This window comes from Corynebacterium sp. KPL1818, from assembly GCF_000478135.1.
Lineage (GTDB): Bacteria > Actinomycetota > Actinomycetes > Mycobacteriales > Mycobacteriaceae > Corynebacterium > Corynebacterium accolens.
Window position 1 is genome coordinate 1 of record NZ_KI515760.1, and the last position, 226449, is coordinate 226449.

Annotated in this window: 209 protein-coding genes, 3 tRNA genes, 3 rRNA genes and 1 pseudogene (1 of these 216 only partly in view); 111 read left to right on the forward strand and 105 right to left on the reverse strand. The window is 59.4% G+C overall.

The genetic code is table 11. The annotated features are described in order from the left end of the window. From HMPREF1261_RS09590 to HMPREF1261_RS09615, 6 genes are all read left to right on the forward strand, one after another. Nucleotides 1-1356: ribosomal RNA gene (locus HMPREF1261_RS09590) — 16S ribosomal RNA — on the forward strand; the annotation flags it as partial. Between the two features lie 510 nt (nucleotides 1357-1866). After that, nucleotides 1867-4942: ribosomal RNA gene (locus HMPREF1261_RS09595) — 23S ribosomal RNA — on the forward strand. A 157-nt stretch (nucleotides 4943-5099) separates the two neighbouring features. Further along, nucleotides 5100-5217, forward strand: a 5S ribosomal RNA gene (gene rrf, locus HMPREF1261_RS09600). Nucleotides 5218-5331: 114 nt separating this feature from the next. Continuing rightward, complete coding sequence (locus tag HMPREF1261_RS09605) at nucleotides 5332-6513, forward strand: hypothetical protein (RefSeq protein ID WP_023030803.1); 1182 nt, start codon at nucleotides 5332-5334, stop codon at nucleotides 6511-6513. Between the two features lie 136 nt (nucleotides 6514-6649). Further along, the gene (locus HMPREF1261_RS09610) at nucleotides 6650-6886 is read left to right on the forward strand and encodes a hypothetical protein (protein WP_005279821.1); all 237 of its coding nucleotides are present in this window, start codon (nucleotides 6650-6652) and stop codon (nucleotides 6884-6886) included. Beyond that, nucleotides 6870-7133, forward strand: coding sequence for a type II toxin-antitoxin system RelE/ParE family toxin (locus HMPREF1261_RS09615; RefSeq protein ID WP_023017564.1), 264 nt, complete (start codon nucleotides 6870-6872; stop codon nucleotides 7131-7133). Before HMPREF1261_RS09610 ends, HMPREF1261_RS09615 begins: the two co-directional genes overlap by 17 nt. Nucleotides 7134-7192: 59 nt before the next feature. Here HMPREF1261_RS09615 and HMPREF1261_RS09620 read toward each other — a convergent pair whose 3' ends face one another. The 3 genes from HMPREF1261_RS09620 to HMPREF1261_RS09630 are packed head-to-tail and all read right to left on the reverse strand — an operon-like array spanning nucleotide 7193 to nucleotide 11471. After that, complete coding sequence (locus HMPREF1261_RS09620) at nucleotides 7193-7825, reverse strand: DUF3239 domain-containing protein (protein WP_023030804.1); 633 nt, start codon at nucleotides 7823-7825, stop codon at nucleotides 7193-7195. After that, a complete protein-coding gene (locus HMPREF1261_RS09625; protein ID WP_023030805.1) occupies nucleotides 7825-9447 on the reverse strand; it encodes a DNA repair helicase XPB in 1623 nt (540 codons plus the stop codon). The genes HMPREF1261_RS09620 and HMPREF1261_RS09625 overlap by 1 nt, the downstream gene beginning before the upstream one ends. Beyond that, nucleotides 9444-11471, reverse strand: coding sequence for a helicase-associated domain-containing protein (locus HMPREF1261_RS09630; RefSeq protein ID WP_023030806.1), 2028 nt, complete (start codon nucleotides 11469-11471; stop codon nucleotides 9444-9446). Before HMPREF1261_RS09630 ends, HMPREF1261_RS09625 begins: the two co-directional genes overlap by 4 nt. Nucleotides 11472-11536: 65 nt before the next feature. On the opposite strand from HMPREF1261_RS09630, the gene HMPREF1261_RS09635 reads away from it, so the two are divergent. Further along, nucleotides 11537-11722: a hypothetical protein gene (locus tag HMPREF1261_RS09635; RefSeq protein ID WP_005279826.1), complete on the forward strand. Its 186-nt coding sequence runs from the start codon at nucleotides 11537-11539 to the stop codon at nucleotides 11720-11722. Nucleotides 11723-11768: 46 nt separating this feature from the next. Here the strand turns inward: HMPREF1261_RS09635 and HMPREF1261_RS09640 are convergent, their stop codons facing one another. Then, entirely contained in the window at nucleotides 11769-12389 is a 621-nt protein-coding gene (locus HMPREF1261_RS09640; protein ID WP_005281857.1) for a resuscitation-promoting factor Rpf1 domain-containing protein, read from the reverse strand. 295 nt (nucleotides 12390-12684) lie between these two features. On the opposite strand from HMPREF1261_RS09640, the gene HMPREF1261_RS09645 reads away from it, so the two are divergent. Beyond that, entirely contained in the window at nucleotides 12685-13065 is a 381-nt protein-coding gene (locus tag HMPREF1261_RS09645; protein ID WP_005279828.1) for a cold-shock protein, read from the forward strand. On the opposite strand, the gene HMPREF1261_RS09650 is transcribed toward HMPREF1261_RS09645, so the two are convergent. Next, nucleotides 13062-13595, reverse strand: coding sequence for a DUF2771 domain-containing protein (locus tag HMPREF1261_RS09650; RefSeq protein WP_023030807.1), 534 nt, complete (start codon nucleotides 13593-13595; stop codon nucleotides 13062-13064). The genes HMPREF1261_RS09645 and HMPREF1261_RS09650 overlap by 4 nt on opposite strands. Before the next feature lie 6 nt (nucleotides 13596-13601). Further along, nucleotides 13602-14408: a glutaminyl-peptide cyclotransferase gene (locus tag HMPREF1261_RS09655; RefSeq protein WP_023030808.1), complete on the reverse strand. Its 807-nt coding sequence runs from the start codon at nucleotides 14406-14408 to the stop codon at nucleotides 13602-13604. A gap of 5 nt (nucleotides 14409-14413) precedes the next feature. On the opposite strand from HMPREF1261_RS09655, the gene HMPREF1261_RS09660 reads away from it, so the two are divergent. Genes HMPREF1261_RS09660 through HMPREF1261_RS09670 form a run of 3 tightly spaced genes read left to right on the forward strand, consistent with a single transcriptional unit; the run spans nucleotide 14414 to nucleotide 17353 of the window. After that, nucleotides 14414-15082 carry a DUF3027 domain-containing protein gene (locus HMPREF1261_RS09660; protein WP_023030809.1) on the forward strand — a complete coding sequence of 223 codons (669 nt, stop codon included), beginning with the start codon at nucleotides 14414-14416 and terminating at the stop codon, nucleotides 15080-15082. Nucleotides 15083-15132: 50 nt separating this feature from the next. Further along, nucleotides 15133-16536 carry an NCS2 family permease gene (locus HMPREF1261_RS09665; protein WP_023030810.1) on the forward strand — a complete coding sequence of 468 codons (1404 nt, stop codon included), beginning with the start codon at nucleotides 15133-15135 and terminating at the stop codon, nucleotides 16534-16536. Nucleotides 16537-16546: 10 nt separating this feature from the next. Beyond that, on the forward strand, nucleotides 16547-17353 hold the full coding sequence (locus tag HMPREF1261_RS09670) for an RNA methyltransferase (RefSeq protein WP_005279837.1): 807 nt from the start codon (nucleotides 16547-16549) through the stop codon (nucleotides 17351-17353). Here HMPREF1261_RS09670 and HMPREF1261_RS09675 read toward each other — a convergent pair. The 3 genes from HMPREF1261_RS09675 to serC form a co-directional block, all read right to left on the reverse strand. After that, nucleotides 17314-18144, reverse strand: coding sequence for a hypothetical protein (locus HMPREF1261_RS09675; RefSeq protein WP_023030811.1), 831 nt, complete (start codon nucleotides 18142-18144; stop codon nucleotides 17314-17316). The two genes, HMPREF1261_RS09670 and HMPREF1261_RS09675, sit on opposite strands and share 40 nt — an antisense overlap. A gap of 3 nt (nucleotides 18145-18147) precedes the next feature. Next, nucleotides 18148-18996: a septation protein SepH gene (gene sepH / locus HMPREF1261_RS09680; protein ID WP_023030812.1), complete on the reverse strand. Its 849-nt coding sequence runs from the start codon at nucleotides 18994-18996 to the stop codon at nucleotides 18148-18150. A 106-nt stretch (nucleotides 18997-19102) separates the two neighbouring features. Next, the gene (gene serC, locus HMPREF1261_RS09685; protein ID WP_034658428.1) at nucleotides 19103-20221 is read right to left on the reverse strand and encodes a phosphoserine transaminase; all 1119 of its coding nucleotides are present in this window, start codon (nucleotides 20219-20221) and stop codon (nucleotides 19103-19105) included. Nucleotides 20222-20378: 157 nt separating this feature from the next. Here serC and HMPREF1261_RS09690 point away from each other — a divergent pair, with 157 nt between their 5' ends. The 6 genes from HMPREF1261_RS09690 (at nucleotide 20379) to HMPREF1261_RS09715 (ending at nucleotide 26480) form a co-directional block, all read left to right on the forward strand. Further along, a complete protein-coding gene (locus HMPREF1261_RS09690) occupies nucleotides 20379-21671 on the forward strand; it encodes a citrate synthase (protein ID WP_023030814.1) in 1293 nt (430 codons plus the stop codon). 121 nt (nucleotides 21672-21792) lie between these two features. Then, a complete protein-coding gene (locus HMPREF1261_RS09695; protein WP_005279843.1) occupies nucleotides 21793-22152 on the forward strand; it encodes an FKBP-type peptidyl-prolyl cis-trans isomerase in 360 nt (119 codons plus the stop codon). A 109-nt stretch (nucleotides 22153-22261) separates the two neighbouring features. Continuing rightward, nucleotides 22262-23125, forward strand: coding sequence for an aldo/keto reductase (locus HMPREF1261_RS09700; protein WP_023030815.1), 864 nt, complete (start codon nucleotides 22262-22264; stop codon nucleotides 23123-23125). A gap of 394 nt (nucleotides 23126-23519) precedes the next feature. Next, nucleotides 23520-23867, forward strand: a complete 348-nt coding sequence (locus tag HMPREF1261_RS09705) for a DUF485 domain-containing protein (RefSeq protein WP_005279845.1) — start codon at nucleotides 23520-23522, stop codon at nucleotides 23865-23867. Beyond that, complete coding sequence (locus HMPREF1261_RS09710; protein ID WP_023030816.1) at nucleotides 23868-25511, forward strand: cation acetate symporter; 1644 nt, start codon at nucleotides 23868-23870, stop codon at nucleotides 25509-25511. It begins immediately after the preceding gene. A 39-nt stretch (nucleotides 25512-25550) separates the two neighbouring features. After that, nucleotides 25551-26480: a hypothetical protein gene (locus tag HMPREF1261_RS09715; protein WP_023030817.1), complete on the forward strand. Its 930-nt coding sequence runs from the start codon at nucleotides 25551-25553 to the stop codon at nucleotides 26478-26480. 2 nt (nucleotides 26481-26482) lie between these two features. Here the strand turns inward: HMPREF1261_RS09715 and HMPREF1261_RS09720 are convergent, their stop codons facing one another. The 3 genes from HMPREF1261_RS09720 to HMPREF1261_RS09730 all read right to left on the reverse strand — a co-directional run bounded on the left by HMPREF1261_RS09720 (nucleotide 26483) and on the right by HMPREF1261_RS09730 (nucleotide 29906). Further along, the gene (locus HMPREF1261_RS09720; protein ID WP_023030818.1) at nucleotides 26483-27388 is read right to left on the reverse strand and encodes a DUF1906 domain-containing protein; all 906 of its coding nucleotides are present in this window, start codon (nucleotides 27386-27388) and stop codon (nucleotides 26483-26485) included. A gap of 78 nt (nucleotides 27389-27466) precedes the next feature. Continuing rightward, entirely contained in the window at nucleotides 27467-27895 is a 429-nt protein-coding gene (locus HMPREF1261_RS09725) for an OsmC family protein (protein ID WP_023030819.1), read from the reverse strand. Between the two features lie 10 nt (nucleotides 27896-27905). Next, nucleotides 27906-29906, reverse strand: a complete 2001-nt coding sequence (locus tag HMPREF1261_RS09730) for a prolyl oligopeptidase family serine peptidase (RefSeq protein ID WP_023030820.1) — start codon at nucleotides 29904-29906, stop codon at nucleotides 27906-27908. A gap of 310 nt (nucleotides 29907-30216) precedes the next feature. On the opposite strand from HMPREF1261_RS09730, the gene HMPREF1261_RS09735 reads away from it, so the two are divergent. Both HMPREF1261_RS09735 and HMPREF1261_RS09740 read left to right on the forward strand, forming a co-directional pair. After that, a complete protein-coding gene (locus HMPREF1261_RS09735; protein ID WP_023030821.1) occupies nucleotides 30217-31539 on the forward strand; it encodes an ammonium transporter in 1323 nt (440 codons plus the stop codon). Nucleotides 31540-31566: 27 nt separating this feature from the next. After that, a complete protein-coding gene (locus HMPREF1261_RS09740; RefSeq protein WP_023030822.1) occupies nucleotides 31567-31905 on the forward strand; it encodes a P-II family nitrogen regulator in 339 nt (112 codons plus the stop codon). An 82-nt stretch (nucleotides 31906-31987) separates the two neighbouring features. Here the strand turns inward: HMPREF1261_RS09740 and HMPREF1261_RS12775 are convergent, their stop codons facing one another. The 5 genes from HMPREF1261_RS12775 to HMPREF1261_RS09760 form a co-directional block, all read right to left on the reverse strand. Beyond that, on the reverse strand, nucleotides 31988-32131 hold the full coding sequence (locus HMPREF1261_RS12775; RefSeq protein WP_156907316.1) for a hypothetical protein: 144 nt from the start codon (nucleotides 32129-32131) through the stop codon (nucleotides 31988-31990). Between the two features lie 124 nt (nucleotides 32132-32255). Further along, complete coding sequence (locus HMPREF1261_RS09745; protein ID WP_005281895.1) at nucleotides 32256-33743, reverse strand: hypothetical protein; 1488 nt, start codon at nucleotides 33741-33743, stop codon at nucleotides 32256-32258. Nucleotides 33744-33849: 106 nt separating this feature from the next. Continuing rightward, nucleotides 33850-34968 (reverse strand): alcohol dehydrogenase catalytic domain-containing protein, encoded by a 1119-nt coding sequence (locus tag HMPREF1261_RS09750; protein WP_023030823.1) that lies wholly within the window; start codon nucleotides 34966-34968, stop codon nucleotides 33850-33852. A 395-nt stretch (nucleotides 34969-35363) separates the two neighbouring features. After that, nucleotides 35364-36191 carry a phosphoenolpyruvate hydrolase family protein gene (locus HMPREF1261_RS09755; RefSeq protein WP_023030824.1) on the reverse strand — a complete coding sequence of 276 codons (828 nt, stop codon included), beginning with the start codon at nucleotides 36189-36191 and terminating at the stop codon, nucleotides 35364-35366. Nucleotides 36192-36226: 35 nt separating this feature from the next. Beyond that, complete coding sequence (locus HMPREF1261_RS09760; RefSeq protein ID WP_023030825.1) at nucleotides 36227-37444, reverse strand: Tm-1-like ATP-binding domain-containing protein; 1218 nt, start codon at nucleotides 37442-37444, stop codon at nucleotides 36227-36229. Nucleotides 37445-37519: 75 nt separating this feature from the next. Here HMPREF1261_RS09760 and HMPREF1261_RS12560 point away from each other — a divergent pair, with 75 nt between their 5' ends. From HMPREF1261_RS12560 to HMPREF1261_RS09775, 4 genes are all read left to right on the forward strand, one after another. Continuing rightward, nucleotides 37520-38932 (forward strand): PLP-dependent aminotransferase family protein, encoded by a 1413-nt coding sequence (locus tag HMPREF1261_RS12560; RefSeq protein WP_084538548.1) that lies wholly within the window; start codon nucleotides 37520-37522, stop codon nucleotides 38930-38932. 321 nt (nucleotides 38933-39253) lie between these two features. Continuing rightward, nucleotides 39254-39469, forward strand: a complete 216-nt coding sequence (locus HMPREF1261_RS09765) for a hypothetical protein (protein ID WP_156907318.1) — start codon at nucleotides 39254-39256, stop codon at nucleotides 39467-39469. A gap of 214 nt (nucleotides 39470-39683) precedes the next feature. After that, complete coding sequence (locus tag HMPREF1261_RS09770) at nucleotides 39684-40130, forward strand: DUF2871 domain-containing protein (RefSeq protein ID WP_023030827.1); 447 nt, start codon at nucleotides 39684-39686, stop codon at nucleotides 40128-40130. Nucleotides 40131-40194: 64 nt separating this feature from the next. Next, a complete protein-coding gene (locus HMPREF1261_RS09775) occupies nucleotides 40195-40992 on the forward strand; it encodes an MFS transporter (protein ID WP_023030828.1) in 798 nt (265 codons plus the stop codon). Nucleotides 40993-41251: 259 nt separating this feature from the next. Here HMPREF1261_RS09775 and HMPREF1261_RS09780 read toward each other — a convergent pair whose 3' ends face one another. The 11 genes from HMPREF1261_RS09780 to HMPREF1261_RS09830 form a co-directional block, all read right to left on the reverse strand. After that, nucleotides 41252-43024: an ABC transporter ATP-binding protein gene (locus HMPREF1261_RS09780; protein WP_023030830.1), complete on the reverse strand. Its 1773-nt coding sequence runs from the start codon at nucleotides 43022-43024 to the stop codon at nucleotides 41252-41254. Next, complete coding sequence (locus tag HMPREF1261_RS09785; protein ID WP_023030831.1) at nucleotides 43017-44765, reverse strand: ABC transporter ATP-binding protein; 1749 nt, start codon at nucleotides 44763-44765, stop codon at nucleotides 43017-43019. Before HMPREF1261_RS09785 ends, HMPREF1261_RS09780 begins: the two co-directional genes overlap by 8 nt. Then, nucleotides 44758-46242 carry an ABC transporter ATP-binding protein gene (locus HMPREF1261_RS09790; protein WP_023030832.1) on the reverse strand — a complete coding sequence of 495 codons (1485 nt, stop codon included), beginning with the start codon at nucleotides 46240-46242 and terminating at the stop codon, nucleotides 44758-44760. Before HMPREF1261_RS09790 ends, HMPREF1261_RS09785 begins: the two co-directional genes overlap by 8 nt. Further along, entirely contained in the window at nucleotides 46239-46964 is a 726-nt protein-coding gene (locus HMPREF1261_RS13165) for an energy-coupling factor transporter transmembrane protein EcfT (RefSeq protein WP_023030833.1), read from the reverse strand. The genes HMPREF1261_RS09790 and HMPREF1261_RS13165 overlap by 4 nt, the downstream gene beginning before the upstream one ends. Continuing rightward, complete coding sequence (locus HMPREF1261_RS09800; protein WP_034658337.1) at nucleotides 46961-47596, reverse strand: MptD family putative ECF transporter S component; 636 nt, start codon at nucleotides 47594-47596, stop codon at nucleotides 46961-46963. Before HMPREF1261_RS09800 ends, HMPREF1261_RS13165 begins: the two co-directional genes overlap by 4 nt. A gap of 524 nt (nucleotides 47597-48120) precedes the next feature. Further along, nucleotides 48121-49224 carry a hypothetical protein gene (locus HMPREF1261_RS09805; protein ID WP_023030835.1) on the reverse strand — a complete coding sequence of 368 codons (1104 nt, stop codon included), beginning with the start codon at nucleotides 49222-49224 and terminating at the stop codon, nucleotides 48121-48123. Between the two features lie 310 nt (nucleotides 49225-49534). Continuing rightward, nucleotides 49535-49610: transfer RNA gene (locus HMPREF1261_RS09810), tRNA-Arg, on the reverse strand. Between the two features lie 114 nt (nucleotides 49611-49724). Beyond that, complete coding sequence (locus tag HMPREF1261_RS09815) at nucleotides 49725-50006, reverse strand: glutaredoxin domain-containing protein (protein WP_023030836.1); 282 nt, start codon at nucleotides 50004-50006, stop codon at nucleotides 49725-49727. Beyond that, a complete protein-coding gene (locus HMPREF1261_RS09820; protein WP_023030837.1) occupies nucleotides 50006-50536 on the reverse strand; it encodes a dihydrofolate reductase in 531 nt (176 codons plus the stop codon). The genes HMPREF1261_RS09815 and HMPREF1261_RS09820 overlap by 1 nt, the downstream gene beginning before the upstream one ends. After that, nucleotides 50536-51363 (reverse strand): thymidylate synthase, encoded by an 828-nt coding sequence (locus HMPREF1261_RS09825; protein ID WP_023030838.1) that lies wholly within the window; start codon nucleotides 51361-51363, stop codon nucleotides 50536-50538. Before HMPREF1261_RS09825 ends, HMPREF1261_RS09820 begins: the two co-directional genes overlap by 1 nt. A gap of 48 nt (nucleotides 51364-51411) precedes the next feature. Next, nucleotides 51412-52305 (reverse strand): hypothetical protein, encoded by an 894-nt coding sequence (locus HMPREF1261_RS09830; RefSeq protein WP_023030839.1) that lies wholly within the window; start codon nucleotides 52303-52305, stop codon nucleotides 51412-51414. Nucleotides 52306-52412: 107 nt separating this feature from the next. On the opposite strand from HMPREF1261_RS09830, the gene HMPREF1261_RS09835 reads away from it, so the two are divergent. Then, complete coding sequence (locus HMPREF1261_RS09835; protein WP_034658338.1) at nucleotides 52413-53081, forward strand: TetR/AcrR family transcriptional regulator; 669 nt, start codon at nucleotides 52413-52415, stop codon at nucleotides 53079-53081. Here HMPREF1261_RS09835 and HMPREF1261_RS09840 read toward each other — a convergent pair. Beyond that, nucleotides 53078-53836, reverse strand: a complete 759-nt coding sequence (locus HMPREF1261_RS09840) for a 3'(2'),5'-bisphosphate nucleotidase CysQ (protein WP_023030841.1) — start codon at nucleotides 53834-53836, stop codon at nucleotides 53078-53080. The genes HMPREF1261_RS09835 and HMPREF1261_RS09840 overlap by 4 nt on opposite strands. A gap of 35 nt (nucleotides 53837-53871) precedes the next feature. Between HMPREF1261_RS09840 and HMPREF1261_RS09845 the strand changes: the two genes are divergently transcribed. The 3 genes from HMPREF1261_RS09845 (at nucleotide 53872) to HMPREF1261_RS09855 (ending at nucleotide 60137) form a co-directional block, all read left to right on the forward strand. Then, nucleotides 53872-58800, forward strand: coding sequence for a DEAD/DEAH box helicase (locus tag HMPREF1261_RS09845; protein WP_023030842.1), 4929 nt, complete (start codon nucleotides 53872-53874; stop codon nucleotides 58798-58800). Nucleotides 58801-58869: 69 nt separating this feature from the next. After that, a complete protein-coding gene (locus tag HMPREF1261_RS09850) occupies nucleotides 58870-59676 on the forward strand; it encodes a DNA-formamidopyrimidine glycosylase family protein (RefSeq protein WP_023030843.1) in 807 nt (268 codons plus the stop codon). Nucleotides 59677-59711: 35 nt separating this feature from the next. Continuing rightward, nucleotides 59712-60137: a YccF domain-containing protein gene (locus tag HMPREF1261_RS09855; RefSeq protein WP_023017610.1), complete on the forward strand. Its 426-nt coding sequence runs from the start codon at nucleotides 59712-59714 to the stop codon at nucleotides 60135-60137. A gap of 202 nt (nucleotides 60138-60339) precedes the next feature. Here HMPREF1261_RS09855 and pgi read toward each other — a convergent pair whose 3' ends face one another. From pgi to HMPREF1261_RS09870, 3 genes are all read right to left on the reverse strand, one after another. After that, nucleotides 60340-61977: a glucose-6-phosphate isomerase gene (pgi, locus tag HMPREF1261_RS09860; RefSeq protein ID WP_034658342.1), complete on the reverse strand. Its 1638-nt coding sequence runs from the start codon at nucleotides 61975-61977 to the stop codon at nucleotides 60340-60342. 97 nt (nucleotides 61978-62074) lie between these two features. Beyond that, nucleotides 62075-63421: a Na+/H+ antiporter family protein gene (locus tag HMPREF1261_RS09865; RefSeq protein WP_005279889.1), complete on the reverse strand. Its 1347-nt coding sequence runs from the start codon at nucleotides 63419-63421 to the stop codon at nucleotides 62075-62077. A 65-nt stretch (nucleotides 63422-63486) separates the two neighbouring features. Continuing rightward, nucleotides 63487-63810, reverse strand: a complete 324-nt coding sequence (locus tag HMPREF1261_RS09870) for a chorismate mutase (protein WP_005279891.1) — start codon at nucleotides 63808-63810, stop codon at nucleotides 63487-63489. A gap of 97 nt (nucleotides 63811-63907) precedes the next feature. Between HMPREF1261_RS09870 and pcrA the strand changes: the two genes are divergently transcribed. Then, the gene (gene pcrA / locus HMPREF1261_RS09875; protein WP_023030845.1) at nucleotides 63908-66451 is read left to right on the forward strand and encodes a DNA helicase PcrA; all 2544 of its coding nucleotides are present in this window, start codon (nucleotides 63908-63910) and stop codon (nucleotides 66449-66451) included. On the opposite strand, the gene HMPREF1261_RS09880 is transcribed toward pcrA, so the two are convergent. Next, nucleotides 66448-67206 carry a M23 family metallopeptidase gene (locus tag HMPREF1261_RS09880; protein ID WP_005279895.1) on the reverse strand — a complete coding sequence of 253 codons (759 nt, stop codon included), beginning with the start codon at nucleotides 67204-67206 and terminating at the stop codon, nucleotides 66448-66450. The genes pcrA and HMPREF1261_RS09880 overlap by 4 nt on opposite strands. Before the next feature lie 794 nt (nucleotides 67207-68000). Continuing rightward, complete coding sequence (locus HMPREF1261_RS09885) at nucleotides 68001-68756, reverse strand: M23 family metallopeptidase (RefSeq protein ID WP_023030846.1); 756 nt, start codon at nucleotides 68754-68756, stop codon at nucleotides 68001-68003. A gap of 518 nt (nucleotides 68757-69274) precedes the next feature. On the opposite strand from HMPREF1261_RS09885, the gene HMPREF1261_RS09890 reads away from it, so the two are divergent. The 6 genes from HMPREF1261_RS09890 to HMPREF1261_RS09910 are packed head-to-tail and all read left to right on the forward strand — an operon-like array spanning nucleotide 69275 to nucleotide 74881. Continuing rightward, entirely contained in the window at nucleotides 69275-71023 is a 1749-nt protein-coding gene (locus tag HMPREF1261_RS09890) for a DUF6350 family protein (protein WP_084538550.1), read from the forward strand. A 22-nt stretch (nucleotides 71024-71045) separates the two neighbouring features. Further along, on the forward strand, nucleotides 71046-71654 hold the full coding sequence (gene purN / locus HMPREF1261_RS09895; RefSeq protein WP_198012733.1) for a phosphoribosylglycinamide formyltransferase: 609 nt from the start codon (nucleotides 71046-71048) through the stop codon (nucleotides 71652-71654). Nucleotides 71655-71681: 27 nt separating this feature from the next. Then, nucleotides 71682-73214, forward strand: coding sequence for a bifunctional phosphoribosylaminoimidazolecarboxamide formyltransferase/IMP cyclohydrolase (gene purH / locus HMPREF1261_RS09900; protein ID WP_023030848.1), 1533 nt, complete (start codon nucleotides 71682-71684; stop codon nucleotides 73212-73214). A 31-nt stretch (nucleotides 73215-73245) separates the two neighbouring features. Beyond that, nucleotides 73246-73722 carry a hypothetical protein gene (locus HMPREF1261_RS13075; RefSeq protein WP_023030849.1) on the forward strand — a complete coding sequence of 159 codons (477 nt, stop codon included), beginning with the start codon at nucleotides 73246-73248 and terminating at the stop codon, nucleotides 73720-73722. Further along, nucleotides 73674-74234, forward strand: coding sequence for a hypothetical protein (locus HMPREF1261_RS13080; RefSeq protein WP_023030850.1), 561 nt, complete (start codon nucleotides 73674-73676; stop codon nucleotides 74232-74234). Before HMPREF1261_RS13075 ends, HMPREF1261_RS13080 begins: the two co-directional genes overlap by 49 nt. A 32-nt stretch (nucleotides 74235-74266) precedes the next feature. Next, nucleotides 74267-74881 carry a hypothetical protein gene (locus HMPREF1261_RS09910; RefSeq protein WP_023030851.1) on the forward strand — a complete coding sequence of 205 codons (615 nt, stop codon included), beginning with the start codon at nucleotides 74267-74269 and terminating at the stop codon, nucleotides 74879-74881. Nucleotides 74882-74941: 60 nt separating this feature from the next. Here HMPREF1261_RS09910 and HMPREF1261_RS09915 read toward each other — a convergent pair whose 3' ends face one another. The 6 genes from HMPREF1261_RS09915 to rpmB all read right to left on the reverse strand — a co-directional run bounded on the left by HMPREF1261_RS09915 (nucleotide 74942) and on the right by rpmB (nucleotide 77886). Beyond that, entirely contained in the window at nucleotides 74942-75661 is a 720-nt protein-coding gene (locus tag HMPREF1261_RS09915; protein ID WP_023030852.1) for a TetR/AcrR family transcriptional regulator, read from the reverse strand. A 112-nt stretch (nucleotides 75662-75773) separates the two neighbouring features. Then, the gene (locus tag HMPREF1261_RS09920) at nucleotides 75774-76556 is read right to left on the reverse strand and encodes a putative nucleotidyltransferase substrate binding domain-containing protein (protein WP_023030853.1); all 783 of its coding nucleotides are present in this window, start codon (nucleotides 76554-76556) and stop codon (nucleotides 75774-75776) included. A 347-nt stretch (nucleotides 76557-76903) separates the two neighbouring features. Then, entirely contained in the window at nucleotides 76904-77158 is a 255-nt protein-coding gene (gene rpsR, locus HMPREF1261_RS09925; RefSeq protein ID WP_005279904.1) for a 30S ribosomal protein S18, read from the reverse strand. A 15-nt stretch (nucleotides 77159-77173) separates the two neighbouring features. Then, the gene (rpsN, locus tag HMPREF1261_RS09930; protein WP_005279906.1) at nucleotides 77174-77479 is read right to left on the reverse strand and encodes a 30S ribosomal protein S14; all 306 of its coding nucleotides are present in this window, start codon (nucleotides 77477-77479) and stop codon (nucleotides 77174-77176) included. Nucleotides 77480-77482: 3 nt separating this feature from the next. Further along, nucleotides 77483-77647: a 50S ribosomal protein L33 gene (rpmG, locus tag HMPREF1261_RS09935; RefSeq protein ID WP_005279910.1), complete on the reverse strand. Its 165-nt coding sequence runs from the start codon at nucleotides 77645-77647 to the stop codon at nucleotides 77483-77485. A gap of 2 nt (nucleotides 77648-77649) precedes the next feature. Beyond that, complete coding sequence (gene rpmB / locus HMPREF1261_RS09940) at nucleotides 77650-77886, reverse strand: 50S ribosomal protein L28 (RefSeq protein WP_005279911.1); 237 nt, start codon at nucleotides 77884-77886, stop codon at nucleotides 77650-77652. 513 nt (nucleotides 77887-78399) lie between these two features. On the opposite strand from rpmB, the gene HMPREF1261_RS09945 reads away from it, so the two are divergent. Together HMPREF1261_RS09945 and rpmF are read left to right on the forward strand one after the other, a co-directional pair. Then, complete coding sequence (locus HMPREF1261_RS09945; RefSeq protein ID WP_005279912.1) at nucleotides 78400-78669, forward strand: type B 50S ribosomal protein L31; 270 nt, start codon at nucleotides 78400-78402, stop codon at nucleotides 78667-78669. 15 nt (nucleotides 78670-78684) lie between these two features. Beyond that, entirely contained in the window at nucleotides 78685-78858 is a 174-nt protein-coding gene (gene rpmF, locus HMPREF1261_RS09950; protein ID WP_005279913.1) for a 50S ribosomal protein L32, read from the forward strand. A gap of 175 nt (nucleotides 78859-79033) precedes the next feature. Here the strand turns inward: rpmF and HMPREF1261_RS09955 are convergent, their stop codons facing one another. Further along, the gene (locus HMPREF1261_RS09955) at nucleotides 79034-80407 is read right to left on the reverse strand and encodes an MFS transporter (RefSeq protein ID WP_023030854.1); all 1374 of its coding nucleotides are present in this window, start codon (nucleotides 80405-80407) and stop codon (nucleotides 79034-79036) included. Nucleotides 80408-80726: 319 nt separating this feature from the next. Between HMPREF1261_RS09955 and HMPREF1261_RS09960 the strand changes: the two genes are divergently transcribed. The 3 genes from HMPREF1261_RS09960 to HMPREF1261_RS09970 all read left to right on the forward strand — a co-directional run bounded on the left by HMPREF1261_RS09960 (nucleotide 80727) and on the right by HMPREF1261_RS09970 (nucleotide 83158). Further along, nucleotides 80727-82229, forward strand: a complete 1503-nt coding sequence (locus HMPREF1261_RS09960; RefSeq protein WP_023030855.1) for a S1C family serine protease — start codon at nucleotides 80727-80729, stop codon at nucleotides 82227-82229. Between the two features lie 61 nt (nucleotides 82230-82290). Then, nucleotides 82291-82899, forward strand: coding sequence for a molybdenum cofactor biosynthesis protein B (locus tag HMPREF1261_RS09965; protein ID WP_023017624.1), 609 nt, complete (start codon nucleotides 82291-82293; stop codon nucleotides 82897-82899). Nucleotides 82900-82927: 28 nt separating this feature from the next. Further along, nucleotides 82928-83158 (forward strand): hypothetical protein, encoded by a 231-nt coding sequence (locus tag HMPREF1261_RS09970; RefSeq protein ID WP_023017625.1) that lies wholly within the window; start codon nucleotides 82928-82930, stop codon nucleotides 83156-83158. Between the two features lie 111 nt (nucleotides 83159-83269). Here HMPREF1261_RS09970 and mscL read toward each other — a convergent pair whose 3' ends face one another. The 3 genes from mscL to HMPREF1261_RS09985 form a co-directional block, all read right to left on the reverse strand. Further along, entirely contained in the window at nucleotides 83270-83767 is a 498-nt protein-coding gene (gene mscL, locus HMPREF1261_RS09975) for a large-conductance mechanosensitive channel protein MscL (RefSeq protein WP_023017626.1), read from the reverse strand. Between the two features lie 227 nt (nucleotides 83768-83994). Then, nucleotides 83995-84720 carry an SAF domain-containing protein gene (locus HMPREF1261_RS09980; RefSeq protein WP_023030856.1) on the reverse strand — a complete coding sequence of 242 codons (726 nt, stop codon included), beginning with the start codon at nucleotides 84718-84720 and terminating at the stop codon, nucleotides 83995-83997. A gap of 41 nt (nucleotides 84721-84761) precedes the next feature. Further along, nucleotides 84762-85343, reverse strand: a complete 582-nt coding sequence (locus tag HMPREF1261_RS09985; RefSeq protein ID WP_023030857.1) for a 5-formyltetrahydrofolate cyclo-ligase — start codon at nucleotides 85341-85343, stop codon at nucleotides 84762-84764. A gap of 68 nt (nucleotides 85344-85411) precedes the next feature. Here HMPREF1261_RS09985 and HMPREF1261_RS09990 point away from each other — a divergent pair, with 68 nt between their 5' ends. The 4 genes from HMPREF1261_RS09990 to glpR all read left to right on the forward strand — a co-directional run bounded on the left by HMPREF1261_RS09990 (nucleotide 85412) and on the right by glpR (nucleotide 90058). Beyond that, nucleotides 85412-86338, forward strand: a complete 927-nt coding sequence (locus tag HMPREF1261_RS09990; protein WP_034658348.1) for a UTP--glucose-1-phosphate uridylyltransferase — start codon at nucleotides 85412-85414, stop codon at nucleotides 86336-86338. 72 nt (nucleotides 86339-86410) lie between these two features. After that, nucleotides 86411-87745: a gephyrin-like molybdotransferase Glp gene (gene glp / locus HMPREF1261_RS09995; RefSeq protein WP_023030859.1), complete on the forward strand. Its 1335-nt coding sequence runs from the start codon at nucleotides 86411-86413 to the stop codon at nucleotides 87743-87745. Beyond that, nucleotides 87745-88455: a GNAT family N-acetyltransferase gene (locus HMPREF1261_RS10000; RefSeq protein ID WP_023030860.1), complete on the forward strand. Its 711-nt coding sequence runs from the start codon at nucleotides 87745-87747 to the stop codon at nucleotides 88453-88455. The genes glp and HMPREF1261_RS10000 overlap by 1 nt, the downstream gene beginning before the upstream one ends. A 145-nt stretch (nucleotides 88456-88600) precedes the next feature. Then, entirely contained in the window at nucleotides 88601-90058 is a 1458-nt protein-coding gene (gene glpR, locus HMPREF1261_RS10005; RefSeq protein WP_034658350.1) for a gephyrin-like molybdotransferase receptor GlpR, read from the forward strand. Here glpR and HMPREF1261_RS10010 read toward each other — a convergent pair. After that, nucleotides 90055-90717, reverse strand: coding sequence for a DNA-3-methyladenine glycosylase I (locus HMPREF1261_RS10010; RefSeq protein WP_023017633.1), 663 nt, complete (start codon nucleotides 90715-90717; stop codon nucleotides 90055-90057). The two genes, glpR and HMPREF1261_RS10010, sit on opposite strands and share 4 nt — an antisense overlap. Before the next feature lie 171 nt (nucleotides 90718-90888). Between HMPREF1261_RS10010 and HMPREF1261_RS10015 the strand changes: the two genes are divergently transcribed. Both HMPREF1261_RS10015 and HMPREF1261_RS10020 read left to right on the forward strand, forming a co-directional pair. After that, nucleotides 90889-91302, forward strand: a complete 414-nt coding sequence (locus HMPREF1261_RS10015) for a DoxX family protein (RefSeq protein WP_005279936.1) — start codon at nucleotides 90889-90891, stop codon at nucleotides 91300-91302. Next, nucleotides 91289-91990: a zf-HC2 domain-containing protein gene (locus HMPREF1261_RS10020; RefSeq protein WP_005279937.1), complete on the forward strand. Its 702-nt coding sequence runs from the start codon at nucleotides 91289-91291 to the stop codon at nucleotides 91988-91990. Before HMPREF1261_RS10015 ends, HMPREF1261_RS10020 begins: the two co-directional genes overlap by 14 nt. A gap of 20 nt (nucleotides 91991-92010) precedes the next feature. Here the strand turns inward: HMPREF1261_RS10020 and HMPREF1261_RS10025 are convergent, their stop codons facing one another. Beyond that, a complete protein-coding gene (locus HMPREF1261_RS10025; RefSeq protein WP_232208018.1) occupies nucleotides 92011-93540 on the reverse strand; it encodes a dolichyl-phosphate-mannose--protein mannosyltransferase in 1530 nt (509 codons plus the stop codon). Nucleotides 93541-93660: 120 nt separating this feature from the next. Between HMPREF1261_RS10025 and rsmI the strand changes: the two genes are divergently transcribed. From rsmI to metG, 3 genes are all read left to right on the forward strand, one after another. Continuing rightward, nucleotides 93661-94509, forward strand: a complete 849-nt coding sequence (rsmI, locus tag HMPREF1261_RS10030) for a 16S rRNA (cytidine(1402)-2'-O)-methyltransferase (protein WP_023030863.1) — start codon at nucleotides 93661-93663, stop codon at nucleotides 94507-94509. Nucleotides 94510-94791: 282 nt separating this feature from the next. Next, complete coding sequence (locus HMPREF1261_RS10035; protein WP_023030864.1) at nucleotides 94792-96648, forward strand: BCCT family transporter; 1857 nt, start codon at nucleotides 94792-94794, stop codon at nucleotides 96646-96648. 134 nt (nucleotides 96649-96782) lie between these two features. Then, complete coding sequence (gene metG / locus HMPREF1261_RS10040) at nucleotides 96783-98615, forward strand: methionine--tRNA ligase (RefSeq protein WP_023030865.1); 1833 nt, start codon at nucleotides 96783-96785, stop codon at nucleotides 98613-98615. A gap of 89 nt (nucleotides 98616-98704) precedes the next feature. Here the strand turns inward: metG and HMPREF1261_RS10045 are convergent, their stop codons facing one another. Both HMPREF1261_RS10045 and HMPREF1261_RS10050 read right to left on the reverse strand, forming a co-directional pair. Further along, on the reverse strand, nucleotides 98705-99205 hold the full coding sequence (locus HMPREF1261_RS10045; RefSeq protein ID WP_023030866.1) for a GNAT family N-acetyltransferase: 501 nt from the start codon (nucleotides 99203-99205) through the stop codon (nucleotides 98705-98707). 10 nt (nucleotides 99206-99215) lie between these two features. Then, the gene (locus HMPREF1261_RS10050) at nucleotides 99216-99710 is read right to left on the reverse strand and encodes a GNAT family N-acetyltransferase (protein ID WP_023030867.1); all 495 of its coding nucleotides are present in this window, start codon (nucleotides 99708-99710) and stop codon (nucleotides 99216-99218) included. Nucleotides 99711-99735: 25 nt separating this feature from the next. Here HMPREF1261_RS10050 and HMPREF1261_RS10055 point away from each other — a divergent pair, with 25 nt between their 5' ends. From HMPREF1261_RS10055 to HMPREF1261_RS10070, 4 genes are all read left to right on the forward strand, one after another. Continuing rightward, entirely contained in the window at nucleotides 99736-100572 is an 837-nt protein-coding gene (locus HMPREF1261_RS10055) for a TatD family hydrolase (RefSeq protein ID WP_023030868.1), read from the forward strand. Between the two features lie 274 nt (nucleotides 100573-100846). Next, the gene (locus HMPREF1261_RS10060) at nucleotides 100847-102022 is read left to right on the forward strand and encodes a resuscitation-promoting factor (protein ID WP_023030869.1); all 1176 of its coding nucleotides are present in this window, start codon (nucleotides 100847-100849) and stop codon (nucleotides 102020-102022) included. A gap of 108 nt (nucleotides 102023-102130) precedes the next feature. Further along, nucleotides 102131-102994, forward strand: coding sequence for a 16S rRNA (adenine(1518)-N(6)/adenine(1519)-N(6))-dimethyltransferase RsmA (gene rsmA / locus HMPREF1261_RS10065; protein WP_023030870.1), 864 nt, complete (start codon nucleotides 102131-102133; stop codon nucleotides 102992-102994). Next, complete coding sequence (locus HMPREF1261_RS10070; protein WP_023030871.1) at nucleotides 102991-103971, forward strand: 4-(cytidine 5'-diphospho)-2-C-methyl-D-erythritol kinase; 981 nt, start codon at nucleotides 102991-102993, stop codon at nucleotides 103969-103971. The genes rsmA and HMPREF1261_RS10070 overlap by 4 nt, the downstream gene beginning before the upstream one ends. 59 nt (nucleotides 103972-104030) lie before the next feature. Here HMPREF1261_RS10070 and HMPREF1261_RS10075 read toward each other — a convergent pair whose 3' ends face one another. After that, nucleotides 104031-105350 (reverse strand): hypothetical protein, encoded by a 1320-nt coding sequence (locus tag HMPREF1261_RS10075; protein ID WP_023030872.1) that lies wholly within the window; start codon nucleotides 105348-105350, stop codon nucleotides 104031-104033. Between the two features lie 91 nt (nucleotides 105351-105441). Here HMPREF1261_RS10075 and HMPREF1261_RS10080 point away from each other — a divergent pair, with 91 nt between their 5' ends. The 4 genes from HMPREF1261_RS10080 to HMPREF1261_RS10095 all read left to right on the forward strand — a co-directional run bounded on the left by HMPREF1261_RS10080 (nucleotide 105442) and on the right by HMPREF1261_RS10095 (nucleotide 110098). Then, nucleotides 105442-107250: an ABC-F family ATP-binding cassette domain-containing protein gene (locus HMPREF1261_RS10080; RefSeq protein WP_023030873.1), complete on the forward strand. Its 1809-nt coding sequence runs from the start codon at nucleotides 105442-105444 to the stop codon at nucleotides 107248-107250. Further along, on the forward strand, nucleotides 107217-108950 hold the full coding sequence (locus HMPREF1261_RS10085) for an alpha/beta-hydrolase family protein (protein ID WP_023030874.1): 1734 nt from the start codon (nucleotides 107217-107219) through the stop codon (nucleotides 108948-108950). The genes HMPREF1261_RS10080 and HMPREF1261_RS10085 overlap by 34 nt, the downstream gene beginning before the upstream one ends. Nucleotides 108951-109095: 145 nt before the next feature. Next, nucleotides 109096-109674 (forward strand): hypothetical protein, encoded by a 579-nt coding sequence (locus tag HMPREF1261_RS10090; RefSeq protein WP_023028557.1) that lies wholly within the window; start codon nucleotides 109096-109098, stop codon nucleotides 109672-109674. A 100-nt stretch (nucleotides 109675-109774) separates the two neighbouring features. After that, on the forward strand, nucleotides 109775-110098 hold the full coding sequence (locus HMPREF1261_RS10095; RefSeq protein WP_005279956.1) for a putative quinol monooxygenase: 324 nt from the start codon (nucleotides 109775-109777) through the stop codon (nucleotides 110096-110098). A 271-nt stretch (nucleotides 110099-110369) separates the two neighbouring features. Here the strand turns inward: HMPREF1261_RS10095 and HMPREF1261_RS10100 are convergent, their stop codons facing one another. Next, on the reverse strand, nucleotides 110370-113537 hold the full coding sequence (locus tag HMPREF1261_RS10100; RefSeq protein ID WP_023030875.1) for an acyltransferase family protein: 3168 nt from the start codon (nucleotides 113535-113537) through the stop codon (nucleotides 110370-110372). A 139-nt stretch (nucleotides 113538-113676) separates the two neighbouring features. Further along, nucleotides 113677-114474 carry a Cof-type HAD-IIB family hydrolase gene (locus tag HMPREF1261_RS10105; protein WP_023030876.1) on the reverse strand — a complete coding sequence of 266 codons (798 nt, stop codon included), beginning with the start codon at nucleotides 114472-114474 and terminating at the stop codon, nucleotides 113677-113679. A gap of 68 nt (nucleotides 114475-114542) precedes the next feature. Here HMPREF1261_RS10105 and HMPREF1261_RS10110 point away from each other — a divergent pair, with 68 nt between their 5' ends. Continuing rightward, entirely contained in the window at nucleotides 114543-115577 is a 1035-nt protein-coding gene (locus tag HMPREF1261_RS10110) for a 3-hydroxyisobutyryl-CoA hydrolase (RefSeq protein WP_023028560.1), read from the forward strand. Here HMPREF1261_RS10110 and HMPREF1261_RS10115 read toward each other — a convergent pair. Genes HMPREF1261_RS10115 through HMPREF1261_RS10125 form a run of 3 tightly spaced genes read right to left on the reverse strand, consistent with a single transcriptional unit; the run spans nucleotide 115567 to nucleotide 119744 of the window. Continuing rightward, on the reverse strand, nucleotides 115567-116748 hold the full coding sequence (locus tag HMPREF1261_RS10115; protein WP_023030877.1) for a DUF6882 domain-containing protein: 1182 nt from the start codon (nucleotides 116746-116748) through the stop codon (nucleotides 115567-115569). The genes HMPREF1261_RS10110 and HMPREF1261_RS10115 overlap by 11 nt on opposite strands. A gap of 25 nt (nucleotides 116749-116773) precedes the next feature. Then, complete coding sequence (locus HMPREF1261_RS10120; protein WP_023030878.1) at nucleotides 116774-117373, reverse strand: TetR/AcrR family transcriptional regulator; 600 nt, start codon at nucleotides 117371-117373, stop codon at nucleotides 116774-116776. Further along, nucleotides 117366-119744, reverse strand: coding sequence for an MMPL family transporter (locus HMPREF1261_RS10125; protein ID WP_023030879.1), 2379 nt, complete (start codon nucleotides 119742-119744; stop codon nucleotides 117366-117368). Before HMPREF1261_RS10125 ends, HMPREF1261_RS10120 begins: the two co-directional genes overlap by 8 nt. Before the next feature lie 183 nt (nucleotides 119745-119927). On the opposite strand from HMPREF1261_RS10125, the gene HMPREF1261_RS10130 reads away from it, so the two are divergent. Next, the gene (locus HMPREF1261_RS10130) at nucleotides 119928-120581 is read left to right on the forward strand and encodes a hypothetical protein (protein ID WP_023030880.1); all 654 of its coding nucleotides are present in this window, start codon (nucleotides 119928-119930) and stop codon (nucleotides 120579-120581) included. Between the two features lie 7 nt (nucleotides 120582-120588). Here HMPREF1261_RS10130 and HMPREF1261_RS10135 read toward each other — a convergent pair whose 3' ends face one another. Both HMPREF1261_RS10135 and HMPREF1261_RS10140 read right to left on the reverse strand, forming a co-directional pair. After that, nucleotides 120589-121128, reverse strand: coding sequence for a gamma carbonic anhydrase family protein (locus HMPREF1261_RS10135; RefSeq protein ID WP_023030881.1), 540 nt, complete (start codon nucleotides 121126-121128; stop codon nucleotides 120589-120591). After that, the gene (locus HMPREF1261_RS10140) at nucleotides 121128-121532 is read right to left on the reverse strand and encodes a hypothetical protein (RefSeq protein ID WP_023030882.1); all 405 of its coding nucleotides are present in this window, start codon (nucleotides 121530-121532) and stop codon (nucleotides 121128-121130) included. Before HMPREF1261_RS10140 ends, HMPREF1261_RS10135 begins: the two co-directional genes overlap by 1 nt. Nucleotides 121533-121606: 74 nt before the next feature. Here HMPREF1261_RS10140 and HMPREF1261_RS10145 point away from each other — a divergent pair, with 74 nt between their 5' ends. Further along, nucleotides 121607-122476 (forward strand): patatin family protein, encoded by an 870-nt coding sequence (locus HMPREF1261_RS10145; protein WP_023030883.1) that lies wholly within the window; start codon nucleotides 121607-121609, stop codon nucleotides 122474-122476. Between the two features lie 153 nt (nucleotides 122477-122629). After that, entirely contained in the window at nucleotides 122630-124192 is a 1563-nt protein-coding gene (locus tag HMPREF1261_RS10150) for a TrkA C-terminal domain-containing protein (protein WP_023030884.1), read from the forward strand. A 19-nt stretch (nucleotides 124193-124211) separates the two neighbouring features. Here HMPREF1261_RS10150 and HMPREF1261_RS10155 read toward each other — a convergent pair whose 3' ends face one another. Together HMPREF1261_RS10155 and HMPREF1261_RS10160 are read right to left on the reverse strand one after the other, a co-directional pair. Continuing rightward, complete coding sequence (locus HMPREF1261_RS10155) at nucleotides 124212-125846, reverse strand: peptide chain release factor 3 (RefSeq protein WP_005282034.1); 1635 nt, start codon at nucleotides 125844-125846, stop codon at nucleotides 124212-124214. Between the two features lie 24 nt (nucleotides 125847-125870). Further along, entirely contained in the window at nucleotides 125871-126707 is an 837-nt protein-coding gene (locus tag HMPREF1261_RS10160) for an SDR family NAD(P)-dependent oxidoreductase (RefSeq protein WP_034658354.1), read from the reverse strand. Nucleotides 126708-126824: 117 nt separating this feature from the next. Here HMPREF1261_RS10160 and HMPREF1261_RS10165 point away from each other — a divergent pair, with 117 nt between their 5' ends. Next, a complete protein-coding gene (locus HMPREF1261_RS10165) occupies nucleotides 126825-128177 on the forward strand; it encodes a TrkH family potassium uptake protein (RefSeq protein WP_034658357.1) in 1353 nt (450 codons plus the stop codon). Beyond that, on the forward strand, nucleotides 128170-128862 hold the full coding sequence (locus HMPREF1261_RS10170) for a TrkA family potassium uptake protein (protein WP_023030887.1): 693 nt from the start codon (nucleotides 128170-128172) through the stop codon (nucleotides 128860-128862). The genes HMPREF1261_RS10165 and HMPREF1261_RS10170 overlap by 8 nt, the downstream gene beginning before the upstream one ends. Here HMPREF1261_RS10170 and pth (HMPREF1261_RS10175) read toward each other — a convergent pair. Continuing rightward, a complete protein-coding gene (gene pth / locus HMPREF1261_RS10175; RefSeq protein ID WP_005282041.1) occupies nucleotides 128859-129506 on the reverse strand; it encodes an aminoacyl-tRNA hydrolase in 648 nt (215 codons plus the stop codon). The two genes, HMPREF1261_RS10170 and pth (HMPREF1261_RS10175), sit on opposite strands and share 4 nt — an antisense overlap. Nucleotides 129507-129589: 83 nt before the next feature. On the opposite strand from pth (HMPREF1261_RS10175), the pseudogene HMPREF1261_RS10180 reads away from it, so the two are divergent. Beyond that, nucleotides 129590-130539: pseudogene (locus tag HMPREF1261_RS10180) on the forward strand (nitronate monooxygenase). A 63-nt stretch (nucleotides 130540-130602) separates the two neighbouring features. Continuing rightward, on the forward strand, nucleotides 130603-132057 hold the full coding sequence (locus HMPREF1261_RS10185; RefSeq protein ID WP_023030890.1) for a glyceraldehyde-3-phosphate dehydrogenase: 1455 nt from the start codon (nucleotides 130603-130605) through the stop codon (nucleotides 132055-132057). Nucleotides 132058-132103: 46 nt separating this feature from the next. Here the strand turns inward: HMPREF1261_RS10185 and HMPREF1261_RS10190 are convergent, their stop codons facing one another. The 7 genes from HMPREF1261_RS10190 to pth (HMPREF1261_RS10220) all read right to left on the reverse strand — a co-directional run bounded on the left by HMPREF1261_RS10190 (nucleotide 132104) and on the right by pth (HMPREF1261_RS10220) (nucleotide 138607). Then, nucleotides 132104-133600 carry a hypothetical protein gene (locus HMPREF1261_RS10190; RefSeq protein WP_023030891.1) on the reverse strand — a complete coding sequence of 499 codons (1497 nt, stop codon included), beginning with the start codon at nucleotides 133598-133600 and terminating at the stop codon, nucleotides 132104-132106. Next, entirely contained in the window at nucleotides 133593-134306 is a 714-nt protein-coding gene (locus HMPREF1261_RS10195; RefSeq protein ID WP_023030892.1) for an ATP-binding cassette domain-containing protein, read from the reverse strand. The genes HMPREF1261_RS10190 and HMPREF1261_RS10195 overlap by 8 nt, the downstream gene beginning before the upstream one ends. An 85-nt stretch (nucleotides 134307-134391) precedes the next feature. Then, nucleotides 134392-135051, reverse strand: coding sequence for a response regulator transcription factor (locus HMPREF1261_RS10200; RefSeq protein WP_023030893.1), 660 nt, complete (start codon nucleotides 135049-135051; stop codon nucleotides 134392-134394). Continuing rightward, the gene (locus tag HMPREF1261_RS10205) at nucleotides 135044-136222 is read right to left on the reverse strand and encodes a sensor histidine kinase (RefSeq protein WP_023030894.1); all 1179 of its coding nucleotides are present in this window, start codon (nucleotides 136220-136222) and stop codon (nucleotides 135044-135046) included. Before HMPREF1261_RS10205 ends, HMPREF1261_RS10200 begins: the two co-directional genes overlap by 8 nt. A gap of 30 nt (nucleotides 136223-136252) precedes the next feature. Next, entirely contained in the window at nucleotides 136253-137128 is an 876-nt protein-coding gene (gene ppk2 / locus HMPREF1261_RS10210) for a polyphosphate kinase 2 (RefSeq protein ID WP_005279987.1), read from the reverse strand. Nucleotides 137129-137228: 100 nt separating this feature from the next. Continuing rightward, a complete protein-coding gene (locus HMPREF1261_RS10215; protein WP_023030895.1) occupies nucleotides 137229-138068 on the reverse strand; it encodes a fumarylacetoacetate hydrolase family protein in 840 nt (279 codons plus the stop codon). 5 nt (nucleotides 138069-138073) lie between these two features. Next, nucleotides 138074-138607, reverse strand: coding sequence for an aminoacyl-tRNA hydrolase (gene pth / locus HMPREF1261_RS10220; protein ID WP_023030896.1), 534 nt, complete (start codon nucleotides 138605-138607; stop codon nucleotides 138074-138076). A 154-nt stretch (nucleotides 138608-138761) separates the two neighbouring features. Here pth (HMPREF1261_RS10220) and HMPREF1261_RS10225 point away from each other — a divergent pair, with 154 nt between their 5' ends. Then, nucleotides 138762-138917 carry a hypothetical protein gene (locus HMPREF1261_RS10225; RefSeq protein WP_023030897.1) on the forward strand — a complete coding sequence of 52 codons (156 nt, stop codon included), beginning with the start codon at nucleotides 138762-138764 and terminating at the stop codon, nucleotides 138915-138917. Nucleotides 138918-138990: 73 nt separating this feature from the next. Here HMPREF1261_RS10225 and HMPREF1261_RS10230 read toward each other — a convergent pair whose 3' ends face one another. The 4 genes from HMPREF1261_RS10230 to HMPREF1261_RS10245 all read right to left on the reverse strand — a co-directional run bounded on the left by HMPREF1261_RS10230 (nucleotide 138991) and on the right by HMPREF1261_RS10245 (nucleotide 143829). Further along, nucleotides 138991-139656, reverse strand: a complete 666-nt coding sequence (locus tag HMPREF1261_RS10230) for a 50S ribosomal protein L25/general stress protein Ctc (RefSeq protein ID WP_023030898.1) — start codon at nucleotides 139654-139656, stop codon at nucleotides 138991-138993. A gap of 470 nt (nucleotides 139657-140126) precedes the next feature. Next, nucleotides 140127-141101, reverse strand: a complete 975-nt coding sequence (locus HMPREF1261_RS10235) for a ribose-phosphate diphosphokinase (RefSeq protein WP_005279993.1) — start codon at nucleotides 141099-141101, stop codon at nucleotides 140127-140129. Between the two features lie 16 nt (nucleotides 141102-141117). Then, nucleotides 141118-142563, reverse strand: coding sequence for a bifunctional UDP-N-acetylglucosamine diphosphorylase/glucosamine-1-phosphate N-acetyltransferase GlmU (glmU, locus tag HMPREF1261_RS10240; protein WP_023030899.1), 1446 nt, complete (start codon nucleotides 142561-142563; stop codon nucleotides 141118-141120). Between the two features lie 69 nt (nucleotides 142564-142632). After that, on the reverse strand, nucleotides 142633-143829 hold the full coding sequence (locus tag HMPREF1261_RS10245; protein ID WP_023017670.1) for a hypothetical protein: 1197 nt from the start codon (nucleotides 143827-143829) through the stop codon (nucleotides 142633-142635). A 137-nt stretch (nucleotides 143830-143966) separates the two neighbouring features. Between HMPREF1261_RS10245 and HMPREF1261_RS10250 the strand changes: the two genes are divergently transcribed. Next, complete coding sequence (locus tag HMPREF1261_RS10250) at nucleotides 143967-144683, forward strand: trimeric intracellular cation channel family protein (protein WP_023030900.1); 717 nt, start codon at nucleotides 143967-143969, stop codon at nucleotides 144681-144683. A gap of 38 nt (nucleotides 144684-144721) precedes the next feature. Here the strand turns inward: HMPREF1261_RS10250 and HMPREF1261_RS12905 are convergent, their stop codons facing one another. Together HMPREF1261_RS12905 and HMPREF1261_RS10255 are read right to left on the reverse strand one after the other, a co-directional pair. Next, on the reverse strand, nucleotides 144722-144868 hold the full coding sequence (locus HMPREF1261_RS12905; RefSeq protein WP_005280000.1) for a hypothetical protein: 147 nt from the start codon (nucleotides 144866-144868) through the stop codon (nucleotides 144722-144724). A gap of 49 nt (nucleotides 144869-144917) precedes the next feature. Next, complete coding sequence (locus HMPREF1261_RS10255; RefSeq protein ID WP_005280001.1) at nucleotides 144918-145538, reverse strand: Ltp family lipoprotein; 621 nt, start codon at nucleotides 145536-145538, stop codon at nucleotides 144918-144920. 441 nt (nucleotides 145539-145979) lie between these two features. Between HMPREF1261_RS10255 and HMPREF1261_RS10260 the strand changes: the two genes are divergently transcribed. The 4 genes from HMPREF1261_RS10260 to mfd all read left to right on the forward strand — a co-directional run bounded on the left by HMPREF1261_RS10260 (nucleotide 145980) and on the right by mfd (nucleotide 152576). Continuing rightward, complete coding sequence (locus tag HMPREF1261_RS10260) at nucleotides 145980-146759, forward strand: DUF4300 family protein (protein ID WP_023030901.1); 780 nt, start codon at nucleotides 145980-145982, stop codon at nucleotides 146757-146759. 354 nt (nucleotides 146760-147113) lie between these two features. Next, nucleotides 147114-147587, forward strand: coding sequence for a hypothetical protein (locus HMPREF1261_RS10265; protein WP_005280005.1), 474 nt, complete (start codon nucleotides 147114-147116; stop codon nucleotides 147585-147587). A 729-nt stretch (nucleotides 147588-148316) separates the two neighbouring features. Next, nucleotides 148317-148934 carry a TetR/AcrR family transcriptional regulator gene (locus tag HMPREF1261_RS10270; RefSeq protein ID WP_005280007.1) on the forward strand — a complete coding sequence of 206 codons (618 nt, stop codon included), beginning with the start codon at nucleotides 148317-148319 and terminating at the stop codon, nucleotides 148932-148934. Further along, complete coding sequence (gene mfd, locus HMPREF1261_RS10275) at nucleotides 148935-152576, forward strand: transcription-repair coupling factor (protein ID WP_023030902.1); 3642 nt, start codon at nucleotides 148935-148937, stop codon at nucleotides 152574-152576. An 11-nt stretch (nucleotides 152577-152587) separates the two neighbouring features. On the opposite strand, the gene nadC is transcribed toward mfd, so the two are convergent. The 3 genes from nadC to HMPREF1261_RS10290 form a co-directional block, all read right to left on the reverse strand. Continuing rightward, nucleotides 152588-153523: a carboxylating nicotinate-nucleotide diphosphorylase gene (gene nadC, locus HMPREF1261_RS10280; RefSeq protein ID WP_023030903.1), complete on the reverse strand. Its 936-nt coding sequence runs from the start codon at nucleotides 153521-153523 to the stop codon at nucleotides 152588-152590. Then, nucleotides 153524-154522, reverse strand: coding sequence for a quinolinate synthase NadA (gene nadA, locus HMPREF1261_RS10285; protein WP_232208020.1), 999 nt, complete (start codon nucleotides 154520-154522; stop codon nucleotides 153524-153526). Between the two features lie 133 nt (nucleotides 154523-154655). Continuing rightward, nucleotides 154656-156131, reverse strand: coding sequence for an amino acid permease (locus tag HMPREF1261_RS10290; RefSeq protein WP_023030905.1), 1476 nt, complete (start codon nucleotides 156129-156131; stop codon nucleotides 154656-154658). A gap of 69 nt (nucleotides 156132-156200) precedes the next feature. On the opposite strand from HMPREF1261_RS10290, the gene HMPREF1261_RS10295 reads away from it, so the two are divergent. From HMPREF1261_RS10295 to HMPREF1261_RS10325, 7 genes are all read left to right on the forward strand, one after another. Next, complete coding sequence (locus tag HMPREF1261_RS10295) at nucleotides 156201-156791, forward strand: MazG nucleotide pyrophosphohydrolase domain-containing protein (RefSeq protein ID WP_023030906.1); 591 nt, start codon at nucleotides 156201-156203, stop codon at nucleotides 156789-156791. 90 nt (nucleotides 156792-156881) lie between these two features. Further along, complete coding sequence (locus HMPREF1261_RS10300) at nucleotides 156882-157643, forward strand: lytic transglycosylase domain-containing protein (protein ID WP_005280013.1); 762 nt, start codon at nucleotides 156882-156884, stop codon at nucleotides 157641-157643. 92 nt (nucleotides 157644-157735) lie between these two features. Next, nucleotides 157736-159013: a phosphopyruvate hydratase gene (eno, locus tag HMPREF1261_RS10305; RefSeq protein WP_023030907.1), complete on the forward strand. Its 1278-nt coding sequence runs from the start codon at nucleotides 157736-157738 to the stop codon at nucleotides 159011-159013. Between the two features lie 178 nt (nucleotides 159014-159191). Next, the gene (locus HMPREF1261_RS10310) at nucleotides 159192-159752 is read left to right on the forward strand and encodes a septum formation initiator family protein (protein ID WP_005282089.1); all 561 of its coding nucleotides are present in this window, start codon (nucleotides 159192-159194) and stop codon (nucleotides 159750-159752) included. 8 nt (nucleotides 159753-159760) lie between these two features. Beyond that, a complete protein-coding gene (locus tag HMPREF1261_RS10315) occupies nucleotides 159761-160309 on the forward strand; it encodes a DUF501 domain-containing protein (RefSeq protein WP_005280017.1) in 549 nt (182 codons plus the stop codon). Between the two features lie 9 nt (nucleotides 160310-160318). Next, a complete protein-coding gene (locus HMPREF1261_RS10320) occupies nucleotides 160319-161284 on the forward strand; it encodes a Ppx/GppA phosphatase family protein (RefSeq protein WP_005280018.1) in 966 nt (321 codons plus the stop codon). A 41-nt stretch (nucleotides 161285-161325) separates the two neighbouring features. Beyond that, nucleotides 161326-161399: transfer RNA gene (locus HMPREF1261_RS10325), tRNA-Leu, on the forward strand. A gap of 193 nt (nucleotides 161400-161592) precedes the next feature. Here the strand turns inward: HMPREF1261_RS10325 and HMPREF1261_RS13175 are convergent. Next, nucleotides 161593-161727: a hypothetical protein gene (locus HMPREF1261_RS13175; protein ID WP_255342632.1), complete on the reverse strand. Its 135-nt coding sequence runs from the start codon at nucleotides 161725-161727 to the stop codon at nucleotides 161593-161595. 456 nt (nucleotides 161728-162183) lie between these two features. Here HMPREF1261_RS13175 and HMPREF1261_RS10330 point away from each other — a divergent pair, with 456 nt between their 5' ends. From HMPREF1261_RS10330 to HMPREF1261_RS10340, 3 genes are all read left to right on the forward strand, one after another. After that, entirely contained in the window at nucleotides 162184-162957 is a 774-nt protein-coding gene (locus tag HMPREF1261_RS10330; protein WP_023030908.1) for a Bax inhibitor-1/YccA family protein, read from the forward strand. Nucleotides 162958-163326: 369 nt separating this feature from the next. Beyond that, nucleotides 163327-164031, forward strand: a complete 705-nt coding sequence (locus HMPREF1261_RS10335) for a hypothetical protein (protein WP_023030909.1) — start codon at nucleotides 163327-163329, stop codon at nucleotides 164029-164031. A 307-nt stretch (nucleotides 164032-164338) separates the two neighbouring features. After that, on the forward strand, nucleotides 164339-166003 hold the full coding sequence (locus HMPREF1261_RS10340; RefSeq protein WP_034658450.1) for a hypothetical protein: 1665 nt from the start codon (nucleotides 164339-164341) through the stop codon (nucleotides 166001-166003). Nucleotides 166004-166066: 63 nt separating this feature from the next. Here the strand turns inward: HMPREF1261_RS10340 and HMPREF1261_RS10345 are convergent, their stop codons facing one another. The 3 genes from HMPREF1261_RS10345 to HMPREF1261_RS10355 all read right to left on the reverse strand — a co-directional run bounded on the left by HMPREF1261_RS10345 (nucleotide 166067) and on the right by HMPREF1261_RS10355 (nucleotide 167508). Beyond that, a complete protein-coding gene (locus HMPREF1261_RS10345; protein ID WP_005280024.1) occupies nucleotides 166067-166339 on the reverse strand; it encodes a hypothetical protein in 273 nt (90 codons plus the stop codon). Between the two features lie 56 nt (nucleotides 166340-166395). Continuing rightward, a complete protein-coding gene (gene greA / locus HMPREF1261_RS10350; protein WP_005280026.1) occupies nucleotides 166396-166917 on the reverse strand; it encodes a transcription elongation factor GreA in 522 nt (173 codons plus the stop codon). A 120-nt stretch (nucleotides 166918-167037) separates the two neighbouring features. Then, entirely contained in the window at nucleotides 167038-167508 is a 471-nt protein-coding gene (locus tag HMPREF1261_RS10355; protein ID WP_023030911.1) for a DUF4307 domain-containing protein, read from the reverse strand. Nucleotides 167509-167600: 92 nt separating this feature from the next. Between HMPREF1261_RS10355 and mca the strand changes: the two genes are divergently transcribed. From mca to HMPREF1261_RS10370, 3 genes are read left to right on the forward strand one after another with little or no spacing between them, the layout of a single operon-like run. Further along, nucleotides 167601-168491: a mycothiol conjugate amidase Mca gene (gene mca / locus HMPREF1261_RS10360; RefSeq protein ID WP_023028594.1), complete on the forward strand. Its 891-nt coding sequence runs from the start codon at nucleotides 167601-167603 to the stop codon at nucleotides 168489-168491. Nucleotides 168492-168494: 3 nt separating this feature from the next. Beyond that, nucleotides 168495-168806: a hypothetical protein gene (locus HMPREF1261_RS10365; RefSeq protein WP_005280029.1), complete on the forward strand. Its 312-nt coding sequence runs from the start codon at nucleotides 168495-168497 to the stop codon at nucleotides 168804-168806. 18 nt (nucleotides 168807-168824) lie between these two features. Then, nucleotides 168825-169595 (forward strand): isoprenyl transferase, encoded by a 771-nt coding sequence (locus tag HMPREF1261_RS10370; protein ID WP_005282106.1) that lies wholly within the window; start codon nucleotides 168825-168827, stop codon nucleotides 169593-169595. A gap of 3 nt (nucleotides 169596-169598) precedes the next feature. Here HMPREF1261_RS10370 and coaA read toward each other — a convergent pair whose 3' ends face one another. Then, on the reverse strand, nucleotides 169599-170525 hold the full coding sequence (gene coaA / locus HMPREF1261_RS10375) for a type I pantothenate kinase (protein ID WP_023017688.1): 927 nt from the start codon (nucleotides 170523-170525) through the stop codon (nucleotides 169599-169601). A 118-nt stretch (nucleotides 170526-170643) separates the two neighbouring features. On the opposite strand from coaA, the gene glyA reads away from it, so the two are divergent. Further along, nucleotides 170644-171927: a serine hydroxymethyltransferase gene (gene glyA, locus HMPREF1261_RS10380; protein WP_023030912.1), complete on the forward strand. Its 1284-nt coding sequence runs from the start codon at nucleotides 170644-170646 to the stop codon at nucleotides 171925-171927. On the opposite strand, the gene HMPREF1261_RS10385 is transcribed toward glyA, so the two are convergent. Next, a complete protein-coding gene (locus HMPREF1261_RS10385; RefSeq protein WP_023030913.1) occupies nucleotides 171924-172286 on the reverse strand; it encodes a DUF5997 family protein in 363 nt (120 codons plus the stop codon). The two genes, glyA and HMPREF1261_RS10385, sit on opposite strands and share 4 nt — an antisense overlap. 77 nt (nucleotides 172287-172363) lie before the next feature. Between HMPREF1261_RS10385 and HMPREF1261_RS10390 the strand changes: the two genes are divergently transcribed. From HMPREF1261_RS10390 to HMPREF1261_RS10405, 4 genes are all read left to right on the forward strand, one after another. Further along, nucleotides 172364-173038 (forward strand): LysR family transcriptional regulator substrate-binding protein, encoded by a 675-nt coding sequence (locus HMPREF1261_RS10390; protein ID WP_023030914.1) that lies wholly within the window; start codon nucleotides 172364-172366, stop codon nucleotides 173036-173038. A gap of 155 nt (nucleotides 173039-173193) precedes the next feature. Continuing rightward, nucleotides 173194-173793 carry a hypothetical protein gene (locus HMPREF1261_RS10395; RefSeq protein WP_337891205.1) on the forward strand — a complete coding sequence of 200 codons (600 nt, stop codon included), beginning with the start codon at nucleotides 173194-173196 and terminating at the stop codon, nucleotides 173791-173793. Nucleotides 173794-174031: 238 nt separating this feature from the next. Further along, nucleotides 174032-175396, forward strand: coding sequence for a PhoH family protein (locus HMPREF1261_RS10400; RefSeq protein ID WP_023030916.1), 1365 nt, complete (start codon nucleotides 174032-174034; stop codon nucleotides 175394-175396). A gap of 81 nt (nucleotides 175397-175477) precedes the next feature. Next, nucleotides 175478-176056, forward strand: coding sequence for a GNAT family N-acetyltransferase (locus tag HMPREF1261_RS10405; RefSeq protein ID WP_023030917.1), 579 nt, complete (start codon nucleotides 175478-175480; stop codon nucleotides 176054-176056). A 176-nt stretch (nucleotides 176057-176232) separates the two neighbouring features. On the opposite strand, the gene HMPREF1261_RS10410 is transcribed toward HMPREF1261_RS10405, so the two are convergent. From HMPREF1261_RS10410 to glpX, 4 genes are all read right to left on the reverse strand, one after another. Continuing rightward, the gene (locus HMPREF1261_RS10410; RefSeq protein ID WP_023030918.1) at nucleotides 176233-177801 is read right to left on the reverse strand and encodes an MDR family MFS transporter; all 1569 of its coding nucleotides are present in this window, start codon (nucleotides 177799-177801) and stop codon (nucleotides 176233-176235) included. Continuing rightward, on the reverse strand, nucleotides 177795-178418 hold the full coding sequence (locus tag HMPREF1261_RS10415; protein ID WP_023017696.1) for a TetR/AcrR family transcriptional regulator: 624 nt from the start codon (nucleotides 178416-178418) through the stop codon (nucleotides 177795-177797). The genes HMPREF1261_RS10410 and HMPREF1261_RS10415 overlap by 7 nt, the downstream gene beginning before the upstream one ends. 219 nt (nucleotides 178419-178637) lie before the next feature. Then, nucleotides 178638-180038: a class II fumarate hydratase gene (locus tag HMPREF1261_RS10420; RefSeq protein WP_023017697.1), complete on the reverse strand. Its 1401-nt coding sequence runs from the start codon at nucleotides 180036-180038 to the stop codon at nucleotides 178638-178640. A gap of 108 nt (nucleotides 180039-180146) precedes the next feature. Beyond that, nucleotides 180147-181160 (reverse strand): class II fructose-bisphosphatase, encoded by a 1014-nt coding sequence (glpX, locus tag HMPREF1261_RS10425; protein WP_023017698.1) that lies wholly within the window; start codon nucleotides 181158-181160, stop codon nucleotides 180147-180149. Nucleotides 181161-181377: 217 nt separating this feature from the next. Here glpX and HMPREF1261_RS10430 point away from each other — a divergent pair, with 217 nt between their 5' ends. Beyond that, on the forward strand, nucleotides 181378-181947 hold the full coding sequence (locus HMPREF1261_RS10430) for a DUF4245 domain-containing protein (RefSeq protein ID WP_034658361.1): 570 nt from the start codon (nucleotides 181378-181380) through the stop codon (nucleotides 181945-181947). On the opposite strand, the gene HMPREF1261_RS10435 is transcribed toward HMPREF1261_RS10430, so the two are convergent. The 3 genes from HMPREF1261_RS10435 to xseA are packed head-to-tail and all read right to left on the reverse strand — an operon-like array spanning nucleotide 181931 to nucleotide 183855. Beyond that, nucleotides 181931-182311 carry a hypothetical protein gene (locus tag HMPREF1261_RS10435; RefSeq protein ID WP_005280051.1) on the reverse strand — a complete coding sequence of 127 codons (381 nt, stop codon included), beginning with the start codon at nucleotides 182309-182311 and terminating at the stop codon, nucleotides 181931-181933. The two genes, HMPREF1261_RS10430 and HMPREF1261_RS10435, sit on opposite strands and share 17 nt — an antisense overlap. Next, nucleotides 182311-182589, reverse strand: coding sequence for an exodeoxyribonuclease VII small subunit (locus HMPREF1261_RS10440; protein WP_005280052.1), 279 nt, complete (start codon nucleotides 182587-182589; stop codon nucleotides 182311-182313). Before HMPREF1261_RS10440 ends, HMPREF1261_RS10435 begins: the two co-directional genes overlap by 1 nt. 24 nt (nucleotides 182590-182613) lie before the next feature. Beyond that, nucleotides 182614-183855: an exodeoxyribonuclease VII large subunit gene (xseA, locus tag HMPREF1261_RS10445; protein ID WP_023030920.1), complete on the reverse strand. Its 1242-nt coding sequence runs from the start codon at nucleotides 183853-183855 to the stop codon at nucleotides 182614-182616. 153 nt (nucleotides 183856-184008) lie between these two features. Between xseA and HMPREF1261_RS10450 the strand changes: the two genes are divergently transcribed. After that, nucleotides 184009-184959, forward strand: a complete 951-nt coding sequence (locus HMPREF1261_RS10450) for a 4-hydroxy-3-methylbut-2-enyl diphosphate reductase (protein ID WP_005280054.1) — start codon at nucleotides 184009-184011, stop codon at nucleotides 184957-184959. Nucleotides 184960-185036: 77 nt separating this feature from the next. Here the strand turns inward: HMPREF1261_RS10450 and HMPREF1261_RS10455 are convergent, their stop codons facing one another. The 3 genes from HMPREF1261_RS10455 to HMPREF1261_RS10465 form a co-directional block, all read right to left on the reverse strand. Then, a complete protein-coding gene (locus HMPREF1261_RS10455) occupies nucleotides 185037-185849 on the reverse strand; it encodes a DUF6542 domain-containing protein (RefSeq protein ID WP_232208009.1) in 813 nt (270 codons plus the stop codon). Between the two features lie 65 nt (nucleotides 185850-185914). Beyond that, nucleotides 185915-186985 carry a DNA recombination protein RmuC gene (locus HMPREF1261_RS10460; protein WP_023028598.1) on the reverse strand — a complete coding sequence of 357 codons (1071 nt, stop codon included), beginning with the start codon at nucleotides 186983-186985 and terminating at the stop codon, nucleotides 185915-185917. Between the two features lie 36 nt (nucleotides 186986-187021). Next, the gene (locus HMPREF1261_RS10465) at nucleotides 187022-188509 is read right to left on the reverse strand and encodes an AI-2E family transporter (protein WP_034653586.1); all 1488 of its coding nucleotides are present in this window, start codon (nucleotides 188507-188509) and stop codon (nucleotides 187022-187024) included. 29 nt (nucleotides 188510-188538) lie between these two features. Between HMPREF1261_RS10465 and ychF the strand changes: the two genes are divergently transcribed. The 3 genes from ychF (at nucleotide 188539) to HMPREF1261_RS10480 (ending at nucleotide 191475) form a co-directional block, all read left to right on the forward strand. Beyond that, nucleotides 188539-189624: a redox-regulated ATPase YchF gene (gene ychF, locus HMPREF1261_RS10470; RefSeq protein WP_023030922.1), complete on the forward strand. Its 1086-nt coding sequence runs from the start codon at nucleotides 188539-188541 to the stop codon at nucleotides 189622-189624. Between the two features lie 98 nt (nucleotides 189625-189722). After that, entirely contained in the window at nucleotides 189723-190256 is a 534-nt protein-coding gene (locus HMPREF1261_RS10475) for a type 1 glutamine amidotransferase domain-containing protein (RefSeq protein WP_005280063.1), read from the forward strand. A 346-nt stretch (nucleotides 190257-190602) separates the two neighbouring features. Beyond that, nucleotides 190603-191475 carry a cation diffusion facilitator family transporter gene (locus HMPREF1261_RS10480; RefSeq protein WP_005280064.1) on the forward strand — a complete coding sequence of 291 codons (873 nt, stop codon included), beginning with the start codon at nucleotides 190603-190605 and terminating at the stop codon, nucleotides 191473-191475. 45 nt (nucleotides 191476-191520) lie between these two features. On the opposite strand, the gene HMPREF1261_RS10485 is transcribed toward HMPREF1261_RS10480, so the two are convergent. Then, complete coding sequence (locus HMPREF1261_RS10485; protein ID WP_005280065.1) at nucleotides 191521-192882, reverse strand: dicarboxylate/amino acid:cation symporter; 1362 nt, start codon at nucleotides 192880-192882, stop codon at nucleotides 191521-191523. 456 nt (nucleotides 192883-193338) lie between these two features. On the opposite strand from HMPREF1261_RS10485, the gene HMPREF1261_RS10490 reads away from it, so the two are divergent. The 5 genes from HMPREF1261_RS10490 (at nucleotide 193339) to nrfD (ending at nucleotide 200852) form a co-directional block, all read left to right on the forward strand. Further along, nucleotides 193339-194454 carry a thermonuclease family protein gene (locus tag HMPREF1261_RS10490; RefSeq protein WP_023030923.1) on the forward strand — a complete coding sequence of 372 codons (1116 nt, stop codon included), beginning with the start codon at nucleotides 193339-193341 and terminating at the stop codon, nucleotides 194452-194454. 307 nt (nucleotides 194455-194761) lie between these two features. Further along, nucleotides 194762-195358, forward strand: a complete 597-nt coding sequence (gene pcp / locus HMPREF1261_RS10495; RefSeq protein WP_034658458.1) for a pyroglutamyl-peptidase I — start codon at nucleotides 194762-194764, stop codon at nucleotides 195356-195358. A 47-nt stretch (nucleotides 195359-195405) separates the two neighbouring features. Further along, nucleotides 195406-198681, forward strand: a complete 3276-nt coding sequence (gene fdnG, locus HMPREF1261_RS10505; protein WP_232208010.1) for a formate dehydrogenase-N subunit alpha — start codon at nucleotides 195406-195408, stop codon at nucleotides 198679-198681. Beyond that, entirely contained in the window at nucleotides 198682-199740 is a 1059-nt protein-coding gene (locus HMPREF1261_RS10510) for a 4Fe-4S dicluster domain-containing protein (RefSeq protein WP_023030927.1), read from the forward strand. Continuing rightward, nucleotides 199737-200852, forward strand: a complete 1116-nt coding sequence (gene nrfD / locus HMPREF1261_RS10515; RefSeq protein WP_023030928.1) for an NrfD/PsrC family molybdoenzyme membrane anchor subunit — start codon at nucleotides 199737-199739, stop codon at nucleotides 200850-200852. The genes HMPREF1261_RS10510 and nrfD overlap by 4 nt, the downstream gene beginning before the upstream one ends. A gap of 16 nt (nucleotides 200853-200868) precedes the next feature. Here the strand turns inward: nrfD and HMPREF1261_RS10520 are convergent, their stop codons facing one another. After that, nucleotides 200869-201450: a hypothetical protein gene (locus tag HMPREF1261_RS10520; RefSeq protein ID WP_023030929.1), complete on the reverse strand. Its 582-nt coding sequence runs from the start codon at nucleotides 201448-201450 to the stop codon at nucleotides 200869-200871. A 1-nt stretch (nucleotide 201451) separates the two neighbouring features. Further along, nucleotides 201452-202438, reverse strand: a complete 987-nt coding sequence (selD, locus tag HMPREF1261_RS10525) for a selenide, water dikinase SelD (protein ID WP_034658460.1) — start codon at nucleotides 202436-202438, stop codon at nucleotides 201452-201454. Between the two features lie 78 nt (nucleotides 202439-202516). Between selD and HMPREF1261_RS10530 the strand changes: the two genes are divergently transcribed. The 3 genes from HMPREF1261_RS10530 to selB all read left to right on the forward strand — a co-directional run bounded on the left by HMPREF1261_RS10530 (nucleotide 202517) and on the right by selB (nucleotide 205748). After that, a tRNA-Sec gene (locus HMPREF1261_RS10530) sits at nucleotides 202517-202611 on the forward strand. 23 nt (nucleotides 202612-202634) lie between these two features. After that, nucleotides 202635-203963, forward strand: coding sequence for an L-seryl-tRNA(Sec) selenium transferase (selA, locus tag HMPREF1261_RS10535; protein ID WP_023030931.1), 1329 nt, complete (start codon nucleotides 202635-202637; stop codon nucleotides 203961-203963). Further along, nucleotides 203964-205748, forward strand: coding sequence for a selenocysteine-specific translation elongation factor (gene selB, locus HMPREF1261_RS10540; protein WP_023030932.1), 1785 nt, complete (start codon nucleotides 203964-203966; stop codon nucleotides 205746-205748). Between the two features lie 15 nt (nucleotides 205749-205763). On the opposite strand, the gene HMPREF1261_RS10545 is transcribed toward selB, so the two are convergent. Continuing rightward, nucleotides 205764-206903, reverse strand: a complete 1140-nt coding sequence (locus HMPREF1261_RS10545; RefSeq protein WP_023017714.1) for a hypothetical protein — start codon at nucleotides 206901-206903, stop codon at nucleotides 205764-205766. A gap of 250 nt (nucleotides 206904-207153) precedes the next feature. Here HMPREF1261_RS10545 and HMPREF1261_RS10550 point away from each other — a divergent pair, with 250 nt between their 5' ends. Further along, nucleotides 207154-209070, forward strand: a complete 1917-nt coding sequence (locus tag HMPREF1261_RS10550; protein ID WP_369707788.1) for a BCCT family transporter — start codon at nucleotides 207154-207156, stop codon at nucleotides 209068-209070. A 35-nt stretch (nucleotides 209071-209105) separates the two neighbouring features. After that, on the forward strand, nucleotides 209106-209903 hold the full coding sequence (zupT, locus tag HMPREF1261_RS10555; protein WP_023028610.1) for a zinc transporter ZupT: 798 nt from the start codon (nucleotides 209106-209108) through the stop codon (nucleotides 209901-209903). A 1-nt stretch (nucleotide 209904) separates the two neighbouring features. Here zupT and HMPREF1261_RS10560 read toward each other — a convergent pair whose 3' ends face one another. Genes HMPREF1261_RS10560 through HMPREF1261_RS10570 form a run of 3 tightly spaced genes read right to left on the reverse strand, consistent with a single transcriptional unit; the run spans nucleotide 209905 to nucleotide 212162 of the window. Next, a complete protein-coding gene (locus tag HMPREF1261_RS10560) occupies nucleotides 209905-210846 on the reverse strand; it encodes a DUF808 domain-containing protein (RefSeq protein WP_023030934.1) in 942 nt (313 codons plus the stop codon). A 3-nt stretch (nucleotides 210847-210849) separates the two neighbouring features. Further along, nucleotides 210850-211386: a DUF402 domain-containing protein gene (locus tag HMPREF1261_RS10565; protein ID WP_005280082.1), complete on the reverse strand. Its 537-nt coding sequence runs from the start codon at nucleotides 211384-211386 to the stop codon at nucleotides 210850-210852. Then, entirely contained in the window at nucleotides 211386-212162 is a 777-nt protein-coding gene (locus HMPREF1261_RS10570; protein ID WP_034658365.1) for a hypothetical protein, read from the reverse strand. Before HMPREF1261_RS10570 ends, HMPREF1261_RS10565 begins: the two co-directional genes overlap by 1 nt. A gap of 223 nt (nucleotides 212163-212385) precedes the next feature. On the opposite strand from HMPREF1261_RS10570, the gene typA reads away from it, so the two are divergent. After that, nucleotides 212386-214296: a translational GTPase TypA gene (typA, locus tag HMPREF1261_RS10575; RefSeq protein WP_005282206.1), complete on the forward strand. Its 1911-nt coding sequence runs from the start codon at nucleotides 212386-212388 to the stop codon at nucleotides 214294-214296. Between the two features lie 9 nt (nucleotides 214297-214305). Here the strand turns inward: typA and HMPREF1261_RS10580 are convergent, their stop codons facing one another. Beyond that, nucleotides 214306-214962, reverse strand: a complete 657-nt coding sequence (locus HMPREF1261_RS10580) for a GPP34 family phosphoprotein (protein WP_023017721.1) — start codon at nucleotides 214960-214962, stop codon at nucleotides 214306-214308. Between the two features lie 88 nt (nucleotides 214963-215050). Here HMPREF1261_RS10580 and HMPREF1261_RS10585 point away from each other — a divergent pair, with 88 nt between their 5' ends. From HMPREF1261_RS10585 to HMPREF1261_RS10615, 7 genes are read left to right on the forward strand one after another with little or no spacing between them, the layout of a single operon-like run. Then, nucleotides 215051-216670 carry an ABC transporter family substrate-binding protein gene (locus HMPREF1261_RS10585; protein WP_023030936.1) on the forward strand — a complete coding sequence of 540 codons (1620 nt, stop codon included), beginning with the start codon at nucleotides 215051-215053 and terminating at the stop codon, nucleotides 216668-216670. Further along, nucleotides 216660-217529: a PIG-L family deacetylase gene (locus HMPREF1261_RS10590; protein WP_023030937.1), complete on the forward strand. Its 870-nt coding sequence runs from the start codon at nucleotides 216660-216662 to the stop codon at nucleotides 217527-217529. The genes HMPREF1261_RS10585 and HMPREF1261_RS10590 overlap by 11 nt, the downstream gene beginning before the upstream one ends. Beyond that, complete coding sequence (locus HMPREF1261_RS10595; protein ID WP_005280091.1) at nucleotides 217529-217906, forward strand: hypothetical protein; 378 nt, start codon at nucleotides 217529-217531, stop codon at nucleotides 217904-217906. Before HMPREF1261_RS10590 ends, HMPREF1261_RS10595 begins: the two co-directional genes overlap by 1 nt. Nucleotides 217907-217961: 55 nt before the next feature. Then, nucleotides 217962-218285 carry a ferredoxin gene (gene fdxA, locus HMPREF1261_RS10600; protein WP_023017724.1) on the forward strand — a complete coding sequence of 108 codons (324 nt, stop codon included), beginning with the start codon at nucleotides 217962-217964 and terminating at the stop codon, nucleotides 218283-218285. 3 nt (nucleotides 218286-218288) lie between these two features. Then, entirely contained in the window at nucleotides 218289-219377 is a 1089-nt protein-coding gene (dapC, locus tag HMPREF1261_RS10605; protein ID WP_005282219.1) for a succinyldiaminopimelate transaminase, read from the forward strand. Nucleotides 219378-219429: 52 nt separating this feature from the next. Then, nucleotides 219430-220218 (forward strand): pseudouridine synthase, encoded by a 789-nt coding sequence (locus tag HMPREF1261_RS10610; protein ID WP_023030938.1) that lies wholly within the window; start codon nucleotides 219430-219432, stop codon nucleotides 220216-220218. A 29-nt stretch (nucleotides 220219-220247) separates the two neighbouring features. Continuing rightward, nucleotides 220248-220808, forward strand: a complete 561-nt coding sequence (locus HMPREF1261_RS10615) for a GtrA family protein (protein ID WP_023030939.1) — start codon at nucleotides 220248-220250, stop codon at nucleotides 220806-220808. A gap of 428 nt (nucleotides 220809-221236) precedes the next feature. Here the strand turns inward: HMPREF1261_RS10615 and HMPREF1261_RS10620 are convergent, their stop codons facing one another. The 6 genes from HMPREF1261_RS10620 to HMPREF1261_RS10645 form a co-directional block, all read right to left on the reverse strand. After that, nucleotides 221237-221710 carry a hypothetical protein gene (locus HMPREF1261_RS10620; RefSeq protein WP_023030940.1) on the reverse strand — a complete coding sequence of 158 codons (474 nt, stop codon included), beginning with the start codon at nucleotides 221708-221710 and terminating at the stop codon, nucleotides 221237-221239. After that, nucleotides 221703-221912 (reverse strand): helix-turn-helix transcriptional regulator, encoded by a 210-nt coding sequence (locus HMPREF1261_RS10625; RefSeq protein ID WP_023017728.1) that lies wholly within the window; start codon nucleotides 221910-221912, stop codon nucleotides 221703-221705. The genes HMPREF1261_RS10620 and HMPREF1261_RS10625 overlap by 8 nt, the downstream gene beginning before the upstream one ends. 65 nt (nucleotides 221913-221977) lie before the next feature. Next, nucleotides 221978-222823 (reverse strand): type IV toxin-antitoxin system AbiEi family antitoxin domain-containing protein, encoded by an 846-nt coding sequence (locus tag HMPREF1261_RS10630; RefSeq protein WP_005282232.1) that lies wholly within the window; start codon nucleotides 222821-222823, stop codon nucleotides 221978-221980. A gap of 472 nt (nucleotides 222824-223295) precedes the next feature. Further along, nucleotides 223296-224627: an amino acid permease gene (locus HMPREF1261_RS10635; RefSeq protein WP_330931568.1), complete on the reverse strand. Its 1332-nt coding sequence runs from the start codon at nucleotides 224625-224627 to the stop codon at nucleotides 223296-223298. A gap of 101 nt (nucleotides 224628-224728) precedes the next feature. Beyond that, nucleotides 224729-225700 carry a 2,3,4,5-tetrahydropyridine-2,6-dicarboxylate N-succinyltransferase gene (dapD, locus tag HMPREF1261_RS10640; RefSeq protein WP_023030943.1) on the reverse strand — a complete coding sequence of 324 codons (972 nt, stop codon included), beginning with the start codon at nucleotides 225698-225700 and terminating at the stop codon, nucleotides 224729-224731. Nucleotides 225701-225717: 17 nt separating this feature from the next. Continuing rightward, on the reverse strand, nucleotides 225718-226449 hold the 3' portion of the coding sequence (locus tag HMPREF1261_RS10645) for an amino acid permease (RefSeq protein WP_005280106.1). 627 nt of this gene lie beyond the right edge of the window; the window shows 732 of its 1359 coding nt (coding positions 628-1359); the start codon falls outside the window, past its right edge; its stop codon occupies nucleotides 225718-225720.

Genomic DNA, 226449 nt, shown 5'->3' on the forward strand with positions numbered 1-226449 from the left:
TCTAATACCGGATAGGAGCCATCTTTAGTGTGGTGGTTGGAAAGTTTTTTCGGTGTAGGATGAGCTCGCGGCCTATCAGCTTGTTGGTGGGGTAATGGCCTACCAAGGCGGCGACGGGTAGCCGGCCTGAGAGGGTGTACGGCCACATTGGGACTGAGATACGGCCCAGACTCCTACGGGAGGCAGCAGTGGGGAATATTGCACAATGGGCGCAAGCCTGATGCAGCGACGCCGCGTGGGGGATGAAGGCCTTCGGGTTGTAAACTCCTTTCGCTAGGGACGAAGCTTTTTGTGACGGTACCTAGATAAGAAGCACCGGCTAACTACGTGCCAGCAGCCGCGGTAATACGTAGGGTGCGAGCGTTGTCCGGAATTACTGGGCGTAAAGGGCTCGTAGGTGGTTTGTCGCGTCGTCTGTGAAATTCTGGGGCTTAACTCCGGGCGTGCAGGCGATACGGGCATAACTTGAGTGCTGTAGGGGTAACTGGAATTCCTGGTGTAGCGGTGAAATGCGCAGATATCAGGAGGAACACCGATGGCGAAGGCAGGTTACTGGGCAGTTACTGACGCTGAGGAGCGAAAGCATGGGTAGCGAACAGGATTAGATACCCTGGTAGTCCATGCCGTAAACGGTGGGCGCTAGGTGTGAGGGTCTTTCTACGACTTTCGTGCCGTAGCTAACGCATTAAGCGCCCCGCCTGGGGAGTACGGCCGCAAGGCTAAAACTCAAAGGAATTGACGGGGGCCCGCACAAGCGGCGGAGCATGTGGATTAATTCGATGCAACGCGAAGAACCTTACCTGGGCTTGACATACATCAGATCGCTGCAGAGATGTAGTTTCCCTTTGTGGTTGGTGTACAGGTGGTGCATGGTTGTCGTCAGCTCGTGTCGTGAGATGTTGGGTTAAGTCCCGCAACGAGCGCAACCCTTGTCTTATGTTGCCAGCATTTGGTTGGGGACTCATGAGAGACTGCCGGGGTTAACTCGGAGGAAGGTGGGGATGACGTCAAATCATCATGCCCCTTATGTCCAGGGCTTCACACATGCTACAATGGTCGGTACAACGCGCTGCGACACTGTGAGGTGGAGCGAATCGCTGAAAGCCGGCCTTAGTTCGGATTGGGGTCTGCAACTCGACCCCATGAAGTCGGAGTCGCTAGTAATCGCAGATCAGCAATGCTGCGGTGAATACGTTCCCGGGCCTTGTACACACCGCCCGTCACGTCATGAAAGTTGGTAACACCCGAAGCCGGTGGCCTAAACGTGTTAGGGAGCCGTCGAAGGTGGGATCGGCGATTGGGACGAAGTCGTAACAAGGTACCCGTACCGGAAGGTGCGGGTGGATCACCTCCTTTCTAAGGAGCTTTTATTTTGGCTGCAGTTGCAGCCATGACCCACAGTTGTGGGTTGCCCACTGTTGTTTGATGGTGGGTTGGTGGTTGAGTAGGCGAGTGTTCTGCTGCCACCGATGTTTGGAAATTCCGGGTAGGACATACACCTTAATCAGCAGGTCTAAGTGTTGAGACAGTGCTTTGTGACATGCGTAAAAGTGTCCATGTATACGAAAATGAGTGTTGATTGTACGTTGGTGCATTGTTGGGTGTCTGGGGCATTATCCCCTTTTGTGTGTGCCTGACTGGTTGATGAGCGTCGTCTGTTGTGGTGGTGTTTGTTGCTGGTTGGGGTGTTGTGTGAGAACTGTATAGTGGACGCGAGCATCTCACATGATGCCACTTGTTTTTGTGCTTGTGGTGTCTTGTGTGTGATGTGATTTTTCTTTTTGTTTATTTTGTCAAGTTCACTTGTTGCCACTGCATACGGATTGTGTGACCTTTGTGTTGTGTGGTTTGTGTGTGGTGGTTGGTGTGTTCGTTATTTAGGGCACATGGTGGATGCCTTGGCATGCTGAGCCGATGAAGGACGTGTAAGGCTGCGTTAAGCCTCGGGGAGTTGTCAATAAAGCGTTGATCCGAGGATGTCCGAATGGGGAAACCTGGCCCTGGTTATGTGGGGTTACCCTTCAGTGAATTCATAGCTGTTGTGGGGGTTACGCGGGGAAGTGAAACATCTCAGTACCCGTAGGAGGAGAAAATAATAATGATTCTGCTAGTAGTGGCGAACGAACGTGGATGAGGCTAAACCGTGTGCATGTGATACCTGGTAGGGGTTGTGTGTGCGGTGTTGTGGGGCCTAGCTTTGTGTCATCTACCAGTGGCACGCCCTGTGCATTGTTGTTAGGTGAAGTGGTTTGGAATGATCTACCGGAGTAGGTGAGAGTCCTGTAGCTGAAGATGATGATGTGGGGGTTGTTGGGTTCCCGAGTAGCAACGGGCTCGTGGAATCTGTTGTGAATCTGCCGGGACCACCCGGTAAGCCTAAATACTCAGTGTGACCGATAGTGGATAGTACCGTGAGGGAATGGTGAAAAGTACCCCGGGAGGGGAGTGAAATAGTTCCTGAAACCATGTGCTTACAATCCGTCAGAGCACCTGTTTGTGTGTGATGGCGTGCCTTTTGAAGAATGAGCCTGCGAGTCAGCGGCATGTCGCGAGGTTAACCCGTGTGGGGTAGCCGTAGGGAAACCGAATCCTAATGGGGTGATAAGTGGCATGTCCTGGACCCGAAGCGGGGTGATCTACCCATGGCCAGTGTGAAGCAGCTGTAAGAGGTTGTGGAGGCGCGAACCCACGTAGGTTGAAAACTGCGGGGATGAGCTGTGGGTAGGGGTGAAAGGCCAATCAAACTCCGTGATAGCTGGTTCTCCCCGAAATGCATTTAGGTGCAGCGTCGCATTTAGCTTGGTGGAGGTAGAGCGACTGGTTGGTTGAGCGGGACTACAATCTTAGCAATGTCAGCCAAACTCCGAATGCCATCAATTGTGTTGTGCGGCAGTGAGACTGTGGGGGATAAGCTTCATAGTCGAGAGGGAAACAGCCCAGATCGCCGGTTAAGGCCCCTAAGGGTGTACTAAGTGGAAAAGGATGTGGGATCGCGAAGACAGCCAGGAGGTTGGCTTAGAAGCAGCCATCCTTGAAAGAGTGCGTAATAGCTCACTGGTCGAGTGGTTCTGCGCCGACAATGTAGTGGGGCTCAAGTACACCGCCGAAGCCGCGGCAAGCAACATACGTTGTTTGGGTAGGGGAGCGTCGTGCATGGGTGGAAGCGTTACCGTGAGGAGGCGTGGACTGTGTGCGAGTGAGAATGCAGGCATGAGTAACGAATTGTAAGGTGAGAATCCTTACCGCCGGATGACTAAGGGTTCCTGGGTCAAGTTCGTCTTCCCAGGGTGAGTCGGGACCTAAGGCGAGGCCGACAGGCGTAGTCGATGGATAACCAGTTGATATTCTGGTACCCGTACATGTGCGCCCATGATAAAGCACGGATACTAACCACTGCGGATACGCTACCTGTTCACTTTTTTGAGTGTTGGTGGTGTTGATGTCGTGGGGCCTGATGTGTGGTTCAAGTGATGGGGTGACGCAGTGAGGTAGCCGCGCCACTTATTGGATTGGTGGTGTAAGCGTGTAGGCCGTGTGGTAGGTAAATCCGCCGCACTTTGTGGTTGAGGCGTGATGCGTAGACCCTAAAAGGGTTGATGGTGGTGATCCTGTACTGTCGAGAAAAGCCTCTAGCGAGTGTGTGTATGGCCCGTACCCTAAACCGACACAGGTGGTCAGGTTGAAGATACTAAGGCGTTCGGGTGAACTGTGGTTAAGGAATTCGGCAAAATGCCCCCGTAACTTCGGGAGAAGGGGGGCCCTGTGACGTGAAGACCTGTGCGGTTGGAGTGTTGTGGGGTCGCAGAGAATAGAGGGAAGCGACTGTTTATCAAAAACACAGGTCCATGCGAAGACGTTAAGTTGATGTATATGGACTGACGCCTGCCCGGTGCTGGAAGGTTAAGAGGACCGGTTAGTAACCTTTGTGGTTGCGAAGCTGAGAATTTAAGCCCCAGTAAACGGCGGTGGTAACTATAACCATCCTAAGGTAGCGAAATTCCTTGTCGGGTAAGTTCCGACCTGCACGAATGGCGTAACGACTTCTCTGCTGTCTCGACCACAGGCCCGGTGAAATTGCATTACGAGTAAAGATGCTCGTTACGCGCGGCAGGACGAAAAGACCCCGGGACCTTCACTATAGCTTGGTATTGGTGTTTGGTTCGGTTTGTGTAGGATAGGTGGGAGACGTTGAGGCTATCACGCTAGTGGTGGTGGAGTCGTTGTTGAAATACCACTCTGATCGGATTGAGCATCTAACCTTGGCCCATGATCTGGGTTGGGGACAGTGCCTGGTGGGTAGTTTAACTGGGGCGGTTGCCTCCCAAAATGTAACGGAGGCGCCCAAAGGTTCCCTCAGCCTGGTTGGCAATCAGGTGGTGAGTGTAAGTGCACAAGGGAGCTTGACTGTGAGACAGACATGTCGAGCAGGGACGAAAGTCGGGACTAGTGATCCGGCACCTACTTGTGGATGTGGTGTCGCTCAACGGATAAAAGGTACCCCGGGGATAACAGGCTGATCTTCCCCAAGAGTCCATATCGACGGGATGGTTTGGCACCTCGATGTCGGCTCGTCGCATCCTGGGGCTGGAGTAGGTCCCAAGGGTTGGGCTGTTCGCCCATTAAAGCGGCACGCGAGCTGGGTTCAGAACGTCGTGAGACAGTTCGGTCTCTATCCGCCGCGCGCGTTGAAACTTGAAGAAGGCTGTCCCTAGTACGAGAGGACCGGGACGGACGTACCTCTAGTGTGCCAGTTATCCCGCCAGGGGTATCGCTGGTTGGCTACGTACGGAAGGGATAACCGCTGAAAGCATCTAAGCGGGAAGCCTGTTTTAAGATGAGGTTTCTTTTGAGGTCCCCTAAAGACTATGGGGTAGATAGGCCAGACTTGGAAGCACTGTAAGGTGTGAAGGCTACTGGTACTAATTGACCAAAACAAACACACCACAACAACCCCCGAACACCATGTGGTTTAAGGGAAGTTGAAGAGTGTTCTTGTTTAGCGAGTAAACAAAATGTACACATTCCGTGTGTCGCGTCCACTATGCAGTATCTGACACAACACCACACACACATGTGGTGGGTAGTGTTCTAATAGGTTTGTCGGTGGTTAATAGCTACAGGGAAACGCCCGGTCCCATTCCGAACCCGGAAGCTAAGCCTGTACGCGCTGATGGTACTGCAACCGGGAGGTTGTGGGAGAGTAAGTCACCGCCGACAACAAACAACAAAAACAACAAAATAAGGTTTGTGCCGAGAGGGGCAAGGACACCGATTTCAACGGTGACCTTGCCCCTCTTTTTCGTGGTCCCATAGTTTTCTATAATGTAGCCTATGAGGACTCTTGCACAGGCGGTAACCGATCTCGTTCGGACCAATGACCCTGATCTGTACAAGGGTGAACGCGGGGTGTATTACAGCGACCGCATATTTGAAGCTGCTGAACTATTAGAACAAGCAGTGGAGAATCCTGCACAACTTCTCGGGATTGTGCCGCCGAGTCCGTCCGATATTGTGCTTGTTTCTCTAGACGCTGTAGAAGAGATTCTCAAGACTATCCCTAGGGTGAATGATTATGCCCATGCCGTAAGGGATGCCGGCGAAGTCTTGGCGCGGGTAGTTCCTTTCGCGGCACAGCAAGCTAGTTATTCTGGTTGCGCTTTGGCTGGCTGGTTTATACGAATGAATGAGATTCTCCCAGCGGAAGAAATCGACCTCGACCCAGTCTATTTGGCACCTGCCTTTGGTGAAGAGGGGGTGGCTCGCATCCGTTCGTGGAATACGGCGGAGCAAGGTAGTGGATACGTGGGGCGTCGGCTAGCGGTGCTTGAAGGCAGTGCTGATGCCGTTCTTCGGACCCATGGTCTCAAGGGAAGTGCGGCGTTGCGATATGAGGAGATCATTGGCGGCCTTTGTGACATCGGCCGCTATGGTCTTGCCTTCGATTGGTCCGAGAAGGCGGTTAACGAGTGCGCCGTGGAGGAAACCCGAAATATAGCCTCGGGTTGGGCTGTTCTTGCCAGGGAGCATTTTCCCGAACATTCGGAACGCGTCGCCCGAAAAGTATTCGATACGTACCCGGAACTACCGTCCGCTCAGGAACTCTATGCAGTCGCCCCCGACAAGGCGGAATCGGCGGCGCATATACAACACACGTTGGAGGATAAGCCATGGGATTTGGTGATGTTTCAGCACTTGTGCCTTGAAGACCCTGGACTTGCCTGGAGCACCGTCGTTAAGGCGGGAATGGAACGGCCAATGGCGCAACGGTTCCTCGATGACCTCCCGGCGCAGGTCCTTCCTTTCGTTCGCGACAATGTCACAACTTACCTAGATTCGACGAAGGTCGGTCGTGACATGGGCATCGAGCTGCTGCAGACCATGAGAGAAAAGTCGTCGGAGCTGGGAGCGCCCTGGGATGCGGATTTCAACACGCTCTTGACAGATCTACGGTGCCGCTATGCAGAGCGGTATGTCGTCTTAAGGAGACTGGACGCGTTTTCCTTTATCACTTGATTCGGCTACCGAGAAAACGCTCAATTTGTGCCTATGGGTGAGAAGGGAGTCAGCAGTACGACGTGACCACAGCAAAGCGCCGGCAATGCTCACAGGGTGGTGTACAAATCGCTTTACTTGTTGTAAACATGTTTACATGAGCGAGTCAGTAATTAGTTTGCGCGTTAACGCGAAGCAGAAAGAGCGCCTAGATGCGCTTGCTTCGCGGACTGGGCGGACTGGGGCCTTCTATCTTCGCAAGGCCCTAGATTCCTACCTAGATGAACTTGAGTATGTGTATGCGCTTGAAGCCGAAGCCGAAGCAGCACGACGCGGAGAATTGGACACAATCTCCCTGCAGGACTTAGAGGACGAGTGTGGCTTGGTCGATTGAGTTCACCCCGCGTGCGGCAAAGTCGTTTCGGAAGCTTGACAAACCCGTGCAGAAACAAATCAGTAAGTTTCTTCGCGAGGTAGCAGAGTTAGACGATCCCCGTGTGCGCGGTAAAGGACTCGTTGCGGACAAGTCTGGATTGTGGCGATGGAGAGTAGGGGATTATCGGGTGATTGTTTCTATCCTCGATGAAGCTGTGGTCGTCAACGTCATCGATGTAGGACACCGACGCAATATTTACCTTTAGCCATTTGACATAGGTAAAAGAAAAAGCACCAGAAACAATCTGGTGCTTGAGAGTCCTAGCTAGAGGACGAGTAGGTCATAGCGGGTTGCTTTGACATCGGAAAGCCGCTTGCGGGCGCGCTCTAGGCGCTGCCATTGGTCCTGTGGGATGGACTTGCGGGCGATGGTGACGGTTTCAGCATCGGGGGTTCCCCATGCAATAGGCATGGGAGAGATCTGCTGCCAATGCTCCTTATCGGATGAAGAACGTTGGCCGGAAACGGCGGCGACGGGAACCTTGGTGCCCACGGTGCGCTGAACGCCGGGGATGGCAGATACCGTGCGCAGGCACGCGCCCCAACGCGGGGGCAGGGAAGGATCCACGTTGGTATTGACCAAAGCCATGAGGACCATGTCACGCTCGTTGACCTCCGCGATGACGGCGGGAGCCAGCGGATAGGAGTCATAGAGAGATTGCGCCGTTCCCACCTTGCTGGCGGCGGCAACGCCGACAATCGCCACGACAATGCCGAACAGGATAAGCCCTAATCCCAAGGTAATACCCCAAGAAAACCTCCACCACACGGCGGCACCGGCGATTACGAGAATCAGCCCGAAGATAAGCCCGGACACGCGCAGGCGGTTGGAATCACGAAGTAGCTCATTATTGGACTTAGCAAAGGACTCGTCAACGTCGAACTTAAAGATTTTCATTAACCCAAGTCTACTGCGTCCATCAGCCGGTAGGCATATCCTTGCTCGGCGAGGAAGCGTTGGCGGTGCATGGCATAGTCGGCATCGAGGCTATCGCGGGTTACGAGCGTATAAAACAGGGCCTCGGTTTCTTTCGGGCGAAGCAGGCGGCCTAAGCGTTGCGCTTCTTCTTGGCGGGACCCAAAGGTTCCAGATACTTGGATAGCCAATGCGGCCTCGGGAAGGTCGATGGAAAAGTTCGCGACTTTAGAGACGACGAGCGTGGGCAAGCTTCCCTCGCGGAACTGCTGGAAGAGTTTTTCGCGCTTGGAAGTGGACGTGGAGCCATCGATGACGGGGCAGTCGAGGTGCGTGCCGAGTTCTCGGAGCTGGTCCACGTAGCCACCGATGATTAGCGCCTGCTGATCGTGGGAGGCGAGGATCTTGTCCACGGCGCGGAGCTTCGCGGAGGCTTGGGCCGCGATGCGGTAGCGGTCGCGCGGCTGCGCGGTGGCATAGAGCATGCGTTCTTCTGGGTCCATATCTACACGGACCTCAATGCATTCCGCGGTGGCGATGTAGCCGGCCATTTCCAGCTCTTTCCACGGCGCATCGTAGCGCTTCGGGCCGATGAGGGAGAAGACATCGCCCTCCCTGCCATCCTCGCGCACGAGGGTGGCGGTAAGCCCTAGCCGGCGCCGCGATTGCAGGTCCGAGGTCATGCGGAATACGGGTGCGGGCAGCAGGTGTACTTCGTCGTAGATAATAAGGCCCCAGTCGCGGGAATCGAAGAGTTCAAGGGCGCGGTACTCACCCTTGGTTTTTCGGGTGACCACTTGATAGGTGGCGATGGTGATCGGCTTGATTTCTTTCTTTTCACCGGAGTACTCGCCGATGTCGTTGGCGGAAAGCGTCGTGCGGCGCAGGAGCTCGTCGCGCCACTGGCGGCCGGCGACGGTATTGGTAACCAAGATGAGGGTGGTGGATTGCGCCTTTGCCATGGCGGCGGCACCGACGATGGTTTTGCCGGCACCGCAGGGCAGCACGACGACGCCAGACCCGCCGGACCAGAAGGCATCGGTGGCGTATTCCTGGTAATCGCGCAGGTGCCAGCCGTCCTCGTTGAGCGCGATGGGGTGGGATTCGCCGTCGATATAGCCGGCGAGGTCTTCGGCGGGCCAGCCGGCCTTGAGGAGTTCCTGCTTGAGGCGGCCGCGCTCAGAGGGTGCGACGGCGATGGTGTTGTCATCAATGCGCGCACCAAGCAGTTTTCCTACCTTGCCGCGGGAGAGCTCGGTAAGGATGGCAGGCTCTTCTGATTCGAGGATGAGCCCGTGGGCGGGGTGGGCGTGGAGGCGGACTCGGCCGTAGCGTGACATGGTCTCGGCGACATCGACAAGCAGCGATTGCGGGACCGGGAACCGGGAGTAGGTTTCTAGGACATCGACGACCTGCTCGGCGTCGTGCCCGGCGGCGCGGGCATTCCAGAGTGCCAGGGAAGTAATGCGGTAGGTATGCACGTGCTCTGGGGCGCGCTCCAGCTCCGCGAACGGCGCGAGGGCGGTGCGCGCAGCTGCGGAATCTGGATGATCGACTTCCAGCAAGACGGTCTTGTCCGACTGCACAATCAGGGGTCCGTTCATGCGTCTAGGGTAACGGAGGTGATGCGGTGCAAGGGAAACCGGATGGTGGAGCCATCGGCGGCGCGGGCATCGATTTGGCCACCGGCGACGGTCAGTGGGGTGACGGTGCGGGTCTTGGTATTGCCATTTTTATCGGCGTAGCCAATGGTGATGGGGCGTGCGGTGCGCGCGGCGGCGTGGACCAGATCCAGGTTGGGCAGGCTCGGGGCCTCGCCGGTGGTGAGGTTGCGCAGTGCACGGGCGATATCCGGCGGAGCGGCTTGGGCGCGGGGGCTGGGTGTGGGAAGCGTCGCGGGCTCGGGCGCGATGGACAGGCTAGCGCCGTTTTCGTCCTCGGCAGCGGGGGAGAGGCCGTTTTCGCGCAGGCGCTCCAACAGCTCGCTGACGCGCAGCTGGGAAATCGCGACCGTGGGGGCCAGCAGGCGCAGCGGGGCGGCCTTCGCGGCGATCTGCAAGAGGGCTGGGTCCTCGCTGCGCAGGTAGGACAGGGCAGGCCCAGAGCGCAAGGTGCCGTGGCGCTTGGCGATGTCCTCGATGTGGAACTCCAATGTATGCGGGACATCGCCATGTGCGGCGAAGAAATCGTGGATTTCCGTGCCCGTCATCCCGCGGTCGAGGCCGCGGCGGAGCGAGGCATCGCTGATGCGGTAGACGCTGGCCAAGCCGGGCGATTCCAGATCCGCGAGGGACTCCAGGGTGTGGTGGGCCGCGGGTTCGAGGGGCCCTGGCACGAGCACGGTCATATCAGCTTGGACGAGGAAATAGTCGATGGTCTCTGGGGTCAGGGAATCGGCCGCGGCGAAGCCATCGATGAGCACGCTGGTGGCTCGCCCGAGCGCGATGGCACCGATCCATTCGGCCTCGCGGTGCAGCTCCTCGATGGTCTCCGGGGAGGTGTGCGTGGCAAAAAGCGGAAAGGAAAAGTGCAAATCCGCTTGAAATTCAGCTGCGGAAAGCGGCTCTGCGGAGTGGAGGTACACATCGAGGATGTGCCGGCGGAACTTGGGCAGGCGGTCGGTGCTGGTAGAAAGCACCCGGCCCGATTCCCATGGGGTCCACGGGGAATGTTCCCAGGCTGCGAGGAGCACGCGCCACTGCGCGGCTAGTCCTGCATCGAGCCACTCTTGGGCGGAGTCGGTGGGCGCGAGGAAGTTTCCCTCGTACCCGGACGGTTCGCCGCGGTTGATAAGCCGCGCAGATAGGCCAAGCGTTATCAGGCGGCGCAGTTCTGGTTCCGCGATGCCCAGCTGCTTGCTGAGCTGGGCAAGGGGGCGCACGCCGACGGTTTTATCCTTGAGAAGCTCGATCGGCCGGGCACCCAGGGCAGAAATGAGCTGTTGCATGGCTCGCACTACCGACAGGCCCGCGGCGGTACCGGCGTCATCGGCCTTGCGGTCAGCGGTGGGCTGGCCGCGGCGCGCGGAGGGCTCGGTGGGAATGTGCGGAACGGTGTGCCCCTTCATCGCGCGGTGCACCTCGCGCGGGAGGCGAACGGTCTGGGAGTCGACGCGCTGTAAGAGCTGCTTGGCAATCAAGCGCGGCACGGGGTGGGACGGATTGGTCTCGCGGGTGGTACCGATGCCATTGGAGCGCGCCAGGGTGGCAAGGACGTGGCGTTCGTCTTCAGCAAGGGCATCGATTGTTGTGGGCGATACCTCGAGCTGATTAAGCAGCGACCAGCCGGTGGGCAGCGCAGGCATGACCTCTGGCGGAATCTGCACCGCGCCGAAGGCGAGGCCGCGCTCCTTGAGCTCGCGGGTAATTTCGGGGTTGTGGTCTTCTACCTCTGCAAGCTCGCCGCCGCGCTTGGCGATGTCCTCCAGCACCGCCAACTGCTGTGCGTTACACTCTGCTAGCGCTCGGGCGATGGAGGTGCGCAAGAGGAGGCGCGTGGCTAGCGCCGCGATGGAGGGCGGCAGCGGGGTTAAAACATCGGGGCGGTGGCGAAGGATGGTGGCCAGTTCCTCTTCTGAAAGGGAATTAAGCCAGGTGCGAAAATGCGGGAGGTGGGAGGGCTGAGTCATGATAAATCACAATTTTAGCGCCGGATTGAGTTACGTTTTTGCCCGAGGTTTGAAATAATAAAGCTATGTCGAATGAAAAGAATGGCTTTGTTTCCCCGGCGTGGCCGGACAATGAACACCGCGAGCATGCAATTACGGAAATTTCTGCGCCTTTTGCTGGTGCTTCCAGCCCCTACGGCGATGACTTGGTGCTGCCGATGCCGGCAGAGAAGTTGAACTACGTTCATCCTTATACCCGCATCAACCGCTAAAAGATTCCCCTTGCTGTGAAAGGCAAGGGGAATTTTTATGCGCTTGTTAGCGGCTGAAGTTCTCAACCAGCTGTGCAACCGGGTCGATGACGTTGCGGTTTGCGGAGTAGAACGCGTTAAAGTCGTGGCGGTTGGCGTGGTAGAAGTCGGTGAACTGCGCCGGCAGCTGCAGGCCATAAGCGTTAGCGGTGTCCTTAACGAGGTTGTAGACGGCGTCTACGGCGAGCTCATCGGACTTGTTTTCTACTGCCTGCTGCACTGGCTGCGGTGCCTCAGCGGGTGCGGAAGGAGCGGTGCGCTCGGTCGGCGCGGAGTTCAGGCCGAGGGAGGCCGAGCATGCGGGCCATGCGCCCCAGCCCTGGTTAGCCAGGGTGCGCTCAGCGATGACAATCTGCTGCTCGCGGGTTGCCTGGTTAGCGGTAGGGGCGAATTCACCGCCGCCGTATGCCTGCCAGGTCTGCGCGTTGAACTGCAGGCCGCCGTGGTAGCCATTGCCGGTGTTGATGTGCCAGTCGCCGCCGGACTCGCACTGTGCGAGGCGGTCCCAGTCGGAGTCAGGGGCAGCGGCGGCGTTCGGTGCCATGATGGCGGCGGCTGCACCCAAGGCAACGGTGCCTGCGGTGAACTTAGCGGCAAAGTGGTTAGTCTTAGCGGAGTGGCGTCCCATAAAAGTAGTCCTTTCCGTGGTGCCCGTTTTCGTGGAAATGTTTTGCGCCTAGAAGAAAGGATGGGCGGGGAAACCTTCTTTGCGGCGACACTGAGGGCCAGCGTAGTGGTTTATAACGAAATAGTCACGTTCTGGGCACTAAATGGGAAAGAATTGAGACTATTGTGGTTCTGTCCGCAAAGTTTCCGCAGGTAGGCGCGGCGGTGTGAACTGTATCACATTACATGTGGAACTTCTGTTCTGTATAACTTCCAGCTAAACTTAAGAATTTACCCAAGAGAAGAGGTGGATACCTATGCCCATTGGCAAAGTGAAGTGGTATGACGCCGAGAAAGGTTTCGGTTTCGTTAGCAACCCGGGCGATGAAGACGTCTACGTTGGCCGGAATGTCCTGCCCAAGGGAGTAGAAGAAATCTTTCCGGGCCAGCGCATCGAATTCGATTTTGCGGCGGGGCGCCGCGGGCCGCAGGCGCTGCGGGTGCGCGTGCTGGATAAGCCGCGCCGCCGCACGCCGTCGCGCAAGCCGGAAGAGCTCGGCAGCATGGTCTCTGATGTCATGACCCTGCTGGAATCCCAGGTGCAGCCGGTGCTGAACTCGGGGCGCTACCCCGAGCGCAAGACCGGGCGCCAAGTAGCAGAAATCCTCCGCGCGATTGCGAAGGATTTAGATAGTTAATTATCCATGGTGGATAGGGACCACACGGTGGCGAGGGGGGTTTCTTCGCCATCGTCGTCGGTGCCAATCATGAGGGAGGAGACCTCCACCACCATGAGCCGGGGGCGCTCGCCAGTCGATGCCTCGATGGGATCTACCGAACCGGGGATATCTACCTCGGTCGTTTCATTCGCACCGTGAGAGGTCTCATCATTGGCGGCGGGGTCATCATAAATGGACAGCACCTTCCATTCGTGATTAGAAATCTCCTCGGGGATTTCCAGGTGCAAGGTGTCATCCTCGCCCACCGTTAGCTGGGGGACATCGCCTTCAGGGCAATCGGTTCCCGGCTCGCACACGAGGTAGGGCGTGACCTCCTTGGAGTTATCTCCCACGGAGGCGGTAATCGCGATTTCACTCGGCTCAGGGCCTGGCCGCGAATTGCGCCAGCTCTGGAAGATCACCGCGGAGGCGACGATGACCGCCACGACCACGATGAGCGCGAGGATTTGCAGCAGCGACTTTTTCCTTGCTTCCTTACGAGTTGCCATGGCCCATTACTTTACTCGAACGCGGTAGAGCTCATCCCACCGCTTGCCGGTAAGCCAGAATTCATCGGTGCCCTTGATATGGGCGATGCCATTTAAGACATCATCGGGATCGGTGTATTTCGATTTATCGATGGCATCGGTAGAAATCACCGCGGTGACCTCCCCAGAGGAGGGATCGATGCGGTAGATATCGTTGGTCTGCCACACGTTGGCATAGACATCACCGTCCACGCATTCCAGCTCGTTGAGATCTTCTACAGGCGAGCCCTTGAGGGTGACCTCGGTGGTGGAGCGCTCCGCAAAGGTTTCCGGATCCATGTGCCGCAGGGTAGAGGTGCCATCGGACATGATGAGCTCGTCCTGGTTGGCACAAAGTCCCCAGCCTTCGCCGGTATAGGTGGCGGTCCCAGTGCGCTGAAAGTCGCCGTCATAGCGCAGGGCCTGCCCGCGCTTCCAGGTCAACTGCCAGATGGAATCGCCATATTGGGTAATGCCTTCCCCAAAAAGCGAGTTATCGAGGGCGTGTTCCTGCAGGACCTCGTCGCTTTCAGGGGAGAAGCGGATGAGGCGGGACTCGCCCCATTGCCCGGTACCGAGCAGGAGGTTGCCCGCGTCGTCTTCTTCTAGGCCTTGCGTGAAGGAGTTCTCTGGCAGCGGCGCGGTATCGAGGACTTCCACTGATAGGTGCTCGGGGGAGGAAGATTCAGAAGCATCAGAAGAGCAGGCGGTTAAGGCGCAGCAGGGCACGGCAATGAGCGCGGCGCGGCGGAGAAACGACATGCACCATATGTACCACTGTTGGCGGGTCATCATGAATAATGAGGGGCGTGAGTAAGCGAAAAGCAAATCCGTTGATCGATTCCCGCGCCGTGCGCATTGCGCGTGAGGCATTGGAAGAGGTGGGGGAAGGGGGCATCGGCAAGCATAGGGGCGTCGCCGGAATGGGCCGCAACGTTGTCACCCATCGCTTTGCGGCGGATATGCCGGGCTACCCAGGCTGGGAATGGCAGGCCGTGCTCGCGTGCGCGGATGGCTCGCGCTACGTCACCGTCAACGAGGTGGCGCTGGTGCCGGGCGGGGAGGCGCTGCAGGCCCCGGAGTGGGTGCCGTATGAGGATCGCGTGCTGCCGGGGGATTTGGGCCCGGGAGACCTCATGCCGCCGGCCATCGATGATGAGCGCCTGAATGGAGATGAGCTTTCCGCCAAGGGGCTGGCGGATGCCAAGCATCGCTGGCAAGAAGAATATGGCCCAACCTCGGAGATGGCGGCCAAGGCGCACCTGCAGTGCCGCACGTGCGCTTTTTATATGCAATTCATGGATAACTTTGGGGTATGCGCCAACGAGTATTCCGCCGATGGTCGCGTTGTACATGCGCGCTACGGTTGCGGTGCGCATTCGCAGACGCGGGTGAGCGAGGAGAAGGCGCCGGCCGCGGCCTTCGATGATGAAAAGCCCATTTACCAAGATTTTGATTTTGAGGATTAAGGCAGCACACTTAGGGCGTAAAAATACCGCTCTACGTGAAAGGGCACGGCGTGAAAGCCACTCTCGATCGCTATTTCCACATTTCTGAACGCGGTTCCACCATCGGAACCGAGCTACGTGCGGGAACGGTCTCGTTCTTCGCCATGGCATATATTATTTTGCTCAACCCGCTGATCCTGGGCACGAGCCCGGACGCGGAGGGCTATACCTTAGGCGTGCCGCAGGTTGCGGCCGCCACGGCGCTGGTCGCCGGCGTGATGTCCATTGCCTTCGGCGCGATTGCGAAGTACCCCTTCGCCATGGCCGCGGGCCTGGGCATGAATACCTTCGTGGCCATCAGCATGGTCGCCACCAGTGGGCTGACCTGGCAAGAAGCCATGGGCCTGGTGGTAATCGAGGGCCTTATTATCGTCCTGCTCGCCGTGTCCGGATTCCGCACCGCGGTATTTGATGCCATCCCGCAGCCCATGAAGGCCGCGATGGGCGTGGGCATCGGCATGTTCATCGCCATGATCGGCTTCGTGGACGGCGGGTTTGTCACCCGCGTGCCCGATGCCGCACAGACCACCGTGCCGGTGGGCCTGGGAATCAATGGTTCGATTGCCACCTGGCCGGCGGTGGTCTTCGTCATCGGCCTTATTATTTGTGCCTTTATGGTCATCCGCAATGTGCCGGGCGGGCTATTTATTGCCATCATCCTCAATACCGTGATTGCCTTTATTGTTCAGGCGCTCACGGACTCCGAGGACTGGGGCATGGCCGCCCCGGAGAGCCCGGAGGCGCTGGGAGGCCTGCCGGATCTTTCCATCGTGGGCGATGTGAACCTGGTTGGCGCCTTTGCCAATATTGGCGTGATTTCCACGGTCCTGCTCATCTTCACCCTGCTGCTGACCAACTTCTTTGATGCCATGGGCACCATGACCGGGCTGGGCAAGCAGGCCAAGCTCGTGGATGACAACGGCAACCTGCCGGGTATGAAGAAGGCGCTGGTCGTGGAAGGCGCCGGCGCGGTGGCCGGTGGTCTGGGCTCGGCATCCTCGAATACCGTTTTTGCGGATTCCTCTGCCGGCATTGCCGATGGCGCGCGCACCGGCCTGGCCAATATCATGACCGGCCTGCTGTTTATCGCCGCCATGTTTTTCACCCCGCTCTATGAAATCGTGCCCATCGAGGCCGCCGCGCCGGTCCTAGTCATCGTCGGTGTGATGATGGCCGCGCAGCTCACGGATATTCCGTGGACGCGTATGGAAGTGGCCATCCCAGCCTTTCTTACCATCGTGGTCATGCCGTTTACCTATTCCATTGCCAACGGCATCGGCGTGGGCTTTATTACCTTCGCGCTCATGTCCACCTTCGCGGGCAAGGCTAAGCAGGTGCACTGGATCATGTGGCTGCTTGCTGGCTTGTTCGTCATTTACTTTGGCATCGATCCGATTTCGGAGGCCATCGGCTAGCCTGGAAGGCATGCATATTTCTGATCCCCGTGACCCTCGCCTGGACGATATTCGGAACCTCAACAAATCCGATAAATCCGGCGAGGGTTTGGTCATTGCAGAAGGCCCCTTGGTGGCAGCCCGCCTCATGGAATCGCGGTTTCCCATGCGTTGCCTGGTGGGTTTTCCCCAGAAGCTGGAGGCCTTCTTTGCCGAGTACGGCGAGCCCGAGTGCCCCGTTTACGAGGTCTCGCGCGAGACCCTTGCAGAGGTCGCGGGCTTCGATATGCACCGCGGGCTGGTTGCCGCTGCGGACCGCGCCCCAGAGCCGGAGGTGGGTGAGATCCTGGAGCAGGCCCGCACCATCGCCGTGCTGGAGGGCGTGGGGGATCATGAAAACATCGGCGCCATTTTCCGCCACGCGGCCGGCATGAATGTGGATGCGGTATTGCTCGGCTCGGGTGCGGCGGATCCGCTCTATCGCCGCTCGGTGCGCGTATCCATGGGCCACGTGCTGCGCGTGCCGTTTGCGCATTTAGAGGGCGGTTTCACTACGTGGCAGCGCTCCTTGCAGGCGCTTGCCGATGCCTCCTTTACCCTCATTTCCTTAACCCCCAACCCCCAAGCGGTGCACCTGGCAGAGGCCATGCACGGGCAGGACAAGGTGGCCATGCTGGTTGGCGCGGAGGGCCCCGGGCTTACCGAGCACGCAATGAAGGCCACCGATATCCGCGCGCGGATACCGATGGCCCCAGGTACCGATTCCCTAAATGTTGCGACCGCGGCCGCCATTTCCTTTTATGAGCGCCAGCGTTCCTTGAGCGACTTGAACGTCTGACGCAGCCAGTTGCCAATCAACGAGCCGAGGTGCTTGGCGGTAGAAAGGATCTCATCGCCAGTGGAATCCGGCTCGGCATCGTGATCCTCGTAGTCGTCATAATCGTTCAGGCCCAGCTTATTCGCTGATTGGGCGGCGAACTCGCTGACCGGCTGCTTTGGCTTGGGCGGATCGATCTTGGGTTCGGGGCGCCCGTCCACGGCATAGCCCACGACGTCCAGGTCTGGGCCTTCCCTCCCCACGGTGATGCCCAACCAGTGTTCCTGGGCGGCCTCCATGATGCTGTGGGGCCTAAACGGCAGCGAAATGCCGCCGAGGGATTCGTCCTTTTCACCGGCCCAGAACGGCGCCTCAAAGGGCTCGGGCAGGCCAGTGTCCTCGTAGAGGCGGTCGCGCGTGGCGCACAGGCAGCGCTTGAGCTCGCCGCCTTCCCACAGTGCGAAGCCCGCATAGTCCTCGTCCGCGTTGCTGACCAGCGCGATGACCCGCTGGGCGGGGACCGCGTTTAAGAGGTCTTGCGGCAGTTGGGAGAGCAGGACGGAATCGCCCTCGCAGACCGTTTGCACCACGGTAATGCCTGGATAGCCGCCGATGTAGTACTCATTCGGATCCGTCTGCGCGGAGCGGTTGAGGGGGAATTGCCCGATCGGGGTGACCGGGAATTTGGGATTGAGCTGGGCTAGGAACTTGCGGCCGAAACCGCGGTCCGCCTTGGGCTCGGTCTTGAGAACTTCTTCGGCGCCGGGCTTGGAGATGTACCACAGCGTGAGAACGGCATGAGAGATGTCCACTGTTTAGTCCCTCGGGCGCTTGGTATTGGAACGAACGCCCAAGAGCACGTCCTCCCAGTGTGGGGTGACGGCCTTGCGGCGGCGCTTCGAGGGCTTGGCTTCGGAGGAAGGATTCTGCAGGAATTCCTCTTCTTCCGTCCCTTCGCTGGAACCGGAAATATCGGTGACATTGGCGGGCTGATCGCCGTCAATGGCTTCGTCGTAGCGGCCGCTGCCCAGGGAGGTTAGCGAGCGCACCGGCTGCACGAAGTCCGGGTCCGTAAGATCTGCCGCGACCGAGTTGCGGGCCTCGACCGTAGCGGGGGAGGACATGGACTGCTTGAAGGTCCATTCCGCCTCGTTTTCAGAAAGGCCAGCCTTCCAGGTCACCCGCACAACCCACGGCTCGCCTTGGTGGCGGTAGGCATCCCACGTGGACTCCGAGAGGGAGTGACCGCGGGCGGCAAAGGAGCTTGCCAGTACTTCCCACAGGGTGAGCTTGGCCGGGCCGTCTTCGCGCACCGGGTGGGCCTGCTTGGCCACCTCAGAAATGCGGTTGCGCTCCAGCATGACCGGGTAGGCGAAGGGCTCGATGCGCGATTCATCCACGTGCATCTCTTCCGCGAGCTCCGCGGTGGACGCGCCGGCGCGGATGCGGTTTTGGATCTCTGCCGGCCGGATCTGCTTTTCTTCCTCTTCGTGGGAGGGCTTGGGCATCGGCGCTAGCTTCGGCGGCTCCGGCTTGCTAGCGGCGGGCGTGAGGGCGGAACGCAGCTCATCGGTGATGGGAAGGGAAAACTCTTCGCCTTCTTCGGTGCGTAGCACCAATGAGTCTTCGCTCGATTCGCTGTCAACGAGAAACAGCTCGCGCATAGTGTGGCGCTCCTTTGCCTATCGACGGAAGGACGGATCTGTGATGCAGTCAACTATAACGCGAAAAGGCCCCGCGCCATGCGAGGCGGCGGGGCATGTTGATGACTTAGTTGGCATCCAGCACGTAGTCGATGCACTGCGTGAGCTTGGCGATGTCCCCAGGCTCAATCGCCGGGAACATGCCCACGCGCAGCTGGTTGCGGCCCAGCTTGCGGTACGGCTCGACATCGAGGATGCCGTTGGCGCGCAGGGTGGCGGCAAGGTGGGCGGCATCCACGGAGTCATCGAAATCGATGGTGCCCACGACTAGGGAGCGCGCCGCCGGGTCGCTGACGAACGGGGTGGCCTCCGGCCGGGCTTCGGCCCAGTTGTACAGCGTGGAGGAGGACTCGGTGGTGCGCTTGACCATGCCGTCGAGCCCGCCGTTGTCATTCATCCACTTGATCTGGTTATCCAGCATGAGCAGGGTGGCGATCGCCGGGGTGTTATAGGTCTGGTTCTTGCGGGAGTTGTTTACCGCGGTCTGCAGGTTCAAAAACTCCGGAATGAAGCGGTCGGAGTTGTTGATCTTTTCGATGCGCTCTAAGGCCGCCGGGGACATCGCGGCGAGCCAGAGTCCGCCGTCGGAAGCAAAGCACTTCTGCGGCGAAAAGTAGTACACGTCGGTCTCTGCGATATTGACGGGAAGGCCGCCGGCGCCAGAGGTGGCATCGACAAGCACGAGCTGCTGGTCGTTGTGGGGGTGGGGGCGAACGACCTCCGTCATCGCACCGGTTGAGGTTTCATTGTGGGCCCAGGCGGCGACATCGGCATCGGCAGCAAGCTCGCGCGGATCCGGGGCGGTGCCGGCGGGGGATTCGGTAAGAGCCGGGGCATCGAGCCACGGGGCCTTGGAGGCTGCCTTGGCAAACTTGGTGGAGAACTCGCCAAAGGTCAGGTGGGCCGACCGGCGCTCGATGAGGCCAAAGGTGGCCGCGTCCCAAAAGGCGGTGGCGCCGCCCAAAGACAGGACGATCTCGTACCCTTCAGGAAGCGAGAAGAGATCGCTTAAGCCCTCGCGTACGGATCCCACGAGGTTTTTCACCGCCGGCTGGCGGTGCGAGGTGCCCACGATAGCGGGGTCTATGGCCTCGATTTGGGCGGGACGCACCTTGGAGGGGCCGCAGCCAAAGCGGCCATCGGAAGGCAAGAGATCTGCTGGCAGGGTGATTTCTGGAGTACTCATGCCGCCAGTGTAGAACAGTTCCGGTTGCATGGCAGGTATTTTGATGCCCGTAAACTTGTTGGCAGAATCACAAAGTTTGCTAGAGTGTGAATAGGTATAAGGCTGACTTGTCTAAGTTAGTGCCTTAAAGAACTCTTTAACAGGGAAAGGAAATTCCGTGTCTACTGAAGAAAACAAGGTAGTACTCAAGCACGCTGGCAACGAGTACGAGATGGATATCAAGCAGTCCACTGAGGGCGATTCCGGCTTCGATATCTCCAAGCTCCGCAAGAAAACCGGGCTTGTTACCTTCGACCCCGGCTACACCTCCACCGGCTCCACCGAGTCCAAGATTACCTTTATTAACGGTGAGGAGGGCATCCTTCGTTACCGTGGCTACGATATTGCTGAATTGGCAAATAACGCCACCTTCAATGAGGTTTCCTACCTGCTGATCAAGGGCCACCTGCCGGATGAGCAGGAACTCTCGCAGTTCAATAGCGCCATCCGCCACCACACCCTCTTGGATGAGGACTTTAAGGCGCAGTTCAACATCTTCCCGCGCGATGCCCACCCGATGGCCGTGCTTGCTTCCTCCGTGAACATTCTCTCCAGCTACTACCAAGACCAGCTGGACCCACTGGATGAGGAGCAGCTGGACAAGGCCACCGTTCGCCTGCTGGCTAAGGTGCCGATGCTGGCCGCTTACGCTTACCGCGCATCCCAGGGCAAGCCTTATATGTACCCGGATAACAACCTGAACGCGCGCGAGAACTTCCTGCGCATGATGTTCGGTTACCCCACCGAGGAGTACGAGGTTGACCCGGTCGTCTCCAAGGCACTGGACAAGCTGCTCATCCTGCACGCTGACCACGAGCAGAACTGCTCCACCTCCACCGTGCGCATGATTGGTTCTGCGCAGGCCAACATGTTCGTCTCCATCGCTGGCGGCATCAACGCCCTGTCCGGCCCGCTGCACGGCGGTGCTAACCAGGCCGTGCTGGAGATGCTCGAGGACATCGAGAAGAACAACGGCGGCGACGCTACCGACTTCATGAACCGCGTGAAGAACAAGGAAAAGGGCGTTCGCCTGATGGGCTTCGGCCACCGCGTGTACAAGAACTACGACCCACGCGCGGCCATCGTCAAGGAAACCGCACACGAGATCATCGATCACCTGGGCGGCGACCCAATGCTGGACCTGGCCATGAAGCTGGAAGAGATTGCGTTGAACGATGACTACTTCGTCTCCCGCAAGCTCTACCCGAACGTGGACTTCTACACCGGCCTCATCTACCGCGCCATGGGCTTCCCGACGGACTTCTTCACTGTCCTCTTCGCCATCGGCCGCCTGCCGGGCTGGATTGCCCAGTACCGCGAGCAGCTGGAGATGAACACCAAGATCAACCGTCCTCGCCAGATTTACACCGGTGAAACCCTGCGCAAGGTTACCCCTCGCAGCGAGCGCTAAATAGCGCTTTTGGTCGCCCCAATTCAGCCGAATCGGGCTTGAGCACTATAATTGGTGCAGCTCGGTTCGGTTTTATTGCGACCGCACGAACAAACTAGATTTCCCAAGGAGAATAATCCCCATGGATAAACCTGTTATTGAAGCCCAGTCTGGCCCGGCGCCGACCGACCTCGTCATCGAGGACATCGTCGTAGGCGATGGCGCTGAAGCCCAGCCTGGTGGCGTAGTGGAGGTCCACTACGTTGGTGCCGAATATGAGACCAACCAAGAATTCGATTCCTCGTGGGACCGTGGCCAGTCCATCGAGTTCCCACTGACCGGTCTCATTGCCGGCTGGCAAGAGGGCATCCCGGGAATGAAGGTGGGCGGTCGCCGTCAACTCATCATCCCGCCGGAAAAGGCCTACGGCCCCGCCGGCGGCGCGCACCCGCTGTCCGGCCGCACCCTGGTCTTTATCATTGACCTCATCCGCGCCGACTAAACTGCGCTACAAACGTTGAACCGGCTCCCGAAAAAGGGGAGCCGGTTTTTCGCTGTACTGGGGCCTTAGTTCTTTCAAGTGCCCGCATAAGACGGGAAACTGGGGCACAATGGGAACTATGACTGTGCCAACTATTTCTTTCAATGATGACCGCGAGATGCCCCAGCTCGGTCTGGGCACCTACAAGCTCAATGACGATGAATGCATTCGCGTAGTCCGCGAAGCCATTGACCTGGGCTACCGCCACTTTGATACGGCGACGCTGTATAAGAACGAAGAGGCATTGGGTACTGCGCTGAACCAAGCCATTGACGCGGGCGATGTCAGCCGCGAGGACCTGTTTATCACCTCCAAGGTCTGGCACTCCCACCACGGAGCGCAGAAGGCGGAACAAGCCTTCCAGGAATCCATGGAGAAGCTGAAGCTGGATTACTTGGACCTGTACCTCATCCACTGGCCGTGGCCACAGGGCGGGCTGTACGTGGAGACCTTTGAATCCATTGCCCGCCTGCAGGGCATGGGTCAGATCGCGTCCATTGGTGTCGCTAACTTCTACGAGGAGGTCCTTGAGGACCTCATTGATAAGACCGGCATTACCCCGGTGCTCAACCAAGTGGAGCTGCACCCTGGATTTACCCAGCCGGAGCTGCGCGAATTCCACCACAAACACGGCATCGTGACCGAGGCGTGGTCGCCGCTGGCGCGCGGTGTGGTGCTTAATAACCCGGAGATTGAAAAGATCGCCGCCGCGCATGAGGCTACCGAGGGCCAGGTGGTGCTGGCGTACCTGATGGCCAAGGGCATTTCCGTTATCCCGAAGTCTGCCCGCAGTCAGCGGCTCAAGGAGAACCTGGCCGCCGCGGAGCTGGAGCTGGGCAAGGATGAAATCGCTGCGATTGACGCCTTGGAAGGCCAAGAAGGCTTTGGCCGCATGTTTAACGATCCCCGCGAATTCCCGGGCGAAGAGGGTTAAGAAGGCACTCTCGGGCGAAGGAGCCACCGGCGACGGCGTCGTCGGTGGCTTTTGCTGTGCAGGATGGCTGAGTGGGAAGTACGTGCTGGTTAAGGCACTCACCTCGCTGATAGGCGGTTCCTTTCGCGCTTCCTTTACTCATTAGTTAATGTCTAGTTAACAAAATTTGCGAACGCGTTAAACCTGGGGTGGAGGGGGTGATTTGCAAAGAATATTAGCCCAGTTCACCGGAGCCTATCGGGCTAAAAGGGGGGAGTTTTTGTGGGGCGTATTGGCAATATTTACTGCTTTGCAAAGATTGTTCTGTATCTTACATAGCAACGCGGGTAGTGATGAACAACACATTGCGCCTCGTTTGTACAGAACCTCTCTCACCCAAGGAGACAACCCTTCTATGAGTGATACAACTGCTCCAGTCGAGCGCCGTGAGCTTACGGCAGCCGACTACATAGAAATGCGCGATAGCGAAGAGTTTGGCGAGCTGCGCAGCGCTTATCGTAGTTTCACCTTTCCCATGACCGTCGCGTTTTTCGTGTGGTACATCGTCTACGTGCTCACCGCCGTGTTTGCGCCTGATTTTATGGCCATTGAGCTCGGCGATGGCGGCTGGAACGTCGGCCTCGTCTTCGGTCTGGCCCAGTTCCTGACCACGTTCATTATTACCTGGATTTACGTGAAATACGCCAATAAGAATATTCAGCCTAAATCGGTTGCTATTCGCGAGAAGTTGGAGGCCAAGTAAATGACTACCACTTACCTTGCACAAGAAACTTCTGCCGGTAACCCGATTCTGAATATCTCCATTTTCGGCATCTTCCTCGTGGTTACCATGGCCGTCGTGTTGCACGCCGGCAAGTCCACGAAGAAGGCGTCTGACTTCTATACCGGTGGTGGCTCGTTCTCCGGCCGCCAGAATGGCTTGGCCATTTCCGGTGACTACCTTTCTGCTGCGTCCTTCCTCGGTATCGTCGGTGCGGTGGCGCTGAACGGCTACGACGGATTCTTGTACTCCGTCGGCTTCTTCGTCGCCTGGCTCGTAGCCCTGATGCTCGTGGCCGAGCCGATGCGTAACGTGGGCCGCTTTACTATGGCGGACGTATTGTCCTTCCGCCTGAAGCAAAAGCCGGTGCGCGTGGCCGCGTCCATCGCCACGCTCTTCGTGACGCTGTTCTACCTCATCGCCCAGATGGCCGGCGCCGGGTCCCTGGTGGCCGTGCTGCTGAACATCCATGACTTCAAGTGGCAGGCAGTTGTCGTCGGCATCGTTGGCGTGCTGATGATCCTCTATGTTTTGGTCGGCGGCATGAAGGGCACCACCTACGTGCAGATGATTAAGGCCGTCCTGTTGGTGACCGGTGTGGTCGTCATGTGCATCATGGTGTTTGTCTCCCTGCGCGGTGGCTTCAGCAACATGTTCAGCACAGCGATTGATATGCACGCATCGTCCGATTACCTCCATGAAAAGGGCTATGAGGCCAAGGAAATCATGGAGCCGGGCCTAAAGTACGGTGGCTCCACCGCCGCTAAGCTGGACTTCATCTCCTTGGGTATGTCCCTCGTGCTGGGTGTGGGTGGCTTGCCACACGTTCTGATGCGCTTCTACACCGTGCCGACCGCCGTTGAGGCGCGCCGCTCCGTGACGTGGGCCATCGTTATCATCGGTGCCTTCTACCTGATGACCCTGATTCTGGGCTACGGTGCAGCCGCACTGGTTGGCCCGGACCGCATCCTGAACGCACCGGGTGGCGCGAACGCCGCGGCACCGCTGCTGGCACTGGAAATCGGTGGCTCCATCTTCATGGCCATTATTTCCGCCGTGGCCTTTGCTACCGTGCTCGCCGTGGTGGCGGGCCTGGCGATTACCGCCTCCGCCTCCATTGCGCACGATATCTACCACGCAGTTATCCGCAACGGTGAGTCCACCGAGGCAGAGCAGGTGCGCGTCTCGCAGGCCACCGTGGTAATCCTGGGTATCGTCTCCATCATCTTGGGCATCTTGGCGATGACCCAGAACGTGGCCTTCCTGGTCTCCCTGGCCTTCGCAGTGGCGGCATCGGCTAACCTGCCGACCATCCTGTACTCACTGTACTGGCGCCGCTTCAACACCGCGGGTGCCGTGGCCTCCATGTACACCGGTGTTGTCTCCTGCTTGGTCCTCATCTTCTTCTCCCCAGCGGTATCCGGCACCGAAAGCGCCATGTTCCCGAACGCGGACTGGGCTATCTTCCCGCTGACCTCGCCGGGTCTGGTCAGCATCCCGCTGTCCTTCTTCGTCGGTTGGTTCGTCTCCATCGTGACCAAGCCAGACAACTTGGACGAGCTGGCAGCAGAGATGGAAGTTCGTTCCCTGACCGGTGTGGGCGTCGAGGCCCCAGTCCAGCACTAATTGCCCGAAAGGTAGCAATTACCGGTAATATGGTTCGACGTGTTTAATCCGTCCTCTCTCAACGCGGCGGCATCAGTAAAGGCTGGTGCCGCCCTTGCCGTGTGCATGCTTGCCTGCTCTACGGTTGCTGGGTGCAGCAATAGCGAGCGAGACAGCACCGCCAAAGCCGAAGACACCACGATTACCGCGCATAGGGCGACAACGGTGCCCCCGCGGATCAATGAGTTCCTCAAGGGGGATGAGGACCATTCCATTAGCTATATTCGCCTGCATGATGGCATGTATATGGGCTCTGCGGCAGAACACGATCCCCGCCCGGCGCTTAGCCTCATCAAGCTCTACATCGCTACCTACGTCATTGAGCAGGGCGAGTACGAGGATAAATTTGAGGCGCTCGGTATGATCGCCAGCTCTTCTGATAAGAGCGCCGAGGAGCTGTTTAAAAAGTATCCGGATTCCATCGATAAGATTGCCAAGGAATACGATCTGGAATCCACCAAGGCAGGCGAGACCTGGGGCTATTCGGAAACCTCCACCTATGACGTGGCCAGCTTCATCTCCCAGCTCATCAAGCGCGATGAGACCCATCCCGTGCTGGTGGCGATGTCGCACGCGGATCCCGTCTCAGAAGATGGCTATGACCAAGACTATGGCACCGCGAAGCTCTCAAATGTGGTAGGCAGCAAGTGGGGCTGGTCCAACGATAAGTCCATCAATTCCTCGGTCTCCTTTGGCAAGAATTTCGTCGCCGCAGCCTCCATTAATGGCTCTGCCGATGACCTCACGGACTACGTGAAGAGCGAAATCACCGGCGAGAACCTGGGCAAGGCCACCGAGCGGTTCCTGAAGTACAAGGACGGCGAGGACGTCCCGCCCATCGAGACGACCTCCGAAAAGCCGACCTCGAGCGAGAAGAAGGACGAGGACAAGAAGGACGAAAAGAAGTCCTCCGGGCCCAAGGGGAAATAGGCCTACTTAAAGGCCTTGGCGATGTCCTGGGCGGCATCGGCAAGCCCGCGAATTTGCTCGTTGCTTAGCGATGACCCCTTAAAACTCACCCCATCCGCGTTGAGCTGCGGCAAATCCGGCATATTGGGGATGGCCTTGTCCAGGGTGGAGCTGAGATCCTGGATGCCTGGCTGCTTGGAACCGGGCGTCCACTGGCCCCAGTCGCTGGCGTAGACCTCGTTGACATCGACAATGACGTTCTCGATGGTCTGCTGGCGCGACTGCGGCAGCTGGTGAATGGTGGTCTTGGGATGGATTTTCCCGTTGGAGCCCCAGTCGTGCATCCAGTAGAACGTGCCAATCCCATCCTGGCTGGCCCACTCGATGGTGTTGTAGTTGCCGTAGACACCGGTCTGGTAGCCGGCCACGGATAGGGCCTTGGAAAACGCTTGCAGGTACGGCCGGATGAACTGGGTGTAGTGCTCGCGGGTGGGGTTATCGTCGATGGCGATGTAGATGGGGCGGTGCGTAGGGCCACCGGCGGCCTTGTGCAGCGAAATGGCCTGCGGGGCGTGGATGGCGGCGCCGGCCGCGCCCTGCTTCCAATCGGCGGTTTCGGCGCGGCCGAATTGATAGACCGAGGCCGTGGGCAGGCCGGCGGCGGCATTGGCCGCAGCCTCTTGCAGCGTAACCGGCTTGCCGGTCATCCAAGCCGCGCCGGGGCGCTTATTGGAGACGTAGCGAATGGTACCGATGTGTCCCGCGCGCTTGATGGCGGCGGGGGAGGGGATACCGGAGGAAAAATCGATAATGGTGCCGCGCACCGGGCCGAGGGCGGCGGCAGAGGGTGCGGCCGTACCAATGGCCCCGGCGGTAAGGGCAAGGGCGCTTGCCTTCAAGAGGCCGCGACGAGACAGAGACGGTGACATGAAAAGCTCCTGCAGTGATCGCATTAGTCACAATAGTTAACAAATGCACCATAGCAGGAGATGGTGGGGGAATCGTGTTTATTTTGACACGTTGCTAAATTCCACGTTCGTGGCGTGTTCCACGGTGCGCGATACCGTGCAGTCCTTCTCGTGGGAGATCCGGATCAGGTTATCCACGAGCGCGCGGGCCTTATCGCCCTCCGGGGTGGAGGGGAAGGCGAGGTCGAAGGCGACGCGGACATCGGAAAGCCGCGAGGCGCCATCCTCATCCACGCGGTCGCCCTCCGCGCGCACCTGGAAAGACTCCGGCTCGGTGCGCCGGGAGGTTACGACATCCACATCCACCGCGGTGCACCCAGCGACGGCAGCCAGCAGGAGCTCTACCGGCGATAACAGGCCCTCCCCGCGGCCAAATTCGATGCTGGCGCCATCCGCATTGGTGGCGCGGTACACCGAATTTTCTACGCGGTTAAGGTCAACGGAATACTGCTTGGTGATTTCACTCATGGCTTAAAGCTTAAGCCAGGCTCGGGATATAGGCCACGCTGCCGCCCAGGGACATGGTGATAAAGATGGGCGCGATAACCAGGGGGCCAAGCCATACGCGGCCGGTATTGGCATAAAACATCTTGTTCAAGATGGGCAGCAGGATCATCATGGGCAAGATGGACTGCAGCATATTCACATAGAGCCAGTCATCGGTCCAGTGCACCGTGCCGGTGGCGGCGAAGACGGAGTACTGGATAACGAAGATCATCGCCAAGCCGACGGAGTTAGCCAGCGCCGCGATGAGGTAGGTCTGCCACTTGGGCGTATCGTTATAGCGCGTGCCCACACCGGCGCGGATGGAGTTGGCCAGGTAGAAGATGAACATCGCCGGTACGTACATCAGCGCTACTAGGAACCAGCGCAGCGTCAGCGGGCGGGAGGCTACGACCAAGAAGCGGTAATCGCTGTGGAAGGCGAGGTAGACGATGGATAGCACGGAGAAGTACACGAAGAGCAGGATGAAGGCCAGCAGTAGCGTGCGCCAGAAGGTGCGCCAGCTCATCGTGATGCCCCACGCGCGGGCGCGCTCGCCGCGGGCATAGGTGGACTTATCCCGGGTGATATAGAACAAGATAAGCCCCACGATGCCGTTGACGATGGCCCATAAGACCACCGAGTTGACCATGCGCGCCGGGAAGAACCAGGTGCTGACCTTATTCGCGGCATCGTAGAAGACGTCCTGCGAAAGGTTCGCCAGCGGCATGAACGTGAAGAACGCGATGGCCGCCGAAAGCACGAAGAATGCCCAGAACTTCGCGGCCTCTTTGCCCCGCGGACGCTTCGGCACCGTCGGCAGCGCCTGGGCTACTGGCGCAAAGTAGCGGGTGCGCAGGAGCATACGGGTCAGCGGGAAGAGCATGGCGATGCCGCCGATGAGGGAGATGAGGTTAAAGACCTCCTTGAGCCACCATGTCTGGTTGCCGGAATCCATCTTCACTGGCGCATCCAGGGTGTCATCGAAGAACTCGAGGATACTGCCGATGGCACTAGGCGTAAGCGGCTGCAGCGGGTGCAGCGTTTCATCGTTATAGGCAACGCGGTACGTGCCCTTGTCGATGTCCCCATAACCACGGCCGATCTCAATGTGGTCCACCTGGTCTTGTTTCTTGAGCCCAGAGTTGACCATGGACAGGGCCTCTGGGGCATCGCGCAGATCGCCATCGCCGTTGATATTGCGGTAGCCGCCTTCATCGTAGCGGGCATAGCCCAGCGCCATATTGGAGTGCACGTGCGCGAACTTCTTATCGTTTAAGTTCTTGAGCCAGCCAGAGATAAAGACCGCGGAGATCTTATCCAGGTCCTCGGCGCGCTTGCGCTCGCCATCCGTGATGGTGGTGCCGCCTTCGCTATCCGGATCCTTGGCGGCTTCGAGGGCATCATCGACCTTCTTGCCGTATTTATTGGCCGCGGTGCGCACTGCGGTACCACCAGCGGAGTGGCCGGTAATGCCGATGCGATCCTCGTCGACGTAATTAAACGTATCCAGGTGGTCAGTGACGTAATCAATGGCGGTTACGACGGCGGTATCGCCATCGTCCGGGTGCTGCGAACTCGATTCGCCCTGGTTGTATGGGTCAACTACGAGGGTGACAAAGCCGCGCCGGGCCAATTCCAGCGAGTTGGAGACTTGGGTTTCCTTGGTGCGCTGGAAGCCGGGCGAGACGATGACCATCGGCGCTTTATTCTCCGGCGTCGCGTCCTTCGGCCGGAAGAGATCGGCGGTGACGGTAGCGCCGTGCTTGCCGGCGATTTTGAGGTCAGTGACTTGAACATTGCCGCCATCGGTTTGCACTAGGGACGAGCCCAGGGCGCCGACGAGCACGATGACGATGCACACAAAGAGCTTCCAGCCATCGCTAAAGCGGCGCTTTTTGGATACTTCAGCGGGCAACTGCTGTGCCTGCTGCTCTAGAGAAAGGGATGACCGTTCTTCCATGGGAGTGGAAGAGGGGGATTGGGAGTCGGACATATACGCGTTCCTTGTGGGTGGTGCTTAATTGAAACGAGTGGGCTGAAAGTCCGATAGTGGAAAACTTAGAGTCCAGCGTGGAAGCACATTAGGCCCGCTCGAAAGCGGGTGCAAACGGTGCACTATTTGGGGGCGCTGTGCAGGCGCTGAGCTGCTCAAAGTCCGTCCGGTGCGGTGAATTAATTACGCGAGGAGGGTCAGGGGTACAGTAACCCCACATTGGGGGATTAACCTATAGTACGATAGATATTTAGATACCTGTAGTACTACCGTTATGAAAAGCAATGAAGGAACCCTACAAGGAGAAACAATGGATTCGGTGATCGCAGGCAATGCGAGCTGGATGCTCATGAGCGCGGCTCTCGTGCTGCTCATGACCCCAGCCCTGGCACTTTTTTACGGAGGCATGACAGAGCGCCGCGGTGTGCTCAACATGATGCTGATGTCCTTCGGCTCACTAGCGGTAGTCAGCATCATTTACATCCTCTGGGGCTGGTCAATGAGCTACGGCACGGAGTCTTGGGGCGGCATCGTTGCCAACCCCTTCGAGTTCTTCGGGCTGAAGGACTCCATCTTTGATGCCAACGGTGAATACCTCGAAGGTGCGGAAGGCTACGCCAATATCATCGATATCGGCTTCCAGCTCACCTTTGCCGTTATTTCCACCGCGATTATCTCCGGTGCACTCGCCGGCCGTGTGAAGTTCGGTACCTGGATGATTTTCAGTGGCCTGTGGGCAACCTTTGTCTACTTCCCGCTGGCCCACATGGTCTGGGGTGGCGGCATCCTAGGTGAGGGCGAAAGCAGCGTCACCAGCTGGATCTTTGGTAGCGAAGGTGGGGAAGCGCTTGTGGCCCCGATTGACTTTGCCGGTGGTACCGTCGTCCACATTTCCGCCGGTACGGCCGCACTGGTTCTGGCGATTGTCGTGGGCAAGCGCCAAGGCTTCCCGAAGAGCGTGCAGCGCCCCCACAACCTGCCCATGGTCATGCTCGGTGCCGGTCTGCTGTGGTTCGGTTGGTTCGGCTTCAACGGCGGTTCCGCCTTCGCTGCCGATGGCCTCGCCGGCCTGGCCTGGGTCAACACCACCGCCGCTACGGCTGCAGCAATCCTGGGCTGGTTGCTCGTGGAAAAGCTGCGCGATAACTACTGCACCTCCCTGGGTGCTGCCTCCGGTGTGGTCGCAGGACTTGTCACCATTACCCCGGCCGCAGGCGACCTGAACCCGGTGACCTCGCTCATCATGGGTGCCCTCGGCGGCATGCTGGGTTGTTTGGGCGTGGGCCTGAAGTTCCGCTTCGGCTTCGATGACTCCCTCGACGTCGTGGGCGTCCACTTGGTCGCCGGCCTGTGGGGCACTGTGGCAGTTGCCTTCTTTGCCAATGACCGCGGCATCTTAACCGGCGGCGGTGCCGAAGGCTGGAAGCTGCTCATCGTACAGATTCTCATCGCAGCGATCGCCGTAGTCTTCGCCGCAGTCATTACCGCCATCATCGCGGTGATTTTGAAGGCGACCATCGGCTGGCGCGTGACCGACCAGATTGAAACCGACGGCATTGACTTTGGTGGTCACCGTGAGACCGGCTACGACATTGGCGGCCGTGCCATGCGCGGTACCACCAGCCGCAACTAAAACGCCCAGCGATACCTAGGAGCAACAATGAAACTCGTAACAGCCGTGGTCAAGCCCTTTACGCTTGATGATATCCAGCAAGCCCTACAAAAGCTCGGCTCACCGGGCATGACGGTGTCTGAAATTGAAGGCTTTGGCCAGCAACGCGGTAACAAAGAAATCTACCGCGGCGCCCAATTCGCCACCTCCTTTGTCCCCAAGGCCAAGATCGAGCTCATCGTGGCAGACGATGACGCCGAAGCGATTGTCGATGCCATCGTCGACGCCGCCTGCACCGGCGAAATCGGCGACGGCAAGATTTGGATTGCCCCCGTCGAAGACGTGATCCGCGTCCGCACCGGCGAGCGTGGCGAGAAGGCTATTTAAGGCTCCAACGCACCAGCGCCCCAGGCCTTCACAGAAGACTGGAGGCCTAGGGCTTTTGCTGCGGTGCGTAGACTCTAGGATTTTAGCTTTCTAGCTGACCTGTTTTACCGAGTTTTATGGCCGCGGTCTGGCTAGAAAGCGTACCCCATGCAGCAACGATCATCTGAGCAGTATCACCGCTGTCAACGTCATCTCCCGCGAGCGGGACAAAGTCATCGATTTTCATATAGCTTCATTAAAGGCGCTACGCAGGGGTTTCTGCTGCTCACCTAGGTGGACCGTGGACTCCGAAGATCAGGGCAATAGATACTCCATTGGTTTCTACTACTGTTCGAAACGAAACAATCCGACTAGTTTGTTGATACTGGTTTGGCGTCAGCCGGTCCTTCTCCGCTGTCTTCTGTGGGGATTTCATCGAGGGAACGAATAGTGCCGTCCTGCTGGTCCTTGAACATATCTTTGCCTCGGACTACGAGCACCATTATGATTCCTGCTGCAAATCCCCAGGCAGCACCTTGAGTAGCTAAAACACCTGCCGTGATACCGGCAATACCGAGATCCTTTTGATTTTGTGACTCCATGATTCCAACTCGAACGGAAACGAATCCTTGGATAATAAGGGTGAGCGCCAATCCGACTGGAAGGATGGGTTCCACAAAGGAAGTGATTGGTAGCAACAATAGCCCAGTGATCGAGCCCCACCTGAAGGATCCTGCGCCACCGAAGATCGACTTCATAGCCTTCTTGCCCTGCTTGTAGCGCTCTACAATCACTACATGCATGGCAGCCCATAATGGCCCGCACATGGCAACATCGGGTCCAATTATCGACATAAGGGCATTACGCCCTCCGAAAAGCAGGTGTGCTCGGGAGGGGTTGTATACGACAGCTTCGTCGGTACGTACGTGGTCGGCCTCTTTGAGAACAGCGTTAGCTTGCAGCACATCGCCAAAGAGGACGATGTAAGCAGCAAGAACAGTAGGAATTGCCGTCAGAAACATTTCTGCTGGTGGAATTCCAACTCCGAAAACGGTGTACTCACTCCAAAGAGTCGCAAAATCTGGCTGCGAAAAACCCCACTCGATATCTGGCCAGGGGGCCTCGCCGGCTAAGGGCGCGACGAAAACCGCGACGAAAATGGCAGGTAGGATTCCTAGAGAAGCAAGGAAACGCCATCCAGCAGCTTTCTGACGTAACTCAGCGAAAGCACGTGAATACATCAAGAAAAATGCCACGGCGACTGCCACACTGATAGAAATGGGGAAGCTATGGAAGCGTCCGCCTTCCTCGAAGACAGAGATAATTGCTGCGATACCCGCTCCCAAAACGATGCCGGAACGAAGTCCTGAGGGGATTAGTCTTACGACTTTAGTTGCCCATCCTGTTATGCCCAGCGTTAGAGAAAATAATCCGAGCATGAGTTGGAAGCTGATAAGGGCCCATATTCGGTCAGTTCCTTCTGGGAAGGAGTGAACATAGAGAATCAGAAGAGGGATGGCTGGAGTGATCCAGCCAGGCACTACCGGATCGCCTAAGAGATGGTGGGTCAAATACAGCAACCCATTGAGTACAACAACGGCCAAGGCGACCTGATATGGCATCCCCAAAGCTTCAGTCATTAGGGGAATGGCCCCTAAATCAACGACGCACATGAACAGGCCCTGTGTAAAATCAGGCCATTCGAGGCGGTAATGAATAAATGGTAAGCGAATTTCAAACGGTCCGGCCTTCCAATGCGGAGATTCTGAACCGATTCCTTCTGCTTTAGAAGACACCATTTCTTGCTTCTCCGGAGAAGCTTGTCTCTTATTTTTGGGAGGTAGTTTATCTTGCGACATTGGTTTTCCTTTTACGCCGAATTGCGCTCTAAAGAGGCAGAGAAATTAGATCCAAGTGCCGTCTGCGAAAAACGGCACTTGGAAATGAGAATTTAAAAGCGAAATGCTATTCGAACTCGATTATCTGGCGCAGCGCCATGCCTTCACTGAGGTTGTCCATCGCCTCATTGATGTCCTCTAGCTTGATATGCGAAGAAATGAGCCCTTCAGCGTTCAACTTTCCTTCTCGCCAAAGTTCTTCGTACTTTGGAATATCCTTGTCGGGGATGGATGAACCGAGATAACTACCGTGAAGGCGGCGTGCCTCGCTTGTCATGACGAGTGGATCGATCTGGGCCGTTGAATCAGGAGCTGGGAGGCCTACAGTAACGGTAAGGCCGCCAGGGCCGGTCACCTTGTATGCGGTTTCGAGTGCCTTAGGATGACCGGCGGCTTCTACGACTGCAGAAAAGCGCTTACCGGATTCTTCTGCTTCTTGCGGAGACATTGCGGAGGTAGCGCCCAGCTCGAGGGCCTTCTCCAATTTGTCGGGTTGCATGTCAATACCAACGATCTCATTGACGCCTAAAGCAGCAGCGGTGATTATCGCTGACATCCCCACGCCTCCTAGGCCAACAACTGCAATAGAATCTTCAGGCTTCGGTTCAACTTCATTGAGGATGGCCCCGCCACCGGTCAAAATAGCACAGCCGAAGATAGCGGCGATATCAGAAGGTACATCGTCCCCGATAGGTACGACGGAAAGCTCTGAAACTACCGCGTGAGTGGCAAAACCCGAAACTCCGAGGTGATGTTGGATCGTCTCACCCTCACGGGTCAGGTGTCGAGTACCACGAATGAGAGTTCCTTTTGCATTAGAGGCGGACCCGACCTTGCAAGGTATTTTTCCGTTGGTTTTACAACCATCGCACTCTCCGCAACGAGGTAAAAAGGTCATGACCACGTGGTCTCCCTTTTTTACTTTGCTAACATTCGGGCCGACTTCTTCTACAATTCCGGCGGATTCATGGCCCAGAAGCATAGGAAGAGGTCGTGGACGGTTGTTATTGACGACGGACAAATCCGAATGGCAAAGTCCCGCAGCGGTAATTTTGACCAGAACCTCATTCTTGCCAGGCGCAGACAAATCTAGTTCGCTTATTGTCAATGGCTGCGATTTAGCATAGGGAAGAGATGCATTAGAAGTCTCTAAAACAGCACCTTTTATCTTAAGAGAATTCGACATGGTAGGAAAAATTACCTTTCTTATTTGCGGCGATACTTCTTTTCAAAGATTACTCTTTTTTATCGCCTTAAAGTAGAGAGTCCTTTGGGTGATTACTGTCGTAAAGTAATATAAGATTTGCGCAAAGGGCGACTTGTGTTAAGTGTTGGTTTTAGGGACGATCTGAATGTTGGGGTTAGAGTTGAATCAATTTGATACGGATAGCTAACGAATAGTTTTATCTAAAATCGATCTATTCTTACGGAAGTGCGTTAGTTTAGATGGCTGCGGTCTCTTTCTGTGAATTGAAAATGCGAGAGTTGTTGTGAAACCTAATCTTGATGACAGTCCAATTAGTGCAAATAAAATATACGCACTAATTGGAGTGGTTAAATCAACGGATTTAAAGCTAGTTCCTAGGGATGGAAGTGAATATTTTTAAACTTTTCTGTTTGCTCCTTAATCCCGATTTCGGTGGGGAAGCGCTCAACAGAAGAAGCTCCATAAAAGCCTCCAATTCCCTCGGTGTTGTCCAAGATGTATTGGGCATCTTCTGGATTCGCAATGGGCCCACCATGGCATAGGACTAGAATTTCGGGGTTCACAGAGCGGGCAGCATCGGCCAAACTTTGGACTTTCTTAGCAGCATCATCAAGGGTAAGAGCTGTTTTTGCGCCGATGGTGCCGGAGGTGGTGAGTCCCATGTGGGGGACCAAAACGTCTGCACCTGCTTTTGCGAGTTCCTTAGCCTGGTCTTCATCGAAAGCATATGGGGTAGTTAGAAGATCGAAGTCGCGGGCCATTCGAATCATGTCTATTTCTGAACCGAACCCCATGCCGGTCTCCTCGAGATTCTGGCGAAAAACCCCATCGATGAGTCCAACTGTAGGGAAGTTTTGTACACCTGCGAAACCTATCTCTTTGATTTGTTTTAAGAAGTGCTCCATAACAATGAATGGATCTGTGCCATTCACACCGGCGATAACGGGAGTGTCTTTTACCACTGGTAGGACTTCGTTAGCCATATCCATGACGATTTCATTGGCGTTGCCGTATGCAAGCAAACCGGAAAGTGAGCCACGGCCGGCCATGCGGAAACGACCAGAGTTGTAAATGATGATCAAGTCAATGCCACCAGCTTCTGCTGCTTTGGCAGATATGCCGGTACCTGCGCCGCCGCCTACGATGGGCTTGCCCGCATCTAATTGGTTGCGAAGTTTGGTGAGGATTTGTTGGCGTGTCATTGTAGTTCCTTTCAGAATATGAGTGGGGTGTGCCGTTATTTATTGCTGATTAAGGTATGTAGTTCCTCTGCTAACGCTAGGCCGAATCCTTCGTCATTGATATTGCAGTCTTTTTCAATGACGGGAACCGAGGAGTCACCGAGTGCCTCCTTGAGCTCAGAAATTGCTCGAGCGTCAGCCTCGGGATCCCAAAACTGCTTGCCCTTGGCGTCTATCCCAGAAAAGCCTCGGAGTGGAATGAATACTCGTGTCGGGCCGGTGGCGGCAGCCAGTTTAGAACCGATTCGCCGGCCCAGCTCAGCGTTTTCCTCCATATTGGTGCGCATTAGAGTTACTGAGGCGTTGTGAACCACAAAGTTTCGGCCTTCGAACTTGGGCGGGACAGTTTCTTCGGGGCCAAAACTGACCATATCTAGGGCTCCCATACTGACTACCTGAGGAATTCCCTTCTTACCTGCCATTTCTAGTCTCCGAGGGCCAGCAGTCAGTACACCTCCAACCAAGTCGTCGGCTAGCTCAGTTGTAGTGAGATCTAAAACCCCTGCTACCAAGTCTGACTCTATAAGCTTTTCCATGGACTTCCCACCAGCGCCTGTTGCGTGGAAAATCTGGACTTCGTATCCGAGTCCTGCTAGATGCTCTTTTGCCTCGCGAGCCGCTGGGGTTGTCAAACCGAACATGGAGATTGCCACAACCGGTTTGTTAGGCGTCTGATGGCGCGTTTCCTCAAAGTTCTTTGCCATTCCAGCGATCGCGGAAGCGGCATTCCCGAGAACTTTTTGGGAAATGGAATTAATTCCCGCAACGTCGACAACTGAGTACATCAACGTTGCATCGACACCGCCAACATATGGGGAAATGCCGCCAGAAGCCATCGTTGACACTAAAAGCTTTGGAAATCCTACAGGGAAAACCTGCATGACCGGTGCAGCCACAGAGGAACCACCCGATCCGCCAAAAGATAAGAATCCATGGACCTCCTCTTCTTGGATGAGCTGTTTTGTGATCTCGGCAGCGCCACGACCCAAAACTTCGAGCATTTCACCCCGGTCTTTACGGCTGCGCAATGCATCAGGGTCTTCGCCTGCGGCACGAATCACCTCGTCCGAAGTTATGTCGGCCAAAGAGCTTTGAGAAAAAGAACCGACATCGACAGTTACAGTCTCAATGTTGAGTTGGTTCAACCGCGAGATAAGCCACTCGCAGTCTTCCTCCTTTGTGTCAAGGGTCCCTTGAAGTAGAACTTTAGTCATATGTGCCTTCCTGTAGCTTGAACTCCTCTCAGGTTAATATGAGCTATATAACATTACCGATCCAATTGTGAAATATTGGTTCGTAAAATTTTTACTTGGAGGATTGACGTGTTTACGGTGGATATAGCTTCGTTCGTCAGAATCTTGACCGGTTGGCAAGACGCTGATGGACGTATTAGCTCTGCGTTGGAGATAAGTATCGCTAAGGCGATTGACTCAAACTTCCTTCCCACTGGAGCGCAGCTTCCTCCTCAACGTGAAATAGCAAAAGCTTTAGTCGTAGGACGTGGAACAGTTTCGATGGCCATGAAAAATCTTGAGGCTCGTGGCTATTTGCATCTTGTGCAAGGTGCTGGCGCTCGAGTCCGCTCTACACGTGCTCGAGGAAGCTACTCCGGTAGCGGTCGGCTCTTTTCTCTTACCAATGCACCGCGTGGCGTTATCGATTTCTCCACTGGGGCGTTGCCAGCCTCTGAAGTGACTACTGACGTACTAGCGAATACTCGGCCTAATTTGTCACCATATTTTGAAACGGACGGGTATTTTCCAGCTGGAATCCCGTTGTTGCGGCACCGTTTGGCTGCCTATCTATCTGATAATGGAATCCCGACTAAGCCCGAACAACTATTGATTACAAACGGCGCGCAGCATGCGACAAATATGGCAATCGAGATGTGGATGTCTCAAGGGGATACGATTTTTTGCGAGGATCCAACCTATCGCGGAACTGTGGAAGCGTTATCGCTCAAAGGTATTAGGACGCATGCGATTCCACGGGCCGCTCTCGGGACTTCAAGCCTAGAGAAATATTTAGGCGGGACGCATGACGAAGTTTTATATTGTCAGGCCAGTGTACATAACCCCACAGGAGCGATTTTATCTGAAGAGCGTGTAACAAAGCTCGCTGAGTATGCACTGCACTATAAAGTCAAAATTATTGAGGATTGCAGTAGTTTTGATCTCACATTAGGAATTTCGGTAGGTAGGACATTGGCCGGACGTATTCCGGATAACAATCACTTATTGATTGGAACCCTCTCGAAGCTTTTTTGGGGAGGTTTGCGTATTGGTTGGATTCGTAGCTCTGAAAACAATATTCACATGCTACGCGAGGTTAGAAAAGTGTCAGATTTGGCTCCACCAGTATTCGAGCAGCTAATCGCGGTTAAACTATTGGATAAAGCCAAGGAGGCTCGAAGCGAGCGTCGCAAAATGCTCACAAAAGGTTTCGAGCTTACAACACGATTTGTTTCTGAATTACTACCCGAGTGGGATATCTTGCCGGTCGATGGAGGCACTTCCATTTGGATAAATACTCACCGAGACGCTACAACGTTGGCATCCTTCGCTGCATCAGCTGGAGTGCTTTTAGCACCAGGGAGTATGTTTTCACCTTCGAACGGATTCGCAAGTTTCTTGAAATTTCCTATTTGGCGTAACGAGGAAATCCTTTCTAGAGGGCTTCACAAAATCGCGAATAGTGTGTGAAGGGGTCCAGACCTTATACGTTGGGGCACAAGGGGGCATAGACGCTGACTAAACGACGCATTCGCGAACAAGTCTGCTCATGTACCGGGGTTCACCCCGCGTGTCCATAATGAATCGCGGCAGAGGTAGCCTGAGAACCATGAGAAGCTTGTGGAATCATTTCCGGCCATTTTGCGTGTCAGCCTTGATAGTCATCGTGCTCGGGGTTCTGTTTAATGACTATCACTGGGCACTGACTTTAATGGTCACAATTTTGCTCATAGGCGTTGTTTTATCGCTGGCGGATTATGCTTCCGAACGGCGTCGAAAGAATAAGGATAAGTGATGAATCGGAAATTGCGGTTGTCGTTGGCTACCGGATTTCTCGGTGTGGTTTTGGTCATCGCGGCGCCTATTTTAATTAACATGGGAATTGATACTGCCGATGCTGGGCAGCAATCAGGCAATGCTGTGGTTCCATTGCTTTTAGCGGGCCTCGGGACCGTGCTGGTGATCCTCGCGCTGGCCCGTTCCGGTCCTGTATTTGAAAAAATATAAAAGCCGAGCGCTAGAAGCGCTAGTTTTGGGGCTGCACTCCTTGCGGGACCTGAAGTGGTCCCGAGGTCACTCTCTTTGAATCAACCTACTGGTTGATTCAAAGTTCAACCGCCTCTGCGATTCAAAGCCGGACAAGTCGGGGCAAGATATGTATTTAGAGAACTTGATCCCCTCGGCTATCCAGTCACAGCGATGACTGGGAAGGAGTAATGATATGAAGGCTTTGTACAGGGCAGCGATTTTCTACCTCGTCTTGGGCTTGGTCGCCGGCTTGTTTTATCGGGAGTTTACGAAGCTACAAGATTTCCCGGAAGGCGAATATACGCAGCTAAGCGTGGCTCACACCCACTTGCTGGCGCTAGGCTTCATGCTATTCCTTATCTTCTTGGCGTTGGAAAAGGTCTTTGCACTGTCGCGGCACCGCCAGCTATTCAACTCATTTTTCTGGCTCTACAACGTAGGCGTGGTGCTCACCGTCGGCATGCAAATTTCACACGGCATATTGACGGTGTTGGGCAAGGAATCCAATGAGATGATTTCGGGCATCGCCGGGCTGGGCCACATCTTTATCACGGTGGGGCTGACGGTCTTTCTCGTGAATTTGGGCCGGGCCATCAAGGAGCCAGATGCAGGCAGCGCCAATGCTTCGGTGAACGCCTAACTATGAGCGAGAGCACAGCGCACAAGAAATCGTTACGGCGCCTACTCGCCGCGATTGGATAAGCTTGGCGGTTCTTTCCGTCGGGTTGGGTGTCATTGTTCTAGATGGCACTATCGTCGGCGTGGCATTGCCCTCGATCATCACTGACCTGCAGCTTAACCTGACGCAGGCGCAGTGGGTCAATAGTCTCTATGCGGTGCTATTAGCTGCGCTGCTGCTGTCAACGGGCAAGATCGCTGATACCTGGGGACGCAAGCGCGCCTTCCTCATCGGCCTGACAATATTTGTGGCAGGCAGCGTATTGGCGGGATTTTCTACCTCCGCCGCCACGCTGATCTCCGCGTGCGCAGTACAGGAAATCGGTGCTGCGTTCATCATGTCGTCCGTGCTTTCGACCGTTAATGCCGTGTTTCGCGGCAAGTACCGCGCCGCAGCCTTTGGTGTGCGGAGCGCGGTGATTTCCGGCGAAGCAGCGGTCGGACCGCTTGCCGGTGGCGCTCGCGATTTCGGCTGTGGGGTTCGCGCTGTTTATCCGGCGGAAAAGCACCGTGATCGGGGTCACCTCTCGGCGCTGCTGGACCTAGGCTTGTTTTCTTATTCCACGTTTTCGTGGGGCAATATCACCGCTGGTGCGGTAGCAATCGGCGAGTTTGCCATCATCTTCGCGTTGCCGCTGTACCTGACTAATACGTTGGACCTTAGCACGATGTCGGCAGGTCTTGTGCTGGCGGCTATGGCAGTCGGTGCATTCTCTCCGGCGCGGCAGCCCGCCACGTCGCGGCCCGGTTCAGGGCGCCTGGCACCGTGCTCATCGGGCTCGGCTTGGAAGCCGTCGGAGTCCTTATCCTCGTCCTGCTTATAGGGCCGGATACGAATGCTTGGATCATCGCCGCACCGTTGACCCTGTACGGCTTGGGCCTGGGGTTCGCCTCCGCAACGTAGAGCACCGTGTGCTTGGGGCAGTTGTGCAGGCCTTAAGCGAGGGCATGGCCACCGCCGCGCGGTGGTCGCTCGTCGCCGCTACCGCATTCCTCGCGCTGGGCTTTGTTGGTGCACTTCGGGTGCGCCGTGCTGCGGGGGAGAAGGGTGCCCCGCAAACAACGTCGATCTCGGTGCCCGCGTTAATCGCGTCCCGAACTGATTTTCCACCCGCGTGCTGCTTTGCGTTGCTGCCAGAAGTGACGGTAGATACCGGGGACATCGGAAAGCTCAGAATGCGTGCCCAGCTGGCTGACGTGCCCGTGTTCATCCAAGACTACGATTTGATCAGCAGATTTGATTGTATCCAGCTTATGGGCGATCACGATAAAAGTAGACTTCTCCCGTAGCTCGTCCATTGCGGCAAGGATATTTGCCTCATTTTCTGCATCGAGTGCGGAAGTTGCTTCATCAAAGAGGACAATCGGCGCTTGTTTGAGCAGCGCGCGAGCAACAGATACGCGCTGGCGCTCGCCGCCGGACAGAAGCCGTCCTCCTTCACCAACCGGAGTGTGCCACCCTAGCCGGTTCGCAATAGACGTCACGCCTGAAAGATCAGCTGCGCGGAAGACTTCCTCATCGGAGGCATCGGGACGACCAACGCGGATATTAGCAATCAGCGAATCATCGAAGAGATAGACGTCCTGAAAGACCATGGATAATCTGGACATTAGCTGTTCGGTTCCAAGCTCGCGGATATCTACGCCGTCAACCATCACCGCCCCGGAATCTACATCCCAAAATCGCGAAATAAGGCGCGCAATTGTGGTCTTTCCGGAGCCAGAAGGACCGACAATGGCGGTAACGGTGCCCGGTTGGGCGTGGAAGGCGACATCGACCAATACCGGCTTATCTCCGTATCCAAACGTGACATTGCGCAGCTCAACACTGCCCGAACCGTCTCCTGTGCGCGGAGTAGTGGGTTCTGGCAGGGAAGGGGCATCGGTGATGAGCTCGGTTTCTGCAAGTGCGATACGGCCGACGTCTAAACCGACGAAAGAAGAGCCCAGCTGCTCAAGCGTGCGGGTAAACCTCAAGCTGATTCCGATGATCGCAATTGTTTCTAGTGGCGATAGGGCGCCTTCAACGGCAAGATCCGCGGAGACCATAATGAGAGCCACGATGAAGATCTGCACTACTATGCCGTTGAGTACCAAAGCTAATGTGGATACCCATAGCTCGCGTATCCGTGCTTTATGATCGATTTCTAGCGCTTGCTCAAGTGGCGCAAACCCTTGTGATTTTCCCGCCGCGCGCAAGGCCGGCTGGCGGTTAGCAAATTCTACGATGCGCTGGGAGAGCTCTTTACTCGGCCCGAGTGCGCGGTTCGATGCTTTCTCACGAATCCACGCAGCCAACTGCATCACCGCCAGCGCCACTGGTGCGATGATTACAAAGACCAATCCCAACCGCGGATTCCAGAAACACGCTCCTACTAACAAGGTGACAAGTGCCGCGCTATCGCGGTATATCGTGCCTTGAATATGCGCAATGGTCTCGGCCGCCGCCATAAAGCGATCTGAGACGAGGCGAGATAGGCTGCCGGTATTAGCCGGTACGAACCAGCCGAGCGGTAGCGTTGCTAATTTATCGCCCACAGTCGTGTGCGCGGTTCGGATGAAATCCAAGGCCGTGTGATAAGAGGCCATGGTTGCGAAAAATCGTAGCGCAAAAGCTACGAGCGCAATTGCCAAAAGCGTCCACATCCATGGTGCGATCGTCGTATCCCCATCGAGTGCCTTTGTAAGTGGCACGAGCGTGAGAACGGCGAGGCCGTCAAGCACGCCAACGATAAGCGATAGACAAGCATGCCTTTTATTGAGCTTATGGCCTACAGGACTTTGCAGCTTTGTGACACTGCGAGTGAGTAGCGGATCACGAAGACGCGAACTAGCAGGCGTAGTGGCATTAGACATGAGAATTATCCTTCATAGGCTCGAGGCGGATTATTTGGTCTGCGCCTTGGATTGACTCCGGCTTGTGGGCTATGACCAAGACGGTCTTGCCTCTAACGAGTGTGGCTAGAGCTGCTTGAATTTCTGCTTCGCAGTCAGGATCAGTTGCCGCAGTAGCTTCATCCAGGATCAAGATTGGGGCATTGGTAATAATTGCCCGGGCAATAGAAATGCGTTGCTGTTGTCCACCGGATAAAGAGGTGTCCTCACCAACAACGGTGTCGAGCCCAGCCGGTAAAGCGCGAATATCAGCAGCTATGTGCGCGGCCTCTGCTGCTTGCCAGATCTCTTCATCGCGAGCTTCTGGGCGTGCAAGGCGGATGTTTTCCCGAATACTCATGCGTAGTAAGTGAGGATCTTGTAAGACGAAAGCCACAGTGCGGTACAAACTGTCGAAAGTGAGATCACGGATATCCACGTTGTTAATTGTGATTGTGCCCGAATCTGGATCCTGGAAACGCGCCAGCATCGTTGCTGCTGTGGATTTGCCAGAACCAGAGGGACCAATCAATGCCGTGACAGTGCCTGCGTTTAGCTGGGCAGAGAAGTTTTGGAGGACCGGTGTATCTGTGTCGTAGCTAAAGCTGACCTTGTGGAATTCCACTTCCATGTCTTGACTACTGGCATCGAGGCTCTTTGAACCTTCTTCCACATGGGAAATTGTCATGACTTCATCAAGGCGCAACGCCGCATTGCCAGCGAGCTGGTAAGACCACATCATTCGGCCGACGGTTTGAATCGTGCCCGGGATCACCAGCGCAATTAACGTTGTTGCGATGACTTCAGCGACCGTGACATAGCCACCAGCTATCAGCAGGGAACCGACTCCTACATTGATAAGGATGAGGACAGGAACCGCCACCACGGATTCTGAAATTGCGCCTACGCGAAGAAGCGGACGTACCCACTCGTAATAGAAGTCAGCGAATTTTTGGGCAGCTTCGCGATATCGAGCGTGGGCTTTGCCAACGGTGCCAAAAGCCTTGACGACGGAAATACCTTCGGAGAACTCCACCGCAGTGGCAGAGACCTCACCCAGATAATTATCCATTTCCGCAGTTTTTGTGCCCATATCTTTCATTGAATACGCCTGGATTGCTAGGAAAATGGGCACAGTGGCAATAGAAAGTAGGCCAAGGCGCCAATCCAAAATAAAGGCATAAACCAGAAGCGCAAGAGGCGTGAAGATTGCGGCAACTTGATCTACAGGAGCATGGGCTGTCAGGGTGTGCAGAGTTAGCGTATCGTCCTCGACAGCTTTGCGGACTTTGCCGGAATTAGTCTGGCTAAACCACGAGAGTGGTGCTTTCGCAATAGCGGTAATAATTCGGCGCCGGTTAATCCCCACCAGCTTTGCATCAGCGAAGTGGGTGATCGTAAGGGCAAGGAAATAGAAGAATAGCTGGCCCAAAAATGCAGCAAGTAGCCATTTCACAATGGACGCGACGTCATCAGTATTGCCGTCGATTAGAGCATTTCCCAGTGCCACCAACGCGACGTAGGGTGCTACGGCGAGTACCGAGGATATAAGCGCGAGAAACTGTGCGAAGTGGATGGTTGTTTGCACTGGGGCCAGTAGCTTTTTTAGAGCGACCTGGCCGGCTTTTAGTTTTGCGCGAGCCTCTTGTTCCGGTGACGCACCATGTGATTCTGGTGCGTGGGTTTCGCTTGATTCTGTGGAACTTTGTTTTATCTCAGACATTTCTTTCTCGATTCTTATTGATTTCCGTCATATCGATGATTCTGGTGACTGATTCTTGGATGAATTCGTGGTCATGGGTGATGACGATGACCACTGCTCCGCTCGCTGCAAGAGAGCGAAGCAGCGCAGAGATGGATTGCAGTTGGCGCCAGCCCACCCCAGAGGTAGGTTCATCGAAGATGTAGACCTCTGCTTGCTCGGCTTGGGCTGAAGCTATGGCTAAGCGTTGCCGTTGCCCACCGGACAGAGACTGCGGATGCCGTTGGGCCATCGCTTCCAGATCGAGGCGATGGAGAATCTCGTTGACATCGATGTGGTCCCGCTTCTTCTTTGCTAGTCCGAGCGTGACCTCTTCTTCGGTGGTGGCAGCGAATAGCTGGCGGCCAACATCCTGCATCACCATGTACGCGCTGCGCCTCCGAGCTGCTGCTCCTACTCGTTTGCTGTTCAATTGGAGGCTACCGCCGCGTTTGGGAGAGGCAAGACCACAAATGATTCTGGCGAGGGTGGTTTTGCCAACCCCGTTGGGCCCGATTAAGGCGGTGACTTCGCCGCTGGGGAAAAATGCGTGGTCAATGTTTAGCACCTCATGCGTGCCGTAAGAAAAACGGATATTGCTTAACTCGAGTCCGCTCCGCTGGGGATCGGCGTTTTCGGGCGTGGGTGGTGCCGGCACGCTCGCGGGCAGGGGAACGTGGTGTAAGCTGCGTAGCCCCAATTGTTTGCGTTCGGGTTCGTCTAAGGAATAAAACTCCTGAGCGTGGAAACTGCGCGCTATTTTTCCCTGAGTCAAGTAAATAACTTGGTCAGCGATATCTTTTAAGAAAAAGAGGCGATGATCAGCGATAATGATCGTTGTGCCTAATTCCTTCAAGCGGTGTAGCACGCGTGCAAGAATATCGATGCTTTCCATGGAGAGGTTGGACGTGGGTTCATCGAGAAGCACGAGACTGCCCGGGGATACAAGCGCGCATGCGCATGCCACGGTTTGTAGCTGTCCACCGGATAATTCTTTGAATCGCCGGCCTCGAAGGTCCTTTATGCCTAGCAACTCGACGGCTGATTGAATCCTCGACTCAATTTCTTTGGGATCCACACCAAGGTTTTCTAGCCCGAAGGCTAATTCTGCATTGACGCTTTCAGTGAAAAACTGCGTCCGTGGATTCTGGAATACTGAGGCGCTGAACTCGATGGCTCGGGACAGCGGTTCTTCCGCAGGATTAAAATCCTGGCCATCCTTTGTAATAGTGATGGTGCCTAGTAGCTCTCCTGGATTGAAATGGGGGATGAGTCCGTTGATCAACTTGAGTACCGTGGACTTTCCCGATCCGGAATCACCGGTGATCAGTAGGCACTGTCCTGGAGAGACAGAAAAAGACACATCAGATACACCTTGAATGCCTGGCCGAGTGCCCAATGGATACGTAAAAGAAACTTCGTGGGCGTTTACACTGGTTGCGATACTGCGTTCGTTCATAAGCGGACCTCCGTGGGAAGCCAGACAGAGGCAACAACGAGGCCCAACCCAGCTATTGCAGTTGCATCGACAAGCTTGAAGGAAAGGTTGGCGGTGGTGGTTGGGCGTGTGGGTCCTCCCAATCCGCGGACAAGAGCAGAGGCAGCGAGCTCATCACCAGCGCGGACGACGGCGCCTAACAAGGGGATGATCAGCATCGCGGACGATTGTGTGGGCTGTGTGAACCAGCTTTTCGCTCCAGGCTGGAGACCCCGAAGGACCATGGCATCGCGGATGGCTTTGGCTTCTGCCACGATGATTGGCAAAACGCGCAGGAATACCGCCGGTGGAATGGTGGCCCAGCCTGGTAAACGCAGGTCCCGCAGTGCTGAGGTCAATGTGGATGGTGTGAGAGTGAGCAAGCCGAATGCGCCGATGGACATGCTGATGACAAAACGGCTTAGCCACGAAAAAATTGCCGCCGAAAAAGCGAAAAATGTGGAGCCAGGAAGCTGTAATAGGCCCCAATACCCTAGATAGGATAATGCAAAAGCGCACAGGCAAATAAGACCATAGTGTGGCTTTACTGTAGCTAGTGCGATGGAGCTGAAGGCGATAGAAATCAGCAGTGTCGGTAGGTGGCCGTGGCTGAGAGCTACCGCATTGATTACTAGAACAGAAAGCAGCACGGTCCGTGGATCGATCGAAGATCGACGAAGCACGCCCTGTTTGTGCAGGCTCACAGGAGACCAGCGCTTTCAAAGTGTTTGCGGCTGACGCGAACTCCGACCTTTCCTCCGATAAAGCCGACGATGAGCGCACAAATGGCCAGTACTCCAATGGTCCATGGCTGGAAGATATCCGACATAGCATCGGCGTATTCTTGGCCCATTTGGTCTGCGATATCGACGTAGTATGAGTCCGTATCCAGAATTAGCGGGATAAAAGGCAAAGAAACCCAGGCACAGAAGACGCCATAGGCAATAGGGAAGGACTTGGCAATCCCGAGGCGGCTTTTTGTGATAATCAAATCCGCGATAAACCCAAGAATTATGCTTCCCAGCAGGGTCCAGAAGTAGTGCCCGGTGAGCATGAATGCTAATCCGTTAATACCGCCGACAAGGGTGAAAGCGCCCATTTTGGGCGTGCGGGCGGCATAAAGCGCTAGCACGATTCCATTTGCGATTGCCGCGATGAACCAGCCAATGAACATGAATTGTGGTCCTGCGAATCCAACCATCCCGGTTACAAAAGTGATTACAAAGTAAAGTGCAGCAAAGATGCCAGCGTTGATGAGATCTCTGGTGTTTAAACGTGCCGTCGACCCACTGGATGAGCTTGTATTCCGTGCAGGCGTAGAGGACTGTTGGGTCATGGTAAACCTCGATTCATAAACAGTAGAGAAAGTAAGGCTTACCTAAAACGTATAATACTTTTTAAAAGGTATTTCTAGGTTGATCTCAAGATTCACCCTTAATGGGGGCGAATGCAGATAATCGGTTCTTTTATGGATCGTAAAATAACTACTTATCGATATGAGGAAACTAAGGTGTACCGCCTCTGCATGGGGTTGCCCGCAAATCGTGGACACGTAGTAGAGCTACCTAGTGGTTAGGCAGCGATTTTTCTTCGTTTCTGGTTTGGGTGATGTGGTTTTCGAAATCGACAGTGCTTACCATCCCGAGGGTGGAGTGCCGGCGCCGACGGTTGTAGACCACTTCAATCCAGTAAGCCACAGCCTGACGCGCAGTATCGCGGGTTGGCCAGCGCTTCCGAGAGTGTCAGGAAGTTTACCTGTGAAACTCCTTCTAGATCAGAGCCTCACGCACAAACTTCCTGACACTCTCGCCGCAGGTGTTCTCTAACTTTGGTGGGCGGGTACTCGGCTACTAATGGCAACTACGCAGCAGGCGAATCCTTGCCATTGCCTAACGCTCCATCTGCGAGCATCGCTGCACCATACACGGGGATGAAATAGATAATTGCAACCGTGAAGAAACGCGCGGCGGTGACATCTTCTTCAAGCAATGTCCCCAGAACTTGATACATATAAGCTATAACTGATCCGCCGAAAGTGACCAGACTGCCGGATTGAGTAAGGGTAAGTTCGTTGAGATTGAAACCGAACAGGACTTGTGAAATCGACGGCTTAAGAGTCCCGTTTTCAGTGATTTGATTCTCAACGAATTCAACGGCCTGTGCGTCCTCAACCAAGTCATCAATATCATCAGCGGTTTCCACTGGGATATCGAGGTTGAGTTCTTTTTCGAGCCGTTCAAAGCGGCGTAGAACGCTGTCAATGTTTGGCGGCCGGTAGTGTTCACCAACAATCGTTGATGCTGCGGAGTACTTCTCAAAATCAGGGAAAGCTGCCGGATAGCCTTTCAGAGCAACCTGCGCGCCTGGCGAGAATCCCAGTCCCTGCATCTGTTTCAACAACTGTTCGGGGGCAGTCAGGTTCTTGGTCGCTTGATTGATAGCCTCGGTGAGTCCTCCTGGAACGATTGCTTGTACATTTAATGCCTGTGCAGCGCTGACGGCTTGGGTCACGGCTGAGAAGTTAAGCCCTGCGGGCATGCTCTTTGGTGGGATGACTTGACCAATTCTACCGAGAGTAGAAATGTCTGGTAGTGGATTGCCGAGTTTCGCTAAGGCGGCCATTGATTTTTGCACCCCAGTCATCTGTTCCAATGCTGAAGAGCCGATTCCAATATCCATACCGCTTCGTATTGCTTCGGCAACTTTGAAAGTTTGGTCATCGTACATTTTCAGAAAAGCGGATGCAGCGTTTGTGGTTGTTTGCGCTTGGCTGAGGGCTTGCATTACTCCGCTGTTTTTGAAGTCAATGTAGGGGCTCGTCCCCAGTTTCATGGATGTGTTCAGGTTTGCTACTTGTTGCGCGAGGGCTTTGGGGCCTGCAGCGCTGTTTGCGATGTCACTTTGTATTTTCCCGAACCAATCCAGATTGCGATTCTGCTTCGGGCTGCTGCCATCGTGGGGCATCGTGTCACCTTTCTGAGGTGGAGTGGGCCGTATTGGGTTGATTGTCTCACATGGGTGTCATTTCCCAATTCGCATTGTCAAACACGTGCTCTATGACCGCTGGCTTGTGGGGGTCGGGTAGTCGTACTGGTCTGTGAAACGACCTAGCATTGACTGTGTCTTGTGTCGTGGGTTTGGGAGTGCGGGCCTGACCCCCGGAAACAGCTCCGGCACAACAAAAACGCCTCTCCTATTTGCACAGGTAGAGGCGTTTTGCCGTTTTGAGGGGATTGTTCGAACAATCAAATCTAATTGTTCGAACAATCTCCAATGGTGCCCCAGAGAAGATTCGAACTTCCGACACCGGCTTTAGGAGAGCCGTGCTCTATCCCCTGAGCTACTGGGGCGGGGATGTTGCTTATGCAACTCGGATCATCATAGCAGTGGGGCGCGAGTGCGCCCCAAAAGGCTGCGTGCGCGGCAAATTGTATAGGTTCGGCCAGCAGCCTTAGCTATGAGGTTTAGGCTTGTGCCAGTTCTTCCTGCTTATTGCGCACGGAGGATGCGGGCGGGTTGGTCTCGTGGGTGCCGTCGGAATACAAGACGGTGGGGATGATGCGGTTGCCGTCGTTGACGGACTTGATCCACTCGTTGATGTCATCGGTGTCAGCGCCTTCTACGTCCACGAGCTCGTACGGGGTTTCGGTGCGGTCCAAGTTCTTGATGAGCTTGGCGCAAAATGGGCACCAGTCGGCGTAGAAGATGGTGACATTGGCGTTGGTTTCGGGTGCTTGTACAGTCATTATGCTGCGTCCTTTCTATCGTAAGTTAAAAAGCGGTACTTCATGGGTAGCTCGCTGGCCGGTTGCTTGGGAAGCTCTAAATGCCCTTTGTCAGAGGTGAGCCAATCCGTGCTGTAGGCCAAGCCGAACGTATCGGGGATATCCGGGGCGAAGACAGCATCCTCGCCATAGATATCGCCGATGTTTACGCCCATGAGAGTGACCTCGATGCGGTCTACCTGGTCCAAGGCGGCGGTGTAGATTTGGCCGCCGCCGATGACCCAGGCATCGGCAAGCGCGGGCATCGTCCTGCCTACCGTAGCACCAGTTGACCACGTGCCGGGCGCGCGCGAGGAGAGCACGTAATTCTCCCGGCCGGGCAGGGGGCGGAACTTGGGGTTGAGGGACTCCCAGGTCTTGCGGCCCATGATGACCGGCGCGCCCATGGTGACGTCCTTGAAGTGCTTGAGATCCTCCGGCACGTGCCAGGGCATCTGCGCGCCATCGCCGATGATGCCGTCCAGGGACTGGGCCCAGATCGCGCCGAGCATTAGACCGACACCTGCGCCTTGATGGGAGGGTGCGGATCGTAGCCCTGGACCTCAAAGTCGGCGAAGTCATAGGAGAATAAATCCTTCGCCTTGGTGAGTTTGAGCTGCGGGTACTCGCGCGGCTCACGAGAAAGCTGCTCCTGGACCTGCTCGATGTGATTGTTGTAGATGTGGCAATCGCCGCCGGTCCAGATGAGGTCGCCTACCTCAAGGCAGGCCTGCTGGGCAAACATGTGGGTTAATGCCGCGTAGGAGGCGATATTGAAAGGCACGCCCAAAAACATATCCGCCGAGCGCTGGTAGACCTGCAGGGAGAGTCGGCCGTTAGCCACATAAAGCTGGAATAGCAGGTGGCAGGGCATAAGCGCCATCTGGTCGAGCTCCGCCACATTCCAGGCGGAGACCAAATTGCGGCGCGAGTTTGGGTTATTCTTTAAGGTATCGAGCGCCTGCTGGATTTGGTCGATGTGGCTGCCATCCGGGGTGGGCCAGGAGCGCCACTGCACGCCATAGACTGGGCCCAAATCGCCATTCTCATCGGCCCACTCGTTCCAAATGCGCACGTTATTATCCTGCAGGAATTTCACGTTGGAATCGCCTTTGAGGAACCACAATAGCTCGCCGATGACCCCGCGGAAGTAGACCTTCTTTGTTGTCAGCAGCGGGAAGGATTCTGCCAGGTTATAGCGCAGTTGCGCGCCGAAGATGGAGCGCGTGCCGGTGCCGGTGCGATCGCCTTTGGCCGTGCCTTCCTCGAGGACGCGGCGCAGGAGATCCTCATACGGGGTTTTGATAGTGGCACTAGAGGCGGTGGACGTATCACTCATGGTGCCCCAGTGTAGAACGTTAGAAAGCCATGGGGATAGTTGGAGTTTTTATTTCCTGTCGGCGCTGGTAGTGGGACTGCTTGCGCGAAGTGTTTCTCGCAGTGCCTGCTCGATCGGGGTGGCTTCCCACTGGGCGGTGGCACCGCTCAAAATGGAGGGGTGTTCCCACAGGTAGCTCATCTCCAACAGCCCATTAAGATCGGAGTTAAAGAGCCCGCCAAGCTTGAGCATCCACGGACGCAGCGTTATGGGTGAGTGCCGGCAGCCTGCGAGATGTGCGAACTCCGCCTGGGTAATTGCAGGGGCGCAGGGTACGGAAATGATAGGTGGGCTGGTGGGGTCAAGGAGGGCATCGGCAAGCGCGCGGCCGAAGTCCGGAAGGTAGGTAACCGAATGCGTGGTATGCGCATTGAAGAGCGCGAGGGGAATGCGCTTGCCGATGATCAGTTGGTGATACACGCACCCCGGGCCAGAATCCGGGCCAAATAGATCTGCGGCCACCACCGATACGGTGCGGGCAGGTGAAGCGAGGCGAGTATTGATGAGCGCAGCGCGCACACCGGGTTTTCCTTGTCTGGATGTGGTTAAAGGGGTACCGGGTGAAAACGATTTGTAGCTCGGATCGAATCCGTAGATGGATTCTGGAAAGACGATAGGGATGGCGCGTTCGGCGGCGATGTGGAGGGCTGTGTCCTCAGCGGGGATTAGGAGCGTGCGCCATGCCTCGGCGTTATAGGCGGCGTGAATGCAGTGCGCGATGCCGTCGATATTGGCAGGGTAGGACTCTTTTCTGGTGGCATCGCCGGTGATGTGCTTTACGTGTGGGCCGAGGTCGAGTGTGGAACCGTGGCGGCTCATGATGATGCATTCATGGCCTCGGGCGGTGAGTTCGCGGGCAACCGCACGGCCCACGGGTCCAGCGCCAGTGATGAGGTATTTCATTATCCGGAGTCCTATCCATATTAGTGACTGGTGCTCTCTAAAAATATAGGGCGGGGCCCTTGAAAGCAAGAGCAGTGCTCTCTTTTGTGAGTTGCTATAGTTTTCCCATGGCACAAACCCCACGAGAGCGCGCCCGAGAACAGACGATGACCCGCATCATCGAGCTGGGGCGGCAACAACTAGCTAGTGGTGGTGTAGAGGCGCTAAACCTACGGGCCATAGCCCGTGAGCTAGGAATCGTCCCTTCTGGTATTTACCGCTACGTACCGGATAGGGCAAGCCTCGTAACCCTCCTCATCGTTGATGCTTTTGACTCCCTAGATGGGGCTGTGGCGCGCCACGATGATCTGAGTGTGCAACCGCGTGAGCGATTCATTGGCCTCGTAGGTGCGATGAGGCAGTGGGCCCTTGAATTTCCGCAACGTTGGGGCCTGATTTATGGCACTCCGATTGTGGGCTATCAAGCGCCAACCACAGAGACGATAGCAGCGGGCACCAAAGTGAGCCGCCGCCTCGCCGCCTTGCTTGAGCAGTCCACGGTAGTGCCGCTGAGGCAGCGCTCGCCCCACCTGGATGCGGATATGGAGGCAGCCGCGAAAGATATGGGCTCCGAGCTCAGCGCGGACGCCATGGAAATGGCGCTGGAGGCCTGGGTGAGGATCATCGGGCTGATTAACGCCGAGGTTTTCGGCTACCTAGGGCGCGATACGCTGAGCGAGTTCGCCGAGTTCCATGCCCGGTCCGTATCGCGGCTCGCCGATGAGTTAGGGCTCTAAAAGCCGCCGTTCTCTTCGGCAAAGGCCGCTGCGTGCTCTAAAATCTCGTCCTTGAGCTCGGGGCGGCAGATGAGCAGGTCGGGGATGAAGGTGTCCTCGTTGTTGAATTTGATGGGGCTGCCATCGAGGCGGGAGCAGTGCAGGCCGGCCGCCTGGGCCACGCCCACTGGGGCGGCTTGGTCCCACTCGTATTGGCCGCCGGCGTGGATATAACCGTCATAATCGCCCAGCAGCACGCGCATGGCCTTGGTGCCGGCGGAACCGACGCCTTCGGTCTCATAGCCTATCTTCTCCGCGATGTAGCCTGCCACCTTGGGCGGGCGGTTGCGGGAGATGACGAATTTCTTGGACAGCGGGCCGGTTACCGCGCGCACATCGGAAGACTTGAAGGTCACGCCAAAATCGGGCAGGCCCACCGCGGCGTGGACTGGGGTGCCGTCCTCAACGAGGGCGATGTGGACCGCCCAGTCCTGGCGGCCGGTGGCAAATTCCTTGGTGCCGTCTAGCGGGTCCACGATCCAGACGCGCTTCTTTTTTAGCCGGGCAAGGTCATCGGAGGCTTCCTCAGAGAGCACGCCATCGCCGGGCCGGTGCTGTTCTAATACGCGGGCGATCCATTCTTGGGCGGCGTCATCGCCGGCATCGCCAAGCGAAAGGCCCCGCAGCAGGCCACCATTGCGCACACCCTTTAAAATCTCGCCGCAGCCTTGGGCGAGCGAATTGGTCAGGCGGGAATCAGAAATCTCGACGGTCATGGTGCCCACATTACAACGGGGACTAGAGTGTGGTCATGCCAGAAAACATCCTCGAGCGCTTTCGCCCCCAAGTGGCGCGGTGGTTCCAGGACGTTTTTGCCGCTCCCACCGCGGTACAAGCCCAGGCCTGGGACAAGATTTCCCGCGGGGATCACGCCCTGATGGTTGCCCCCACGGGTTCTGGTAAGACGCTCGCGGCGTTCTTATGGGCGCTGAATAACCTGGTGGAGCGCGAAGGACAACTGGCCCTGCCGGTAGGAAACGCCGCAGGCTCCGCCACCGGGGTGCGGGTGCTGTATATCTCGCCGCTAAAAGCGCTGGGCGTGGATGTGGAAAATAACCTGCGGGCGCCGCTAACCGGCATTGCGCGCACCGCGGAAAAGCTGGGCCTGGAGGCACCGAATATTTCCGTGGGCGTGCGCTCGGGCGATACACCCTCGGCAGAGCGCTCCCGGCAGGTGCGCAAGCCACCGGATATCCTCATTACCACCCCGGAATCGGCATATTTGATGCTGACCTCAAAGGCGGCGGGGATTTTGAAAACCGTCGATACCGTCATCATCGATGAAATCCACGCACTGGCCGGCACCAAGCGCGGCGCGCACCTCGCCCTGACGCTGGAGCGCCTGCAAGAAATTGCCGGTGACTTTCAGCGCATCGGGCTTTCTGCCACGGTGCGCCCGCTTTCGGCCGTCTCGGATTTCTTAGGCGGCAACCGCCCGGTGGAAATCGTGGCGCCGGAAGCGCACAAGAAGTGGGACTTGGATGTGCGCGTGACGGTAGAGGATATGTCGGATCTTCCTACGCCGGAGGCGGGCTCGACCATCGGGGAGCTCACCGTCGATGATGCCATCGGCATTACCGGCGGGCCGGAAGGCAGCGGCGACGGCGGGGAAGAATTCGGCGGGGAGGACTTCGGCGGGGAAGAAGACACCGCGCTGCCCACCGCGAACTCCATCTGGCCGTTTATTACCCAAGACCTCTACGCGGACATCATGGCGCATCGCTCCACGCTGGTCTTTGTAAATTCGCGACGCAGCGCCGAGCGCCTGACCAGCCGGCTTAACGAGCTATACGCGCAGGAATATGACCCGGATTCGCTCTCGCCGGAAACCCGGCGCGATCCCGCCCAGTTGATGGCGCACTCGCACGTTGCGGGCAAGGCGCCGGCGGTCATCGCACGGGCGCACCACGGTTCGGTGTCCAAGGACGAGCGCGCCATGACGGAAACAATGTTGAAGGAAGGCACGCTGAAGGCCGTGGTGGCCACGAGCTCTCTGGAGCTGGGCATCGACATGGGCGCGGTGGATTTGGTGGTGCAGGTGGAATCGCCGCCCTCGGTGGCCTCGGGCCTGCAGCGCGTGGGCCGCGCCGGGCACCATGTGGGCGCGGTCTCGCACGGCGCGTTTTATCCCAAGCACCGCGCGGACCTGGTGCAGTCCACGCTGACGGTTTCGCGCATGCGTGGCGGCATGATCGAGACGATGCATACCCCGCGCAATCCGCTGGACGTGCTCGCGCAGCAGACCGTGGCGGCGGTGGCCGCAGCGGGCGAGGAAGGCTTAAGCGCGGATGACTGGTATGACATCGTCAAGCGCAGCCATCCTTACCGCGAACTGGCCCGCGAGGTTTATGATTCCGTGATCGACCTGGTCAGCGGCGTGTACCCATCCACGGATTTTGCGGAGCTAAAACCCCGCGTGGTCTATGACCGCGTATCCGGCGTGATGACCCCGCGGCCGGGGGCGCAGCGCGTGGCCGTGACCAGTGGTGGCACCATCCCGGATAGGGGAATGTTTGGCGTCTTCCTCTATAGCGGTGGGGAATCCGGGAAGGCCCCGCGCCGGGTGGGCGAGCTCGATGAGGAGATGGTTTATGAATCCCGCGTGGGCGATGTCTTTACCCTGGGCGCGACCAGCTGGCGCATCGAGGAGATTACCCGCGACCAAGTCCTAGTCACGCCCGCGCCGGGGCATACGGGCCGGCTACCATTTTGGAATGGCGATGGCGCCGGGCGCCCCTATGAGCTGGGCCAGGCCTTGGGCGAGTACCGCCGCGAGGTAAATACGGACCCGAGCATTATCGCGGATGCTGATGAGAATGCCCGCAGCAATATCTTGTCCTACCTGCGCGAACAGCAGGAGGCCACCGGGGTTATTCCGGATGAAAAGACGCTCGTGCTCGAGCGCTTCAAGGATGAGCTGGGGGACTGGCGCGTGGTGCTGCACACGCCCTTTGGCCGGCCGGTCAACTCCGCCTGGGCCTTGGCGGTAGGCGCGCGGGTGGGCGAGCGCACCGGCATGGACCCGCAGGCGGTGGCCGGCGATGATGGCATCGTGCTGCGCCTGCCCGAGGGCGAGGCCGATCCCGATGGCACCATTTTTGCCTTCGACGCCGACGATATTGCCGATGTCGTAGCCGAGCAGGTGGGCAATTCCGCCCTTTTTGCCTCCCGCTTCCGCGAGTGCGCGGCCCGCGCGCTGCTTTTGCCCCGCCGCAATCCCGGCAAGCGCGCCCCGCTATGGCAGCAGCGCCAGCGCGCCGAACAGCTTTTGGATGTTGCCCGCAAGTACCCGTCCTTTCCCATTATTTTGGAAACGGTGCGCGAGTGCGTGCAGGACGTTTACGATGTCCCGGCGCTGCAGGAGGTCATGCGCGATCTGGGGCACCGCCGCGTGCGCATCGCGGAGGTCACCACGGATCAGCCTTCGCCCTTTGCCTCCTCGCTGCTTTTTAATTACACCGGCGCCTTCATGTACGAGGGCGATTCCCCGCTGGCGGAAAAGCGGGCGGCGGCCCTCGCCCTTGATCCGGCGCTTCTGGCCAAGCTGCTGGGCACGGTGGAGCTGCGCGAGCTCTTGGATCCCGCGATCATCGATGAGGTCCATGCCCAGCTGCAGCGCACCGCTCCCTCGCGCCGGGCGCGCACCACCGAGGAAGTCGCGGATCTCCTGCGCGTGCTGGGCCCCATCCCGGTCGAGGAGTTGGGCGAGCATACGGATGTTCCCCTGGCCGCCCTGGATAACCTGGGCTCGCGGATTATGCGGGTGCGCATCGGCGGGCGCGAGCACCTTGCCCAGTCCCAGGACGCGGCGCTGCTTCGCGATGCCCTCGGTGTCCCCATTCCTCCCGGCGTCCCCGCCCAGGTCGCCACGCTTGCCGATGCCCTCCCACAGCTCATCAGCCGCTGGGCGCGCACCCGCGGCCCGTTCGTGCTCGCGGATTTAACCGCCGCCTTCGGCATTTCCGTGTCCGCAGCACACACCACCCTGGCCGGCCTGAATTCGATTGTGGAGGGCCATTACCGGCAGGGAATAGAGGAGCAAGAGTACTGCGCCGCCGAGGTTCTAAAGACCATCCGCTCGCGCTCGCTTGCCGCTGCGCGCGCGGATACCGAGCCGGTCTCTGGTGCCGCCTTCGCCCGCTTCCTCCCGGAGTGGCATGGCATCGCGCCTACCGGGAAGCATCCCGCGCTGCGCGGTGCCGATGGCGTATTTTCCGCTATCGAACAGCTCGCCGGGGTGCGCCTGCCGGCCTCTGCCTGGGAATCCATCATTCTGCCCGCCCGCGTGGGGGATTATTCGCCCCGCATGCTGGATGAACTGACCGCCAATGGCGAGGTGATGATCCTCGGCGCCGGAAAGGCCGGGGCCGCCGATCCGTGGGTAATGCTGCTACCTGCCGAGTACGCCGCCCAGCTCGCCCCCGAAACCGATCCGGAGGGCGTAAGCATGCTGCAGCGCTCCATCATAAGCGTGCTGGAACGCGGCGGCGGCTTCCTCTTTTCCGATATCGCCGCCGAGGTCCCCGGTACCGCCGAGGAAACCCGCGAGGCCCTTTGGGGGCTGGTGGAAATGGGCCTGGCCAGCCCGGATTCCTTCGCTCCCATCCGCACGCGCTTATCGGCAGGCGGGCGCGGCGCCTCCCGCGCCAGTCGCGGTTCTACGGCCCACCGCTCCAAGCGGCGCCCCACGCGCTCGCGGCTGCGCATGGGCCGCACCTCGTTTGCCCAGACCCAGAACGCCAACGGAGGAGCCGGCCAGACCCCGCCCGATATGCTCGGCCGCTGGTCGCTGGCGGTGCCTGCCGCCCAGGACGCCACCTCGCGGTCCGTGGCGCACGGCGAGGCCTGGCTGGATCGCTACGGCGTGGTCACCCGCGGTTCCGTGGTGGCAGAAGACGTCCTTGGCGGCTTCGCGCTGGCCTATAAGGTGCTTTCCGGCTTTGAGGAATCCGGCAAGGCCATGCGTGGCTATGTCATCGAGGACCTCGGCGCGGCGCAGTTTTCCACCCCGGCCATTATCGATCGCCTCCGCGGCCTGGCGGATTCCCCCGATGTCACCGGCTGGCCGTCCGGCACCACCGATCCAGAGACTTTCGTGCTCGCCGCCGTGGACCCCGCCAACCCCTACGGCGCGGCGTTGCCTTGGCCGCAACGCGATGATGCCGACGGCAAGGCTACCGGCGGGCCGGCCCGCTCCGCCGGGGCACTGGTCGTGCTCTGCGATGGCCTCCCTATTGCCCACCTCACCCGCGGCGGAAAGACCTTGACCACGTTCATCGACGCCCTTCCCGACGGGATAGAGACCACCGACGTCTACGCCCGCCTCCTATCCGCGCTCACAGAACTCATCGCCGCCGGGCACATGTCGCCGCTGGTGATCGAGAAGTGCAATGGCAACCCCATCCATCACACCCCGGCGGCTAGCATCCTGCGCTCGCTGGGGGGCGGAATCACCCCGAAGGGCGTGCGCATTGCCGGGCAGGCTGCGCCGCCGCGCGTTCCGCGCCGCGGGGGGCGGGACGGCTCACCGGACAACTCAAGGGGTGGCTCGAGCGGTGGCCTGCGCGGCGGCAGGCGTGCCTCCGAAGCTATCGAGGAACTCAGCTTCGACGATCCGTCTCCGCCTCCGCCACCTCGCAATTCTGGTGGCTTCCGCCCGCGCGGCGGATACCGCCGCTAGCGCTACCCGCCCGCAGGTGTATTTTGGTGGGGCCACTGTGTCTGAGTCCGACGGAAGGAGGCCATTCCCATGCCCGAAGGCGATTCCGTCCTACAACTTTCGCGCCGCCTGCAGTTTATGACCGGGCGTGAGGTCACCGGCTGTTCCGTCCGCGTGCCGCAGCACGCCACCGTTAACCTCACCGGCACCATCTGCGAGCGCGTGTGGCCCTATGGCAAGCACCTCTTCATGCAATTCGACCAGACCATCGTGCATACCCACCTAAAAATGGAGGGCACCTGGGCCATCCACTACGCCGGTGACTGCTGGCGCAAGCCCGGCCATAGCGCGCGCATCGTGCTGCAACTGTCCCATTCACCGCGCGATATTGAGCTCGTAGGCCACTGGTTGGGCTTTGTCGATATCTTCGATGCGGATCAGTACTTTAGCCGCATCAACCACCTTGGCCCGGATATCTTGGACCCCGACTGGGATCGCGAAGAGGCGGTGCGCCGTTTGCGCGCGCGACCCGAGCGCAGCATCGGCACGGCGCTTTTGGACCAGAAGATCGTGGCAGGCATTGGCAATGAATACCGCGCCGAAATCTGCTTTCTCGCCGGCGTGCACCCGGCAACCCCGGTGGCAGAGGTGGATGTGGAACAGGTATTGGACATCGGCAAGCGCATCATGTGGACCAACCGGAACTCGCCCATCCGAGTGACCACCGGCGTGCGCCGCGCCGGGGAGACCACCTATGTCTTTGGGCGCAACCGCAAGCGCTGTCGGCGCTGCGGCACCATTATTCAGAAAGATTCCCTGGGCGGCGTTGACCGCGGCGGGGATGAGGGCGAATTAGAGCGCATCATCTGGTTCTGCCCGCACTGCCAGCCGCTCTAAGGTTCCTTTACGCTTTTCGCGCTAAGCTGGCGGGCATGCGATCACTACTAAATCTTGTATTTAATATCATCTGGTTACTCTCCGGCGGCATCGTTCTTGCGCTGGGCTACTTCCTCTTCGGCATCATCGCCTGCATCTTCATCGTGACGATTCCGGCGGGCGTGGCCTCGTTCCGCATGGGCCAGTTCGCGCTGTGGCCATTCGGCCGCTCCGTGGTGGAGCCCCGCAAGGGCACCGGCGGGATGTCTGGCATCTCCAATGTCATTTGGTTCGTCATCGCTGGTCTGTGGCTATCCATCGGCCACGTCGTTACCGCCGTCATCCAGGCGATTACCATCATCGGTATCCCCGTTGCCTGGGCCAACCTCAAGATGATTCCAGTGACCTGCTTCCCCTTCGGACGCAAGGTTGTTAGCTCGAAGAGCATCCCGGCCGGCTGGCAGCCCATGGTGAAGCTGTAAATTCACCTAGTTTGAAAGCGCCTGGCCCGAAGCGACATGTTGCTTCGCGGCTGGGCGCTTTAGTGATCTGTGGTGCTTAGGCACGAATATGTCCAAAACAACCGCGTTTGTCTGAATTTGAGGGCATTTTTTTTAAGAACGCGGTTGTTTTGGACACTTTTACGCTAGAGCCTGGGGCGCATGACCCGGGCACGGGCCGGAGCTAACGGTTGGCGCGGTACCAGCCGATGAGCTTATCGGTGGACTGGTCGCCGGAATCTACCTCTTGGCTGCCGGAGACGGCGGGGGCCAAGTCATTGGCCTGCTGCTTGCCCAGCTCCACGCCCCATTGGTCGAAGGAGTTGATATCCCAGATGATGCCTTGGGTAAAGACGATGTGCTCGTAGAGCGCGATGAGCGCGCCCAGGGTGGAGGGGGTAAGCTCCTCGGCCATAATCGTGGTGGTGGGGCGGTTGCCCGGCATGACCTTGTGCGGCACGAGGTCTTCCTCAACGCCTTCGGTAGCGATTTCTTCTGCCGTCTTGCCAAAGGCCAACACCTTGGTTTGGGCGAAGAAATTGCCCATGAGCAGGTCATGCATCGAGCCGGTGCCGTCCGCGGTGGGGAAGTCCTCCTTGGGGCGGGCAAAGCCGATGAAGTCCGCTGGGATGAGGCGGGTGCCCTGGTGCATGAGTTGGTAAAAGGCGTGCTGGCCGTTGGTGCCCGGCTCGCCCCAGTAGATTTCGCCGGTCTGCCCAGTGGTCACTGCGGTGCCATCGCGGCGCACGGACTTGCCGTTGGATTCCATGGTCAGCTGCTGCAGGTAGGCCGGGAAGCGGCCGAGGTCCTGCGAGTAGGGCAGCACGGCGTGGGTTTGGGCGCCGAAGAAATTGGTGTACCAGATGCCCAGCAAGCCCATGAGTACGGGCACATTGCGCTCTAGCGGGGTGGTGCGGAAGTGCTCATCCATGGCGTGGAAGCCTTCCAACAAGCGCATGAAGTCCATCGGGCCAATGGTGCACATCAAAGATAGGCCAATGGCGGAATCGAGGGAGTAGCGCCCGCCCACCCAATTCCAGAACGGGAACATATTATCCGTATCGATGCCGAATTTCTCCACCTGCTCCGCATTGGTAGATACGGCCACGAAGTGCTTGGCTACGGCGGATTCATCGCCATCGAATTGTTCGATGAGCCAACGGCGGGCCGCGTGGGAATTGGTCAGGGTTTCCTGGGTGGTAAAGGTCTTGGAGGAGACGATAAAGAGGGTGGAGCCGGCATCGAGCCCGTCCAAGGTGGCGGCCATATCGGCGGGATCCACGTTGGAGACGAACTCCGCGGAAATGCCGGCCACCTCATAAGAGCGCAGGGCTTGTGCGGCCATGGCGGGGCCGAGATCGGAACCGCCGATGCCGATATTGACCACCTTTTTGATGGTGTGGCCGGTGTGCCCCAACCAGGAACCGGAGCGCAGGGCGGTGGCGAAATCGCGCATGCGGCCCAAAACCTCGTGGACATCGGCGGCGACATCTTGGCCATCGACGTGCAGGTCATCTTCTACCGGCAGGCGCAGCGCGGTGTGCAGCACGGCGCGATCCTCGGTGTTGTTGAGGTGCTCGCCTGCAAACATGGCATCGCGCCGGCCTTCCACGTCGGCGGCGCGGGCTACCTCGACCAGGTGCTGGAGGACGTCTTCATCGATGAGGTTTTTGGATAAATCCACGTGCAGGCCCGCGGCGTCGAAGGTGTAGTTCTCGGCGCGGTTCGCGTCTGTGGCGAAGAGATCGCGCAGGAGCATGTCCTGCTTATCTTCAAATACCTTGACCAGGTCTTTCCACTGGGGCGATGCGGTGATATCCATGGCAATTGGCCTTTCTGGCGACGAGCGCATTGGCAATGTGTACCCCTCCCACCGTAGTCGAGAATGAGTGCCAACGGCACCGTGAGAAGTGTGGCATTTAGAGCATGAGCGCGCCCGCCCAGCCGGCGATTAGAAGTGGGATATTGAAGTGGATAAAGGTGGGGATGACGGAGTCACGGATGTGATCGTGTTGGCCATCGGCGCCGAGGCCGGCGGTGGGGCCGAGGGTGGAATCGGAGGCGGGGGAGCCGGCATCGCCAAGCGCGCCTGCCGTACCAATGAGCGCCACCGTGGCCGCGGGGCTAAAGCCGAGCGAGGCGCACAGGGGAACGTAGATAACGGAGATAATCGGCAGGGTGGAAAAGGACGAGCCGATGCCCATGGTGACCACTAGGCCGACCAAGAGCATGGCGCCTGCGGAGAGGAACTTATTGGTGCCAAAGAGGTTGGCGGTGGCATCGACAAGCGGGCCGACTTCCTCTGTCGCCGTCATGACTGAGGCAAAGCCCTGCGCGGTGATCATGATAAAGCCGATAAGGGCCATCATTTTCATGCCGTTGGTAAATACGTCATCGGCGTGCTTCCAATCCACCGCGCCGGAAATGAGCAAGATGCCCAGGCCGGTCAGGGCGCCGACGAGCAGGCCATCGGACTCGAAATCGAGCGCCTGCATGATGATTTGGACGGCGAAGGTGGCGATAATCGCCAGGATGGAAACCCAGATTTTATACCGCGAGGGCGTTTCCTGGTGCTCTTCGGCGGCAATGGGCCGGTCCTCGTACTCGCGTGGGGCGCGGTAGCTGAAAAAGATGGCGATGAGCAGGCCGGCGAGCATGCCCAGGGCCGGGATGGCCATGACCTGCATAATATTGATAGTGGAGGTATCCAGACCCGCCTCTTCAATATTGAAGAGCAAAATATCGTTCAAATAGATGGACCCGAAGCCCACCGGAATGAACATGTAGGTGGTGATAAGGCCGAAGGTCAGGCACGTGGTGATAAGGCGGCGATCCAGCTTGAGCTTATTCATCACCGCCAATAGCGGCGGGACAAGCAGCGGGATGAAGGCAATGTGGACGGGGATGAGGTTCTGGCTCATCACGGCCATGGCAATAAGGCCAAGAACGAGCATCCACTTGGTGGTGGCCGCGGCCTTGGGATCTAATTCGCCGGTGCCGCCGAGCTTGGCGATGAGAAAGTTGGCCGAGATCTGCGGCAGCCCGGCGGAGGCAACACCCATCGCGAAGGCGCCCAAGAGGGCATAACTTAAGGCAATCTTGGCGCCGCCGCCGAGCCCGTCCTGGAAGGCAACCATGGTGGCATCGAGGCCCATGCCGGATAGGAGGCCGCCGACGATTGCACCGATGAAAAGCGCCACCACCACGTGCACGCGCAGGAGGGCAAGCGCGAGCATGACGATGACGGCGATGAGTACTGCGTTCATGCCCCGAAAGCGTACTGCATAGTATGGGTGAGCTCGTAATTAATCCGAGGGGTTGAGTGGTGGCTTTAGCCCAGGCGGCCGCGCCCCATGCGCAGCAGGGCAGAGGCGATGGTGGGGCCTTCCTCACCAAGTTCCGCGCGGAACTCATTGAGGATGGCGATCTCGCGGGTGTGCACCAAGCGCGTGCCGCCGGAGCTCATGCGGGTGCGACCCACCGCGCGGGAGACCTCGGTGCGGCGCTTGACGGCATCCAAGATGATTTGGTCAAGGCGGTTGATTTCCTCGCGATACTGCTGGATTTCCGCATCAGATAGGGGATCATCCGTGCCAGTGGGCGTGCGGATATCCAAGCCATTGTCAACGATGGATTCATTATCTTCAGCGGTCATGGTCCCTTATTGTGCCACTTGGTCGGGTATTTAGAAAGCGCAGGGTATGCCGCAAATACGGGCCATGTCCGGTGGGGCTAGTAGGTTGGTAGGCATTATGACGAATAACTCTCCATTTAGCCCAACTTCTACCCCGCGCGAACCCGTATCCGGTGCTGCTTCCCGCGGCGGCTTCGCCCCTAGCCAGCCCGAGCAGCAGAACCCCTTTGGCAGCACGCCTAGGCCCGCGGAATCCGATCCTTTAACCCAAGGTTTGAATCCACAGCAATTAGAGGCGGTCACCCATACCGGCAGGCCCCTGCTGATTGTCGCCGGCGCGGGTTCTGGCAAGACCGCGGTGCTTACCCGCCGCATCGCGTACCTCATGCGCCACCGCGGGGTAAACCCGTGGGAAATCCTCGCCATTACCTTTACCAATAAGGCGGCCGCAGAGATGAAGGAGCGCGTGGGTTCCCTGGTCGGTCCGGTGGCCGAGCGCATGTGGGTATCCACCTTCCACTCCATCTGCGTGCGCATCCTGCGCCAGAACGCCCAGCTCGTGCCGGGGCTTAATACCAACTTCACCATTTATGATGGCGACGATGCCCGCAGGCTTCTATCCATGATTGCCAAGGACATGCAGTTGGATCTGAAGAAATACACCCCGCGCGTGCTGGCCAACCAGATCTCCAACCACAAAAACGAGCTCGTGGGCCCGGCCGAGGCAGCCGACAAGGCGCAGCAGACCAAGAACCCCTTTGAGACCACCGTGGCGGAAGTCTACGCCGAGTACCAGCGCCGCCTGCGCGCGGCCAATGCGGTGGACTTCGACGACCTCATCGGGGAAGTAGTGCGCATTTTCACCGAGCACCGCCAGGTGGTGGAGTTTTATCGTCGGCGGTTTAAGCACGTGCTCATTGATGAATACCAGGACACCAACCACGCCCAGTACGCGCTGGTTGCAGCGCTCGTGGGCAAGGGCGAGTTGGGTCCCGATGCCCCAGAGCTGTGCGTGGTGGGTGATTCCGATCAGTCCATTTATGCCTTCCGCGGCGCCACCATCCGCAATATCGAGGAATTCGAGCGCGACTACCCGCAGGCGCACACCATCTTATTGGAGCAAAACTACCGCTCCACGCAGACCATCTTGAACGCGGCCAATGCCGTGATTGCGAAAAACGAGAACCGCCGCGAGAAAAACCTGTGGACCGCGCACGGCGATGGCGAATCCATCGTGGGATATGTGGCGGATAACGAACACGATGAAGCCCGCTTTATCGCCGCGGAGATTGATGCGCTGGCGGATAAGGGCCACAGCTATTCCGATATCGCCGTGATGTACCGGACCAATAATGCCTCCCGCGCGCTGGAGGATATCTTCATTCGCTCCGGCATCCCCTATAAGGTCGTTGGCGGGACGCGCTTTTACGAGCGCCGCGAAATCCGCGATATGGTGGCCTACCTGCGCATTATGGATAACCCCGACGATACGGTGAGTCTGCGCCGCATCATCAACGTCCCCAAGCGCGCCATCGGCGATAAGGCCCAGGGCCAGATTGCCCTGCACGCGGAAAACCAGGGGATTAGCTTTGGCAAGGCGCTTGCCGATGTCCCCCGGGGCGACGTCCCCGGTCTTGGCACCCGCGCCGTTAATGCCGTTACCAAATTCAACGACATGATGGACGGCATCCGCGCACAAATCCCAGGTATGCGCGATGAGGTGACCGGCCAGCCCGATTTGGGCGAACTGCTCACCGCCATCCTGGATGCCACCGGTTATAAGGCGGAGCTGGAAAACTCCAATGATCCGCAGGATGGCGCGCGCCTCGATAACCTCAATGAGCTGGTATCCGTGGCCCGCGAATTTACCTCGGAGGCCGCCAACCAGCTGGCCGCTGCCGGGGCGGATGCGGTCGATCCCAATGAGCTATTAGAAGAAGGCGAAGCCGCGCCGGGCTCGTTGCAGGCCTTTTTGGAAAAGGTCTCCCTGGTCGCAGATGCGGATCAGATCCCGGATTCTGAGACTGGGGTAGTGACCATGATGACCCTGCATACGGCCAAGGGCTTGGAGTTTCCCGTCGTCTTTGTCGCTGGCTGGGAGGACGGCCAATTCCCGCACATGCGCTCACTGGGTAACCCGAAGGAATTAAGCGAAGAGCGTCGCCTGGCCTATGTGGGCATCACCCGCGCCCGCGAAAAGTTGTACCTCACCCGCGCCATCTTGCGCTCTGCGTGGGGCAATCCGGTAACCAATCCCGCCAGTCGCTTCCTCGCCGAGATCCCAGAGGATCTCATCGACTGGCGGCGAGAGGATTCCGATAGTGACCTCACCGGTTCCTGGGGAGCCGACGACTATCAGTATGGCCGGAGCTATCGCCGCGGTTCTAGTGGCGGCTATTCCGGTGGTGGGGGTGCTGGGTTTGGCCAGCGCGCTACGTCTTCCCCTTCGCAACGCACTCGCCAACCTGCAGCTAATTCCATGCCGAAGAATAAGAACCTCAACCTTGCTGTGGGAGACCGCGTCAACCACGCCAAGTACGGGCTCGGAACCGTAATTGAAACGGCCGGTTCCGGTGCCCGCGCCACGGTGACCGTGGACTTTGGTTCCTCCGGCAAGGTGCGGCTCATGCTCATCGGTGGTGTGCCGATGGAAAAGCTCTAGACCGAGATCCCGCGCTCGTTGAACCAGCCCACTGGGTCAACGGCCGCGCCGCCACCTGGGTGGATTTCGAAGTGCAGGTGTGGGCCGGTGGAGCGGCCCTCGTTGCCGATGTCCGCGATGTGGTCGCCCGCAGAAACGTGGTCGCCCACGTTCACGCGCAGCGAGCTGGCGGACATGTGGCCGTAGACGGAGATGCTGCCATCGACGTGCTGGATGCGAATCCAGTTGCCGAAGCCCTGTGCCGGACCGGAGTTAATGACCGTGCCGTCCATGACGGAGTAGATCGGGGTGCCGACTGGGTTAGCCACGTCGATGCCGTTGTGCATCGCGCCCCAGCGCATACCGAATCCGGAGGTCAACGTGCCGGAGGTGGGAAAGACCACCGTATTGCCGGCAGCATCGCGGCTGCGCTGCGGGGTCAGTCCAGAGCGGTCGCCCTCGGGAGCGAAGGCTTCCCGTAGGCCAGGAACGGAGGAGGGGTCCAAGATGATGTTGATCCCGCCGGATTCGTTCGGGCTAAATTCCGGGACGTCTTTGCCGGTGAGTACACCGGCGGCGGCGTTTGCGAAGCCGACGGCGGCGTCGATAACGCCCGCGTTATCAACGTTGGTTGCTTGCGGCTCAGAGGAGCCATTGGAAACGTCCACGCTGGCCACTGGATCAGCAGCAAAAGCGGAGGTGCCGGTAGCAAAAACGGTGCCAAGCGTAACGATGCTTAGCGCTACATTCCTGCGTGCGCGGTTCATGCGCTTCATAGTTTAAGTCCTTTTCATGGCTGTGCATGGTCTCGAGGCGCGCAAACCTTAAAGGTTTGGCGTCTTTCAACTGCCCTCTGCGACACGCCGAGGAATGGAAATACCCCATTTGGCGTTCGCTTGTGGCAACGAGTTAAAAGTTAGCCTGCCCATAGAGGCCGCGCAATCTGTAAAAATGCTGGTAGAAAAGGCGTTTATTCGAAAAGTTTCGAACATGCCAGCTTGTTGCGCGTGTTACGAAAGTGGCCAAAGTTGCGGGTTTGAAGTACTGGTTTAAGCTCTGGGGGTGACTGTCGGGGGTGAGGAGAGGGGGTTATTGGCACCAGGCTAGAAAACTGCCATCTACCTGCGACAAGGCTGGATGCTGGACTTCACTGGCAGCCGGTGGGGATATTTTGAGGCCTGCATTAGCGGCTCGTTTATGGCGGCGCGCACCCGGTGATAATTCCCGGTACCGCGTGTATGTGCTCTCGTGCGGTGTAACGGCGCTCAGGGCGAATGGAGGGCCCTAATCCCGCGATGTGGAGGCTTGGGCGACTATGTGGACCCTAGGGGCTCATATTGGCCCTGGAGGGCGGCTGTGCGGCTTTCTAACGCTCTTTGGACCGTCTTGGGGGTAGAATTATCTCAATCGCAGAGATCCGCCTCTGGCGGGACGAAGGTGGGGCTGTGGCTCCGCACGAGGGGTCTTGTTGCGGAGGCTGCGGGCGAGTGGGGCTTATATTGGGGGCTAGGCATAGCAAAAGCGCCGCAGATAGCTTCTGCGGCGCTTTAACAAGAAGGAAAGAAGGCTCTTAGAGCTGAATGCCTCGCTCGGCCAGCCATGCCTGTGGGTCAACGGCGTCACCGGAGTTCGGGTGAACCTCGAAGTGGAGGTGGGAACCGGTGGAGAAGCCCAGGGAGCCCATGCCGGCGATCTTCTGGCCGGCGTGCACGTGCTCGCCCACGGCAACGTCGAGGGTCTGCATGTGGCCATAGACGGTCATGGTGCCATCATCGTGGAGGATGCGAATCCACTGGCCGTAGCCGGAGGCTGGGCCGGAATCGATAACGGTGCCGTCCATGACGGAAAGGATAGGGGTGCCAACGGCGTTAGCGATGTCCACACCGGAGTGGAAAGAACCCCAGCGCGGGCCGAAGCCGGAGGTGAAGGCGCCTTCAGCGGGGCGAGCAATGGAAGGGGCGCGAGCGGCAAGGTCCTCGGCGGCGCGGTCAGCGGAAGCCTGGATGGACTTGCTCAGCTGGTCAACCAGATTAGTAACCGGCTTTGCCTCAGCCACGTTGAGGATCTGCGGTGCAGCATCAGAGGAGCCGGCTGGGGCGTTGTTGACCTCGGAAGTATCAGCGGCAAGCTTGTAGTCAACAGACTGCGTCGTGGTGGTGGAAGATGCGGCGTTGTCGGATTCAACGTTAGCGGCAGCTGCGCCGCCTACGCCGGCGGTGGACACGGCACCGGCTGCAACGGTCATGACAGCGATACGACCCTTGGTGGTCTGCGAGGTGACAATCTTGCGATGGCGGCCGGCGCCACGCTGAACTTTGCTTCGCATTAAATCTTCTTTCGTGTCTTTCACAATCTTCAAAAAGAGCGTTACACCGTCTCTGGGTTAGTTACGAGATTGTGACCTTCTTGTTACCAACGAGATGTAACAGTAGCGTCTCAAAAAGATAACAGCAAGCCAAAAATGAATTTTTTCTCGCGCCGGTCTGGAATAAGCCTACATGCAGGCACGTTATGGAAAGTTGTGGCGCATAGTGCGATATAAATCTCTTAAAACCAAGCCCCCGCGGTAGCCCCGAAGCTGTAATAGTGCACTGTAACGTCCTGCCATGGAAATGCAACGGTATGTAATTACTGTGACCAGTGGGGGATAAGAGTTAAAACTTTATTCCTTATATATATGTCTACAGTAGTTACTGAACAAGTCCACGGTGATTTTGGAGGCGCCTCGTCGCGCCACCCCGCTACCGCGGGCAAAAGGTGGCAAAGTGGACGCCGATGAACAAAAACACCAGCCCCCAATCTCGGTCAACGCCCCGCCCGCGTAGCCAGGCGCGGGGCCGGACAGTGCAGACAGAGCGCGCCCCACGTGCACCCCACGCCACCGCGACGCAGAAGCCGCATAATTCCGCAGAACGCGTCGCCCGCAAAGCTGGGTCGAAGGCGAAGGCCCGTCGCACGCCGGCCCCGCTGACGAAGGCGGGGCGCATCCGCCAATTATTCATGTCGGCGGCCCTGCCGAATATTATTGTCGTCCTTATTATTGTGGCGCTCGCATTCGGCGCGCTCTTGCTTTTTGGCTCGCCCCTTGCGTGGCTGCCGACCATCGTGGCGGAAGCGTGGATGGTCTTTAACCTCGCGCCGGTATCTGCGGCCGGGGTGGACCTGTCGTTCCTCCCAGCCTTGCCCGCCCTCATCCTCGCTACGGTGGTGGCGGTGCGCGTGCGCGCCGCGGTAAAACACAAAGTCAGCGTGAAGGACCTGGCGATTCTTGTCGCCTGCGTGGTGGGCGTTCCCGTGGCATTGACCTGCATTGCCTGGGTGATGTTGTGGGATGCCGGCAAGGTTTTCGACGTATCCCCGCCGAACCTCGCTGCTGCGCTTGCTCGCGTCATCGTCGTGCACCTAGCGGCGATGGCAGCCGGCATGGGTACCCGCCTGTGGCGCGCCTTGGCCAAGCGCTATGGTGCCCCGCCGCTGCTTGTCGATGCCGCCCTTATCGCCCTGCGCTACCTCGCCTACCTCGCCATTGGCGCGACCGTGGTCTTCGTGCTCATCTTCATCGTGAACTTCTCGCGCCAGGGGGAGATGATGGATGAATATCCGTCCATCACTGGGCTGGGCATTTTCACCCTCATCCTGTTGAGCCTGCTGTATATTCCCAACGCCATCGTCAGCACTGGGGCAGTGCTTGTTGGTTCGGAGTTTTCGTCAGGGGAGGCACAGGTCAGCCTCTTTAGCACCCATCTTGTTCCGCTGCCGCCGCTGCCCATTACCGGTGGCATCCCGGCGTCCTCGCCCGGCTGGGCGGTCGTGTTCATGGTGGTTCCCCTCATCGCGGCGACGATGTCCTTGTACAAGAAGCGCCCGTCCTTCCAGAAGGTGCTTGCAGCCACGGTGGCTACCGCGGTCATCACGTTCTTCGCGTGCTATCTGGTCAGCGGCACGCTGGGCTACTACGGCCACACCGGCCCGCACCTGTGGACCGCTGCTGGCCTCGCCGCGCTGTGGATCGCCGTCGTGGGCTTGGCTGTCGCGGCAGCCTTTGCGCTTATGAACTGGCGCGACGCCCGCGCAACTGAAGCGGATTCTTCGGCGGCGGAGGCCTCCGAAGAGGATTCAGAAGACGCTGCAGAGTCGGCAGAAGATAGCGCTTCCGAGGACACCGCTGACGCAGAACAATCTGATGCGGACAAGGCCGAGGCCGACGAGGCTGACGGCGACGATGTTGATGCCGATTCGGACGAGAGCAAAACGGACGAGGACGAGGATAATTCGGAATCTGGCGACGGTGAGGGCTCCGAGTCAGCAGCGAATGACGCGGACGACGCAGCCGACGACGATGACGCTGCCGTAGAATCCAAGGGCAGCGCAGACAGCACCGACGAGGTCATCGAAGGGGAGGTCGTCGAAGACACCGACGACGATGACGCGGAAAGTACCGCGGGCGATGGTGGGGAAGAAGGGGCATCGGAAAACAGCGAGCGCGAAGCGGCTGAAGACCCCGAGATCCTGGAAGGCGAACTCGTGGAAGAGGACGCAAATGAGGGCGAGCCTGACGCGGCAGATTCTACTGAAAGCGGGAAGAGGGACTAGGCTATAGCGCGTGACTTCACCGATGCCACCACGCGCTACTGCAGCTACTGACCGCCTACGAGTTGTCGTGCTTGTCTCTGGGACGGGCTCGCTTTTGCAAGCCATCTTGGAAGCCCAGGATGAGCGATACCAAGTGGTGAAGGTGGTTGCGGATAAACCGTGTCGAGGTATTGAACGCGCCCGAGAACGCGGTATCGATACCGAGATCGTGGAAATGGGTGCGGACCGTGCCGAATGGAATACATGTCTGGCTGATGCAGTAGATGCTGCCCAGCCAGACATTGTTGTTTCTGCAGGCTTTATGAAGATTTTGGGGGAAGGCTTCCTCCGCCGCTTCGAAGGCCGCACCATCAATACCCACCCGGCGTTATTGCCTGCGTTTAAGGGCGCGCACGGGGTGCGCGATGCGTTGGAATACGGCGTGAAGGTCACAGGTTCTACCGTCCATTTCGTGGACGCGGGCGTGGATACCGGTTCCATCATTGCGCAGCGGCCGGTGGCCGTGCGGGCAGATGATGATGAGGCCAGCCTCCACGAACGCATTAAAAAGGTAGAGCGCGAACTCATCGTCGATGTGCTGCGCGCGGCGCAGCCCCGCGGCGAGGAACTTTTTATTCAACTCGCAGACTAAGACTTTTCGAAAGGCTTAATCCTCCTCATGAGCGAAGACCGCAAGCAGGTAAAGCGCGCACTCATTAGCGTGTACGACAAGACGGGGCTGGAGGATCTGGCCCGCGCACTTGATAAGGCAGGCGTAGAGATCGTCTCTACCGGCTCCACCGCCAAGAAGATTGCTGACCTGGGAATCGAGGTCACCCCGGTAGAAAAGCTCACCGGTTTCCCCGAGTGCCTGGAAGGCCGCGTCAAGACGCTCCACCCGCGCGTGCACGCCGGAATCCTGGCGGATACCCGCAAGGAAGACCACCTGGCGCAGCTCAACGAGCTTGAGGTAGAGCCCTTCCAGCTCGTCGTGGTGAACCTGTACCCCTTCCAGGAAACGGTCGCCTCCGGCGCGGACTTCGATGGATGCGTGGAGCAGATCGATATCGGTGGGCCTTCCATGGTGCGCGCGGCGGCCAAGAATCACCCGTCCGTTGCCGTGGTCGTAGATCCGGCGCGCTATGGCGAGGTAACCCAGGCCGTTGAAGAGGGTGGATTTAGCCTTGACCAGCGCCGTGGCCTCGCTCGCGATGCCTTCCTTCACACCGCTAACTACGATGCGGCGGTTTCCGCATGGTTCGTTGACCAGCTCAGCGATGGCGAGGAGACCACCTCGCTGCGCTACGGCGAGAATTCCCACCAGGCCGCCACCGTCACCCGGATTGGCACCAAGGGCCTGGCCAATGCCAAGCAGCTCAACGGCAAGGAAATGAGCTACAACAACTACCAGGACGCCGACGCTGCCTGGCGCGCGGCCTGGGACCACGAGCGCCCCTGCGTGGCGATTATCAAGCACACCAACCCGTGCGGCATCGCCGTATCGGATGAGTCCATCGCTGCGGCCCACCGCGCGGCGCATGCCTGTGACCCAATGTCCGCATTTGGCGGCGTCATCGCTGTCAATCGCGAGGTCAGCGTAGAGATGGCTGAGCAGGTCAAGGGCATTTTCACCGAGGTCATCGTCGCGCCCGCCTATGAGGATAAGGCGCTGGAGATCCTGCAGAGCAAGAAGAACCTGCGCGTGCTTTTGGCCGAGTCAGAGGAACAAGGCGAGGAGCGCAAGTACATCTCCGGCGGCGTGCTGCGCCAAGAGCCGGATACCTACCAGGCCGAGGGCGATAAGCCCGAAAACTGGACTCTAGCAGCGGGCGAAGCCCTGAGTGACGAGGACTTGGCTCAGCTCGAGTTCGCCTGGCGCACGGTGCGCGCGGTCAAGTCCAATGCGATTTTGCTGGCTAAGGACAATGCGACCGTGGGCGTGGGCATGGGCCAGGTCAACCGCGTGGATTCCGCCAAGCTTGCGGTCGAGCGCGCCAATACGCTTGCCGATGCCACCAACCGCACCCAAGGCTCCTTCGCCGCCTCCGATGCCTTTTTCCCCTTTGCCGATGGCTTGCAGGTGCTTCTCGATGCCGGCGTCAAAGCCGTTGTCCAGCCCGGCGGCTCCATCCGCGATGAAGAAGTTATCGAGGCAGCTAAGGCCGCTGGTGTTACGATGTATCTCACTGGAACGCGCCACTTCGCTCACTAGCGATAGCGCCTGAAACCTAAGGAACCTCGTTATGCCCGCACCCACCCGCACCGCGCCGAGGCGTACTGCACCGAAGCGCATGGCGCTCGGCGGCCTACTTGTGGCGGGGGCGCTGTGTCTTAGCGCGTGCGGGCAGGGCGAGCAGGAGACGGGATCCGAGCCGGGCATCGCCAAGCAGGCGACGCCGCGCTCTACGGAGAGCGCGACGGATAGGGCGGATACGGCGGATAGCCCTCGCGATTCCGCAGCGCAGGATGAGGCTGCGCAGGCCGATGACCAATCCGATGCCGCGAAAGCTGCCGAAGATGGCGGGCCGGCTGTGGTTGGTGACCTGCAGCGCGAACTCGACCGTATCGCCGCCAACTACGGGAATGTAGGCATCGCGGTATCGGATGGCACCACCACCATGCCGCCGGGCGCACCGCGCCCGAAACCGCATGGTCGACCTCCAAGGTGCCGGTGCTCATCGCCGCCCATCGCGCAGGGCTCATCGGCCCCGACGTGGTGACATCTGCGATTACCTATTCCAATAATGCGGCGGCGCAATCCGCCTGGGACGCGCTCGGCGGCGGAGCGCAAGCCGCCCAGGCCGCGCAACAAGTGCTTGCCGAGACCGGCGATACCACCACCCAGGTCCAAAGCCAGGTCACCCGCCCGGAATTTAGCGCCTTCGGGCAAACGCAGTGGAGCGTGGGCGACCAGGCCGCGTTCATGGCAAAGCTGCGCTGCGTCAACGGTGCCGAACCCATCCTCACCGCGATGTCTACGCCCGACCCCGCCCAAAGCTATGGCCTGCGTAACCTAGAGGGTGCCGCCCTCAAAGGCGGCTGGGGGCCAGATATCGCCGGCGGCTATGATGTGCGGCAGATGGGTCTTGCCACCATCGGCGGACGCGAGGTGGCGGTAGCACTCATCGCCTCGGCCCCGGATGGTCAGTACGCCTCCGCCCAACCATTACTTTCGGGCATGGCGCTCGATCTCTCCAAGGCCGAAATAGCTTGGCCCACCCCAGCTTGTTAGCCCCACTTCCGGCTTATGAGAAAGGACTTATCATGCCGCACTTTCAATTAACTCCTCGTTTGCGTTGGGGGCTGCACCTCGGCGCGGTAGCGACCGCGGGCATCGTTTTAAGCGCCTGCAGCAGTAGCACGGATGGGGATCAGCCCGACTTTTCCGGCGATGGCGGCATGACCACCGTCGAAAGTACGACGGAGACTTCCACCGAAGAAACCTCTACGGCGACAAAGTCCCCGGAAACCCAAAAGAAAGAACCACCCGTGGTGACGGTGACCGAGACCGAACAAGAACAGGCACAGCCGCCGAAGACCACTAATGGCGGCGGAAATGAACTCATCGACGGCCTAGGTGAATACGGGTGGACCGATACCAATACCTACGCCAATTGCCACCGTTATGAACGCGTCGTCTTTGCCGGCAAAGGCCCTGACGGCAGGGCCATTATCTGTGAGAACCAGGGAAACGTCCTGACGTACCGCTCGACCATCTTTGGTGGCGAATTTACTGGGTCAATCATTGGCCAAGACGGCGGTAACTACTACGTGGACGCCTCGCCCTCGACCATCGTCGTAACCCCCAGCGGCATTAGCGTGCGCGAGGGCGGCGGCTTGGCTGCCACCGCGGACTTTGATGATTCCTGGCAACGCTAACCACTAGTAAGTGGTTAGCGACGCTACAAGGAAGCGGTTAACGATGCCACAAGGAATAGGTTAGCGAGACTTTTTCTTTTTGCGGTCCGCTGCCGCCGCCGCAGCCGCAGAGATCGAGTCATTGCGGTTCTTTAGCAGCTCAAGCGTCATGGCTTCGGCGTCCTCGGGGACGGTGGCGCCGAGGACGGCAAGGGCGGCATCGGCAAGCATGGCGGCAGTCTCCGGAACCGACTGGGCCGCGGCATAGGGAGGCGTGCCGCTATTGGGGCGCATCTCGATGACAGATAGCGCGATGTGGAAGGGCAATTCGATGCGCGGATCCGCATCGCCCACAATGGCGGCGGCGGTGGTGCGGAAGTGGCTCTGCAGCCGCTCGCGGGAGCTGTGGTACTCCGAAAACTCCGGCGAATTGGCCACCGGCAACTGGTACAACCGGCCGACATTCCAACCGCTGGTGAGCAGAAGGCGCGATTCCGCGGCGACTAGGGACCACAGGCGCTGCTCCGGCTCGGCATCGGAATCCACCAGCTCATCGGCAAGCTCCAGCGAAGGCTCGATGGTGGAATTAAGCAGCGCGAGGAAAATCTCCGTCTTGGAAGGAAAGTGGTAGTACAGCGATGCCTGGCGGATGCCTACCGCGTCCGCAATTTGGTGAGTCGACGTTGTGGCAAAGCCCTGGGTGGTAAATAACTCTGAGGAGGCGTCCAAAATCTCTTCCCGGGCGCTATTGCCTCTGCGGCGGGGGCTATGTTTACGCGGCCTACCGACGTTTCCTGACATGCGGCGGACGCCTCCTTTCTCTCAGCAGAAAATGCTTTTACTCAACAACTCTACAGCCCTGCAGCCCGCCGGCGCGGATCGCATGCGTAGCCACAAAAACTTTGTGGCGATTTTAATGTGCGCCGTCCGCGGTGCGTTGGGAGATGGACTCGAAGGTCGCAGACACCATGCGGCAGGCCGTGCCGTAGGCCGTGCGCTCCAGTGGTGGCAGGTCTTGCAGGACGGATTCACGGCCGTGCACATTGTCGTACCAGCGGCGCATTTCTACCGAATACCCAGTGCGCCACGCAAGGTCGAGGGTCTCTGCGTCCTCCGCGGTGAGCATCCCGCGCTCTTGGCCAATGGCGAGGCGATCGACCGTGGGACGCGGGCCCGGTGCCGCCCAGCGCGCAATGGCGGCGATGGGGGATAACAGCATGGACTTAATGTCCACGGCCGCGCTGCGATCGGGCAAACCCCCAACGCGCTGGAGCAGAGGCGGACGCTGGGACAACGCCTCCTCCAACAAAGCTTGTTCACCGCCGCGGCCTAAAGGCAGGCCGGCATCGACGCGCGCTGCCATGGAATCGGCCGCTTGATGTACCTCTAGCCCGACATCGCGAAAGACGGACTCCAAGTCGCTGTCTTCTCCCATCCACTCGATGGGCATGCTGGGTAGCTGATCCCCGCGCGCCGCCGCGCCGGTTAAGCGGATATCCGCATCCACGCCTGGTGCGCGCACGATATCTGTCAGCAGCCGCGAAAACCAGTTGGCTAATTCAATCTCATCGTCCTGGTGCGCTACCGCATTGCGCAAGACATCTTGTGCTTCCGCCAATAAGCCGCGAGCGGTTGCCCGAGACTGGCAATGGGGAGCAAGCTCCGAAAGATCGAGAAGGGATTGATGCAGGGCCATACAGTCACTGCCTTTCACTCATTGCAAAGCGGTGCGCATCTAAAAGTTGTGCGGCGCAGGATTGCTATAAATGTAACACTTATGCGATATCGCAGTAGCGCTTGGGGGAGTGTGCAGCGGGTTCGTCGCGTCCGTGCCTGTGGGCGTTCGCGGAGGAGCGTTGCGGCTGGTGTTGCCGTGGGAACTGGCGTTTGCGGCGTAGCGCGTTTGCGGCGTAGCGCCAAAGAATACCCCGAAAACGACTTTCGCCGCCTCACCTCGAAAGGCGGGGCGGCGAAAGCTTATGGTTCTTTTACCGTGTCACACTTGCCAGCGGCAAAAGTGCGCTGTTGATACCCAGCTACTGTTTAGCGGGTGGTGAACGGCAGGAGAGCCATTTCGCGTGCGTTTTTGACTGCGGTAGCAACCTGACGCTGCTGCTGCGGGGTCAAGCCGGTGACGCGACGGGAACGGATCTTGTGGCGATCCGAGATGAATAGACGCAGAGTCTTGGTGTCCTTGTAGTCCACCTTCTCAATGCCCTCAGCCTTCAAAGGGTTCTTCTTCGGGCGACGGCTCTGCTCCATACGGAACTTCTTTTGGTTATTGCGCTTATTAGCCATTGTGCAATTACCCCTTTACCAGCTGGACTTGCGAACGCCCGGCAGCTCACCACGGTGAGCCATGCCGCGCATACGGACACGGGACAGACCGAACTTGCGGAGGTAACCGCGCGGACGGCCATCGGCTGCGTCGCGGTTACGAACGCGGGCTGGGGAAGCATCACGAGGCTGGCGGTTCAGCTCGAACTGAGCCTCCAAACGCTCCTCATCCGGGGTGTTCGGGTTCTTGATGATCTTCTTGAGCTCAGCGCGACGCTCCGCGTAGCGGGCGACGATTTCCTTGCGCTGCTCGTTCTTAGCGATCTTGGACTTCTTAGCCATGAATTATCGCTCCTCGCGGAATTCGACGTGCTTGCGGGCGATCGGATCGAACTTCTTCAGGGTGATGCGATCCGGGTTATTGCGCTTGTTCTTACGGGTCACGTAGGTGTAACCGGTGCCCGCAGTGGACTTCAGCTTGATGATTGGGCGAATATCGTTACGTGCCATACTTAAATCTTCTCCCCACGTGCGCGGATCTTGGCAACAACGGACTCGATGCCGTCGCGGTCAATGATCTTCATACCCTTGGTGGAAACATTCAGAGTAATGGTACGGCCCTCAGAGGGCAGGTAGTAGCGACGACGCTGCACGTTGGGGTTCCAACGGCGCGAAGTGCGGCGGTGCGAGTGCGAGACCTGCTTGCCGAATTCCGGCTTGCGGCCCGTTACCTGGCAAATAGCCGACATGGGTCTTCTTTCTCCTAGCCGCCCACATCGTGGCTATAAACGACTACGTGCCGACTGCCGTGTGAGGGTGGCAGTGCTCAAAAAGTGAGGTGTGAGCAGGTGCGGCATCGTCGTCAAAACCAGTAGACGGGGCGTAATACGTATATTTTGACAACAGCAAGAGCAAATCTTACAGCCTTACTCGCGATATACCTAATCGCTGCCACGATAGTCCCGCGCATTAAGCCATCGGCTTTGCGTCGATGTTCAAGCAGCACTGCCTAACGCATTGGGGGGTCGAAACCGTACTATAACGAATGGGGCGTAGATGTGCGCCTGTGGCGACTGTGGTTGCCGCAGGTCAGCAATTTCGTATATATGGCGGTGGAATGTAGGATAATTCAGGTTATCGGTCGGCGCGCTTAGTGGCGCCGGGCGAGCTGTAACTGTACATCCCAACTCGGGCACGATCCGTACCGTCATAGTTGTTCAGTGTGCGGAACCGACCCGTAGTCCAACCCTGAGGGAATATATATGAAGAAAGACATCCACCCGGATTACCACCCAGTGGTCTTCCGCGATGCTGGTACCGGTCACTCCTTTTTGACCAAGTCCACCGCTACCTCTTCTCGCACCGTTGAGTGGGAAGACGGCAACGAGTACCCGCTCATCGTCGTTGACGTTACTGCTGAGTCCCACCCGTTCTGGACTGGTGCACAGCGCGTTATGGATACCGCTGGCCGTGTCGAGCGCTTCAACCAGCGCTTCGGTGCCATGGCTCGCCGCAAGAAGAAGAACGCGTAAGGAGAAGAAGAGAAAATGGCAACTCCTAAGTTTAAGAAGTCCCGTGCGAACACCCACGCACGTCGTTCCCAGTGGAAGGCTGACAACGTCGCCCTCCAGGAAGTCACCATCGACGGTCAGACCGTGCGTATCCCGCGCCGCCTGGTCAAGGCCGCTAAGCTCGGCCTGGTTGATGTAGAGCAGTTCTAAGCCTGCTTTCAGTCTTACCCCTCCCAGTTGCTTATTGGCGACTGCGAGGGGTTGCGATGTTTTAGGCCCCTTTTAGGCCCCATTATGGGCAATAAAAAGCGCCTGCCATCCCGGGTAGGTGGCAGGCGGTGTGGGGAGAGCGCGCAGCAATAGCGCGTGCTCTTAAGGCGAAGGCTTATGCCTCAAGCGCGGCCTTGCGTTCCTCAGTGAGGCGGACTTCTTCCTTATTAATAAAGAGGAAGATAGCCAAAACGAGGACGGTAAAGAGCAGGAATACCATGAAGGTGACATTCCAGCCGGCGTACTTGACCAAGTAGCCCACGCCGGTCGAGGCGAGCGTCGCACCCAGCAGGTAGCCGAAAAGCCCCGTAAAACCGGAGGCGGTGCTTGCCACATTGCGCGGGGAGAGATCGAGTGCCTGCAAGCCAATGAGGCCAACCGGCCCGTAGATGAACGCGCCGATGAGCGCGATGAAGATAACCATGACCGCGAACGGGGTGCCTACGGGTGCCAGCCAGTAGCCGGCGATGGACAGGCCCGTAGCCAGGATAAAGATCAAGATGACCTTAGAGCGGTTGCCGTGGAAGAGCTTATCGGACATCCAACCGCAGAGAATGGTGCCCAGTAGGCCTGCGAGCTCGAAGGCGCCGAAGGCGACCAAGCCGGAATTGATGTTCATGTGGTGGACTTCGGCGAGGTACGTCGTAATCCAGTTGAGCACGCCGTAGCGCAGAGCATAGACAAATACGTTGGCGATGGCCAAGAGCACAATGATGCGGTTGCGCAGGACGTATTTGAAAATGAGGTCTTTGGTGGAGATCCCATCGCCTTCTTGCCGCTTGATGTCTGCAACCTTGGCGGGATCATTGCGCCATTCATCGACCGTCGGCAGTCCTTCTGAAGGCGGATTATCGCGGATGAGCAAGAATGCTAAGGCTGCGATGATCAGCGCCGCGACTGCGGGGAGCCAAAATGCTACCTGCCATTGATTGCCGGTCATCGCCAAACCGACGCCTACCAGCAGCGGTAATACGCCTGCACCCACATTGTGCGAGGTATTCCACAGCGAGCCCTTCCAACCGCGCTCGGATGTGGAGAACCATTGCACAATGACGCGGCCGCATGGCGGGTGTCCCATGCCTTGGAACCAGCCATTGAGGAACATGACGGTGGCAAAGACGCCTACGGATGCAGAGACCCACGGGACGAATCCGACTATCAGGTTCATCAGCGCGGACAGGCTCAGCCCGATGGGCAGGAAATAGCGCGCATTGGATTGGTCCGCGAGCATGGCGGAAAAGAATTTGGATAAGCCATAAGAAATCAGCACGGCATTACTAATGATGCCGATTGCAGGCTTGTCGATGGTCCCGTTATCTTCCAGCAGCAGCGGCGCGATGGTGGAGATGTTATTGCGGATGAGGTAAAAGCCCGCGTAACCCAGGAAGATTCCCATAAAGACCTGGAAACGAAGCCGGGGGAATTTCTTGTCAACGTCCTCTTTCGGTAATTGAGGGCGTGGGCGGGGAGATTTGAGCCATGTCAGCACTGCCTATTCCTTGGGTCGTAAAAGGTTCAACGAAATTAACTTAAAGTTAAAACTAAGCTAACCCTAAGTTAAATATAAAGGTACACTAACCTGATGGTGGATCGATTTTATGCCCCGGTGATTCTGTTTACATCGGTGGGTGCTGAAGGGTGGAAGGATGCTTAATAGGGGTAATGGTGCAGTCGCGTGCGAGTGTCAAGAGGGCGTCAAATGTGGTGAGTTTGACCAGCTTATCGCCTACAGTAACTTCACAGGAACTTCTAGTAGGTTGGCAGAGTAGTTTAAGTCATGACCAAGCGAAGCGAGGCATAGTGTTCCTATGAACATGAGGAATGATGACAACCGCGGCAATAATGGTGGGTCGCACGGTGTCCCGCAGGATCCCTACGGCACGAATAACGGGCAGACGCCATATAACCAGCCGCGCGGCGGCCAACAGGATTCTGGATCCGCGTATTCCAACGGAACCTATTCCCAAGGCTGGAACCAGCCGCGCATCAACGAGCAGGAGGCACAAGCCTCCGCGCACGGGAGCGAGGTACCGTGGCACGCGCAGCACACCCCGCCCAGCAATCGCCTTTTTGGTGGCACTCAGCCGGGTGCTACCCGCGGGCAGGAGGAAACATCTAGCTTCGCTACCCAGCAGGGCGATTACTCCCAGCAGGGGCCTGCGAATAACCAGCCTGGCCAGCCGCCCGTGCCTGGGGTAACGCCTTTGCCGCCGCAGCCAAAGGAGAAAAGGAAGATCGGGCTGGGTGCCGCGACGGCAATTGCTGCGGTAGCGGCAATCGCTGCAGGTTCCATTACCGGTGTGGTCGTGGGCAAGAACCAGTCCAGTAGCGGTACGTCCGTGGTCAATGAGGCGCTCAATAGTAAACCGGCCGCCAATAGTATGGGTAAGGAACCGGAGGAGGGCTCGGTGGAAGCGGTTTCGGCTAAGGTTTTGCCGGCCGTGGTATCCATTCAGACTGCGACTCGGACCTCGGCTGCGGAAGGTTCCGGTTCCATCATTTCTCCTGATGGTTACGTGTTGACCAACCACCACGTCATCGCCGGTGCAGAGCAAGGCGGCATCATGCAGGTCACCTTGAACGATGGCAGCAAGCACGAAGCCGCTCTCGTGGCTTCCGATGCCAATACGGATGTTGCCATCATCAAGATCAAGGACGTGCACGACTTGCCGCACCTGCAATTCGGCGACTCGGATGCGGTTGCGGTTGGCCAAGAGGTAGTCGCCGTCGGCTCGCCGCTCGGCCTCAATGCCACGGTGACCTCCGGCATCGTATCCGCGAAGAACCGCCCGGTGCGCGCATCTCAGCAGGGTGGCGAGTCCTCGCTTATCGATGCCATCCAGACCGACGCCGCCGTCAACCCCGGCAACTCCGGTGGTCCCTTGGTGGATATGGAGGGCAATATCGTTGGTATGAACTCGATGATTGCATCGTTGTCCGATAAGACCTCGGGTGAGGGCGGATCTATCGGCCTCGGGTTTGCCATTCCTTCCAACTTTGCCAAGCGCATGGCTGATGAGCTCATCAATAAAGGCCACGTAACCCACCCCACCTTGGGGGTTAAGGTCCTGGCGCGCGATGACGGAAATGGCGCGCGCATTGCAGAGGTCGAGCCAGGGGGACCAGCGGATCAAGCAGGTTTGAAGCAGGGCGATATCGTCACCCGCGTCAATGACCGGCTGATTGAAAACGCCGATGCGCTTATCGCTGCCGCGCGTTCCCAGGACTTCGGTGCGACCGTCACCTTGGAAGTATCCGATGGACATTCGGATGACACTCGTCAGGTAGAGGTAACCCTGACAGGCGAGTAGATTAAAACGCAGCCCGCGCCGTGTCCGCAGTGCGCCCCCGACGTTTCTTTGAAGGAGAAAAATGGCAGACTCCCAGCAAAACTTGACCGACTCCACCAGGTTGGAGGATTCGGCTTCCACAGACACTTTGCGGGATGTGGCGGAGCCGGATGATGCCTACCTCTTGGCCAGTGAGAAGGAGGACCGGGTGGCGGCGCCGCGCCGCGCGCTCGTCGTGATCATCACGGATCACCCCGGCGAAAATTCAGATAGCACCTCCAAATTGGTCACTGAACTATTGGCAGAGGCGAATTTCCGCATCGATGGTTCGGTGGTCGTGCGCTCGAAGAAATCCAAGATCCGGCAGGCCATTGAAACTGGCGTTGTTGGCGGTGTGGATCTCGTGCTCACCGTCGGTGGCACCGGAGTGGGTCCGCGCGATAAGACTCCGGAGGCTACCACTGGGGTCATCGATAAGATGGTGCCGGGCGTGGCCCAGGCTCTGCGCTCTTCTGGTCAGGCGTGCGGCGCCGTTGATGCGTGCGCATCCCGCGGCATCTCGGGCGTTTCTGGTTCCACCGTCGTGGTTAACCTCGCACCATCGCGGGCTGCCGTTCGCGATGGCATGGCCACGTTGACTCCGCTAGTCCACCACCTTGTGGATCAATTGCAAGAATCCAGCGTGCAATAACGCGAAGGAAAGGGGTGGAGATACTGCCATGACCTCTCAACCACGCCGCCAGCGCAGGCGAGTATTCCGGCAATCAGATGCGCCGGAATATGACCGCAGCGCGGATCGCCCGGTAGGGCAGGACTTAGCAAGCGGAGAAGGCACCGATGCCCACCGCATCGTCACGCTCGATGATGCTGCGGCGGAAGGCGACGGCGCTCAGGCCGCCGAGCGGGACGAAGACTTTTACCGCGAGAACCAGCCGCCGCATCACGGCTAATAGTCTGCGCATCCTTGTCCCGGGCTAAAAATGCTTAAGCAGCCATAACTAAAGCCCGTGTCCTTCTTCAATGTGAAGGTGGACACGGGCTTAACTACGCCTTAACAAGAATTAGTCCTCGTGGCGGCTGTGCTTGCCCTCAGAAGTAGTGGAGTTATCGGCGTCCTCGGCCGCAGTGGCCTCCCCAAGTGCCTTATCTGCGGCGGTGACAGCGCCCGCGTTCTGGGCCTGCAAGAGATCGCGGATTTCAGCCAACAGTTCCTCCGAGGTTGGTGCCGGGGCCTCTGGGTCCACGCCCTGGCGGCGCTTGGATGCTTCAGTGAGCTTGTTGAGCGGCATCACGATGAGGAAGTAGACCACTGCGGCGATGATCAGGAAGTTAATCGCGGCGGTAATAACGGCGCCAAAGTCCACGAGGGTGGATTTATTATCGGTGATTTGGAAGCCCAAACCGTCGACCTCGGCGGAGCCGAAGGAGTTAATGATCGGCTGAATGATGGAATCCGTCACGGAAGTGACGATGGCCGTGAATGCGGAACCGATGATGACTGCGGTGGCAAGTTCGACGACGTTGCCGCGCATAATGAAGTCTTTAAAGCCCTTGAGCATGGGAGAAAACGGACCTTTCTGGGGATAGGTAAGGGTGGGTGCGATCCATGAGCACGCTGGGAGTTTAGTTCAAGCTAAAAGTCATCACAACCTGGAAGACAAATGAATGGCACACTTCACTTGATTGGTGCAGTGGTGACTGACCTGCTCCAACCGATCAGATGGAGATTCCATTCTCCTAGAATTTGCCCAGATTATCGGGGCAATGGTCAACCTTCGTGCGGTCTTTAGGCAGCAGTATCTGCGTCATCAACGGCTTGAGGCTGGGCGCGATCGCCCACGATGACCACGGTCAGCGGTTGGTTCAATGAGGCCGCGGCTACATCGTTGGCGTGCTCATTGGGAAGTGCGAGCAAGACGGTGGCAGAAGAAACTTCACCCTCCGCAGTGGTGGTGGAGACCACCCGGGCGCCGGAGGCGATGACGCGTGCGGTCGCGGGCTGGGAATCGGTGGCATCGCTTGCCGTGACGATATCGACGGTATCGCCGTGCTGCAGGTGAGGAATGATGTCAGGATCGGCAAGTTTTACTGGGATCATGCGGCCGGAGCCGCCTCCCTTAGAATCGGCAGACTCCGAGTTCGCGACAAGGCTAGAGACCAACTCTTGGCCGAGGAGCCGCTGGCTGGTGACGACCTCGCCCTTGCCCGCGGCGGCGGTGATGATGCGGCCGGCGAGATCGGAGGGGGCATCGGCAAGCGCGCTGCTAGGAATGGAAGAAGAAGGCAGGCGCTCGAGGGAGACATCGGAGGCGGAAAGCTCCGCACCGGCGGGCAGATCGTGGCTAAAGACCAGCACCTGCGGCAGTTCCTTCGCCCTGGAAATCGCGGAGACCAACGCAGCGATGAGCAGGGCTAGCGCGATCGCGCGGCGCACGAGCACGCCGCGGCGGTGGCCAGGGGTGCGCAGGGTGCGGAAGAACTGTGAGATTCGCGGGGACGGGGAATGAGCCATGCATAATTAGACTGCGCTACCGCCTGCGCGGTTCCCTCGGTTTAGGAAGAAAAGCGGTGGATTCCTGCGGCGGTAACCACGGCCTCGACGCGGCGATCGTGCGACCCGGCTGGGATAGAGTCAAGGAACTCGGTGGGGTAGACCATGGCGAGTACCGCGGGGTGGTTGCGCGGCACCAGGGAAAGTGCGCGGTCGTAGTACCCGCCGCCCTTGCCCAGGCGGTTTCCGGCGGCATCGATGGCTATGGCGGGAGCCAAAATCAGATCGCAACCGCACAGCACGCGGCTATCAAAACGCGGGCCGGCCGGCTCAGAAATACCCAATTGGCCGGGCTGCATGCTGTGCGTGCCCTTGTATTCTGCCCAGTTTAAAACGCCGTTACCGCAGGTGATGGGCAATAATACGCGGTCGACGCGGCGGGAAAGCCACGGGATGAAATCCGCCCCGCCCGGCTCTGAGCCCAGCGGCCAATAGGCAGCGACGCTCGATACACCGGCAAGCTCAGGTTCTAACTGCTCGCGCAAGGCAGTGGTCCATTCCGCGCGCTTATCGGCGGTGAGGCCGCGGCGCGCGCGAAGCAGGCGGGTGCGCAGTTGCTCTTTGATATCGCTGGAAGAAGGCATAAATAAATAATAGCGTCCGTGGCGTAGCGCTACACAGGAAAATAGTGCGCCGTTGTACCCTAAGATCCATGGCTAATGAACGCGAAGATTCCGCCACCGGAATCACCACGGTTGTAGTTCCAGCGGCTGGCATGGGCACCCGCTTTCTGCCCGCCACGAAAACCGTCCCCAAAGAATTGCTGCCCGTTGTGGATACTCCCGGCATTGAATTGATTGCTGAGGAGGCAGCCTCTGTGGGCGCGCGCCGGCTTGCGGTTATTACCGCACCCGAAAAGCAAGAAGTAATGCGCCATTTTGCGGAATTTCCGGATCTGGTAGAAACCCTAGATTCCCGCGGCAAGGATGAGCAGGTAGCCAAGGTCAACCGCGCCCACCAGCTCATTGAGCCCATCGCGGTAGAGCAAGAAAAGCCCTTGGGCTTGGGCCATGCCGTGGGGTTGGCGGAAGAAGTCCTGGCAGAGGACGAAGACTCCTTTGCCGTCATGCTGCCGGATGACATCGTGCTGCCGGCCACCGTTATGGCGGATATGGCGCGCGTTCGCGCTGAGCTTGGCGGCAGCGTGCTGTGTGCCTTTGCGGTGCCGCAGGAGCAGACGTTTAACTACGGCGTATTCGACGTAGAAGATACTGACGCGCCGGGCGTGAAAAAGGTTATCGGCATGGTAGAAAAACCGGACCCGGAGGACGCACCGTCCAACCTGGTTGCTACGGGGCGCTACCTTTTGGACCGCAAGATCTTTGATGCGCTGCGCCGGATCGAACCGGGCAAGGGCGGGGAATTGCAGCTGACCGATGCCATCGAGCTGCTCATTGAGGAAGGCGAGCCCGTCCACGTGGTGGTCCACGAGGGCAAGCGCCACGATTTGGGCAACCCCGGCGGCTATATCCCGGCCAACGTGGACTTTGGCCTGCGCGATGAAAAATACGGCCCAGCGCTGTATAAAGCTATTAAACAAATCATGTCCGATTTCGAGGCGGAGCAAGGCCTTAACTAATTATCTTGCCGCGCGCACGTGCGTTGAGTGCAGCAAGGTAAAGGCCAATAAGAAAGGGCGGGCAGAGACCGTATGCGTTCAGTTGATGACCAGTTGGCTCTGGTTACTGATGCGGCGACGACCCCGGAGCCGGTGCGGATGAGCATTTCTAATGCGCTGGGGTTAATGTGCGCCGAGCAGGTGCAGGCCAATCAGCCCTTACCGGGCTTTCCCCAGGCGGCCATCGATGGTTATGCGGTTCGCGCCGTTGATATCGGCGGCGAGCGCGGGCTGAAGGTCCGGTGCCCGAAGAATCAGGACCAGGAAAGCAGCGAAGGGGAGGGATCTGCCAAGCAGGCCGAGGACGCCGGCGCGCAGCCCGCCCCACCCGAGGTTGAGCGTTCCTTACCCGTCGTGGGCGAGGTTCCGGCCGGTTCGAAGCAGCCGCTGCGCCTGCAGCCTAAGCAGGCCGTGCGGGTCTATACGGGTGCGCCCTTGCCCACGCTTGCCGATGCCGTCTTGCCCCTCGAGTGGACCGATCGCGGCCGCAAGCGCATCACGGCGCACCGGACGGTGCGCTCGGGCGACTTCGTCCGCCGCGTGGGCGATGATATTCAGCCCGGCGATGTCGCTGTGTCCTCCGGCACCGTCCTTGGCCCGGCGCAGATTGGCCTGCTGGCCGCCGTGGGGCGCTCCAAGGTGCTGGTTTATCCGCGACCCCGTGTGACCATCGTGTCCTTTGGCCGCGAGCTCGTTGATGTGGATAAGGAACCGGGTCTGGGCCAAGTCTTTGATGTGAACTCTTACTCATTGGCCGCCGCCGCAAAAGAAGCGGGAGCGGACGTAGTCCGCGTGGGCATTGCCGAAGGCGAACCCCGCCGCATCCGGGAAGTGCTCGAAACCCACATCACGCGCAGCGAGGCCCTCGTGATTACCGGTGCCGTTGGTGGCGCCGGTGCCGAACAGATCCGCGAGATTTTGGCGGAAATCGGCGATATCGATACCTCCCGCGTGGCTATGCACCCAGGATCCGTGCAAGGATTTGGGCTGGTAGGAGATGAACGCATCCCCACCTTCCTCCTTCCCTCGAACCCGGTATCGTCGCTGGTTATTTTCGAAATCTATATTCGACCCTTGATTCGCCTGGCCTTGGGCAAGCGCAACGCCCACCGCCGGGTGGTGCGTGCCCGCGCGCTCAACCACATTGATTCCCGCCCCGGACGCCGTGGTTTCATCCGCGCCCGCTTGATGCGCGATGCCGAAACCGCCGATTACTTGGTCGAGGGCCTTGGCGGGGCTAGCGGTGCGCCGGCGCACCTTCTGGCCGGACTCTCTGAGGCCAATGCCATGATTCGAGTGCCAGAAGAAGTCACCGAGATCCGCCCGGGCGATGTCGTCGACGTCTTATTCCTCACCCAGCGCAGCTAATGCTTGACCCTTTCGGTACCGCCTCAGCCAAGCTGCGTCATCCAGTTACTGGGCCCCCTGATGATCTGCATCCCGGTTGGCCAGAGGCGACGCCGACCGTGCAGCTTCCTGCCTCAGGGACGCTGCCGTCTGGCGGGCGAATGCGGCTGCGGCCCTTGCTGCGCTCGGATGGTCCCGAGTGGCGGCGCCAGCGCATTGAGGACGAACCATTGCTCCGGCCGGTGGAGCCGACCCAAGCGACCACCTGGGCAGAAGCCCACAGCTCGCAGGCCTGGTGGAATTACCTCATTTTCCTGCGCAACTCCGCGCGCGATGCACAGGTGATCCCCTTGGCCATTGAACTCGAGGGAAAATTCGTCGGCCAGGTAACACTTGGCAATATTCAGCATGGCAGCATCCGGGACTGTTGGATTGGCTATTGGGTGTATTCCGCCGTGCAAGGCGCAGGCGTTGCCACCGCAGCTACCGCCTTGGGAGTGGATCACGCCTTTGGGCGAGTGGGCCTGCACCGGGTGACTGCCACCTACTTGGAGCAAAATCCCGCTTCCGGGCGCGTGCTTGGCGCCAACGGCTTTCGCTCCGAGGGGTATTTGCGCCGCAACCTGCATATCGATGGCGCCTGGCGGGATCATCATTTCGTGGCCCTAGTCAAGGAAGACTATTCCTCCACGGCGGTTGAGCGGCTGCGCCAAGCTGGGCGTTTGGTGTAAAAAGTATCCCTAAATCCGGGGATTGCTTTCACAATTTTCACATAAGTAACAACATTGTAATTTACAGCTTCTGTGGCCCCTAAAGTGCGGTTTTGGCGATTAGAGTGGAGTAATCATCTGCACCCCAAGGGAAGGTCCTTAAGTCGTGTCCACAGCTGTGCCAGTTATTGCAATCATCGTGGTGTGGCTCTTCGTGCTCGCGCCGTGGCTCCTGGGCAGGAGCAATCGCCCGATGAGCCACACCGGAGAGGCCTTTGAGGATACCCGCGTGCTCTTTTCCGGTGATTCCGGCAATGTCGCCGGCCGCCGCCGCCCGCGCTTGCGGGCCGATGATGTCCACCGCAGCGGCTCGGATGAGGATTACGACTACGAGGTCGTATCCGCTGCCGCTGAGGACCCGGACAGCGAGGCAGACGTCGATGACGTGCTGATCGATGAGGAAGCAGAAGACCGTTCTTCCCACGCGCAGTCGCGGACCATTGCTGGCGCTGCCCGCCGCGCTCGGGCGCAACCCTTTGGCGTAGGTGGCCGCGCATACCGCTCCGCCGCAGACGAGGATGAGGCTGACGCGCGCGACGAGCAGGCCACCCAGGCTGATGGGCCGGCAGAGACCATCGAGGGTGAAGTCATTGAGGAATCCGCGGTTCCAGCGGATACCGTTGACACCACCGATGCCACCGCTGACGCCGATAGCACGCGCACGTCCAATGATTCCGACGATGCGGATGTGGACGCAGACGATGCCGATGATGTCTTGCTCGAGGAGGACGAGCGCGTTGGGGAGGAAGAAGGCGGTGCGAAGCGTAAGCGCCGCCGCGGCGGCGTGGTTGCCAATTCCACCGAATCTTTCACCGCGCCGGTGGCAGCAGACATTGCCGAGGATGCGTACGACTATGACGAGACCTATACCTCCCCAGTAGACCTGATGTACCCAGGTGCGGTCGATCCTGCTCCTGTTATCGATGCCGAAGAGGCAGACACCGCAGAGACCGACTCGGAAGAGCCGGAGAATGACGGTGCATTCGAGGAATCCGCGGAAGCAGATGAGTACGGCGCCCGTGGTGCTGAGGACGCGGCGCTGAATACCGACCTTTCTGAGGACGAGGTGGCATTTGCCCAGCGCCGCCTTGGCCGCGGTGGATGGGACCCAGTGGCGGATAAGGAAAAGTCCGCCACTCGCTATCAACGCCGCCAGCGCACGCTCATTGGCCTAGCCATCGCCGTGGTCCTCACCGTGGCCTTGGGCATTGTGGCCGGCGGATGGACCTGGTGGCTGGCAGGAATCGTCGGCGTTCTGACCGGTACCTATCTTGTGGCGCTGCGCGCGCAAGTCCGCCAAGAACAAGCACTTTTGCGCCGCCGCGTAAAGCACCTGCGCCGGGCGCGGTTGGGCGTTCACAATACTGATGATGAGGCATTGAAGATCCCCCGCAACCTGCGCCGTCCGGGTGCGGTCGTCGTCGAAATCGATGATGAAAGCCCCGACTTTGAGCACCTTCCCTTAAGCTACAGCGACGATGAAGACGGCGACTTTGATGGCCCACACGCCGGGCCCGATGGGGTAGGGCGCCGCGATGACTTGGCCGCTCGCCGCGCAGGCTAATTAGCCCGCTGCGCCTCGCTTCCGTGCAGTTTTTCGGTTTCCTCCGGCCATACGCCGGAGGTTGCCCGGCGGTGGGAGCCCAAGAGGTGGGTATCGACCATACCGATGGCCTCCATGAGCGCAAAGCAGGTCACCGGCCCCACGAACTTAAAACCGGCCTTCTTCAATTCCCGCGACATTGCCTGCGACTCGGGGCTCTTTTTCGGGATATCCTCCATAACCTCGGGATAGATATTTTCTGCGGGCTGAAAACTCCAAATGAAATCCGCTAGGCCGCCATTTTCGCGCAGTTTAATGGTGGCCTTCGCGTTATTGATGGTGGCGCGGATCTTGGGCTCGTTGCGGATAATGGAGGCATCGGCAAGCAAGTGCTCCACCTCGGCCTCACCGAATTCCGCAACCTTGTCCGGATCAAAATGGCAAAAGGCCTCGCGGAAGGCCGGGCGCTTTTTTAATACCACGGCCCAAGACAGCCCAGACTGGAAGGACTCCAAGCTCAGGCGCTCAAAAAGACCGGCCTCGTCCCTAATGGGAAGGCCCCATTCGGTATCGTAATAATTCGTCAACAGCGACGATGTCACGGCCCACGGCGTGCGGGCTACCCCGTGCTCATCGTAGGCCAGCGGGGTGCGTTCTTCGGTGGTGGTTTCAGTGTCCATGGGAGGTTCTCCTGTTGGTATGTCGTGCCTATTGTCCTTGTCTTTCCCATTGAAGCAGCGATGGCGGGTGAGGCGCAGCGTGAGTCTTGCTAGATGGTGAAATTGCAAGCTAGGCGGGTGGGGCGGTGGCGTCTTCGCGTTGGGGTGGGCATTCGATGTAGTCTATTGACCATGAATAGACCTGCCGTTCGCGATGCCGCATTGCTGCTTTTTCGGTTGGTCCTCGGACTCATTTTTATCGCGCACGGCGTGGACAAGATGTTCATGGACGGAATGGATGAGACGGTAGGGCAGTTTTCTGCCCTCGGCATCCCGCAGCCACAGATTGCCGGTTATGCCGCCGCAATCGGGGAGATGGTAGGCGGCGCTTTCCTCGTCATTGGTTTATTGACCACCTTCGCCGCGGCGGCGCTGGCCGTGGATATGGTGGGCGCGCTGTACTTCGTGCACTGGGGCAATGGCCTTTTCGCTGGCGACGGCGGCATCGAGTACCCGTTGGTGCTGTGCATGTCGCTCATAATGATCGTTATTTTTGGTTCTGGCCGGGCGAGCTTGGATAGGGCGTTAAGCAATGTTGACGCATAGCCAAGTACAAGCGGCGATTTCTGCCCAGCTGGATGGGGAAGAAGCGGAGCTTTCCGCCGATGTTATCGACGCCCACCTAGAACACTGCGCGGAGTGCCGGGCCTTTCGCGATAAGGCAGCGGCGCTATCGCGCTCCTTAAGCTTCGTGGAACCGGCGGATTCCGGCATGGCACCGCCGACGGACCTGTCAGAGGTGATCCTCGCCGGGGTTGAACCGGAGTGGAAGCGGGCATCGAGTGCTAGGCAGGCCAACCTCACGGTGGCGCGCATCGCCTTGGTGGTTATGGGTCTGGTCTTTGCGGTGTGGGCCATCGTGCAGGTGGTACGCGCCTCCGGCCTGGTACCGATGGGCGCAGAGGGGGCGGTGCTGGATCCGGCAGCCGATCCGGAGCGCGCCAACCTCCTGATGGAGGGCGCGGCCGTGCGCTTTGGCATGGCGTGCGGACTGCTGTGGAGCGCGTGGCGCCCAGCCTCTGTGACCGGGTTGTTCCCGGTATCAGCCACGATGTTTGCGTTTCTTTTTGGTTTTGGCGTGCGCGATATTGCGCTGGGGACCGTCACCATGGAGCAGGTCTATTTGCTTATTGCCACCGCGCTATCGACCATCAGCCTGGCCTGGGCATGGGCGGCCGAGAAGGGCTACCTGGTGCGCGCGTGGTGGAAATCCCTGAACGCGCAGCCACACTAAGGCGAACGGGCCTCTGCCACCTATTTCCAGCTGGGCAGCCACATCATGGATTGATACCACGATTCCGGGATGATGAAGCCGTATAAGATGGGCGCGAAGTAGAAGAACATCGCGACCACCAGCGCGAGGTAGCAGGCGGCGGCAAATGTTCCCCGCCGCATCGTTCCGCCAGCGATGCGCGTTATCCACCGCCACCTGATGGGCTTACCGCGCCCGACCATTTGGCCCAGTATGAGGGCAAGCAGCACGATGACAAAGGGGATAAACGCGGTGGCATAAAAGAAGTACATCTGCCGGTCAAAGGCTGCGAGCCACGGGAGGAATCCGGCCGCGAAGCCCACGAGGGGAATGAGGAAGGCGCGGTTACGGCGGATGATAAGTGACCACAGCCCCCAAAGGACCGCGGGGACCACCAGCCACCAGATAGCCGGGGTGCCAAAGAGGTAGAGCATCTTGCGGCATTCGCCACCGCCGCTGCATTCCAGATCCGTACTGGAGTAGTACAAGATGGGCCGAGCGCCGGCCAGCCATGCCCACGGCTTGGAATCCCACGGGTGGTGGTGGCCACCAGAAGAGGTCAAGCTGGCGTGAAAATCCAATACGGATAAGTGGTAATAAAACCAGCCGGCCACAGGTTCCGGCAAGTGCATGAGCCACGAGTCTTCCCCGATGGTCCCATCTACCTTGGCGTGCCGGTAGACCGCGGTTTCTGAGGCGAACCACGCGCGCCAGCTCCACACATAAATCATTATTGGCACGGCTACTAGGGAGGCAAGTGCCGCGGGAGTATCGCGAATGAGCGTACCCACGATGTAGCGGCGAATGCCGTACTTGCGGCGCAATGCGAGGTCGCTAAAGACGCAGAGCAGGCCGAAGAACATGATGTAGTACAGCCCGGACCACTTCACGGCGAGCGATAGTCCTAGGAAGACTCCAGCGGTAAAGCGCCACCACCGGAAGCCAAAACGCGGGCCGAAGGGGGAGGTGCCCATTCCGCCGCTCAGCAGGGCGTCGTGCAGGCGCTCGCGCATTTGTTGATGATCGCGGGCTAGCGCCCACGCGGCGGCGACGATGAAAAAGACCTGGAAGATATCCAGCATGCCGAATTTTGCAGAGACCAAGAGGACGCCATCGCAGACGGCCAAAATGCCGGCAAAGGTGGCCACCTGCCAGGAAAAGGACAATCGGCGGGCCAGCGCCATGGTCATCAGCACGGTGGCGACGCCGAAGAGGGCCGTCATCAAGCGCCAGCCCAGCGGGGTATAGCCAAAGACCCATTCCGAAAGGGCAATGATTTGCTTGCCCAGCGGCGGGTGAACGACGAGTCCAAAGCCTGGGTTGGTCTCAATGCCGCCGATGAATAAGCTATCCCAGCTTTTGACCATGTCCCAGGCCTGGGGGACATAGTGCTTTTCATCGAAGACGGGCGTGCCCTGGGACACCGGCGCGGTAAGGCCCACGAACCGGGTAATGAGCGCGAGAACCGCGATGATGCCGGTGCTAATCCAATCGGCCTTGCCCCACGTATAGGTACGCGGTGCCGACGGCATCACGCGGTTATGCGGGGTGCGCGGTGAGCTAGCGGGGGCAGCGGTAGCAATAGTCACGAAGAAGAGTTTAGGCCACGAGCCTGCGCGCGGGCGCATAGGAGAATGTGGAATGCTAGAGGCATGTCAGCTTTAGGTCTGGAACCACTTCCGCGCGGCGTTATCCTTGCCGCCACGCCCTTGGGAAATGCCGGTGATGCCTCGGCGCGCCTGATGCAGGCATTGGCGCATGCTGATGTCATCGCCGCCGAAGATACCCGCCGCGTGCGCAACCTGGCGCAGGCCCTGGGCATCGAAATTTCCGGGTCCGTGGTATCCAACTTTGACCACAATGAGCAGGCGCGTGCGCAGCAGCTTATCGATGCCGCCCAGCACGGCACCGTCCTCGTGGTCACCGACGCCGGTATGCCGATCATCTCCGATCCAGGCCTGTCCCTAGTGGCCGCGGCCGCCGAAAGAGATATTCCCGTGACGTGTTTTCCAGGCCCCTCGGCGGTGCCCACGGCGCTCGCCCTCTCTGGTCTGGGCGTGGGCCACTTCCTCTTCGATGCATTCCCTCCGCGCAAGCCTGGCCCGCGAAAGGCGTGGCTGGAATCGCTGCGCAATGAAAAGCGCGCCATCGTATTTTTTGAATCTCCCCACCGCATCGCCGAGACGCTTGCCGATGCCACCCAGATCCTCGGCGGCGATCGCCCCGCCGCGGTGTGCCGCGAGCTGACCAAGACGTACGAGGAGGTGCGCCGCGGCTCGCTAGCTGAGCTGGCCGAATGGGCGAGCGAGGGAGTCAAGGGCGAGATTACCGTGGTCATTGAAGGCGGAACCGGCGCTGCCGTGACCGCCGCGGATCTCGTCCCACAGGCCTTGGAGTTGGCCGAGGCTGGCATGCGCTTGAAGGACGCGTGCAAGCAGGCCGCCAAGGGGACTGGGGTATCCAATCGGGAGCTTTATGATGCCGCACTAGAGGCCCGCTGAGTGCCCGTTAGCTGAGCACTTGTTGAGGTGACAGCAGCTTATTTCTATGCAGTGTATAAAAGGTCACAATTAACCGTGCTAGCAGGTAGTTTCACGCTTTGGTATAAGTTATCGAATCGTTATACTTCCCGGGCGTGTGACGCCTAAAAGCCGTCTACGTGGGGATATGCCACCTATAGTTATGCAGGAAACTCCAAGAAAATGCTCAAAAATGTGCATATGCTGGGGTTTTGATAGAAAAATGGTTTGAAAAATTGGGGTCACGCCACCAATGTAGAAAGCATGACTAATACTGAAAATAACGGCGCTGATGTGCCCGAAGAAGGGAAGGGGCCCGGCGAATCTCCTGCTGGGGCCACTTCTACTGCTTCGAGCGATCAGCCGATTGAGGATTATCAAACGGTAGAAGAGACGCTGGATGAGCAGACGGCGACGAGCCAGATCCAGGACATGATCAACTCTGAGGGGTTCCACCCCGAAGAGTATGACGATCCGGAAATCGAAATCGCCGCAGACCGCGATAATATCCCGATTGACTGGACCATCATGGGCATTGCGGGTGTGCTCGTTGCCGCCATCGTTATTTGGGGCCTTGCCGCGCCGGATAACTTCGCGGACTTTTCTTCCGCGGCCCTGACGTGGGTCGTCGATAAGTTCGGTTGGGCCTACGTGCTCTTTGGCACCGTCTTCGTGGCCTTCGTTATCTTCATCGCTTCCTCTAAATTTGGCACCATCAAGTTGGGCCACATTAATGAGGAACCGGAGTTTTCCACGCCTTCGTGGATTGCCATGATGTTCGCTGCCGGTATGGGCATCGGCCTGATGTTCTATGGCGCTTCCGAGCCGCTGGCGAACTACCGCGACGGTACGCCTGGCCGGGGAACGGAAAACGTGGGCTCGTCCATGGCCTATGCCATGTTCCACTGGACGCTGCACCCCTGGGCTGTTTACGCCATTGTTGGTTTGGCCATCGCGTACTCGACCTACCGTATCGGCCGCAAGCAGCTGTTGAGCCAGGCCTTCGTGCCGCTCATCGGCGAGCGCCGGGCCAATGGTGGATTGGGCAAGTTCATTGACATCCTGTCCATCTTCGCCACCGTCTTCGGCACCGCCTGCTCCCTGGGTCTTGGTGCGCTGCAGATCCAGGCCGGCCTGGAAGCCTCCGGCATCATCGATAACCCAACCCAGTCCGTGGTTATCGGCATTGTTTTGGTCCTGACCCTGGCCTTCTTGCTCTCCGCACTCTCCGGTGTGGGCAAGGGCATTCAGTACGTGTCCAATGCCAACATGGTCTTGGCTGCGGTGCTGGCCATCTTCGTCTTCATCTTGGGTCCAACCGTGACCATCCTGAACCAGGTTCCGGGATCCATCGGTAACTACTTCAACTACTTCACCGAGATGATCGGCCGTACCGCAGAATCCGAAAACGGCACCGCCGGCGAGTGGCTGTCTAGCTACACCATCTTCTACTGGGCATGGTGGGTCTCTTGGTCCCCATTCGTGGGCATGTTCTTGGCACGCATTTCCCGCGGCCGTTCCGTCCGCGAGTTCTGCCTAGGCGTCTTGCTTATCCCAGCCGGCGTTTCCACCCTGTGGTTCGCCATCTTCGGTGGCACCGCAATCCACATGGAGCAAAACGGCGAATCCATCACCGGCGAATCCGCCGAGGTAGAGCTGTTTAACCTCCTGCACAACCTGCCTGGTGGCTTCATTGCCGGCGTCGTTGCCGTCATCTTGCTGTCCACCTTCTTCATTACCTCCGCGGACTCCGCCTCCACCGTGATGGGTTCGATGACCCAGAATGGTGCCGCAACCGCGAAGCCGTGGCTATCCGCCCTGTGGGGTGCTCTGACCGCAGCCGTTGGTCTGACCCTGCTCTTGGTTAATGAGGATGCGTTGTCCAACCTGCAGAACGTCACCATCGTGGCGGCACTGCCGTTCTTGTTCATCGTCATTGGCTTGATGTTCGCCATTTACAAGGACTTGAGCCATGACATTATCTACCTCGAGTACCGCGAGGCGCAGCAGTTCCAGCGCAAGATGGCCCGCGAGCGCCGCTTGCACCGCGACTACCAGCGCACGCAGGAACTCAAGAAGCGTCGCAACGAGCGTTTGAAGAACCCGATGAAGCGCAAGTAGATAAAGCATCTACCGCCTTTGGTAGCAGCGCCCGCCGCTTTCCCGCACGAGGGAAGGAGGCGGGCGCTTTTCGGCTGTAGAGGTTATGTGCCCTCAACGTGTGTTCGTGCAGGTGCTTCGATAAACTGGACTCCATGACTGAGTCTTTAGTAGTAAATGTTGCCTGGCCATATGCCAATGGCCCGCGCCACATCGGTCACGTGGCTGGCTTTGGCGTTCCCTCTGACGTATTCGCCCGCTTCCAGCGAATGCGCGGCCGCAACGTACTCATGGTCTCCGGCACGGATGAGCACGGCACCCCGTTGCTGGTCCAAGCCGATAAGGAAGGCGTATCCGTCCGCGAGCTCGCAGACCGCTACAACCGCCAGATTGTCAACGATCTGGCTAACCTCGGCTTGTCCTATGACCTATTTACCCGCACCACCACCCGTAACCACTACTCGGTGGTGCAGGAACTTTTCAAGGGCCTCAATGAGAACGGCTACATGCTGAAGGAGACCACCAAGGGGGCAATCTCGCCGTCCACCGGCCGCACGCTGCCAGACCGCTATATCGAGGGCACGTGCCCCATCTGCGGCGCGGATGGCGCCCGCGGTGATCAGTGCGATAACTGCGGCAACCAGCTGGACCCGGTAGACCTCATTGACCCGGTATCCAAGATCAACGGCGAAACCCCGCAGTTCGTGGAGACCGAGCACTTCCTGTTGGATCTGCCCTCCCTTAAGGACGAGCTGCAAAAGTGGCTTTCCACCCGCGAGGATTGGCGCCCGAACGTGCTGAAGTTCTCCTTGAACCTGCTGGAGGATATGCGCCCGCGCACCATGACCCGCGATATCGACTGGGGCATTCCCATTCCGGTGGACGGCTGGCAGGACAATAACGCGAAGAAGCTGTACGTGTGGTTCGATGCCGTCGTGGGCTACCTGTCTGCCTCCATCGAGTGGGCGCACCGCACCGGCCAGCCGGAGGCGTGGAAGGAATTTTGGCAGGACCCAGAAACCCGCCACTATTACTTCCAGGGCAAGGACAATATCACCTTCCACTCGCAGATCTGGCCGGCGGAACTGCTGGGCTATGCCGGCAAGGGCTCGAAGGGCGGCGAGCTGCACCAGTACGGTGAGCTGGACCTGCCAACGGAGATCGTGTCCTCGGAATACCTGACTATGTCCGGCTCAAAGTTCTCCTCCTCCAAGGGAGTGGTGATCTACGTTAAGGACTTCCTGGCTGAGTTCGGCCCGGATCCGCTGCGCTACTTCATTGCCGTAGCCGGTCCGGAAAACAACGACGCAGACTTTACGTGGGATGAATTCGTGCGTCGCATCAATAATGAGCTGGCCAATGGCTGGGGCAACCTGGTCAACCGCACCGTATCCATGGCGCACAAGAACTTTGGCGAGGTTCCGGTTCCAGCGGCCCTGGAGGAGCGCGACGAGGCCATTTTGCAGCTGGCGGAGGAGACCTTTACCACCGCCGGTAACCTGCTGGAGCAATCCAAGTTCAAGCAGGCCATTGTCTCCATCATGCACGTGGTGGGCGAGGCGAATGCCTATATCGCCTCCCAGGAGCCGTGGAAGCTGGCCAAGGATGAAACCCAGCGCGAGCGCCTGGCTACCGTGTTGTGGACCGCCCTGCAGGTCGTGTCTGACTGCAACGTCATGCTCACCCCGTTCCTACCGTTTACCGCACAAAAGGTGCACGAGACCCTGGGCCGCACCGGCGAATGGGCCGCGCAGCCTGAGGTGCGCGAGGTTAAGGATGACATCCCGGTTGAGCTCGTGGGCGCTGGGCTTCCCCCAGAAAACCACGAATACCCAGTGATTATGGGTGACTATACCCAGCAGCAGGCCAAGTGGGAGCGCGTCCAGGTGGCACCTGGCACTTCCTTGGCAAAGCCGAAGCCGCTCATTTCCAAGCTGGATCCAGAGCTCGGTGAAACCGGCCCGGAGTGGGCGCCGGTGATGAACTAGCGCGGTAGCTCCCTAGATACATACAGCGCGGTGGCCAGTCCCAATGAGAGGGAAAGGCCACCGTGCTTTTGTTATGCCTTAAATAGTGCCTAGTGCTGGAAATCGCGCTGCAGGTGAACCAGGCCTAGGCGCACGCCGTCCTTGGTGTGGATATTGGGCATGCGGCCGGTTTCTGTGAACCCAAATTTCTTGTGCAGCGCAATGGAACCGGCATTGGTGTCCACGATATAGGTAATCATGGTCTCGATATAGGGATCGTCGGCGGCGATGCCCATGAGGGCATCGAGAAGCTCAGAGCCCACGCCCTTGCCCCGGGCGGATGGGGCGATGTATACGGAGTCTTCGACGGTCCCGTAATAAATTGCGGGTGTGACGAATTGAAAGTAAGCGGCCCACCCGATGATTTCATCATCGTCTACGGCAACGAGCACGGGCGAGCCGGCCTTGGACAATTCTTTTAGCCAATCCTCGCGCTCAGAAACCTCTTCTTGCCAGGTAATGAGGTTATTGGCCGGTTTAGCCGCGGAGGCGGCGTTGTAGATGGCGGAAATGGAGGGGGCATCGGCAAGCTCGGCGGGGCGAATATGCATCAAAAGTCCTTTACACCAGAAGTTCTAAGTGGGTGAGGCAAAGCCAGTGATCGAATTTGTAGGTTACCTCTTTGAGAGTTCCCACGTTTTCAAACCCGAACTTTTCATGCAACTTTAATGATGCCGTATTCGTAGACACGATCAAGGCGAGCAGCGAATGCACCTTGTCATCCGCCCGGGCGCGGTCCACCAGCTCACCCATAAGGGCGGTGCCCACGCCTTGGCCCTGGGCATTGGGGGAAAGGTAAATCGTGGTTTCATAGCAGCCCTGCCAGATGCGGGGATCGCGGTAGGGGTGGTAGAGCGCCCAGCCTAAGTATTCGCCAGCGTCGGTTTCGGCAACGAGGAAAGGACACTCCATGTCCTGGATGTGGCGCAGGTGTTCTTCGCGCTGAGCCACGGTGACTGGGGTGGAATCAAAGATGACGTCGGTGTGCTCGATGGCCCAGTTGAGGGTATCGGTCATGGCGGGGACATCGCTCAGGTCCGCTGGTCTGATCAACATAGCTGCCAATATTACAATTGCGGGTATGTCTAAAAAGAAGCCACGTCCTACTCCCATTCCGGCCCCTGGGCTCAGCGGCCTCAGCGATGCGCATACCCACTTTTTCTCGCATAAAGACACTGATGAGGTGCTGGTCAACCGCGCCCGCGCCGCAGGGGTATCCCGCCTGGTTACGGTAGGCGATGATCGCCGCGAGTCCGAGGTGGCCCTTGCGACCGCGCGAGCATTTCCCAATGTGTACGCCGCCTGCGCCATCCACCCGGTGCGGGCGAATGAGCTAGATGCGTCCACCAAAGCCGCGTTGGAGGAGATGGTGGCGGATCCGCGGTGCGTGGCGGTGGGGGAGACCGGCATGGATGCCTATTGGGTCCACCACGAACCGGAGACGACCGCGAGCTTGGTCCAGCAGGAGGAATCCCTGCGCTGGCATATCGATCTGGCGGTGCGCACCGGCAAGACGCTTATGATCCACAACCGCGAGGCGGACCAAGACCTGCTGCGCATTCTTGCCGATGCCCCCACGCCCGCCACCGTCATGCTTCACTGCTTCTCCTCGCCGCTGCGCGTGGCAGAAGAGGCGCTCGAGCGCGGCTACGTCTTGTCCTTTGCCGGCAATATCACCTTCAAGCGCAATGCGGAGCTGCGTCAGGCGGCGGCGCTGGCCCCGGCGGGGCAATTGCTCGTGGAAACCGATGCGCCATTTATGACCCCAGAGCCGTTCCGCGGACAGCGCAACGAGCCATCCCTCATCGGGCACACCTATGACTGCATCGCCCGGGCGCGCCACCAGACCACTCAGGCATTGGCTGCCGAGGTCAATGAGACATTTGACCGCGTATATGGGCTCAACACAGAGCAGTAGTGAGGATTGTCACAAAAATAAATCCGCTGGTCGCTGGTGGCATGGGTGCTGGATGTGACAACTGTTTTCGCCCGTTATAGCTGTGGCGCAGCGCTTCTCGACTTTCCCCACCCGTTATCGTATTGTTATTGATTGTTCGTTGAGGCTTTATGCCTCTACCTTCCCGCAGCGTTGCTCCACAGTGGGGCAGTCGCGGTACCGCCGCTGGTTTCCCCTAGGCCAGCGGCAACAATTGTGATACTGGATAGACAGCACCACCGGAGATTAACTACACATGGCACCTCACCACATTAAGCGCATTAATAATTCACGTTCCCTGCCGCTGCGCCTGGCAACGGGTGGCGTCTTGAGCACCCTCGCTGTCGGCGGTGTTGTGGCGGTTGCCGCGCAGAAAGACCTTGTCGTAGACGTCAACGGTGACAAGGTTGAGCTGGCTACCTTTGCCAAGGACGTGGACGGTGCCCTGCAGGCCGCCGGCGTCCAGGTGGGTGAAGAGGATATCGTCTCGCCCGCACCGTCTGAGTCCGTGGCCGATGGTGATGAGATCTCCGTGCGCACCGCCAAGCCGGTTGCCGTATCCATCGATGGTGAACAACAGCAGCTTTCTACTACCGATCTCACCGTGTCTGATCTGCTCAATAACCTGCAGGGTGTAAACCCAGGAGCTGCCGTGAAGTCTGGCGAGGATGACGTGGATAAGGATGCTCAGCTAAAAGATGGCATGGATCTAGAGGTCGTCTCCCCGAAGATCATCAAGATTAACGATGGTGGCAAGAATACCTACACCAAGATTGCCGCCAAGACCGTGGGCGATGTACTCAAGGAGCGCGGTATCAAGCTTGACGAGGAGGACCGCGTCTTCCCAGCCAAGGAAGAAAAGGTCACCGAGGGCATGTCTATCAAGGTGGAGCGGATAGACATTCAGACCGAGGATGTCACCGAGGAATTCGACGCCGAGCCGCATTTCGTGGATGACCCTGAGCTGGAAGCAGGCGCCGAAGAGGTGCGCGAGCAGGGCGAAAAGGGCAAGCGAGAGATCACCCGCAAGGTGGTCCTGAAAAACGGCAAGAAGGAATCCGAAGAGGTCATCAAGGATGAGGTCGTTGTAGGGCCAAAGCCTGCGACCATCGCCCGCGGCACCAAGCAGGCGGATCCGGAACCGCAAGGCGGTAACTCGGGCGCGGCTGCCCCTGCCGTGGCTGATGGCTCCGTATGGGATGCCATCGCGCAGTGTGAGTCCAACGGTAACTGGTCCATTAATACCGGCAATGGTTTCTCCGGGGGCCTGCAGTTCGCGCCGTCCACCTGGGCTGGTCTCGGCGGTACCGAATACGCCCCTGAGGCTTGGCAGGCCACCCGCGAGCAACAAATTGCCGTGGCACAAAAGGTGCAGGCCGCCCAGGGTTGGGGCGCATGGCCTGCATGTACCGCCAAGTTGGGACTGCGCTAAAAAGCACGCGCCGCACCGCGCATTCTGCACCGCACCTCGCGTCACCGCATTCCGCGTCACCACGACGCGGGGTGCGACTTTCTGCATTCTTCTACTAGGTTAGAAAACATGACTGATTCCCCGGGCGCCGCGTTTTTAGGCCCAGTAGAAATCCGAGCTTTAGCGGAGAAACTGGATATCACGCCCACCAAGAAGTTGGGGCAGAATTTTCTCCACGACCCCAATACCATCCGCCGCATCATCGCGGCGGCGGACCTGGACCCCACAGACCACGTCGTGGAGGTCGGCCCTGGGTTGGGGTCGCTGACCCTCGGGTTGGTGGAGACCGTCCAGGATCTCACCGCGGTGGAGATCGATCCGCGCTTGGCCGCGCAGCTGCCGGAAACGGTGGGCGAGCGCGCGGAGGACTACGCTAAGCGCCTGCGCGTGGTGGAAAAGGACGCGCTGCGCGTGACCAGCGAAGATGTCGCTGCACCTACGGCGCTGGTGGCCAACCTGCCTTATAACGTGGCGGTGCCGGTGCTCCTGCACTTTTTGGAGACATTTCCCTCCATCCGCCGGGTGCTCGTCATGGTGCAGCTAGAGGTAGCGCAGCGCCTCGCCGCGGCGCCCGGCAGCAAGATTTACGGCGTGCCTTCCGTAAAGGCTGGATTTTATGGCACGGTCAGCCAGGCTGGGACCATTGGCAAGAATGTCTTTTGGCCCGCGCCCAATATCGCCTCCGGCTTGGTGCGCATCGATGTCTTCGATACCCCGCCTTGGCCGGTTGACGATGCCGCGCGCGCTGCGGTCTGGCCGCTTGTCGATGCCGCCTTTGCCCAACGCCGCAAAACCCTCCGCGCCGCGCTATCGGGCCACTACGGCTCCGGCGTAGCCGCCGAGGAGGCCTTGCGCGCGGCCGGAATCGATCCGAAGCAGCGCGGTGAGAAGCTCGCTGTTGCAGACTTTGTACGATTGGCAGGACTACAGTGAGCGCATCGCACGGAAACGAGCCGATTACCTATACCGCGCATGCGCACGCCAAGGTCAATGTGCACCTTGGCGTGGCCGAGCCGCGGGAGGATGGCTTTCACGAGCTGGTCACGGTCTTTCAGTCTTTGAGCCTGCACGATACGGTAACGCTGACTGACTTAGGCAACGCCGAAGTGGATAAGCCCCGCGTGCAGTACCTCAAGGTGTCCGGTCCGCACGCTACGGGCGTGCCGGAGGATGACACGAACTTGGCCTGGACCGCGGTGGACCGCATCATGCAGCACTTGTATGTCACCCGCGGGGGCATCAAGATTCCGGAGGTCGGACTCGAGATCCACAAGGCGATTCCCACCGCCGGCGGCATGGCGGGTGGTTCCGCGGATGCCGCGGCGGCGCTGCGCCTTGCCGAGCGCTGTTACGGCCGTTATTACGGTATCGATTCGGTTGGAGATCACATTCTGGATGCTTTGGGTGCTGCCCTTGGCTCTGATGTACCGTTTACCCTGCTGGGAGGAACGGCGCTAGGCACCGGGCGCGGGGAGCAGTTGACCTCCATGATGACCAGGGGCACCTATCACTGGGCGCTGATCGCCTCCGATCGTGGCCTATCGACACCTAGCGTGTTCCGCAAGCTCGATGAATTGCGCGATGCGGGGCGGGTTAGCGCGCCGGCGCTTGATACGACGGAGATATCCCAGGCACTTATTTCCGGCGATGCCCACCGCGTGGCGGCGCACCTGCACAATGATCTGCAACCCGCCGCGCTATCGCTGCGCCCAGATCTCCGCAAGACCTTGGAGGCGGGCATGGATGCGGGCGCGCTCAATGGCATCGTCTCCGGCAGCGGGCCTACCTGCGCCTTCTTATGCGCTTCGCAGGAAGATGCGGAGGAAGTTGCAGCACAGGTCAGCATAGAAATACCGGGCACCAAGGGCGTTGTCGCCCAGGGCCCGGCTGCGGGTGCGGAAGTGCTCTAGCTTAGGGCGATGGGGATGGAGGGGGCATCGCCAAGCACAAGCGCTAGAGCGCTGGATATTTAGAGCACTGCCATTTCGGTGGGTTCAAAGTCCAGCTCGTAGCGGTCGGTTTCCTTACCGCGCAAGAGGTCGATGACGACGAGCTCCTTCTTCTGCGCGTCCGTAATGTAGGCATAGCCATTGGCGGCCTTCAGGATCGGGCCAGGCTGCTGCCACTCCTCGTTTTCCTTCCACTTGGAAATCGCGTCGATCTGCTTGGTGATTTCCCCGGAGTCTGGATCGATGATGTTGAGCTTGCCGTCGGTGGTCAGCACCAGTGCCTCGCCCATTGGGCCGCGCGCCAGCGAGCGGAACCAGTAGGAACCGTCCAAGTCCACCTTCTTGGCGGAATAGTCCTCGGTATTGATCAGCGTCACGGAGGTGGGGCGCTCGTGCTCGGCGTCCTTGTCGGTCTTATTATCGGCCAAGATGACGTTTGATTCCTCAGAACCCGCGGCGTTTCCGGAGCGCTGGTAGCCTTCGGCGCCGGCGTAATCGGAGACGTCTACCTTGTGGAACTTGGAGCCGTCAAAGACTACGGGGCCGTCTTCGCAGCCGAAGAAGAGCTTGCCGTTTCCAGCGGCCGCTTCGCCGTGAACGCCGGGGCATTCGGTGGTCTCATCCAGGACCTTGCCGTCCTTATCCAGGTGCTGGATGGTGTGGCGCTCGTCCTCGGTGCCCTTGGTGATGACCACGGAGCTATCCTCAAGCGGGACGGCCACGCCGTGGTGACCCTCGCCCGTCTTGACGGTGTTGACGGGCTTGGCGTCCTTGGAACCGATGTCCTCGGTCTTATAAATCTTGGCTACGCCATCGCCATCAGAAAACAGGGCGGTAAAACCATCATGGTGGACCACGTGGCCGGCGTGGGGCGCCTTAATCTTGTCATCGCCCAGCTTCGGATCCGCGGTGTAGTAGTGGTTGTGGTCGCCGTGTTCCTTGGTGATACGGCCGGTATCGTAGGTAAGGAAGTTATCGCCCTTGGTCACCATGACGTGGCGGTCATTGCCGGCATCGTTAAGGCGAAGGAAGGCGTTCATCTTTTCTTCATCGAGGATATCGCCGGATTTGGCATCGTAGGTGGTCAGGCCATCAGCGTGGGAGAAGACGATGCGGGTGGGAAGCTGGGCTACCTCGGTCTGTCCTTCTTCGGCTTCCATGCCGTCGTGGGAGTGGCCCTCGTGATCATGATCGTGGTCATGGTCGTGTTCGTGGCTTTCGGTGGTGGTGGATTCGCTGGTGCTTTGGGCGTCGGTGTCTTCTTCAGGTGCCGAGCAGGCAGCGATGGTGAGAGCTGTGGCAGAGAGGATAGTGCAGAGGGTAAGTGTGTGCTTCTTCATACATGCGCAGGGTATTGCAAGTGAATTTCGGTAGCAAGATGTTTGGGAATGCGGGGGTAGCGGTGGGGAGGTATTAAGATGAGTCCCTGTTATGGCAAACCTGATTAACCTCGAGCAAGTCACCAAATCCTATGGCTTAAAAACTCTCCTTGATGGGGTATCCCTCGGCGTACAAACCGGGGACCGCATCGGCATCGTGGGCGTCAACGGCGGAGGCAAGACCACCCTGCTGGAGGTGCTCACCGGCATCGAGCCGCCAGATTCTGGCCGCGTCTCCCATACCTCGGATCTGCGCATGGCCGTGGTGACGCAGCGCTTTGATCTGCCCGAGGATCTCACCATCGCCCAGGCGATCATTGAGCCCCTCGAGCTCGAGACCTACGAATGGGCCTCCAATGCCAAGGTGCGCGACGTGCTCGGCGGCCTCGGCATCGTGGACTTGGGGCTGAATACTCCCGTGAGCTCCCTGTCCGGTGGCGAGCGCCGCCGCGTGAACCTTGCCGCCGCGCTGGTGCAGGATTTAGATCTCGTGGTGCTCGATGAGCCGACGAACCACCTTGACGTGGAAGGCGTGCAGTGGCTGGCGGATCACCTGCTCAAGCGCAACCTCGCCGTCATCGTGGTCACCCACGATCGCTGGTTCCTCGATACCATTGCCACCTGGACGTGGGAGGTACACGACGGCACCGTCGATGCATACGAGGGCGGCTACAACGACTGGACGTTTGCCCGCGCCGAGCGCGCCCGCCAGGCCGATGCGATGGAGCAACGCCGCAAAAACTTGGCCCGCAAGGAATTGGCGTGGCTGCGTCGCGGGGCGCCGGCCCGTACTTCCAAACCGCGCTACCGGATTGAGGCTGCTGAAGCGCTTATTTCGGATGTCCCCGAGCCGCGCAACAAGGTCGAGCTCATGTCCTTTTCCAAGCAGCGCCAGGGCCGCGTGGTCATCGAGCTAGAAGATGCCACCGTGAAGTCCCCGGATGGCCGCACCTTGGTCGATCACCTCACCTGGCGCCTAGCCCCGGGCGAGCGCATTGGCCTCGTTGGCGTGAATGGCTCCGGAAAGACCACGCTGCTGCGCACGCTCGCCGGCGAATACGAGCTCGCGGCCGGAAAGCGCATCGAGGGCCAAACCGTGCGCTTGGGCTGGCTGCGCCAGGAACTCGATGACTTGGATCCGCAGCGTCGGCTTCTCGATGCCGTCGAGGACGTTGCCACCTACGTGCAGCTAGGCAAGAAGGAACTCAGCGCCTCCCAGCTGGCCGAGCGTCTTGGCTTTTCCGCCAAGCGCCAACGCACCCCGGTCGGTGATTTGTCCGGTGGCGAGCGCCGCCGCCTCCAGCTCACCCGCGTTCTTATGGCAGAACCCAATGTTTTGCTCCTCGATGAGCCCACCAACGATCTGGATATCGATACCCTCCAGGAACTGGAGTCCCTGCTCGATTCCTGGCCGGGTACCCTGGTGGTCATCTCGCACGATCGCTACCTCATCGAGCGCATTGCGGATAATACGTACGCGCTCTTTGGCGATGGCAACCTGACGAACCTTCCCGGCGGCATCGACGAGTACCTGCGCAAGCGCGAAGAAATCGAGGCCGGCAAGAACACTGGGGTTATAAACCTGGGAGAAAAGAAGACGGGTGCACCGGCGCCGAAGCCGGAAAAGAAGCTTTCTTCCCAGCAAGAGCGCGAAATCACCAAGAAGATGAATGCGCTTGAGCGGAAGATGCAGAAGCTGGAGAAATCCGCTGCGCAGATCAATGAGAAATTGGCCGCGGCGGCAGAAGAAGTCGATACCGAAGCGATGACCCGGCTTGATACGGAATTAAAGGACAACCGCAGCGCCTATGAGGATTTGGAGATGGAATGGCTGGAGTTAGGGGAGAAGCTCGAGCAGTAGAAGCTCGCATCGCCGATATCGTCCGCCACCTCGATCCGTGGGGCGTTATCGGCGCCGCCATTCTGTCTACCCTGGGCCTTACTCCGTCTATTTTGCCCCGCGATTGGCCCTATCAAGGCCTGATTTCGGGCCTTGCAGCTGGTTTCGGCTACGTGGTGGGCATCGGCGTGAAGCTGGTGTGGTACCGCTTCGTCGTGAGCAAATGGGCAGATAAGTATCCCTGGCTTGCCGCCTCCGCTTGGGAGCCAAAGCGCTACCGATTGCTCGCGCGCATCGCCACAGGTGCGTTCATCGCCTGGCTGGTCGGTTTCGTTATTATCGCCGTGCGCTGGCAGCGTGAGCTCGCGAGCGTATATTCCGTGCCCGCGCCATCCATGTCCAGCTACCTGCTGGTGGTGCCCTTGGCGCTGGCGGTATTTACCCTCTTCCTGCTGATCCTGCGCTCCATTATCTTTTTGGTCCGCTGGTTGGCGCGGCGCTTCCCGCAGCGGTTTCGCTCCACCTACCGCCGCCTGGGGGCGGTATTAATCGTTGCGGTGATTGCCATCTACACCGTTGAAAACATCATTCCCGGTGCTATCGTGAGCTTGGGCGATAGGGTATTTACCGCCCAAAACGCCGACCCCGATCCGGACACCCAGCGCCCCACCCTCAGCGAGCGCTCCGGATCGCCTACTTCCGATGTCGACTGGGACGGCGTGGGCTTGCAAGGCTCCCGCTTCCTAAGCTCCGGTGCGAATAAGGACGAGCTAGAGCAGGTGACCGGCAAACCCGCCAAGGAGCCCATCCGTGCCTACGCCGGCCTGGGCAACCGCGACTCCAATGAGGGGCGGGCGCAGCTGCTTATCGATGAACTCGAGCGCACCCACGCCCAAGACCGCAAGGCCCTCCTGCTGACCATGACCACCGGCACCGGCTGGGTATCGTCCTATTCCGCGCAAGCCTTCGAATTGCTCTATGGCGGGGATACCGCCATCGCCGCCGCACAGTATTCCGCCATGCCGTCCGTCTTTCACTTCTTTGGCGGCGGTAGCCAAGTAGAGCGCGCCGGGGAAGAATTCATCAACCCCATCGTGGACTGGTGGAATTCCTTGCCGGAAGATGACCGGCCCAAGCTCTACCTCTATGGCGAATCCTTGGGCACCACCGGCATCGAGGCCGCCTTTTCCGGCGTGCGCGATATCGCCAATTCCGTCGATGGCATCTTATTGACTGGCCCGCCGCACTTTAACCGGTTGCGCTCGCAGTTTGTGGAGCGCCGCGATCCCGGGTCCACGGAAATCTCGCCGGTCTACGCCGGCGGCCTCGTGGTCCGCTTTGCCAACGACGTGGACCAGGTCCGCCGCTGGGGACGCGTGCCGGAAGAAGAGTGGGGCAGGACCCGCATGTTGTATATCCAGCACCCATCCGATCCGGTGAGCTGGTGGTCGCCCGAATTGGCCTTCAAAGAGCCTGATTGGATGAAGGAAGATACCCCTTATTCCCGTGAGCGCGTGATGCAGTGGATGCCCATCATTACCTACCTGCAAGTTGCCGCAGACCTGCCTGGGGCTAAGGATGTTCCCGACGGTGTGGGCCATAATTACGGGACCTCTGTCCTCGATGGTTTTGCGGCCATCGCCGGGCCCGACGTTGCGCGTTCCATTGACTCGGAAGAACTGCAGCGGCAATTCGATGAACTCGATGTAGGTATTTATTAGGTTATTAGGCTTCTTGTGGCCTCTTACCTCCCGCGTAGTAGCTCAGATCACACAGGGTGCCGTTTATATAACAAAGCCATATCGAAGTGGAACGTATCCGGTGATAACCTTTCGCCCTCTGAAAAGTTATGACAAGCTGAAAAACATGAAGCCGATTCGAAGCGCCACCGCAGCAGTCCTGACCACCGTACTCGCCCTGTCCGGTACCACGGCAGCGGCTTCTGCGGAGCTCACCGCGGCCCCGCAGGTACAGCAGGTGTCCACCCTTGCTGAAAAGTACAACGTTACTTTGCCCAGCTTCCTCCAAGCTGCACCCGATGCCGAGCCGGAGGTGGCCGCGGAAGAAGCGGCCACGGCTGAAGCCGCCCCTGAGGCACAGGCGCCCGAGGCTCCACAGGTTGCCGCTGACTTGCGGGCAGCCACCGCGGACCACTTGGCTCAGGCCGGTCACCACCCAGATGAGAACGCTGCCGCCATCGCGCAGGAATGGGCAAACCAGGGCGCAAACGGTAAGCTTACGTACTACGGTGACGTCGCAAGCGGCGTTACCCACACCGAGGAAGGGCAGGGCAACGTTTACCGTCTGTCCGAAGAACAAGCTCAAGAGCGCCTCAACTGGTTTAACCGGGGCCTCGAGGTGACCCCTGGACCTGAGTACGGTTATGGCGTCGCCACCGCCTTCGACGGCGAGTTCATCTACATCGCGGAGTACTTCCTCAACTAGTTCTTAGCTTCCGCGGAACCTGCCCCCGATTCTTCCGAGGCCCGCGCGCATGGCAGAGCAGCCATGACGTAGTGGACACATCATTGGTAGAATCGGGGGCATGATTTTGATTAACGTTCAGTTCCACGTAAAGCCTGAATACGCCGATACCTTCCTTGATGAGATCAACTGGTACACCGAGGCTTGCAACGCAGAGCCTGGCTGCATCGACTTCAAGTGGTACCGCGATCCGGAAGACTCTCAGCGCTTCCTGCTGCTCGAGTCCTACGCTGATGGCAAGGACGTAGAGCACGTTCAGGGCGAGCACTTCAAGCGCGCCTGCGACGAATTCCCCAAGTACCTCGTAGAGACCCCAGACATCATCAATGTCCACATCGACGGCCGCACCGGTTGGGACAAGATGGGCGAGTTCGCCGTCGACTAATCTCGCCGCTTAAAACCAAAGACCGCACTCATGTGAAGCATGAGTGCGGTCTTTATTTGTGTGCCCACCTTAAGAGCCAGGTCCTACAGCCCCGCGCTTTGCGAACCCGCCCTTCGCGCTCACAGGGAGCGGGGTACCCGCTCGTGAGAACGGACCCCGTGAGCGTGAAGGGCGCGCTGGAGCCGAGGCCGGGGCTGGCGCCGGGGCTGGGGCCAGGGTCGAGGCAGGAGGCTGGCCGAGTTGGTTTAGCTGCCTGCCGCCGCGGCCCTCGCTAAGCCTGGCATTGCGAGGAGACGCTCTTGTCGTATTTGGAGTATTGCTTCAGGGCGTTATAGAAGGCATCGGAGTAGCCGCTGGCGCCTTCGGGAAGCGGGTGCACGCCATCGGAGTAGAGCATCTCCGGATTGTTTTTGGCATAGCCACACCAGTCCGCGATATAGGCGTTGTCGTACTCCTTGGCGGCGTCAATGACGTCCTTCTGGGACTGCGCCATCCACTCGCGGTCGCCATAGGGAACCACCATGACCACGGTGTGATCCTCGCCGATGATATCCATGGCCTGGCTGATTTGGTTCGGCTGGGCGGCGCCGTTGGTACCAAAGCCCAAGAAGACGGTATCGCGCAGCGTGCCGGCGTTCTTCATCTGTTGGAGGATTTGGATACCTGACGCGTAGTGGCGGGATTCTTCGGCATCGATATAAATGTCGGGGAAGCGTTGGCTTAAGGCATCGCTGGCCGCCAGCATTACCGAGTCACCGATTGCGGTGATATTCGTGCCCTGTGGCATCGGACGGGTCTTAGTATCGTCCTCTTTCTTTGCGTCGTCTTCCTTGTCTTCGGCAGGCGGCGTGGAGGGTGCGGCCGCCTCTGGCGGGACAGGATTATTATTCTGGTTTTGCTGCTGGAGCTGGTCGAGCTGCTGCTCCAATTCCGTCTTATCGTTGGAGTTGACCACGCCGTAGACAACGCCAACCAAAGAAGCGACAACCAACAACGGGACCACTGGCCACATGGCCTTGCCAAAGCCGTCCTTGAGCTCGCTGAAGCTTGGGCGCGCAGCCCAGTAGTTCTTCCATGTCTTCTTGTACCCGCCGCGGCGGAATGGGTTCTCGATGAACTGATAAGAAATCTCCGAAAGGATTAGGGAGATGGGGACGGCGACAATGACCAGAATCCAGGTGTTCTCAGAATTCTGATTGCCGTGGAATAGCGCCTCCAAGATCATGATGACCGGCCAGTGCCACAGGTATAGCGAGAAGGAACGCTGACCGAACCAGCGCATGACCTTCGTCCTAAACAGCGGCGTCATTGGGCCGTACTCGTGGATGACGCCCCACACCATGAGGGCACCAAGGATGCTGGTGAGGAAAAGGCCGCCGCGGTAGGTAAATTCGGCATCGTCAGGCATGAGAAATAGCTGCGCTACGTAGCCGATAAGCGCCAAGAAGCCGATGATGCCGGCGGCGCGGGTTTCTACCTTGCCGGAGGTGGCCCAGGAATCCGCGTGGGGATCGGACTTCGTAGAGGTCATCAACAAGGAGAGGACCGCGCCGGTCAACAAGCCGAATGCGTGGGTATCCGTGCCGTAGTAGACGCGGGTGGGGTCTTCGCCTGGAGTGAAGATGAACCACATGGCCGCAAAGGAGGCCAAGCCCAGCACGCTGGCGACCACGACCGGAAGGCGGCGCGGCTGGCGCGACGAGGCGCGGAAGATAACCAGGATGAGCAGCGGCCAGATGAGGTAGAACTGCTCTTCAACCGCGAGCGACCAGTAGTGGGCAAAGACCTGTACTTCGTTATCGGCAAAATAGGACTGCGAAGTAGCAATCTGCGTCCAGTTATTGACAAAGAACAGGGTGCCGAAGAATTGCTGGCGCAGGCCGACGGCCAAATCGCCGCCAATCCACGCGACGATTGCGGTACAGAAAACGAGTACGGCGACGGCGGCGGGCAAGATGCGCCTAAAGCGGCGCACCCAAAAGTCCTTCAGGCTAATCGTTCCGGACGTGCGGTACTCGCGCACGAGGAGCGAGGTAATAAGGAAGCCGGAGAGGACGAAGAACATGTCCACGCCCAGGTAACCGCCGGGTAGGGCATCGCCGAAGAAGTGGTATAAGACCACGGCAATAACGGCGAGGCCGCGCAGGCCGTCAAGGCCCTTGACTTGGCGCAGCCGCGCGTGCCGCTTCTTGCGCACGTTTTTATCCTCTGGCGGGACTGCGAGTACTTCGGAGTCGTTCTGCTGGTTCTGCAAGGGATATTTCGATTTATTGGCGTCTTGTGTCTCGTGCGGAGAAGACTGCTGGCCAGCCTGAACGGCCGCGGTCTGGTGCTCCCGTGCGGTCTGTTCGGCAGGAATGCGCTGTGGTTGAGAAGCCCCCATTGCGGCGGCCTTTTCTCCAGCAGGAATCCCTGATTCTTGCTCTTGCGCAGAGGCAGGCTTGTGCGCAGGCTTGCGCTGCTCTGCTTGCGGACGCCCGGATCCGGATGCCTGCTGCTCCGGTTGGTGCGGTGCAGACTTACGCTGTTCTGGCGGGCGCTGTTCCTGCTGACGCTGCTCTTGCTGGCGCTGCTCCTGCTCGCGCTGAACAGGTTGTTGCTGCCCAGATGTGTGCTGCTCTGGCTTACGCTGCTCCGGCTTGCGCGGCTCTGTCTTACGCTGCTCGGCTTTGCCTTGCTCAGGTTTGCGCTGTTCAGGCTTGCGCTGCTCTGGCCTTTGGGCAGGCCACGACTGCTGGGCGGGAAATTCCGTGGTTCCCTGCGCGGAGTTCTTCGCATCGTCGGAAGGCTTCGCGGTGCCGGTGCCGGTGGACCGATTGGCGTCGGAAGGCCGAGGAGTGCCAGCGGAGTTATTGGAGCGGGAAGAATTTTTGGAACCGGCGGGAGTAGAAGTTCGGGAAGCGCCAGAGGTCCCGGACGCGCGGGAAGTGCCGGAGGGGCTGGCGGGAAATTCCTTCGTTTCGGCGGCTGGTTGCTGCGGTTTCTGTGGTTTCTTGGGCGTGGCCGGTTTTACCTGCTGGTGTGGCTTTGCTCCGGTTTTCTTCTGGGCAGAATTATTCTGCTTGTCTTGGGCAGAGCCTTTGGCCGCAGCGGATTTGGGGGTCTGTGCACCCTGGTTTCGAGAAGGCTTCTTGTCTTGAGGCGTGGGGTTACCCACCTGGCGGGATTGGCGAGCGAACCCACGGGTGGGATCCGTGGGCTGTGCGTGCGAGGATTTAGTGCCATCCTGTGCATTCGAGGTGGGCGGCTGGTGTTCCGTGCGCGCCTCGTGATTATTGCGGGCATGTGGATCCGGCCCGGTAGGGATACCGGAATTAGGCGTGGAAGCCCCAGTGGAGGAATCACCTGTAGGCCCATCTGATTGCCGCGTCGTGGGCGGCGTGGCCTCATTACGCTCGGAATCTTTCTTCCCCAGCAGCGAGCGCAGAAAACGATTCACGTGAACTCCCATTGCACTACGAAAATGTACTAGTCGGCCAATTTTAGACCGCGAGAAGCGCCATTACCCAAAGTAGAGAGCACGGCGTGGCGCGGGAAATTGGCAATGTTTTGGCGGATAGATGGTGAAAAAAGAAAGTCTAATCCTGTTGGCTGTCAAAAAGCTGATTCAGCACTGTCAGCACCCCATACTCGGTATTGGGCGGGGCGATGGTATCGGCAATCGCCTTGAGCTTAGGATGCGCATTGTCCATGGCAATGGCGGTTCCGGCGGCTTGGAGGAGTTCGAAATCGTTGAGGAAGTCTCCAAACGCCGCGGTGCGGGATTGGGGGATATCCAGTAGCGACGCCATGGTTTCTAGCGCCACGCCCTTATTTACCCCGGCCGCCATGACATCGAGCCACACTGCCCCAGATACCGCGATATTGTGCTCAGGCACGGCCTCGCGCAGCGGATCGTGGAGGTGCCTTTCGCTGCCATCGGCGCAGAAGGCGGCGATTTTGATGATCTCCTCATCGAGCAGATCGTGCAGGTCATCCACCCAGCTGATGGATTTATAGTACTTGGAGATCTCGGCGGAGGCCTGGCTGTCGATGCCCCTTTCCACAAACGCCGTAGCCGGCGTGCACAACACCACGGTGTGGGGTTTGGCCACCGCGTCGAGCGCCGCTACCGCAGCGCGGACGGCTGCCGATGGCAAAGGGGTGGTGCTCAGCAGCTCGTTATTGTGCACGACCACGGAGCCATTTTCTGCAATAAAGGTCTCCTCATGAGGAAACATCTGTTGCAGGGTGGCGAGCTGGCGCCCAGATGCCGGAACGAGGGTGACGCCGAGCTCGGTTGCGCGCTGGCTGGTCGCCGCGAATCCTGGCGGCAAGTCGCCGTTTCCATCGAGCAGGGTGCCGTCCATGTCTAGGGCGATAAGCTGTGGAAGCAAAATTAAGACCTATCTGTGAAGTCGCAAACGGTAGCTAGGTACATGAGTTGTGTGTCACAATAGAGGATATGACTAATGATGCACCTATCGTGTCCTCAATCCGCAACCATACCGGAGTCATTGAGCTCAACCGCCCAAAGGCTCTCAACTCTCTCAGCCCAGAAATGATCGATCTCATCGCCGCTGCCTTGGATAAGTGGCGGGGTGATGACGAGGTAGAGCAGGTCCTTTTGACCTCTACCAATCCCAAGGCCTATTGCGCGGGTGGCGATGTCCGCATGGCTCGCGATGGCATCGTCGACGGCAAGTACGACGAGGTCGATGACTTCTTCGCCTCGGAGTACACCCTCAACGGGGATATCGCGGAATACCCTAAGCCGGTCATCGCGCTGGTGGATGGCATCGCTATGGGTGGCGGCCTTGGTGTCTCCGCGCACGGCTCGCACTGCGTGGTCACGGACAAGACCTTCGCCTCCATGCCGGAGATGAATATTGGCTATGTCACGGATGTGGGCATGGCCTATGCCTCCCAAAACGCGGTGGGCACGCGCGGTAAGGCCTCGCCAGAGCTCGCAAAGTTCTGGGGTATTACCGGCTACCGCATGTACGCCGCAGACCTCGTGTGGAGCGGGCTGGCCACTGACTACGTAAAAGACGGCGATGCGTTTGCCAGCGACGTCATTGATAAGGGCATTGATGCCGCGCTGGAACAGCACTCCGTGCAGCCAGAAGATGAGGCCCCGCTTGCAGAGCTCATCGAGGGGATCGAGGCCAGCTTCCGCCACGATTCCTGGCAGGACATCACCGCGGCCGCTAAGGAATACCCGGAGCTGAAGGAGCTGGTGGATAAGCTCACCGCGCAGGCCTGCCCGACCTCCATCGTGGCCGCGCTGGAGCTCTACCGGGCAGAGGCGCAGTGCTCGAGCATTCGCGATGCCCTCGAGCTGGAAAAGAAACTGGGCGCTTATATGTATCGCCGCGATGACTTTTCCGATGGCGTGCGCGCGGTATTGGTAGATAAATCCAATGACGCGGCCTTTAACCCCGCAAGCGTCGCGGAGGTGGATGTAGACGCCATCCGCGGCGTATTAGCTAAAGGTTAATCCCGCGAAAGGAGGCGTAGGCCGATCGAGCCTGCGCCTCATTGAACTCTCGGGGTGGGGTAGCCGCCAGCGTTGCTTCCGTGGCCGCGGACGTGGGCTGGGGCAAATGCAGCGCTTCGGAATCGAGGAGGACGAGGCCGACGCGGCCATCGGCAAGCGTGGTGCCCACCAAAGTCCACATGCCCAGGATGGGCAGGGCAAGCTGGGGTACCTGCCGGGTACGCGCGTAGTCCAAGGGTAGCGCGGGCCGGATTAGCGCCGGTACTTGGTGATCGATGCCGAAGCGGTACAGGTTGGCGGCCGAGTGCGCGGCCGCGGTGTCCTTGACCGCGGGATCGGCCCAAGACCACAGGAATTGATCCTCCGAAATGGTGGCGATGAGTACCGCCGTGGCCTCGGCCTTGCCGCCAGAGTAGCGAATCTCCGCCGTGGCCGCGTCCGCGTTGAGGTGAACCGTGGCCTCCGGGAAATTGCCCTGGAAATACAGCTGGTGCTCCATGCCGTAATAGAAAGCATCCTCGATAATGCGGGTATCCTTCATGCCCGGCTCGATGGCGGTGATCTGCGGCGCGCCCACTGCGCTAGAAAAATGCAGCGTCGTTCCATCGGAATAATGCTCGGCAGACTCCGCAGCGGAGTCCGCGCCAGTCTCTGCGAGCGTAATGCCCAAGTGGTGGGCGAGTTCGTGCACCGCGCGCTGCTCATCAATGTCCGGCGCGCTGCGGCGAATGCCTGCTGCAATGCTGGTGGGAAAGTCGAGGCGCGGATGAAAATCCACGGCGATGATCGCCTCGTGATCGCCTTGCCGTGCCCGCAGCACCGGGGCATTGCCAGCCAGGAGGCGGGCGAGGGGGATAAACTTCGCCGGGTTATCCTCGCCCTGTGGCAGATCGGTTTCCGCTTGCATCGCCCACCGCCAGGTGGGCGAGGCGGCGCGATCGATGATGGCGATGCGCGTGCCCCGGAAGTCTTTGACGCTGGAGGACGAGCTGCAGCGGATTTCCACGGGCTGATTGTGGCTAAGGCGCCCCTCGGCATCCGTCGAGGGGGTGAGGAAATTAAACTCCACGTCGGTGGTATCACCCAGGCGGGCCCGGAAGGCGGCGTCAAGGCCCGCCTGAATAAAGCAGGCATCGCGGGTGGCCTGGGCAAGCGAATTTGAAGTATCCATAATTACCTACGAGGATACTGAAACCTCATACGAGGCCGCGCAGGGTGGCAAAGGCGTGGTGGACCAGCTCATCGCGTTCCCGTTTGCTGGGCGCCTTGCCCATTTCGCAGCGCCTTTTCAGCTCTTGCTGGCAGGCATTGCCGGTGCTGCCGCACGCGTTCAAGATGACGGTGAGCTCGAAGGTCGAATATTCGGGGTAGCGCTCTTGAAAAGCAGCGATGATCCTGTGGGTGACGCTATCGAATTTCTTCTTTTCCTCGGCGGTGTGGCTGAGGTTTTCCATCGCTTCGCCGATTTTGAACAGGCTGTGCAGCGAGCGCAGCTCCATGTATTCGTTGTCGAGGGCATCAATGAGCGTTAATTCCAAGACCGAAGAGATGGGCTCGCCGGGAAATGCGGTGGGAATGTCTTCTGCGAATGCCTCGAGGACATCCGCGGTGTAGTGCAAGAGGGAATCCGCCACCGAAGAAAAATAATTGTGGAACGTGCGCGGGGAGACCCCGACGGCGCTGGTGATACCTGAGACCGTGACCGCCTCAGCGCCGCTGTCCAAGGCGAGGCGGGCCGCGGCATCGGACATGGCCTGGCGCGTTGCTCGCTTCTTGGATTCGCGCAAACTAGTCACGATGAACCTTTCCTACCTTGTCGTGTTGAAAGCCTAGGAGCGCCTCGCGCTCCTTGTGCAGGGCTTCGCCCTCGATATCCATATTAGGCACGATCTTATTCAACCACTTGGGAAACCACCACGCCTTGTCTCCTAGGAGGAACATGGTGGCGGGGATGACCATCATGCGGATAACGAAGGCATCGATAAGCACGCCCATAGCCAGGGCAAAGCCCATGGTCTTGATGAATGGCTCGTCCATCAAGATGAAGGCTGCGAAGACCGAAATCATGATGAGCGCTGCGGCCGTGACCACACGAGCGCCGTGCTTAAAGCCATTCGAGGTCGCGTTGGCGGCGGTCTTACCGCTGACGTAGCCCTCGCGCATGCGGGTGACCAAGAAGACCTGGTAGTCCATGGCCAGGCCAAAGGTCAGGCCGATGAGCATGATGGGCAGGAAGGATAGAAGCGGCTGCGGGTCGTTGACGAGGCCGAACTTGCCCTCTTGCCAGATGCCAACGGTAATGCCGAAGGTGGCGGCCACGGACAGCCCGTAGCCCGCGGCGGCAATGAGCGGGACCCAAATGGAGCGGAAGACCAGCATCAAGACGATGAAGGCAAGGCCCAAAATGATGGCCACGTACGGCACGAGCACGCTACTCAGGCGCTCAGAAATATCGTCGAAGATCGGGGTGATGCCGGTAATGCCGTAGGAGCCGCCGTCCTTAGAAAACTCGCCTTGGTACTCGCGCAGGCGTTCCAAGGTCTCGGCGGTTTCCTCATCGGTCGCACCTGTCGTCGGCGTAATCATGATCTGGGCGGCATCGCCGTTATCCGTGGTTTGGACGATTTGGGCGTTGTCTACGCCTTCGGTGTCATTGAACTTGTGGAGCAGATCCTGGAGGGCCGGCATGCGGTCTTGTTCGGAGACGTCTTCCACATTCACGAAGGCGATCATCGGGGCATTGCGGCCTGGACCAAAGGCCTCCTCGGACATCTCGTAGGCCTCGCGCTGCGGGGTGCCGGGTTGAGCGGAGCCATCGGTAGGCATGGCCAGGCGCATATTCGCAAACGGGATGGCCAGGATGGCCAGCACGATAACGCCCACGCCCAGGTGCAGCCACGGGTGGGCGCGCACGCGGCGGACCCAGCGCAGACCCATGGTGGGCTTCTCGTCCTCAGGGTCTGGAACCTTGGGGCCGGGTACGCGCCCGGCGAAGATCTTGGTGCCCAGCAGGCCCAGCACGGCGGGGATAAAGGTATTGGCCACAAGCACGGCGATGACCACGGTGCCCGCGGCGGCGATGGCCATGGTGGACAGGAATGGGATGCCGATAATGGTCAGGGCCGCCAGCGCGATGACCACGGTGGTACCGGCAAAGACAACGGAGCCGCCGGCGGTGCCCAGTGCCATGCCCATGGCGTGGGCGCGGGTGCCCTTATCCATCTTCTTCAGCTCCTTGGCCAGTTCCTTGGGCGTCAGGTTATTCAGGCCAGAGGAGGTGATGAGCTCATTGCGGAAGCGGTTGACAATGAATAGGGCATAGTCGATGCCCACGGCCAGGCCGATCATTGAGGCCAACGTCGGGGTCATATCGGAGACGGTATCGGTAAAGATGGTGGCCAGCTGCACGCCGAGGATGCCGATGCCCACGCCGATGACGGCGGAAATCAGCGGCATGCCGGCAGCTACGAAGGAGCCGAAGGTCACCAGCAATACGATGGCGGCAACCACCATGCCGATAAGTTCGGCGCTGCCATTCATGCCAGCCTCGGCCATCGCAAAGGCATTGCCCTGGTACTTAACGGAGAGGCCTTCGCCGTCATGCTCGTGCAGGACATCCGTTACCGCAGCCATATCGTCATCGTTGATGTCCATGACATCAGCGGCATCGAAGGCGATGGTGACGGTGCCGGTGGTCTTATCCTCGCTCAGCGGGGAAAGCTGCTGCAGGTTCTTCGCAACCTGCTCTTCGGGTATGCCTTGGGCCCGCATCTGCTCGCCCATTTGCTTTTCCATGCCAGCGGCGGCGAGGACCGGGCTGACCAACTCATCCTCGTTCTTCAGCGCACCGGTGTCCTTGAGATCTTGGAGCAGCTTGTCGATGTCCCCGGCAACGGCAGCATCGCTCAGCTCCTTGCCTGCAGGGGCCTGGATGACCACGGTGCCCTCTGGGGCACTCATGGCGTCGGTATCTTGATCGAAGTGCTCCATCATCTCTTCTTGAGTAGTGGTGGAGTCCATCTCCGGCATGGCGAAGTTGGGGTTCGGGGTTTTGGCAAAGCCGGCGGTGAGGCCGACCATCGCCATCAAGACGATGATCCAGAAGGCGAGGAAGGGCCATACCGTGCGGTAGGACCAGCTTCCCAGCCGGTAGAGGAATCTGGACATGGTGAGCTCCTTTATGCGTGAGAGGTGTGGGCACTGCTTCTAAAACCTTGCATAGTCTATGCAATCTTGCGGAAATGGTGCAAAATAAGGTGCAGATAGGCATAGTAGCTCTTTAATGTGACCTATAACCCACGCGCGGCCAGAGAGCACAGGGTGGCGCGAAGGATAGGTAGACTATCGCGCATGATTCACGCGGTAAGTTTCGCCCTCTTGGATTCGGTCAATGCCTTGCTCATTGGCATCCTCGTGGCCATCGGCATCATGCTCCCGCGCGGGAAGTACCGCTGGATCGCAGGCCTGGTCATCCTGGGCGACTGGCTGGGAGTTCTCGCCGCCGCGGCCGTGGTCATGTTCGTCCTTTTGGGCGTGCGCGAACAGATCGCGGCCATCTTGGAGTCACCGATTGCCGGCGGCATCCTCATTATCGTCGGCATCGCCCTAGCCTTCGCCGCCTGGCACTCCCAGGGCAAACCCAACGCCCTGATCGGGCGCATGCTGCAGCCGCTGCGCACGCCTTCCATCACCACCGTGCTGATCGGCTTCGTGATGGGCGTGGTCCAATCGCTGACCTCCGTGCCGTTTTATTTCGGCCTCATGTTCTTGGCCACCCAGGATCTATCGCTCGCCGCCCAATACGGCGGCCTCTTGTGGTACGCCACCCTGGCGCTGTCCCTGCCGGTGGTGTGCGGGCTTTTCATCGCCGTGGTGCGCGCCCACCCAGACTCAGCTGCGGGTCGAGTCTTTGCGGCGGCGCGCGAAAACAGCACGCGGGTCACGCTCATCGGCGGCTATATCGTCGCCGTCTTCCTCATCATCATGGGTGTTGTGAACCTATAGGGATGCGCTAGTCAAAGTAGACATCATCAAGTGCGAGCTCAGCGGCAGACTGCTGCTGAGCAAGGTCCACATAACGCGCGGCGTGCGGGATAAACGCCGCGGATTGCTCGGCGGACAGTTCGCGGCGCACCGAAGCTGGAACGCCGGCGGCCAAGGAACGCGCCGGAATATCCGCGCCTTCGCGCACCAGCGCGCCGGCGGCGATGAGCGAACCAGGACCGATGGTGGAGCGCGACAGCAGGGTAGCGGACATGCCCACTAGGCTGCCGGCACCCACGTGGGCGCCGTGCACCATGGCCATGTGGCCTACCGTGACATCGTCTTCGAGGACGCACGGTGACTCCCGCTCCACGTGCACAACGCTATTGTCCTGGATATTGCACCGGCTGCCAATGCAGATGGGGCCGACATCACCGCGCAGCACGCAGCCATAAAAGATGGAAGAATCTGGGCCGATTTCCACGTCACCAATGATGGTGGCGTTTGGCGCGATCCAAGCGCTGCGGTGGATGCGCGGGCGTTTTCCTTGGAAGGGGTAGATAGGCATTATTCCACCACCACCGCGAGGCTGGGGGATAGCTCGTGCTCGCTGGAGGTGGGGGCATCGGCAAGCGGAGCACCCGCAAGCTCTGCCTGGGAAAGCGCGCTCGCCAGCGAGGGCGTGATGGGGATGATCCAGCCGTGCTTGGGGTCTTTGACAGGTAGCACATCCTTCTTTACGGCGGGGAAATGCGCCGTGGTGGTGGGGGAGATGAAGGTTGCGGACTCGCGCGAGGCGGCGATCTCAGCAAGGGCCCGCGCGCCCTGCCGGCCGGTGATAATGATGATGAGCTGGCCGGCGGTCCTAATATCCAGCCGGTCCACCTGCACGGTCGTCGCCGCGGAATCGGGCCGCGCCAACTGCGGCGCCCCATTCCCGGTGAGCTTGGCAAGAGCATCCAATAATCCCATAAGCCTTAAGTCTAGCCGCGCAGCCAGGTAGCGGGTTGACCGCCGTAACATCGCCGCGCGTACTATAGGAGACCATGATTGATGCCAGCAACACCGCCCTAGTGATCGAAGGCGGCGGAATGCGCAATTCCTATACCGCCGCCTGCATAGTCAAACTCATCCAAGAAAACGTCACCTTTGGATGGGTGGGCGGGGTATCTGCTGGCGCCTCCCACACGGTCAATTACCTCTCGCACGATGCCAAGCGCGCGGAAGAATCCTTCACGGATTTTGTCAATAACCCCAGCTTCGGTGGCGTGGGATCGCTGGTGCGCGGCAATGGCTATTTCAATGCGGAATATATCTATGAGCGCTCCGCGGATAAAGATATGCCCTTTGACTGGGACGCGTACCGCCAGCACCCAGCGGATATGGTGCTTGCCGCCGCGCGGGCCGATACCGGCGAATCCGTGTATTGGACCCGCGATGATGTGACAGAACCGGAAGATCTGTATGTGCGGGTGCGCGCCTCGTCCACGCTGCCGCTACTCATGCCGATTCGCATCATCGATGGCTCGCCCTATGTGGACGGCGCCCTGGGCTCGTCCGGCGGCATTACCATCGAGCAGGCTGAAGAAGCCGGCTATGAGAAATTCCTCTTCATCGGCTCCAAGCCGCGCGGGTACGTCCGCCCCGAGGTGGCGCGCCCGGCGATTACCCGCCGCATCTTCCGTAAATACCCCGCTATTGCCGATGCCCTCATTGGCCGCCCACCCATCTATAACGCGGCCAAGGACCGTCTCCTCGAGCTAGAACGTCAGGGCAAGGCGCAGCTGTTTTTCCCCGAAGACATGCAGGTGGCCTCCACCGAGCGCAACGTGGATAAGCTGCGCGCGAATTACCAAGCCGGCAAGGCGCAAACCCACGCCGAGTGGCCGAAGTGGAAGGAATTCCTGCTGGACTAGCTCACCTCTGCGCGGTGGTGTGAGATCGCCCTCCTGGTTCTTGGCGGCATCAGGAGGGGTAATCGCGTGCGCTGCACTAATGGCGGTATTCGGTGCACGGTGCCAAGCATTTTCAGCTAGCTAAATCGCGCCAAGCTCCTAAGATTGCACAGCGTGTTAGCGATTTTTGATGGCAATATTTGGCTGAGCATTTTCTTCATGATCGTGCTCGGCACGCTATTTGGCATGATTCCCTTTGGCCCGCTGCGCTTCGGCGCGGCGGGTACCCTTTTTGTCGGCTTAGCCTTCGGATCCTTTATTGATCTAGATGACAATATCCTCAGTTCCTTGCAGGAGCTGGGCTTGGGACTCTTTATCTATATGCAAGGCCTGTCTGCCGGCGAGGCCTTCTTCAAGGGCTTTTCCACCCAGCTAAAACACATGCTGCTCGCCACTGTGGCGGTAATAGCCGCGGCGGCCGCGGCGCTGGGCATCGGCAGCCTCATGGGGTTATCGCCGCTGGCGGTGACCGGCGTATTCTCCGGTGCAACGACGTCCACGGCGTCGCTTGCCGTGGCCCAGCAGCAATCCGGCGAGGAGCTGCCCGCCGTGGGATACTCCTTGGCCTATCCGGTCGGCGTGGCCGTGGCCATCCTCCTTGTGGCATTCGTCCTGCGGCATAGCTGGCCAGCGCAGAAGGACCAAGACCACTCGGCGGAAAAGATTTTCCGCTCGCGAACGATTAAGGTCACCCGCGATATTTCCTATGCTGAGCTGCGCGAGAAATTCGCGGATCATTTCATCATCGCTACCATCCGCCGCGGCCGCGATGTCGACGTGCCGGGCGATAACCCAGAGTTGCACCGCGGCGATGTCCTGCGCGTGCTGGTGACCAAGGCTAAAGCTAAGGAGCTTACCGATGCCTTGGGAAAGCGCCAGCCCCAAACCCCGTTTGTGGATAAGCGCCTGGTCAATGAGACCGTGGCCATCTCCAACGAGGATATCGAGGGCCGCAAGGTCAAGGAGCTCAACCTCTTTTCGCGTTACGGCGCGCGGATTGTGCGGGTGCGCCGCGGCGATGAGGAATTCCTTGCCACCAACGAGACCCACCTGGAATCCGGCGATGACCTAGAGATCGTGGTCAAACACGATCGCCTGGGCGATGTCCGCGATTACTTTGGCGATTCCGTGACCGCATACTCGCAGCTTAACTGGGTAGCACTCGGCGGTGGGCTGACCATCGGCTACCTTATTTCGCTTATCGTGGTTCCGCTGCCCGGTGGCGCGTCCTTCGAGCTCGGGTTCGCGCTGGGCCCACTGATCACCGGACTGGTCCTCGGTGCCTTGCACCGCACCAGCCGCATTCCGTGGCAGATTCCCTCCCCGATCAATACGGCATTCCAGCAGTGGGGCCTTGCCATCTTCTTGGCCTCGGTGGGCCTGTCCTCCGGAGAGGCCTTTGTCTCCACCGCCTTTTCCTGGATGGGCCTGAAATCCATGGTGCTGGCCGCGATCATCGCCGTTATCATCATCGGGATTTTCGCGGCGGCCAGTCGGTTTATGGGGCAATCCGAAACCCGCACCTCAGGCGGCATTTCCGGGCTTTTTGGCCAGCCCGCGGTGGTCAATTACGCCACGGGCGCCAGCTCGGATTCGCGCATCCTTACCGGCTATACCTCCACCATTGTGGTGGCGCAGTTCATGAAGATCGTGGTCATCCCGGTCATGCTGCTCTGACGGGGGGGCAGCCGCTCGATTAATCCGCGACCAAGGTCTCCATGGTGAGCTCTGGGTGTTCCTTTTCAATGAAGGCGAGCTTCCACTTATCGCCAAAGAGGGCAATGAGCTCGCCATCTTGGCGAGTGAAGATCTCTACGCCGCGCTGGCGGCCGAGTTCCGGTGCAGATTCGGCATCGGTGCGACGCGCCACGGAGTAGGGGATGGGCTCGGTGACGGTTTCGACGTTGTACTCGAATTCCATGCGGGCCTGCATGACCTCGAACTGCATGGGGCCGACCGCAGCCATGACCGGGGAGGCATCGCCGCGCGCATCGTTGCGCAGGATCTGCACCACGCCCTCGGCCGAGAGCTGCTCCAAGCCCTTGCGGAAGGCCTTATACTTGCCCAGCGACTTCGCCCGCAGGATGCGGAAGGCCTCCGGGGCGAATTGGGGCATGGGCTTGAACTGGACCTTTTTGCCGGAGTAGATGGTGTCGCCCGGTGCCAGCGCGCCCGCGTTGACGAGGCCCACGATATCGCCAGGGTAAGCGGTATCCACGGTATCGCGGGTGCGGCCAAAGACCGTCAGCGCATACTTGGTGGAAAAGCTGCGGCCGGATTGGGCGTGGTTGACCTGCATGCCGCGTTCGAATTCGCCGGAGACCACGCGCATAAACGCCAGGTTATCGCGGTGCTTTTGGTCCATGCCCGCCTGCACCTTGAAAACGACGCCGGAAAAGTCATCGGCTACCTCGCGCACCTCATCGATGGCGCTGGTGGCCGCCTCCACGGCCTTGGGATCGGATTCGCGGGAGTGCGGGGCTGGGGCGATGGCGCACAAGGTATCCAGGATCTGGTGGACGCCGAAGTTCAGCATGGCCGAGGCGAAGATGAGCGGGGAGGTCACGCACTGTTCAAAGAGCTCTTGATCGTGCAGGGCGCCATCGGCGGCAAGGAGCTCGGCTTCTTCCACCGCGGTCTCCCACACATCCTCTTCCTTTTCTTCTGCGGCCGCCGGATCGTAGTGCTCCTCCGGTGCGATGGTGGAACCACCGGCGGTGCGGATGAAGTGGATGTAATTATCGGCCTCGCCGTCCTCATTGATGTGAGCTAGGCCGCGGAAATCGCCCGCGATGCCCACCGGCCAGTAGAGAGGGGTGGGCTGCAGCTGGATTTCGTTCACAATCTCATCGACGAGCTCGAGTGGCTCGCGGCCCACGCGGTCCCACTTGTTGATCACCGTGACGATGGGCAGGCCGCGCGCCTTACAGACGCGGAAGAGCTTGAGGGTCTGCGGCTCGAGGCCCTTGGCGGCATCGATAAGCATCACTGCGGCATCCACGGCGGTAAGCACGCGGTAGGTATCCTCCGAAAAGTCCGCGTGACCTGGGGTATCGACCAGGTTGATCATATAAGGCTCGCCCTCGTGTCCCTCCGGGGCGTATTCAAACTGCAGCGCAGACGAAGCCACGGAGATACCGCGGTTTTTCTCCATGTCCATCCAGTCAGACACGGTGGACTTGCGGTTGCCCTTGCCGTGGACCGCGCCGGCCTCATTAATCACGTGCGCATGCAGCGCCAGCGCCTCCGTCAGCGTGGACTTACCGGCATCCGGGTGGGCGATAACGGCGAACGTGCGGCGGCGCGAGGCCTCAAAAGCGACAGAACTCATGCGCCATAGTCTAATGCTTGAGCGCTACCACTCCACATTGAGGCGGCGGCCCAGATCCTCAAAGACGCGGTGGGCCACGGAGGTATTCTTCGCAATCGGGCGCTGCAGGCCCAGCGAACGCCTATTATTGTAATACTCCCCGGACTGGAAATGGATGCCTTCGGTACCGGTAAGGAAGTAGGCCAAGTTCTCGCCGCCGGCCTCTGCGGTGCCAAAGGCCTTGCCGATGACCCCGGAGTACAACTTGCCCGTAAGCCCCGTGGAGGACTTGCCAAATTCGGTGGCTAAAACGCCCGGGTGAAAGGACACCGCGTTGATGCCGTGGGCATCGATAAAGCGGGCGAGCAAGATATCCGCCAGCTTGGCATTGCCGTAGGCGCGCTCTGGGCTGAAATGCTCCAGCGTATTGGGATCTGCCGGATCGAAATTCGACATCACCATATTGGCCAACGACGCCGTGTTGACCACGGTGGCGTTACTCTCGCGCAGCTTGTCTTGTAGCAGGGACGTCAACAGGAACGGCGAGACCACGTTGACCTGCCACGTGCGCTCGAATCCATCGGCGGTCATGGTGGGGCCATCGAAGATGCCGCCGGCATTATTGCCCAGGGCATCGATGCGCTCTAGCTTTTGCAGGTCATCGGCCAGCTGGCGGACCTGGGCCAGCGATTCGAAATCGGCGAGGAAATACTTACCTCCCACCTCCTGAGCAACGGCCTTAGTCTTGTCCGGATTGCGGCCGATGATGACGAGGTTATCCTGCGGGCGGGTGCGGTGAATCTGCCGGGCGGCCGCGGCACCAATGCCTGACGAAGCCCCGGTAATCACGATTGTCCTAGCTGCGGAGTACGGCGAAGTCATGGGCCCGATTCTAGCCATGGTCCTGACATCCGTCCGCGATATCCTTCCGTGATATTTATCCGCGGCATCCCGCCGTGCAGTTCCGCTTGGGTCTGGATAGGTCTATACTTCCGGCTTGTGAAGCGCCTGCTTTTTCTGCGGCAGTGGGGGCCAGCGCGGCTAACTGCCACCGGGTTTCTACTGCTCATCTTGATAGGAACGGTATTGTTATTGCTGCCGTTCGCCGAGGCCGGAGATTCCCGCGCCTCGTTTTTATCCGCACTTTTTACCGCGACCTCTGCGGTCTCACTGACCGGCTTGGTCGTGGTCGATACCGGCAGCTTCTGGAGCCCGGCCGGGCAAGTCGTCATCTTGGCCCTTATCCAATTGGGCGGTTTGGGCATTATGTCGCTGGCCTCGTTATCCGGCCTGCTCTTGACCGGCCGGATTAGTTTTAAGGCCCGCAAGACCGGCGCCTATGAAAACCGGCCCATCCTCGCCGGTGGCATTCGCCGCACCCTGATTTTCACCTTCGCCTTTACCGCGGTGGTAGAAAGCATTATCGCCACGGCGGTCACCGCGCGGCTTATGGTGGGCTACGGGCATTCCTTCCCACGGGCGTTATGGGAGGGCATCTTCCACGCCATTTCGGCCTTTAATAACGCTGGGTTTAGCACCAATAGCGATAACCTCGTGCCCTTTGTCGGCGATGCCTGGATCCTTTTGCCGCTGGCCGGAGCGGTCATCGGTGGTGGGCTGGGTTTTCCGGTCTGGGCGGAATTGGTACGCCACGTGCGGCGCGGTTCGGAGGCGACGCGTCGCATCTCAATTACCGCGCGGATGACGTTGGCGGCCACCGGCGTGCTCATTGCGGCAGGCACGATATTTTTTGCCTTGACGGAGTGGAATGGCGTGCTGGCGCCGATGACGTGGGGCGAGAAGCTCCTCAACTCGTTCTTTGCCAGCGTTTCTCCGCGCACGGCCGGGTTTAATACCTTCGACTACGGTGAGGTTCACCCGGTAACGCTCATGGGCACCGATACCTTGATGTTTATCGGCGGCGGCTCGGCCGGTACTGCTGGCGGCATCAAGGTCACCACCGCGTGCGTGCTATTGGCCGCCATGGCGGCGGAGTTTTTGGGCAAGGAAAAGACCTCCATCTACCACCGCAGCCTTCCCCACAGTGTTACCCGGCAGGCGCTAGCATTGAGCTTTGCCGGCGTGCTGGTGGTGACCCTCGGCGTGGCGGCGCTGCGCTTTTTCGACCCGCAATTTAGCGGCGATCAGGTTTCCTTCGAGGTCATGTCCGCCTTTGCCACCGTGGGCCTATCCACCGGGATTACCGCCAGTTTGTCCGCGCCCTCACAAATCGTGCTGTGCTTCATCATGTACCTGGGCCGCGTTGGCCCAACCACCCTGGTAGCAGCGTTGGCGGCCAAGAACCTCGGCCGCCGCTACAGCTACCCCGAAGAAAGGCCCTTCATTGGCTAGCCTTTTCAAGGCGTTGGGCCACTCCCGCGCCACCCTCGACATCGCCCCTGTCGTCGTCATTGGCTTGGGGCGGTTTGGTTGCTCCCTGGCTAGCGAGCTGATGGGCCATGGGGTAGAGGTCCTCGGCATCGATTCCGATGAAAAGATCGTGCGCGAACGAGCACCGCACTTAACCGAGGCCATTTCCGCGGATACCACCGATCCGGCGGCGCTGCGCCAACTGGGCATCGACGAGGTGGAGCGAGTTATCGTGGGCATCGGCTCGCACCTGGAGGCGTCCATCCTCACCGTCTCCAATTTGGTGGAGCTGGGGGTCAAGGATATTTGGGCCAAGGCCAATTCGGAGGCCCACGAGCGCATCCTGCGCCAGATTGGCGCCCACCACGTCATCCGCCCGGAGCGCGATACCGGCCGCCGCGTGGCCTACCTCTTGGGCGGGCGCTTCCGCGATTTTGCTGAGATCGCTCCGTACTACGGCGTGACGCAGATGGCCGCGCCCTCCTCGGTCACGGGCCGCCCGCTCGATTTGGGCGAGGTGTGGCGCACCCACCACGTGCAATTGGTCTCAGTCTGCCAGGCGGAGGGTGCTTGGGCCCCGCTTGCCGATGCCACCCAGCTCGCCCCCACCGACTTCATCGTCGCCGCCGGCAGCCCGCAGGCGCTGGAGAAATTTTCCCAGTCTTAGCGCGAATGAATGCGGTTTTGGGCTTGTACGAGCCCTTGCGTGGCGATGAGCCGGGCGGCTTCGGCGGCGGACGCAATGGCGGTATCGAAGCCGGGGCCGGCATCGACAGGCGCTAAGACGTAATCCGGAATCGACGAACCCTTGGGCGGGCGCGCGATGCCAATGCGCACGCGCACATAATCCCGCGTACCCAGGTTGTGCGTGAGCGACTTCAGCCCGTTGTGCCCATTTTCATTGCCGCCCTGCTTCAGACGAATCTTATTGGCCGGCAGGTCGAGCTCATCGTGGATGACGATGATGTGGTCTGCCGCAATGCCCAAAGCCCGCGCCAGCGGGGCAATCGGATCACCGGAGAGATTCATAAACGTTGTCGTGCGCACCGCCAGTACGCGGGTATCGCCCCAGCGCAGCGGCGCTACCTCGAGGTCCATCCCGCGCACCGGCTCGAGCACGTCGCCGCCTTGGGCAAGCACATCGTCCACGGCCATATATCCCACGTTATGGCGCGTGGCGGCGTATTTCGCGCCGGGATTTCCCAGGCCAATGATGAGCCAGTCTGCCTCCAACTCGGCCGGGTCCAGCCCCTGCTGCACTGGCGAGGGACCGCAGAAAATCCGGGCAATAAAATCTGTCAAAGCTGCCACGAATGCGCCTTTCTAGCTTGGTACAGTAGTTTCCTATGAGCCAGGTTATTCAATCTTTGCGCCGACCCGTAATGCCAGCGCCCATGGCTGGCGGGCCCACCATCGTGGATCTGGTGCGCGCCGCGCATCAGGCCGGTTCCTTTGGCACCTTGGGGCTTGGGTCTGCCAGCGTGGACTCTGCCCGCAGCCAGATTGATGCCTGCGCCGGCATCCCCTTTGGGGTGAACCTGTTTTGCCCGCAAGATCCATTAACACCCGAGCAATTGGCCGCCGCCGCGGAATTGGCTGCGGCTGAAGGTGCCACGCTGCCGGATCCCGATTATTCCTTCGGCTTCCATGACAAGCTCGAGCTGGCGCTCCAGGGCGGCACGCGCGTCGTGTGGTCCATGTTCGGCGCCTTTGACTCTGAGCAGCTTGCCCGCATCCACGCCGCTGGTGCCGAGGCTTGGACCACCGTCACCACGCCCGACGAGGCCCGCGCCGCCGCCACGCTGGGAGTGGACGCGCTGTGCGTACAAGGGCCCGCTGCCGGCGGGCACCGAGGCACGTGGGACCGCACCGCGCTTCCCGATGATCGACCCCTGGCAGAGCTCATTGCCGCCGTCCACAAAGCCGTACACTCCGTCGCACCGAACATCCCGCTGATTGCCGCAGGTGGGCTGCGCACGGCAAGCGACGTAACCCAGGTATTAAGCCTGCCCGGCGTGGTTGCTGCTTCGTGCGGCTCTGCCTTTTTTGTTGAGTAAAGAAGCCGGAACCAGTGACTACAACCGCAAGCTTCTTCAGCGTGGCGGGGCCACCGTATCCACCCGCGCCTTTTCCGGGCGGCATGCGCGCGGCTTGGAAAACGACTACACCCGCGCCCACCCGGATTTACCCCCGATATATCCCATGCTTAATTCCGTGCTCAAGGAACGCCGAGCGCAGCACGATGACGCCGTAGCCTACTGCCTCGTAGGTGAGCCGGCCGCCAAAATCCGCGGGGGGTAGTGTCGCAGACATTCTGGACTCCCTATGCCAAAGCAAACACTAAGACACGCTAAAATTTGGGGAGAAGATTTCTAGCCACCCCCGAAATAGAAATGGATGGAGCCTCGTGACTGCGAACGCACATATTGGACATGATGACTGGAACGAGCGCCTCGAATTGGCGCAACACATGATTCCCCTCATCCACCAACTGCACCGCAATAACAACGTCGTCGCGACCATCTTCGGCCGCCCACTGGTTGGGCAGACCGATATCGACATCATCAAGTCCCACCGCTATGGACGGCGCATTGCCCAGCGCCATCTCTCCACGGCAGAGACCCTGCCCATCCTGTCCGAACTAGCGGATATGAACCTAAGCTCCGCGTCGATTGACGTGGGACGCCTCCTTTTGGGCTTTGAAGAGTCGGGCGAAGATGACCTGCGCCGCTACCTCGAAGATGAACTCACGGAAATCGTCGGTGCCGGCGAGGACATCGACCCAACCGATGTCGTGCTGTACGGATTTGGCCGCATCGGCCGCCTCCTTGCCCGCATCCTCGTCGCTCGCGAAGCCGCTTACGGCGGCGTGCGCCTGCGCGCGATTGTGGTGCGCAATAAGGGCGAAGGGGACATCATCAAGCGCGCCAGCCTCCTGCGCCGCGATTCCGTCCACGGTGCCTTCAACGGCACCATCAGCGTGGACGAGGAAGAACAGGTTATCTGGGCCAATGGCACGAAGATCCAGATGATCTACGCCAACGACCCGGCCACGATCGATTACACCGAGTACGGCATCAACAACGCCGTGCTGGTGGATAACACCGGTGTTTGGCGCGATAAGGAAGGCCTGTCCCAGCACCTGGAGGCCAAGGGCGTGGCCCGCGTGCTGCTGACCGCGCCGGGCAAGGGCGATATTAAAAACATCGTCTTTGGCATCAACGATTCCGCCATTACCGATGACGATAAGATCCTCTCCGCCGCATCGTGCACCACCAATGGCATTACCCCAGTGCTCAAGGTCATCAATGACCGCTACGGCGTGGCCCACGGTCACGTGGAAACAGCGCACTCGTTTACCAATGACCAAAACCTCATTGATAACTACCACAAGGGCGAGCGCCGCGGCCGCGCCGCCGGCCTGAACATGGTGCTTGCTGCCACCGGTGCCGCCAAGGCCGTGGCCAAGGCCCTGCCGGAGTTCGAAGGCAAGCTGACCGGCAACGCCATCCGCGTTCCTACCCCGGATGTGTCCATGGCGGTGCTTAACCTAGAGCTGGAGCAAGAAGTCGACCGCGATGAGGTCAATGACTTCCTGCGCAACGTCTCCCTGCACTCGGATCTGCGCCAGCAGATTTCCTACATCGCCTCCCCAGAGGTCGTCTCTAGCGACTTCGTGGGCAATACCAATGCCGGCATCGTCGATGGCATCGCCACCATCGCCTCCGGCAAGCACTTGGTGCTCTATGTCTGGTACGACAACGAGTTTGGTTACTCCAACCAGGTCATCCGCGTGGTGGAAGGGCTTTCTAATGCCCGCCCGGTGGTCCTGCCCAAGCGCGTATCTCCCTCTGAGCTTTAAGCTCGCATAGTTTAAGGCCCGCGGAGTCCCCGCGGGCCTTAGTTATTTAATCGGTAGGGCGAAGTGCCCGTGTGCGCAGCAACCGCCTGGCGGCCCACGAAGTAATGGCGGCGAAAAGCAGGGTCATTATCGCAGCACAGGCGTAGCGGCCAGGAGAATCCGCATTCATCGGCCAGGCGGGGAAAGCAACGAGCCAGAGGACGGTCTTTGCAAGGACATCGCCGCCTACCGTCACGGAGACAATGGTGCCGATGATGGTGAGAACTAGCGAGCTCCAGATACCAAAGCGGATCACCATGATGAGCGAGACCACCGCGAGCACGTACCCGACGCCGATGGTCAGCGGCAGTTGGGCGAGCACAGCTAGGGTGGCTTCACCGGCGAAGATAACTGCGACCGAAGCACACGTGCACACCGCTGCGATGATGCCCAGTAACCACAGGAGAAGGGCAGTAGAGCAGTGGCGAGATTCTGTATAGACAATCGGCCACGCGCCCGAGAACCCCGGCCAGACCAGTACAGGAAGTACACCGGCACCCACGGGGAGAAGCAGAAATACGAAGAATCCCTGTACATAGCGTGGTGGGTAGTAAAGGGCAATAAAGATCAGCGCTAAGGCGCTTAATACCAAGCACGTAATGACCGCTGGCGTCATTATGGCCCGGTGAAAGCCCCGGAGCGCATCGGAAAGGCGGGAGCAGGCAGCGGCACGAGAGGCACTCGCAGGCTGCCACCCTTGAGCTGGCGTGGCGGCGGTACTGGTCGTGGGTATCGCTACGCGCCGGCGTCGGGAAAGCGGACGTACTCGCTGTGGCGTCATGGTCACGGTCAAAGAGCCTGCTACAGCGAGGATGAGGCATAACGCCAGTGCAGGAAGAGGGCTTTCCTGCAGGAGTGGATCGCCAGGCTCGAGCGGAACCGAATTTTGGTGGATACGCAGCGCAGGCAACAGTAACCGCAGCGGCCACGCGGGCGGAAAGGCCCACCATAGCTGCCCCTCGACAACGCGAGGAAGCACACTAATGACCTGCCAGATAACCGCGAGGATAAGCGTGACGGCAAGGCCCAGCCTGCGGGCGCATGCGGTCGCAAGCCCCGCGATGCCGATGGCTCCAAGGAAAGAATAAACCCCAGCGATGAGAAGCAGCTGGTGGTCTGCACGCCCTTGCGCTGCAACCGCCGCCCAGGACAGACCGAAATTAAGAAGGTGAAAAACTGCGAGGCTTACCACGACGAAGAGGAACCGGGACGCGTGCTCGTAGCGAGGATGAAGCCGGCGCCATAGGGTGCCGCCGCCGCGGCTGAGCACCTCGCGGCGCTCTGGAACGCCAGCAAAAAGCGCTATGAGTGGAGCGTACATGCCGGTGATAAACATGGATTGCCAGCCAAGAACCCCGGTAGCGTCCTCGGCGGAGGAGGCGAACGCAGAAAAGAATACCGTCATTACCACTAGGGGCAGGGCGAGCAAGGGTAACCACTGCAGGGCGCTGCCGCGGCAACGCAGTAGTTCTGCAGAAAGATACCGTCGATACTGGTTACTCATCGGTCTCACCATCTGCAGAAGTCAGGCGGAAGAATTCGGCTTCCAATTCACCGCTGGGGGCCAGTTCTTGTAGGGAGCCGGAGTACCGGATAGTGCCTTGGGACAAAATAGTGATGTCGGGGGCTAGGTGAAGGACCTCACCGAGTTGATGGGAGCTGACCACGACTGTGTGCCCAGCGGCGGCGAGCTGCTGGAGGAGTTTGCGGAGCTCCGCGATGCCCTGTGGATCGAGTCCATTTTGCGGTTCATCGAGCAATAAGATTTCTGGATCACCGAGTAGGGCTTGGGCTAAGGCCAAGCGGGCTTTCATTCCGGTGGAAAACGACTTTGCCTTCTTAGAACCAGCCCCGGCTAGACCAGCAATGTGCAAGACACGGTCGATTTCAGTATCAGGCAATCCGAGAAGGCGGGTATGCACGCGGAGGTTATCCGTAGCAGAAAGGTGGCCATAGAAAGCCGGCCCGTTAACCGAGGCGCCGACATAGTCGAGGACTTCGCGCGACCATGGTTCTCCGGCCACGCGCACCGTTCCCGAATCGGCGGGCAGCAGACCGAGGAAAATGGAAAACAAGGTGGACTTGCCGGCACCATTTCTCCCGAGCACAGCGTGTACGCGGCCAGGCGAAATATGAAAACTTATATCCCGCAGCACTGCCTGGGAACCAAAAGACTTTGTGATGTGTTCGAGAGAAACTTCAAAGCTCATACGAAAAGTATGAGCTGCGCTACTGCCTTAATCTTCAGCCTGCGAGACGGTCTTCGCGCCGGGGTAGTCCTACCACAGTAGGAGACTAGGCAATGCCAGCTTTGTGCGCCAGCAGCACCAAAGCCACGCGGTCGCGTGCAGCTAGCTTGGACATCAGTGCAGAGACATGCGTTTTTACCGTGGTATCTGCGATAGACATGTGGCCGGCAATCTCGCTATTTGTAGCACCGCGCGCGATGAGCGTGAGCACCTCCATCTCGCGCCGAGTAACTAGGCTCAGTCCTTGGCGCTCGTGTGGACTGAGCTGGCTGTGCGTTAGCGCCTTGCGGTAGCCCTCTAAAACAGGACCCGTTACCTGGGCGGCGAGGACAGACTCGCCCCTGGCAACGTCGCGTACGGCTTCTACCAGCACCTCTGGGTCGGCGTCTTTTAGCAAGAATCCATGCGCACCGGCGGCAATAGATTGCGATACCAGATCCTCTTCATTGAACGTGGTGAGCATGATGATCCGGCAGTCAGGGATGCGGGAGAGGATAGCTTGAGCCGCGGCAATTCCATCCATGCCAGGCATGCGTATATCCAAAATGGCCACATCAATGCGGTGTCGAAGTGCCAAGGAGACGGCGTCGCCTCCGGAGGCTGCGGTAGCCACCACCTCAATATCTTCCTGCGCGTTCAAGATGGTCGATAAGGCAGCGACGAGCATTGCTTGATCGTCTGCAAGCATGACGCGAATCTTAGGCATGGTTGTCCTTGTGTAGTGGGAGTTCCGCAGCCAGTGTAAATTTCTGGGCATCGCCACTGCTGGTTAAGTATCCGCCCAAGGCTTGGGCGCGTTCCTTAACTCCCACCAAACCCACGCCGCTGCCGGATACCTCACTGGGTGTAGGTGACGTAGCGGTGGAGGTGAGGGTGACCCGTGCGGCATCGGAAAGCGTGAGTTTTAGCTGCACGTGCGTACCAGGGCCTTGGTGGCGCAGGGCATTGGTCAGCCCTTCAGAAATGATGCGTACCAGGGCAAGCTGAGTCAGCGCGGAAACCTCGTAGGAGGAAGGCAATTCCGCGTCAATCTTCAGGCCAGCGGTGCGAAAGCCGTCGATGATGCCCTGTACATGCTCGAGCTGCTGCGCGGGTTCCAAAGCCGTAGGCCCCGTACTGCGTAGTGCCGTGACGATGCCGCGCACTTCCTCCAGCGCGGAATCCGCACCATCGCGAATACTCTGCAAGGTGTCCTCTGCGGCGGTCGAATCCGTTCGCGCGGCGATAATCCCGGCATTTGCCTGAACCTTGATCAAGGTGAGGGAATGGGCCAAGACATCGTGCAATTCCCGGGCGACGAGTAAGCGCTCTTCCTCCTGCGCTTGGTGGAATCGTTCTTGGGCTAAGCGCTCGCGTTGCCTATCCAGGTCAAAATAGCGTGCGGCGATGAAGTAGGCGCTGCCGAGTACTGCCCAATGCACCACCAGCAAGGTGATGTAGCGGCGATCTAGCTGGAAAGATAATAAAAAGGACTCGGGGTCAATGCGCCACATAGCAGGCGATATAAAGGAACCCAAGAACGCGGCGGCAAGCACCGCGCGGGGAATTGAGCGGCGTTCCACGTAGCGGGAGGTGGTGTAGACGGCCATGGGTGCGGTCAATGCCCATGGAGTAACCCCGAGGTTGGCTGGTAGCTGGCTTATCCACGCCGCGGCCCACGCACCAAGGAGGACAATAAAGCCAGCTGCACTGAGTACTGGTTTGGTACGCCAGACCCAGATGAAGGGCAAGAATAAAAGCGAAAGCGCTGCTTGGATGAGCTCGATAGCTCCTGGAGCCGCCCAAGCCCCGATGAGATAAAACAGCGCGATGAGCGCTGCCACCGCGGTGAGGATTTTATCCCCTAAGCGTGCTTTTGCCACGGTGTCAATGCTCATAGTCGGACATAGTAGTACGCCTTCGGGGGACTACTTCTTTTTGTCCTTCTTCTTGCCTTTCTTCTTCCCTTTCTTTTTAGACGAGTCCTCTAGCTTGGCGGCTACATCCGGTACGTAACGGAACTCTTCGCGGTCTGGGCGCTCGTAGGTCTTGCCATCGGAATCGGGACGGTGCGGGATCTCCGGCAACTCGCGCTCGATCTTCTCGTAAGGGATCGTATTGAGCAGGTGCGAAATGACGTTGATGCGCGAGCGTTTTTTATCCTCGGACTCCACGGTGTACCACGGCGCGGTCGGGGTATCGGTGTGGATGAACATGGCATCCTTGGCGCGGGAGTAGTCCTCCCAGCGGGTAATGGATTGCAGATCCATGGGGGAGAGCTTCCAGCGGCGCAGCGGATCATTGCGGCGGGATTCAAAGCGCTTAATCTGCTCTTCATCAGAGACAGAGAACCAGTACTTGCGCAGGATGATGCCGTCTTCCACAAGCATCTGCTCAAAGGTGGGAGCCTGGTGCAAGAAACGGACGTATTCTTGGTCGGTGCAAAAGCCCATGACGCGCTCAACGCCGGCGCGGTTGTACCAAGAGCGGTCAAAGATGACGATTTCGCCCTTGGTGGGCAGCTTTTCCACGTAGCGCTGGAAATACCACTGGCCCTGCTCTCGCGAGTTCGGGGCCGGTAGTGCCTCGATGCGGCAGGTACGGGGGTTGAGGTACTGCGTGATGCGCTTAATGGCAGAACCCTTGCCGGCGGCGTCGCGGCCTTCCATGATGATGACCACGCGGGCGCCGGTTTCAACAACCCACTGCTGCATATCGACGAGCTCTGCTTGCAACCGCTCGAGCTCTTTTTCGTAGGCCTTCTTATTCAGCTTCTTAGGGGATTTGCTGCTTTTGGTGCTCATTCTTCCAGCTTAACGGCTAGATGGCTCTATCTAGAAAACTGGTGTGCCCTCGTTGGAGTGAGAACCCAGCCACAGCATGTGCGGGGTATGTGCAACAGGCTTAGAGGCCGGGCTCGCCGTAGCGAGTGGTATTAGAAATATGGCCGAGCCCTTCGATATCGATGGCTACCATATCGCCATCCTGGAGGAATTGTTGCGGGTCGCGGGCAAACCCAACGCCTTCGGGCGTACCGGTCACGATGACGTCACCGGGGTTGAGGGGATAGAGCTGTGAGCAAAATTCGATGAGCTCAGCGATGGAAAAGATGAGGTCATCGGTATTGTCTTGCTGGCGCACCTCGCCATTAACCGTGGTGGTCAGCCGCGCGCTACCACCTGGCGCCCATTCATCAGGGGTGGTCAGCCAAGGCCCAAACCCTGCGGTGCGATAAAAAGACTTGCCAGCGTGGAATTGGCTGGTCTGGCGCTGAAAATCGCGCAGGGTGTAGTCATTCATGATGGAATACCCCGCCACGTAATCCAATGCGTCCGCGCGGGTTACGCGGTGCGCGCGCTCGCCGATGACCACCGCAAGCTCACCCTCATAGTCCAGCTTCTGGGTAGCGTATTCGGGGATATAGACGTCATCGAAGGGGCCGGTCAGGGCATCGGCGAACTTGATAAACAGCGTGGGGTGCTCGGGAAAGTCGCGGCCCATTTCCCGGATATGTTTGGCGTAATTAAGGCCTACGCAGATGATTTTTCCTGGCGTTGGGACGACTGCTTCTAAATCATGCTGATCAAAGACTATCGGCTCGCCGGATAGCTGTGCGGCCTTGCGCCAATCTTCGCTGCGCAGCAGCGCTCCTACGTCTTCGTAGTCCAGCTCCACTCCCACATTATCGCCTTCAATGCGGATTGCGGAGGTGCCGAACGCGGTGCGAAGAGTAGCCAATTTCATGCCAGCTAGTCTAGCGCACTCCTTATTTCTGCTACCGCGTCAGCGCAGAGGATAGGGATTTCCACCTTTTCTTGCTTGGACCATGGCTTGAGCACAAACGATGCCGGATCCATCCGGCCTGGCGGCCTTCCGATGCCGATGGAAAGACGCTGATAGTCCTTAGTACCGAGCGACTTCGTAGTAGAGCGCAGACCGTTGTGCCCGTGATCGCCACCGCCTTGGCGCAATTTCACGGTCCCGAAGTCGAACTCTAATTCATCGTGCACCACCACAATATCCGCGGGCGCCAGATGGAAGTACTGGGCGAGTGCCTTGATCGGCCCGCCAGAAAGATTTATAAAGGACCGCGGTTTAGCGCAGATTACCTTGCGGCCGGATAGCATTCCTTCCGCAACCTCGGTATTAGTCTTCTTATGTACCGAAAAGCTGCTCATGAATTCACCGGCGAGCTCATCGGCAACGTCGAAGCCGATATTGTGCCGCGTGCCTGAATATTTCGGGCCAGGATTGCCAAGGCCTACTACGAGTAGTGGAGTCACTGCATTATTGTCGCATAGATTGAAATTCTATTGGAAATACAATTCCATGCTCCATAGAATATGCCGCCGATTATCACTGCTGCTCGGGTGCTAAAAATACCTCTTATAACGGTGGACTTGGGGAAGTATCGTAGTGATTAAGGAGGTGCGCCCCATGACCGAAAAACCACCTGAAGTTGATCGCGAAACCGAAAAGATTCCTAGTAGCAAAGTTGCTGCTGCGCGGCTCATTATCAAACGCGCTAAGGAAGGCAAAGGCAAGATCGAAATCACGCCTAGAATTCGTGAACTTGCCGGACAAGATTTATAAAACCATCTATAAAACCACGATATCGCCGTGAGCAGCAATGCTCACGGCGATATGCGTTTGGGGGAGTGGGAAATTACTCCTCGGAATCGTCAGACTCGGAGGACCCGCCTTCGCCCTCTTCGTCGACGGAGTCGGCACCAGCGTCGGCGCCGCCTTCCTCGGCAGCCTCAGCGGCCTCCTCGAGCTCCTCGTCAACCTCAGGCAGGGTGATGGAGAGGATAACGGTCTCTGGGTCTGCCACCAGGGTGGTGCCTTCCGGCATAGTGATGTCGGCGGCGGTGATGACCTCGCCGTCCTCGAGGCCCTCGATGGACAGCTCGATCTCTTCCGGAATGTTCAGTACGTCAGCCTCAACCATGAGGACGTCTGCATCCTGGATGTGCATGGTGCCCGGTGCGGACTCGCCGGTCAGGGTAATCGGAACCTCAACCTCGACCTTCTCGCCGCGCTTAATCAGCAGCAGGTCAACGTGGTCGATGTCCATGGTGAGCACGTTCTGGTCAACGTTCTTGACCATGGTCAGGTACTGCTCGCCCTCGATCTCGAGCTCCAAAACGGCGTTGACACCGTTGTTGCGAACGAGGGACTGGATGTCCAGCAGCGGCACTGCGAAGTGTACGGGCTCCTGGTCGCTACCGTAGATTACGCCGGGAACCTTCCAGTCGCGGCGCAGGCGGCGGGCGTAGCCCTTGCCAAAGACGGTACGTGGTTCTGCTTTAATAATTGGGCGCTCTGCCATGATGCAATCTCCTTTGTCGGTGTAGTGCGGCGAGGCTATCGAAGTTATAAAAACGACGAAAGCCTGCCGATGAACGTCTTGGACGAGTCATCGCAGGCGTCAATAAAAGCAACATGCTCTAACTTCAATCGCGTCGATAACGGCTTCCCAATTTTTTTGAGTCGCCCTCGCCGAGACTGAGTTAGATTAGCATCTCTCGGCCGACGAAACCAAAACCCACCCCGTTAATCTTCCTTCGCGCCCTTTCCTCTGATTGCGCCCTTCGCGCTCACCGGCGGCGCGTATGTCTGTAGCTCGGGTTACGCAGTGAGCGCGAAGGGCGGGTGGGAGAACAGCAGGCGGTAGTGCGGTAGTGCTTGCGTGTATCTGCGCCGCCCTTGGCGCTCACGGGGATGGAAAACACCAACACCCCGCCGTTCACGGTGAGCGCGAAGGGCGGGGTGTGAGGTGTAGTGCGACCGGCTAAACGCTTATGCGCGGTCGAAAAGGGTAGTCACGGAACCGTTTTCGAAGATCTCGTGGATGGTCCGAGCCAGAAGCGGGGCGATGGACAGGACCTTGAGGTTGGACCAGCCTTCGGTGGACTGCGGCAGGGTATCGGTGGTGATGACTTCCTCGGCACCGCACTCGGACAGGCGCTCGCGGGCGGGGTCAGAGAATACGCCGTGGGTGCAGGCGATGATGACCTTCTTTGCACCTGCTTCCTTGAGTACGCGCACAGCACCGGCGATGGTGCCGCCGGTGTCAATCATGTCATCGAGAAGCACGCAGTCCTTGCCCTCAACTTCGCCCACCACGCGGTTGGAGACCGTCTTATTGGCCTCGGTATTCGAGCGGGTCTTGTGCACGAAGGCCAGCGGGGCATCGCCCAAGTCGTGGGCCCACTTTTCGGCGACCTTCACGCGGCCGGCATCGGGGGAGACGACGGCGATGTTATCGGTGGCGTACTTGGACTTGATGTAGTCAGTCAAGATGGGCTGGGCGTGCATGTGGTCCACCGGGCCGTCGAAGAAGCCCTGAATCTGGTCCGTGTGCAGGTCCACCGAAACGATGCGGTCCGCGCCGGCTGCCTGCAGGAGGTCTGCGACCAAGCGGGCGGAGATGGGCTCGCGGCCCAAGTGCTTTTTATCCTGACGCGCGTATGGGTAGAACGGCAAGATCGCAGTGATGCGCTTGGCGGAACCACGCTTCAACGCATCGATCATGATGAGCTGTTCCATCAACCACTTATTAAGCGGTTGGGAATGCGATTGCATGACGAAGCAGTCAGCGCCGCGCACGGACTCTTCGAAGCGGATGAAAATTTCGCCATTGGCGAAGTCCCGGGCGGTGGTAGGAACCAGATCGGTGTTAAGTTCCTTTGCCACTGCCTCTGCCAATTCTGGGTGTGCGCGCCCAGAAAAGAGCTTCATGTTCTTGCTACTACCAGTTACCTTGCCAGTCATAGGAGAATATGCCCCTTTACTTTTCGTTGTCCTGTGCACGGGCTGCGGCTTCTGCCGCTGGGGTGCCCGGACGCTTCTTTTCAACCCAGCCTTCGATATTGCGCTGTTTGCCACCGGAGACTACGAGTGCTCCCGCGGGAACATCGTCTTTAATTACTGTACCCGCACCGGAGTACGCGCCATCACCGACATTGACCGGAGCGATAAACATCGTATCCGAGCCGGTGCGCACGTGGCTGCCAATGGTGGTGTGGTGCTTGTTCACACCGTCGTAATTGACGAAGACCGAGGACGCACCGATATTGGATTCCTCGCCCACGGTGGCATCACCAATATAGGTAAGGTGCGGCACCTTGGTACCGCGGCCGAGCTCGGCATTCTTCGCCTCCACGAAGCCGCCGAGCTTGCCGTCTTCGCCCACGATGGTATTCGGGCGAATAAAGGTAAAAGGCCCGATCTTGGCATTGACGCCGATGACGGAATCGCTGCCGTGCGTGCGGACGACGGACGCGCCGGTACCGATCTGCATATTCGTCAACGTGGAGTCCGGGCCGATCTCGGCATTATCGGCGATGCTCGTCGCTCCCCAGAGCTGGGTGCCGGGGTGGATGGTGACATCGGTGCCGATGGTGACATTGACACCAATCCAAGTGGTCTCTGGATCGATGATGGTGGCGCCGCCGCGCATGGCCTTTTCCACCATGCGGCGGTTGAGCTCGCGGCCGGCGGCGGCCAGCTGCACGCGGTCATTGACGCCGGCGAGTTCCTGCGGATTCGCGGCCACGTGCGCACCCACGCCATGCCCGGCGGTGCGGGCGATTTCGAGGACATCGGTAATGTAAAGCTCGCCCTGCGCATTATTGGTATCAAGCTTGGTCAGGGCATCGCGCAATGCTGCCGCATCGAAAGCGAAAACGCCGGAATTGACCTCATCAACCAAGCGCTGTTCATCGGTGGCATCCTTGTGCTCCACGATGGCGGACACAGACCCGTCCGTGTCGCGAATGATGCGGCCATAGCCGGTGGGATCTGCAAGGCGCATGGATAATACCGTGACCGCATTGCCTTGAACGGTGTGGGTATCGCGCAGCCCCTCGATGGTTTCTGGGGTCAAAAGCGGCACGTCACCATTGGTAACGATGATGGTGCCTTCAAAATCCGAAATCGGGGAAATCCCGCAGGACACGGCATGGCCGGTACCGCGCTGTTCTTCCTGCACGGCCTGCACAACCTCGCGGTCCAGCTCATTCGAAATCTTTTCTACGACGGGTGAGACCTGCTCGCGCTGGTGGCCCACGACGGTCACGAGGTGGTCTGGATTAATTCCCGCCGCGGCGTGCAGTGCGTGTCCAAGCAGCGTGCGACCGCCAATTTCGTGCAAAGTCTTTTGCTTTGTGGATTTCATGCGCGTGCCGGCGCCCGCCGCGAGGACGACGACGGCACTTGGGGTAGTTGCTTCCACGGTCAACAAAACTCCTGGGGGTTGAGTTTGATTAGTTCTTCGGGCTTCATCATATAGTCCCTATTTAAACTATGTGCGAGAAACCTCCTTTAGGCTGCCCGCGCGCCACACGCCAACAAAGCCAACGAGCGCCAAGAAAATCAACGCTGCCTCTGGTCCCGCGAGAGCGATGACGGAAGAAATACCACCCACGATGAGCAAAATAATGCCCATCATTGTATTAGCGGCACCCACGTACTGCGTCCTTTTATCGCCGCCGGCCATATCCACAACGTAGGTCTTTCGGGCCACGCGGACTGCCGTATGCGCGAGGTTGACGGCAAAGAAGCCGAGCGGCATGACCCAAGCATTCACGGAGTCTGGGGCCCAATGGGAACCAGCCACGATGAGCAGGATGATGACGGAGGAAATGGCCGCACCAGCCGCCATAGTGTTCTTGGAGGATCTATCCGAAAATATGCCAGAAACGCGCCCACCTACGAGCGAAGCCAGACCGGAGGCAAGCACGAAGCCGTAGATGCCGGAAAGGTCATCGTGCAGCAGCACGATAAATGCGGTAGAAAGCGCCGAGACCAGCAGCAGGGAGCGAACGATGACGAAGTTGCGGAATTGGGCATCGCCAGTAAAAAGCTTCCAGGTATCTGACCACCAGCTCTTATCGATGCCCTCTTGCTCCCCCTCCGGCACCGGCTCTTCCACGTGCGAAAATACCCACGTGGCAATGGCCCAGGTAGAAGCGCCGACCAATAAAACGATGCCCATAGTGGAAATTGTGAGATCCCCCAAGAGGAATAAGATGACGCCGGCAAGCAGAGTAGCCCCGCCGCCCAAGGCCGCTGCTGATCCGGTGACCCGGCCGCGCTGGCCCTTGGAAATCGTGCGCGCCTGCACGTCCTTTCCCGCAATAGAACACAGAGCGCGGAATAAGGAAAGCGCCGCCAAGGCGAGAAGCACGACCACACCCAGCCATGCGCCACGGATAAAGAATGCGGCAAGGGCAATGACGGCGCCGGAGATGGCTTGGCCGGTTGAGCCGATCATCCACAAGCGCTTGCGGGCGCGGTGCGTGGTCACCCAGGGGGTAAGGGCAGCCTGCGGCAGCATGGAGCCAGATTCCCGGATAGGGGTAAGCAGGCCGGTGAAGAAGGCGGGAACGCCTGCCGCATTAAAAAGCGCTGGCAGCACCGTTTTGGAGGCGACTATCTGATCGCCTAAATTTTGCAGGCCATTGGACCAGATGAAGTACCTGGCATTTGAGTTAGACATGAAAGAACTTTCGAGATAACCGAGACAAAGCGGGATAACACTGTAATCCGGTCACAAGAGACCGTCTATCAACCTTACTCGCCCGCTACCCCTGGAAAGGGCGAAACCGGTGTGATCGGCTATGTTCAGTAGTTGTTATGCACGACGTGGATCCCCTCATCAACACGATGTACCAGGCCTTCGATCTGATCGGAGTGGCCTTGAACGGCATCATCGGCGGCACGATCGCCCGCCGTCGCGAATTCGACATCGTGGGATTTATTTTCCTCGCCCTCTTCTCTGGCCTGGCAGGCGGCATGATCCGCGACATGCTTATCGATGACGGCCCCGCCGCCGCCATTTCAGACCCCTGGTACCTGGGCCTTGCCTGCGCCGGCGCGCTGACCGCCTTCCTCATTGAACTGAAGGGAAAGGCGTGGGAGATTTTCCGCGAGCACGGCGATGCCATCATTTTGGGCATGTGGTCTACCACCGGTTGCGTGAAAGCACTGGCTGCGGGCATGCCCATGATCCCGTGCGTATTTTTGGGAGTTCTTACCGCCGTTGGTGGGGGAATGGTCCGCGATGTCGCCTCTGGACAAATCCCGTCCATTTTCGGCGGCAGCCCCCTCTACGCGGTGCCATCCATCGTTACCGGCATCGTCATGGTGACCTTTGCATCCTATGACCAATTTGCCATGGGCATGGTGGTTTCCCCGATCGTCGGCAGTGGCATGGCCATCATCTCCTACTGGCGGGGCTGGGTCCTGCCGCGCGCCGGGGTCGCGCCGGTGAACTACACCGCGGCACAGGTGGCCGCGATTGCCAAGAAGGCGGAGCTAAAAGGTTTTCTCCGCGGCCGGCGCAAGCGCTAGGGGGCTAGACGCCTAGTCGGACCATGCCGTCGCCAGCTTTAAGGCAGGTTGGTGACGATGGCGATGATGACAAGGATAATAAGGACAAGAACGCTCCACCTAAGGAATGGATCCTTGGTTAAAGGCAACGGCTCCTGGGAGTCGTCATCAGGTTCCGGGGAAGATGTGGAGTGTGGAGCGTTCATGGCAGGAATCCTTTCGAGTGCAGTGGTGCCTCAATGCTAGTGAGGGTGACTACAGATTATCCACTGCGTACTGTGCTTCTTCTGCGGTGAACTTTTCACCGTATTCGCTGACGAGTTGGTCATAGATGGCGTTGGGGGACATGCTCATCATTTCTTCGTAATTGCGAGCCGTTTGAAGAGCATTATCGTGGTAGTCCGCTTCCAAATTATCAATGGCGTACTGGGCGGCTTCCGGGCTGAATTGCTCACCGTACTCGCTGCTGAGCTGGTCGTACAATCCCTGCTTGGACATGTGCATGGTGTCTGAGTACACCTTGGCGCTCTTCAGGGCATTCTTGAATTCGCGCGGGACGTCCTGGTCATCCTGCGCAGCGTGAGAATCTTCGCCTGCGTCAACCTCCTGAGCCTCTTCTTCTGGGTTGGCCTCCACAGTGTCTTGCTGGGTGGTTTGGTCCGTGGAGTTTGTGCTGCTGCTGTTTTCATCATCGCTGCCGCCCAAACCCGCAATGATGGAAATAACAATGAGGACACCGATGATGATTGCGCCCCATTTGAGGCACCCGCCCTTTTTCTTCTGCGGCGCGTCAGCTGGTGGTTGACCCACCGGTGGTTGGCCCGCGGGTTGAGAGTTATTGGAATACGGAGAGGGAGAAGAGGAGGGGGTACTCATGGTGAGCGTTCCTTTCAATGTAGGTGAGGGAGTGAAAATTGTGCACCACTCGTCGAATCGCGGCCAAAGGTGCGAAGTTGCAACGTCAGTTACTAAATCAGGTGGGTCGGACATAAGGATGTGCCCACCGAGTAAATTCGCTAATAGGTGCGAAAATTGCCAGAAATACCCGCAAAATGTCTACCGGCCTATCGTGTGAGTGCTCTTTTTCGCTAGCATGTGATGATGCGCTTTTCCTACTTAACTGTCCCTTCCGTGGCAGCGTGTTTATTGTTAGCGGCCTGCTCGAATCCCGATAGTGGTGACACGAATCAAGCTGCGAGTGGTTCCGAATCTGCGTCGTCCTCCAGTGCCGCCGCGCAGTCAAAGGCGGCGAGCGCACAGCATACGGAGATTCCGACCGCAGATGGTGATGCGTCGCAGCTTCTGGCTGGGATGACGATGAGCAATCTCGTCGATAAGCAATCGCAAGAAGTAGCCCGCACCGCGCTTGCCGATGCCGGAGTGCCACAAGAAAGTATCGATGGCTTCTTTGTGTTGGTAGACGAATATAACACTGCCGTACCGACGGAGAGCATGGTGGCCGAAGGCTTCACGGATTACGGGACGCAAGACCCAGAATACGACGTGGAGGCCATTTCAAAGGCCTGGAATGATCATCACGCGGATTATGTGGGTACCAATTGCCGCATCAATACCTTCACCTTGGCGGATTCGCTCTTTTCCGTTGATGACCAGGACAACCCCAATGACTCCTTGCTGTTTTTAGATCAACAGTCCCTAGATAATGCGCCGGATCAAATCTTTGATGAAGCCGAGCGTGCCAAGTTTGAGGCTTTTTATGGGAATGTGGAAACCACCATGGAGCAAGATCCGGGGCGGCACATCGCCGATATCAAGGCTTATTTTAAAGACCGCGGCATCGAGTTCGCGGATACCGATGCCCGAGTGGTCTCGGTATTCTCGCACGATACCTTGACCGAACCGGCCACGCTTTTCATCGGACATACCGGCGTTGCCGTGCCATATGAGGATGGCTACCTATTCTTGGAGAAGCTCGCCTTCGATATGCCTTACCAGGCGGTAACGGTGAAGGATATGCAGCAGCTTAATGATTACCTGATGCATAAATACGATGACGGTCCTGATCTGGAGTACGGCCAACCCGTCATCTTTGACAATGATGACGTCATAGAAGGTATGCGCTACGTCAAGAAGTAAAAGGGCAGGGCTGGAAATAGGCCCTTAGCCAAATGGCCGTGGCCTGCTTCGACGGTTTGGGCAAATATCTATAATCGCGACCTCTCACACAAAACACCTGACACGCTCTCAGATCATGCGGTGGCGACTTTTGGTCTTGAAGGGGTCGGCTAAGTGTATTAAGGCAAGCATAACCACGGTCACGTCGCGCGCTACTGTGATATATGCCTCACATTTCGGGCTTGCGATAGTTGATAGATATGTCCCTATAGGTATACTCACTAATCGTGTCGAGCTGGAGTTCTCAGAGGCTAGACACCGCCTCCCCAGCAAACGTTGGGAAAACTCACAAGACTCACAAGAAGGGTTGAAGACATGAAAATGAAGAATTACCGCCGCGTTTCCATCGCAGCTGCAACCGCCGCTCTGGGCCTGACTCTGGTGGCCTGCAGCGATAACGGCAGCTCCGCCCCAGCGACCGTCACTGAGACCGTTGCCTCGACTGATCAGGGCAACCAGAGCAACCAGAACGGTGGCAAGGAAACCGTCACCGTCACCTCTGGTGCTGATGCTAACGCGAACGGCGGCAACGCTGGTCAGGGCGGCCAGGCTGGTGGCAACGCAGCTACCAACGACCTGCCAACCGAAATCACCGGTTACTCCGGTGAAGCAGAGCGTGACCTCACCGAAGAGCGCCTGACCAAGGATGAAGTGACCCAGGTTCTGCAGCGTGCCCACAATGGCGAAGGCAAGGTCAAGTGGGACAACGACGGCTACTGGGAAGTTGAAGTTGGTGGCGTCGACATCGACATCGACAAGAACGGCCTGGTACTTAGCGTCGACCGCTAAATAGGTCATCCCGCTTCTGTATAGGCTTTGTGACTATACAGAGCACTCAATAATTGGTTCTTTTTGGGAACCCAGCGAAACCGTCCGATGCGCATCTAGCGCACCGGACGGTTTTCTTATTGGCGGACCAACTGGTAGCAACAGCGTTGAGCGGTGGGGATTCAATAATGTGGTTGCAGGAGCAGCCCTTCTCCTTCGTCATCTCCTCTTGTGCACCTACCTGTTTTAATCGAAGGCGTTGCGCATCCTGCTGGTTATCGGACAGACCCACTGAAATTGTAGATGAGCCACGAGAAGTCTTTGACAGAGTTGAAGAGATGACGTATGTTCCGGCTAGGTGCTGGAGCCATAGTCTCAGACTAAAAGCAAGCGCCAGATGGGCCAAGTCTCAGACTTATTACCCATAAATAGCGGGTATCCATACCGCATTGATTCCCATACTTACCGCGACGCCTCACTTTCCTGTGAGGCGTTTGCTTTGCTGCAATGACCCAAGAATTCAAGGCAACCGGGAGAAAAAGAAAAGCCCGTAACCAGAAAACCGGTCAACGGGCAGTAAAAATGCTTCCCCACCAGGACTCGAACCTAGAATGGCGGTACCAAAAACCGCAGTGTTGCCGATTACACCATGGGGAACCACAGCGAATGCTGTAGTTATAGCGTACCTGACGCCCCCGGGTAAATAACAAATTACTAGGTAGGGGTGGGGCAAAGGATAGGGTAGAGGGCATGGTTCGACAGAGAATGACCGGGCGCGAGCGCCGCGAGCAATTGATTTCTATTGGGCGCGCTGCTTTTGCGGAATTGGGGTTTGAAGGCACGAGCGTCGAAGAGATTGCGTCCCGCGCCGGCGTATCGAAGCCGGTGGTCTACGAGCATTTTGGGGGCAAGGAAGGCCTGTATGCGGTGGTCGTGGATCGGGAGATGCTGGCGCTGGAAGAAGTCATTAAGGATTCTTTAGAAGAAGGCAGTTGGCGCGAGCGCATCGAGCAGGCCGTAATGGCGTTGCTGAATTACGTTGAGGAAGAAACCGATGGTTTCATCATCTTGGTGCGCGATTCGAAGCCGGGCGAGGAACGCAGCTTTTCCACGCTGCTGAATGCCGCGGTGGGGCAGGTGGCTTATATCTTGGGCGAGGCCTTTGAGCACCGCGGTATTAATCCGGAGCTAGCAAATATTTATGGGCAAGCTCTCGTGGGCATGGTCTCTACCACGGCGCAGTGGTGGTTGGATGAGCGCAGCCCGGATAAACCGGATAAGGAAGTCGTCGCTACGCATATAGTCAATCTATGCTGGAATGGTTTGTCCGGTATGGAAATTAAGCCCAAGCTAGGAGGCAGGAAGTAAATGGCGACGCCAATGCTGGCAGGTCTGCTTAAGGTCGCGGCCACAGACCCGAAGCTTAAGGGGCTCGTGGCCAATGTGGGCCAGGACCTGCACATTACGGGTATCGATCAGGCGCGCCCTTGGGCTCTTGGCACCTTGGCCCACCATGCGCCGGTGCTGGCGGTAACGGCCACCAGCCGCGAGGCCGAGGATCTCACCGCGGAGCTTACCGCGATGATGGGCGATAAAGTCGCGATGTTCCCGTCGTGGGAGACGCTGCCGCACGAGCGGCTGAGCCCGGGCGTGGATATCATCGGCAAGCGCGCGCAGGTGCTGCACAACATTGATGACCTGCGCATTATTGTAACGGCCGCACGCGGGCTGTCCCAGCCCATCCTGCAGGACATCGAGGGCCGCGCCCCGGTGCATCTGGAAGAAGACCACGAGTATAACTTCGATGATGTGGTGCGCAGCCTGGAATTTCGGGCGTATAAGCACGTGGACATGGTGGCCAAGCGCGGTGAGTTTGCCACCCGCGGCGGCATTATCGATGTCTTTCCCACCACCCTGGATTACCCGGTGCGCGTAGAGTTTTGGGGCGATGAGGTCACCGATATCCGCCAGTTTTCTGTTGCTGACCAGCGCACCATCCCGGAAACCGAGGTCGGTCGCGTGGATATCTTTACCGCCCGCGAGCTGCCGATTACGGATGCGGTGGCACAGCGCGCGGCCACATTGGCGGCGACGCATACCGGAAACCCGGCGCTGGTGGAGCTTTTGACCAAGGTCAGCGAACATATTCCGGCTGAAGGCATGGAGGCGGTTTTGCCCGTGCTTTCCGATGCCCCACTGATCACCCTCTCCGAGTTCCTCCCCGCCGCCACGCACGTGGTGATGATGGCGCCGGAAAAGATCAGGCGCCGCGTGGAGGATCTGGAAAAGACCGACGCGGAATTCCTGGCCGCCGGATGGGAGGCCGCGGCCATGGGCGCGGATGGCCCCTTGTCCACGGAAGGGCTCGATACCGAAGGTTCGAGCTACCGCTCCTTTGAGTCTCTGGAGGTCTCCATTCGCGAGGCCGGCCAGCCGCTGTGGACATTTTCCCCACCGGGCATGCTGGCCGGGCCAGAGGAAGAAACCCTGCCGCTCGAGTTCGAGCCCGGGCCCACCCCGCGCGGAGATATCAAAGAAATCGACGCCATGATGGCCCAGCTGCTCGCGCATACCAACGCCGGCGGGCGCGCGGCGTTTATCGCGCCCGCGCAGGGCGCCATCAAGCGCATGGTGGAACGCTTTGCCGAGCAGGGCATTCGCACCAAGGTGGCAACCCCCGGTTGGGAACCCAGCGCGGGCGAGGTCACCTTGTATCAGGCGCTTAGCCATGCCGGCTTGGTCTTTCCCAAGGTGCGCAAGCTCAAAGACGCTGAGGCACTCCCGCTCGTCGTGGTCACGGAAACGGATCTGACCGGTAACCGCGTTGGCGATATTGCAGACGCTAAGCGGCGGCCGGCCAAGCGCCGCAATAAGGTGGACCCGCTGGCGCTCAAGCAGGGCGATTTTGTGGTGCATGAAACGCACGGCATCGGCAAGTTTTTGAAGATGGCCGAGCGCACCATCCAATCTGGCGATGAGACCAGCCGGCGCGAATACATCGTGCTGGAGTATGCGCCCTCCAAGCGCGGGCAGCCGGCGGACCAGCTGTGGGTGCCGATGGATTCGCTGGATCTGCTGAGCAAATACACCGGCGGCGAATCGCCCCACCTTTCCAAGATGGGCGGCTCGGATTGGAAGAACACCAAGAAGAAGGCGCGCGCCGCCGTGCGCGAGATCGCCGGCGAATTGGTGGATCTCTATGCCAAGCGCCAGGCTGCACCGGGCCACCAGTTCGCGCCCGATAACCCCTGGCAGGCGGAGATGGAGGATAATTTCCCCTTCGTTGAAACCGAAGACCAGATGCTGGCCATCGACGCGGTGAAAGAGGACATGGAATCCACGGTGCCGATGGACCGCGTGGTCGTCGGCGATGTGGGCTATGGCAAGACCGAGGTCGCCATTCGCGCCGCCTTCAAAGCGGTCCAAGATGGCACCCAGGTCGCCGTCCTGGTGCCGACCACGCTGCTGGCGCAGCAGCACTTCGATACCTTTAGCGAGCGCATGGCCGGTTTCCCCGTCAAGATGGCGGTCCTATCGCGCTTTACCTCCAAGAAGGAAGCTACGGAGATCTTTAAGGGGCTTGCCGATGGCTCGATTGACATCGTCGTCGGCACGCACCGCCTGCTGCAAACCGGCGTGCACTGGAAGAACTTGGGCCTTATCGTCGTCGATGAGGAGCAGCGCTTTGGCGTAGAGCACAAGGAACACATTAAGGCGCTGAAAGCCAGCGTTGACGTGCTCACCATGTCCGCGACGCCGATTCCCCGCACGCTGGAGATGTCCATGGCTGGCATCCGCGAAATGTCGACCATCCTCACCCCGCCAGAGGATCGACACCCGGTGTTGACTTATGTCGGTGCCTACGAGGACAAGCAGGTCGCGGCCGCTATTCGGCGCGAGCTGTTGCGCGATGGCCAGACCTTCTTTATCCACAATAAGGTCTCCGATATTGAAAAGAAGGCGCGCGAACTGCGCGACTTGGTGCCAGAAGCGCGCATCGTCGTCGCCCACGGTCAGATGAATGAGGACGTGCTGGAAAAGACCGTCCAGGGATTCTGGGACCGTGAGTATGACGTTTTGGTCTGTACCACGATCGTGGAAACCGGCCTGGATATCGCCAATGCCAATACGCTCATCGTGGAAAATGCCCACCATATGGGCTTGTCGCAGCTGCACCAGCTGCGCGGGCGCGTGGGCCGCTCCCGTGAGCGCGGTTATGCCTACTTCCTGTACCCCAAGGGTGCCACGCTGACCGAGACCTCCTATGACCGCCTGGCCACCATCGCCCAGAACAACGATCTGGGCGCCGGCATGGCCGTGGCCATGAAGGACCTGGAGATGCGCGGTGCCGGCAACGTGCTAGGCGCCCAGCAATCCGGCCATATCGCAGGCGTGGGCTTCGACCTCTACGTGCGCTTGGTGGGCGAGGCCGTCGAGGCCTTCAAGTCCCTGGCCCGCGGCGAGGCACCTGCGGTAACAGACGAGGGTCCGAAGGAAATCCGCATCGATCTCCCCGTGGATGCGCACATTCCAGAGTCCTATATCGACTCCGAGCGCCTGCGCCTCGAGGTTTACCGCAAGCTCGCGGCCTCGCAGGACAACAAGGATCTCGCGGCGGCGCGGGAGGAAATGGAAGACCGCTTCGGCCCCTTGCCCAAGGAGGTCGAGCGCTTGCTCGCCGTGGCGCGTCTGCGCCACCAAGCCCGCCGCGCCGGGGTGGCAGACATTACAGTGCAGGGCACCCGCGTGAAATTCCACCCGGTGGAACTGCCCGATTCCAAGCAGGTGCGCCTAAAGCGCCTCTACCCGGGCTCGAGCTTCCGGGCCGCGGCCAAGGCCATCAATGTGCCTTTCCCCAAGGCTGGGCGCAATGTCACTTCGCCCAAGCTGCGCGATGAGGAGCTCATCCAGTGGGCGGCGGACTTCTTGAGCGCGCTTTTTGATGTCCAACCCATCAACGTCTCCGGCGAGGAAGCCGGCGCCGGGCCGGTCATCAGCGTAGGCGAGTAGCCGGTCGGCGCTTAGGAGAAGTCCAAGCCGATATCCAGCACGCGCACCGAGTGGGTGAGGGCACCGACGGCGATAAAGTCCACGCCCGAGGTGCCGTACTCGCCGGCGTTTTCAAGCTGCAACCCGCCGGAGGCTTCTAGCGCCGTGGTTGGGCTGAGCGTGTTGCGGCGGTGGACGGCGGTGTGGACATCGGCAAGCGCGAAGTTATCCAGCAGGACCATATCCGGGTGCAGCGGGAGCACCTCCTCGAGCTGGTCTAAGGTATCGACCTCGACCTCGCAGGGGATATCCGGGGCGTGTTCGCGCACGCGGCGCAGGGCCGTTGCTACGCTGCCGCCCACGGCGAGCACGTGATTGTCCTTAATCATGGCGGCATCGCCCAAGCCCATGCGGTGGTTTGCCCCGCCGCCGGCGCGCACGGCGTATTTCTGCAGCGCGCGTAGGCCAGGCAGGGTCTTGCGGGTATCGCGCACCTGGGCCTGGTTAACGCCATCCGGCGTTCCTGTGTCCGCCGCCGCTGCTGCGATGGCATCGACCCAACGCCGGGTCTGCGTCGCGATGGCGCTTGCGTGCGAGACCATATTGAGCATGGTGCGCTCAGCGGCCAGCACGAGGAGGGTAGGGGCCTGCACCGTGGCGATGACCTGGCCTGGGGCAACGCGGTCGCCGTCGGTGGAGTGGAGGGTGATGGTGGGGGTTGGGGCATCGACAAGCGCGGAGCCTGTATCCACGCCCCACTGGCTCAAGCGCTGGGCGGTCGCATCAAGGACCTGCTCTATAAGGCCCAAGCCTGCGATGGTGCCGGCCTCGCGCGCGGTGAACTCCGCCGTGCAGCGGGCCTCACCCGGCACCGTAGCAAGCGAGGTGTAATCCGGCCCGTAAGCGAAATCCTCGTCCAAGGCCGTGGCAATGAGCCCGGAGCAATCCGGCAGGCGCAGGTTTCCCATTTACTCGCCCCCGCCGGGGTTGCCAATGGAAATCATGGCTTCGAGGGACTTGCGCGCTGCGTTCGCGATGTCTTCTGGCACCGTAACCTCATCGGTCTCTTCCACCAGGCAGCGCTCCAGGGCCTCTGGGGTGATCATCTTCATGTACTTGCACTCGGCGTGATCGTTGACGGCCTGGAAATCGATGTCTGGTGCGGCCTGGCGCAGCTGGTGAAGCATGCCGGTCTCGGTGGCAACGAGCACCTTGTTTTGGGGCTGCTTCTGGGACTGGGTGATCATCTGCCCAGTAGAGAGCATGTGCACGCGCTCTTGCGGCACTAAACCTTCGTTGGCCAGGTACAACGCAGAATTGGAGCACCCGCACTCCGGGTGGATATACAGGTCCGCGTCCGGGTTATCTTGGGTTTGTTGGGTTAGCTGCTGGGCGCTAATTCCGGCGTGCACGTGGCACTCACCGGCCCAAATGCGGATATTTTCCCGGCCGGTCTCGCGCTTGACGTAGGCGCCCAAGAACTGGTCTGGGCAAAAGAGGATCTCTTTATCCGCCGGCAGCGAGTTGACCACGTCGACGGCATTGGAGGAGGTACAGCAGACATCGGTCAGCGCCTTGACCTCAGCGGTGGTATTGACGTAGCTGACCACGAGGGCATCGGGGTGCTCGGACTTCCAGGCGCGCAGCTCATCGGCGGTGATGGAATCTGCCAGGGAACACCCAGCGCGCTCATCGGGGATGAGGACCTTCTTATTTGGCGAAAGGATCTTGGCGGATTCCGCCATGAAGTGCACGCCGCAAAAGACGATGATATCTGCATCGGTTTCCGCCGCCTTGCGGGACAGCGCCAAGGAATCACCGGTGTGGTGGGCAACGTCTTGGATCTCCGGGATCTGGTAATTATGCGCCAGAATCACCGCATTGCGCTGCTCCGCCAGCTCTTTAATCCGCTCGGCCCAGGCCTTAGGTGCTTCAGGGTCCGAACCGGCATGAGCGGCAGAGGGCATGACGCCAACATTCGTTTGAGTCACAAGTGCTCCAAAAAGTGATAGTCACGGGAATAAGTGGGGTGTTATAACCGTACTAAACTGTTTGTGCGCAAGACCACTTGCGATGGCCCTTGGCTGGCGGGCGAGGTGGCTAGAGTTCCAGCGAACCTTGGGCGAGGCCGACCGCAGCGATGATGGCGGCCACCAGCACCACGATGACGATTGACCACTCAAATCGGTTAAAAAGCTTTTCGCGTCGCGATAGGCGGGTGAGCACATACGGGATAAGTCCCGGCACGACGGCGAGGGCGCCGAAGAGAATATAAACCGGGTCGGCGGCGTAAATCAGCCACAGCGAGTACACAAAGGCCACTAGCGCGATGCCAAAGTGGCGCCGGTTTTCGCGCCTGGGAATATCCGGCCCAGATAGATCGAACCGCGTCCCGGCGTGCGGGTGGGTCACGCCCTTGCCGCGTATCGCTAGCAGCAACAGATACAGCGAGGAGAAGATATAGGGCAGGAGGTACATGATGGTGGCCAGCTGCACCATCGCGGCATAAGACGCCTCGTTGACGTAGAAGACGACGATGAAGATCTGGATGGCGGAGGTGGAAATCAACTGGGCTACCCACGGGGCGCCGGCCACATTGATGGTGCCGATGCGGCGGGGGATTAGGCCATCGATGGCCATCATGACGATGGGCTCAGCGCACAGCATTTGCCAGGAAACGTAGGCACCAAGGACCGAAAGGCATAGGCCAATGGAAATCAGCGCGCCGCCCCAGGGGCCGACGACCTCCGTAAGCACCGAAGCCATGGAGTTATCCGGCAGCGCGGCCAGCTCCTCTTTGGTCATCACGCCAAAGCTCAAGGTGGATACGGAGACCAAGAGCGCCAGCACGGAGAAGAAGCCAATGACGGTAGCGCGGCCGACATCGGTGCGCTTAGCGGCCTGCTTGGAATAGACGGAGGCGCCTTCTACACCGATAAAGACCCAGACAGTAAAGAGCATGATGCCCTGGACCTGCTCAAAGACGCTGGCATTGGAATTTCGGCCCCAGAAATCCAGGGTGAATTTATCCCAGCTAAAGCCGATGAACGCGACCAGGATGATGAATGCCAGGATGGGGACGATCTTGGCAATCGTGGTTACCAGGTTCATGAATGCGGCCTGCTGCACCCCGCGGGCCAAAACGGCGAAGATGCCCCACGATAGGAGGGAGACGGCGATGGCGGAGGGCCATTGGTGGTCGGCATCGAAAAGCGGCAGGTAATGCCCAATCGTATTGAAAAACAGCGTGGCATAACCCACCTGCGCCATCACCGAGCCCAGCCAGTAGCCCCAGCCCGAGGTAAAGCCGATGAAATCGCCCAGGCCAGCGCGCACATAAGAATAGACGCCGGAATCAAGGTGGGGCTTTCGGTACGCCAAAATCTGGAAGACGAAGGCAACAGACAGCATGCCGACGCCCGCCACCAACCAACCTATGAGCATGGCACCCGGGCCTGCCACGGAGGAAATATTTTGGGGTAGCGAAAATATGCCCGCGCCGACGGTGGATCCGATAATCAGCGCGACAAGTGTCCACAACGACACCGAGTGGGACTTATTTTGGCTGGAGGTCATTGGCCTAAAGTACCGCGCCCGCCCCGCTAAAGGGAACTTGAGAAAATACACGGGATAGACTTTGTAGCTATGACAGTCCTGTTGCTCGATGAACGCTGGCCCACCATGATCCCCATGCGCGCCTATGGCAGGTTATATGGACCCGTTCAATTCACCGGGGAAGTGCCGGTATCAGTGCGGTGGAATTTCTCGGATCTCTTAAGCGGCGATGATTCAACCGGGACCTTGGTCACCACCGATGAGCACGATCCGGAAACCCAGGCGCGCATTGCCACCGGCGAGCAGGTCATTAGGGCCGAGTCGCTTGACGATGCCGTGATGCAGGCGCGCAGCGCCATGGCGACGGCCCGGCGCATCGGCGAATGGGAGCGCGAGCAGACCCACGAATCCCTCCTGCCGTACCTAGAAGAAGAGGCAGGCGAATTTGCGGCGGCCGTGCGCCAGCGCGCGCCCGAGGAAGATTTACTCAAAGAGCTTGGGGATATCTTCCTGCAGGTGCTTTTTCACGCCGAGATTTCCTCCTTCTCGCTAGACGATGTCGCCGCTAGTTTCCTGCGCAAGATGCGCTCCCGCGCGCCGTATCTCTTTGATGGCACGGTGGACATAGTGGGCGTAGAAGAACAAAACCGCCTCTGGGCGGAGGGGAAATCGCGGGAGTAAAAGCCGGCTAAGAGTCTCAGGGACTTTTACGCGCGGCGGGCGCGTGTAGTTATCCGGCGGGGTGAATGTCACTTAGTAGGATGGCTACTCATGAACAGGCTGCTGCGAACAATCGGGGGCTGCGGGCTAGCCGTAGTAATCATCATTGCGCTGGTAATGGGGCTATTTGTATCCAATTCCACCGATGATTCCTCGGTCCCAGATGCCACCCCGCCCGTAGGTGGAAAAGAGGTGGCCAATATCGATGTCAACGCGCCGGGCCGCACGGCCGATAAGCTCACCCACTGGGCATCGGATTTGGCAGAAGCGACCGATATCCCGCCGCAGGCGCTGCGTGCCTATGGCAACGCGGAACTTATCGCTCGGCAGCAGCACCCGGGGTGCAATTTGCGGTGGAATACACTCGCGGGTTTGGGCTTTGTAGAAACCCGGCACGGCACCTATAACGGCAACTGGTTTAAGTCCTCCAAGCTGGATGACAACGGCTACCCGCAGCCGCCCATCGTCGGTATTACCCTGGATGGCTCGAATAACACCGCGCACACCCCAGATACCGATAACGGCGAGATCGATGGCGATACGGAATTTGACCGCGCGGTAGGTCCGTTGCAGTTCATCCCGACCTCGTGGGAGTCCGTCGGCGGCGATGCCAATGGCGATGGCAAGGCCGACCCGAACCAGATCGACGATGCCGCCCTGGGCGCGGCGAACCTCTTGTGCTTTGGTGATAGGGATCTCAGTAACCCGGATCAGTGGGAAGAGGCCATCTTAAATTACAACCAGTCCAGGGAATATCTGGACAAGGTAGCCCACGCGGCCAATGCCTACTCGGTACCGCAACCGGCTCGCTAGCCTCACGCGTCGCGGTTTTCTGGAACAATTGGGCCTGTAACTGAACTAAGTGGCTCAGCGACGAACATCATCTATAAGGAGTGAGTTACAGCATGGCTGGTATCATCCACGCATTTGGACGCGAGATCCTGGATTCCCGCGGTAACCCGACCGTAGAGGCCGAGGTCTTCTTGGAGGACGGCGCCCACGGCGTTGCCGGCGTTCCCTCCGGCGCATCCACCGGTGTGCACGAGGCACACGAGCTGCGCGACGGCGGCGACCGCTACCTGGGCAAGGGCGTGCAGAAGGCCGTAGAAAACATCAACGAGGAAATCGGCGATGAAATCGCTGGCCTCGAAGCTGATGACCAGCGCCTCATTGACCAGGCGCTCATCAAGCTGGACGGAACGGATAATAAGTCCCGCCTTGGTGCCAATGCCATCCTCGGTGTCTCCATCGCTACCGCTAAGGCCGCGGCCGAGTCCGCCGCGCTGCCGCTCTACCGCTACATCGGCGGCCCAAACGCTCACGTTCTTCCCGTTCCCATGATGAACATCCTGAACGGCGGTTCCCACGCTGACTCCGGCGTGGACGTGCAGGAGTTCATGATTGCCCCCATCGGCGCAGAGACCTTCACCGAGGCCCTCAGCATCGGTGCTGGCGTATACCACTCCCTGAAGGCCGTCCTGAAGGACAAGGGCCTGTCTACCGGTTTGGGCGATGAGGGCGGCTTTGCTCCTTCCGTCGATTCCACCCGCGCTGCGCTCGACGTCATCGTTGAGGCCATCAAGAAGGCCGGCTTCGAGCCGGGCAAGGACGTTGCCCTGGCCCTCGACGTCGCTTCCTCCGAGTTCTACGAGGACGGCAAGTACCACTTCGAAGGCGGCGAGCACACCGCCGAGGAGATGTCCAAGGTCTACGAGGAGCTCATCAACGAGTACCCCATCGTGTCCATCGAGGACCCACTGCAGGAAGACGACTGGGAAGGCTACACCACCCTGACCGCCGCTATTGGCGATAAGGTCCAGATCGTCGGCGATGACTTCTTCGTCACCAACCCGGCTCGCCTGCAGGAGGGCATCGAGAAGAAGGCAGCCAACGCGCTGCTCGTAAAGGTCAACCAGATTGGTACCTTGACCGAGACCTTCGATGCCGTAGAGCTCGCGCACCGCAACGGCTACCGCACCATGATGTCCCACCGCTCCGGCGAGACCGAGGACACCACCATCGCTGACTTGGCTGTCGCCCTCAACTGCGGCCAGATCAAGACCGGTGCCCCGGCCCGTTCCGAGCGCGTGGCTAAGTACAACCAGCTGCTGCGCATTGAGCAGGAGCTTGGCGATGCCGCCGTCTACGCCGGCCGCGCCGCCTTCCCACGCTTCAACGCTTAAGACCTAGCGGTCTAGCTTAGAAGCTAGACGCCGCTAGGAAATTAGTCCCCGCTGTACCCCACAAAGGTGCGGCGGGGACTTCCTCGTTCTAAGCATCCCGAGCGCCTGAGAAAGTTGGTAAATTTCCGCGCGTGCCACGCCCGTGTTACTGGTGTGGCGGCGCTAGGATAGTAACCCTATGGCACGTGAGAAGAAGACGGAGCGCCGCCGGAGCCGCACTAGGGTTCCGGTGGCCTCGCGTGCTGCGGATATCCGCAAATCCCAGCGGGCGCAGGAAAAGAAGAACCGCAAGCCCGATCGCATGAGCATCGTCGGCATGACCGTCATCGTGGTCTTTGTCCTATTGATGCTCGTCATCATCGCGGTGCCGCTGCGCAATTACTACCACGGCCGCTCCGAAATTGCCCGGCTCAATGAATCGATTGCCGCGAAGCAGGATGAAAAAGATGCCCTGTTGGAAGAGATCGATAAATACAAATCCGAGGACTATATCAAGCAGGAAGCCCGGCGCCGCTTCGGCGTGGTAGAGCAGGGCGAGACCGCGTACCGCATCCTTGATCCGAATATCCAGCCCGATAACCAGGTCACGACCAATAGCAAGGAGCAGGAGGATTCGCGCCCGTGGTTTGAGGTGCTGTGGGATTCGGTGGCGCAGCCGCCCGAGGAAGAGGCCCCAGCGGGCGAGTCGCATCACCTGCCGATCGAGCCAGCGCCTGAGGAAAGCGGCGATGTGCGATAATTGTTCGCATGACCGTCACTGATGCAGATTTAGCCATCGTTTCCGAGCAATTGGGCCGCACCCCACGCGGCGTGCTGGAGATATCCTTCCGCACGCCGGACGGCCAACCGGCCGTGATTAAAACCTCTCCCAAGCTGCCGGATGGCACCCCATTTCCCACGCTGTATTACCTCACCGATCCCCGCCTGACCGCGGAAGCGTCCCGGTTGGAGGTCGCCCACGTGATGAAGTGGATGGAGTCCCGCTTAGCAGAGGACAAAGAGCTCGCCGCGGACTATCACCACGCCCACGAGCACTTCTTGGCCAAGCGCAACGAGATTGAGGATTTGGGCACTGATTTCTCTGGCGGCGGCATGCCAGAGCGAGTGAAGTGCCTGCACGTGCTCATCGCCTATGCGCTTGCCGAAGGCCCCCAGCATTTCCGCCTCGGCACCGAGGCCGTGGCCATGGCGGCCGACCACGGTAAACTGCGCGGGACGGCGATTCCGCAGGACTGGCCCACGGTGGAAGAGCTGGGCATCGACCTGGCGGAGTTCGATTTTTCCAACGCGGAATAGGAGTAAGACATGACTCGCGTGGCAGCCATTGACTGCGGTACCAATTCCATTCGCCTGTTAATTTCTGAGATCGATGAAGACGGCAAGGTGCGCGATATTACCCGCACCATGGAAATCATTCGCCTGGGCCAAGGCGTGGATGCAACGGGTGAAATTGCCCCCGATGCCTTAGAGCGTGCCCGCGTGGCCTTGGAGGGCTATGTGCGCCAGATGAAGTTTGAAAAGGTTACCCGCGTGCGCATGGTGGCAACCAGTGCCACCCGCGATGCGAAGAACCAGCAGGAATTTTTCGATATGACCGCCGAGCTTTTGGGTCAGATCCAATCCGGCGCTAAGGCGGAGGTTATCTCCGGCGAAGAAGAAGCACTCCTGTCCTTCAACGGCGCGGTAGCCGATATGGAGCCGGACCGTGGCCCCTTCTGCGTCATTGACTTGGGCGGCGGGTCCACCGAATTCGTCGTGGGCACCGCCGATGAAGAGATTCTAGGTTCACATTCTGCGTATATGGGCTGTGTGCGCCTGACAGAACGCATCATGCGCACCGATCCCCCCACGGAGTCAGAAATCGAAATTGCCTCCGAATACGTGGCAGAGCGCATGGGCGAGGTGGAAAAGATCGTCCCCATGTCCAAGGCACGCACCATTGTGGGCTGTGCGGGCACGTTTACCACGCTATCCGCCCTAGCCCAGGGCCTAGAGCGCTATGATCCCGATGCAATCCACGGCTCGGAGCTGCGTTTTGATGCCCTGCGGGTGCTGCTCAAGCAACTCGTCAGCATTCCCTCTGAGGAACGCGCCCTCAATCCGGTCATTCACCCGGGCCGCGCCGATGTCATCGGCGGTGGGGCAGTAGCCGTTGAAGGAATCATGCAGCTTATCGAGCGCACCAGCGATGCACGTAGCTTCTTCATCAGTGAAAAAGACATCCTAGACGGCATCATTGCAGGTCTGGTTAGTGAATCTACCCCTCATTAACTCTTTTTAGGAATAGTGTCCTACACTATTCCTTGCACCCCGCCCCCATAGCCCAATCGGCAGAGGCAGTCGACTTAAAATCGATTCAGTGTGGGTTCGAGTCCCACTGGGGGCACCGTGTGAAGTCTCGAGACACCGCTCCTAAGGTGTCTCGAGATTTTTCGTATGGCTGAGCCTAGCGTTTGAACTGGCTGGGAGAGCCTAGCCTGTTCGCATGCCATTCGCACACCTCATCTGCGAGCCAAAGACGCGTGCAGCCTATATCCCGGCCGGTCCACAGCTCCTTGTCTGAACCCGCGTCAATAATTTTAGGTTGTACGGTTTTTCCGGTTGTTGCCGTCGATGGCAATTCCGACTGCGATGAATGCAGGGATGAAAAATGCGCTAGCGCCCGCCAGCGTCATGATGATTGCTGTGGCAATGGAAATGAGTGTAAATCGCAAGATATTCCTTCACTTTCAGCCGAAGTATGACTGTCTAGGCACACGAGGATTAGCTCATGAAGAAGATGCCTCTTTTAAGTTTATATCGAAACTGCGGATAGTAAATCCGCGGTGCACCTGACAGGGTGTGATGGCTAGCGAAATATTGATAGCAGAGCGGCAGGAAATAGGGCCGCTAGAGCCCTGGAGGAGCTGTTCACCATAGTGGACCGCCTTGTAGTCAGAAAATCCTTGGCAATCAGCTGTGGTTCTACGCCGAGAACCTTTCCGGCGGCTCACCCGACACGAGAGCAAGTTCCTAGCAACAAAACTCGGGACAGGTCACAGGAGGGGCCGGTCCAGCAATAAATTTCTTGGAATCTTGAACAAATTATTCTAAATGAGGAACTTTGTGAGGCGTAATGACGTTGATCTACATGAGAAAGATGATTCGTACATCACTGAGAAAGGACAACCGTGCGTTCAAGCAATCCGGTTATGACCTCGCTGACTGAAACTAGCCAGCAGCAGAACCCCGGCTCCGGCTACGCGAGCGAAGCCCCTCGCCCCATGACCGTGGATGACGTCGTCACCAAGACGGGCATCACCCTCGGCATCATTATCGTGGCCGCTGCTATCAACTTCTACCTAGGCACCATGAACCCGGGCACCGCCATGATGCTTATGCTGGTCGGCGGTATCGGCGGATTCATCACCGTACTCGTGGCCTCCTTTGGCCGTAAGTGGGGTTCCCCGGCTGCGACCCTCATCTACGCAGTATTCGAAGGCTTTTTCGTTGGTGGCTTCTCCTTCGTCTTCGCCAACAGCACCATCGGTGGTTCTAATGGCATGGCACTGATTGGCCAGGCAATCGTTGGCACCATCGGTGTATTCATCGGCATGCTGATTGTCTACAAGACCGGTGCAGTAAAGGTCACTCCAAAGTTCACTAAGATTTTGGTCGGCCTCATTGCAGGTGTCGCGGTAATGGCTCTCGCTAACTTCTTGGGTGCCATCTTCTTCGACTTCAATCCGCTGCGCGATGGTGGCCCCCTCGCCATCATCTTCTCCTTGGTCTGCATTGTCTTGGCTGCTCTGTCCTTCCTGACCGATTTTGACCAAGCAGACCGCCTTATCCGTGCCGGTGCTCCTGCCAAGCAGGCATGGGGCGTAGCCCTTGGCTTGGCCGTGACCTTGGTCTGGCTCTACACCGAAATCCTTCGCCTGTTGAGCTACGTTCAGCGCAACTAAGCCTCTCCGCGCTTTCGGCCCGCACTTCGGTGCGGGCCATTTTTGTGTTTTCCTTTGGCTTACGGGCGTGTAATTATTGGGGTAATTCAGGGGGTATTAAGTCGTTCTTTAGGTTTTAAGCGGGTAGGAGCGGGGATTCAGGTTTAAGACAGCTAATGAGCAGCTAATTTCACCATTTGAAAAGATTTAAATGTGGCGAATGAGACTAATGAGATAGTTAAAAATTGACTAATTTGCGCTCTCAACGAGAAATTCTTGCACGATTGATGCATGCTATGTGGCGGGAACGGGAAACCGGAAGGTAGAGAGTTCTCTCCTCTATTTTCTTCTCGTTCCAGCTCGTCTAAAGGGAGTAACCGAAGGATTGTTGTGAAACGTCAGGCAACCGTAGCAGCGCTGGTAGTCAGCTCGGTCGCGCTGAGTGGCTGCGCTGCGGAAGTCGGCTCGAAGAGCGCATCAGAAGATGCCGCGATGACGGCAGAAACTGATGGCACTAGTTCAGTCGATGGCGCGGGTGATGCCAACGGGAGCCAGGGGAATGATGTGGAAGACAATCCGGGGGATTCGGAACACCCCGAAGGCGAGTATTCGAGTGCCGGCGCCGGTCTTCGGGGGGAGACCGGCGCCACGGGAGATGAGGATTCCGGGGTACTACCGCCACTGGGAGAATTTGATCCTGCTGACCCAGATTTCGAGCTATTCGATCCATGTACGGAGATTCCGTCGGGAAAGCTGGAATTGAAAGGCTTTAGGCGTGTAGAAGACGCGACCGATACTACCTCAGGGATTAGAAGCTGTAGCTTTCAACGGTTGGACGATGGCGTTGAATTTTCGATTAGCGCCCAAAATGTGCACATGGCTGCTAAAGACTTGGATGCAGATTATATTGTGCAACTTGAAAGAGAGGATGGAAACGAAAACATACTTTATCGGAGTGAGATTTTTACACGCTCAAGTTGTATGAGTTCAACTAATACTTCACGGGGACTGGTGACAATTACGTTCGTAGATTTTTTGGGCGAACCTGAACAAATTTGCAAACAAGTCAATGAAATATATCTGGCTTTGAAATGATAACGAGTCGGGGGGAATGATGAAGCTAAGTATCGAAAATCTCGATAAGAATGCTCGTGAAATTCTAGAAATTGTGAATTCTGCAGAATCCGCTGCAAATTATAAAGACAGTCCACTAAATAGAGGGTTTACACCGGTTATCGGATTGGATCATGTTGGTGAGGTACATGAAAAGGTACTTTCTACTGATCCGGGATCCGCAGTAAGATCCATCACTAAGTTTGCCGAGCAACTGGATTGGTTGACCGCTTCCTTGAGTAAAGAGGCTCGAGGCTTTGAAGCCCAAGAAGTTGCAAATAGTAGGGCGATGGATATCGCTGATGCGGGTGGTGAGATTGGTGTTGAATCGATGCCGATTATGGACCAGCCGGAGCCGGGGTATAGCCCCTTCGCCTTTACTCCTCCGGTAGTTAACGTCGGCACATCGATTACCAAGTTGGCGACGGACTTGATGTCAACGCAGATTTGGAGTGTGTCTGAAGCTAATGCGCGTTGGGCGTCGTTAGGTTCTGAGGTTCGGGAGATCGTCAGCGGGCTTGAAGAAGCCGCAGGGTCCCTGGAAAGTGAGAATGACAGCGAAACGACGTCGCGCGCGGCGGCGAAGATTAGGGAAGTGGCAGCCTCGGGAAAGCACTTTGTGGCCAATGCCGCAGCAATGGGAGAAAAGCTTACTGGGTTCCACTCGCGGTTGATGATGATTCAGCCTTCGGCGATGGCCATGGCGATGGATATTATGAAAATCCCTGACCCAGCGAAGCGAAAAATCGCAGAGAAGGCGGCGTTGGCAAAGCTGCAGCCGGATCTCCAGAGGTTTGCCATCGACGCCATGCCTAATCAACATCCGCTGATGGAACAGTCGCCAGCCTCCGGAGGCGGCGGCGTAGATGCTGGTTTGTCAGGCGTAGAGGGCGATGGCCAGAAATACAACACCGATAACGTCGTCTGGCCGCGTGCAATTCAGGAAGCTATTGCCCGCGGTGATGTGGGGCCGGGAAACTTTGACGTGGCTAATGGTACGGTCCACGATTTGGAATCCGTCGGCATGACTCCAGAGGAAACCGCCGCGTTCCAGGAACAATTGCATGCAGATGGCAGAAGGGCGCTTTCTGAGCTAGGTGTGGGCGACGGTATAGACATCAGCGGTCGCGATGTCGCAACCAGTGGGGCCTCACTTCCTGGGGCGACGGCATCGCATGGCCACTTAGGATCTATGCCAACCGCAGGTGCCGCTCCCGGTACCGCGGGTATTGGTGCTGGAACTGGCAGCGGTAGCGGTGGACTCGGTTCTACCGGGATGGGAGCACCGCTTGGTGCTGGACGTGGAACAGGTTCTGGTACCGGAGCCGGATCCGGGGTAGGCACAGGAACCGGTATTGCCGGTGCAGCGGGTGGTCCTGGACTCGGCGGGCGAACTGGACGTGGAAGCACTGGCGCGCTTCGCGGAGGCGGATTCAATTCGCTGGCCGGGCTCGGCAGCGGGGCCATCGGTACGGGCGGAAAGCCTGGTTCTGGAGCAGGAGGAAATATGGGCGCACTGGTAAATTCCGCCCCTGGATTGGGCGCTGGCGGAACCGCTGCGCGCGGCGGAGCAGGCTTACGCGGTGGTGCCGGTGAGGGGGTCGGCGCCCGCGGCGTGGGAGGCGCGCTTCCTCGGGCCGCAGGAGAAGCCGCTGGCAATAGCAGCGGCGGTAACGGTAGCCGCGGACACCTCGAAAGGGGCGCTGCGCGTGAAGCTGTGGTGCGCGGGGGAGGTGCAGCCAATAGCGCAGGTGCTAAATCCGGTGCCGGGAGACCGGCTGCTGGCATGCGGGCCTTTGCACCAATGATGGGAACCCGGGGTCAGGGAAATGACAAAAACCGGGTGAAGGCGGTAACCACGCAGGTTGAGCGCGATCCGAATAAGCGGGATCTGTTGGGCGAGCCGCCGGCGGTCGTGCCAGGGGTCATCGGCAATTGGGCGCGAGAATCCTAGGTAGTGAATTGGGGAAAGAAAAAGGGCTGAAGGAAAGTATCCTTCAGCCCAATTCTTTTATTTTTATTGCGGCAGTTGTGTCGCGGTAGCGTTTGGCAGCTGCTCAGGTTCCTCGACCCCGTTTTGCAGGCCCTCCGGATCCACGCCAGGCTCGGTGGTAGCAGCAGAGGAAGACGTCTCAGCATTCTTCTGTGCCGGTGCCTCGCCGGTAAAGGTCGATGCGTTGTCGATCTTGCCGGATTCAGAATCCTGCTCGTTCGGCGGGTGGCAGGCGGCCAAGGAAAGGCCGGCGGTAAATACTAATCCAGCGGTGGCGAAACGGGAGAATTTCTTCATGGGGATGTGCTCTTTCTCCAGAGTAGTGAAGGCGGTAGTGGGGTGGACGGAGGAAATTAGGACTCGCGCGGGGTGGCAGCCTTGGCGGAATCGTATGGGGCAGCCGACTCGATGGTCACCGAGATGGTCTTACCGTTTGGCGCGGAATACTCGCGGGTTTCGCCCTCCTGTGCACCGATGATGGCGGCGCCCAGCGGGGACTGCTCGGAGTAGGTCTCCAGGTCCTTGTTGTCGGTCGCAGCGGCGCGGGTACCGATGAGGAAGGTTTCCTTATCGTCCTTGTTGCCGTTGTAGTACACGTGAACGACGCTGCCGGTGTAGGCAACGCCTTCCTGCATGGTGCCACGCTCGGTGGTGGAGTTAGCCAGCAGCTCAGAAATCTGCTTGATGCGGGCCTCTTCCTGGTCCTGCATCTCGCGGGCGGCATCGTAGCCGGCGTTTTCTTTCAGGTCGCCCTCTTCGCGGCGCTCATTGATTTCCGCCGCAACCTCAGGGCGGTGATCGATGAGTTCCTGCAGCTCGGTCTCGAGCTTTGCCTTGGTTTCTGGGGTGATGTACTGCTTTTGCTGCTCAGCCATTCTAAAACCTTCCGTGCTGTGGAATAGTGGTCAAAGCCCCGCGATGATGGCGGGACCGAAGTTAAGTATGCAACCAGGCAAATGCCCAGTTCTAGGCTGTACAAATCCTAGCACATGGGGCTAGCGACTTTCCGCGTAGTCGGGGTTGTCCATATCCAGGTAATCCGGGATATTGCCGGAGCAGCCATAGGCGCCACCGGCGACGGCGCGGGCATTAGTGGGGACATCGACAGCAATGCGGTGGGTTTCATTTCCGCCGGCAGGAACGGCGAATTCGCGGCGGCCCACCTCGGATTTGGAGTAATCGTAGGCCTGCACGATGCAATAGGCGTCTTCATCGGTGTGATTGCGGGTCACATCGACCCAGACGCGCGTGGTGTCATCGCTGAGAACCTCCTGGGTGACCATAGAGATCTGCGCATTGACGGATTCTTTTTCCCGAAAATACTGGAAACCGTAATAAAGAAGGGTGACGAGCATGGCGGTGAAAATCAACACCAGCGCCTTATTGGTCCAGCTACCAGAGTTCTTTTGTGATTTATCGCGCGAGCCGTAGCGCGCGGCGGAGCGAGAATTTCCGGCGGAAGTCATAGCCCTACTTTAACCGAGGAGTACCATTTTCCCATTATCTACTAAGATAGTGATCTGTTCTAAAAGCTAGTTTTAAAGGGGATGGATTTTCAGTGAGCGACTTTCGCCTCCTAGCAATCCACGCACACCCGGACGATGAATCCTCCAAGGGTGCTGCGACTACGGCCCGTTACGCTGCAGAAGGTGCGGATGTAATGGTGCTAACCTGCACCGGTGGTGAACGCGGTGACATTATTAACCCGGCTATGGACCGTCCTGGTGTTAAGGAAAACATGGCTGAGGTACGCCGCGAGGAAATGGCTAAGGCAGCCCGCGCGCTTGGGGTCCAGCACCAGTGGTTAGGCCACGTTGATTCCGGCCTGCCGGATCCTGAGGAAGGCAAGAGCATGGAAGACCTCTTGCCAGAAGGCTGCTTTGCCTTGATGGGCGATGATGCAGCGGCCCAGGAAATGGTGCGCGTTATCCGCTCATTCCGCCCGCAGGTCATCATTACCTACGACGAAAATGGCGGCTATCCGCACCCGGACCACTTGATGGTTCACCGAGCATCCATGATTGCGTGGGATAAAGCAGGCGACCCTGACTACCACCCAGAATTGGGCGAGCCTTGGGAGCCGCTGAAGCTGTACTACTCGCATGGCTTTGTATACCAACGCATGAAGATGTTCCACGATCTCCTCCTTGAGGAGGGAAAGCCCAGCCCGTATGGCCCTATGCTGGCGCGTTGGGATACGGCTTTTGGCGATATCATGGCTCGCGTTACCACTCAGGTGGAGTGCGCCGATTACTTCGAAAACCGCGACGATGCGCTGCGGGCGCACGCCACGCAGATCGATCCTGCGGGCGCATTCTTGGCCACCTCCGTGGAGGTCCAGCAGCGTCTGTGGCCGACGGAGGAGTTTGAGCTAGCTAAGACTCGAGTATCGACCTCGCTGCCGGAAAATGATTTATTTGCGGGCATTGAAAAGAACGAGGAGACTTAAAATATGAGCGTCTATGACTCCCTTTTCCTTGCCGCACACGATGTCACTGTTCTTGCGCAAGGCACAGAAGGTGCTGAGGGCGGACCAATGGGCCCTGAGTTTGGTAAGGCTTCGCCCATCGGACTGCTTATTCTCGCCATCCTAGGCGTTGCCGTGCTGGTAGCGGGCTGGAACTTCCACCGCCGCTTTTCGCGCTTTCGCCGGCGTACCATGTTCGCTGAAGACCACGGGATCGATCCATTCGATGAAGAGGCAGTGGATGCGGCGCTGAAGGAAGCTGGCCTTTACGATAACCGCAAGAAGTCGATTTTCTAGCCGGCTGGAGTAATCAACGTGACATTTCTCAAGCGGCTGATGTACCCCTTGTATGAAGCGCGCCTCGTGCGGCTTATCAAGGGCAGGCCACAGCCGAAGCACGTGGCGATCATGGCTGACGGCAACCGCCGCTGGGCGCGGGAAGCCGGGTTTACTGATATTAGCCATGGCCACCGCCAGGGTGCGAAGAAAATCGGAGAGATGATCGCGTGGTGTCGCGATACCGATATTGAGGTAGTCACCATTTACCTCTTATCCACGGAGAACTTGAAGCGCAGCCAGCAGGAAGTGCAGCTGCTTTTTGACATCATCTCTGATGTGGTCACGCATCTGTCCCGGGGAGATTTGGATTGCCAGGTGCGCCTTGTAGGCAACTTGGATTTATTGCCCGCGCCGGTAACCCAGCGCATGGTCGATGCCGCAGAGGAAACCAAGGATAACCAGGGCGTCATCGTCAATGTGGCTGTGGGCTACGGTGGGCGCCAAGAAATCGTTGATGCCGTCCAAAAATTGGTGCGCAGCGAGGCCGAAAAGGGTACCAGCGCGGCCGAGATGGCGGAGCGAGTTACCGCAGACTCGATCACAGAACACCTGTATACCAAGGGCCTGCCGGATCCGGATTTGGTGATCCGCACCTCCGGTGAGCAGCGCCTTTCCGGGTTCCTGCTGTGGCAAGCGGCCTATTCAGAAATCTGGTTCACCGATACCTATTGGCCGGCGTTCCGGAAGGTAGACTTCCTGCGCGCGCTGCGTGATTATTCCCAGCGTTCGCGCCGCTTTGGCAAGTAGCGGCTAAATTTTTCGCATTCGTACCTTTTCAACGAGGTGATGCGAGCCCTTTTTCAATACCAACGAGGCGCGCACGCGGGTGGGCAGGATGTTTTCTACCAGGTTCGGCAGGTTAATGGATTGCCAAATTTCGCGGGCTTGGGCGCGCGCCTGCTCATCATCCATATCCGCATAGGCGGCGAAGTGCGCATTCGGCCGGCGGAATTCGGTATTGCGCAGCGTGAGGAAGCGATCGATGTACCACTGCTCAATATCGTCCGTGCGGGCATCGACGTAGACGGAGAAATCAAAGAGATCCGCAATGGTGAGGGTGGGGCTGGTCTGAAGGACGTTGAGGCCCTCCAAAATCAGAATATCGGGCTGGTTGACCTCTTGGTAGCGATCTTTGACGATGTCATAGGTGATATGCGAATACAGTGGCGCCTTGACCACGGGCTTTCCGGACTTGACGTCGGTGACAAAGCGCATGAGCGCGCGGCGGTCATAGGATTCGGGAAAACCCTTGCGCTTCATTAGACCGCGCTCTTTAAGCGTTTGGGTGGGAAAGAGGAATCCGTCCGTGGTAACCAGATCCACCTTCGGATGCGAGTCCCAGCGCTGCAAGAGCACCTGGAGGAGGCGGGCGGTGGTGGATTTACCCACGGCCACGGAACCGCCCACGCCAATGACGAAGGGCACGTGCGTGGGCGGGTTGCCCAAAAAGGCCTCGGTGGCGGCGGTGAGCTGCTGCCGGGCGGTGACCTGCATGTGGATAAGGCGGGAGAGGGGGAGATAGACGTCTGCGACCTCGTCCAAATCAATGCGGTCACCGATGCCGCGAAGTTCTTCAAGCTCGTTTTCTGTCAGCACCTGCGGCATCGATTTGCGTAGTTCACGCCAGGTTTCACGGTCAAAGTCGAGGTAGGGGCTCGAATCCAGATTGCGCGCCATGGCTTAATTGTCGCACGCCGTAACAAGGGAATGAAAAATTTGCCCCTGTAAGGTAGCCGAAAGGTTATGATATGTAATGGCTCATACTGCTTCCTACCGAGAAGAGGACTAGTCTTATATGGCTTCTTTCAATACTGACCTGCGCGATCTTGACCCAGATGTTTTCGGCGCTATCCAGGGAGAAATCTCCCGCCAGCGTGAAACCCTGGAAATGATCGCCTCTGAGAACTTCGTGCCGCGCGCCGTCCTGCAGGCACAGGGTTCTGTCTTGACCAATAAATACGCCGAGGGCTACCCGGGGCGTCGTTACTACGGCGGCTGTGAGCACGTCGATATTGTTGAGGATCTCGCCCGCGACCGTGCGAAGGCGCTCTTCAACGCGGAATTTGCTAACGTGCAGCCACACTCCGGCGCGCAGGCTAATGCCGCAGTCCTGTCCAGCATCGCGGAGCCGGGCGATAAGATCCTCGGCCTGTCCTTGGCCCACGGTGGGCACCTGACCCACGGCATGAAGCTGAACTTCTCCGGCAAGCTTTACGATGTCGCAGCCTACGGCGTGGACCCAGAGACCATGCGCGTGGACATGGATAAGCTACGCGAGCAGGCAATTAAGGAGAAGCCAAAGGTTATCATCGGTGGTTGGTCCGCCTACCCGCGCACCCTGGATTTCGCGGCCTTCCGCGAAATCGCCGATGAGGTGGGCGCTTACCTGTGGGTTGATATGGCTCACTTCGCGGGTCTGGTTGCCGCGGGCCTGCACCCGAACCCGGTAGAGCACGCCGATATCGTCTCCACCACCGTGCACAAGACCTTGGGCGGTCCGCGCTCTGGCATGATCTTGGCCAAGCAGGAATACGCAAAGAAGCTGAACTCCAATGTCTTCCCCGGCCAGCAGGGTGGACCGCTGATGCACGCGGTGGCGGCAAAGGCCATTTCCATGAAGATTGCGGCCAGCGAGGAATTCAAGGAGCGCCAGGAGCGCACCCTCGAGGGCGCCCGCATTCTGGCCGATCGCCTTTTGGCGGAAGATACGCGGGCAGCTGGCGTCGACGTCGTCTCCGGCGGCACCGATGTCCACCTCGTCCTGGCGGATCTGCGCAATTCGCAGCTCGATGGTCAGCAGGCAGAAGATCTCCTGCACCAGGTAGGAATCACCGTCAACCGCAATGCGGTCCCGAACGATCCTCGCCCGCCGATGGTCACCTCGGGCCTGCGCATCGGCACCTCTGCCCTGGCCACCCGTGGCCTTGATGCGGAAGCCTTCACCGAGGTTGCCGATGTCATCGGTACCGCCTTGGCACAGGGAAATAATGCCGATGTCGAGGCACTTCGCCGGCGCGTCGACAAGATCGCGGAGGACTACCCGCTGTATGAAGGCCTCGAGGACTGGAAGCTGGTTTAGTCCTTATCTTCTAAGGAATCCTCTGCGGCGTCCTTGTGGACGTCGTGGCCGCGAGCCTGCGCCAGCGTGGCGCGGGCTTGCTGCAGCCACTCCGGCTGCTTTTCCAAAAGCTCGCTGATTTCCGCGGTGGTCAGCGGCTTATCCATGTCATTCTTCTTTAGCGCGGTAACGGAAATACCCAGCTTGTGGGCAACTTCCTGCCGGGGGTGGGGGCCTTCACGGCGCAGCGTTTGCAGCCACTGCGGGGGATTGTGCTGCAGCTCGCGCAATTCCTCGTGGCTTACCGCGCTATTTTGAAATTCTTCAGGCGCGGCGGGCAGATAGATATTTAGCTTCTTAGCGGCGGTCTGCGCGCGCATCGCGGTACCGGACGGTTGCTGTTGGTTATGTTGTTCACTCACGGTTTAACCGTAGCACTTTCAGTAGACTGTGCTCCATGCTGCGCTTAGCCTTTGTGACCGGTACGGAACCTGGAAAATGGTTTCAGAGATTTCAGGACAATACTGCCCACGGCGGTTTATCTACCATCGATGCGGATGACGGCATGGCGGAATTGCTCGCAGGTCGCGTGGATCTGGCGTTAACGCGCCTGCCGGATGCGCGCCTGGATGACTACTTCCACGTGGTCCGCCTCTATGAGGAGGCCCCCGGCGTTGCGGTCCCGAAAGATTCAGTTTATGCGGAGGTGGGCGAGGCGCTTGCGCTTGCCGATGTCTCCGATGAGCACCTTAACTACCGCCTCACCGATGCCGGTGAGGTCGATATCGCCGCCGTGCGCGAGGCCCTGCAGGTGGTCGCGGCCAATGTGGGCATCGCCATCGCACCGCTGCCGCTGCTAAAAATCCTCAGCAAGAAACAGGTGGTTCCGCTTGCGCTGAAGGGCAGCGAGGTGCCGGTCACCGAAATTGCCTTGGTCTGGCGAAAGGCGGAGGATAATGAGGCCATCCAGGACTTTGTGGGCATCGCTAAGGGGCGTACCGCCCGCTCCTCCAGGCAGGAGAAGCCGAAGCGCACGGCCCGCGAAAAAGCTAAAGCCAAACAGTCTCGAAGGATTGTTAACAATCCGTTACAGAAACAAAAGAAGCGCCCTAAGCAGCGCAAACGACGATGATATGAGGGTTGATCCGCGCTAACCCCGTTGCACACGGTGGCAAGGAAGTGCATTTGGGGTATACCGTTGGCTGCGCTCGCCATAACGGCGGCCTCAAACTACAGTGAACTAATTTTTCGGCTGAAAATCGAAAGGTAGATCTAGAAATGCGCAAGATGACTCGTCGTATCGCAGGTGGCTTCGCGGCCGCAACCCTCTCCGTTGCTCTCGTTGCATGCTCGGATGCAGAGGACGCCGCCGATGACGCAAAGGATGCCGCTGGCTCCGTAGCCGCAGACGCCTCGGATGCTGCTGGTTCTGCCGCATCCGATGCCACCGATGCCGCTGGTTCCGCTGCCGCAGAGGCAACCGGCTCTAAGGACGATAATGCAGAGGGCGCCAAGGGCGATACCCAGACCATCACCACCGCAAATGGCGAGGAAGAAGTTCCGGCTGACCTCGCCGCCGCCATCGAGGAAAAGCAGGCTGAGTGGGGCGACGTGCAGAGCGTGGAGTCCTCCGATAAGGGCACCCTGGCTACCTTCGAGGGTGGCAAGCACTTGGTCTACTCTGAGGAGACTGGCGCACAGCCGGTCATCGGCAAGATTGCTGAGACCTGGGTCAACGAGGGCGGCCTCGACGCCTCCGTTGGCCTGCCTACCAAGCCAGAGGCTGACGCAGCCGAGGCGAACGGCTGGACCCAAGAGTTTAGCAACGGCACCATCTCCTGGACCGAGGGTGAAGACGGCCAATTCAAGGCTGGTATCGAGGCCTAAAGGCTAAAATTCGGCGCCTGCCCAAGCGGCACGCCGAACACTCTCGTCACTTTCCCTGCGGGTTTTCCCGCAGGGATTTGTCGTTTTCTTAAAGTTCATCTTCCACCCATGTGATTTCAACCTTGGGTGCTTAGGTTGGGTGGTAACCCCTAAAGGATCGCGATCATTAGCGGTCCTGGGGGAGATAGACAAGGAAGAACAGCTTTCTACCGCTTCACAAAGGAAGATTCCTGCCATCATGACTCGCCCCTCTGTACTTTCTACTCCACTAGGCACCACGGAAAATGACGTCGCTACCAAGACCTACGTCCTTGATACCTCGGTCTTATTATCTGACCCGTGGGCGCTGCGAAAATTCGCCGAACACGAGGTTGTCCTTCCCGTCGTGGTTATCTCTGAATTGGAAGGAAAACGTCATCACCCGGAGCTTGGCTGGTTCGCCCGCCAAGCTCTTCGCTTTTTGGAAGAGCTGCGCGCTACCTATGAGGCGCTTGACCAACCCGTTCCGGTCAACGTGGCCGGCGGTACCCTGCGGGTAGAGCTCAATCACCAAGACCAATCGCTCTTGCCGGCCGCATTCCGCGGGCCGGAAGGGGACCACCGCATCTTGGCCTGCGCCTTGAACCTCGCGCACGAGGGCAAGGACACGGTCCTAGTGACCAAGGACGTACCGCTGCGCGTCAAGGCCGGCGCCGTGGGCGTGCCGGCCGATGAATACCACGCCCAGGATGTCATTTTGACCGGGTACTCCGGTATGGCCACCGCCTATACCACCACGGATGTCATCGATGCCCTCTACGGCGATGGGGAAGTGCTGCTCGATGGGGCCGTCACGGACGATGACACCCCGGTGGAAGACCTGCCGGTGCACTGCGGCATCACCTTGGTAGCCGGCGCGCAATCTGCCCTGGGCCGCATCATGCCGGACGGGGCGGTGCGCCTGGTGCGCGGCGATCGCAGTGCCTTCGGCGTGCAGGGGCGTTCGGCGGAACAGCGGATCGCCCTAGATCTGCTGCTGGATCCTGAGGTGGGCATTGTTTCCATCGGTGGAAGGGCCGGTACCGGTAAATCAGCGCTGGCATTGTGCGCAGGCTTGGAGGCCGTCTTGGAACGCGGGGAGCACCGCCGCATTGTGGTCTTCCGGCCCATGTACGCCGTCGGCGGGCAGTCGCTGGGGTATCTGCCGGGCTCTGAGTCAGAGAAGATGAACCCGTGGGCCCAGGCGGTCTATGACACCTTGGAAGGCCTAGTCTCTGACAACGTTCTGGAGGAGATCCACGAACGTGGGCTCATTGAGGTCCTGCCACTGACCCATATTCGCGGCCGGTCCCTGCACGATGCCTTCGTCATCGTGGACGAGGCGCAGTCATTGGAGCGCAATGTTTTGCTCACCGTGCTCTCGCGCTTGGGGGAAGGCTCGCGAGTAGTGCTCACCCACGACGTTGCCCAGCGCGATAACCTGCGGGTGGGCCGCCACGATGGGGTACAGGCGGTCATCGAAAAGCTCAAGGGCCACGAGCTCTTCTCGCACATTACCCTTAAGCGTTCGGAGCGCTCCGCCATTGCGGAACTGGTAACCGATCTATTAGAAGGCAACGACTAAGTGAGGGCCGGATGAAAGCGATTTCGCAGACAGCGAATTTAATGAATTCTTTATAGAAAAAATCACCCAAGACCAGTAATAATGGTGCTTATGAGCGAGAACGCCAAGAAGACGTCTGCGGACGATAAGAAAAAGGATTTCCGTATTCGGCCCTTCACTTCGGCCGATTACCCGCAGATGCGGGACATCTACGAGCAGGGCCTGCAAACCGGCCATGCCACCTATGAAACCCGATCCTTGACCTACGAGGAGTTTACGAGCTCCAAGATCATGGCCTCGGTGCACGTAGCCGTTGAGGCGGACGATGATTCCAAGGTATTGGGGTGGGTTTCGGCCGCCCCGATTTCCTCGCGCACCGTCTTCCACGGCGTCGTGGAGGATTCCATTTACTTGGGATCTGATGCCCAAGGCCGTGGCATTGCAGGGGCCTTGCTCGATTGCCTCATTGAAGTGTGCAAGGACCTGCACAAGTGGGCCATCCACTCTTGGATCTTCCCGGAAAATGAAGGTTCTGCGGGCCTTCACAAGTCCCGCGGTTTTGAAAAGGTCGGCACCTACTCACACATGGCCAAGATGACCTATGGCGAGTTGGCCGGTCAGTGGCGCGATACCGATGTCTACGAGCTCCTGCTTCCCAAGCCGGAGGAAAAGAACCGCTAAATACAACCGTGCCTCGTAACCACGAAGGCCGTAGCGCTGCCGAGGGAATTAATAATCTCGGTCGCTACGGCCTTTGGTCGTTTTCTACTTCGCGAGGCCGCCGGTTGGGTAGGCGAGGGCGGACTCGATGGGAGCATCGGCAAGCGGCAGGCTTTCGCGCAGCGCATGCAGCTCCCCTAATCGATCGTCTCCTTCAGGCGCTCTTCGCGCAGGGGAAGCAGGACGAGTAGGGCGACGATGACGAGCGGAACCATCAGCGCGATGACCGGGGTGAGGCCATCGTTATAGGAATTGAGGATCGCTTGCTCGAGGGGCTCTGGCAGGGAAGAGACCATATCCGGGGTGAGGCTATTGGCATTGCCATTGGCGCTATTGAACTTCTCAGCATAGGCCGCGCCCTCGGGGCCCAGCTGCTGGATGGCCTGCGGCAGGCGGTTGGCCATCTCATCCTGCATGTTGTTGATGAACATGGAACCAACCAGGGAAGCGCCCAGGGCAGAACCGATCTGGCGGAAGAAGTTATTCGCCGCGGTAGCCGTGCCCACCTGGGACAGTGGGAAGGAGTTCTGAACAATGAGCACGAGCACCTGCATGACCATGCCCAGGCCAATGCCGAAGGCAAGGAATTCGAAGCCGAGCTGAATGAGGGACGTGTCTACCGATAGGCGGGACATCCAGAACAGGGCGCCTGCGGTAATGGCTAGGCCGACAAGCGGGTAAATCTTGTAGCGGCCGGTGCGGGCGATGATGAAGCCGACGCCGGTAGAGGTGCCGATAAGGCCAATCATCATCGGAATCATCATCAGGCCAGCGCTGGTGGGCGATAGGGTATGGACCATCTGCAAGTAGGTGGGCATATAGCCCAGCACCCCAAACATGGCCAGGCCCAAGATGACGCCGGATAGGGTGGTCAGGGCCATATTGCGATTCTTGAACAGGCGAACCGGGATGAGTGGTTCGGCAGCGCGCAATTCCACGATGATGGTAATGATCGCACCGACGAGGGTGATGGCGCCGAGGGTGAGGAACATGGAGGAATCCCAGTCATACTCGGTGCCGCCCCAGGTGGTCATGAGGATAAGGGAGGCGGTGGTAATGGCGATGAAGGTGGCGCCGAGCCAGTCAAAGCGCTTCATATCGGCCTGACCCACACGCAGGTTGAGTACCAGGATGCAGACCACCATGGCCAGCAGGCCGAGCGGGATATTCATCCACATGCCCCAGCGCCAGCCGGGGCCATCAGTAAACCAGCCGCCCAAGACGGGGCCAAGGACGGAGGACAGGCCGAAGACGCCGCCCATGATGCCCATGAACTTGCCACGCTCACGGGAGGAGGTGACCTCGGCGATGATGGACTGTGAGGAGATCATCATGAACCCAGCGCCAAAGCCTTGCACGGCGCGGGCGATGATGAGCACCGTCATGGAATCGGCGAAACCGCCGATGGCGGAGCCCACGACGAAGACGGCGATGCCGCCAATGTAGAGCCACTTGCGGCCCAGCATGTCACCCAGCTTGCCGGAAATCGGCATGGCGATGGTCATGGTGACAAGGAATGCGGAGATGACCCAGCTCATGTGGTCAACGCCGCCAAGCTCACCAACAATCGTTGGCAAAGCGGAAGAGAAAATCATCTGGCCCAGCGAGCTCATCAACATGGTGAGCACTAGCGCAGAGAAAATGAGCCCCAGGTTATCCGCCCGCGACTGGCCCTGCGCAGGAGCCTTTTCGGCTGTATCTACCATCGGATTCCTTTCATAACATCATTAATCAAAGTCAGTGAATCATTCAGACGCGAACTCAGGGCGTCGCTGCAATCGCTATCGGGGGCGGCGATGGAAAGCCAGAGGGCCTCGCGGACCACTCCGGCGATGACCATGGCCTCCGTTGCCGTGGAATGGTCCTCGAGGACGCGCAGTTCCGGTTCCCAGTCAAGGCGCTCCTCAATGAGCCCAATAAGCTCGATGGATTTCGCCCGCTTGCGGCTAATGGAGGCGGCGGCCGCCTCTGGGTCATTAGCAATGCGCTTGCGTCGCTCCCGAATCGTGGGATTAACGTGATGGCCCTCCATGTGCTGCTCAACCAGGTTAAGGACGAGCTCCATGATGTTGGTGGTGGGCTCGTGGAGGAAATACTCGCGCATTTCCGCGGTGAAGTCAGCGCTTGGCGCCCCAAGCACGGCGGATTCCTTCGAATCGAAATAATTAAAAAACGTGCGCCGAGAAATACCGGCTAGTTCGCAGATCTCTTCAATAGTGACCTCGCCAAAGGAATGCTTATCCACCAATTCGGTGGCGGCATCCTCAATGCGTAGCCGCGTTTCTAGGCGTTTCTGCTCGCGTAGTGATAGTTCTTCTTGCACAAAATGCAACTTTACACTCGGTGCAAACTTGCACCAAGTGCAAAATGGGTGATTTTGTAGATGTGTACGCTGAATCTATGTTGTAGTTCACAGCCTGCGCTTGCCGATGCCCCTTTCTTTACCCGCGCTTGCCATGCCTGGGAAGCGCGTCGAGGCATGCGAAAACCCCCGCTCAGAAGTGATTTCCGAGCGGGGTTACAGCGCTAAAAGCGGCTGAGATTAGATATTGTCGCGCTCGCGGTTGGTCATGCTCAATACATCCAAGCGCTTGTCCAGCTCTTCCTCGGTGAGGTTCTCGCCGTCAACAAAGCCCAAGTCGATAACGGCCTGGCGGACGGTGATCTTCTCGTTGAGGGCGTGCTTTGCGGCCTTTGCAGCGTTCTCGTAGCCGATAGCGGAGTTCAGCGGGGTCACGATGGAAGTGGAGGACTCCGCGAAGTGCTTCATGCGCTCCTCGTTGGCCTCGATGTGGTCGACACACTTCTCAGCAAAGACGCGGGCGGAGTTGGCCAGCAGGCGAGCGGACTCGAGCACGTTGCGCGCCATCATCGGGATGAAGACGTTGAGCTCGAACTGGCCCTGTGCGCCGCCGAAAGCAACGGCTGCGTCATTGCCCACGACCTGGCCGGCCACCATGGTAACCGCCTCAGGGATAACCGGGTTGACCTTGCCCGGCATGATGGAGGAACCAGGCTGCAGGTCCTTCAGGTGGATTTCTGCCAGGCCGGTCAGCGGGCCGGAGCCCAGCATGCGCAGGTCATTGGCAATCTTGTTGAAGGACACGGCCACCGAGCGCATGGCGCCGGAGAACTCTACGAGGCCATCGCGGTTAGCCTGTGCCTCGAAGTGGTTTTCTGCTTCCTTCAGCTTCTCAACGCCGGTGAGCTTCTTGAGCTCCTCGGTCACCTTGCCGCCGAACTCAGCGGAGGTATTCAGGCCGGTACCGGTTGCGGTACCGCCGATGGCGAGCTCGCCCAAGCGCGGGAGGGTAGCCTCAATGCGCTCGATGCCGAGCTCCACCTGGCGGGCGTAGCCGCTGAACTCCTGGCCCAAGGTGATTGGGGTGGCGTCCATGAGGTGGGTGCGGCCGGCCTTGACGACGTCCGCGAATTCCTTCGCCTTCTTGGTCAGGGACTCGTGCAGGACCTTCAGACCCGGAATGAGGTCATTGACGGCTGCTTCCGTGGCCGCTACGTGGGTAGCGGTGGGGAAGGTGTCATTGGAGGACTGGCCCATGTTGACGTCATCGTTCGGGTGAACCTCGACGCCCTGCTTATGTGCCAAGGAAGCGATGACCTCGTTGGTGTTCATATTGGAAGAGGTACCGGAACCGGTCTGGAAGACGTCAATGGGGAAGGCGTCGTTGTGCTTGCCTTCTGCGATTTCCTTCGCAGCGGCGATAATGGCGTCTGCCTTTTCCGCATCCAGGCTGCCGGAATCCTTATTGACCTGTGCGCATGCAGCCTTGAGCAGGCCGAGCGCGCGGATCTGCGCATCTTCCAGGCCGCGGCCGGAGATGGGGAAGTTGTCTACCGCGCGCTGAGTTTGTGCGCGCCACAGGGCATCGGCGGGAACTTTAACCTCGCCCATAGTGTCATGTTCGGTACGGTATTCGGTCATGAAAATCACCTCGGTTAATTGAATGTGTGCGTCTACCCCCAGTATGGCGAAAAGCTAAAAACTAGAGCGCGAAAAGCCCGAGCCCGTCCCGCCATTTGGGGGTGAGGTTTAGTTCTTGGTGGGGTCCGAGTAGTCCACGACGGAGTATTCCTGCAGCTTAGCCAGCTTGTGGAAGGAATCGACGTAGCGAATGGTGCCGGACTTGGAACGCATGACCAGCGACCGGGTGGAGGCACCATTATTGCGGTAAGACACACCGCGCAGCATGTCACCGTTGGTCACGCCGGTGGCGGCGAAGTAGCAGTTCTTGGAGGAGACCAAGTCATTGGTGCCCAAGACCTTATCCAGGTCGTGTCCGGCGGCGCGGGCCTTTTCCGCTTCCTCTTCATCCTTTGGCCACAGCTTGCCTTGGATTTCGCCGCCCATGCACCGCATGGCGCAGGCAGTGATGATGCCCTCAGGGGTGCCGCCAATGCCCATCATCATGTCGATGGAGTTGGAATCCTGGCAGGTAGCGATGGCGCCTGCCACATCGCCGTCCATGATGAGGCGCACCTTGGCGCCAGCCTCGCGGATTTCCTGGATGAGCTTTTCGTGGCGCGGGCGGTCCAAAACCACCACGGTGACATCCGCGGTGCGCAGGCCCTTCGCCTTGGCCACGGACTCGATATTCCACTGCACGGACTGGTTGATATCGATGGAACCGACGGCTTCTGGGCCCACGGCGATCTTTTCCATGTAGAAGACCGCGGACGGGTCATACATGGTGCCGCGCTCAGCGGCGGCGATCACGGAAATGGCATTGGGGCGGCCCTCAGCCATCAACCGCGTGCCGTCCACGGGATCCACGGCGATGTCCATCGCCGCACCCTCACCGGTGCCGACCTCTTCGCCGTTGAAGAGCATCGGGGCCTCATCCTTTTCGCCCTCACCAATGACGACGACACCCTTCATCGCCACGGAGTTAATCAGCTTGCGCATGGCATCGACTGCCGCGCCATCGCCCTCATTCTTCATGCCACGACCAACCCAGCGGCCAGAGGCCAAGGCGGCGGCTTCGGTCACGCGCACCAGCTCCATGGCCAAGTTACGGTCGGGCAAATAAGAAGTATTTTCGGACATGTGTAGTGGTTGCCTTCCATGTGTTCTCACCGTGGGGGTAATTCCCACGCGCTTAGTGTTCTACTTTTCCTATTCTGGCACTTTTTGGCGCCAATAGGTCCGATTTGGGGCCCCTTTTGTGGGGATTTTCCTTGTTATTGGCGGCATTAACGGCGCGAATGTGCGCACGCGGGAGGCATGTGGCACTTTCACGGCGGCTCATGCGATACTAAGGCGCGTGGCAGCAGAACAAAGACCGAAGATTTTCGAAGGCGCTCGCGACATCATTTTGTCCCTATCCGTAGTGGTCGTCATGATGTTGCTCGTGGTGGGCGCGACCGGGCTCTGCTCGGTCAATCCGGAAACAGCGCAAGGCCCAGTCCAAGAGGTAGACGAGGAGACCTTCCTGGATACGCAGGCCCGCGCCGGTATTGGCGCCATCCGAGATCCCCAGATGCCTGAAGGCTGGCAGGCCAATGCGGCCCGCCGCTCGCAGCTAGGCGGCGAGACAGCCACCGTCGTCAGCTGGCTGACTGCGGACGGAAACTACGTGGAATCCACCCAAACGCAGGTTTCTGCAGAAGACGCGGGCGAAAAATACGATGCGAACTACCGCGGGCTGAACTCTACGCGCGAGGTAGCCGGTCAGCAGGTGCGCGTGCTGGCAAGCGATGACGATTCGGTGCGCCGCTTGTGGATTGTTGACCTGGGCGATGCCCGCCTCATCATCTCTGGCGCGGCCCCCGATGAAGAATTCGCCGCCGCCACCGAGGCCTTTATCAAGGCCAAGCCTATAAGCGGAAAGTAACCTCGCTGAGCCCCTCAGAGTCCGCTTCCACCGTGATTCCTTCAGTATTACCGGTGGCTTCTTCTAAGCCAGCGGCATCCAGGCCGCTCAGCCGCGTCTTTTCTAGGTAGACATCCACGCGCTCGCGCTGAGAACGCTGCGGGTAGATGGAGACTTGGACCACGTGGGCATCGGCAAGCAGCAGCACGATGGACCGGGAAAAGTAGCTTAGTTCCTCCTCGGTGCCCGAAACCTGGGTGCTGGTATGCGCCGGCCCGAAGAACTCCTCTACCAGCGCGCGGGAATCACCGCCCATGATGGAGCCTGCCGATGCCGATTTGGATACGAAATCAATCCGCTTTCCCGGGTAACCATAAATCTGCACTACTCTTCACCCTCCTCGGCCTGCTGCTCGTTGTTTTCTGCCTTCTCTAGGGCATCTTCCACGCGCTTGGAAGCGCCATCCAGGTGGGACTCGCACGTGCGGGCAAGCGCCTCGCCGCGCTCCCAGTATTTTAGGGACTCATCCAGGCCCATTTGGCCGAGCTCTAGAATCTTGACGGTCTCAATGAGCTCATCGCGCGCCTGCTCGTAGCTCAATTCCTCTACGGGAGTAAAGGCATCCTGGCCCGGCTGGCCGGAACCAATGGTTTCATCTGACATCAGCAATTCTCCTACTATTTCTGGCTAATCGGCGGCCTGGGAGGCCATGGACACGGCGGTGATGGAACCATCGCCCACGCGAATGCGCAATTGCGCGCCGGGCGGTGATTGCTCATAAGAGCTGACGACCTCCGGATCGCTGCCATCTTTGGGCAAGACCTGGACAATAGAATACCCACGGGCAAGCGTGGCCGAAGGCCCCAAAGCAGAAACCCGCGCGCGCAGGGATTCCACGTGCCGGGTCTCGCGATCCAGCAGCACCCGCAGCTCGCGGCGCATACTCGTGCGCATGCGCTCGACCTCCTCGCGCCGGGCGCGGATGGGCGTCATCGGATCGGCCAGCACTGGGCGGGAGCGGATATTATCCAATCCACGCCGTTCGCGTTCTACCCAGCCGCGCAAGGCCGCCGCCATGCGGGACCGCGCCTCAGCGATGACGGCGCGTTCCTCTGCCACCGACGGGACCACGCGCTTGGCGGCATCCGTGGGGGTCGCCGCGCGCAGATCCGCCACGTTATCGAGCACCGGGCTATCCGGCTCGTGGCCAATCGCGGAGACCACCGGGGTACTTGCGGCCACGACGGCGCGTTGCAGGGCTTCTTCAGAAAAGGGCAGGAGGTCTTCGACGGAACCGCCACCGCGGGCGATGATGATGACATCGATCTGCGCATCGGCGTCGAGCTCCTGCAGGGCGGAAATCACCTCGGGGACGGTATTCGCCCCCTGGACCGCAGTATTAATGACGCGGAATTGCACGGCCGGCCACCGGTCGCGGGCTACTGCCATAACATCGCGCTCGGCGGCAGAACCGCGGCCTGTAATCAGGCCGATTTTCTGCGGGAGGTAGGGAAGCGGGCGCTTGCGCGCGGGATCAAAGAGGCCTTCTGCGGCAAGCTGCGCGCGTAGCTTTTCGATGCGCGCCAACAAATCGCCGATGCCTACGTGCCGGATCTCCGTGGTCCACAGGGAAAAGGATCCGCGGCCGGCATAAAAGGCGGGCTTGCCGTGCACGATGACGCGGTCGCCATCTTTTAGCGGCGTGGGCAAGTTGTGCAGCATTGAGGACGAGCAAGTCAATTGCACCGACTTTTCCTGCTGGACATCGCGCAGGGTGAGATAGGACAGCTTCCAGGTGGGCTTGTAATTAATCTGCGTTAACTGGCCTTCCACCCACAGGTATCCTAGGCGCTCGATCCATCCCTTCACCTGGTCATTGACCTGGCCCACGGGCCACGGGGTCTCTGGAGTATTTGCCGGTTGGTTCACGCAGCCACCCTTTCCTTGTACAGCGCCATACAGTGCCTTTTAGTGTAGGTGCTCAGGGCCCGTGGCGCCCCGCTTGGGTGGCCTAGATGGGCGCTTTCCCTGCTGGATAGGCCTTACTATTGTTTTGCTTTACCTTTCGATACTCTGGGAGGCATGACTGATGGTAAAAATGTTCTCCTCGCGGCACCGCGCGGTTACTGCGCTGGAGTGGACCGCGCCGTCGAGACCGTAGAAAAGGCGCTAGAAAAATACGGCGCACCCATTTATGTGCGCAAGCAAATCGTCCACAACCGTTATGTCGTTGAATCTTTGGCCAAGCGCGGAGTCATCTTCGTTGAAGAGGCCGCCGAGGCCCCAGAGGGTGCCCACCTCGTCTTTTCCGCCCACGGCATTTCCCCGGCGGTGCGCAATCAGGCGCAAGAGCGCAAGCAACTGACCCTGGATGCCACCTGCCCCTTGGTGACCAAGGTGCACAAGGAGGCCCAGCGTTTTGAGCGCGATGGCTACCACATCCTCCTCGTGGGCCACGAAGGCCACGAAGAGGTAGAAGGCACCGCGGGAGAGGCCCCCGATGTTACGCACCTGGTCGATGGCATCGACGGCGTGGACAAGCTGCCGGATTACCTGCAGGATGAAAAGCTCATTTGGCTTTCGCAGACCACGCTCTCGGTGGATGAGACCGTAGTCATCGTCAATAAGCTGCGCGAGCGTTTTCCGCACCTGCAAAACCCGCCGTCAGATGATATTTGCTACGCCACCCAAAACCGGCAAGAATCCGTCAAGGCCATCGCGCCGAAGTGCGATCTGATGATCGTGGTGGGTTCTAAGAACTCGTCCAACTCGGTGCGCCTGGTAGAGGTTGCACTCGAGGCGGGTTCGCGCGACTCCCACTTGGTGGATTTTGCCGAAGAAATCGATGAAGCATGGCTTGACGGCGTAGAGACCGTTGGCGTGACCTGTGGCGCCTCCGTGCCAGAGCTTTTGGTGCGCGAGGTGCTCGAGTACTTGGATGATCGCGGCTTTAATGATGTGGAGCAAGTAACCACCTCCACCGAATCCATCACCTTCGCGCTGCCGCGCGACCTGCGCCCCGCGCGCACCTAGCGCGTAACCGCCTAGAGGCAACGAAAAACCGTGAGCCCCGCGGCCTCGTAAAGAGCGCCGGGAGCTCACGGTTTTATTTACTCATAGAGATTATCGTCCCACCGCTGCTTCTTGGCAGCCTCGTCTTTTGCTGAAGAGGAGGGGCCTCGTTCGGGATCCGGTGGTATCACGTCCCCCGCGCGCCGGTTCGGATCCGGCTGCAAGCGATTTTCGCGTTCTGCCTGTTGCTCGCGGCGGCGCTCTTCTCGGTCGCGTCCGCGGATGCGATCCTGCGGCTTCTGCGGCGGTTGCGTCTGTGCATGCGATCTGCGGCGGGAAGTGCGTGGGGACTGAACCTGTCCGTTTTCGGTTCTATCGCGCGCCATGAGTTCCGCCACGGAGAGCCGCTCAGCGCGGTTTTGGCGGTCCCGCTTCATGTCCGCGCGCCGCGATACCTTTTGCTGCTTGACGGCGCGCTGGGCGGTCTTGCGGAAGCGCATCCAGCGCAGGATGCCGATTGCAGCCGCGCCGAGGACCGCGATAAGCAACCACACGAAGTTCTGAACCAGCGGATACACGGAAGTTAGCAGCGACGTCTTAGAAAAACTGGTGCCTTCCGGGGCATTGGACTTGGTGATGACGATTCCCGCCGTCACCACGGTTACCGCGTAGAAGATGGGGATGGACGCGATGGACAGGAATAAGCCCCGTTCCTCAACGATGAGCGCTATGAGTAGCGAGCTGATGATGAGGAAGGCAAAGTACATCCAGCCTATGGAGCCGGCAAGAATGGAAATCAATGCGCCGGTGATCAAAAGTGCCGCCAATAGCCCAAGGCCTTTCAGCAGCGAGATGCTCGGCATGCTTAGGCGTTGCGCGGCGGTAGGCTTTCGTTGTTTGGCTAGTGACACGTCGCAAAATCCTACCGCCTGGCGCGGGCCAATGGCTATATCCACGCAGTGAAACCGCCTAGAATTTAGGAATAATTTGTCCCGCGCGGCCACGTATCAATGGGGGAGGGCTCGCGAGGCGCCCGGTTTGTGCGGCCGGGAATCTCCATTTCGTGGAGCTTGCGGGCGGTCACGCCCACCCGCGAATCCAGCGAAGAGAGCGTGGAATTATAGGCCTCCACTGCCTTTTCGAGGCTCTGGCCCACCTTGCCGTAGTGCTCCGAGAGCGTATTGAGCCGCGAATAGAGCTCGCGGCCTAGGCGCTGGACTTCTTTTGCTTTGGCGGAAATATCTTCCTGGTGCCATCCCATGGCCACCGTGCGCAAGAGCGCGAAGAGCGAGCTCGGGGTGGCGATGACGACGTTGCGTTCAAAACCAAACTCGATGAGCTCAGGATCGACCGACAGCGCCGCATCGAGGAAGGGATCCGCGGGCACAAAAAGCACCACGAATTCCGGGGTGGGCTGGAAGGCCTCAATATAGTCCTTGTGGGACAGCGCCTGGATGTGGCTGCGCAGTTGGTGCGCGTGGCGGCGCAGGTAGCCAGCGTGTTCTTCTGGATCCTCGGTTTCTAGCGCGTCGAGGTAGGAAGAAAACGGGACCTTGGCATCGACGATGATATGCCTGCCGCCGGCCAAGTTGATGAGCATATCCGGGCGCACGATGCGGCCGTTTAGGGGAGCTGAAACTTGGGAATCGAAGTCCACGTGCCTTGTCATGCCGCCGAGTTCGACGACGCGCTCTAGCTGAATCTCGCCCCACCGGCCGCGCACATTGGGCGAGCGCAACGCGGTAACGAGCTGATCCGTGCGCTCCGTGAGCCGGGACGAGGTGCGGGTCACCGCCTGCACTTGGCTGGATAGTGAGGCCAAGTGGGCGGTGCGGTCTTCTTCCAGTTCTTGTAACTGGAATCCCAGCCTATCCATGGCCTTTTCTAGCGGTTGCAGCTCGGCCTGGCGGCGCTGCGATTCCTGCAGCGCCCGGTGCTCCTCGCTCGGCGTGGAGCGAGACGCCGAATGGGAGTGGGCCAACCACCCCAGCACGGCGCCCAATAAGAGACCGATGAACAGCAGCAGCACGGGCAAAGTGGAAGTCATGGGATCCACTATGGCACGCGGCGCGGACACGCCTGACTATTTATTCGAATCTCCGTTCAAAAGATTTTCGAAGGCATCCCGCGCCCGGCGCAGGTTGGAGCGCATGCTCGGATCGTCATAGTCTTCCGGGGTGGAATCGACGTCGACGGAATCATCCAGGGTGTTAGACGCGCCATCGGATGCGGCGTCGGCGCCTGCGATATCGGGGTTGGCGTGTTCTGGGACCTTGCGCCACTGCTCGCGCTTGTATTGTGCCTGCTCTTCGGTATAGCGGCCGATGAGATAGCCCGCGACGGTGGAGTAGTTGAGCTCGGAGGAGTGCTTTTCCCCGGATTGCAGCTTCATCATGTCCTGCACGTAGCGATAAGCCACCGCGATCATGGCGGCGGTCGGCACGGCCAGGAATCCACCGATGAGCCCAAAGAGCGCGGAACCGACGATGACGGAGACCAAAACAATAACCGGGTGCAGGTTCATGGCCTTTGCCTGCAGCCACGGCGAGAGTACATTGCCTTCAAGCTGCTGGACCAAAAGGACAAGGCCCAGGACCAACAGGGCTTGGGTAAAGCCCAAAGACACCAAGGCGATAACGACCGCGAGCGCGCCAGAGACGATGGCGCCGACAAACGGGATGAAGCCGGCGATGAAGGTGATGATTGCCAGGGCCATCGCCAAGGGCACGCCGATGAGAACGAGGCCGAGGCCGATAAAGATGGCATCGATAAGCGAGACCACCGCCTGTGCCCGAATGAATCCGCCCAGGGTATTCCAAGCGCGCGTGAGCAATTCAGTAAGGTGCCAGCCCGCGCGCCGGCCGGTGGCATCGCGCAGCCACGGCAGGAACTTGGCGCCGTCTTTCAGGAAGAAGAAGGTGAGCACCAAGACGATGAATACCGTGATGAAAAATGAGGTGGCATTACCGATGCCCGTAAATACCGACCCAGCAATTACGCCGGCGCGCTCCTGCAGCCAGCCCGCGGCCTCGTCGATATAGGTGCTCATATCGTCGCTATCGAGGTTCAGGGGCGGGCCCTGGGCCCATAGCTGCAGCTGCTGAATGCCGGAGACCGTTTGCAGGTAGAGCGACTGGGATTGCCGCATAAAGTCCGGCGCCACTGAGGCGATGAGCCCGCCGACCGCGGCCGAGGAGATAAGGATCGTCGTAATCGCCGCCAAGCCCGCGGGTAGGCCCTTTGTGCGCATCCACCGCGCGATGGGGTTTAAGACGGTACAGATAATAAGGGCCAAGAGCACCGGGAGGATGCCTTGCCAGAAGCTGCCTAGGACGTGATAGATCGCAAAAAGGAACACGCCGATGATCAACAGGCGTACGGCCCACAGGGAGGTCGACTTCACCATTTCGCCCGCGATGACGGAGCGATCGACCTGATTGCCCGGGGGATGTGGCGATACATCGTCCAATTGGCTGGTGTCGAAGTCACCGTCCAATTTATCGCCCGGGCTTGCCTGCGGCTTTTCGGGTTTTGGTTGCTTATCAGAACTCACCCCACCATCTTGCCTCATAACGTGGTAGGTGCGTTAGGATTAGCCCCGTGAGTCTTACACTAGGAATCGTCGGCTTGCCCAATGTGGGCAAGTCCACTTTGTTTAATGCCCTGACCCGTTCCGAAATCCTGGCGGCCAACTACCCATTCGCCACCATCGAGCCCAATGTCGGCTTGGTGGAGCTGCCGGATCCCCGTTTGGACACCCTCGCCAAGATGTTCAATTCCGAGCGCATCTTGCCGGCGACCGTGTCCTTCGTGGATATCGCCGGCATCGTCGCAGGCGCCTCGCAGGGCGAGGGCATGGGTAACGCCTTCCTAGCTAATATCCGCGAGGCCGACGCCATCTGCCAGGTGGTCCGCGCCTTTTCTGATGACAATGTCATCCACGTCGATGGCCAGGTAGATCCCGGCAACGACATTTCCGTTATTAATACGGAGTTGATTCTGGCGGATCTGCAGACCATCGAGAAGGCCCTGCCGCGCCTGGAAAAGGATGCCCGGAAGAATAAGGACTTGGCACCCGTGGTGGAGGCAACCAAGAAGGCGCAGGAAATCCTGGAGGATGACCGTACCCTCTTCGCCGCCGCCAAGACCGGCGAGATCGATCTCTCCCTCGTGCGCGAGCTGCACCTGATGACGGCTAAGCCCTTCCTCTATGTCTTTAACTCGGATGAGGCTGTGCTTACCGATGCCGCCAAGAAGGACGAACTGCGCCAGCTCGTCGCCCCAGCAGATTGCGTCTTCCTCGATGCACAAACCGAGTCCGAGCTCTTGGAGCTGGATGAGGACGAGGCAAGCGAGCTGCTTGAGGCCGTAGGACAAGAAGAGCCTGGCTTGGCTACCTTGGCCAAGGCCGGTTTCTCCACCTTGGGCCTGCAGACCTACCTCACCGCCGGTGAAAAGGAAACCCGCGCGTGGACCATTAAGCAAGGCGCCGCCGCATCCCAGGCCGCTGGCGTTATCCACACCGACTTTGAAAAGAAGTTCATCAAGGCTGAAATCGTCTCCTTCGACGATCTCGTTGCCGCCGGCTCCATGGCCGAAGCGCGCGCCAACGGCAAGGTCCGTCAAGAAGGCAAGGACTACATCATGCACGATGGCGACGTGTGTGACTTCAAGATCGGTGGCTAAATCCTAGCTTGTTGCAGGTCGCGGGAGTAGACGTGGCGAGTGCGCGAATTTAGAGTTATCCTATTTGCGTACTTAACAACAATAAGGAGGTCATAATAATGGCTGAGCTAGAAAACAAGACGATCGCAATCATTGCTACCAATGACTTTGAAGACTCCGAGCTGACCTCTCCGCTGGAGGCCGTGCAGAAGGCTGGCGCCACCGTAAAGGTACTGGCACCTAAGGCTGGCACCATTACGGGCAAGAACGGCACCGAGATTAACGTTGATGCTACGACCAAGGATTCCGAGGATGAGAGCTTCGATGGCATCATCCTGCCTGGCGGCACCAATAACGCCGACCTCATCCGCTTGGACGAGTCAGCCGTTAGTATCGTGCGCAAGCACATGGGCGAGGACCGCCCCTTGGGTGCCATCTGCCACGGCGGTTGGATCCTAGCCGATGCAGAAGCACTCAAGGGCCGTACCTTGACGTCCTTCCCGTCCCTGCAGACCGATCTCCGCAACGCAGGTGCTACCTGGGTTGACGAGGAGGTCCACTGCGACCAGGGTTTGGTCTCCTCCCGTACCCCGGATGACCTGCCTGCATTCAATGCGAAGTTGGTTGAAGAGTTCGGAGAGGGTCAGCACTAAATTAGGCTTGAGCCTTAATTACTCCCTACGGGCCAGATTGTGAGAAACCTCCTGGTTCGTAGGGAGTTTTTCGTCTCTAGCGGCTGCAGGGCCCATGGGAAGATTCAGGCTTTGGCTGTATTTTTCCCCTTCCCTCTGTCTGCTAACCTATGACCTCAGAAGGGGAGTAGTTCCTACGGCGCCCATTGCGCCGCGATGACTGGTCGACACACTGGCCTCAAAGCCCGGCCACTCAGCATCGATGCACCCGATGCGAACGAGACCTTCGGACTGATTCTGGTTGCCGAAGGGAGAGTAGTAGACCTTGTCTTCTTTAAGTTCTGAGCAGCGCATTTTAGAGCGCTTTATGATGTTGTCCATCGCCGCGGCAGTGGCGACGATTATCTTGAAATCCCTGGCGGCTTGGCTAACGGGCTCGGTAGGTTTCTTCTCTGACGCCCTTGAGTCCCTCGTGAACCTCGCAGCCGCCATCGCGGGCTATTGCGCCTTGCGCATTTCCGCCAAGCCTGCCGACCATAATCATCACTTTGGACACGGCAAGGCCGAGTATGTGTCCGCGTTGGTAGAAGGCGCGATGATCTTCCTCGCCGCAGGGGCCATCATCTACACCGCGATCCAGCGCCTCATTACTCCCCAGCCCGTTGAAGAAGGCGGCTGGGGCTTAGCGCTGTCGCTCTTGTCCTCGCTGCTCAACCTGGGCGTCGGGTTGGCCTTGATTAAGGCGGGCAAGCGCTACCGTTCCGCGACGCTGAATGCCGATGGCCACCACCTGCTTACGGATGTGTGGACCTCCGTCGGCGTCCTCGCCGGCATGGCTGCGGTGTATCTCACGGGCTGGCTGTGGCTCGATGCGCTTGTAGCCTTGGCGGTTGGCATCAATATCTTGTGGACAGGATTTAAGATTTTGCGCGAATCCGTCAGCAGCCTGCTTTCTGAGGCGCTCCCGGAAGAAGAGCAGGATCAGATTTGGGATCTCTTAACTGAACTGGAAAAAGAAAAGGCCGTGACCTTCACGGACCGGCGCACGGTAGCCTCCGGCAGGCAAAGGATGGTCTACCTGACCATGGAGGTGCCGGCGAGCTGGAGCGTTTTATACTCGCACGAGATCGCCGACGACGTCGAAGTCGCCCTCGACCAGCTTTTCCCCGGATGCAGCGTGTTTATCCACGTGGAGCCGGCCGGCGTCGCGCATCGCCGCCCACTTCCATTCCGGCAATAAATTAAGGCCCAAGGCGTACTGCTCTGGGCCTTCATTCGCGATTTATTAAGCCTTGACGCTTACTTCCTCGTCGGAGTCTTCCTCCATGATGTGCTTGACGCCATTTTCGGCTTCATCCCACACCTCTTGGTTCTGGATGCCTGCGCGCTTGGCGACGACCGTCGCGCACAATGCCTGACCCGTGACGTTCAGCGCCGTACGGCCCATGTCAATGATGGGCTCAACGGCCAGCAGCAAACCGACGCCAGCCAACGGCAGACCCAGCGTGGACAGGGTCAGCGTGAGCATAACCGTCGCGCCAGTGGTACCCGCGGTAGCCGCGGAACCAATGACGGAGACGAAGATGATGAGCAGGTACTGCGTGAAGTCTAGGTCCACGCCATAGAACTGCGCAACGAAGATCGCAGCAACGGCAGGGTAGACGGAGGCGCAGCCATCCATCTTCGTGGTAGCGCCGAGGGGCACTGCGAAGGACGCGTACTCGGTGGGAACGCCCAGGGCGCGTTCGCTAAAGCGTTGCGTTGCGGGCATAACACCCATGGAAGAACGGGTGACAAAGCCCAAGGAGGTTACCGGCCAGATGCGCTTGTAGAAGCCCTTGACCGGAATATTGTTGAACTTCAGCACTGCAGGGTAGACCACGGCGAAGACGATGGCCAGACCCACATACATTGCCAAGACGAACTTGCCCAGCGAACCAAGTGCGTCCCACCCGTAGGTAGCAACGGCCTTACCGATAAGCGCTGCGGTACCAATCGGTGCCAGGCGGATAATCCACCACAGGACCTTTTGGATGACCTTGAGGAAGGACTCCGTAAAGTGCAAGAACGGATCGGCAGCCTTACCGGTCTGTACCGCGGCGATGCCAATGGCCAAGGAAATAACCAGCAGCTGAAGCGCACCGAAGTTGAGGGTAACTTCGCCATCGCTAGCAGAGGCCGTAAGCCCGATGAAGTTTTGAGGGAGCAGCTGCTCGAAGAAGGCAGTCCACGAACCGACGCTCGATGGATCCTTTGCAGCGGATGCATCGACGCTCGCGCCAGCACCGGGCTTCATGACCAATGCCACGACGATGCCCACGATGACGGAAAAGAACGCCGTAATGGCGAACCACATCAACGTAGAAACGGCTAAGGATGCGGCATTGGCAACCTTGCGCAGGTTAGCCACAGAGGTGACCACCGCGGCGAAGATGAGCGGCGGAACCATGACCTTCAATAGCTGGACATAGGCGCCACCGACACCGCTGAGCAGATTGGTCAGCCACCCTGGATTATCAGGATCGGTATCCATGCCAGATGCGATCAGTCCCAGGATAAGGCCGATGATAAGGCCCGCAATGACTTGCGCGCCAAACCCTGTTGCCCAGCTAGGGAGCTTGGAGCGAGAGGAAACTTTTTGTGTCATAGAACGTCCTTTAGAAATCAACTGAACAGGTCTGACTATTTTCTTAGTACGGTTCTGTTCAACTTCAACCCGTCTTACTTTATTCCATGCGTCAAACCACAAGGAAAAAGGGTCTCGTTTCCAGCTGCGATGCCGTTAAGACTGCTTTGTAGACTAAGCAGTTCAGCGCCGGTGTACCCTCTTACCCACACCGAGCCATTCAATCTGCGCCCCTCAATCCTCATCCGCCGATCCCGCGCTTCATCCCTTGTCCTGCAACCCCACCCTTCAATCCTCATCCTGTAACCCGCCCTTCGCGCTCACCGCGAGCCTCATTTCGGTTAGCGCTCCTATCCCCCGTGAGCGCGAAGGGTGGGGAGAGGGGGATGGCGCGAACAAGATGCTGGGTGTACCCAATAGGTAGCCCGTGAACCTCCTGGTACCTTTACTCTTATTTCTTTTACAGGAGGTAGAGGCATGGGCTGGATAAAGCCATTAATTGGCGTTGCCGTACTCGGTGGCGTGGTGTCGATGGGAGTCGGTGCAGCGAATAGTGATGAGCGCGCAGTGGTTAATCGCGTCATCGATGGCGACACCATAGACGTCATGCTTGATGGCGAAAAGACAAGGGTTCGACTCCTCAATATCGATACTCCCGAAATCGGGCGCAATGGGAAGCCCAGCGAGTGCTTAGCGGAAGAAGCCAAGGAGTACCTCGAAGGTCGATTGCCACAAGGAACCGAGGTGACACTGGAATACGACGAGGAGAAGACTGATAAGTATGGGCGCACATTGGCCGGTGTCTTTCTTGGAGGCGATCTTGTAAATGCAGACATTGCTGCTGAGGGGCTTGCGGTTGCCAAAAAGATTGGCGCTAATGGCAAGTTCTATAACGAGGTAAAAGAAGCAGAAAGCGGGCCAAGGACTAAGGGCACGGGAGTCTTCGGGGTTTCCGATGAATGTCAAGTGTCCAGCGATGAAGATATGGCAGAGTCACTTCAGCAAGCTGAAAGTGCTACGGCTGCTGCCGCTGGGATCGGAATTATTGCTGCCAACATCGATAGCGACGACGGTGGGGCCACAAAGGCTCTGGCCCAGATCTACGCTGCCCGGAAGGGGTTGGACGCCTTGCGTGGACGTAGCGATGATCGCAGTGAGTTCCAAAAAGCCGCATATCCAGAAGCTCCAGAGCGCTTGGCAAAACAGATGGAGAAGGAACTATCTGAACATGAAGAAGAAATTGAGGAACAGGTAGAGACCGCCAAGCGGGAAAAGGCGAAAGAAGAGGAGCGAAGGGAACAAGAGCGCGAGCGCCAGGAGGCGGCTGAGCGCGAAGCGGCGGAGCGAGAGACTGAGCGCGAGAGGCGACTGGCAGAAGAAGCTGCACATGTAGACGCCACAGCGCCCGCCGCAGGGTCTAATTCAAACACGGCCGGAAGCCAGTACATGGTCCCGCAGCCGCAACAGGCACCACGCGTGGATACCTACACCGGGTGCCGTGCATACGGCGGCAACTACGCCTTTACCTCCGTGGATAAGAAGGGCCGTGCCTACGCAAAGATTGATTGCACGACCAAGCAACAAATCGGCTAACTGCTCAGTTTTAGAACTCCGCCCTTCGCGCTCACCGCGAGCGCAACGCGTCGGTGAAACCCCAATGCCCGTGAGCGCGAAGGGCGGTGGGACGGGGGACGGGGCGCGATGCATCTTAGGCCTCAACGTAACGCACTGCCCGTCCGTTCGAATCCGTCCACCTCACCCTTCGCGCTCACCGTGAGCACAGTGCCCCGGTGAAACCCCAACGCCCGTGAGCGCGAAGGGCGATGGGGCACTACGAGGAAACTAAGAGGACAGCGTGGAATCAAAGCAGCGGGGCGCCGTCAGCTGTCATACTGGAATGATGAAGATTCTGGTAACTGCTTTTGATGCCTTTGGTGGCGAAGAAATTAACCCTACGGAACGCGCGCTGGATCGCTTGCCGGATGAAATCGGTGGCGCGCAGATTATTAAGCATCCTGTGCCAACAGTGTTCGGTGAAGCACTGAAGCAGGCAATTGCTGTGGCCGAGGAAGAAGATGTGGACGCGGTGGTCTGCCTGGGGCAGGCCGGCGGGCGCGGCCATATCACTCCGGAGCGGGTGGGCATCAACTTGGCGGATGCTTCTATTCCGGATAATGCGGGTAACCAGCCCAGCGATGAAGCAGTGGTTGAAGGTGGCCCGGCCGCGTACTTTTCCACCCTGCCAGTCAAGGCAATGGTTGCAGCGATTCAGGAGGCCGAGATTCCAGCGCAAGTCTCGACCACGGCGGGAACATTCGTCTGCAACCACCTGCTCTATGGCCTGCTGCATCATTTCAAAGATACGCAGGTAAAAGCAGGCTTTATCCACGTGCCGTTTATTAAGGAACAGGCTAAAGAAAACAGCCCGATGCTGGAGCTTACGGACGTCGTGCAGGGCGTGGAGCGCGCGATTAGTGCCGTGGCGAAAAGCGCTTAGGGTCACCTTGCTAGAGAAATTTTCCGCCCAAATATAGATTTAAAGTCATGTCTCGCTTAAGTCCTCTCAACTGGCCGGTGGTGCGCCAGCTGCGTAGCGGCGATCCCTTTGGCAGGGATATCAATACGCAATCAACCAAGAGTAAGGAAAAGCACGGGCGCACGGTGGAAGCTGACCGCGTGGTGCAATCCGTGTGCCCATATTGCGCGGTAGGTTGTGCCCAGCGCGTATACGTTAAAGATGACCGGGTCATCCAGATTGAGGGCGATCCAGATTCGCCGATTTCGCGCGGACGTTTGTGCCCCAAGGGCTCGGCGTCGGAGCAGTTGGTCAACTCCGCAACGCGATTGACCAAGATTAAGTACCGTGCCCCGCGCTCTACCGAGTGGCAGGAGCTGGATGAAGACACCGCGATGGAGATGATCGCGGATCGCTTTTTGGAAGCGCGCCGGAATGGTTGGCAAGACACCGATGATTCGGGGCGGACGTTGAACCGCACGCTGGGTGTCGCTGGCCTTGGTGGTGCGACCTTGGATAATGAGGAAAACTACCTCATTAAGAAGCTTTTTACCGCTGCCGGTGCGGTGCAGCTCGAAAACCAAGCGCGCATATGACACTCCGCCACAGTTCCTAGTTTAGGAACTTCGTTTGGCCGCGGCGGCGCGACCCAACCGCTGCAGGATATGGCGAATGCTGATTGCATCGTCATCGAGGGTTCGAATATGGCTGAATGCCACCCGGTGGGATTCCAGTGGGTCGTGGAAGCCAAAAAGCGTGGTGCCCGCATTATTCACGTGGATCCGCGGTATACGCGTACCTCTGCGTTTGCTAACCGCCACATTGGCATTCGCGGCGGTACCGACGTGGTGTTGTTGGGCGCTGTTATCAACTACATGCTCCAAAATGAGCTGTATTTCCGCGATTATGTGGTCGCGTATACCAATGCGCCGATGATCATCTCGGAGGATTACCAAGACACCGAGGAATTGGACGGACTGTTTTCTGGCTATGACCCGGAAACCGGCACGTACGTGACCGATTCGTGGCAATACGTGCAAAAACCGGAAGGTTCCTCCTGGAATGTCGAGCGCGATGACACCCTGGAGCATCCGAATTCGGTTTTCCAGATTCTCAAGCGCCATTATGCGCGTTATACCCCTGAGCTGGTAGAAGAAACCTGCGGCATCGCGCAGGAAGACTTCTACTACCTGGCGGATTCCATTGCGCAGAATTCTGATCCGGAACACACCACGTGTTTCGCCTATGCGTTGGGCTTTACCCAGCACACCTTGGGCGCGCAGTTCATCCGTACCGCTGCCATTTTGCAGCTTTTGATGGGCAATGTGGGCCGCCCGGGCTCCGGAATCATGGCCCTGCGCGGGCATGCCTCCATTCAGGGTTCCACCGATATCCCGACCCTTTTCCACTCCCTGCCTGGCTACCTGCCCATGCCGAGCGTGGAAAAGCAGACGTGGCCGGAATTTGTGGATGAGATCCGGGATGAGTCCCAAAAGGGCTTCTGGCAGATTGGCGAGAATTACGCCGTGTCCTTGATGAAGTCCTACTGGGGAGATGCGGCTACCAAGGAAAATAACTGGGGCTATGACCTCATGCCGCGCATTTCCGGCGCGCATTCTACCTATGAAACCCTGCAGGCCATGCTCAATGGTCAGGTGGATGGCTACTTCGTATTCGGCCAAAACCCGGCGGTGGCGCAGTCCAATGGTGGCATGCAGCGCCGCGGTTTGGCATCGCTGAAGTGGCTGGTCGTACGCGATTTCCAGGAAATCGAAACCGCTTCGTTCTGGAAGGACGCGCCGGAGATTAAAAACGGCGAGCTGAAGACCGAAGACATCGAAACCGAGGTCTTCCTAATGCCCGCAGCCACCCACGTGGAAAAGGCCGGTACCTTTACTCAGACCCAACGTATGCTGCAGTGGCGCTTCCAAGCGGCACCGCCGCCAGGCGATGCCAAGAGCGATCTGTGGTTCTTCTACCAGCTGGGTAAGAAGCTGAAGGAACGCCTGCGCGATTCCACCGATCCGCGCGATCTCCCGCTCCAGAAGGTGACGTGGGATTACGTGGAAAATGAGGAAGGAGAGCCGAATTCCGAGGACGTCCTCAAAGAGATCAACGGCTACTACCTGGATGGGCCCAAGAAGGGCGAGCTTTTGCCCACCTTCGTGGAGATGAAGAATGACGGCACGACCTCCGGCGGCTGCTGGATCTACACCGGCGTGTACAAGGATGGCGTCAACCAGTCCGCACGCAAGGTCCCGGGCTCGGAGCAGAACGAGGTCGCACCCGAGTGGGGCTGGGTCTGGCCTGCTAACCGCCGCATTTTGTACAACCGCGCTTCGGCGAAGCCGGATGGCACCCCGTGGTCCGAGCGCAAGAAGTACGTGTGGTGGGACGAGGCCCAGGGCAAGTGGGTAGGCGATGACGTCCCTGACTTCCCGGTGACTAAGTCGCCGGAGTACAAGGCTGCTGCCGATGCCGTCGGTCCAGACGCCCTCGATGGCACGGACGCCTTCATCATGCAGGCGGACGGTCGCGGTTGGCTCTTTGCGCCTTCCGGGCTTTCCGATGGCCCCCTGCCCACCCACTATGAGCCGCAGGAGTCCCCGGTGACCAACGTGCTGTATAAGCAGCAGCAATCACCGACGCGCTTGACCATCAAGCGCCCGGATAACCTGCAGCGCCCAGAACCGGGCATGCCCGGTGCGGAAGTGTTCCCGTTCGTATTTTCTACCTATCGCCTTACGGAGATGTACACTTCGGGTGCGATGTCGCGCCGCCTGCCCTATCTGGCGGAGCTGCAGCCGGGCCTATTCTGCGAGGTGGATAAGGACTTGGCCGCAAAGCGTGGCTTGGAAAATGGCGAGTGGGCGACGATTATCTCGCCGCGTGGCGTGATTGAGGCGCAGGTCTTGGTCACCGATCGCATGCAGATGCTGAAGATCAATGGGGAAGAATTCCACCAGATTGGCCTGCCCTTCCACTACGGCGAGTCCGAGACCACCGCCGTGGCCGGTGACGGCGCCAACGACCTCTTGGGCCTGACCCTCGAGCCGAATGTGTTTATTCAGAACTCAAAGATCGGTGCCTGCGATATCCAGCCGGGCCGCCGGCCTAGGGGAGAAGGCCGCTTGAAGCTACTCAAGCAGTATCAGGAGCGGGCGCAGTTAAGCGTGGATTCCGGCAATGATTTGTTGTCGGTTCCTGACTCGTTTACCTATAACCCGGAGCCCGAAAAGCTTGGCCAGCCTGGGGCGGAAAGTAGTGACGGCGAGGCGGCAAGTAATGGCGAAGAAGGTAAGTAAATGACTAATCTACTGACCGAGGACGCGGGCCGGCACGGCTATGATTCCTACCGCCGTATGGCCTTTTTCACCGATACGTCCGTGTGCATCGGCTGCAAGGCCTGCGAGGTGGCGTGCAAGGAATGGAACCGCAACCCGGTAGAGGGATATGACGTCACCGGTGATTCCTATGACAACACCGGTGCGCTAGGCGCTAATACGTGGCGGCACGTGGCCTTTGTGGAACAAAACAATGACCGCATCGAAAAGGCACGCGAAGAGGGAAAACAGCTTATTTCCCTGGGCATGCCCACCATCGGTGGAAAGCCGGGCGAAGTCGATACCACTCCGCCGGATACGGATACGTTCCGGTGGCTGATGTCCTCGGATGTCTGCAAGCACTGCACGCATGCGGGGTGTTTGGACGTGTGCCCCACGGGCGCGCTCTTCCGCACCGAGTTTGGCACCGTGGTCGTCCAAGATGATGTGTGCAATGGTTGCGGAACCTGCGTGGCGGGTTGTCCCTTCGGCGTCATCGAACGCCGCGATGACGGCGGGGTGTCGTTGAAATACGATAAGACCGCGACGGTGGATTATCAGGATAATTCGCACGCCGGTATTAATGTGCTGAAAAAGCTCAAGCAGCGCAAACCCCAAGGCACGGATCACACGCCAGGCGAGGCGATGCCGATTAAGAATGTGGGCGTCGCCCAGAAGTGCACCATGTGCTATGACCGCCTGAAACAGGGCGAGCAACCGGCCTGTTCCAAGACGTGTCCCACGGATTCCATCCAGTTCGGTACCTATGAGGACATGCTGGCCGCGGCGAAGGATCGCGTGCGCGTCCTGCACGAACAGGGCATAACGGAGGCGCGGCTCTACGGCGCCAATGACAACGATGGCGTGGGCGGAACCGGCTCTATCTTCTTGTTGCTAGATTCGCCAGAGGTCTATGGCCTGCCGCCGGATCCGCGCGTGCCCACCGCGGATTTGCCGAGCATGTATAAGACCGCGGCCAAGGCCATCGGCGGGATGGCGCTGGCCGTGGCGGGTTCCTTTTTGATTGGAGGGCGCAAATGAGCGGTTTTGATGAGTACCGGCCACCGCAGCCGGAGCGGCCGAATCGCTACCGCAACTTCGACGGGCCGAAGCGCAAGAAGAAGCGCAAGCGCCCGGGTGCGGGTGCGCAGGATGGCTCCAAAGAGGAGCGGATGGCAGAAGACTTCGAGTTTTCTTCCTATTACGGCAGGCCGGTAGTTAAGGCCCCGCCGTGGGAGTGGCCCATCGGTGGGTATTTCTTCTTGGGCGGTATTGCCGGCGGTTCGGGTCTTCTCGCCACCGGTGCACAGGCGGCGGGCAATGCGCCATTGCGCCGGACCACGCGGGTAGCGGCCTTTGGCGCGGCGGCCGCCGGATCGGTCTTTTTGATTTTGGACCTAGGCCGGCCGGAACGCGCGTTGAATATGTTCCGCGTCTTCAAGGTGACCTCGCCGATGTCTCTCGGATCGTGGTTACTCGCGGGCTTTTCCACCGCGGCGGCCATTCCTGCCGTGATAGAGATAGATGACGCGACCAAGCGGAAGCTGCCGCTGCCGAAGTGGCTGCGCGCGAGCCTAGGCAAGGCCGCGACTCCGGCCGGGGTGATAACCGGCGTGCTCGGTGGCCCGTTGGCCGGATATACGGCGGTATTGCTGTCTAATACGTCCAACCCGGTGTGGAATGACATGAAGCGGCACTTGCCCTATGTCTTTGTATCCTCTGCCTCGGCAGCGGCCTCCGGCCTGGCCATGGTCACCACCCCGGTGAAACACGCCGGGCCCGCCCGCGCCTTGGGCATGGCAGCTGCGGCCAGCGATATCGCGGCGACGAAGGTGCTAGAAAGCAATATGGAGCCGGAGCCGCGCGAGGAATTGCATCACGGCACGCCGGGAAAGCTCATGCGCGCCTCGGAATACTTGATTGCCGCTGGCGGGGTGGGCAGCGCGGTGGCGGCGGCGACGAAGTCCCGCGCCGTATCCGTGGCTTCGGGCCTGGCCTTGATGGCCGGATCCGCGTGCACGCGCTTTGGTGTGCTCAACGCTGGCTTGGAGGCGGTGAAGAACCCGGCCACCACGATGGGGCCGCAAAAACGCCGTGCGGAGCGGCGCCGGCGCGAGCAAGGGCTTGCCACCGACGTGCTCAGCGCAGGCTAGCGAGGGCTTGCCAGGCTTAGTCGAGGCTGGCAAAGGAATCGGCGAGTTCTTCGCCGATTTCCTGCATGCGCGATTGCTCAGCCTCCAAGGACTCGGAATCGCGGTGGAGGTAATAGTTCACCGCCGCGTCATGGACCGTGGTCACGCAGGTGGTCGAGATGGCATCCTCGACCACCCAGGCCGAGCAATAAAAATGCCGGTCCGCGGCGGTGAAATCGAACGGCTTGTACTCATTTCCCGCGCGGCCTTGGGCGGCATTTTGCTTGTCGATGTCCTCATTGACCAGCTCCAAGTAGCGCTCCGCCGCCGCATCTGGGTCATCGGGGCATACGGCCTCATTATCGGATTCGTATTTCGTGCCCAGCACGCTAATCTTTTCCGGCGAATCGCCGCCGTAGAGCACGGAGAAGGAGTCATCCTCATCGCTGGTGGAATCGGGATCCTGGTTAGCGCCGATCAGGGTGTCTGGCAATGACGTGCGCAGTTCCGATAATTCGATGGGCGAGCAGCCGCGGTTGGTGGTCCCGTCGGCGCAGGCGACAAGGCTCGCACCGAGGGCGAGGGTGGCAAGGGGCAGGCTAAAAATGCGGTGATTCATCTTAGGAAATGGTGATATAGGAATCGTCAGAAAGCGGTGTCGTGCGACCAATAACGGGGTAGCCCGGGACCTCGCCGATGATGAGGAGGCCGCCGGAGGTTTGGGCATCGGCAAGCAGCACTAGCTCTTCCTCCGTAAGGGAGGAGGGCTGCAGGTGCGGGCGCACCCAATCCAGGTTGCGGCGCGAACCGCCCGGGATAAAGCCTTCCGCGAGGGCGTTGGTGGCACCGTCCACGGTGGGCACGGCGGAAAAGTCCAGCTCAGCCGATACGCCAGAGGCGCGGCACATCTTGTACAGGTGGCCCAATAACCCGAAGCCGGTGACATCGGTGGCCGCGCGCGCACCTGCGGCGACCGCATCCTGGGCGGCCTGGCGGTTGAGCGCGGTCATGGAATCGATGGCGGCCTGGGATACCTCGCCGGTGGCCTTGTGTTTATTATTCAAAATGCCCACGCCGATGGGCTTGGTCAGCGTAATGGGCAGGCCGGCCTCCGCGGCATCGTTGCGCATGAGTTTTTCGGGATCAACGATGCCCGTCGCCGCCATGCCGTACAAGGGCTCCAGGGCGGTAATGGAGTGGCCGCCGGTAATGGAAATGCCTGCCTCGGTGGCCTTATCCATGCCGCCGCGCAGCACCTCGCGCAGGACGTCCAGACCGAGCTTCTCATTGGGCCAGCCCACGAGGTTGATGGCGGTAATGGGGGTGCCACCCATGGCGTAGACATCAGATAGCGCATTGGCCGCGGCAATCTGGCCCCAGGTATAGGGATCATTGACCATGGGGGTGAAAAAGTCCGCGGTAGAAATCACGGCGACGCCGTTGTCGATCTTGACCGCTGCGGCATCATCGCCATCGTCGAGGCCGACCAAGACATTGGGATCGGCCTTGCCGATGAGCCCTTCTACCGCCGATTCCAATTGCCCGGCGGGAATCTTGCAGGCGCAGCCGCCACCTGCGGCGAAAGAGGTTAAATTAATCTGCTCCATCATGTTGGTCATTTTACCCGCCGGAAGTGGTGGGGCGGCGGCGGTGGGGTGCGCGCGGGATCTGTAAAGTAGCCAGGCGGAGGCGTACGTGTCCTGGTGGGCGCCCCGGTCTTCAAAACCGGTGAGGCCGAGCATCTCGGTCTGGCAGGTTCGATTCCTGTCCGTCTCCGCCAAAAGCGCGCAAGGAGGAAAACGAGTGCCGAGTCATAACGCTGGTCGCCCCGCGAATAATGCCCGTGATCCCCGCCGGAATTTACCCCGCATGGATGAGCTATTGCGGCTCCCCGCGGTAGAGCGCGCACGGGAGATATTCGCTGAACACGCCATCCGCGCCACGATTAGGGCCGTGCTCTCTGCCGCCCGCCGCGGGGACGTGCCCGTTGCCAGCGTGGAGGAAGAAATAGCGCTAAGGCTGGCTGACCACAGCACCCATTCCTTGCAGCCGGTCATCAATGCCACCGGCGTCATCATCCATACAAACTTGGGCCGCGCCCCGCTGCCTGCGGCCGCGATCGACGCGCTGCAGGACGCGGCCGGATATACCGACGTGGAAATGGACTTAGACACCGGGCGGCGCTCGTCCCGGCGCGGTGCCGGTGCCACCCAGGCCCTATTGGCGGCGTGCCCCGGCGCGGAGGATGCGCTGGTGGTCAATAACGGTGCGGCGGCCTTATTGCTGGCCACGGCCGCGCTGGCCCCGGGCAAGGAGGTCATCATCTCGCGCGGCGAGCTCATTGAAATTGGCGCGGGGTTTCGTCTGCCGGAACTTATTGAATCCACCGCGACGCGCCTGCGCGAGGTGGGCGCGACCAACCGGACGCACCTCCACGATTATGAAGCCGCGCTGGGGGAGGAGACCGGCGCGATTTTGAAGGTGCACCCGTCCAATTTTCGGATTGAGGGGTTTAGCTCCTCTGTGGGCGTGGGCGAGCTGGCGCAGCTGGCGAAGAAACAAGGCACGAACCTTATTGTGGATCTCGGCTCGGGCTTGCTTACCCACGATCCGGTGCTGCCAGATGAGCCCGATATTCACGCGCAGCTGAAAGCCGGGGCGGATATTGTCATCGCCTCGGGCGATAAGCTTTTGGGCGGGCCGCAGGCCGGCATCTTATTGGGCACTAAGGACGCGATTGCGGCGGTGAAAAAGCACCCGCTGGCGCGGGCGGTGCGCATAGATAAGCTGCGGCTCAATGCCTTAGAGGCAGCGATCACGACGCCTGCCAATGCGGTGAATCAGGCCCTCCACCTTGACCCGGCGCGCCACCGCGAGCGCACCGAGGCCATCGCCGCGGCGGTGGGTGGCGAGGTTGTTGAGCATGCTGGCCGCGTGGGCGGGGGAGGCGCCCCTGAGTACCCGCTGCCCGGCGTTGCGGTGTCCCTGCCGGAGGAACTTGCACCAAAGCTGCGCCAGCACACCCCGCCGGTGGTGGCGCGCCAGCACCAGGGCCGCTGCCTCATCGACGTGCGCTGCGTACCCGAGGCCCAGGATGAAGTTCTCATCGCGGCCATCCGGGCGGTGAGGTAGGTGTACGTCATCGCGACCGCCGGTCACGTCGATCACGGCAAATCCAGCCTGGTGCGCGCCTTAACGGACATGGATCCGGATAGGTGGGCCGAGGAAAAGCGCCGCGGGCTGACCATTGACCTGGGCTTTGTGTGGACGGCGCTGCCCTCTGGTGCGGACGTGGCGTTTGTCGATGTCCCCGGCCACGAAAAGTTCTTTGGCAATATGCTCGCTGGGGTGGGCCCGGCCTCCGTGGTGCTTTTCGTGGTTGCCGCGGACGAGGGCTGGCAGGCCCAATCCACCGACCATCGCGACGCGCTGCACGCGCTGGGCATCGAGCACGGCATCATCGCCTTGACCCGCAGCGACCGCGCCGATGATAAGCGCCGCGCGGAGGTCACCGCCCAGGTGTGCATGCAGTTTTCTGCCACCCCGCTTGCCGATGCCCCCATCATCCCCGTCTCCTCCCACACCGGCGAGGGCCTGGCGGAACTGGGCGCGGCGCTCGATGACTTGGTGGCCCGCGTGCCCGCACCCGACACAGACGCCCCGGTGCGGCTGTGGATCGATCGCGCTTTTAGCGTCAAGGGCGCGGGAACCGTGGTGACCGGGACGCTGAGTGCTGGCACGCTGCGCACCGGCGATGCCCTGGTGCTTTCCACCGTGGCAGGGGACAAGCGCGTGGAGATTCGCGGCTTGCATAGCGAAAATACCGCGCAGGAATCCTTGGGCCCCGTAACACGTGCCGCGGTCAACCTGCGCGGGGTCGATGCCGCCGATATCCACCGCGGTGATCTGCTGCTTACCCCAGGTGCGTGGCGCGGTGTCGATATCGTGGACGTCCACCGCACTTTTGGCACCGCGCTTGATGAACTACCCGATAACCTCGTGGTCCACTGCGGCACCGCCGGGATAGAAGCGCACCTGCGGCCGTTGTCAGCGGATTTTGCCCGCCTGCGTCTATCGCGCGCTATGCCGCTGGTCATCCTGGACCGCCTAGTCGTCCGCAGCCCCGGCGGCCGACATGTTAGCGCCGGCGTGGAGGTCATCGACGTGCGCCCGCCGGAGCTAGACCGCCGCGGCGCCGCCCGCAAGCGGGCTGCTGCATTGGCAGAGCAAAGCTCCTTCCGCAATCCTTCCTCCTACCTGCAGCGTGTGGGCTATGCCCGGCGCGCGGACCTGGAACTCGATGGTTATGACACCGATGCCACGCCGCCGGGCATCATTAACTTCCAACAGTGGTGGATTGCCGCCCGCCAGGTAACGCGCTGGAAAGAAGCGCTGACTACCGCGCTGCAGGAACACGCTGCGGCCAACCCGCTCGCACCAGGCATGCCGCGCAAGGCGGCACTCGATGCCTTGGGGCTCACGGACAACGCGCTCCTGCGCTTGGCGGTAGCCGCCGCGCACGCGGAGGAATCTGAAGGGCTTATCCGCCTGCCCGGCCACACCGTGGATCTCGGCGCCGCCGAGACCGCCGTGACTGAGCTGGAGCGCAGGTTAAATAAAGATACCTTCGCGGCACCAGAGGCGCACGAACTTAAAGATCTGGGGCTGAGCGAAAAAGAACTGGCCGCCGCCGAGCGCGCTGGGCGCCTGCTACGTCTGAAAGATGGCATCATCCTCCTGCCGGACGCCCCAGACAAGGCACGGGAGCACCTCTCACAACTCGAACAGCCCTTTACCTTGTCCGCCGCGCGGCAAGCGCTGGGGACCACCCGCCGGGTGGCCGTCCCGCTGCTGGAATACCTCGATGCCCACGGCATTACCCGCCGCGGCGAGGGCGGCAAGCGCACGCTGCGCTAAGCAAACGCGGCCGACTTATTTGCGGTGGTTTCCGCCGCGCGGGCGGGACTGTTCGCGCGCCACGCGCCGGGCGCGCACGCGGGCGGATTCGGAAGAAAAGCGGCCCGGTTCCTCCGCGACGGGAAGTGCGCGCCAGCTCAGGTTCTGTGAGCCCGGCATGGACGAGACCAAGTCGGCCAAGCCGCTGCTAGCGGGCGGTGCCGCAGCCTGGTCGCCCTCGTGGGCACGAGGCGTGGTCGGGGCAGCGTCGTTCTCTGGAGCAGCGCTGGGCATTGCGGGCGACGCTTCGGCCGAGCCCAGATCCTTGTTGGCACTCGGGCTGACTGGGCACCGGAAGCCGGCGGGAAGATCGCCTGCAATGTCGGCGGACTCCAGCGCGAACTCCCACCCCTCGGGCTGGGCTGGGGTGGTAGGGCGGGATGTGGTGGTGCTGGGAAGCGCGGTGCGGCCAGACGGCACCCGCAGGGGTGGTACCGCCGGGGAGAATAATTCGGTATCTGTGGCATCCTCTGCGGGGATATCGACCGCGATCATCCCGCCGCCGCTATAGGCACGGGCTGCCAACACAGTACCGGCTTCTTGTGCCGCCGCATACGCTGCGCGCAGACCCGGCAACTGGCTTAACACGCCGCACGGGCCGACCACAGTATCGCCACACGAGGCCACGACGGCGTCATCGATGACCTTGAGCGTGACAAAGAATTGCTGCGTTTCAAGGTGAGATAGCTGCTCATCGGTCAGATCGCCTGCCGCAGAATCGATGACCGCACCGTGACCGCCGGCAAGAAGCGCCGATTCGGCCGGCTGGTCATTGACCGGTACCATCCACGGCCACAGCCCGAGGGAGACGGCGACCTCGAGTTCGCCGTCAACGATGCCGACCGTGGCTACCGTCTGCGGAGTGGCCTGCGATGCCTTCAATCGGTGTAGGTCCGGGTATTCGGCTGCCTCTACCTCATCGAGGAACCCGATGAAACCAAATTCCGAACGCACCCGCCAGCCGTTGGAGTAGGTATCGGGCTCTAGAGAGACATCGATAAGAGCAGGCTGACTACCCACGCCAGGAATGCTCAGCACCGTGCCGGAGATGACATGTTCCAGGATGGCGACGTGTTCGACGCCGAAGTAGCTGGTCGCAAGCGGGTAGGGCACCATAGGAAAAGTAACTCCAAAGCGTTAAAGCGGGGCGTAACGTACGGATCTCATTTTACGCATGTGGGGGTAAAACAGCGCTTAGTCGGTGGTTTTAGCCAATGTTCGTTAACGTATTAATGATCCCCTCAAGTTGAAAAGTGCATAACGAAATAGGAGTAGGGCTTTGTCGTCTAATTCATCGCCCCGGCCCGATAACGGAACCACCAGTGGGCTGGAAAACGTTAATAATACGGAAGAAAGCCAAAAGCGCGTGCGCGGCGCCAAGCGCATCCTGCACGACATCATCTACCCGCACAATATTCACCCCGCCTTGGTCCCTGGCGTATCCATTGAGGACCAAAAGGTTAAATACAGCGTGGATAAGACCATCTTGAGCGTTGTCGGTGGGCTCGTCATCGCCTTCGTGGTGTGGGGAGTGCTCGCCCCCGAACAGGTTTTTAATACCTCCTCTACGGCCCTGGACTGGGTTATGCGCAACCTAGGCTGGATCTTTACGGCCCTGGCCACCTTCCTGATGTTCCTGCTGTTGATCCTGGCCTTTTCCAAGTACGGGAAAATCCCACTCGGCGTGGATGGCGAAAAGCCGGAGTTTTCCACGATCAGTTGGGCCGCCATGCTCTTTGGCGCGGGCATCGGCATCGGGCTTATTTTCTTCGGCCCCTACGAACCGCTTACGCATTATCTCTCGCCGCGCCCTGGTGCCTATGAGGCCGCCAGCGATGAAGCGGTGCTCGGCGCGCTGGCCCAATCGGCCATGCACTGGGGCCTTAATGCGTGGGCTATCTATGCCATCGTCGGGCTGTGCGTGGCCTATGTGTCCTTCCGCCGCGGGCGCGTACCCCTGATGAGCTCTATCTTGATGCCGCTTTTTGGCAACCGCTCCACCGATTCCACACCGGCGCGCATTATCGATGGCCTGGCTATCATCGCCACCCTCTTTGGTACCGCGGCTACTTTGGGCATTGGCGCGCTGCAGATCGGCCGCGGCGTGGAAATCGTCAGTGGCTGGTCCACCGCCGGCAATGCCGCGGCGTTGGTCATCATCATTGTGCTGTCCATCGGCACCATCTTTTCCGCCGTGTCTGGTGTGGCTAAGGGCGTGCGGTGGCTATCCAATATCAACCTGGCATTGGCGCTAGGCATCGCCATCTTCTTCTTCGTCATCGGACCAACTGCCTTGCTGGCCAATATGATGCCCGCAGTCATCATCGAGTACCTTGATAACACCCCTGAAATGTTGTCCGCCAACATGGGCGAAGGCGAAGATATGGTCTCCTTCCTATCCTCGTGGACCACGTTCTACTGGGCGTGGTGGGTATCCTGGTCGCCGTTCGTCGGCGTATTCGTGGCCAAGATTTCCCGCGGTCGCACCATCCGCCAATTCGTCCTTGGCGTGCTGTTTATTCCTTCTGCCATCATCATCGCCGCATTCACCATCTTGGGCGGCACCACCATTTGGCTGCAGCGCCGCGATGGCGATATCGCCCCCGATGGCACCATCGATTCCATGCCGGCGGCCGAAGACATCTTCTTCAACGTCTTGGACTATTTCCCCGGATCCAATTGGATGGCCCCGCTGGTCATCGTCATGCTCGTGGTATTTTTCATCACCACTGCGGACTCAGCCTCGCTGGTCAATTCCCAGCTCACCCAGCGCGGCAACCCCCAGCCGAAGCCCTTGGTCACCGTCTTTTGGGTGATCTGCATGGCGGGCATCGCCGTGGTTATTCTCATCTCCGGCGGCAAAAACGCGCTGCAAGGCCTGCAAAACCTCATCACCATTACGGCGCTTCCCTTTGCCGTCATCATCGTGTTGATGTGCATTGCCCTGATTAGGGAACTGCGCCACGATCCGGCCTCCATCCGCCACTATTACGAGCACCAGGCCGTGTCCAATGCGGTCATCCACGGCGTGCGCGAATACGGCGATAACTTTGCCCTGTCGATCGAGCCCACTGCGGGAGACTCCGATTACGCCACCGGCGGCGAATTTGATTCCACCGCCGCAGAGGTCACTGAGTGGTACGCGCGCACCGATGAGGAGGGCCATGCTATCGGTTACGACTACGAAGCCGGCCGCTACGTGGATGATGATCCTTCGGTGGCCGATGGCGAGTTCGTCTCTGGCTCCACCGATGACGATGCACAGACTCCGCCCGCTCATTAAGGCTCGATAATTTTAGTTAGGTACAGTCACAGACCATGACCTTGTCCACGTTCGCCTTCGCCTTTGGATTGGTCCTGCTCTCGGGCCTGTCCACCTCCATCGGCGGGGCGCTGGCGGTGGGAAAGCGCCAGCCAGGGCCCGCGTTTATGGCCGCGGCCCTGGGCCTTTCGGCGGGTGTGATGCTCTATGTTTCCTTCATGGAAATCCTGCCGGAAGGCATAGAGCAGCTTGGCGATGCCCTCGGGGGCGAAAAGCCTGGCACCTGGGCCGCGGTAGGGGCCTTCTTTGCCGGTATTGCGGTCATCGCGATTATTGACCGGATGGTGCCAGAAGAAATTAACCCGCACGAACCGGGCACGACGGAAGAAGACGCCCGCCGGGGCAGGTTGATGAAGACGGGCGTATTTACCGCAGTAGCGCTGGGCTTACACAATTTCCCGGAGGGCTTTGCCACCTTCTTATCCGGCCTGGAGTCCAAGGAGATTGCGGTGCCGGTGGCCGTGGCGATTGCCATTCACAATATCCCGGAAGGCATCGCCGTCGCAGTGCCGCTGCGGGAGGCGACCGGCTCGCGCAAGAAGGCCTTCTGGTGGGCCACGCTTTCCGGACTGGCTGAACCACTCGGCGCGCTCATCGGTTTTGGCCTGCTCATGCCGGTTCTGGGGCCTGCCACCATGGGCATTAGCTTTGCCGCCGTGGCAGGAATCATGGTGTTTATTTCCCTCGATGAGCTGCTTCCCACCGCGGAAGAAACTGGTGAACACCACTACGCCATCTACGGCCTTATCGCCGGTATGGCCATTATGGCTGTATCGCTCATGCTGTTTATGTAACTTAGTGCTGCGCTGCCGAGGTGGCAGACGGCGAGCCGGTCGAGGCCTTGACCGCCATGACGATGCTGGCGATGACAAGTCCGAGGATGAGCCCGCACACCATGGACAGGCCGGTTTCGGCCAGCCAGCTCAGCGCGTCATTGTGGATATGTTCAGTGGCGGCCTCGATAAACCCGTGCGGCTGGTCTACCCCGAATTCGTGGAGGCCCGAGGTGACGATATGCCCGCCTACCCACAACATGGCGGCGGTGCCGATGATGCCGATGATGTCCAACACGATGGGCATGCCCTTGACCAAGGCATTGCCGAGAAGGGAGTTGCCATCGCGGCGCTGGGTTAAGGCTAGGCCGATGTCGTCCATCTTGACCAGCAGTCCCACGGCACCGTAGACGCCTAGGGTCAAGATTATGCCGACGGCGATGAGCGCGCCGAGGCGCAGCCAGAAGGGCTGATCGATGACCTCATTTAAGGAAATCACCATGATTTCAGCAGACAGGATGAGATCGGTGGTGATGGCGGATTTCACCAGGCTATCTTCGGCCTCGGGGCCCTTGTGCTGGACGGTATCGGTGGCATCGCTTGGGCTGGAGTGGAAGAAGGAGAGGATCTTTTCCGCGCCTTCGAAACACAAATAGGTACCGCCGCACATCAAGATGGGTGTCAGCGCCCACGGCGCGATCCAGGACAGGATCATCGCAATAGGCAAGATGATGACGAGCTTATTGATGAGCGAGCCCTTGGTGATGCGCCAGATCATTGGCAGCTCACGCTGCGGTTTGATGCCCTCGACGTATTGCGGGGTCACCGCGGCATCATCGACGACGACGCCGATGGCCTTCATAGAGGTCTTGCCGCCTAAGGCGGCCACATCGTCGACGCTGGAGGCGGCGGCGCGGGCGATTAAGGAGACATCGTCAAGCAGGGCGAAAAGGCCACCGGCCATGGCTTATCCTTCGGGGGCTAAAGTTACGTTTTCTGACCAAGACAAGTCTATGCCGCGGTGGGCAAGCCAGGCCATTGCATCGTCGCCGTGGCGGGTAATTCCCTCGACCGCGTTCAGGGTGGTATCGATGGCGAGCTCGGCGTCCTCGGCGGAAATGAGGCCCGCAGACGTCGCCGCGGAGAGCTCGTCGATGTCGAGGACGGTGATGGGCTCGCCGGTGGTGGTCACCAGGTCAACGTAGAGATCGCGGGTGGTCCACTCGTTGCCGTGGCGCTGGATTTCGGCGACGTCGATATAAAAGTCCTGCTCTACCTCAACGCCGGGGCGGAAGTGGAAGATATTCGCGCGCAGGTTGAGGCTTGGCAGGAGCCAGGATTCGAGGTAGCCAAAGCGCGGGTGATCGGCGCCGCGGGCCATGTACAGGCCGAACTCGGTTTCGGTGTAGGTATCGACTTGGCGGAGGTAACCTTTGGGATCGGTATTGGTAAAATCCGCGGTATTAAAGGTCTCGCGCTTGACTGGGTGGAGATCAACGGCCATTACTTCACCTCCAGGAAGGCGGCGGTGGGGGCGAAATCGCAGCGCGCCTCGGTGGTATTAACGGAACCGGAAAGCAGCGCGATGACCAGGCCCTTGCCCGTGTGCGCGGTGCCGGAGAGCGTCGTGGGCCCATCCTGGTTGATGCCGTTATTGTGCAGCGGGGTAATACCGCTTTGCAGGGTATTGATATTGAACCACTGCACGTGCATGCCGCCTTGATCCGGTGCTGCCGGTGGGGTGCCCAGGGCGGTAAAGAGGAAGGCGGTCTCGCCCTCGCCGGCACCGGGGGCGGGAATCTCCGTGGGGCCGGGGACCGCGATGGCAGAGCCGGTGGCGGCGTTGGTGCCGCCGATGCAGTGCGCGGAGACGGTGGGCCAGTAGAACTGCCGGAAGTGCGGGTTATCGCCCTGTGGTAAGGCGACGCCGCCATCGCCGTCGCCGTTGCCGGCAAAGAAGGCCAGGCCTGACAGGATTGCATTGCGGGCCTCTTCGGGGATCCATGGCTGCGCGGCAAAGGCGCGCACGCGGTCCTGGGTCTCCGGGGTGGGGCGGCCGAGCTCATCTAAGGGGCTGGCGGGCAAGTGCTGCTGGGCCAGCGAGGAGAGATCCGGGGCGAAGGCCTGCGCGGGCGCAACCAGGGGAGAGGCAAGGCCAATTAGTGCGGCGGTGGCAGCGGCGATATAGCCGGTGCGCCCGCTTAGGCGCCAAGAGGTTCGGACGTGGCTCACGGTATCAGGTCCTTGTTGTCTCGCGGAGGGAAAGCAGTACAGCCCCATTAATCACATCAGTAATAATAATAACTCTAGTAACGATAGTGATCCGCTGGGAAGTGTCAAGTACTAGGTCGTTTCGAGCGCGCGAGACGTTACGGGGTGGCATAGGTCGCGTCTTGGCTCCCCGATGCTGCACTATGCCCTGTTAGGGGGTATCGTAGGACGTCGTTCAAGAACATTTCTCGCGCACCAGCGCTTGTAGATCCTCCGAAGGAGAACCCAACTAGTGAGTAATACCGAGTTCCGTAATGTTGCCATTGTCGCGCACGTTGACCATGGCAAGACCACGTTGGTCAACGGCATGCTGGAGCAGTCCGGCGCCTTTGGCGAACACGGTGAGCACACGGACCGCGTCATGGACTCCAACGATCAGGAGCGCGAGCGCGGCATTACCATTTTGGCCAAGAACACGGCCATCCGCCGCCAGGGTCTGGGTAAGGACGGCGCAGACCTCATCATCAACGTCATCGACACCCCGGGCCACGCCGACTTCGGCGGCGAGGTCGAGCGCGGCATTTCTATGGTGGACGGAGTCGTGCTGCTTGTCGATGCCTCTGAGGGTCCCCTCCCACAGACCCGCTTCGTCCTGACCAAGGCGCTCGAGGCCAAGCTGCCGGTTATCGTCTGCGTGAACAAGACCGACCGCCCCGATGCCCGCATCGACGAGGTTGTTACCGAGTCTCAGGACCTGCTGCTGGAAATCGCCGCCGGCCTCGAGGATGAGGAGGCCGCAGCCGCCGCCGAAGAGCTGCTAGATCTCCCGGTCCTGTACGCCTCTGGCCGTGCCGGCGTTGCCTCCACCGAGAACCCGGGCGATGGCAACGTCCCCGATAGCGAGGACCTGCAGGCGCTTTTCGATGTCATCTACAACGTCCTGCCCGAGCCTTCCGCTACCGTCGATGCCCCGCTGCAGGCGCACGTGACCAACCTGGACGCCTCCGACTTCCTCGGCCGTATCGCGCTGCTGCGTATCTACGCCGGCCGCATCAAGAAGGGCCAGCAGGTGGCTTGGATCCACTACGACGATGAGGGCAACCAGCACACCAAGACCGTCAAGGTCGCCGAGCTGCTGCGCACCGTCGGCTTCGAGCGCCAGCCGGCCGAAGAGGCCATCGCCGGCGATATCGTCGCCATCTCTGGTATCTCCGATGTCATGATTGGTGACACCATCGCCGATCCAGAAAACCCCGAGGCCCTGCCGCGCATCACCGTTGATGAGCCGGCCATCTCCATGACCATCGGCGTCAACACCTCGCCGATGGCAGGCCGCGGCGGCGGCACCAAGCTGACCGCCCGCATGGTCAAGGCCCGCCTGGAGCAGGAGCTTATCGGTAACGTCTCCCTGCGCGTGCTGCCCACCGAGCGCCCCGATACCTGGGAGGTTCAGGGCCGCGGCGAGATGGCTCTGTCCGTGCTCATCGAGTCCATGCGTCGCGAGGGCTTCGAGCTGACCATCGGTAAGCCGCAGGTTGTGACCCAGCAGATCGATGGCAAGACCTACGAGCCTTATGAGATCCTCACCATCGACTCCCCGTCGGAGCACCAGGGTGCCATCACCCAGCTACTGGCCTCCCGCAAGGGCCAGATGCAGTCCATGGACGTGCGCGAGGGTGACTGGGTGCGCATGATCTTCCGCGTTCCCGCCCGCGGACTCATCGGTTTTCGCACCCAGTTCATGACCGAGACCCGCGGTGCCGGCATCGCCAACTCCATTTCCGATGGCTTCGATGTCTGGGCTGGCGAGATCAAGTCCCGCGCCACCGGCTCTTTGGTGGCTGACCGCACCGGCCAGATCACCCAGTACGCACTGATGCAGCTGGCTGACCGCGGCAACTTCTTCGTCGAGCCAGGCGCCGAGGCCTACGAAGGCATGGTGGTAGGTGCCAATAACCGCGATGAGGATATTGACATCAACATCACCAAGGAAAAGAAGCTGACCAATATGCGCTCTGCCACCGCAGACGCCACGGTCACCCTGGCCAAGGCCCACACGCTCTCGCTGGAAGAGGCGCTGGAATTCTGTGGCAACGACGAGTGCGTCGAGGTCGCCCCAGACGTGCTGCGCGTGCGCAAGCTGGAGCTTTCCGCCACCGACCGCAAGCGCGCCGCTTCCCGCGCTAAGCAGATGAAGAAGTAACCTGCCGGCCTAAGTAGTGCCTGCGGTTGATACCGCAACCGCCGCGATAATCGCCGTCGTCTCCTGCAAAATGGTTTTTACCGCAGAGGCGGCGGCATCGTCGTATTCCACCTGTTGTTTTAATTCTTTGATGCGGTTGCGCATCTCCCGGCGTTTCATTTCGGGCGCATCCTCCTTGAGTAGGGGATAGGCCCCATTAACCTCGCGCAGAATATCCAAGATAATCATGTCTTTGGTGCTTGGGTTTTGGGTGCCGTCAAGTACCGCGGCGAGCCTCTCGCGCACCTCATCTTCTAGCGCCGTATCCGTCATGATGTAACGGTCACCGCCCAGCTGCCACCACGCGGAATCCTCGATCTCCAATTGGCCGCGGTCCTGAAAATCCTGGGCAATCTTCTCGCGTGGGGAGAACCACCGCGCCTGCAGCAGCGTTTTTACCGAGCCGGTCCGGTGCTCGTGCAGGCTATCCCACGCCCAGGCAAGCACCGGGTGCTCTGGCTTTTTATCAGTGGCGTGCACCTTATTCTTTGCAGTTATGGCAACCGCCTCGTGCAGGAGCAAATCGCTAAAAAGGCCCGCGCGCAGGGCGGTTTCATTATTTGATAGCACCTCCTTTTTACCGTTGTCCTTGGTAAGCAGGAGGAACATTTCTTGGCAGATAAGCATGGTGGGGAATCCCTTCAACAGTGATTTTGCTCGAGTTTAGCGCGCAGAATCTTCGTGTGGCGGGAAGAAGGTATTAAAGTAGTCCGCGATGAAAAATAGTCTCAAGGCCCGCGCACTTGCTGCCACTGCCGCCATCGGCCTCGCGTTTGTCAGCGGGTGCTCGGCCAATCCTGGCCCTCCGCCGGTGGTAGAAGACTCGGACGACCAGGAATCTACCGCCCAGGAAACGGCATCAACGACGACCGCGACGGACGATGAGCCGCCGCGCGCGGAGGAAGAAAAGTCGCGGCCTACCATTTCCATCGGTGTCGATCCGCTGCGCGCCGGACTTAACCCACACCTGGTGGCCAATAACTCCGAGCTCGTGGATCAAATCGCCGAGCTGGTCTTGCCGTCGACGTTCCACTGGGGACGCATGGATACAGACGTCCTAGAATCCGCCGCGGAGGTCACCGCGCCGGAGGGCGTAGCCCAGCGGGTGCGCTACGTCATCGCCACTCCCGCGCAGTGGTCCGATGGCACCCCGATTTCCGGGGCGGATTTCAACTACTTGTGGAAGAAGATGACCACCACCGCAGGCGTCAAGGACCCGGCGGGCTACCGCGCCATTTCCGCGGTGACCACCTCCGATGGGGGTCGCGTGGTCACGGTGGATTTTGCAGAGCGGGTTAAAGATTGGAAGCAGCTATTCAACCAGCTCCTGCCCTCGCACCTGCTGCAAAATTCCGATTTTGATTCGGCGCTGGCCAATGACATCCCAGCCTCCGCCGGCCGCTTCTCGGTCGATAGCGTGGACCGCAGCCGCGGGGTCATCACCCTCAACCGCAATGACCGCTTCTGGGGTGCCGATCCCGCCCACATCGACGTCGTCCAGCTGCGCGAGGTGCGCGATAGCACCCAGGCGCTGAATATGCTGCGCTCCGGCCAGATTGGCTTCGCGGACTTCACCCCGGATCAAACCTCGCAGGAGGCGCTTGGCTTGCTGGGGCACGTGAGCGACAAGACGGTCACCCGGCCGCGCCAGCTGCGCTTGCACTTGTCCACCGAGCAGGACGCCTTGGAGGATGCGGACGCGCGGCGCGGTCTGGCCTCGCTTATCGATACCGGACAGGTCGCCCGGCTCGCCACCGGCCGCGCCTCCAACCTGAAGGCCGGGCATAACCCGGTCTCCGGCGAGGCGAACCTGACGGCCCTGCGCGAGCGCGCCAGCAAGAAACCCATCCGCTTCGCCGTCGATCCGACCAGCCCCACGGCTTTGGCTGCGGCAAATACGCTTTACGATGTCCTCGAGGCCCACGGCATCCCCGCCGAGGTCACCACCGATAGGCTCACCACCATTACCTCTAAGCTGCTGCCGGAAGGCAAGGTGGATGCGGTCGTGACCTGGGAGGATATCACCTTAACCTCGCTGTCGGCCGCGAATATCTTCAATTGCGCCGAAGACGAACCGCTCGCCGGGGATCTCTCCGGGTTCTGCCCCGACAACGCTGCTGAGACGCGCATGGACATCCTTTCCGGAAAGATAAGCCCCTCGACCGCGCTGGGGCGAATCCGCGAGATCAACGCCCAGGACGTGTTATACGTCCCGCTCTTAGATGAAACGCGTGTGCACGCGCTGGGGGAGGGTATTGTAGGCCCCGGCCAAAGTATTGATGATTGGGATAAAGGTCTGGTCACCGCGCCGGTTTGGAGGATAGATGAGGACTAAGGACTTGGTGGGCTACCGCGTTGTTGCAGTGCACGCGCACCCCGATGATGAAACGCTTTTTACCGGCGGCAGCCTCGCCACTCTGGCCGCGCGCGGGGCACAGGTCACGGTCATCACCCTTACTCTTGGCGAGGACGGCGAGGTCATCGGCGCGCCCTATCAAGGTCTCGCCGAGCACCATCAGCTCGGTGGCTTCCGCGCCCGCGAATTGGCCTGCGCCCTCACTGCCTTAGGCGTAGAAGGCATCCAGTTGGGCGGATTCGGCCACTTCCACGATTCCGGCATGGTGGGGTCACCTTCCCACGACAACCCCCGCGCGCTGGTCAATCGCCTGGATGAGGCAGTAGATCTGCTCCGCGCGGAATTAGAGGTGCTCCAGCCGCACGCCATCCTGACCTATGGGCCGGATGGCGGCTATAACCACCCGGACCACGTGGCGGTGCATAGGGTGGTGGAAAAGGCGGCATCGGCAAGCACGCGTATCTGGTGGGCGATCTTTGACCGCGACGCCAATTACGCCGGCCTGGACACCCTCGATGCGCCGGCGGGCTGGCGCAAACCCGATGCCGCGTACCTGGATAATTTCACCACCGCCGGCGCGGATCTGACCTTCGCGCTTGACGATGCCGCCCTGCACGCCAAACGCGCCGCCATGCGCGCCCACGCCACGCAAATCTGGCTGGCCGATGGCAGCACCACCGCCACCAACCCCGAGGCCGCCGTGGCCGCCGTCCACGACCCCGCCGCGGTGCCAGGGGCCTACTGCCTGTCCAATAGATTGCTCATGCCGTTGCTGCGTGCCGAATACTTCCAACTCGGCAGGGGCGCGGGCGCAACCGACCTCCTAGGGGATCTGTAATGCGCACTGATTTTAGCCGCGGCGAGCAGGTTACCGGGCTTATCTGGCTCTCCCTCGGCGCTCTGCTATCGCTGTTTCTGGAGGTCATTTACCTCACCGCCCGGATTCCGCTGGCTGATGGCGCGAGCATCGCGTTTCCCATCACCATCCTCATCGCCGCCGCATTCAATGTGGTGTTAACCCGCACCGCGCGGCTGTGGAGTGATAGTACTTACATCGCAGCCATCCCGCTCATTGTCTGGGGCCTGGGCTTTTTCGGGCTTATGCTGCTGGTTCCGATTACCGGCGATGTCATAGTGGGCAATAATATTCTCAGCTTGCTCCTGCTTTTGGCTGGGATTGGCGGCGGCGTTTGGCCTTTCCTAAAGCAGAAGTGACATACTATATTTCATCCCCCAACCCCATGAAATCAGGAAGATTCAAGGATTCTCCATGACTTATACAATCGCTCAACCTTGCGTTGATGTAATGGACCGCGGCTGTGTTGAGGAATGCCCCGTCGATTGCATTTACGAAGGCAAGCGCATGCTCTACATCCACCCAGATGAGTGCGTGGATTGCGGCGCCTGCGAGCCCGCATGCCCGGTAGAAGCCATCTTCTACGAGGACGACGTTCCCGATGAGTGGATCGATTACAACGATGCCAACGCAGCATTCTTCGATGACTTGGGCTCACCCGGTGGAGCGGCAGCCCTTGGCCCGCAAGATTTCGATGCGTCAATGGTAGCCGCGCTGCCCCCACAGAATCAGGAGTAATTCATGGCCCGCACACCGCTAGGACAATCGCTTCCGGATTTCCCCTGGAACTCGCTGGCTGGCGCCAAGAAGAAGGCCCAGGCGCACCCAGATGGAATCGTTGACCTTTCGGTGGGCAACCCCGTAGATCCGGTCGCCCCCGGCGTGCAGCTGGCGCTGTCCTCTGCCGCCGAGGCCCCCGGTTATCCGCAAACGCAGGGCACGCCCGAGCTGCGCGAGGCCATCGCCTCAGCCCTCCGCCGCCGCTACCACATGGACGTAGACCGCGTCCTGCCCGTGGTGGGCACGAAGGAGGCCATCGCCTGGCTGCCTACCCTGTTGGGCATGCGCGGCGAGACCGTCGCCTTCCCCTCGGTGGCCTATCCCACCTACGAGGTCGGCGCCCTCCTCGCTGGGGCCACCCCGCTGCGCGCCGACGACGACTTCCAGGATGCCTCCCTGGTATTCATCAATTCCCCGTCCAACCCCACGGGCCGCGTCGCTGGGGTAGAGGAGCTGCGCCGCATCGTGGCTTGGGCCCGCTCGACCGGCGCTATCATCGCCTCCGACGAGTGCTACATGGGCTTGGGCTGGAACGACGACAACCCGCCGGTATCCATCCTGGATCCCCGCGTGACCGACGGCGATAATACCGGGCTTATCGCCATGCATTCGCTGTCTAAGTCCGCGAATATGGCCTCCTACCGCGCCGGATTCTTCGCCGGCGATAATGACCTCATCGCGGAGCTCCTAGAGCTGCGCAAGCACGCCGGCCTCATCGTGCCGGGCCCGATTCAGGCGGCGATGGTTGCCGCGCTTGACGATGACCCCACCGAAGCCCTCCAACGCCAGCGCTACGCCGCGCGCCGCGCCGAATTGATGCAGGCGCTCATCAAGGCGGGCTTTACCATTGACCACTCGGACGCCGGCCTGTACCTCTGGGCCACCCGCGGCGAAGACTGCCGCGAGACCATCGACTGGTTGGCTTCGCTCGGTATCCTCGCTGCCCCCGGTGATTTCTACGGTCCCTCGGGCGCACAACACGTGCGCATTGGCTTAAACGGCACCGATGAGCGGGTGCGCGCCGCCGTCGAACGCCTCGCCAGTGCCTAACTCACCTCGCGCGTTTCGCCCGCCTGCGCGGGAGGGGATTTCTCCCCGCAGGGTGGTCTTGCGCGATCGCGTTCCTGTAGAAGGCGAATATTGGGCCGCCCGCGCTGGCGACTCGCCTTTTCCGGAGGGAACCCTCCTTCCCGCGGGTACGGTTCTTTCGCGCCCCATCCCCGTGTGGTATCACCCCTTCGTCCCGCCGGAGGATCCGATCCCCTTTGGCTACACCGTCGTCCACGCGGATGAAGACATCATCGTTGCCGATAAACCGCACTTTCTTCCCACCACCACGAATGGCCGCTTGCAGCGCGAAACCCTGCAAACCCGGCTGCGCGTGGACTTCGGCGAAGACGAAATCGTGCCGCTTCACCGCCTTGATCGCCTCACCGCAGGTCTTGTCATCTGCTCGCGCAATCCTGCGACCCGCGCGGCCTACCAGCGCATCTTCCTGGAGGGGAGGGCGGTGAAGAGGTATAGGGGCATCGTCAAGCAGCCGTTTTTCTGCGATGAGGAAATCAGGCTGCCGATGCATAAGCCGCGGGGCAGCAGGCAGGTGCTCGTGGCTGATAATGGCACGCCGACTTCGACGTATGTGCGAGCTGCGGGGCGGGAGGTGACCATGTGGCCGCGGACCGGGCATACGCACCAGCTGCGGGTGCTGCTGAACCACCTTGGGAGCCCGCTCATTGGCGATGACACCTATCCCACGCCGCGTCCGCTCGACCTCTATGACTTCTGGCGCCCGCTTTCCTTGCTGCACGAAACTATATCTTTTATAGATCCTTTATCACATTCGGAGCGTCAGTTTTTCAGTTCGCGGGGCTTAGGAACTACAATCAGGTAATTACTAACCTCCGGCAAGAAAGGCGGCCCATGGCAGACCTCAGCGTTGCGCGCTTTGCGTCCAATTTTGGGCAATTCCTTAAGTTCGGTCTTGTCGGCGGCTTGGGTACCGCGGTTAACCTCTTCGTGTATTTTCTCGCGCAGAAACTCTTTGGCGCGGCGGATATCTTTGCCGAGGATCCCTTCATGAACCTCTTCGGTTCTGCATTCCACATCCGCTGGTACCACGTCTTTGCCACCATCTCCTTCCTCGTGGCCAATACCTGGAACTACCAGCTCAACCGCATGTGGACCTTCCGTACCGTGTCCAAGGTGTCCTGGATTCGCGGTTTCTTCCCGTTCCTTTTGGCGGGAATCGGGGCGTTTATCGTCAGTCAGGTCATCCTGACGCTGCTTATGAACCCCAACTCGCCCGTGGGCCTGCCCACCGATGTCTTCGATAACTCCACCGGATTGCGCACCAAGTCTTATTGGGCGCAGGCCATTTCCATCGTCGTGGCGATGCCCATCAACTTCATCATCAACAAGCTCTGGACGTTCCGCTCCAAGCCCAATAAGGCAGTCGTCGTCGACGAGGTCGCGCCGGTTTAACTACCTGCCCTTCGCCGCCGGCCACGGCCCTGCCGCCCGCACAACCCCAGCCGCCCCAACCGCCCTTCGCGCTCACCAGCGTGGGCTGCTGGGGTCTTTTTATGCCGCCGGTGAGCGGCAAGGGCGGGGAGGGGCATCGCCAAGCAAGTGTATGTGCGACACCCATCCCTTCGCGCTCACGCTGGGGTAGTTTTCATCGACGCCATGCCTGCTCGGTGAGCGGCACGGGAGGCTGCGCCCTTCGCGCTCACCGACAACAGTTGCCGACGGTGAAACCTACTCCCTGTGAGCGGCAAGGGCGGGGAGGCCGGGCGCCGCTGACGCTAGCCCCTTCGCGCTCACGGGGCGTAGCAAACGGAAACCACCCGCCGTCCGCGGTGAGCGCGAAGGGCGGGTGGTGGAGTGCGTGATGGCGGTGGGAGTGAGCATTAGTCCTCGAGCTCGGCGTCGAGGCGGGACTGATCGCGGCGGTTTTGCTTACGTCGGAGTGTGGGGGAGAGGAGGACGGCCGTGATGGCACCTACGGTGGCGCCGATGAGGTAGGGGGCGGCATCGGAAAGCGCGAAGGCGTGGTAGGCGATGCCGGCGAAGCAGATAAACATCGGGATGAGGTAAAGGGCGGTTAAGGTCCAATTGGAGCGGACCGTTGGGGTGGCGATGTGCTTGCGCAGCCAGGCGGTGCTGAGGGAGGTGCCGGCGATGGAGGGGATGATGGCGAGCAAGGCGAGGAGGCTGAGGCGGCCGGGGAGGGACCACGCGAGGATGGCGGCGACGATGAGCTCGAGGAATGTGATTGGGGTCAGGGTGATGGCGGAGGCCTTGGTGAGGATGTCGCGTTCGAACTCGTCGGTGGAGGCGCGCTCGATGTGGTTGAGGGATATGTTTGCGATGGCGTTAATCATGTTGTTCAGCTCCAAAGATTTCTTCGACTGTTTTGTTTAGTTCGTGGCAGATGTCCAATGCGAGGTGCACGGACGGGGAGTAGTTGCCGCGTTCGATATTTGCGATAGTTTGCCGGGAGACGCCGACGCGCTCTGCTAGTTCGCCTTGCGACCATTCGCGCCAGCGCCGCCACTTGCGGACCATGTTGGGTTGTCCGGCCACATCATCACCTCTCTTGTCGTGTTTACATGACTTAATGTCAAGTAAACTTGACATTATGGCAAGGGTTAGACGCATAGATGCCAGCGCCAATATGGCTGGGTGGCGGACATGGGAAGCTGTGGCTTGCGGCCTTTGAGCAGGTCACGGGTGGCTTTGATAAGGAGAATGACTTGGTCAAGGTGGTGCGTGACGTCATCGGCAGTAAAGCGCAGGACCGTGTACCCGTGCGCGGTTGCGGCGTTCTGTTTGGAACGGTCGGCCTGGAACGCGATGCTGTGGCTGTGGTAGGTCCAACCATCGATTTCCACGATGAGCTTGCCCATCAGTAGGTCGAAGCGGTATCCACACACTAGGGCGTTGTGAACAGGGAAAATGCCCTCTGCGCGCAGCGCGCGGCTGACTTTCCGCTCCGGCGGGCTATCCGCGCCGATGGCGGAGAGTCGAATCGTCTTTTTCAACGCGCGCGGTGTCCGGCCCATTCGCTTGCGGTCCCGCTCCAGCCGGCCGGGCCCCTTCTCGCCGCGATAAAACTCCTCCAGCAGCGAGCCGCATGCCCTGGCAATCTTCCGCGCGGCCCACAGAACCTGCACTACCGGAAGCCCCTTGACCAGGCTCGTTGCCTTGAGCCGGGAATGCGAGACGCGGAAATTCTTGCCGCGCAGCGTGCGCGGGCCCTCCGCCTCCAGCGGAAACGTCAGCGGCCGGTCGAGGTGAATTTCTTGCGCGGTCTTCCCCGTAAAATGAATGCGGCTCAGCCCATGCACCAGCGCCTTCGCCACCGCCATCGGCGACCACTCGTCGGTATAAATTCCCCGGTGCACGCGGTACAGCTTGCCCGCGCGCACCCGCCGCCGAATCGCGTCCTTGCCTAGTCCCTGCTCGCGCAACTGCGCGGTTGTCCATGCCCCCATGGCTTCAACTTAAAAAGGGGCCGCCTCCTCGTCCAGACGGGGTCCGACAGCCTGTGGATAACCCGCCTATTTTGAGGTTTCGCGCTCCCTTCTCGGCGCTGCCCTGTGGATAACTCCCTCCACTCCTCCCTCGACGCCCCCCCTTCGCGCTCACCGGCGGCCACTTGGGTGCGCTGGAACGTCCCCTGGTGAGCGCGAGAGGCGAGTGTGGTCCCAGCCCGCCCTTTGCGCTCACGCCCACGCTTTCCGATGCCCATTTCTTCCTCCCCGTGACCGCGAGGGGCGGCCCCACACCCGTCGCGCTCATCGGGAGGTGAAAACGCCGTACCCCGCCCAGTGCTGGTGAGCGCGAAGGGCGGGGGCGGGGTAATGGGGCGTGAGGGCGGGGCGTCAGGTGATGAGGGTTGAGCGGCAGGCACGGTGGGCTGGATGTGAGGTGTAGGGCGCGAGGGACGGAGGCAGGGAGTGGCCGCTAGGTCAGCGGGAGCGTGGAGGTTGGGTCGATGCCGCGAGCCTTGGAATTGAGCACACCCGCGATGGCGAGCACCGCGAACATGGCGGCGGCGGAGAGGAGTTGGGTGCGGGCGGTGGCATCGGTAAGCATGAGCACCGCGATGGCCGCGAAGAGGGCGAGGGCGAACCAGGTGAGGTAGGGAAATGCCCACATGCGGATGGGGAGGGGATGCAGTGCCTCGAGTTGGCGGCGCAGGCGCAGCTGGCTGACGGCGATGAAGACCCACACGATGAGCAGGGAAGCGCCGGCGGCGTTGAGCATGAAGGTGAGCAACCAGCCGGTATCGGCGTAATTGAGGACGACCATGAGCGCGGACAGTGCGACGGACAAGGCGATGGCGGTCGTGGGCACGCCTTCGGTATTGGTGGCGGCGAAGATGCGCGGGGCCTCGCCGCGGGAGGCGAGCGAGTGCATCATGCGGGAGGAGGCGAAGATTTGCGCGTTGAAGGCGGATAGCAGCGCGAGGACGATGATGACCTCCATGATGCCGGCGGCACCGGGGATGCCGGCGCGGTCGAGGACCATGGTAAATGGCGATTCGGCGGCGGTGGAGGCGGCGTCCAGGCTGGAATAGGGAAGCAGGAACGTGATGACGAGGACGGAGCCCAGGTAGAACACGGAGATGCGCAGGATGGTGGAGCGCACGGCGTTGACCAGGGATTTCTCGGGGTCATCGGATTCGGCGGACGCGATGGCGACGACCTCGATGCCGCCGAAGGCGAAGGCTACGGCGAGCAGGCCGGCGGCGACGCCGCCGAGGCCGTTGGGCATGAAGCCATCGGCAAGGAAGACGGATGTGCCCACGAAGGTGTGGCCGGGCAGGAGGCCGAAGATGAGGAGGACGCCGATGATGAGGAAAGCGATGATGACGACGACCTTGATGAGCGCGAACCAGTACTCGAACTCGCCGAAGGCGCGCACGCGCAGCAAGTTGACGAGGCCGAAGACGGCGACGCAGATGGCGGCGGGGATCCAGGGCGGGACGTCGAACCACGAGCCGATGAAGCCCGCGGCGCCGGTGATTTCGGCGCCGAGGACGGCGACGGTGGCGCACCAGTAGATCCACCCTTGGGTAAAGCCCGCCCAGCGGCCGATGCCGTGCTCGGCGTATTCGGAAAAGGAGCCGGAGGCGGGAATGACCGTTCCCATTTCCCCAAGCATTTGCATCACGAGGATGGCGAGGAATCCGGCGATCGCGTAGGCGATGATTACCGCTGGGCCGGCGGCGGAAATGCCGACGCCCGTGCCAAGGAAGAGACCGGCGCCAATGGTGGAGCCAAGCCCCATCATGGTCAGGTGGCGGACCTTCAGGCCAGAACCAAGGGTAGAAGAGTTATCAGACACTTCTCCATGGTATTTCTCGGCCGCGGGGCACCGGAATTGGGGTGGCGTTAATTCTTGTGGAGGTCCTCGTTCAGCGCGACGGCCTCGGCATTCCACTCCACGGCCTCGACGGCACCGGAGACGGAATTGCGGCGCAGCAGCAGGCCGGAGGCGCCGGAGAGCTGGGAGCCCTTGACGGCCTCGCCATTGCCGACGCCCAGGGCCTCGGCCACCTTGCCAAAGACGGCGACCTTGGTGCCGGCGGTGACGTAGAGGCCGGCTTCGACAACGGCGTCATCGCCAAGCGAAATGCCAATACCCGAGTTAGCGCCGAGCAGGCAGCGCTCGCCGATGGAAATAACTTCCTTGCCGCCGCCGGACAGGGTGCCCATGATGGAGGCGCCGCCGCCGATATCGGAGCCATCGCCCACGACGACGCCCGCGGAAATGCGGCCTTCCACCATGGAAGCGCCCAGGGTGCCGGCGTTGAAATTGACGAAGCCCTCGTGCATGACCGTGGTGCCCTCTGCCAGATGGGCGCCCAAGCGGACGCGGTCGGCGTCACCGATGCGCACGCCGGAGGGGACAACGTAGTCCACCATGCGGGGGAACTTGTCCACGGAGTAGACCACGACGGGGCCGCGGGAGGCTAGGCGGCCGCGCACCATCTGGAAATCGGAGACGGCGCAGGGGCCGTAGTTGGTCCACACCACGTTATTGAGGTGGCGGAAGATGCCGTCCATGTTGAGGCCGTGCGGCTTTACCTCGCGGTGGGAGAGCAGGTGGAGGCGCAGGTAGGCGTCGTAAGTATCGGTCGGGGCCTCGTCGAGGTCAGCGATGGAGGTTTCCACCGCCACGCGGGCCACGCCGCGCTCCTCATCGGGGCCGACGAGGGAGGAGAACTGCTGCGGAGTCTCCTCCAAACGCGTCGTGCCGGTGGTCTCTACTTGCTTATCGGTATGAACTGCTGGGAACCAAACGTCCAAGACGGTGCCGTCGTGGGTAATGGTTGCCAGGCCACGTGCGGATGCAGAAGTCATGGTGGCTAGCTTAGCAATTACTGCCGTACTTGTTCGCGCTTGCCCGCGGGAACCACGAAGGACAAGGCGACGAGCGCGGCAAAGAGAATGATGACGGCAATGACTTGGTTGCGGGCGGAGGGATCAAAGAGCATGAAGATGGTCAGCGCGGCCAACGCGGCGGCGGTTGCCCAAGGCAACCAGGGGTAGCCGGGCACGCGGATGTCCGTGAGCTCGCCATTCGCCTTCAACTGTGGGTGCAGCTTGAGGAAGGAGGCGACGATGAAGGCCCAGACCACCAAGAGGCAGCCGCCGACGGCGTTGAAGAGGAAGGCCAGCAGTCCCGGCGGGTTCCAGAACTGCAGGCCCACCGAGGCGAAGGCGAAGATCATGGACAAGATGACGGCGTTGATGGGGGAGCCGGAGTGGTTGGTCTTGAGGAAGAACTTGGGCGCGCAGTGGTCCTTGGCCATGTCGAAGACCAGGCGCGAGGTGGCGTAGATCTGCGCGTTGAAGGCGGATAGGAGGGCCAGAGCGATGATGGCCTCCATGAAGCCGGCTGCGAATGGAATCTTGGCGGCCTCGAGCACCAGGGTAAACGGCGAATCGGCGGCGGCATCGGCGTCTTGGATCTGGCTAAACGGCAAGGCCATGGTGATGACCACGATGGAGCCGATGTAGAAGATCATGATGCGCACGATGATGGCGCGCACTGCAGTTGCCACGTTGCGGGCTGGATCCTCGGACTCGGCGGCGGCGATGGTCACCAG

Excerpts from the sequence above, each read along its gene's own strand:
- HMPREF1261_RS09945 (WP_005279912.1), top strand. The coding sequence starts at position 78,400 with ATGAAGAAAGACATCCACCCGGATTACCACCCAGTGGTCTTCCGCGAT.
- HMPREF1261_RS09880 (WP_005279895.1), bottom strand. The coding sequence starts at position 67,206 with ATGAAGCGCATGAACCGCGCACGCAGGAATGTAGCGCTAAGCATCGTT.
- HMPREF1261_RS10485 (WP_005280065.1), bottom strand. The coding sequence starts at position 192,882 with ATGACACAAAAAGTTTCCTCTCGCTCCAAGCTCCCTAGCTGGGCAACA.
- purN (WP_198012733.1), top strand. The coding sequence starts at position 71,046 with ATGCCACCACGCGCTACTGCAGCTACTGACCGCCTACGAGTTGTCGTG.
- HMPREF1261_RS13075 (WP_023030849.1), top strand. The coding sequence starts at position 73,246 with ATGCCCGCACCCACCCGCACCGCGCCGAGGCGTACTGCACCGAAGCGC.
- HMPREF1261_RS10235 (WP_005279993.1), bottom strand. The coding sequence starts at position 141,101 with ATGACTGGCAAGGTAACTGGTAGTAGCAAGAACATGAAGCTCTTTTCT.
- rpsN (WP_005279906.1), bottom strand. The coding sequence starts at position 77,479 with ATGGCTAAGAAGTCCAAGATCGCTAAGAACGAGCAGCGCAAGGAAATC.
- HMPREF1261_RS09870 (WP_005279891.1), bottom strand. The coding sequence starts at position 63,810 with ATGACCGCTGAAGATAATGAATCCATCGTTGACAATGGCTTGGATATC.
- HMPREF1261_RS09705 (WP_005279845.1), top strand. The coding sequence starts at position 23,520 with ATGAGTGATACAACTGCTCCAGTCGAGCGCCGTGAGCTTACGGCAGCC.
- HMPREF1261_RS09760 (WP_023030825.1), bottom strand. The coding sequence starts at position 37,444 with ATGACTAAAGTTCTACTTCAAGGGACCCTTGACACAAAGGAGGAAGAC.
- HMPREF1261_RS10270 (WP_005280007.1), top strand. The coding sequence starts at position 148,317 with ATGGTTCGACAGAGAATGACCGGGCGCGAGCGCCGCGAGCAATTGATT.
- HMPREF1261_RS10560 (WP_023030934.1), bottom strand. The coding sequence starts at position 210,846 with ATGGCCGGTGGCCTTTTCGCCCTGCTTGACGATGTCTCCTTAATCGCC.
- HMPREF1261_RS10615 (WP_023030939.1), top strand. The coding sequence starts at position 220,248 with ATGGCAGACCTCAGCGTTGCGCGCTTTGCGTCCAATTTTGGGCAATTC.
- HMPREF1261_RS09720 (WP_023030818.1), bottom strand. The coding sequence starts at position 27,388 with ATGTCACCGTCTCTGTCTCGTCGCGGCCTCTTGAAGGCAAGCGCCCTT.
- HMPREF1261_RS10195 (WP_023030892.1), bottom strand. The coding sequence starts at position 134,306 with ATGAGCTTTGAAGTTTCTCTCGAACACATCACAAAGTCTTTTGGTTCC.
- HMPREF1261_RS10465 (WP_034653586.1), bottom strand. The coding sequence starts at position 188,509 with ATGAGGCAAGATGGTGGGGTGAGTTCTGATAAGCAACCAAAACCCGAA.
- HMPREF1261_RS10250 (WP_023030900.1), top strand. The coding sequence starts at position 143,967 with ATGCACGACGTGGATCCCCTCATCAACACGATGTACCAGGCCTTCGAT.
- metG (WP_023030865.1), top strand. The coding sequence starts at position 96,783 with ATGACTGAGTCTTTAGTAGTAAATGTTGCCTGGCCATATGCCAATGGC.
- HMPREF1261_RS09820 (WP_023030837.1), bottom strand. The coding sequence starts at position 50,536 with ATGCTCGGCGCGATCTGGGCCCAGTCCCTGGACGGCATCATCGGCGAT.
- HMPREF1261_RS10580 (WP_023017721.1), bottom strand. The coding sequence starts at position 214,962 with ATGCTTATCTGCCAAGAAATGTTCCTCCTGCTTACCAAGGACAACGGT.
- HMPREF1261_RS09845 (WP_023030842.1), top strand. The coding sequence starts at position 53,872 with ATGCCAGAAAACATCCTCGAGCGCTTTCGCCCCCAAGTGGCGCGGTGG.
- HMPREF1261_RS10620 (WP_023030940.1), bottom strand. The coding sequence starts at position 221,710 with ATGATTAACGCCATCGCAAACATATCCCTCAACCACATCGAGCGCGCC.
- rpsR (WP_005279904.1), bottom strand. The coding sequence starts at position 77,158 with ATGGCTAATAAGCGCAATAACCAAAAGAAGTTCCGTATGGAGCAGAGC.
- fdxA (WP_023017724.1), top strand. The coding sequence starts at position 217,962 with ATGACTTATACAATCGCTCAACCTTGCGTTGATGTAATGGACCGCGGC.
- HMPREF1261_RS09910 (WP_023030851.1), top strand. The coding sequence starts at position 74,267 with ATGCCGCACTTTCAATTAACTCCTCGTTTGCGTTGGGGGCTGCACCTC.
- HMPREF1261_RS10035 (WP_023030864.1), top strand. The coding sequence starts at position 94,792 with ATGACTAATACTGAAAATAACGGCGCTGATGTGCCCGAAGAAGGGAAG.
- nrfD (WP_023030928.1), top strand. The coding sequence starts at position 199,737 with ATGAGCGGTTTTGATGAGTACCGGCCACCGCAGCCGGAGCGGCCGAAT.
- dapC (WP_005282219.1), top strand. The coding sequence starts at position 218,289 with ATGGCCCGCACACCGCTAGGACAATCGCTTCCGGATTTCCCCTGGAAC.
- HMPREF1261_RS10570 (WP_034658365.1), bottom strand. The coding sequence starts at position 212,162 with ATGGGGCTGTACTGCTTTCCCTCCGCGAGACAACAAGGACCTGATACC.
- HMPREF1261_RS09850 (WP_023030843.1), top strand. The coding sequence starts at position 58,870 with ATGCCCGAAGGCGATTCCGTCCTACAACTTTCGCGCCGCCTGCAGTTT.
- HMPREF1261_RS10520 (WP_023030929.1), bottom strand. The coding sequence starts at position 201,450 with ATGAATCACCGCATTTTTAGCCTGCCCCTTGCCACCCTCGCCCTCGGT.
- HMPREF1261_RS10300 (WP_005280013.1), top strand. The coding sequence starts at position 156,882 with ATGAACAGGCTGCTGCGAACAATCGGGGGCTGCGGGCTAGCCGTAGTA.
- HMPREF1261_RS10050 (WP_023030867.1), bottom strand. The coding sequence starts at position 99,710 with ATGTTGATCAGACCAGCGGACCTGAGCGATGTCCCCGCCATGACCGAT.
- HMPREF1261_RS10400 (WP_023030916.1), top strand. The coding sequence starts at position 174,032 with ATGACTCGCCCCTCTGTACTTTCTACTCCACTAGGCACCACGGAAAAT.
- HMPREF1261_RS09985 (WP_023030857.1), bottom strand. The coding sequence starts at position 85,343 with ATGCCTTCTTCCAGCGATATCAAAGAGCAACTGCGCACCCGCCTGCTT.
- HMPREF1261_RS10410 (WP_023030918.1), bottom strand. The coding sequence starts at position 177,801 with ATGGTAGATACAGCCGAAAAGGCTCCTGCGCAGGGCCAGTCGCGGGCG.
- mscL (WP_023017626.1), bottom strand. The coding sequence starts at position 83,767 with ATGCTCAAGGGCTTTAAAGACTTCATTATGCGCGGCAACGTCGTCGAA.
- HMPREF1261_RS09640 (WP_005281857.1), bottom strand. The coding sequence starts at position 12,389 with ATGGGACGCCACTCCGCTAAGACTAACCACTTTGCCGCTAAGTTCACC.
- HMPREF1261_RS10225 (WP_023030897.1), top strand. The coding sequence starts at position 138,762 with ATGACCGAAAAACCACCTGAAGTTGATCGCGAAACCGAAAAGATTCCT.
- HMPREF1261_RS10405 (WP_023030917.1), top strand. The coding sequence starts at position 175,478 with ATGGTGCTTATGAGCGAGAACGCCAAGAAGACGTCTGCGGACGATAAG.
- HMPREF1261_RS09655 (WP_023030808.1), bottom strand. The coding sequence starts at position 14,408 with ATGATGACCCGCCAACAGTGGTACATATGGTGCATGTCGTTTCTCCGC.
- HMPREF1261_RS10310 (WP_005282089.1), top strand. The coding sequence starts at position 159,192 with ATGGCACGTGAGAAGAAGACGGAGCGCCGCCGGAGCCGCACTAGGGTT.
- HMPREF1261_RS09800 (WP_034658337.1), bottom strand. The coding sequence starts at position 47,596 with ATGACCCAACAGTCCTCTACGCCTGCACGGAATACAAGCTCATCCAGT.
- HMPREF1261_RS09700 (WP_023030815.1), top strand. The coding sequence starts at position 22,262 with ATGGGAACTATGACTGTGCCAACTATTTCTTTCAATGATGACCGCGAG.
- HMPREF1261_RS10420 (WP_023017697.1), bottom strand. The coding sequence starts at position 180,038 with ATGACCGAATACCGTACCGAACATGACACTATGGGCGAGGTTAAAGTT.
- pgi (WP_034658342.1), bottom strand. The coding sequence starts at position 61,977 with ATGGATATCACCGCATCGCCCCAGTGGAAAGACCTGGTCAAGGTATTT.
- HMPREF1261_RS10020 (WP_005279937.1), top strand. The coding sequence starts at position 91,289 with ATGTTGACGCATAGCCAAGTACAAGCGGCGATTTCTGCCCAGCTGGAT.
- HMPREF1261_RS09725 (WP_023030819.1), bottom strand. The coding sequence starts at position 27,895 with ATGAGTGAAATCACCAAGCAGTATTCCGTTGACCTTAACCGCGTAGAA.
- HMPREF1261_RS09635 (WP_005279826.1), top strand. The coding sequence starts at position 11,537 with ATGTCGAATGAAAAGAATGGCTTTGTTTCCCCGGCGTGGCCGGACAAT.
- coaA (WP_023017688.1), bottom strand. The coding sequence starts at position 170,525 with ATGGCGCGCAATCTGGATTCGAGCCCCTACCTCGACTTTGACCGTGAA.
- dapD (WP_023030943.1), bottom strand. The coding sequence starts at position 225,700 with ATGACTTCTGCATCCGCACGTGGCCTGGCAACCATTACCCACGACGGC.
- HMPREF1261_RS10265 (WP_005280005.1), top strand. The coding sequence starts at position 147,114 with ATGAAAATGAAGAATTACCGCCGCGTTTCCATCGCAGCTGCAACCGCC.
- HMPREF1261_RS09990 (WP_034658348.1), top strand. The coding sequence starts at position 85,412 with ATGGCTAATGAACGCGAAGATTCCGCCACCGGAATCACCACGGTTGTA.
- HMPREF1261_RS09650 (WP_023030807.1), bottom strand. The coding sequence starts at position 13,595 with ATGGCAACTCGTAAGGAAGCAAGGAAAAAGTCGCTGCTGCAAATCCTC.
- HMPREF1261_RS10315 (WP_005280017.1), top strand. The coding sequence starts at position 159,761 with ATGACCGTCACTGATGCAGATTTAGCCATCGTTTCCGAGCAATTGGGC.
- HMPREF1261_RS10260 (WP_023030901.1), top strand. The coding sequence starts at position 145,980 with ATGAGCAATCTCGTCGATAAGCAATCGCAAGAAGTAGCCCGCACCGCG.
- HMPREF1261_RS10135 (WP_023030881.1), bottom strand. The coding sequence starts at position 121,128 with ATGCCTATCTACCCCTTCCAAGGAAAACGCCCGCGCATCCACCGCAGC.
- HMPREF1261_RS10090 (WP_023028557.1), top strand. The coding sequence starts at position 109,096 with ATGAAGCCGATTCGAAGCGCCACCGCAGCAGTCCTGACCACCGTACTC.
- HMPREF1261_RS10340 (WP_034658450.1), top strand. The coding sequence starts at position 164,339 with ATGGATATCGCTGATGCGGGTGGTGAGATTGGTGTTGAATCGATGCCG.
- HMPREF1261_RS09740 (WP_023030822.1), top strand. The coding sequence starts at position 31,567 with ATGAAACTCGTAACAGCCGTGGTCAAGCCCTTTACGCTTGATGATATC.
- HMPREF1261_RS09855 (WP_023017610.1), top strand. The coding sequence starts at position 59,712 with ATGCGATCACTACTAAATCTTGTATTTAATATCATCTGGTTACTCTCC.
- HMPREF1261_RS09915 (WP_023030852.1), bottom strand. The coding sequence starts at position 75,661 with ATGTCAGGAAACGTCGGTAGGCCGCGTAAACATAGCCCCCGCCGCAGA.
- ppk2 (WP_005279987.1), bottom strand. The coding sequence starts at position 137,128 with ATGAGCACCAAAAGCAGCAAATCCCCTAAGAAGCTGAATAAGAAGGCC.
- HMPREF1261_RS10015 (WP_005279936.1), top strand. The coding sequence starts at position 90,889 with ATGAATAGACCTGCCGTTCGCGATGCCGCATTGCTGCTTTTTCGGTTG.
- HMPREF1261_RS09815 (WP_023030836.1), bottom strand. The coding sequence starts at position 50,006 with ATGACTGTACAAGCACCCGAAACCAACGCCAATGTCACCATCTTCTAC.
- HMPREF1261_RS09695 (WP_005279843.1), top strand. The coding sequence starts at position 21,793 with ATGGATAAACCTGTTATTGAAGCCCAGTCTGGCCCGGCGCCGACCGAC.
- HMPREF1261_RS10590 (WP_023030937.1), top strand. The coding sequence starts at position 216,660 with ATGAGGACTAAGGACTTGGTGGGCTACCGCGTTGTTGCAGTGCACGCG.
- HMPREF1261_RS12905 (WP_005280000.1), bottom strand. The coding sequence starts at position 144,868 with ATGAACGCTCCACACTCCACATCTTCCCCGGAACCTGATGACGACTCC.
- HMPREF1261_RS09755 (WP_023030824.1), bottom strand. The coding sequence starts at position 36,191 with ATGACACGCCAACAAATCCTCACCAAACTTCGCAACCAATTAGATGCG.
- HMPREF1261_RS09970 (WP_023017625.1), top strand. The coding sequence starts at position 82,928 with ATGACCTCTCAACCACGCCGCCAGCGCAGGCGAGTATTCCGGCAATCA.
- HMPREF1261_RS10190 (WP_023030891.1), bottom strand. The coding sequence starts at position 133,600 with ATGAGTAACCAGTATCGACGGTATCTTTCTGCAGAACTACTGCGTTGC.
- glyA (WP_023030912.1), top strand. The coding sequence starts at position 170,644 with ATGGCTTCTTTCAATACTGACCTGCGCGATCTTGACCCAGATGTTTTC.
- HMPREF1261_RS09920 (WP_023030853.1), bottom strand. The coding sequence starts at position 76,556 with ATGGCCCTGCATCAATCCCTTCTCGATCTTTCGGAGCTTGCTCCCCAT.
- HMPREF1261_RS10115 (WP_023030877.1), bottom strand. The coding sequence starts at position 116,748 with ATGGATACTTCAAATTCGCTTGCCCAGGCCACCCGCGATGCCTGCTTT.
- HMPREF1261_RS10450 (WP_005280054.1), top strand. The coding sequence starts at position 184,009 with ATGACTGATGGTAAAAATGTTCTCCTCGCGGCACCGCGCGGTTACTGC.
- HMPREF1261_RS09745 (WP_005281895.1), bottom strand. The coding sequence starts at position 33,743 with ATGTCGCAAGATAAACTACCTCCCAAAAATAAGAGACAAGCTTCTCCG.
- greA (WP_005280026.1), bottom strand. The coding sequence starts at position 166,917 with ATGGCTGAGCAGCAAAAGCAGTACATCACCCCAGAAACCAAGGCAAAG.
- HMPREF1261_RS09610 (WP_005279821.1), top strand. The coding sequence starts at position 6,650 with ATGAGCGAGTCAGTAATTAGTTTGCGCGTTAACGCGAAGCAGAAAGAG.
- HMPREF1261_RS09630 (WP_023030806.1), bottom strand. The coding sequence starts at position 11,471 with ATGACTCAGCCCTCCCACCTCCCGCATTTTCGCACCTGGCTTAATTCC.
- rpmF (WP_005279913.1), top strand. The coding sequence starts at position 78,685 with ATGGCAACTCCTAAGTTTAAGAAGTCCCGTGCGAACACCCACGCACGT.
- HMPREF1261_RS10155 (WP_005282034.1), bottom strand. The coding sequence starts at position 125,846 with ATGAGTTCTGTCGCTTTTGAGGCCTCGCGCCGCCGCACGTTCGCCGTT.
- HMPREF1261_RS09965 (WP_023017624.1), top strand. The coding sequence starts at position 82,291 with ATGGCAGACTCCCAGCAAAACTTGACCGACTCCACCAGGTTGGAGGAT.
- HMPREF1261_RS09785 (WP_023030831.1), bottom strand. The coding sequence starts at position 44,765 with ATGTCTGAGATAAAACAAAGTTCCACAGAATCAAGCGAAACCCACGCA.
- HMPREF1261_RS09960 (WP_023030855.1), top strand. The coding sequence starts at position 80,727 with ATGAACATGAGGAATGATGACAACCGCGGCAATAATGGTGGGTCGCAC.
- HMPREF1261_RS10510 (WP_023030927.1), top strand. The coding sequence starts at position 198,682 with ATGACTAATCTACTGACCGAGGACGCGGGCCGGCACGGCTATGATTCC.
- HMPREF1261_RS09830 (WP_023030839.1), bottom strand. The coding sequence starts at position 52,305 with ATGAAATACCTCATCACTGGCGCTGGACCCGTGGGCCGTGCGGTTGCC.
- serC (WP_034658428.1), bottom strand. The coding sequence starts at position 20,221 with ATGAGTACTCCAGAAATCACCCTGCCAGCAGATCTCTTGCCTTCCGAT.
- HMPREF1261_RS09980 (WP_023030856.1), bottom strand. The coding sequence starts at position 84,720 with ATGGCTCATTCCCCGTCCCCGCGAATCTCACAGTTCTTCCGCACCCTG.
- selD (WP_034658460.1), bottom strand. The coding sequence starts at position 202,438 with ATGGAGCAGATTAATTTAACCTCTTTCGCCGCAGGTGGCGGCTGCGCC.
- nadA (WP_232208020.1), bottom strand. The coding sequence starts at position 154,522 with ATGCCCTCTGCCGCTCATGCCGGTTCGGACCCTGAAGCACCTAAGGCC.
- pcrA (WP_023030845.1), top strand. The coding sequence starts at position 63,908 with ATGACGAATAACTCTCCATTTAGCCCAACTTCTACCCCGCGCGAACCC.
- HMPREF1261_RS10075 (WP_023030872.1), bottom strand. The coding sequence starts at position 105,350 with ATGAAGAAGCACACACTTACCCTCTGCACTATCCTCTCTGCCACAGCT.
- sepH (WP_023030812.1), bottom strand. The coding sequence starts at position 18,996 with ATGCGCGAGCTGTTTCTCGTTGACAGCGAATCGAGCGAAGACTCATTG.
- rpmG (WP_005279910.1), bottom strand. The coding sequence starts at position 77,647 with ATGGCACGTAACGATATTCGCCCAATCATCAAGCTGAAGTCCACTGCG.
- HMPREF1261_RS12775 (WP_156907316.1), bottom strand. The coding sequence starts at position 32,131 with ATGAAAATCGATGACTTTGTCCCGCTCGCGGGAGATGACGTTGACAGC.
- HMPREF1261_RS10365 (WP_005280029.1), top strand. The coding sequence starts at position 168,495 with ATGAGCGTCTATGACTCCCTTTTCCTTGCCGCACACGATGTCACTGTT.
- HMPREF1261_RS10205 (WP_023030894.1), bottom strand. The coding sequence starts at position 136,222 with ATGAGCATTGACACCGTGGCAAAAGCACGCTTAGGGGATAAAATCCTC.
- HMPREF1261_RS10635 (WP_330931568.1), bottom strand. The coding sequence starts at position 224,627 with ATGATGGGGCTTGGCTCCACCATTGGCGCCGGTCTCTTCCTTGGCACG.
- HMPREF1261_RS10000 (WP_023030860.1), top strand. The coding sequence starts at position 87,745 with ATGCTTGACCCTTTCGGTACCGCCTCAGCCAAGCTGCGTCATCCAGTT.
- HMPREF1261_RS10010 (WP_023017633.1), bottom strand. The coding sequence starts at position 90,717 with ATGGACACTGAAACCACCACCGAAGAACGCACCCCGCTGGCCTACGAT.
- HMPREF1261_RS10460 (WP_023028598.1), bottom strand. The coding sequence starts at position 186,985 with ATGACTTCCACTTTGCCCGTGCTGCTGCTGTTCATCGGTCTCTTATTG.
- HMPREF1261_RS10130 (WP_023030880.1), top strand. The coding sequence starts at position 119,928 with ATGATTCACGCGGTAAGTTTCGCCCTCTTGGATTCGGTCAATGCCTTG.
- pcp (WP_034658458.1), top strand. The coding sequence starts at position 194,762 with ATGAAGATTCTGGTAACTGCTTTTGATGCCTTTGGTGGCGAAGAAATT.
- HMPREF1261_RS10110 (WP_023028560.1), top strand. The coding sequence starts at position 114,543 with ATGACTAATGATGCACCTATCGTGTCCTCAATCCGCAACCATACCGGA.
- HMPREF1261_RS09840 (WP_023030841.1), bottom strand. The coding sequence starts at position 53,836 with ATGACCGTCGAGATTTCTGATTCCCGCCTGACCAATTCGCTCGCCCAA.
- HMPREF1261_RS10025 (WP_232208018.1), bottom strand. The coding sequence starts at position 93,540 with ATGCCGTCGGCACCGCGTACCTATACGTGGGGCAAGGCCGATTGGATT.
- HMPREF1261_RS10585 (WP_023030936.1), top strand. The coding sequence starts at position 215,051 with ATGAAAAATAGTCTCAAGGCCCGCGCACTTGCTGCCACTGCCGCCATC.
- HMPREF1261_RS10215 (WP_023030895.1), bottom strand. The coding sequence starts at position 138,068 with ATGAAATTGGCTACTCTTCGCACCGCGTTCGGCACCTCCGCAATCCGC.
- HMPREF1261_RS09865 (WP_005279889.1), bottom strand. The coding sequence starts at position 63,421 with ATGAACGCAGTACTCATCGCCGTCATCGTCATGCTCGCGCTTGCCCTC.
- HMPREF1261_RS09735 (WP_023030821.1), top strand. The coding sequence starts at position 30,217 with ATGGATTCGGTGATCGCAGGCAATGCGAGCTGGATGCTCATGAGCGCG.
- HMPREF1261_RS10345 (WP_005280024.1), bottom strand. The coding sequence starts at position 166,339 with ATGAAGAAATTCTCCCGTTTCGCCACCGCTGGATTAGTATTTACCGCC.
- eno (WP_023030907.1), top strand. The coding sequence starts at position 157,736 with ATGGCTGGTATCATCCACGCATTTGGACGCGAGATCCTGGATTCCCGC.
- HMPREF1261_RS09605 (WP_023030803.1), top strand. The coding sequence starts at position 5,332 with ATGAGGACTCTTGCACAGGCGGTAACCGATCTCGTTCGGACCAATGAC.
- HMPREF1261_RS09730 (WP_023030820.1), bottom strand. The coding sequence starts at position 29,906 with ATGTCCGACTCCCAATCCCCCTCTTCCACTCCCATGGAAGAACGGTCA.
- HMPREF1261_RS10545 (WP_023017714.1), bottom strand. The coding sequence starts at position 206,903 with ATGGTGCCCTACCCGCTTGCGACCAGCTACTTCGGCGTCGAACACGTC.
- HMPREF1261_RS09670 (WP_005279837.1), top strand. The coding sequence starts at position 16,547 with ATGCATATTTCTGATCCCCGTGACCCTCGCCTGGACGATATTCGGAAC.
- HMPREF1261_RS10085 (WP_023030874.1), top strand. The coding sequence starts at position 107,217 with ATGGCTGGAGTTAGGGGAGAAGCTCGAGCAGTAGAAGCTCGCATCGCC.
- HMPREF1261_RS09825 (WP_023030838.1), bottom strand. The coding sequence starts at position 51,363 with ATGAGTGATACGTCCACCGCCTCTAGTGCCACTATCAAAACCCCGTAT.
- HMPREF1261_RS10045 (WP_023030866.1), bottom strand. The coding sequence starts at position 99,205 with ATGCATATTCGCCCCGCCGAGCTTGCCGATGCCCCCTCCATTTCCGCC.
- rsmI (WP_023030863.1), top strand. The coding sequence starts at position 93,661 with ATGTCAGCTTTAGGTCTGGAACCACTTCCGCGCGGCGTTATCCTTGCC.
- HMPREF1261_RS10320 (WP_005280018.1), top strand. The coding sequence starts at position 160,319 with ATGACTCGCGTGGCAGCCATTGACTGCGGTACCAATTCCATTCGCCTG.
- rsmA (WP_023030870.1), top strand. The coding sequence starts at position 102,131 with ATGACTGATTCCCCGGGCGCCGCGTTTTTAGGCCCAGTAGAAATCCGA.
- HMPREF1261_RS09780 (WP_023030830.1), bottom strand. The coding sequence starts at position 43,024 with ATGTCTAATGCCACTACGCCTGCTAGTTCGCGTCTTCGTGATCCGCTA.
- glp (WP_023030859.1), top strand. The coding sequence starts at position 86,411 with ATGCGTTCAGTTGATGACCAGTTGGCTCTGGTTACTGATGCGGCGACG.
- HMPREF1261_RS09645 (WP_005279828.1), top strand. The coding sequence starts at position 12,685 with ATGCCCATTGGCAAAGTGAAGTGGTATGACGCCGAGAAAGGTTTCGGT.
- HMPREF1261_RS10385 (WP_023030913.1), bottom strand. The coding sequence starts at position 172,286 with ATGCGCGCGCAGACCGCCGCTAAGAAGCTAAATATCTATCTGCCCGCC.
- HMPREF1261_RS09835 (WP_034658338.1), top strand. The coding sequence starts at position 52,413 with ATGGCACAAACCCCACGAGAGCGCGCCCGAGAACAGACGATGACCCGC.
- HMPREF1261_RS10160 (WP_034658354.1), bottom strand. The coding sequence starts at position 126,707 with ATGACTTCGCCGTACTCCGCAGCTAGGACAATCGTGATTACCGGGGCT.
- HMPREF1261_RS10230 (WP_023030898.1), bottom strand. The coding sequence starts at position 139,656 with ATGGCAGAGCGCCCAATTATTAAAGCAGAACCACGTACCGTCTTTGGC.
- HMPREF1261_RS10125 (WP_023030879.1), bottom strand. The coding sequence starts at position 119,744 with ATGTCCAGATTCCTCTACCGGCTGGGAAGCTGGTCCTACCGCACGGTA.
- purH (WP_023030848.1), top strand. The coding sequence starts at position 71,682 with ATGAGCGAAGACCGCAAGCAGGTAAAGCGCGCACTCATTAGCGTGTAC.
- HMPREF1261_RS10595 (WP_005280091.1), top strand. The coding sequence starts at position 217,529 with ATGCGCACTGATTTTAGCCGCGGCGAGCAGGTTACCGGGCTTATCTGG.
- HMPREF1261_RS10055 (WP_023030868.1), top strand. The coding sequence starts at position 99,736 with ATGTCTAAAAAGAAGCCACGTCCTACTCCCATTCCGGCCCCTGGGCTC.
- HMPREF1261_RS10200 (WP_023030893.1), bottom strand. The coding sequence starts at position 135,051 with ATGCCTAAGATTCGCGTCATGCTTGCAGACGATCAAGCAATGCTCGTC.
- nadC (WP_023030903.1), bottom strand. The coding sequence starts at position 153,523 with ATGGGAAACCTGCGCCTGCCGGATTGCTCCGGGCTCATTGCCACGGCC.
- mfd (WP_023030902.1), top strand. The coding sequence starts at position 148,935 with ATGGCGACGCCAATGCTGGCAGGTCTGCTTAAGGTCGCGGCCACAGAC.
- HMPREF1261_RS10245 (WP_023017670.1), bottom strand. The coding sequence starts at position 143,829 with ATGTCTAACTCAAATGCCAGGTACTTCATCTGGTCCAATGGCCTGCAA.
- glpX (WP_023017698.1), bottom strand. The coding sequence starts at position 181,160 with ATGTCCGAAAATACTTCTTATTTGCCCGACCGTAACTTGGCCATGGAG.
- HMPREF1261_RS10080 (WP_023030873.1), top strand. The coding sequence starts at position 105,442 with ATGGCAAACCTGATTAACCTCGAGCAAGTCACCAAATCCTATGGCTTA.
- HMPREF1261_RS10395 (WP_337891205.1), top strand. The coding sequence starts at position 173,194 with ATGACTCGTCGTATCGCAGGTGGCTTCGCGGCCGCAACCCTCTCCGTT.
- HMPREF1261_RS09750 (WP_023030823.1), bottom strand. The coding sequence starts at position 34,968 with ATGTCGAATTCTCTTAAGATAAAAGGTGCTGTTTTAGAGACTTCTAAT.
- HMPREF1261_RS10295 (WP_023030906.1), top strand. The coding sequence starts at position 156,201 with ATGACAGTCCTGTTGCTCGATGAACGCTGGCCCACCATGATCCCCATG.
- HMPREF1261_RS09625 (WP_023030805.1), bottom strand. The coding sequence starts at position 9,447 with ATGAACGGACCCCTGATTGTGCAGTCGGACAAGACCGTCTTGCTGGAA.
- HMPREF1261_RS10490 (WP_023030923.1), top strand. The coding sequence starts at position 193,339 with ATGGGCTGGATAAAGCCATTAATTGGCGTTGCCGTACTCGGTGGCGTG.
- HMPREF1261_RS09885 (WP_023030846.1), bottom strand. The coding sequence starts at position 68,756 with ATGCGAAGCAAAGTTCAGCGTGGCGCCGGCCGCCATCGCAAGATTGTC.
- HMPREF1261_RS09805 (WP_023030835.1), bottom strand. The coding sequence starts at position 49,224 with ATGCCCCACGATGGCAGCAGCCCGAAGCAGAATCGCAATCTGGATTGG.
- HMPREF1261_RS10630 (WP_005282232.1), bottom strand. The coding sequence starts at position 222,823 with ATGGGGGCATGGACAACCGCGCAGTTGCGCGAGCAGGGACTAGGCAAG.
- rpmB (WP_005279911.1), bottom strand. The coding sequence starts at position 77,886 with ATGTCGGCTATTTGCCAGGTAACGGGCCGCAAGCCGGAATTCGGCAAG.
- HMPREF1261_RS10565 (WP_005280082.1), bottom strand. The coding sequence starts at position 211,386 with ATGGCCGTTGATCTCCACCCAGTCAAGCGCGAGACCTTTAATACCGCG.
- HMPREF1261_RS10255 (WP_005280001.1), bottom strand. The coding sequence starts at position 145,538 with ATGAGTACCCCCTCCTCTTCTCCCTCTCCGTATTCCAATAACTCTCAA.
- HMPREF1261_RS09710 (WP_023030816.1), top strand. The coding sequence starts at position 23,868 with ATGACTACCACTTACCTTGCACAAGAAACTTCTGCCGGTAACCCGATT.
- HMPREF1261_RS09620 (WP_023030804.1), bottom strand. The coding sequence starts at position 7,825 with ATGAAAATCTTTAAGTTCGACGTTGACGAGTCCTTTGCTAAGTCCAAT.
- HMPREF1261_RS10440 (WP_005280052.1), bottom strand. The coding sequence starts at position 182,589 with ATGTCAGATGAAACCATTGGTTCCGGCCAGCCGGGCCAGGATGCCTTT.
- HMPREF1261_RS10060 (WP_023030869.1), top strand. The coding sequence starts at position 100,847 with ATGGCACCTCACCACATTAAGCGCATTAATAATTCACGTTCCCTGCCG.
- HMPREF1261_RS10145 (WP_023030883.1), top strand. The coding sequence starts at position 121,607 with ATGATTGATGCCAGCAACACCGCCCTAGTGATCGAAGGCGGCGGAATG.
- zupT (WP_023028610.1), top strand. The coding sequence starts at position 209,106 with ATGACCTTGTCCACGTTCGCCTTCGCCTTTGGATTGGTCCTGCTCTCG.
- HMPREF1261_RS10355 (WP_023030911.1), bottom strand. The coding sequence starts at position 167,508 with ATGACTTCCGCCGGAAATTCTCGCTCCGCCGCGCGCTACGGCTCGCGC.
- HMPREF1261_RS10290 (WP_023030905.1), bottom strand. The coding sequence starts at position 156,131 with ATGACCTCCAGCCAAAATAAGTCCCACTCGGTGTCGTTGTGGACACTT.
- HMPREF1261_RS10475 (WP_005280063.1), top strand. The coding sequence starts at position 189,723 with ATGGCTGAGCTAGAAAACAAGACGATCGCAATCATTGCTACCAATGAC.
- HMPREF1261_RS10095 (WP_005279956.1), top strand. The coding sequence starts at position 109,775 with ATGATTTTGATTAACGTTCAGTTCCACGTAAAGCCTGAATACGCCGAT.
- HMPREF1261_RS10140 (WP_023030882.1), bottom strand. The coding sequence starts at position 121,532 with ATGGGATTATTGGATGCTCTTGCCAAGCTCACCGGGAATGGGGCGCCG.
- HMPREF1261_RS10480 (WP_005280064.1), top strand. The coding sequence starts at position 190,603 with ATGATGTTGTCCATCGCCGCGGCAGTGGCGACGATTATCTTGAAATCC.
- HMPREF1261_RS09660 (WP_023030809.1), top strand. The coding sequence starts at position 14,414 with ATGAGGGGCGTGAGTAAGCGAAAAGCAAATCCGTTGATCGATTCCCGC.
- HMPREF1261_RS10390 (WP_023030914.1), top strand. The coding sequence starts at position 172,364 with ATGCTGCGCTTAGCCTTTGTGACCGGTACGGAACCTGGAAAATGGTTT.
- HMPREF1261_RS09770 (WP_023030827.1), top strand. The coding sequence starts at position 39,684 with ATGAAGGCTTTGTACAGGGCAGCGATTTTCTACCTCGTCTTGGGCTTG.
- HMPREF1261_RS09790 (WP_023030832.1), bottom strand. The coding sequence starts at position 46,242 with ATGAACGAACGCAGTATCGCAACCAGTGTAAACGCCCACGAAGTTTCT.